The sequence below is a fragment of the Roseburia sp. genome, from assembly GCF_041325975.1.
Lineage (GTDB): Bacteria > Bacillota > Clostridia > Lachnospirales > Lachnospiraceae > Roseburia > Roseburia rectibacter.
Map to the genome: position 1 here is coordinate 399599 of NZ_JBGLEJ010000005.1, position 230686 is coordinate 630284.

A 230686-nucleotide genomic window follows, 5' to 3' on the forward strand; every position below is an offset into this window, starting at 1 on the left:
CCATTATTGTTACCGTATTTGGTGCAATTTTTGCAAAAGTAATTCAGAAAGAGGGAATTTCAGATGCCATTATCCGTAAGGCAGCAGAGCTGGCAGGGGATAAGCCGGTTATGATCGCTTTGGCACTGACTGCTGCAACGGCACTGATCTTTACTGCTATGAGTGGTGCAGGTCCTGTTATTATGGTCGCTCAGATTGCAATTCCGCTGTTACTGTCTGCGGGAATTGAGCCGATCGTGGCAGCAAGTCTCGTACTTTTTGGATTAAACATTGGACTTCTTTTTAATGTATCGCAGTACCAGATTTATGTAGATACCATTGGAATGGATATGGAGGTTATTAAAACATCTTCCATCGTGATGGGACTGATCTGTGCGGTTGTGACGGTTGCATATATTTTAATCAATGTAAATAAAAAGACAGTCAGAAGTACATGGGCAATGAATGCTGGAACCAACTCTAAAAAGGTTAATCCGGTTGCCATGCTGATGCCGCTTCTTCCTATCGTACTGGTATTTTTCTTTAAGTGGAATGCGGAGACAAGCTTGGTGGTAGCAATTATTGTAACAGCATTAATTACGAAGCCGTCTTCAAGTATTCAGGTTCTTTCAAGCTCCATGGTAGAGGGAATTAAGGATGTGGCAGGAGTCATCGGTCTGATGATTGGTATTGGAATTCTTTTAAATGGAGTGGCAGCACAGAAAACATCTGCTCTGATGCAGCCAATCATTAGTGTGATTCTTCCATCAAACCCGATTATGTACATTGTAATTTTTACAGTTCTTTCTCCACTGGCTCTGTATCGTGGACCGTTAAATATGTACGGTCTTGGCTCTGGTCTCGCAAATATTTTCCTGACAGCAGGAAAACTGAGTGCACCAGCAGTTGGTATGGCACTTCGTAGTACCAGCGTGGTACAGTGTGTATCAGACCCGACAAACACACAGAATGTCATCGTAGCAGATTATGCAAAAGTCGATGTTAATGATATTTTGAAATCAACACTTCCATACACCATGGTAATGGCACTTGGAATCTTGATTTACGCAGCAGTAGCATTATTCTAAACAGTAAGGATCATTCAAGGAGGGTATGTTTCACATATGGATAACAGAAAGGTAAGGATCGGAATCGATGTCGGAGGAACATTTACGGATGCCGTAGTCGTAGATAATGAGACCTATGAGGTCATTGCAAAAGAAAAAGTGCCGACGACACATCATGCCGAGCGCGGTGTGGCGCAGGGAATCATTGAGGCGATCAATACGGTACTCACAAAAAATGGAATTTCTCCGGATAATGTTATATTTATCGCACATGGAACCACACAGGCAACCAATGCCCTGTTAGAGGGAGATGTGGCACGTGTTGGTATTGTTGGCATGGGAAGTGGTATGGAGGCAGAACGTTCCCGCAAGGAGACGACAGTCGGAAATATCGAGCTGGCACCGGGAAAATATTTATATACAGAGCATGAATTTATAGATGCAGCCTCACTTACCGATGAGGCTGTAAAAGAGGCAATCGATGCACTGAAACTGAAAAATGTGGAGGTGATCGTGGCTTCGGAGAGTTACTCTGTTGATAATCCGGAAAATGAGCAGAAAGTTATTGGCCTGGCGGTAAAAGAAGGACTGGTCGCTACAGGTGGACATGAGATCTCCCAGCTTTACGGACTGCAGGCGAGGACGAGGACAGCAGCAGTCAATGCGGCATTGATCCCCAAAATGATGGAGACTGCCAACATGACGGAAAATGCGGTAAAAGATTCCGGTATTAAAAAACCGCTGATGATCATGCGCTGTGATGGCGGCGTCATGAGTATCGATGAGGTGCGGAAGAGACCGATTCTTACGATGCTATCCGGCCTGGCAGCAGGTGTGGCAGGAGCACTGATGTATGAAAAACTGACAGATGGCATTTTCCTTGAGGCAGGTGGAACATCGACCGATATTTCAGCGATCAAAGATGGCAAGGTTATGATCAAAAATGCACAGATCGGGGGAAGAAAGTTATATCTGACTTCTTTGGATGTGCGTACACTTGGAATTGCCGGAGGCAGTATGATCGTGGTGCGTGGAGGTAAGATCGCAGATGTCGGACCAAGATCCGCACATATCGCAGAGAAAGAGTATGAGGTCTTTACTGACACCGATAAGATGAAGAATCCAAAGATAGAGCTGATCGCACCGCGCGAGGACGATACATCGGATTATGCGGTTGTTGCCTGTGCAAATGGCGAGAGCTATGCGCTTACACTGGCAGGTGCCGCAAATATTCTGGGTTATGTGCCGGCGGATGACTATGCTGCCGGAAATGTGGAATCAGCGAAGATCGCATGGGGGGCATTGGCATCTATGACGGGGAGCACGGTGGAAGAACTGTGCCGTCAGGCAATGGATATTGCGATGACGAAAGTTGGCGAGATTGTAAAACAACTGATTGCAGATTATAATCTGAATCCGAACCTGATCTGTCTGGTCGGTGGTGGTGGTTCGGCGTCGGTTGTAGTACCATATTTGGGAGAAAAAATGGGAATCCGGCATAAGATTGCGGAAAATGCACCGTACATTTCTACGATCGGTGTCTCTCTGGCACTTGTGCGTGAGCAGATGGAGCGAAATGTTGCAAACCCTACGGATGAGGATATCCGTAAAATCCGCCATGATATTATGGAAGTGATCACCAGGGCAGGCGCAGATGCAGCAACGGTTGATATTTCGATTGAAATCGACAGCCAGAAAAATATTTTAAGAGCGATCGCAACAGGAGCGACAGAGCTGCGTACCAAGGACCGCAATGCAAAGACCATCTCGGAGGAAGAACAGAAGCAGATTTTAGCGGATGCCGAGAAGACAACGACAGATATGGTTGAGCGGGCAGCAGCGGCAGGAAGATGGCATGCGTACTATGTAAATGTGGCAAAAGGCGGCTTTCTAGGATTATTTAAATCAAAGAAAAAACTGGTGCGCATGATCGATGAGGAAGGCGTTATACGTCTTCAGAAAAATATTGCAAAAATTGGAGTATTTCACAAAGATCAGATTGGAACAGATTTCATGGAATTTGTGGACAGTATGACACAGTATACGGACGCTGGTGCGACATTGCCGAAAACGTACTTATTTTTTGGTCAGAAAATGAGTGATTTAAGTGGTGTCTTAAACAAAGAGCAGCTGCTCGGTCTAGCTGAGATGGAACTGGAATTTGTTGAGGATGATCAGGAAATTATTGCAGTCGCTGCAAAGGATTGAGACAATGTATGATCTTAAATCAATAACAGAAGAACAATATGCGATGATGGAACTGATGAATGACCGGCTGGCACCCTGTATCCCGAAGGAGAAATGCAGGGATTATGTGACGGAAGCGATCGCATGCGGACAGGAGGCATTTGAGCAGTATAAAGATGCGGATATTATGGCAATACTGGTGAATTCCGGTGTTGCCATTCTGCAGGATGAACGGGAATTTACACATCATGGGCAAAACTATGAGGTATGGGCGCAGATCACCTGTGGCGGGAAGGAAAAAAAGATTGAACTTTTTATGCCGGATCTGCGCAGAAAGCAACAGATTCTGAAGGAAAACGGAGTGGAGACAGGGGAACAGTGGCTCATAAAGCTGCATCTTGCGCATGAGTTTTATCATTTTCTGGAATTTACAACGCTTGGGAAAGTCGGTATGCGGCTTGATCCTGTGCAGAAAAAGACGATTTTTGGTACGGTGCAAAGACCGCTTACAACAGTCAGCGAGATCGCTGCACACAGTTTTGCGGGAAGATATATGAAGAGTGAGATTCTTCCACAGATGACAGATTATATGGTAATGCTGTCGGAAGGCATATTGCCGGAAGAGACATTGCGGGAACGGATGCAGGAAGCAGAAGAACGATTACGGAAAAATGAGGGTGGAAAACAGAATGTATCAATGGGATAAAATAAAGGTGATTGGAAACTACGACACGGTTGTAGTTGGCGGTGGCACTGCCGGGGCGGCAGCGGGAATCCGTGCGGCAAAAGAAGGAAACAGGGTTTTGATCGTGGAAAAAAGCCTTGCACTTGGCGGGGCGGCTGTCAATGCGCTGGTGAATCCGATGATGGAGTCTTTTGTTGAACATGGAGAGATATTTCATGAGATTGAGAGACGCCTGAAAGAAAAAGGGGTCACTACCAGAGATGGCATTATGGAATATATACATTCCACAGCAGAGGCAAAAGCACTTGTGTTAGAGGAGATGTTTCTGGAATATGGAGGCGGGATATTATATGATGCAGTGCTGACCGACTGTCAGGTAAAAGATCAGAAAATTGAAAAGATTTTCGTGACGACTGAGGAAGGTGTATATGCGATAGAGGCAGAACAATTTGTTGATGCCACCGGGGATGCGGTTCTTTCAAGAATGGCGGGAGTAGCATATACCGCCGGGGATGAGAACGGAAATAACCAGATGACATCGCTGCGTTTTGAGATGGGTGGTATTGATGTCGAAAAATACCGGGCATACTGTTTGTCTTTAAATGATGAATTTTCTCCGCTGGTAAAAGGATACTTTTTTGAATCTGCAATGGTGCGGAATAAGAATTTTAAACTTGAACCGGTTTTTCGAAAAGGGGTGGAACTTGGATATCTGAAAGAGGAAGATCTCGTTTACTACCAGTGTTTTTCCATTCCAGATCAGCCGGGTTGTATGACATTTAACTGTCCGCATATCAGTAGTATGAAGAAGAATACCGATGTGTGGGCACGGAGCAGAGCTGTAACGGAAGGACATAAGATGATCTTCCGGCTGGTTTCATTTTTAAAGGCATGTATGCCGGGATTTGAACATGCGTATCTGATTCGGGAAGCGTCAGCACTCGGTGTCCGGGAATCCTACCGTATTGTCGGAAAATATGTGCTGAGCGAAGACGATTACATAAAGAGGGCAAGATTTGAAGATGCAGTGGCAAAAGGAGACTGGTATATTGATGTACACTCTGCAACGAAAGGACTTGTCCATATGGAGAAGTATCAGAGGGGAGAATACTATGAGATTCCATACCGGTGTCTTATCAATGAGCAGGTCGACAATCTGTTAACAATCGGCAGATGTATTTCTACAACATTTCTGGCTCAGGCGAGTATCCGTATCCAGCCGACGGTGATTGATATGGGAGATGCGGCAGGAAAGGCATGTGCGGATGCACATACAAAGCAGACTGCACTGAGTAAGTTTGAGGGGAAAAATTTGATATAATGGATACTGTTGTCCTCACAGATTGTTTGTGTTTTGCGTGAAAAAAGAATATAATGGGAACATTATTGTAATAAAACAGGAACAGGTGATGGAACCTTGAAGAATAGCAGATATATAATTTTTAACCAGAATGAGACGAAAGGCCAGATTGAGGCTGCGCAGTCGGATATGACGCAGGTAGAGCACACGATTGCCAATTATTTTCTAAATAATGAGGAGCTGACAGATTTTTCATCCAAGCGGATATCAGCACTGCTCTATGTATCCGAGGCAACATTGTCACGCTTTGCAAAAAAATGTGGATTTAAGGGATACCGTGAATTTATTTTTGCATACGAAAAGGACTTAAAAGAGGAAAAAAATGGAACAGTCAGTGAGAAAGATATCAGTCTGTTTACCAAGAAGGTACAGAGCAGTTATCAGAAGCTGCTGCAGGAAAATTTTAAATTGCTTGATGAGAACCAGATCCGCCGGATTGCCGGACTGTTAAATGTAAGCCGGCGTGTGTTTGTCTATGGAATGGGAAGTTCCGGCAATGTCGCAGAGGAATTTCAGCTCCGTTTTATGAGGATCGGACTGGATGTGACTGCGGTAACAGATTCACAGATGATACAGATGAGTGCAGCACTGGTTGAGGAGAGGATGCTTGTCATTGCAATTTCTCTCAGTGGAACGACGAGAGAGATTGTGGAAAGTATCCGCATCGCAAAAAGCAGAAATGCAAAAGTAATCTTTATCACTGCGAATCCGGCACCGGAGACGGCGGCAAGATGTGATGAAGTGTTAAGGGTTGCCTATCTGAAAAACCTGGATACAGGTACGAAAATTTCACCACAGTTTTCGATTCTGGTCATGATCGATATTTTGTATTCGTATTATTTTGCAAATGATTCGTATTTTAAGGCACAGAAATATAAAGAGACTTTATCTGCCATACAAGGAAAACATAAGGGTGCAATGGAAGATGTAAAAAAAGGAGAAAATCCGGAATGAGTAACGGAAAAACATATTTGGGTGTGGATATAGGTGGTACATCCGTAAAACTGGGGCTTGTAGATGAACAGGGTGTAATCCGGTATAGTGAGGCTTACGATGTTGCATTTGACAGGTATGAGACACCGATTCTTAAGACAGTTTTAAAAAGTATGAAATTGTTTCTTGCGGAACACGAGGTGACGGAACAGGAGCTGGCGGGAATTGGTGTGTCGGCTACCGGCGGCATTGATACGGTAAATGGTGTTGTCATCGGATCAGCAGGGCATATTCAAAACTGGGAAGGAAGCCGGATCAAAGAGGAGATGGAAAAAATGTTTCATCTCCCGACGACGGTATTGAACGATGCCAATGCGGCGGCTCTTGGAGAAATGTGGATCGGAGCTGCAGCAGACCGTCGGAATGTTATTGTAATGACGGTTGGGACTGGTGTTGGAGGTGGAATCATTGTAGATTCTAAGATCCTTCTGGGCGCAAATGGTCTTGCCGGTGAGATCGGACATATTGTGATAAACAGTGATGGTGAGCTGTGTTCGTGTGGCAATCATGGCTGTATGGAGCATTATGGTTCAACCACTGCTCTGATTCGCAGAGTCAAAGACGCGGCATCCTGCGGGAAGATAATACTTCCGGAAGAACAGGAACTGGACGGAAGATTTATTTTTTCGGAAGCAGAAAAGGGCAGCACTGCAATGTTGGAACTGCTTGATTCCTGGATCGATGACATTGCCTCCGGTCTGGTCGGACTGGTTCATATCTTTAATCCCGAACTGATTTTGATTGGTGGGGGAGTCTCGGCACAAAAGGAGCTGTTTATTGACCGTCTGAGGGAAAAAGTGATGGCGAGATGTATGCCTCATTTTGTGAAGCATCTTGAACTAAAGGCGGCTGAACTTGGAAATGATGCAGGCTTGATTGGAGCAGTATATTATTGTATACAACAGAATATTCTGTAGCATAAAACAATAGAATGCACGCTCTGCGAACATTCTATTGTCATGAATTAATTGCGTGAGCCGAAATAATGAGTTTTGGCTCACGCGATTATGTTTTGTAAGAATTTATCGTTATCTAAGAGCTGCTTCATCTGCAACGATGGAAACATTTGGATGGAGCTGTAAGATGGAAGCCGGAACCTGTGGTGTGATCGGACCATAGATTGTCTTGTGAAGTGCGTCGGCTTTATCAGCACCACTTACAACTAAAAGGATGCGTTTTGCAAACATGATACTTCTGATTCCCATTGTGATTGCCTTGCGGGGAACGTCATTAATGCTGGAAAATAATCTTGCATTTGCCTCAATGGTGTTTTGGGATAAGTGAACGAGATGTGTGCCTGCGGTATAGGAATCGGACGGCTCGTTAAAACCGATGTGTCCATTATGACCGAGCCCAAGAAGCTGTAAGTCAATGCCGCCTAAAGATCCTATCATGGAATCATAAGTGTTACATTCAGTCTCGATATCCAAAGCGGTTCCATCTGGCAGATGAACCTTTTCTGCATTAATGTTGACTTTAGAGAACAGATGTTTATTCATAAAATAGTGGTAACTGTTCGGATCGTTGGCAGCAAGTCCTAAATATTCGTCAAGATTTATGGTTGATACTTTTGAAAAGTCAAGATCCCCCTTTTGATACCATTCAATGAGCTGATCATAAGTACCAATCGGTGAAGAACCGGTTGCCAGCCCAAGGACGCTGTCTGGTTTCTGGATGATCTGTGCGGAAATGATATTTGCAGCTCGGCGGCTTACGGCGGCATAGTCTTTTTCCTTATAAATGTTCATGTGATAATTTCCTTTCTGTATCATTTGTTTATGATAGGATTATTATAGAAAGTGAAACAGAACTAGTCAAAAGAATCGGGGCAAATGGAAAGTACTTTCATAAAACAAGGAATTGCGGTAAGGGTTTTGCTTGAGAAATAGTTAAATTATGATATAATAGACGAGAAAAGGACTAATTTAGACAGAAATACTTTGGAAAGGAAAATACAATGAAGAAAATCTTAGATTTGATTACGGATGAAGTGACCAAAGCATTCACAGACTGTGGTTATGATGCAAAATATGGAAAGGTTACTTTATCTAACAGACCGGATCTTTGTGAATATCAGTGCAACGGCGCAATGGCGGCTGCCAAAGAATACAAAAAGGCACCGTTTATGATCGCAGACGAGGTTGCTGCAAAACTTGCAGAGGCATCCATGTTTTCCATGGCAGAATCCGTAAAACCGGGATTCTTAAATTTAAAGCTGGATGAAGCATTTTTAGCGTCTTATGTGGCAGATATGCAGAAAGATGAAGGTCGTTTTGGATGTGAGAAGGCAAAAAAACCTAAGACGATCATGATCGATTACGGCGGACCAAATGTAGCAAAGCCACTTCATGTCGGACATTTACGTTCTGCAATCATCGGTGAGAGTATTAAAAGAATCGGCAAGTTTGCCGGACATAAGGTGATCGGGGATGTACATTTAGGCGACTGGGGCTTACAGATGGGACTGATCATTACGGAGTTAAAGCTGCGTCAGCCGGATCTTGTTTACTTTGATGAAAATTATGAGGGCGAATATCCGAAAGAAGCACCGTTTACAATTTCTGAGCTTGAGGAGATCTATCCGACTGCAAGTAAAAAGTCAAAAGAGGACGAGGCATATAAAGAGGCTGCCATGCAGGCAACTTATGAACTGCAGAATGGCAGAAAAGGATATCAGGCATTACTTTCCCATATTTTAAATGTGTCTGTGACCGATTTAAAGAAAAACTATGAGAACTTGAACGTATCTTTTGAACTCTGGAAAGGTGAATCTGATGCACAGCCTTATATTCCGGCAATGGTGCAGAAGATGAAAGATGACGGTTTTGCCTATGTCAGTGACGGAGCACTGGTCGTCGATGTAAAAGAAGACACCGATACGAAAGAGATCCCGCCTTGTATGATCTTAAAATCAGACGGTGCATCCCTCTACAATACGACCGATCTTGCAACGATCGTATGGCGTGAGGAAGATTATGACCCGGACGAGATCATTTATGTGGTAGATAAGAGACAGGAACTTCATTTCGTACAGGTATTCCGCTGCGCAAGAAAGACCGGACTGGTAAAACCGGAGACTGAATTAAAATTCTTGGGATTCGGTACGATGAACGGCAAGGACGGAAAGCCGTTTAAGACCAGAGATGGCGGTGTTATGCGTCTGGAATATCTGGTATCTGAGATCGACAATGAAATGTTGAAGAAGATCACCGAGAACCAGAAATCCAAAGAAAATCTTGGAATCAGTGAGGAAGAGGCAAAGGAGACCGCAAAGACGGTTGCACTTGCAGCAATCAAATATGGAGATCTTTCCAATCAGGCAAGCAAAGATTATATTTTTGATATTGACCGATTCACCTCCTTTGAGGGAAATACCGGACCATATATCCTGTATACGATCGTTCGTATCAAATCCATTCTGCACAAATATCATGATTTAGGAAAGAGCGCCAAAGACGCTGTGATCACGGCGGCACATTCTGAGAGTGAGAAAAATCTGATGTTAGAACTTGCTAAATTTAATGCAGTGATCGAAAGTGCATTTGTGGATACGGCACCACATAAGATCTGCTCCTATATTTATGATCTTGCTAATGCATTTAACAGTTTTTATCATGAGACAAAGATCATGTCAGAGGAAGATGAAATGGTTCAGAAATCCTATATCCGTGTGTTAGAACTGACAAAGTCTGTGCTTGAGACAAGTATTGATCTGCTTGGATTCTCTGCACCGGAGCGTATGTAGGAAAAAGGTCCTATTCCCTGCCAAAAGAAAATATGGTATACTATTTTAAAAAGTAAAAGAAATAAAACAAGGAGGAAAAACCCCTGCTCGTCAATGAGCTCGCATTTTCCTTCGGAAAACAAGGAGGATTTATGAGAAAGTTAAGTAAGAAAGTAATTGCATTTGCACTTGCAGTTGTGATGTTTGTTACAGCCGGTGCAGCAGCACCGCAGGGAACTGTCGAGGTACAGGCAGCGAGCAGTAAGGTTTATATTATTGATAGTAACAAAAATATGGTATTTACTTATAAACCAGGGGATGGTTATACAGGATACTATACACTAATTACTATCATGGGCTGCAACAAGGCATCACAGATTAAAAAGTTAAAGAGCAGTAGTAAAGATGTTAAGGTTTATGCAAAAAACGGTTATATTCGTGCAGAATTTGGTAAGAAGGCAATTAAAAAAGCAACCATTACCTGTAAGGTTAAGGGCGTAAACCTGAAAGCTACATTGTCGGTTAAGAAGTACACCAATCCATGTTCATCTTTTAAACTTGGAAAAACCAATCTTACATCAAAATTCAGCAAAACAGATGTGTTTAAGACGAACAAGAATTATAAAAACCAGAAGCTGACCATTAAAATGAACAAAGGCTGGAAGATCACGAAAGTATATGTACAGAAAAAGAGTGGATCTTATACAACAGAAAGAATGAATAAAACCAGTTATTCTAAAAAGATCAGTTTAACAAATAACAGCGGTTATGTTTATGTGTACTGTTACAATGAAAAAACAAAAGTGTCAGAGTGTCTTGAAATCCGGGATGCAAGCTGGTATTAAAAATTATTTATAAATAACCATACAGGAAGAAGAACTATAGGCGAATGTTCTATAGTTCTTTTTTTATGCATAAAAATAAGCCTGTCTCATAAAATGAAATAAAAGAAAAGGGGGAGGCATATGGAAAATCTGAAAGTTTTGTTTCCGGTACATATCAGAGAAAAAATAAAGGATGATGGGTGGATGGACGGACTTGAAGAAATTCGTATCCGGGTAAATCAGCCAATCGAGCTTGAATATGCAGATGAAACACGCTGTCTGACAAATGCAGATGATAAGATAACAGGTGCTGATATTGCAGAGATGTTAAGCTATATCAGTGAGTATTCTCTGTATGCATATCAGGAGGAATTGCGGCAGGGCTATATTACGATCGAGGGGGGACACAGGATCGGAATTGCAGGGGAAATCGCAAAAGACAGGGAAGGGATTGCAGGGATAAAATATGTCAGCTTTATGAATATTCGTGTGGCACATGAAAAAAAAGGATGCGCAAAAGAAATTCTGCCCTATCTGAAAAACGGAAACAGTATCTATAATACATTGCTGGTATCAAAACCGGGAGCTGGAAAAACAACCTGTCTGCGTGACTGTATCCGCAGTCTTTCAAACGGGAAAGAGGGATGGGATGGCATGAAAATCTGTGTGCTGGATGAGAGGTCAGAGATCGCAGCCTGTCATTTGGGCATTCCGCAGAATGATATGGGAATGCGGACAGATGTTTTGTCCGGATGTGAAAAATCGGATGGAATGATACTCATGCTGCGTTCCATGTCCCCACAGATCATAGCAGTGGACGAACTTGGTGGGAAAAAGGATTTTGAAGCGGTCGAACAGGCAGCATATTCGGGAGTGCATATTCTTGGCACAGTGCATGCGGACACGGTGGAAGAATTATGGGAAAAGCCTTATCTGAGACAAGGAATAAAGAAAGGAATTTTTGAGCGGTTTATTCTGATCCGGCGCAGCCGGTCCGGAGAACGGGAGTTTCAGGTCTTTAACGGGAAAAGAGAAAGATTATGCTGAAACTGATAGGTGGTATTTTAGTTGCGGGTTCCGGAGTCGGACTTGCCGTAAGCATGATAGGTGAGATCAGACAGCATCTGCAAAGGCTGTACGAGATCCGGCAGCTTCTGTTAAATATTTCCGGGGAGGAGGCACTTGCATTGCTCCCGATGGAGCATATCCTGGATAAACCGGGGCTGACAAAAGATGCCGCGCTGCAAAAGGTATGCAGGGAGATCGCAGAAAGTCTTGCCGCGAAAAAAGAGGGAAGCGGAAGTGAGATCTGGCGGGAGGCATTTTGGAAAAACCAGAAAGAACTGGGGCTTCACGCGGCGGAACTTGAAATTACCGCAAATGCAGGTACCGCTTTTTTTGGCAGAAATATCAAAGAGAACGAGAAAATGCTTTCTATTTATTTAGAGAGACTTGATTTTGTGATCGGACAGGAGCGGAAAGAGCAGAGAGAAAAGCAGAAAGTGGCGGGGACCGTCAGTGTAATTGGGGGGATGATGTTGGTGATACTTTTGATATAGCATGGGAAAAACAGGTATATCAGGCAGTCAGGAGAGGGGAATTGGATTACGGATGAGTGTTAATTTGATATTTAAAATTGCAGCGGTCGGGATTTTAGTCACGGTCATCAGTCAGGTGTTAAAACACAGCGGAAGAGAGGAACATGCGTTTCTGACAAGTCTTGCAGGACTTTTGATCGTCCTCTTCTGGATCGTTCCATATATTTATGAATTGTTTGAGACCATGCAGTCGCTGTTTGCACTATAAAAATTACCGGGATGAAAACATCACGGGGCAGAGGGATGGTATGCAAACAGGTAAAAACAGGGCAAAAATGAGGCGTGAAATGGACATTTTAAGAATATCGGTTCTTGGTATCGCAGGCGTTCTTCTGGCTGTGTTACTGCAGAAAGAAAAAAGTGAATACAGTATGTTTATCAGTATGGCGGTCTGCATCTGCATTTTTATCTATATTATTGGAAAGGTGGAAACGGTCATTGACTTTGCAAAAAAAATGCAGTCGTTTGCTGCGGTGGATCAGACGTATATCACACTGATCTTAAAAATGGTCGGGATCACCTATGTGGCGGAGTTTGCAATGAATATCTGCAAAGATGCCGGATATGCGGCGGTTGGAAATCAGATCGAACTGTTTGCAAAACTGTCGATTTTAGTCTTAAGTATCCCGGTTTTAACCGTATTTTTAGAGACTGTCGGGAGTTTTTTATGAAGAAAAAGTGGGTTGTGTGCGTGGCATGTATTCTGATATTGTGCATGACAGCAGCAGTACCGGTTTTTGCTGCGGGAAAAAATGCGCAGAATGATAAAACGGATTATCTGGACGAGATGACAGGGGAACTGGACTTCTCGAAACTGGATCATTTTATGGGGCAGGATGCAGGGGATGGTGGGATCACATTCTCAGAGCTTGTGGAAGAATTGCTGCATCAGGAAAATCCGGGAACGGTATATCAGCAGCTTGGCCCCTGGCTGGTCAGCCAATTATGTGAGTCGGTCCGCGAAAACCGCAAAATACTGGTGGAGGTGGTGCTGCTTGCCGTTTGTTTTTCCGTGCTTAAAAATTTTGCCGGTGCGTTTGCGTCATCTTATGTGTCGGATCTTTGCTTTATCCTTGTTTTCTGTGTCCTGGCAGTGCTGATGATGCAGTCATTTCTGACGTTCCGTGGCATTGTGTGCGGTGTGCTGGAGAAGAGTGTGGAATTTTTCCGGATCTTTATACCGACGTTTAGCATTGCGATGGTGTTTTCAGCGGGAGCCGGCAGCGCGTCAGGATTTTACCAGACGGCGTTTCTGATCATATATCTGATCGAGTGGCTGTTTCTTACCATTCTGGTGCCGATGATCCACATATACATATTGACGGTATTTATCAATTATTTTTTCGAGGAGGAAAAATTTGCAAATATGATGGAACTGATCGGCGGACTGATCCATTGGATCATCCGGCTTGCCGGGATCATTGTGCTGGGGTTAAACGTCGTGCAGGGGATCGTGGCACCGGCGAAGGACAGGCTGCTTTACGGGACAGCAGGGCGGGCAATGGCAATGATCCCAGGGATCGGCAATGCGGTGAATGGAGTCAGTGAACTTTTGCTTGGCTCCGGGATCATGATCAAAAACTGTGTCGGTGCGGCAGCTCTGATCGTGCTGGTCATTTTAGTGTCGGTGCCGATGGCGCAGGCGGGATGTATCGTATTTTTTTATAAGGTAGCTGCCGCTGTGGTGGAGCCGGTTGCGGATAAGAGGATCGCCGGATGTTTAAAGGGGATGGCGCAGGGCGGGATGCTCTACTTAAAGCTGATGGGATATTGTGTGATGCTGATCTTTTTAACGATTGCACTGACGGTCGCATCTTCCGGTTTTATATATTGACTTTGATATCTTAGCTCATTTACAGAGAGGAAAATGGATGAACACGTTTGTGAAATATATTCAGAATTTTTTTGCACTTTTTCTGCTGCTTATGGTGGTAAGGCAGCTGATCCCAAATGGCAGATTAAAAAAATACATTTATTTTTTTACGGAACTGGTGTTTGTGATCGGTATCCTGCAGCCGTTTTTTTCTCTTTTTGGTGATGATGCTGATTTGCTGGATCAAATCCGGTATGAGACTTTTACGGAAAATTTAAGTGAGGCATCCAGGGACGTAAGCCGCATGGAATTTTTGCAGAATGATTATTACCGGAAAGAATATGAGGATGCGGCGGCACTGGATGTTCTGAGTACGGCGGATGGATATTTAGATCCATTTGGACTTGCGGGAAAGCGCGCTTCGGTGGAGCTGACGGAAAATTATGAAGTGAAAAAAATCGTGCTTACGGTTGGGGAAAAAGAGGAGGATGACACGGAGGGGATGTTTGTGGAACAGGGAAAAGCACAGGGCAGCAAAGTCGTGCTTGACGGGCTGAAACAAAGACTTATGCAGTATTATGGGGCAGAGGAAGAACAGATACAGATTTCCTATGGTGGTGAAAGATGACGGAGAGACTGAAAGAGTTTTTACAGCAGAAAAAGTGGCGTCAGTTAAAAAAGACAGACTGGATCGCGGCTGCCCTTGTGGGGGTGCTTCTTCTTGTGGTGGCGATGCCTTCCGGTGGAACGGGCGTACATATATCGGAAAATAAAAAAGAGGACACCGCGCAGGAGAAAACGGAACAGAAATACGAAAAAAAGGACTATGCGGAGTATTTAGAGCATAAATTAGAACAGGTGTTAGGACAGATGGAAGGAGTGGGGAAAGTTTCTGTCATGGTCACGGTGGCAGATCAGGGGGAAGATATCATAGAAAAGGATAAGACAGAACATACATCCACAGTCACAAATACGGACAGCAGGAGTATGGAGATGACGACGGAAAAGGAAAGTGGGGAAGAGACGGTATATGAGGAGAGCGGCGGCGAAAAAGCTCCGTATGTCAGCAAAGAAATACTTCCGGAGATTGAGGGGGTGCTTGTGGTGGCAGAAGGGGGAGACAGCCCGCGGATCGTTTCTGATATTTCAGATGCCGTAAAGGCATTATTTCAGGTGGAAGCACATAGAATTAAGGTAGTAAAGATGAGTTCGAAGGAGGATGGAACGTGAAAAAGATATTTCAGAAAAACCAGCTGATTATTACAGCACTCGCGTTGATGATTGCGGTGGCGGGATATTTCAGTTACATGAACAATCACATTGATGACGGTACGGCAGCTGAGACGGCGGCAAATGCAGGTACAGATGCACTGAATGCAGAATATGAGATCTCGGATGAAGATCCACTGGCTGCAGAAGATATTTTTACGGATGAGGGAACCGGGGAGGAACTTGCACTTGTGGATGGGACGGAGACTGCGGATGCAGGAACCGGCGAAGATACATACGATGCGGCAGATGCAGCTATGACGGACGGCCAGGATGTTGCGGAAAATGCGGCAGATGGCCAGAATGCGGTGGCAGATGTGAGCGCAGATGCAGCGGATGTGGCAGACATGACGTCTCAGGATGCAGAGGAGATTGAAAATCCCGGGGAGGCGGTTCTCACAAGTACCGGCACTGCAAATCTCGACTATGCAGCAAGAATGAAATTAAACCGCGAACAGATCCGGTCTAAAAATAAAGAGGCGTTATTAGAGATCGTAAACAATGCATCCGTTGCAGATAACTTAAAGCAGGATGCCGTGAACAAGATGGTGGCGATGACGGATATCGCAGAGCGTGAAGCTGCGGCGGAAATGCTCTTAGAGGCAAAAGGATTTTCGGATGTTGTGGTCAGTATTACCGACGATAACTGCGATGTAGTACTTAATATGGGAGAAGTGACCGATACAAAAAGAGCACAGGTGGAGGATATTGTAAAACGGAAAACCAATATTTCCGCAGACAAGATCGTGATCACACCGATCGTGGTAACAGACGCCGAGTAGGGCGTCTGTTTTTTCATAGGAAATTACTTCCTATGAATCAAAAAGCCCTTCGGGCAGGATTCTTTCTTGGCATTTTACTTGATTTTTTTTTAGTTACAGTTTATCCTAATAAGGATAGAAGAGAGTACATTGCATGAAATGGATTTGCACATGCAGGAATGGAGACTTTAGCGTGAAAAATACATTTTTCACACGCAAGATTTGTGCTTCACACAAACTTGTGATGCGCTTAAAAACAGCGCAAGAATGGAGATTAATATGAAAAGAGTATTTTTGATCGTACTTGACAGTGTTGGAATTGGAGAAATGCCGGATGCGGCAGATTACGGTGATGCTGGAAGCAATACCATAAGAGCAGCGGCATCCAGTCCGTATTTTTCCATGCCAAACATGAGAAAATTAGGATTTTTTAATATAGATGGAGTTAAGATCGGAGAGAAAGAAAAGAATCCCACCGGTTCCTTTGCAAGAATGACGGAGGTATCGAAGGGAAAAGATACGACCATCGGTCACTGGGAGATCGCGGGCATCATCTCAAACAGTCCGCTGCCGACTTACCCGAACGGATTTCCACAGGAAATCTTAGATGAGTTTACAAAGAGAACGGGCAGGGGAGTGCTTTGCAACAAACCGTATTCGGGAACGGATGTGATCCGTGATTACGGCGAAGAACACATGAAAACGGGAAAACTGATCGTATATACATCTGCGGATTCTGTATTTCAGGTGGCAGCACATGAAGATGTTGTCCCGGTAGAGACACTTTATGAATACTGTAAGATTGCAAGGGAGATATTGACCGGGGAAAATGGTGTGGGACGTGTGATCGCAAGACCGTTTGTCGGTACGCCGGGCAATTTCACAAGAACGGTAAGACGTCATGATTTTTCCCTGCAGCCGCCAAAGGTGACGATGTTAGATCAGTTGTGCGGACGTGGATATGACGTGCGTTCTGTGGGTAAGATCATTGATATTTTTGCAGAAAAAGGTATCAAAGAGTATGTGCGCACGACCGGAAATGAGGACGGGATCAATAAGACGATCGAATATATGAAACAGGATTTTGAGGGACTTTGTTTTACAAATCTTGTAGATTATGATATGCTCTACGGGCACCGCAATGATGTGGAAGGCTACGCAAAGGCACTGACTTATTTTGATGAGCGCCTGCCGGAGCTAATAGCTGCAATGAGAGATGAGGATATCTTAATGATCACGGCAGATCACGGATGTGATCCGAGTACGCCATCAACCGATCATTCCAGAGAATATACACCACTTGTAATGTATGGAAAACCGATCAGAGCGGGTGTTAATTACGGAACCAGAAGCTGCTTTTCGGATATTGCAGCAACCATTCTTGCTTATTTTGATATAGAGCCGGAATGTGCGGGAGAAGCGATCCCGATTTTATAAGGATTTTTGGAGGATAAAAAAGTTTTGGCTGATTTAAGAAAAGAGATAGAAAAAAGACGTACATTTGCAATCATTTCCCACCCGGATGCAGGTAAGACAACCCTGACAGAGAAGTTCCTGCTCTATGGAGGAGCGATCAATCTTGCCGGTTCTGTCAAGGGAAAGGCAACTGCACGCCATGCGGTATCTGACTGGATGGAGATCGAGAAGGAGAGAGGTATTTCCGTTACTTCTTCTGTGTTACAGTTCAATTATGACGGCTACTGCATCAATATTCTGGACACACCGGGACATCAGGACTTCTCGGAGGATACCTACCGTACGTTGATGGCTGCGGATTCTGCAGTCATGGTCATTGATGGATCAAAGGGTGTCGAGGCACAGACGAGAAAATTATTTAAGGTCTGCGTGATGCGTCACATCCCGATTTTTACTTTTATCAATAAAATGGACCGCGATGCGAATGATACGTTTGATCTGTTAGACGAGATTGAAAAAGAACTTGGGATCGCAACCTGTCCGGTCAACTGGCCGATCGGTTCCGGAAAGAATTTTAAGGGTGTATATGACCGTAATACAAAAGAGGTCATGACGTTCTCCGACACGTTAAAGGGAACAAAAGAGGGAACCGAAAAGCATATTGCAGTGGATGATCCTGCACTGATCGAGGAGATCGGACAGGACGCATACGATAAGCTGATGGAGGAGATCGAGCTTCTCGATGGGGCAAGTGCAGAGTTTGATATGGATCTTGTAACAAAAGGACAACTCTCCCCGGTATTTTTCGGATCTGCATTGACCAACTTTGGTGTGGAGACATTTTTACAGCATTTCTTAAAAATGACATATTCCCCGCTGCCGCGTAAGGCTGATATTGGGGAGATCGATCCGTTTGATGAGCATTTTTCCGCATTTGTATTTAAGATACAGGCAAACATGAATAAGGCGCACCGTGACCGTATCGCATTTATGCGTATCTGTTCCGGAAAATTTACCGCCGGTATGGAGGTTACGCATGTACAGGGAGGCAATAAAAAGATCAAACTGTCACAGCCGCAGCAGATGATGGCACAGGAGCGTCATATCGTGGATGAGGCATATGCGGGGGATATCATCGGTGTGTTCGATCCGGGCATTTTTTCAATTGGAGATACGCTTACCACAGCAAAACCGTTCCAGTTTGAAGGAATCCCTACCTTTGCACCGGAACATTTTGCAAGAGTGCGTCAGGTAGATACCATGAAACGTAAACAGTTCATGAAAGGTATGCAGCAGATCGCACAGGAAGGTGCAATCCAGATTTTTCAGGAATACAATATGGGTATGGAGGAAGTCATTGTCGGCGTTGTTGGTGTCCTTCAGTTTGATGTTTTAAAATACCGTCTGGAAAATGAATACAATGTAGAGATCCGTATGGACAACCTGCCATATGAGCATATCCGCTGGATCGAGAATGAGGATATTGATATGGACAGGCTTGTCGGAACTTCGGACATGAAGAAGATTCAGGACTTAAAAGGCAGACCGCTACTCCTGTTTGTCAACTCCTGGAGTGTCGGTATGGTGCTTGACCGTAATGAGGGACTGGTTCTTTCTGAGTTTGGACGTGAGTAAAAGGAAAGGTCTGGCTGACCAAATCTGTAATACGAGTATTGTCAGTATTATGTGAATTTAAACATCAGGAAAAGGAAAACAGAAAATGGCAGTTATCACAATTACAAAAGATAATTTTGAAAATGAAGTACTTGGTGCGAAACTCCCGGTTGTACTTGATTTCTGGGCAGAGTGGTGTGCACCGTGCAAGATGCAGTCTCCGGTGATCGAAGCGCTTGCAGAAGAATTAGATGGCAAAGTCATCTTCGGCAAGGTCAATGTTGATGAGGAAGCTGCGCTGGCATTGAAATATCAGATCATGAGCATTCCGACACTGGTTGTCATGAAATACGGACTGTTCCAGAACCGTGCAGTCGGGCTGCAGACAAGAGAAGAAATCATGGATATGATCGCACAGATCAAAGAAGATTAGCGATTATTTGCATCAGGCATAGCCATGCGAAACCCATTAGTTTATGAATGCTGCCATTATCAGGGCATTCATAAACTGAAAAATGAGTTTTGTTTCCGGACTTATGCCTTATTTTTTTGGTAAGTAGCTTTCTCTGCCTGCATTTCCAGATACAACCGCATTACATTCCATTTCCGGTTTGTCGGGGTTAGAACAGCTTTATAATCAATGGTAACCTGATCTCTGCGGAGCGCAAGCAGAAGTTTATCCATCTTCTTCTCTGGAAAATCACAGAATACGATCAGGCTTTCTGATGGAACTTCCCCGGGAAAAGGGTTTAACAGAGGGGACGAGGTCTTATTTACGATCATTTCTAATGTTTTTAAATAATCAGTGGCAGGAACTAACTCTATCCGGATTTTCAAAGCCCCTGCTATTTGCTTTAATTTCTTTAAATTATCATCATCTAAATGAAATACCAGTAATTTTTCCATACATAACTCCGTTTCAAATTTATAGGACAGGCATATTATAAAATTTTTTGTGCGGGGTGTAAACAACTTTTGATAGTGTGATTTCAATCTATCTTACAAATGCTGGTTTGTTTATGAAATAAATCATCTCCCCAAATGGTGTATCGTAGGCTTGTGAGTGGCATCTTGCGCAAAGCCGGAGTAATTTTGGTTCTGTTGTCCGAAAATAAGAAAAGTCTAGGTATGCCTGAATTAGATTTTCTCGGAGTGACGTGAACGGCAACAACGAGTCATCCATGACTCGATGCTGCCTTGTTCTGCCATCCGTGGCAGAACATCACTGTATGTAGACAGGCACACCAAGATTTTCTAATTTTCTCCCAAAGTCACAAAATCAGCTCCAGCTTTGCGCAAGATGCCCACCTCCAGGTTGTGAACACCATTTGGGTGGGCGGTTCATCTCAAAATGGGGGTGCGGGTGTGAATTTTTGATATTCGCACGAATGAGAATATGCTTAAAATTCTAATGTGCTGTATCATTAATATTTAGCCTGATGACTTTCCAAAATTTTCAGCTGCTGCATTGTATTACATGAAATTTTTCGTAAATTGCCAGATTAATAACGCAGAATATTTTTTCAAATGTGTATGGCAATAAATATGGGCATAGTGGTATATATCGAGGTTTTTGCCAGCGTTATCAAACAAATAATAAATTATTGAATATAGTTATTTGGAAATCTTTTTTTAATCAGATTCAGACACAAAACACTAAAAATTTACGCCCCCAAGGTTGTAAAATGAGTTTTCCGGCGAAGGGTGGTTCACAACTTAGTGGCTGGCAAATCGCATCAAGCCAGGATTCGTTTTGTGACTTTGGGAGAAAATTAGGCAATCTTAGTCTGCCTGTCCGTAACACAGTGTTGTGCTGCCACGGACGGCAGCACAAGTCTTAATGCCCCCCGGACGGGGCGTTTAAGACGCACACGTCACTCCGCCACAACCTATACCAGGCAGCCTTAGATTGACTTATTTTCGTACAACGGAACAAAACGAGTCCTGGCTTGATGCAATTTGCCAATCGAAAACCCCCGGAACCACCCTACACGAGGAAACTCATATCACCCACAAACCAGCATTTATCGGGGAGCCCATAATGTATTGGAAAATGAAACAAAAAAGCTGTATAGAAGAAAAAATGTTGTTATAATTAATAGAAAAAGCAGAAAGGAACATGATCTATGAAAATAGCAATTATAACAGGAGCTTCAAGCGGACTTGGCAGTGAATTTGTAAGACAGATCAGCAGAAAGGAAAAATTAGGTGAAATATGGGTGATCGCGCGCAGAAAAGGACGCCTGACTGCATTACAAAAAGAAAGTCAGACACATCTTAGAATCATTACCGGGGATCTGACAAAGCCAGAGACGCTGCGGGAGATAGAGGCAATGCTCTGGAAGGAGAAGCCGGATGTGCGCATATTAGTCAATGCGGCAGGGTATGGAAAGATCGGTTCCTGGCGGGATATCAAAAGAAGCGATGTGGATGGCATGATCGATTTGAACTGTAAGGCTGCTGTTGCCATGACGCAGATCACACTGCCTTTTATGAAACGTGGGGCACGTATTTTACAGATCTGCTCGACAGCAGCGTTTCAGCCTTTCCCATATCTTAGTGTTTATGCGGCAACAAAAGCATTTTTATACCGTTATAGCAGGGCACTGCGTGTAGAACTTTATGGAACAGGAATCCGTGTGACTGCCGTCTGCCCATACTGGATCAAAGATACAGAGTTTATCGGCAGGGCAAAAAAGAGCAGTGACAGTTCTTACATCCGAAGTTTCCCACTTGCTTCCCGTCAGAAAAATGTAGTACATCATGCATTATCAGATGCGAAACTTGGACTCGCGGTATCCACACCGGGTATCGTCTGCACTCTGCACCGGGCAGCCGCAAAAATAATCCCGGCAGATCTGATGATGGGTATGTGGGCTCTGATACGGAGAATATAAACATAATTTACAATAATGAACGCATTGCATTTTTTTTCTAAGAGGTGCTATATTAAGAATAAAAATAGGAGCAATCGCCCACAAGTGGTTGATCTATTAATGGATTAGTAGAAAGCCACCCAGTAACCGCCAAGTATACGAGGGTGGTTTTTTGCTATGTAAAAATAGCTATTTGCAGAACGTAAAAATAAACGTCAGCAATGCCAGAAGGAAAAGACCAAACTGCATCAAAACCCGAAAATCAAAATGATTTTTCTTCATTGGCACCACCTCCATTCATGTGAATAGAGGTCAACACACCCAGTAACACGATGCTCTGTTTCTATATTTGTATATTAAGATAAGTACATTTTTTATACAATCTATATATATTTTAAAATTACCGTTTATCCCCTTGACAAATCCACATATCGGTATTATCATAAACATATGAACAGATAAGAATATGTTCAAATGATAATGTGAACGACCGGAGGTGTAGAATTTGGCAATAAACGATGTACCATGCTGTGAGGCATATGAAGTCCATGAAGATAAGATCAAAGCGGCAAGTGAACAGATGCCGGACGAGGATGAATTATATGATCTTGCCGAACTGTTTAAGGTATTCGGAGATTCCACGAGAATCCGGATTCTGTTCGTACTGTTTCAGTCTGAGATGTGTGTATGTGATCTGGCGCAGTCGCTGAACATGAACCAGTCGGCAATTTCACATCAGCTTAAGATTTTAAAACAGGCAAAGCTTGTGACCGGACGACGTGAAGGAAAGTCCGTGATCTATTCACTGGCAGATGAACATGTAAGGACTATCATTGACCAGGGAAGAGAACATATCGAAGAGTAAGTAAAAACAAAATTCATATTAAAAAGAAAATGGAGGAAGAGGTAATGAAAAAGAAATTCAAACTTGAGGATCTTGACTGTGCAAACTGCGCAGCAAAAATGGAAGAGGCAATCAAAAAAATCGAAGGTGTTAACGACGCAAGTGTCAGTTTCATGACACAGAAAATGATGGTAGATGCTGTAGATGACAAATTTGATGACATCATGAAAGAAGTAGTAAAAGTCTGCGCAAAGGTTGAACCGGACTGCAAGATCTTACTGTAAGAAAAATCCAAATAAAACAATAACATAGTTGTGTGTGACAATCGGTCTCATACAGGAAAAGCCCGGTTATGCAAAAGGAGTGCTGCACATGAACATATATCTGCGCAAAATAAAAAGACGCAGGAGAAAAGATATCAGGCAGCACGTTGTATGAAATACATGCATACCGGGCTTACAAAAAAGAAAACATATGAATACATGAACATATGAAATAAAAGTAGAAAAGAGGAAACGATATGACATCAAAACAGAAAAAAATGCTGTACCGTATTATCACTGCATTTGTGCTGTTTGTAGTGTTAATGGTTTTAGAACATACCGGAGTATTAGAGCAGTTACCGGGTCAGTGGCTTGTATTTCTGATCTATCTGATCCCATATCTGGTGATTGGTTATGACATTGTCTTTAAGGCGGTAAGAAACATCAGTCACGGACAGGTGTTTGATGAAAACTTCCTGATGATGGTCGCAACCTTTGGTGCATTTGGTGTAAAAGAATACTCGGAAGCAGTTGCAGTTATGCTGTTTTATCAGGTTGGAGAGCTGTTCCAGAATTATGCGGTCGGCAAATCCAGACAGTCTATTTCTGATATGATGAATATCTGTCCGGAGTATGCAAATATAGAGGAAGATGGCGTGTTAACGCAGGTAGATCCGGATGATGTGGAAGTGGGAAGCATCATTGTTGTAAAACCGGGCGAGCGTATCCCGCTTGATGGAATCGTGACAGAGGGAACATCCATGATCGATACAGCTGCACTGACCGGTGAATCTGTACCACGCAGGGCAACCGTCGGTGATGAGATCATCAGCGGTTGTGTGAATGGAAGCAGCACGATCAAAGTAAAAGTAACAAAAGCATTCGAAGATTCTACGGTAGCCCGTATTTTAGAACTGGTAGAGAATGCAAGCAGCAAAAAAGCAAAAGTGGAGAACTTTATCACCAGATTTGCAAAATACTATACACCGGTTGTTACCATCGGTGCAGTGATTTTAGCAATCTTACCTCCGCTGATCTTAGGCGGCGGCTGGGCAGACTGGATACAGAGAGCATGTATCTTCCTTGTTATTTCCTGCCCATGTGCACTTGTTATTTCCGTTCCGCTTGGTTTCTTTGGTGGAATTGGTGCTTCCTCTAAGATTGGTATTTTAGTAAAAGGAAGCAACTATTTAGAGGCAGTTGCCGAGATGACAACGATCGTTTTTGATAAGACCGGTACGCTGACAAAAGGTGAATTTAAAGTTTCTGAAGTCCTGCCATCTGCAGAGAAAAATAACACGATCGGAAAAGAAGAATTATTGGAGATCGCAGCCTACGGTGAAGGGTATTCCAACCATCCGATTGCAAACTCGATCCGTGAAGCATACGGAAAAACGCTTTCCATGGAGCGTGTTACAGATACGGAGGAGATCGCCGGACACGGTATCCATACATTTATTGATGGCAGGGAAGTATACCTTGGTAATGCAAAACTGATGGAGGCGCAGAATATCGCCTACACGGAAAACAAGACTGCCGGAACAGTTGTCTATGTGGCATGTAACAATGTATTTGCCGGAAGTATCGTAATTTCAGATACAGTCAAAGAAGGCAGTAAAAATGCAATCGCTGATATGAAAAAGGTCGGTGTGAAAAAGACGGTAATGCTGACTGGAGACAGACAGGCGGCGGCAGATGCTGTTGCAGCAGAACTTGGCATTGATGAAGTGCATGCAGAACTGCTCCCGGCAGATAAAGTTGGAGAAGTGGAGAAGTTATTAGGTTCACAGAATGAAAAAGAACGGCTTGCGTTCGTCGGAGATGGTATCAATGACGCACCGGTACTCACGAGGGCAGATATCGGAATTGCCATGGGAAGCATGGGATCGGATGCAGCGATCGAGGCAGCGGATATTGTGCTTATGGATGATGATATCCGAAAAATCGCATCACTCGTTAAAATTGCAAGAAAGACACTTGGCATTGTAAAACAGAATATTGTATTTGCACTTGCCATCAAGGCCTTGGTATTATTATTAGGTGCCCTTGGTATGGCAAATATGTGGGAAGCAGTATTCGCAGATGTCGGAGTTTCTGTGATCGCAATTTTAAACTCCATGCGTACGCTGAATATAAAATAGAAAATGAAAGATAAAACATGAAACATGAAAAAGACGACAAATGATAAAATTTCTCATTTGCCGTTTTTTAGTTGAAAATGGAAAAATGAGGGTATATAATCGTTAAAATGTTACAGAGAGGGCAGTCGGTTAATGACAGCCAATACAAATAATTTAATCCACAGGAGGTACATAAGATGTTAGATTGTTTTAAAGCAATTAACTGGAAAAAAACAGGTATTTTTGCAGCAGGAGTATTATTTGGAACCGCAGGTGTCAAAGTTCTCTCAAGCAAGGATGCTAAGAAAGTTTACACAAACTGTACAGCAGCAGTACTTCGTGCAAAGGAGTGTGTAATGAACACAGTTACAACTGTTCAGGAGAATGCCGGTGATATCTACGAGGAGGCTAAGAGTATCAACGAGGAGCGTGCCGCAGCAGCAGAGGCAGCAGCTTTCGCAGATGAAGCAGAGAAAGCCGCAGAAACAGAGGACAGTGCAGCCGAGAACGAGGCAGCTGTTGAAGAATAAGGTGTAAAACAAGTAGTCCTGAGAGGATTTCTTCATATAAATAAATGAGGATGAAAATATAAAAGCAGTGGCTTACTTATACCGCGACAGGAAGCACCGGGAGAAAATCCTCAGGTGCTTCCTTTTTTAGAGACAGTCTGGAAATGGAGTGAGAAATATGAAGTTTGTCATCAAACATGAGATCAAAGGGCGTATGCGTATCCATGTGTCCCAGTACAGGATGAGTTGTGGACAGGCAGATACGCTTCTTTATTTTTTACACAGCAATAAATATGTGACGTTTGCAAAAGTTTATGAGCGAACCGGGGATGCGGTAATCTCTTATATTGGAGATCGTGCAGAGATAATCCGTACATTACAGCAGTTTTCTTATGAAAAAGTGGATGTTCCCGCAGGTGTGATCGAAAATTCCGGCCGTGAATTAAATGCGAAATATCAGGAGAAACTGATCGAAAAAGTTGTCTGCCGTTATGCAAGTAAAATGTTTCTGCCATATCCGGTACGGGCATGTGTCACGACGTTCAAATCCGTAAAATATATATGGAAAGGTTTACAGTGCTTATGGCACCGGAAGATTGAAGTGCCGGTACTCGATGCAACTGCGATCGGGGTATCGGTTTTCAGAAATGATATTGAGACAGCCGGCTCGGTTATGTTCTTACTTGGCATAGGAGAACTCTTAGAAGAGTGGACGCATAAGAAATCCGTGGATGATCTGGCGCGTACGATGTCCTTAAATGTAGGAAAAGTCTGGTTAAAGCGCGAAGATCAGGAAGTACTCGTAACAACTTCAGAAATCCGTCCGGGAGATGAAGTTGTGGTTCATATGGGAAATGTCATCCCATTTGACGGAGTGGTAAGCGATGGTGAGGCGATGGTCAACCAGGCATCCTTAACCGGAGAATCTGTTCCGGTCCGGAGGGTAAAAGAAAATTCTGTTTATGCAGGAACAGTGGTAGAAGAAGGAGAACTTACAGTTCTTGTGAAAGAAGTCGGTGGTTCCAGCCGTTTTGAGAAGATCGTTACCATGATCGAGGAGTCTGAAAAATTAAAATCTGCACTGGAAGGAAAAGCAGAGCATCTTGCAGACAAACTGGTGCCATATTCACTGGGCGGTACAGCATTAACATATCTTCTGACCAGAAATGTAAATAAGGCAATATCTGTACTGATGGTTGATTTTTCCTGTGCGTTAAAGCTGGCAATGCCAATTTCCGTATTGTCAGCGATCCGTGAGGCAAGTCTATATCATGTGACCGTCAAGGGTGGCAAGTACTTAGAAGCAGTTGCGGATGCAGACACGATCGTTTTTGATAAGACAGGAACACTCACAAAGGCGCAGCCGACCGTTGTTGACGTCGTATCCTTTAACGGTGCAGATTCGGATGAGTTACTGCGTATCGCAGCATGTTTAGAGGAACATTTTCCTCATTCCATGGCAAAAGCTGTTGTGGATGCAGCACAGCAGAAACATCTGCTGCATGAGGAAATGCACACCAAAGTGGAGTATATCGTAGCACACGGTATATCAACAACGATCGATGGAAAACGTGCAGTGATCGGAAGCAGCCATTTTGTCTTTGAGGATGAAAACTGTACGATTCCGGAAGAAAAGCAGGATCTGTTTGACTCATTGCCAAAAGAATATTCACATCTGTATCTTGCTATCGAAGGAAAACTGGCAGGTGTGATCTGTATCGAAGATCCGCTTCGTGAGGAGGCAGAGGCAGTTGTCAATTCCTTAAAGCGTGCCGGTATCACAAAGGTTGTTATGATGACAGGAGACAGCGAACGTACCGCAGCAGCAATCGCAAAGCGTGTCGGTGTGGACGAGTATTATTCCGAAGTACTGCCGGAAGATAAAGCTGGATTTATTGAGAAAGAAAAAGCAGCCGGAAGAAAAGTGATCATGATCGGTGATGGAATCAATGATTCCCCGGCACTTTCCGCTGCAAACGTTGGTATTGCGATCAGTGATGGTGCAGAGATTGCAAGAGAGATCGCAGATATCACGGTTGGCTCGGATGATCTTTACCAGATCGTAACATTAAAACTATTATCGGACAGCCTGATGAAACGTATCCGCGGCAATTACCGCTTTATCGTAAGTTTCAATCTTGGATTGATCCTTGGAGGTGTAGCAGGAATTTTACAGCCGACTACATCAGCATTACTGCATAATACATCAACACTTTTGATCAGTTTAAAGAGCATGCAGAATCTGCTGGATTAGCAAAGAAAGGATGCGTATAATTCATTTAGCTGGAGCGTATATCTGACTGGTGGACAGTATTATTTGAAAATTGTTACTGGTGATGATATTACTTTGACTGTATCGAAGAATAATCTGAAAGAAAGTTTTACAGAGAAAAAAATAATGATATGATCGATACTGCAAATGCCATTGATCTGAAAAAGAAGTACAAAGGCGTGATGGCAGCGAATGACAGCATTGATTATTTCAGATTTAAGGTGCCGGCAAAGGGCAAAATTATTTTTAATGCGTTAAATTCTACCGATAATACATTGAAATATCTGTTTTATGATAAAAATTATAATCAGGTTTATAATTTTGAACTTTCTGACGGACGTAAAACAACAGAGACATTTGAACTTGCAGCAGGTAATTATTATCTTGCGGTGACACAGCGTACGGAAGGGTATGGCATCGGCAGTTACAACTTTACTTTGGATTATGCCGCAAGTGCGCCAGCTAAGCCGTCTGTTACCAGCGTAAAAAATGCATCTGGCAAAAAGATGGTTGTAAAATGGAAGAAAGTAAAAGGCATCAGTGGTTACGAGTTACAGTATGCAACGAGTTCTAATTTCAAAAAAGGACTGGTAAAGAAAAATATTTCTTCTGGCAAGACATCTGCAACTTATACAAAACTGAAAAAAAATAAAACCTACTATGTAAGAATGCGCTCTTATGTCAAGGTAAACGGCAAAAAGGTATATGGAAACTGGAGTGCAAAAAAGAGTGTTAAAATAAAAAAATAAGATCATAAAAATGGCTGCTTTCCTGTAAATGGGAGGCAGCATTTTTTTGCTTTATTGGTTTACAAGTGAACGAAAAAAGAATAAAATAAACCGTAAATTAAAATGAATGTGTAAGAATAACGGGATCATTCAGGCTGAAAATGGAGGCTTACAATGGAAATACAAAATGATCATAAGAAATCATTAAAGAAAATATGGATTTTGTCTGCAGGAATCATAGTAGTTCTGGCAATTGTGCTGTTTGCAGGGATAAAAAATGGATTTTTTTTAAGAAAGAGCGATAAGATTTTATATGCTATGTATCAAACGGTCAAGGATCAGCCACAGGTGGCAGACGGTTTGAATGGGGAAGATTATACCATTTCGATAGAAGGGCAGTGGAAGAAACAGAAGATACAGGCAGAGTATGCATCAGATTCTGCACAGAAGCAGTTAAGGGGAACGTTAGATCTTGATAAGCTGCAGGATTTGGAATTTGTAATGGTACTAAATGACAAGGAACTGAAAGCACAGTTTCCGTCACTGAGTTCGAAAGTATTTACATATGATTATAACAGTAACAAACAAAGCGGATATATCGCAAAAAAGATCGGTTCACAGAATCTGGAACGTTTTAATACGGTTCTGGCAGGATTATATGGTGGAAAAGAACAAAAAGAGATTGGAAAAGATATATTAAAAGAAGCACGGAAAGAATTTAATAAAATTAAGATCAATAAAATCGAAAAACAGGAATTTGAAATTGACGGTCAGAAAAAAGATTGTGTGGGCTATCAGTTTGTGATCAGCAGTGATAATGTACAAAATGTGTTAGATGCCGCAGAGAAAGCTGCGAAGAAAAAATATGGAGATGGGACAAAAATATCAGAAGATCCTGCCGGGAAAATATTTATGGCGGTTTATGACAAAGTATCAGCAGCGGGGGAGATGGAATGTAAGGTATATTTATTCCGGAATAAGCTGGCTGCGATCGCTGTAAATTATGAAATTGATGGAAATAGGCAGAATATGGAAATTTTATTTTCAGGCGGTGACTTCCGGATGCAGAACATGAAAATCACATATTTAAAGGGAGAAGAGACACACTCTGTCTGGACTGCTATTACAGGAAACCCTGCAGCGGGGGACGGAACACTCACATTTGAATCCGATGATGAAGATGGTCTGAATGGTAGAATTTCCGTGAAAAAGGGCAGTGAAATGACAGACATTACGGGGGAAGAATGTGATCTTATGGGATTGAATGGATTTGAATTGTTAGGATTATTTGGTGAGTTTGCTGGATTTTGAACTGTTATTTTTTCAATAAGATGCAAAAAATCAAAGTGTTTCTCAATAAAAACATGCGAAGTACTTGAATTTCCATACAGATAATATATAATGTCTAAGATGGTTAAAAAGTTAACAAAGATAAGATGAGCGAGGTAAAACACGATGTATGCAGATGAAAATGTGATTAAAATCAAACACGATGTACTCTACACAGTCGCAAAGCTTGCATTTGAAGGCAGACTTGAAGAAGAGAGAGACCACATCGCAACAGAACTCATTCCAGGTCCGACACCGCAGTTTCGCTGTTGTATTTATAAAGAGAGGGAGATCATCCGTCAGAGAGTCCGTTTAGCAGAGGGTAAAGCACCGGGCGCAGAGGATGATGGAAATGTGGTTCAGGTTATCAGCTCCGCATGTGAGGACTGTCCGATTTCCAGTTATACTGTAACAGAGAACTGCCAGAACTGTCTTGGAAAAGCATGTATCAATGCATGTAAATTTGGCGCAATCGAGCCGGGAAGAGACCGTTCCCATATTGATCCTTCCAAGTGTAAAGAATGTGGAAAATGTGCACAGGCATGTCCTTACAATGCAATCGCACATTTAAAGAGACCGTGTAAATTCAGCTGTCCGGTCAATGCGATTACATACAATGAGTACGGCATTTCTGTGATCGATAAAGAAAAATGTATCCGTTGCGGTAAATGTATCCACAGCTGTCCGTTCGGTGCAATCGCTTCTAAGACTTATATTGTGCCGGTAATCGAGGCTTTAAAAGCAGGCAAACATGTATATGCGATGGCAGCTCCTGCAACAGAAGGTCAGTTTGGTGCAGATATCACAATGGCAAGCTGGAAAAAAGCGATGAAAGAGATGGGATTTACGGATTTCTATGATGTAGGTCTCGGTGGAGATATGACAGCAGCTTATGAGGCAGAAGAGTGGGCTGAGGCTTATAAAGAGGGAAATAAAAAAGTTACTTCCTGCTGTCCTGCATTCGTAAATATGGTGCGTTTACATTATCCGGAATTAGCAGAGTGTGTATCTACAACAGTATCTCCGATGTGCGCAGTTTCACGTCTGATCAAAGCGAAAGATCCTGATGCGATCACTGTATTTATTGGACCGTGTGTTGCCAAGAAGTCAGAAGTTGCAGATCAGAAGATCGAGGGAAATGCAGATTATGTATTAACATACAGCGAGATCCGTGCAATGATGAAAGCAAAAGGCGTTGAGTTACAGCCGTGTCCAAATGATGATCAGACAGCATCTACATTTGGTAAACGTTTCGCAAACTCCGGCGGTGTAACAGCTGCAGTACTTGAGAGCTTAAAAGAGTCTAACGATGAGATCGCAGCAACCGTATGCAAGGCAAACGGTGCGGCAGAGTGTAAGAAAGCATTACTTCTGTTAAAAGCTGCAAGACTGCCGGAAGACTTCATTGAAGGTATGGCATGCGAGGGCGGCTGCGTTGGTGGTCCAAGTGCGTTCAACGATCAGATTTCTTCCAAAAAGAACCGTGATACCCTGATCGGTCAGGCAGATGACCGTACCATCCATGACAACTTAAAGAATTACGACATGGAAAGCTTCTCCATGCACCGCGAGTAGGACGAGCGGAGCATTGCATCGCGGGTAAGCAAACAGAATAGTGAGCATTATTATGCCGTGCAGCCTGTAAAAGGGTTGTGCGGCATTTTTGGTTTGCGCGCCATGGGCGCGCTCTAATGGGTGAAAGTCCCGAACACGCCTAGGCAACGAGGAAGTGTATAGCAGAACAGCAAGGGTGTCCATCGTGAGGTGGAATCTGAAGGAAGCTGTAAGCAAACTCTTGGTCCGACGGACAGAAATCACATATAAGGCTCGGAAATACGGATAAGTCTGCCAAAAGAGATGAAGTCCTAAAGTTGCTGGAAGTACGAGTAAATGTGGCGGATAGATGAGAGGAAAGAGCGTGCACCTTAAGCGTGGAGGTCTCACAGGGGTTTCATTAGCCTAGTAACAACGAACTGTGAGAAGTCAGCCGAGCCCATAGTAGTGAAGAAGTCTCTGTAATGGAGATGGAGCAAAGGGGCGAACAATCAATAAGTTTGAGTATGTCTCGTATTGCAGAAGAGATAACATCTGCCGTAACCAATCGGGTAAAAGATGGTCAAATCAAGCGAGACGGAAAGGAAAGAACGCATGGACACAAGTAGTCTAATGGAGCAGATATTATCTAGCGATAACCTCAACAGAGCATATCTGCAGGTCGTACGAAACAAAGGTGCAGAGGGAGTGGACGGAATGAAGTACACAGAACTCAAAGAACATCTTGCAAAGAACGGCGAAAACATCAAGGAACAGTTGAGGACAAGAAAGTATAAACCTCAGCCAGTACGGAGAGTGGAGATACCAAAGCCCGATGGCGGTTTCAGAAACCTGGGAGTGCCAACAGTAACAGACAGATTTATACAACAAGCTATTGCACAGGTCTTAACACCAATCTATGAGGAGCAGTTCCATGATCATAGTTATGGATTTAGACCGAACAGATGTGCACAACAGGCAATCCTGACAGCACTTGATATGATGAACGAGGGCAACGACTGGATTGTAGACATTGACTTGGAAAAGTTCTTTGACACAGTAAACCATGACAAGCTTATGACCATCATAGGCAGAACTATAAAAGATGGAGATGTTATCTCGATCATTAGGAAATATCTTGTCAGTGGAATCATGATTGATGATGAGTATGAGGATTCTATTGTGGGAACACCACAAGGAGGAAATCTTTCACCATTACTGGCAAATATCATGCTGAATGAACTTGATAAGGAAATGGAAAAGAGAGGGCTTAACTTTGTACGATACGCGGATGACTGTATTATTATGGTCGGAAGCGAAATGTCTGCCAATCGTGTAATGAGAAACATATCTCGTTTTATTGAAGAGAAAGTAGGACTCAAAGTTAACATGACCAAGAGCAAAGTAGATAGACCAAGAGGATTGAAATATCTGGGTTTCGGATTCTACTTTGATTCAAGAGCACACCAATTTAAGGCAAAACCACATGCAAAATCAGTAGCAAAGTTCAAGAGGCGAATGAAAGAACTCACTTGTCGTAGCTGGGGCGTTAGTAACAGCTATAAGGTTGAGAAACTTAATCAGCTTATCAGAGGGTGGATTAACTACTTTAAAATAGGTAGTATGAAGGTGTTATGTGCCACGCTCGACCAAAGCATAAGATTTCGATTGCGCATGTATATATGGAAACATTGGAAAACTCCACAGAATCGCGCGAAGAACTTAATAAAGCTAGGGGTATATAAGAAACTAGCGTACTCAACGGCTTATAATGGTGCGAGAATCGCACACTGCTGTCAAGGCGGTGCCATGAATGTAGCCGTTACAAAAGAAAGACTAACCCGTTTTGGATTAATCTCAATGTTAGATTACTACACCGAAAGGTGTGTTACTTGTTAAGTTGACTGAACCGCCGTGTACCGAACGGTACGCACGGTGGTGTGAGAGGTCGGGAAATCACTCAGATTTCCCTCCTACTCGATTATACGGTGATATGGATTTTAAAATACTTTGCTTAATGGGAAAATTCTGTTAGAATAAAAACCATCACGACAGAAGGGAAAAATAGACGATATAATGAAAAAAGCAGTATTTTTTGATATAGACGGTACATTATGGGATTTTAAGATGAATATACCGGAAAGCACAAAAGAAGCATTGAAAGAACTAAGAAAAAACGGGCATTATGCCTTCCTGTGCAGTGGAAGAAGCAGATCCAATATCAAAAGTCCCAAATTACTGGCACTCGGGTTTGATGGCATTGTGGCAGCATGCGGCACACACATTGAATTCGAGGGAGAAAAGTTATTTGAACTTTTACTGACCAACGAACAAATCAAACATATTCTTACAGTACTTAGAAAATACCAGATACCAATGGTACTAGAGGGACCGAATTATATTTATGTGGATGAAAAAGACTTCAAGGATGATCCATATGTCATTTATCTGAGAAATGAGCTTGGGGAAAACCTAAAAAGTATTACCGGAATTGCACAATATGAGGTAAATAAGCTGAGTGCGGAACTTGGAAATGCAGATGTAGAACTTGTCAGGAAAGAACTGGGAACGGAGTTTGATATGATCGTCCATGAGCCGGATGGAATATTAGAGATCGGGCAGGCGGGGCATTCCAAGGCAAGTGGCATTGAGCGTCTCTGTGCGTTTCTTGGAATCGCAAAAGAAGATACTTATGCATTCGGGGATAGTGCTAATGATGTGGAAATGCTTGAATTTGTGGCACATGGGATTGCCATGGGAAATGGTACGGATGTGGCAAAGAATGCGGCAGAATTTATTACCACAGATATCCATAAAGATGGGATCTGGAACGGACTGAAACATTATGGGCTGATCTGAATAAAAGACAGGGGGAAAAATATGGCAAATATCATGGATTATATGGACTGGCGCGGGGATTTATCGTTTGAGGCAGATGAATTTAATGAAGTTGATAATCTGATTTTAGCGCAGCTTGCATATGTTGATTTTGAGGGGATCGTTACAGCAGAGGAAAATGCGCCGGCTGTACCGCTTAAGGAGGCATCCGGACAATTTTGGGAAAAGAATGATAAAGACGAAATCTTGGCACGGGTATCCATGACGAAATCGGCCCCGTTTGTTATGGAGAAAATGGCGGAAACAAAACGTTTTTCGGATGTAAAACTACGCTGCTATGTCAATGAGATCCGGGATGAGGAACAGTTTCAGTTTTCGGCGGTCTGTGTGGAACTGCCGGATGACAGCCTGTATGTGGCATTTCGCGGAACAGACAACACGATCACGGGCTGGCGGGAAGATTTTAATATGGGTTATCTGTCAGAAACGCCGGGACAGCTCCGGGCAGTGGAATATTTGAACCGTGCTGTGACAGACAAAAAGCAGAGGGTGCGTGTCGGCGGCCATTCAAAGGGTGGAAATTTTGCCGTGTATGCCTCCGTAAAATGTGATCCGCAGATCCAGAACCAGATTTTAAATGTGTACAGCAATGATGGTCCGGGATTCAGGAGCGATATGGTGGAAAGCACAGAGTACCAGCGCATGCTGCCGAAGCTGCACACGATCCTGCCGGAATCTTCCATTGTCGGAATGCTCTTAGAACATCAGGAGTCGTTTGAAGTTGTCAAGAGCTCAAACAGCGGGATCCAGCAGCACGATGCCATGTCATGGGAGGTACTCGGAAGATCTTTTGTACATGTGGATCAGGTTGCGGCGCAGAGCCTGTTGTTGGATGAAACGATAAAATCATGGATTTACCAGTTAGACGGGGAAGAGAGAGCACAGATCGTGGAGACGGCATTTGATATGATCGAAAAAGTCGGGATCCGTACGGTAGATGATTTTTACCACAGTAAATGGAAGAAAATACAGGAACTGATGAAAGAAACCAGTAAACTTTCACCGGAGCGGCAGAAACTGTTTTCAAGAGCCTTAAAACTGCTTTGGATGGAAGGAAATAAAGCAATGAAGGAGACAGTAAAACAGACCGTAAAACGCACGGTAAAACAGTCTCCGCTGAAAAAATAAAAAAAGTATAAAATCACAGAAAATGAGTGAACTTATAAAAAAATGAGAAAAAGAGAGAAAAAATAAGAAAATATTGGAATAAATAATTATAAATAGAAATATATTTGGTTGCAGATTCAAATATAAAAATCTATTATATGAACCATAAGTTAGCACTCAAAAGAAATGAGTGCTAATAACTACTCAAAAGAAATAAAACAGATGATCATAAGCAGGAGGTAAGCAACATGAAATTAGTTCCATTAAGCGACAGAGTCGTATTAAAACAGTGTGAGGCAGAGGAAACCACAAAATCAGGTATCATCCTTACAAGCAGTGCACAGGAAAAACCACAGGAGGCAGAGGTTATTGCCGTAGGTCCTGGTGGAATGGTTGATGGAAAAGAAGTTACCATGCAGGTAAAAGCCGGACAGAAGGTAATTTATTCAAAATACGCAGGAACAGAAGTAAAATTAGACGGAGAAGAATACATTATCGTAAAACAGAATGATATTCTTGCAGTTGTAGAATAAATAATTGTTCAAAGTAAAACAGATTTTTATCATTAATAAATTTCAGAAAGAGGTAGACAGATATGGCAAAGGAAATTAAATATGGCACAGAAGCAAGAGCAGCATTAGGTGCAGGTGTAGATAAACTGGCAAATACCGTAAGAGTAACATTAGGACCGAAAGGAAGAAACGTAGTACTTGATAAATCTTACGGCGCTCCGCTGATCACAAACGATGGTGTTACAATCGCAAAAGAGATCGAGTTAGAAGATGCATTCGAGAACATGGGTGCACAGCTTGTAAAAGAAGTTGCAACAAAGACAAACGATGTTGCAGGTGATGGTACCACAACAGCAACTGTTTTAGCACAGGCAATGGTACAGGAGGGTATGAAGAACCTTGAGGCAGGTGCAAACCCGATCATCCTCCGCCGTGGTATGAAGAAAGCAACAGACAAAGCAGTAGAAGCAATTCTTGCAATGTCATCAAAAGTAAATGGCAAAGACCAGATCGCAAAAGTAGCTGCAATCTCTGCAGGAGATGAGAATGTTGGTAACATGGTTGCTGATGCAATGGAAAAAGTTTCCAACGATGGTGTTATCACGATCGAGGAATCTAAGACAATGCAGACAGAGCTTGATTTAGTAGAAGGTATGCAGTTTGACCGTGGTTATGTATCTGCTTACATGTGCACAGATATGGATAAAATGGAAGCAGTATTAGACGATCCATATATCCTGATCACAGATAAGAAGATCAGCAACATTCAGGAGATCCTTCCTCTGTTAGAGCAGATCGTACAGAGCGGTGCAAGATTACTTATCATCGCTGAGGATATCGAGGGTGAGGCACTTACCACTTTGATCGTCAACAAACTGCGTGGTACATTCAATGTAGTAGCTGTCAAAGCACCTGGCTATGGTGACAGAAGAAAAGCAATGCTTGAAGATATCGCAATCTTAACAGGTGGTCAGGTGATCAGCTCTGATCTTGGTCTGGAATTAAAAGACACAACTATGGATCAGTTAGGTCGTGCAAAATCTGTAAAAGTCCAGAAAGAGAACACAGTGATCGTTGACGGTGCTGGTGACAAAGATGCGATCGCAAGCAGAGTAAACCAGATCCGTGGACAGATCGAGGAGACAACATCTGAGTTTGATAAAGAAAAATTACAGGAGAGACTTGCAAAATTAGCAGGTGGCGTTGCAGTTATCCGTGTCGGTGCAGCAACTGAGACAGAGATGAAAGAAGCAAAACTTCGTATGGAAGATGCTTTAAACGCAACAAGAGCAGCAGTCGAAGAAGGTATCATCGCAGGTGGCGGTTCTGCATATATCCATGCAACTAAAGCTGTTGCTGAGTTAGCTGACACCTTAGAGGGTGATGAGAAGACTGGTGCAAAAGTTATCTTAAAAGCTCTGGAAGCTCCATTATACTATATCTCTGCAAATGCAGGACTTGAGGGCGCTGTTATCATCAATAAGGTAAAAGAGTCTAAAGACGGTATCGGATTCAATGCAGCAACCGAAGAGTATGTAGATATGGTTGAGAACGGTATTCTTGACCCGGTTAAAGTTACAAGAACAGCATTACAGAACGCAACTTCTGTTGCATCTACACTGCTTACAACAGAGTCTGTTGTTGCTAATATCAAAGAAGATGCTCCGGCAGTTCCGGCAGGCAACCCTGGCATGGGAATGATGTAATAACAGGTCTCTAAGAGAAAAAACAATAGATTGTATGGCTTTGTGATACAATCTGTTGTAATAAATAAGAACGTGAAAAACACAGCAGATTGTAAAGATCTGCTGTGTTTTTTAAATTCATAGGAAATTACGCATCTCGCGGAGAAGAAGTTAGCTGTAAACAGCACCGCTCGAGTGCGAAAGAGTCGCAAGCGACTCTTTGTTCTAGGAAAATGCGTTGAAATTTGTGCTGAAAATAAGATTTTATATTTTGATGAATTACAAAAACAAATGCTGGTGAACAGATTTGTCTGACCGGATATTTACCGGAGCAGGCAGGCAAGCAGTCTGTCATTATCCTCTGGATTCATGATACAGAGCCGGATGTACTTGTTATCCAGAAATGGAAATGTGGAGCAGTCACGGATCATCATTTTTTCACGGATCGCACGGTCAAATAGATCCTGGGAAGTAAGGTCATCTTTTAAAATGCGTACCAGCATGAAATTGCCGCTTGGTTCATATACTTTAAAATCAGGGCTTTTCTGGAATGTCTGATAAATTCTTGCACGCTCTGAAGAGATCAGGTCTTTGGTAGCTTTGATGTATGCAGTGTCACGGAACATCGTCTCTCCGGCAACGACAGCCAGGGAATTGATCGTCCATGGATTTTTTCTGGTATTGATAGATTTGATCAGATCACGGTTGCCTGTGATCGCATAGCCGAGGCGGAGTCCCGGTGCCGCGAAAAATTTTGAGGTACCACGTAAAATGACAATATTGTTATAATAGTTTGTCAGTGGCACAGCGGAGATATCAGCCATATTATCGGCAAATTCCACATAAGTTTCATCCACCATGACATAAATGTCATGTTCCTTGCATGCATCTAAGATGTGACGCATTTCTGTTCTTGTAATGCAGGATGATGTAGGGTTGTTCGGGTTACATATAACGATCAGATCAATGCTTTCGTTCAGATGAGAGATAAAATCATCAACATCTAAACGGAAATTATCCTTTTCGCGAAGCGGATAATAGAGTGTCGTACCTCCGCCAAGAGAGATCTCACGTTCGTATTCGGAATAAGTAGGACCGATGACCATTGCCTTTTTCGGGTGCTCAATCTGTATAAAAAGAGAGATCAGTTCTGTGGAACCGTTACCTACGATGACGTTTTCATATTCTGTACCGCAGTATTCTGCGATGCATTTACGAAGAGATGTATATTCCCTGTCAGGATATGTCGTGATCACATCGATCTGCTCGGAAAGAGCGGTACGAAGAAGCGGTGATACACCAAGCGGGTTAACATTTGCAGAAAAACTGACGATCTCTTCTTTTCTGATGCCGTAGATCTGCTCTATTTTTTCTAAATCACTTCCGTGAAAATGGTCTTTGTGTTTTATCATTGCGAACTCCTCCAAATTGGTTTATAATCTATTATAATGATTGTCATTGAAAAAGCAAGCAATTAAAAGAGAAAAAGCGGGTGTCGATTTGCGAAGACGGATACAACAACTGGCAAGGGGAAAATTCGAACACTTAAAGCCATCTCTTTCAATTTCTGTGGATAAAATTGACATTACTGCAATGGAAGGAAATGACGTTTCGGGGGATTTTGTGATCACAAGCACAAATCATGTGCCGATGCGTGGAATCGTATATTCTTCCAATCCGAGGATGGAATGTCTGACACCACAGTTTGAAGGGGAAGAAATAAGGATTCGTTACCAATTTCATAGTTATGGTCTGGTTGAAGGTGATATTCAAAAAGGAGAGTTCTGTATTGTAGTAGAACAGGGTGAATATAACCTTTCTTTTGTTGTGTCTGTTTCTAAATTGTATGCGGAATCTTCTGTCGGGAAAATAAAAAATTTATCTGATTTTGCCAGACTGTCAGAAAATGATTTTGAAGAGGCATTTCATCTGTTTTATTCTGGAAAATTTAAAAATATATTTCATTCCGGTGAAAAAAGAGAAATGCTTTTGTATGAGGGATTGTCAAAAGGAACTCCCTCCGGTCAAAAGGTAGAAGAGTTTTTGATCGGTATTCATAAAAAGAAGCGTACAGAGGTTTTGCTAAAAGAGAGCAATACTGTATTTTATCAGGTACATGAAAACAGACTGGAAACTTTTCAGATAAACAGAAGCCAGCACGGTTATCTTGAAATCAGAGTCAGTTCAGATGCAGGTTTTTTAGCCCTGAAGAAGCCAAGGGTTACCGATGAGATGTTCGTGGGGAGCGTCTGCGATGTAGAATATTACATTGTGGCAGAAAAAATGCATGCCGGAAAGAATTTTGGAAAGATATGTCTGGAAGTGCCGGGACAGGAAACGTTAATTTATCATGTATGTGCCACATCAAAGCCGGAAAATGCTACAGAAAATGCACCTGTTTTTTTAGATATCCAGAAATCCAGAGCAAAATTAATGCAGCTTTATCTGGAATACCGCCTGAAGCGGATCGTGACAGGCGTATGGGCGAACCAGTCGGGAGTTATTTTAGACCATTTATCTACTTTGTGTAAGGATGAAAAAATATATGGACTGATGAAAGCACAGGCACTGATCATCAATCGCCAGAGACAGGAGGCATCCTGGATTTTAGATGATTTTAAACGGACATGTGAGGATCATACAAGCCCGGAATGGGGATATTATCTTTATCTGTGCACACTGATGGAACGGGAGCCGTCTTACGTAGATCGTCTGACGATAGAGGTGGAGCAGATTTTTAAAATGCATCCGGATGATTCAATGCTGTTCTGGGTGCTGTTATTTTTAAAAGAAGAGTATTATCAGAAACCGGCAGAAAGGTTAGAAGCAGTCCGGGACTGGATGCGTTATGATAACAGTCCGTATTTTTATCTGGAGGCATATTATCTGATCTGGCAGGATCCTTATTTACTGACAAAACTTGGAACATTTGAAACACGCATATTATACTGGGCCGCAAAATGGGGTGTTATGACAAGGGATATTGCAATACAGGTAACGGGTCTTGTCGCAGGGAAAAAGGAGTATCATCCGTTTCTATACCGTATTTTAGAAGCATGTTATGAGGTAAAACCAGATGATGAAATGTTGACGACGGTGTTGGGATACCTGATCCGCAGCCAGTGCTTTGGTGCAAAATATCATCACTGGTATGAGCTTGGAATAGAACGAGAGATTCGTATTACAAGCCTGTATGAAGCATATCTTTTATCACTGGATGGAAGAAAACTTGAGCGTGTACCGAAGATGATTCAGATGTATTTTCAGTATGACAGTGGATTGTCCTGGCAGCAGAAGGCGGTTTTATTTGTCAATATTATTGCGGCAAAAAAAATACAGCCTGATGTATATCAGAAGTATCTGCCGATCATAGAACGCTTTGCGATGGAGCAGCTTGAGGCAGGTCATGTAGATGATAATCTGGCTGTGATTTATGATGAGCTGTTTGCACAGGGTATCATAAATGCGGATATTGCACATTGGGCATCTGAAATTCTTTTTACACATAAGGTGATCTGCACAGATTCACGTGCCGCAAAGATAGAAGTTTATGAATACGCATGCAACAATGCAGATAATAAGGAAGCCGTGATCCGGAACGGAGCAGCATATTTTACCGTACATACAAAGGATTACTGCCTGATCATGGAAGATATTTATGGCAATCGTTTTTGCGGGGATATTGGTTATTACGAAGAGCCGTTGATGGACATTGACGGCTGTGTAAAGAAGTGTATGGAGTTTGCACAGGAAGAATTGCCTTATATTCTTTATTCCATGCAGCAGAAGGGCGGAGAAGAAGTTGATGATCCGGATTTTCCGGGCGTGTGGGCTGTTTTGAAATCACCGTTGGTAAGTGACCGCTATAAAAGAGATGTTGCAGAACAGGTTATATCATTTTATCGGAAAAGAAAGTATGAGGCAGGATGCCTGACTGGTCTGGATCATAAACTCTTATCAACAGCTTCGCGTCGTATGCTGATGCAGTATCTGACAGAAGAACATTTGTATGAAACAGCGTATCGAATGGCAGAAGAATGTGGATATGAGCATATGGATACGGCAGCATGTGTCTCTTTATGCAGTTATGCGATCCATACAGCAGGTTTTGAGGAAGATGATTTTCTGCTTGGATTTGCAGAGTACGTATTTTACAGGGGCATCTATAATGATGTAATTCTTATTTATCTCTGCAAATATTATAATGGCGCAACAAAGACCATGGCGGAAATCTGGAAAGCAGCCGGCGAGTTTGATATAGATACGTTTGATCTTGAGGAGCGTATTTTAAGTCAGATGCTTTATTCGACTGACTATATTGCGGATGTGGAAGATATCTATGAAAGTTATGTAAAAGGCGGGGGACGGGAACTGATCTGCATGGCATATTTATCTTATTTTGCAGATGCATGGCTGGTGCGGGATATGGTGGTACCTGAGTATGTGTTTGAACAGATTTTTGTACGCTATCAGGAAGGTAATCCGCTGAACGATGCATGTAAACTGGGGCTGCTGAAATATTTTTCGGAGAAAGAACACTTATCAGATGTAATGTACCGGGCGGCTGATGAGTTGTTGGAAGAGTACACATCACAGAACCGTTACTTTGATTTTTTTCTGGAGTTTGAGAAAAAATTGCGTTTGAAATATCATTTGTATGATAAAGCATTTGTAGAATATCATACAGATCCGGGACGAAAGATTATGATTCATTTTAGTCTGGATGGGGAGCATTATGAGCAATCGCTGCTAAATGAGGTTTATGATGGTATTTTTGTCAAAGAATTTATTTTGTTTTTTGGCGAATCTGTACTTTATTATATGACAGAGCAGGAAAAGACAGAGGAGAAGATAACGGAAAGTGCATGTTTAAATTGCAGAAATGTACCGGATGAAGAAAGTCATGGACGATATGAGATGTTAAATGATATGCTGATGCATCATGCGATGGGAGAACGCGATGCGCAAAAGAGAGAAATGAAACAATACTATGGAATGCAGATGGTAACAAAAGAGGTATTTCATATTTTATAAGTAAGAGGGAGAAAAGTGGAAAAAATGCCGTATTATCTGGGCATTGATCTTGATAATGACAATGCTGTGATAAGTTACTTCCAATTGAATATGAGAGAACCGGAGACGGTCAGTACGGTAGCAGGCAGTGAGGTGTACCAGATTCCTTTGATGCTGGCAAAAAAACATGGAATTGGTCAGTGGTTTGTTGGTGAAGAGGCGAAGCGTCTCGCACTTTTGCAGGGGGAGGAAGCAGTGTCCGGACTGCTTCATGCAGCCCTTTCGGGACAGGAATTTTTCGTGGAGGGAGAAACTTATAAAGCAGAAGAACTGCTGGCGCTTTACATAAAAAAACTGATATATCTGGCAGGAAAACTGGGGAATCCCGTGACACCTGATTTTTTGGTTATCACGCTTGAGCAGTTGTCAAGGGAGGTGACTGAACTCTTTATCCGTGTGGCAGAGCGGATTGGAATACACGATGGAAGACTGACACTCATTGACAGGAGAGAGAGCTTTTATTATTTTGCCTTCAGTCAGCAAAAAGAATTATGGCTGCATGATGTGTGTCTGTTTGATAACCGTGGAGACGAAGTATGGTGCAGAAGACTTGAACGTGATCAAAGGACTATGCCACAGCTTGTCACGATCAGTGAGGAACTGCGTAATATAGACAGAGCGGGTAAGGATGCCAGCTTTTTGAAAGTTGTAACAGAAGCCGTATCGGGACATATTGTTTCAGCGGTATATCTGACTGGAGATGGTTTTGATGGTGAATGGATGAAAGAGTCGCTTTCTTTCTTATGTAAAGGCCGTCGGGTCTTTATGGGGAAAAACCTATATTCCAAGGGAGCGTGTTATGCAGCGGCAAGAAAGTGTATGAAAACAGAAAACAGCTGGCAGTTTGTCTATATGGGCGATAACGAGATGAAAGTAAACGTCAGCCTAAAAGTGCAAAGACAGGGGAAAACGGAGCTTTTGACACTAATCAATGCAGGGGATAACTGGTATGAGACAGTTGGAGAATGTGAGGTATTGCTGGATGGATCAAATGAGATCGATTTCTGGCTGCAGCTGCCAAACAGTAAGGAGGCGCAGATTGAAAAACTTACACTTGCGGATCTGCCAAAGCGGCCTCCGCGTACAACGCGTCTCCGTATCAAAGCACAGCCGGTTTCTGATATGGAAGTAAAGATTAAGATCAAAGATCTGGGGTTTGGAGAAATCTTTAAGAGCTCGGACAAAACGTGGGAATATATGATGTCACTGGGAGCAGTGAAATAGACGAAAGAGAGGCAGGAAAGACGAATGGGCGATTTGATCTTATGTAACCAGCAGTTGGCGGCGATGCCTTATTATATTGAAAATGTATCGTTAAATGTTTATTCGTTGGATGAACTGTGTTATTATATCAAAAATAATACCTGTCTTTTGGATGCGGATTTCATGGACGACGAATTGTGTGACTGGGTGGAACATGAGCTGGGGCTGCCGGAGGTGGCAGAGAACCTTAGACATATTAAGGATGGAGGGGGGATTTTATCAGAATTTACCGGCTGCCTGATGTCTGCGTGTGGTTATTGCACACCAGAGGAACAAAAGCAGATCAGAAATACACTTCAGGATATGGAGCATAAATCGGCATTTGAATGCGGAAAAATCAAAGCTGACCGTTATCTTGAAAATCAAAAATACATAAACAGTATTACGGAGTACAGAAAGCTCTTGCAGTCGGAAGAGAATGAAAAGCCCCAGATGGTTGGTGCCGTGTGGCATAATCTTGGCACAGCATATGCAAGGCAGTTTTTATTTGAACAGGCAGCTGACTGCTATGCAAGGGCGTACGAAAAAAACAACGATGAAGAATCTTTGCGGGAGTGTCTGATGGCATGCCGTTGCAATCATGATGAGCGGGCGTTTGGACGCAGGGTGGAATATTTTAAAATAACATCTGAGAAAGCAAAAGAAATTGCAGATGAATTGAGCAGATGCAGCAGAAGTGATGCGATATGTCAGTTTGAAACAATGCTTGATGAGTGGGATGCCGGGGATGAAAAGGTATGGGAGATGCAGCTTGAGGAATGGAAAAAACAGTACAGGAAGGATTGTATGGTATAAATGAAATTTTTTAACAGATGGAAAAAACGTAGTTTTGAAGAAAAAATGGATGATTTAAACCAGACTGTGCTGACGGAAAACAACATAAAAAATCCGAAACAGGTGGAACAATATGTTGTAGAGCGATTAGAACAGATGATCGATATCACACAGGAAATCGAGGAGGAAAAGTCAGAGTATCGCACAGTCACATCTTATCTTAACGACATTCAGAAATTAGAGGATCTTCCGGAGCCTGAAAAGAAAAAAATTGCAGATGTGGCACAGAATGTTGTGCAGTTAAACAGCGCGAGAAATTCGTTCCTGAATTCAGAAAAAAAACTGACTGATGCGCAGTTTGCGCAGCTTGAGCAGGAAGAGAAAACCATGCCGGAAGCAATCAAGCGTCTCAGCTCGAATGAACTTTATCAGGATACTATAAAAAAAGATATGAAATACCTTGAAAGAGAAAAATCAAGGTGGCTGTTACACCGTGAATATCTGATGCATCAGCAGAAAAGTTTAAAAAATTTATTATATATCATTCTTGCGGTCGTGGCAGCAGTGGCAGTAACACTTATCACGTTACAGTTTGGATTTAAGGTTGATACATATTATGCATGGATGATACTGATTTTTGTTATGGCAGTGGCAGTTTGTGCAGATTATCTGAAGATGCTGCACAATGATTCTGAAATAAAATTAGCGGAACGAAGTGCAAACAAGGCAATTCTGTTACTTAATAAGGTGAAGTTTAAGTATGTCAATATCACAAATGCGATTGATTATGCCTGTGAGAAATATCATGTAAGAAGAGCTTCGGAATTGAATCAGCTGTGGCAGTATTATATGGATGCAGTGCGCGAACGTGAAAAATATCAGCGCACAAATGAAGATCTTGAATATTTTAACAGCAGACTGGTACGTGCCTTAAACCAGTATCAGCTATATGATGCACAGGTGTGGATCACACAGGCAGCTGCGCTGATCGATCCAAAGGAAATGGTAGAAGTTAAGCATGGACTGATTCTGCGCAGACAGAAATTAAGAGACAGGATTGAGTATAATGTCACAGAAATGAAAAACCAAAGGGAGGAAGCGTTAAAACTTTCTGTAAAAGCCGGAAATATGAAACCTCAGATTGATGAGATCATCAATGCGATTGACCGGTTGATGGAGACAATGTAGGTTTAGAACTGCGTGCAACATGTCTGTATAAGACGTGCTGCACGCAGTTTTTTGTCAATTTGCTCTGTTATTTTCCACATCCCGGATCAAATTCCGGATTGCACATATAAAAGTTTTTGCTGTCGAGTTCTTCCAAAACAAGACGTAGTCCCTCACCAAAACGCTGGAAGTGGACAATTTCCCGCTGGCGCAGAAAACGGATCGGTTCACAGACTTCCGGGTCTTTTACGAGACGTAAAATGTTATCGTAGGTAGTACGGGCTTTCTGTTCTGCAGCCATATCTTCAAACAGATCAGTGATCGCATCCCCTTTGCTTTGAAATTCACATGCATTAAACGGGATACCACCTGCCGCCTGCGGCCAGATTCCGGCAGTGTGGTCAACATAGTAAGGAGCAAAACCAGCGGATTCAAGTTCTTCCGCACTTAAACCTCTGGTAAGCTGCCGGACGATAGCAGCAATCATTTCAAGGTGGGCTAATTCATAGGTACAGATACGTTGGATATGGCTATTTATATTGGATTTCCAGAGAAAAAACATTCTCTATGTATCGCCCGATCCCCGCTTTTGATTCCATATTATTATAATATAAAATTTTGTCAACACAGGATTTTAAGAACCGGTTCTTCTCGGCTGCCGACAGCTCCGGATCATTCAGGGCATGGAGACAGTCCTTAAAACGTCTTATCTTTTCCTCGTAATCAATAATGTCGGCTTTTTTTGCCCTGGCGTCCTCTAATGCAATGATCGTGGATGCGATATCCTGCTGTGTCCTGACATTCCGCTTTAAAAACTCTTCTTTGGAATAGATCCCGTCCTCGTAAGCATCTTTTTGCCGGGCGTCTTTTTCATTCAGTTTTTTCAGTTTGTTTTCCAGATTGATCACGATCGTTTTACTGATCGCCTGCGTCCTGCCGTCATCCGATTTCTGCGCCAATTCAAAGTCATTCAGAGTATCTTCCATGGAAGAGATAAAACGCCTTAAAAAGGCAGAATAGAGCACGGATTTGGTATGACAGTAAGCCTGATGGTTGCAGAGCATCATTTGAGAGACGGAATTGTGATTTTTGTAGATTTTAAGGGACATGGCATGACCGCAAGTGCCACAGTAGAGCAGACCGGCAAACGGATTGCAGAGCTCTTTGTTCCTGCGCAGGCTCGGATTGGTCCCGCGTCTCGCCATGCAGGCATCATACAATTCCTGGGTGATGATCGGCTCATGCAGCCCTTTATAGTATTTCGCCTCAGAGTTTTGCGGGCGCGCTTTTGCCAACTGTCCCTCGTTAATGTATTTTACAACCTTCCGGTTGTTCCACCGGACCATGCCAAGATAAAGCGGGTTGCACAGGATGGAGCTGATGATCGCCGGTGTCCAGTGAGCTGCTTTCTTCGGCTTAATATGCATGGCGTCCAGCTTGTGCGCAATGTTCGTAAAGCCGATGCCCTCCGGTGTGTAAGCGTAAAGTTCATGGATCAGTTTTACCGTATCGGCTTCTTCCGGAATGATCTCCAACGTGTGGCAGGTGACACCGTCTTTCTTTATGACGGTTTTCTTATAGCCGTATGGGTCCACAGAGCCGATATAATTCCCTTTGGAAACAGAAGCCTCACGCCCGCGCTTTAAGATACGCTTGGTGTATTCCAGGTAGTCATTGCCCCTGGTGATCTCCATCTCAAAAAACTTACGCTCATATTCTTCCTGCAGGTTGAAAGAGTGCGTGAGAGTGAGAACCGTTGTATTTGTATAGCGGAGAATATTGATCAGCCTGCCGCAGTCCTCAAGATCACCGCGGGACAAACGCTGTGGCTCCACAACAAGGACTGCCTTGAACTGCTCGGACTCGATCATTTTCAGCAGATTTTTCATCTGTGGTCTGGAATCGATCGTCTCGCCGGAGACGACCTCGCGGAAGATGTTTTTCTCCGGGATCGGAGAGTGGAAGTGCGTGGAGGCATATTGCTGGATCATCTCCTCGTGTTTGCGGAGAACTTCCTCCACGGACATATCCGGGCTGTCGGACCGGGACTTGCGGAGATAGACTAAGATTTCATTTACAGTGAATGATTCGGTGTTTGGCATAAGGTATCACTCCTTTGTGAAAATGTATGTAAAAAAGGGTATAAAAATAACAGCCAGCGGGGAACAGGTGTTCCGCTTGCGTTTGGCTGCTCCGAATGATACAATATGCTTGCTTAGGGCTATTGTTCATTCAGAGCAATTGCATTGCCGCTCCGCTTAATGGTGGAGCGGTTTTTATTTACTGATTTTCGGTATTGTCAGTCGCCATATCAGATGAGTCTGCGGAGTTAATGATTTCTCCGGAATCTGCATTGACGAAATCAACATGGATGTTGCCAACATCAGATCCGTTAAAAATAGCATACATACCGCCATACATATAAAATCCCATGATTGATATAGAGTCTGTTAAATCCAATTCTGTGGATGTGGTAGTAACAGTAAAGTTGGTAAAATCTGAATTTGCTTTTATATCTGTGAAGTTTGGATAATCCTCTGATCCAACCATGTCTGATAGTGTAGAATTGATATTATCCGCAAGTTCCTGCATCATTTTTTTGTGCTGTGATTTTGACATCACATAAGTTGCACTTCCGTCATCGTTAAGGGTAATTGAATGAATATCACTATCTGCAGCTTTGGCATCTAATTCCTCTTGGGTAGTATCTCCGACGAGATCAGCAGGAACCGTTATTGTGACATCGAATAAATTTTTGTCTACGTCAATATCGCCTATTGCATTTAATTCGGAAATATCATTTTCTGTGCCCTGAGTGTCGGCTTCTTCTGCTGTTTGAGTTGATGGGGCAGAAGATGATTGAACCTGATTGTTGCTTCCACATGCGGTTAGTGCCAAAGATGAAATAAGTAAAATAGTAACAATTTTTTTCTTCATAACATAGTCTCCTTATATTTTTGTAGTATCATATTGATTCTAACATACTTGTAATAGCCGAGCAATGATGTTAAATGGTCGATGATTTCCTTATAAACTCTTCTAATTTACTCCTGTCCCAAAGTTTCACACCTAATGTGTCAGCTTCTTCTTTTGCCTGAGTTGTGAAATATTGGTTAGTAAGCACAACGGCAATATCTTTATGATAAAACCCTTTACCACTATGTGCTTGTTGAACTGCGGTATTTCCAATATTAGAAGAATAGCATTTACATTGAATTGCATAAGATATATCATCTTTTTCTGCTAAAATATCAGTACCATGATCACCACTTCCTTGTGTAATTCTTATATTGAAGAACCCGTTTTTTAAAAGTAGATCGGCACAATAATCTTCAAATTGCCGTCCAGACATATTATCGATTGCGCTTATTGATTTCGGTTTGGTTGTAGGCGATTCATCAGTTTGAGCCGGGCATACCATGTGATACGCCTGCTGTGGATTGTATATTTTAATTAAATCCTGCATTACGCCTAAGGAAAAACGCTTAATATCGAATTGTGAGAACATTAATAAGTAAATGCCGGCTTTTTTTGCATTGAGCAATAGTTGAATTACGTCATTGCTATCTTCAAAATATGTTTTTGCTAAATAAAGTTCTGATATAATGAAAATTACAGTTGGTAAAGTGTCGGTTGCCTTTGAATTATAGGAAACCAAATCTTTTGATTGAAATTTTGCAAATTCATGTAATCTATATGTTGTTTCATCTTTTAAAGATTTTATAATGGTCGATATTTCAAAAGAATCCGATACAACAGGCGTCAACATTTGTGATAACGAGTTATAATTTGCATATGAAAAAGTATCTTCATCAAATACAATTAATTGAATAGTTTTTGATGAATTATAAGTAAGTAAATGATTTATGATTCTATGTTGTTCTTTTTCGGTGCAATTATATATTATAGCATGATCTATGTTTGACAGGTGTGTACCGTCATTTGAAAAATCAGCAAGGATGTTTAAATGCATCAGGAGAGCACCTTCCTCCGATAAAGTATTATTGGCATTATTAATATTGGGAGGTTTTGGGACTGGAGCCTCATCTAAATGTTGTTCATATTCTTCCAGTTGTTCTAAAGTCATGAGAACGCAGCGCGGTTTTGTACCTTCCTCAGGACCGACTATGCCTGCCTCTTCAAGCTGATCCATAATTCTCGCTGCCCGATTAAAGCCAAGTTTAAAGTTACGTTGTAACATACCTATTGTGCCTTTTTCGTTCTCAACAATAAGTTTTGCGGCATCTATAAAATAAGTATCTCTACCATTTATAGAAAAATCAGATATGTCATTATTTATGTCTATATTTAATTTTTCCTTTAAATTTTCAATAGGTGTTTTAGGCAAAGCAGGGATCATGATTTTTTTTCGATTAAGCTCTTTATTACATCGTTTGCAATACACAACTTTTTCGTAACTGCCAGGTTTACTTTTTTGCGGTTCTACTCGGTTTTCAATGACAGGTTCTTCAGCAATATGACCGAGTGCCGGTACGGTGACTGTATTTCGGCTTAATTCTTTTTGACATACATTGTCAGTACAATAGATTACTTCATCGTAAGAACCCTTATTTGTGCATGTAGGCTCTATTTCATTTTCTTTTATAGCTTTCCCTGCAATGTGCTCATGTTTCATTTTTGGTACTTCAATAATAGGCTTATTAATATGCGGAGTTGCTTTTGAATCATCTGAGTTTTTATTAGATAAATTTTCTAACTTTAATGAATCTAATATCTTGTTAAAAAACATTGCCGTATCTCCTTAAGTCACTATTGTAGTGTATAAGATTTTAGCCTCAACTCTATCAAAGCTTTTTCATATCCGACTAGACGAGAAAGTTGTTGAGTGGTCAAATCTCTATTTTCCCTAATAATATCATCTGGAATTAATAGTTTTACAGCAAATGTATTAGCTTCTATCTCCATTTTATTTACAGAAAGTAAAGTTTGCGATCGCAAAAACGGAGTAGATACATCTGGATGGAGAAGGGCATGCCCTAACTCATGGGCGCATGTAAACTTTTTCATGTTTTCGCTCAAAGCATCATTGATGTGTATTTGTTTCATTCTTAATGGCTTATTGTAGTAACCATTAATTGTTCCAAGTTCCTCATAAAAAATTGAAATATTAAGCATATCTGCTATTTCAAAAGGATCATTGGTTTTATATTTTTTTATTAGGCGCGATATTACATTTTGAATATCCAATAGATCACATCCTATTCATTATCTGTGCGATATTTTTTTGGTGTAAATTTCTGTTTCGCATTTATCTTAGCTATTTTCAAACTGTTCTCCAAGCTCGCTTTTAAAAGTTCTCTGGTTTCATCGTCTAAAGGTTCGCCAGAAAACATAAGGGATTCCTGAGAATCTTCTAATGCATTAAGTGTGTTTTCGAGACGTTTAGCGATGTCGCGTTCGTCTTTTTGATTTAATTGCAACCCTGATTTAGCCGAAGTATTTTCTCCATTCATCAAGAAATCCATTGAAATATCAAAATATTCACAGACTGCTTTTGCAGTTTTTGGAGAACATTCAGAGCCTTTATTTTTCCAGGTGCTGATCGTAGAGGAATTAATGCCAGTGTCTTTACAAAAACGATAAGGCGTTATTCCTCTCTCCTTACATAATTTCTCAAAAATTTCGTACATACTTTTCCCTTTCTAAAATTATCTCGGAAAAACGAAATAAAAGTATTGACAAGTTCGGTATAACGAGGTATAGTATGTACATAGCTCGGTTATACGAACTAATTCAAAATAAAACGAGATAATTCGCAATAATGATATAATTCGTTCTGACAAACTAAATATATCACTAAACCGAGCTAAACACAAGTATAAATAACATACAAAAAGGAGGGATATTTTTGTCGAAAATGTACACCTGTGGCGAAGTCGCGGAGAGATACAAAGTCAAGGTCGTCACTGTATGGGAGTGGATTCGCCAGCAGAAACTCGGAGCAATTAAAATTGGAAAAGAATACAGAGTTTCTGAGGAAGATTTAATTGCATTTGAGAACTCTAGAAAAACCACCCTGGCGAAGTAGAGGATACCACAACATCAGTTCAATAAAACAACAGAAGGGAGAGTGAGAAGAATGGAAGCGAAGACATTAAGTGAATTTAAAACCCGTGAACTTGTCAATGAATTAAAGACCCGTGAAGGTGTTGCTACTCATAGGGCAGAACCTTATGAAGATAAGGAACTGAAAGTAAATGGTCCTGCCCTTGTGCTTATCATAACAGATTAACGAATTTTTCTGTATGGATAAACATTTTTAATATGAGCAGCGTGGTAACTTCCCTTGGACGCAGCGTTCATAAGTCCGTTATATACGGACTCTGGAACACCCGAATAGTCATATATTCCACCGGAATGGAACTGAATGCGTAAGGTGTTTCCGTCATAGCCAACTGCGTAGAGATTTGATGAAACAACAGGAATCATGTTCATGGTTGATATTCTCCTTTCTTATGTACTCGGACGCGGCAACGTCCTGTAAGGAGATTGTACCACAAATGAAATACAGAACAAACTAAAAATGAAATGTAACAAAGACAACCCATACAGCATTAACTAAAGAAGAGGAGGTACATATATGGAATATCGCAGAGTGATTCAGGAGTTCCCGAACGGTACGAACATCAATCTGATCCCGATCCTGACGCCGGAAGAGGAAAAAGCAAGGCATCAGCGTTTAAATGATGCGGCTGTGGAGTTGCTGCTGGCACAGGAGAGAGCTCATAAGGAAAAGCAAATGAAAACCGCCACATGAGGTGTGGCTTGATGGACAAGCAGGAAGGAGGAAGGAGGAAGTGTGAGACGTTTATCTAAAATCATCATGGCAACCGGCGGGATTATATCAATGCTTGCCATGTGCTGTCTCGACAGTGACGGAGCGTACATGTACTACGCCGGAGTAGTCTGTATCCTTGGTGGATTTATCGCCGGAGCTGGATACGGGTTGAGAGTTCTGTTGGAGTGCAGAAGAGAGATGCAGATCGAGTTGCTTTATTTTCGGCAGGCGGACAAGCTGGACGGAGATATGGAGCTGATCGAGGACAAAAAAATAGCACCCTGATAACTTTGGCGAGTACAGGTGCTATTTCAATCGTGGAAATACCTAGTATTTCTGCGTTTATTGTAACACTGGAATTGAGGTTGTGTCAATGTATGAGAAACAATGTAGACGTTGCGGATGTTCCATGGATCCTGGGGAAGGTCAGAACGGTATCTGTGATGACTGCATAACCGGGGAGACAGAACGGCAGAAGCGCGAAAAACAGATGGAGCGGATGGTCCGGGCAACGGATTGGGCGCAGATGGAAATGGAGGAATTTATAAGTGGATGCAAGTATTGAGACGAAAGCGGTAGCCTTGGAAAAGGTTATTGAGACGCAAAAGCAGCTTGCTAAGATGAAAAACAATCTGGGTATAATCATTGAACCAATGGATGATTTAATCCATATTGCATCAACAGATGATTTCATGGCTTATGCGAAGCATTTTGAAGAACAAATACTTATTGGAGATGCAGCACCTTTTGAGAAGAATGAGATCACCAAGTTGAAATTTTTATCATTTATGCATATGGACTTCAAAATTTATACATATGCCATTGCTGACGAAATGAAAAAGTATTTTAGGAAAGATGCGGTGGAAGATCATGAATGAAATCGCACCAGATGAACCAGACTGGGATGAGTACGAAGTAGAACAAGCACGCATACACCGCCATAATAAAAGGATAGCTGCCATGTATGAGTGCGAGGAAATTATCAGAGAAGAAGAGGAGATAGAGAATGCAGGAAATTAACTTATTAGTAGAGCAGAAAAATGGAAGTATTGAGACAAATTTTGAGGAGATTAAGGCAGTCCTTGCGGCAGGATTAGAGGAGTATAAAGGAATGGTGTTTACTGCTGAATCTCAGCCGGAAGCAAAAAAGACAGTGGCAAGTCTGCGTAAGCTGAAAAAGGCGATGAACGATAGAAGAATTGAGATCAAGAAAACTTTTATGGTGCCGTATACAAATTTTGAAGCACAGGTTAAGGAACTGGACAAGTTGATTGATGAACCGATTAATTTTATCAGCGGGCAGATCGAGGAATTTGAGCGCAAGCGTGTAGAAACTAAGAAATCATTGATTTGTAAAATCTATACCGGAATCATTACGGAGCATGATGCCGTGATGGAGTATCTGCCACTGGATCGTATTTATGACAGTAGATGGGAGAATACCACAACCACACAAAAAGCTATCGCAGAAGCCATTGCAGCGCATGTGGAACATGTAGAAAAAGATCTTGCCACTATCCGAACAATGGAATCAGAGTTTGAAGATAAGGGATTGGCAAAGTATAAGGCTACATTGGAATTGTCGGATGCTATAGGAATCATGAACCAGTATCAGAAGCAGAAAGAAGAGATTCTGCGCAGACAGGAAGAGGAAGCGCGTAAGGCGGCAGAGGAAGAAAAAAGAAAAACCGAAGATGAAGTTCGCAAGGCAGCAGAGGGCGAGCAGAAGGCAGATACACCAGTACAGGAAGAGCTGATTGCGCAGGAGACTGTAAAGGAAGAGAAATTTATAGAACCGAAGCCGGTAACCAACACGGTTGTATATGAGATTGTTGCAGATCCGTTTCAAATTGTACAGCTAGAAGCGTTTATGAGAGAAAACGATGTTGACTTTAAACGAACCAGATAAGAGGGGAAGGGAAAAGAGATGGCAAAATTTAATATAGAGGTAGAGTTAGACTGGTTAAATGATGAAGAATATACCATTGATGAGGAAATCAAAGATCAGGTTATTCGCGGTGTCAAGAATGAACTTTTGAGAAAGTCCATGGATAATGTTGCAAATAAGCTTGATGTAGAAATTGCCAAGAAATTAGAAGAAGCAGTGAAGGTCATTGAGGAAAAAGTGGATGATTTTGTGGCGGCTGTTACAGAGAACCAGATCGAAAAGATTAAGATACCGGTAAAAGAATCTTCATGGAGCAATGAGGTTAATTTTGTACCAATCAGTGAATTTGTAGGGCAGCGATATGAAGAATATCTGACAAGGAGAATTTATGATAGTAACTTTTCCGTTGCGAGATATGATTCAGATAAAAAATATTCCATCTCAGAGAAATGTATTTATGAGTACCTTAACAAGACATTATCTACACAGGTTAGTGAAATGGTCAAGAAAGCTCAAAAAGATGCAGAAGATACAGTTATTAAGACTTTAGAACAGAATCTGAAAGATCAGCTTGCTGTCGACACTATTAAAAGGATGAATATTCCAAAGTTGCTTGAGAATTTGCAGAAGAAAGCTTTGGAATATAACGAGGAGGGAGAACAGGAGTAATGGCAGAGACAGCAAAGAAAATGAACATTTACGAAGCCATATCCCGCTGTATGGAAGAGATCGGTGCAGTTAGCAAGGATGCTGTGAACAAGCAGCAGGGGTTTAAGTACCGTGGTATTGATGCTGTTATGAATGCAATTAATCCGGCGCTGGTAAAAAATCATGTGTTTATTGTTCCAGAGGTGCTGGAGCAGCAGAGACAAGAGAGAGTTACCAATAAAGGCGGCACGCTGATCTACTCTATCTGTAAAATCAAATATACCTTTTATGCAGAGGACGGCTCTTCTATTGAAGCAATCACGGTTGGAGAGGGTATGGACTCTGGAGACAAAGCAACAAATAAAGCTATGGCAATCGCTTTTAAATACGCATGTTTCCAGGTATTTTGTATTCCTACAGAAGAAATGAAAGATCCTGATGGAGAGACACCGGATCCATCTACGGAGAAAGACCCGTACAAAGAACAGGCGATGCAGTTCACACCGGCAACGGCAGAGCAGTTACATAAAATCAATGAATTTGTGGATGCCTACGCTGAAATGTGTGAGAACGCAAAAGCGGTAGATATCATGAACCAGCTTAAGAAAATGTACAATTTTTCCAGTACATCTGACATTTCTACGGAACTGGCAAACAAACTGATTGAACAGGTTGAGACCTGGTATAAGAAAAAGAAAGAGGCTGATGCCTGATGGAACTTACCGGAAAAGCAGTTGGGGCTTCTCTTGATTTCGATACGAACCGGTTTCGGATTACGTTCGAAGTCAATGAGAATGACATTGTAAAAGCAGAGTATGACAAGTTAAAAAGTTATGACAAACTGAAAATTAAAGCTGTTAAATACACGCAGCGACGATCACTGGATGCAAATGCTTATTTTCATGCTCTTGTTGGAAAGATTGCGGATGCACTGACTATATCCAAGGCAAAAGCTAAAAACGTGTTGATCTGTAAATACGGGCAGCCACAGTTATTACCGGATGGCAGCATCATGGTTTATAAAACGAATGCTCCGGAAGATTTTATGTGGGAACAGGAAAGTATACATGCAATTCCTGTTAAATATGAAGAAAAAGCTACATTTTATAAAATTTATCGTGGTAGTCATACATATGACACGAAAGAAATGTCTGTTTTGATTGATGGAACGGTGGCAGATGCAAAAGAACTCGGGATCGAAACGGATACACCTGCTGAAATTGCAGAGATGAAAGAGCGGTGGGGCATATGAAACGATTATGGAGTGTATTCACGGATGATATGGACCATTGTTATTTTACCGGATCTGCACCGGTAGAGAGACATCATATATTCGGTGGAAATCCTAATAGGAAGAATAGTGAGAAATATGGTTTTGTCATTCCACTTCGACCTGATCTGCATCCAAACGGAGTGTATGCCGGGAGGAATTCGGCGGACATTGATTTAAAACTTAAGCAGATGGCACAGAAATATTTTGAAGAACATTACGGAACAAGAGAAGAGTTCCGGGAAATATTTGGGAAATCTGTATTGTAGGGTTGAAACACCTGCCGGCAGGCAAAAGAAACAGTTCATGCAGAATAATATATCACAGTATTATTGAGAGCCATGATCTCCGGTGCCGATGGGTGCCGGAGGGAAAGGAGAAAAAAGTTGAATTTAGAACAGAAAACAATTACCTCAGTTGAGGTTTCCGAGATGGTCGGAAAAGAACATAAAGAATTATTAAGAGACATCAGAAGATATGCAAAGCAATTTGCCGAGAGCAAAATTGCGCTGGGCGATTTCTTTGAGGAAAGTGAGTACAAAGATGCCAATAACCAGAGCAGACCATGTTATCTGGTAACAAAGAAAGGTTGTGAATTTATCGCACATAAGTTGACCGGAGTTAAGGGAACAGAGTTCACAGCGAAATACATCAATCGTTTTCATGAAATGGAAGAGGCAGTTAAAAAGCCACTTACCGCATTTGAACAGATTGCTTTGATTGCACAGGGGACGATGGAACTCGAACAGAAAGTTGAGAATGTAGAACAGAAAGTACATTCCATCGAGAACGATATACCGCTGTTTGGTGTGGAGTCGGACGAGATCTCAGCCCATGTAAAACGTATGGGTGTGCAGTTATTAGGCGGCAAACAGTCAGAAGCCTATAAGGATACAGCAATTCGTAAAAGAGTTTACACAGATATATATAACCAGTTAAAGCGTGAATTTGGATTATATGACGATGACGGCAAGACAAAGAGTTATAAGGCATTGAAAAGAAAAGACCTTGCAGAAGCACATGAGTTTGTTGATTGTTATACACTTCCGGCATATCTCGCGGAACAGATCAGGGACTGCAATGCACAGATCAGAATAGGCGGTGCGGATGGAGTATAAATTTACGATTGATTTAAAACCGATCACGAAGAAAAACAGTCAGAGGATCATTAAAAACCCAAAAACAGGACGCCCTAAAATAATACAGTCAGCAGCGTATATGAAATATGAAAAGCAGTGCAAGCCGTATATGCCGCATATAACTACCATCGATCGCAAAGTAAATGTAAAAGCTGTGTATTACATGCCAAACAACCGAAAAGTCGATCTCACAAACCTGCATGAGGCTTTGCATGACATTTTAGTGCACTACAAGGTACTGGCAGATGATAATTACAAGATCATCGTTTCTACGGATGGCAGCTATGTAGATGTTGACAAATGGCATCCACGAACAGAAGTGACAATAACGGACTTGGAAACGGGGTGATCTGTTGGATGGCAACTACATAAAACTGAGTCGTGGACTTTTAGATTGGGAATGGTATACAGATATCAATACGACCCGGCTGTTTATACATATGCTATTGAAAGCCAACTGGAAGGATGGAAATTTTAAAGGGACAACGGTTCCACGAGGATCGTTTGTCTCATCCATTGGAAAGCTGTCGAGTGAAACAGGACTTACAGAGCGGGAAATTCGGACTGCAATTTCACATTTGAAAAAGACAGGCGAAGTGACAAGCAAAACGACAAACAAATTTACTGTATTTACAGTTGTTAAGTACGATTTGTATCAGACAAGTGACAAACAAAACGACAGACAAGAGACAAGCAAGCGACAATCTAACGACATTCTAACGCCAACAATAGAAGAAAAGAAAGAAGGAAAGAAGGGAAGAAACACACCCCCTATATCCCCCGTGGAACAGTTCGAGGAATTTTCCGCAGCCTATCCGAAACAGTGTACTGGCTATCTTGTTGAAACAGAATACTGCAATGCAGTACTGGCTGGTGTACCGGAAGATGATCTGGTACTGGCAGCACAGAATTATGCAGATACATGCAGGCGGGAGAAAACAGCAGAGCGATATATCAAAAAGCCGGAGAACTGGCTTCGCGAAAATTTATTTATGCAATACCTGAAAGGAGAGGACCATGGATCAACTGGAAGAAATACTGGAACGCATGAGAAATCACTCAACGAACTCATGCAGGAACGCGGAGACACCGGAGAGTTCCAGGGATTCTGATGTGTGTCCGCTCTGCAATGGGGATGAATGGATACTGGTAAAAAAGGACGGTATTGAGCGGGCAGTACCATGTAAATGCCGTGAGCGTGCGGTGATGTCAAGGCGGTTACGGTTTGCGGATATACCGGAGGCATTCCGGGGAATGGATTTAAAGACGTTTCGGATGGATGTGTACCGGAACCCAGACAGCAAAAAGAAAGTGTCAGATGCCTGTAAGATTATAAAAACCTATCTGGATGATTTTGAGAAGCAAAAGGAGCAGGGCATGGGACTTTTTATCTGGTCTCGGACGAAAGGCAGCGGGAAAACCCGGATTGCTGCTGGTATCGCCAATGAACTCATGAAAAGTTACGCAGTCAAGTTTGCGGTATCGCTGACCATTTTGCAGGAGATCAAGAATACATGGCGAAAGGATGCAGAATACAGCGAGAGCCGCTTGCTGGATGCACTTAGTACCGCAGATGTGTTGATTATTGACGATTTTGGTGTGGAATGTCCGGCAGACTGGATCAACGACAAACTGTATCAGATCATCAACGAGCGTTACATAAACCGGAAAGTGACGATTTTTACAAGCAATGAATCACTGGAAACATTGCAGTATGATGACCGCGTCACGAACCGGATCAAAGAACGGACGTACCAGATCGCATTCCCGGAGGAGTCGGTGCGGGATCATATCGCAGAGCGGCACAAGGAAGAGATGATAGAAAAAGTGATGAAAGGACGGAACAATGGGTAAGAGAAAAGGACAAAGCATGTATTCGCCGTACCGGGATGAGATTATAAAAGCATTGGATAAGGGAATGACGGTTAAAGAGATTTTCCGTGAGATTATCTATCCGGCTTTTAATGGTGGCTGTGAGTATGGTGGATTTGTTTATTACATTAATACAAACGATTTGCGGAATGCCACAGATAATGATGGGTACGAGGTAGCACCAGAGTGTAGCAAATGCGAAAGCCGGGGAATGATGAAACGAGTTGACGAGGATATGAAAGCGTTATGTTACTGCCGTAGGGAAGAAAGAGAGATATGCAGACTGATTAAGAACGCCCCGCGCTGGTGTCCGAAGAGAGATCAAAAGAGACAGGGGGAGATATAAAGTGCACAGAGACACCAAAGAACGTAATAGAGCCATTAAATCGCTGACGGACAAGCGAACGAGAATACCAAAGCATCCAAACCCGGATGCATTGAGAGATTTTAAGGAAGTACCGTATCAGTTGCAGTACGGGAAGGAGAAGAAAGATGCTGAATAGAGAAAAATATGCAAAAGAGATTATTGAAATCGCGTGCAATGGGGGGAACATTGCCGTCGTTAATGGAAAGCTGGAAAATTGCAGAAAAACACAGTGCAACGAGTGTAATTTTAATGGCGGCACAATAAGAGATTGTGAAAGAAAGACGAGAGAATGGGCGAACAGCGAATATGTTGAACCGGTCGAACTGTCAGTTGATTGGAGTAAAGTTCCGGTCGATGCACCAGTGTTGGTAACAGATCGAAAAGATGCTGCTGGGTCAGAATGGAAAAAGAGATATTTTGCAAAATATGAAAACGGAATGGTGTACACTTGGGCGAACGGCGCAACGTCATGGAGCGGAGAAATTGTATCTAGTTGGATGTATGCCAAGCTGGCAGAAAGCGAAGAGGTAAACAGGATTTTGGCAGAGGAAGAAAAGACGGGTGGGTGGATTCCGGTAACAGAGAGACCGCCGGAGGATGATAAATACATCCTGATTTCATTCGAGAATTTTACTTTACCGGATATTGGCAGATATGAGGTTGATAAGGATGGGAACGGAGCTTTTTATCCTGGGGACGATGAGAAAAACTATACGGCTTATGATTTATATGTGAATGCATGGATTCCACTGCCGGAGCCGTACCGAGAAAGCGAGGAATGATATGAAAGATGGAATACATCCTGATGGATACACAGTGACAAATAAACAGACCAATGCAGACCGGATCCGGAGCATGACGGATGAAGAACTTTTAGATTTCCTTTGCTCAATCGAAACATATGAGCAGGGTAGCGTAAAGACCATTGAGGGCGGCGTAGCAATGTGTTCTGTTACAGATGTGGAACAATGGCTTAAGGCAGAAAGTGAGGGATAGCATGGAGAGATTAACATATGTGGCAGAGAATGGAGAAGTTTTATTTCATCCAGCAGATTTACCGGATGATGAGGGAATTACCATCACCCAGCTTGCGAAAGATGGAAGATACAAAGCCCTGGAAGAGATTGCGGAAAGACTTGCAAATAGAGAGCAAGCCGAAGCCAAGCTGAAAGAAATGGAGGGGGGAAAGCGATGTATTGTGATGGAAGATGTCAGTATTTGAACGAACGTAAACACAAATGCGAGTTGACCGGAGAAAAATTAACTTACATGAAGCAGACCGGAAGTATTTCTTTCTCCGTGCATGAACACAGAGGAGTTTGTAAAGGAAGAAAGGTGGAACGCGATGGAGAATAGATTTTTATCCCGTGGAAAGCGGATTGATAATGGAGAATGGGTTGAATGGAATGTACTCACTGGGATACCCCATGATGTAATCATTTTAGAGAATACCATCTGCCAGTGCACTGGACTTAAGGACAAGAACGGCAAGCTGATTTGGGAGAATGATATTTGCAATAGAAAAGAACAGTATCCAGAGATTGTAAAATCTTGCAATGGGGACTGGACATTGGATTACAGTTATGCAAGCCATAAGGAAAGCGGGGCTTGCTACTGCAACTTAGGATTTTATGCAGAAGAAAGAAAATGTGTAGAAGTTATTGGAAACATTTTTGACAACCCGGAGCTGTTGGAGGTGTAGGAATGACAGAGAATGAAGTACTTGAATATTTAAAAAGCTCAAAAAGAAAAAATGATATGTTGGGAATCCTTCCGGGGTCGGATATTGGAAATACGATCATCAAGGCCTTGGAAGAGTTAAAACAGTACCGCACGATCGGAACAGTGGAAGAATGCTGGGCGGCGATGGAGAAGCAGACGGCAAAGAAAGGAATAAGAGAAGAGATAAAGAAAGGATACAATAGAGGAATGCATCACTATTATTGTCCTGTTTGTTACGAGAAGGGAGATTTAAGAAACAAGTATAATGTCGGGTTGTATTGCAGTGGCTGTGGTCAGAAATTAGATTGGAGTGATGAAGAATGAGCGAAGTAAAAAGATTGGCGAAGAACATTAAAGTATTTATAGAAATGGGGTGTTTGGATGAAGAAATGCGGACAATCGCAGAGGAAAACCCACATCTGGACGACCTCGGGGAACTGAACGACATCATGGAGGAAGAAATTGGGTATTTCGGCATGGAGGAACAGGAGGGCGAACGATGAGACTGATTGATGCGGACGATGTAAAGAAGATGATTTCTGATACATTTGAGAAGGAAAAGGATGTTATAAATAGCTTTTGGAAAATGGGTACGTTGATAGAAAAAGTCGACGAAATTCAGACCGCTTACAATGTGGATGCGGTTGTAAGCGAATTGGATAAGGCAAGTTGTGTTGCACAGCCTGTAGGATGGAGTGCAAAAGAAAGAAATTGTTGAACTTAAAACGGCAATCGAGATTGTGAAAGGCGGTGGAATAGATGCCTAAAGCAGTATTGGTAATGAATATGCCGGAAAAATAAAAATATCCGACCATCCATGCGGACAGCCGGATATTTAAGAGATACGTTAATGAGCCCTTGCAGTAGAGCCATCAAGAAGCGACCGTAGCGCATCTTGAAGAACCTGTGAACAGTTAATACCACGTTTATCTGCAAGATTAACCATCCAGCTTGGAAGCGATACGTTCTTTCGTACAGCGCGAGTGTCAGTTCTAGCCCGGTATTCGATGGTATCGGCAGAGATAAGAGAACAGATTACACCAGCATCAATGTTCAGCTTTTCTTGTGGTGTTGGTGGAGCGATTGGCTCGCCCTCATCCTCTGCAACAACGAGCCAGGCGTTCATTGCATCGGTAATCTGGTCAATGGCATCTGAGAGACTGCTTCCGGTGGTAATACATCCCGGAAGATCCGGAACCTTTGCATAGTATCCAGAACCGTCCTCGATAGGTGTAAATAAAGCTGTGTAAATATATTGCATAGAAAAAACCTCCTTGATCGGAGCAGGAAACACATTTAATGCTTCCTGCTGATGTTGGCTTCCTTGAAGATGTACTTCATGTCGTTTTCATTGAAATCGTGCCGCTTGACGGGAATGGTGCTGTGTGTTTGTGGGTTGTAGTAGATGTCGTGATTTGCACCGTGACGTTTCAATTCGTAACCGGAAGCACTAAGTTGTTTAATCGTTTGTTGTCTTGGGTTCATTATGTACCTCCTATAAGTATATTATACACAAAAATACACAAAAGTCAATAGAAATACACAAAAATACACAAAAAAGAAAGGAGCCGGAACCTATCCGGATAAAAGGCGCGCCGGGTTCCTTTCAGAAATTATGGAATTAAAAGAACTTACAGAAAAGACACTTGATTTATTAGAAATCGAAAAAACAGATGAGATGTCAAAACGTCTATTCGAGGTTGTAATAAATAATGATACTCATGTGTACGAACGGTTTTGTACGATGGTTGAAAATGATTTATCTGCCGATTGGTTGCAGAAGATTTTTCAATATTATAACGCAGACCGGAAAGAAAAGATGCAGGATTACACACCGAAAAGTCTTGCGAAATTTATCGGTCAATTAATCGGAGAATCGAATACAGTAATTGATATGTGCGCTGGAAGCGGAGCATTGACCATTCAAAAGTGGAACATGACACCTGAACAAAAGTTTGAGTTGTATGAGTTTGACGAAAATGTAATCCCTTTTCTCTTGTTCAATATGGCGGTTAGAAACATTAAATGCACCGTATATCACGCTGACGTACTACAAGACGAGGTTTTCCACGTATATACAGTTTCAAAGGGTGACAAGTACGGAGAAGTTAAGGAGGTAGAACAGTGAGTACATCATTAATATCGAACCCACCTTATAACACGAAGTGGAAATTGCCGGTATTTGCACAGCTGCAGCCAAGATTTAATGACTGTGAACTTCCACCGGAGAAAAATGCGAATTTCGCATTTATTTTAACGGCACTGAATAAGATGGATGCGAAAGCCGTTTTCATACTGCCGTGCAGTGTGTTGAATGGAGGATTGAAGCAGGAAGAGGAAATAAGAAAATATCTGATTGAGAAAAATTTAATAGAAGCAGTCATAACGTGTCCAGATAATATGTTCGAAAGCACTGGAATTGCAACCTGCATCATTGTATTTAACAAACATAAGAGCACGACGCAAATAGAGCTTATTGACATGAGAAATACATATGAGGTGGAGAAACGCGAACAGAGAGGACAGTACGGAAGCTCGAGCCATACGAATAGAGTGTATAAGAAAGCGGTGAAAGTGTTTTCTGATGAACAAATGGAACGTGCCATAAAAGCAATTGAAGAACACACTACAGAGAAAGATTTTGCTGTAAGTGTTTCACCAGAGGATGTCAAGGAGAGAAAGTATAGACTTTTGCCTTCCGCATATTTTGAGGTTGATTTTGAACCACAGCCACATAGGGAATACAAGGAAATCATAGCAGACCTTAATCGTGTGATTGAAGAGAAAAATGGCTTGAAGCTGACGATGAATGAGAGTCTTGCGAAAGCAATAGGGCTGTACGAGATTTTCCAGGCATTTAAGGCATCAGAAGAAATTAACAAAGCGATGAATGAGACGCTAGGCTTCACAGGAGAAAAAATCATTCCAGAAAATTTCATTGCAATGTCGAAAAAAGCAGGAGAATTAAAATTTGAGAATGGGAGAAAAGACAGCGTATCAACAATCTTGATGTCAATTTTGCAGATGTGGAAGCAACACATCATGTATCTGAACATTGAGGAAAACAGATTTTTACTGGAATTACGGGATGCGTTACTACCGGATTTAATGAGTGGAAAGATTGATATAGGTGATAAAAATGAAAAATAGTGATTTAAAAGAATACCTGAACAGCTTCCCGGATGATGCACCAGTGAGCATTGTTTGTGCAAACCCACGGAAAAGAAAGTTGTACAAGTTGGAAGATGTAATGTTTGTGACAGACCAAGGACAACCATTGATTCTGATTGATGTTGGAGAAGAATCTGACATGGATGCAGAAATGGTGGCAGCATGTGAAGAGTGCGAGCGAGACGAGAACCTAGAGGGGCAGATGGAGATTGAGGACTTCCCGGAGGTGATGCCATGAAAGATGGCCCGGAGCAGAAAGTAAAACAGTATTGTGTGAAAATCCGAAAAGAGATACAGCATTGGAAGGATATAAACCAGAATGGATGTAATGATCCGTTCTGGTCCGATGGCTGTAACATGAACCTGACGCGAAACCATATTATTTATGCGCAGGAACAGGTACGGAAAATCTGCGAAGAAAATCAGATTCCATTGCCGGAAGAATATTATCTTGCAGTTCCGCCGGAAGTTGATATGAATTACATGGCGAATTTGAAACAGAAAGAGCGGGTTGCACAAATATTTTACGGTGGGTATGTACCGGTAAGAAAGAAATATTACTACGATGAACAGCAGATGAGTTTATTTTGAACAGACCGGACAGCTTCGGTTTGCATAAGATCAAACAGGCTCCGCCTGCAGTAATGCGGCGGGGCGGAAAGAGAGGAAAAACAATGAATGAAATGAAAATCAGAATATCATTATACTTTGAAATTAAGGATTCAGAAATGTTTGGCGGAGAGGGTTCCGTTGGATATACAGAGCAGAATATAGGTTTTACAGTCACAGAAGAAAAGCCAAGGATTTTTGAAGAAAGTGCATACGACTATGTGAAAAGAGCCATTGCAAACATGGCGAAAAGTTTAGGCGTGAGTGAGGAATGCATCAGGACCATCAGCAAAGAGGAATATGAGGAAAATACGGAGGACTAATGCAGTGCGGAAGAAACTTATAACAGCCATCATAACTGCAACACTTCTGATTGCCGGATGCAGTGATACAGCAAATGTCAGTGCGGGACAGGAAAACACAATGGTACTGGTGGAAAGTGGACAAGAATATCTTATTTATGCAGATAATGACACAGGAGTGATGTATTTATATATCACAATAAGTACGGGCGGCGGTCTTACCGTTATGCTCAATGCTGATGGTACACCGAAGATCTGGCAGGGAGAAGAATAAACCAAGTAAAGGGGGAATGTGTGTGGATGAGAAAGAAATATTTGAAATCTGCCAGAGCGTAGACAGCGCCATAGCTGCGGAACTGGCAGAAGCCATCGTGCGCGGCACCAGCTACGACATGCTGGAAGCTCACTACGGCATTCTCCCAATCAGCAGGCGGAGTTTTTACAGGAGAAAGGGCACAGCGCAGAGGCTTATGCGGCAGAGGATGGCGCATCTGGTGGAAGAAAAGAACGGACAGTATACGATCGTATGGGGAAGAGAGGAATAACAACCTCTCTTTTATTATGCCCTAAAGTTGGCACAAATCCACGACAGACCTGTCTTATAATTATGGTATGAGGAAAGGACTATGCCATGTATAAGACACAGAGAAATTACGAAAATGCACAGCGGATGTTATTTGAAGGAGTGGGACAGTACGACATACCGGAGATAGAACCCACACAATTTAATAATGCGGAATTTATCGGATTCAACTATGCAAGAAATGCGAAAGAGACGGAGAACAAAGCAGTACATTTCTTTTTGGATGATTATCAGTTTACCAGAGTATGGACAGACCCGGATAAGTACACGGCAATGTTGCAACGGTTTAAGTATGTGCTGACACCGGATTTCAGTCTGTATACGGATTTTCCAAAGTCGTTACAGATCTATAACCATTACCGTAAGCACTGGCTCGGCGCGTACTGGCAGATGCATGGAATCAATGTTATTCCTACGATTTGCTGGAGCGATCGGAAGTCGTTTGAATGGTGCTTTGATGGAGAACCTACACAGGGTGTTGTTGCAGTTTCTTCTGTAGGAACACAGAACAGTGAGGAAGGGAAACAGAGGTTTTTAGATGGTTATTTTGATATGGTGGAGAGATTGCAGCCGGCACAGATTATTTTTTGTGGCAAAGTCCCGGATGAGTGTAAGGGAAATATTGTACATATCAAGCAGTTTAGTGAGAAGTGGCATGAGGCGGAGGTGGCGCAGTGGTAGAGAATTTGCAGTTCTTTGGTGGCAGAGGAGCCAGTAGTGGATTAAGCGATAAAGGTAAGAAGTATGGGAGTGAGTATACAACGTTGCATGAGAGTGGCAACATCAAATTTGTTCGATACAATGATTCTGGTTCAGCAAAGACTCCACAGGAGACAATGACAAAGGGACGTATTTATGTAACTGTAAATAAAAAGAATGAATTGCGTTCCATTACGCTGTATGACAAGGAAAACAAGAGGTATAAGCAAATAGATATTGCAGGAACCGAACACATGATAAATGGGAAAAAGACATTACCTCATACACATTATGGATATTTACATGATGAACACGGAACAAAAGATATAACCCCTAGTGAAAAGGCATTAATTGACAGGGTAAAAAGGATATGGTACTCTAAAAATAGCAAGAACTAGTTTAGGAGTGAGAACGCATACCCAAACTACAATTACGAATTGAAAATCAGATTCCATGTTAGTTTAGCTAAGCAATCCTGAAAAAGATAGTCTTTATGACTGCGCTATCTGACCTCAATAGAATCCGGTTGTTTGGGAATAATATGAAGCTTCGGTTGAAATCCGGAGACTTGCTTAAGAGGATGTACCATAACGGTATGTCCTTTTTATTTTGCCCGGAAAGGAGATGATTAGTTGGCGGCGAAGAAAAATCCATTGAGTGATAAAGCATATGAATTGTATAAGAGCGGTATGAAGTTGGTAGAGATTGCCGCACAACTTAATTGTTCCGATGCTACAATCCGGACATGGAAGAACAGATATAAATGGGATGATGGAAACGAAACGTTTCAGAAAGAGAATGAAACGAAACACAACGTTTCAAAAGGTAAGGGGAAGAAGCTGACTCCGAAGCAGGAAGCATTTACTGCTGAATATATCAAGAATGGTGGGAACGCAGTACGAGCGGCAAAGGCAGCGGGATATTCTGACAGCACAGCGAAGAACGCAAGCAAGGTCATTGTGGAAAATAGTGGAGTTTCTGAACAGATAGCCGAACAGATGGCACAGGTTGAAAGAGAACAGCACCGCGACATCATGAGCCTTGCAGAAATACAGGAGCGTCGAAGCCTGATTGCAAAAGGAAAAGTGGAAGATGGAAGGGGAATACCGGATTTTGCAAGTCAGTTAAAAGCTATGGATGGACTGGAAAAGGCTTTAGCTATAGCAGAGAAGCAGAAGCGTGAACGTGAAGAAAAAGAGAAGCGTGAGAGTGCAGCGTTATGGACCATACCGATCACAGATATTACATCAGACTTTGTAGAAATCTACCGGACAGTACATGAAGCATTTGCCGGAGAGATAGATGTGCATGAGATCGTGTCTAAGGGTGGTCGTGGTTCTATCAAGTCGAACTTCTGGGGAGACCTGGCATACGAGACCATCCGGCAAGATCCACAGGCACATATTGTATATACCAGACGATACAAGGTTGACTTGCGTGGATCTGTTTATAACCAGTTCATGAAGACTGTGATCCGGTACAATGATCTGGATAACTGGGACTTCAAACAGTCTCCTATGTGCGCGGTGTATAAGCCGACCGGGCAGATGGTCATGTTTGTGGGAGCAGATAAACCAATCAGTTTGAAGTCTTTCAATGTGCCATTTGGATATGTAAAGATGTTAATTCATGAAGAGTGTGACGAGATGGCAGGCGTGGAGCAGATGGATAACATCGAGGATACCTTCCTCCGATCAGATACGCCAGCATTAGATATTAAGATATTTAATCCGCCAAAATCCAAGAACAATTTCATGAATGAGTATGTGGAAGAGTGCCGGAATAAGCCACAGACAAGAATTTGCCACAGCTATTATTACAATGTTCCAGTCAAGTGGCTTGGTAAACGATTCTTTGAACGTGCAGAATGGTTCAAGGCACATAAGCCGCTATATTACCGTAACAACTATATGGGCGAAGTGACTGGTACCGGTGGCGGTATCTTCGATAATGTGGAAGAACGGACTATCACGGATACGGAAATTGAGAATATGCCTTTTTTCTATCATGGTCTGGATTTCGGTTTTGAGCATCCACAGACGTTTGAAAAAGCATGGTATGACGAGGACGCGGATATATTGTATTGCGTGTCAGAGGTATTTTCCAAGCGGTGCAAGAACAGCACGTTCGCCCGGAGAATTAAGAAGTATATCGAAGAGGAAATTATCTGTGATTCGGCACGACCAGATGCTATTGCGGAACTGCAGGACTGGGGATTTAATGCGATTGGTGCAAAGAAGCGATGGGGATCTGGAAAAGGAAGGGATTATTGCTGGGAATGGCTACAACAGACCACAAAGATTGTTATTGATCCACAGAGATGCCCGCACCTTGCGCATGAGCTGACAACATTAGAGCATGAGCAGTTGGCAGATGGCAGCTTTTCGGATGCTTACCCGAAGATTGGTGAGGACTGCACAATGGCACTGATCTACGGATTGAACCGTGTGATTATGGAGAGTCGGCGCAATAATGGACTGTATGATGATGAGATAGACGAAGATGAGGAGGAAGAGGACGATGGAGAATATGAAGATTAATGTTCTCGGAACAGAATACAAAATTGAGACACACAAAGTATCAGAGGATAAGTATCTGGAAGAAAATAGCTTAGCCGGTTATTGTGGCGAAGAGAGCAAATTGATTGTTGTTGCGGATATGTCAGAAGAAAAATACTTTGACCTGAGTGAAGAAGAACAGAAGTCATACAGGAAAAAGACGTTGCGCCATGAAATTGTGCATGCATTTTTGAACGAGAGTGGATTATCAGATTCTTCAAACCAGTATAATGGCGGTTGGGCAAAAAATGAGGAAATGGTTGATTGGCTTGCTATTCAGTGGCACAAGATAGATGAAGTATATAAACAGCTTGGCATTTAAGGCGGTGGCATATGAACATATTCACACGAGTAAAGGAGTTTATCATGAATTTATTCAAAATAAGTGCAGAGAAAGAATTTAATGTTGATATTATTTCTTCTGATCTGATGGAGATGGCACAGATCGAGTGGCAGCACATCATTAAGGGTAGACCGTACTGGATGAGCAAGACTGTGCACACAATCAATTTTGCAAAGTTTCTCTGCTATTACACCAGCAAAAAGACCTGTCTGGATCTCAATGTGACGATCAGTGGCAGCGACAGGGCGGATTATATCAATCAGTGCATTGGTGCAATGATCCAGAAGTCCATCCGGGATAAGGTAGAGGATGCCTGCGGCGCGGGCGGCATTATTTTTAAGCCGAGCGGTACATATAATCCGGCGGGAGCAATCGACTATGTAATGCCAGGCAGCTTTGCAGTGACAGAGAAGAACAGCAACGGGGATATCCTTGGGGTTATATTTATTGACCGGCAGATCAAGGGAGATGATTACTATACCAGATTGGAGTATCAGCACTTCACATCTTCGATTTCTGACGATGGAGAAGGAGTTGGAAGAACATACACCATTGAGAATAAGGCTTTCAGATCAAAGGGCAGCGACAGTCTGGGGCGCAGCATTGCATTGGCAGATGTACCGGAGTGGAAGAATATACCGGAATCAGTCACAATCTCCAATGTGGAAAAGCCATTGTTTGGGTATTTCAAGATGCCGTATAACAACACCATTGACTATACATCACCGGAGGGTGTGGCAGTATTTGCGAATTGTATCGAGGAACTGCGCAATCTGGATGTAGCGTGGAGCAGGAAAGATGATGAGGTCGATGATTCACAGCATATTACATTTATTGATGAAAATGCATTGATGAAACGCGATAAGAATACTGGAGATAAGGAAAGACTTGAACTTCCAAGATTTGTAAAGGGATTGAGGATGGGGGTTGAAGCTTCTAATACGGTTAATGAACATGTACCAACACTGTTGACAGAACAGAGAGTTGCAGATATTAATTCCATTTTATCTATGATATCAACCAAGGCAGGATTCTCACAGGGGCAGTTTGTTCTTGATCGCAAGACAGGGATCGCCACAGCAACGGAGATTGAAAGTGACGACAGCGAGACCGTGGAGACCATCACAGATATGAGGAATGCACTGAAATCTGCGATCAAGGATCTGGTATATGCACTGGACAAATACTGCGATGTATTTTTTAATATGCCGAGCGGGTACGTCAACGCACTGGATGAAAGTGTAGCGGATGAAGATGTATTTTATTTTAAGGATCTGCTGGCATCGTTTGAACAGGATCGAACCAGAGCATATCAGCTTATGATGAATGGTGTATACAGTAAACGAAAATACCTCAAAGAATATGAGGGATTTAATGATAAAGAGATTGATGAGATGTTTGCGGAGTGTGACGAAGAAAATGCAGGGGAGGACAAAGGCGGACTGTACGGGGAGGAATGAAGATGGTGCTAAAAATAATCATGCTTTTATTTAGCATTTCGTTTTTAGATGAAATGGATAAGGCAAGGAAAAAGAAAAAAATATGTGACACAATTTACTGGGGATTCTTAATGGTAAGTGCGGCGATTGCAGTATGGGGGATGTAAATGAGGTACGACAGGACCGTTGGTAACGTAAATATAAGGCTTGATACAAGCAGAATTGACGGAAATCTTAGACGCGCACAGGATAAACTGGACATGCAGGTCTTGAATGACATGATTCCATATATGCCGTTTCAACAGGGATCTATGGTAGGAAAGACGAATATTATTGAACCCGGATTGATTGAGACGAATGTGCCATATGCGCATTATCAGTATATGGGAGAATTGTATCTGACAGAGGATGGAAGATCATGGGCGCACAGCGGAGAAAAGAAATATCCGACTGGCAGACCATTGCACTACGATGCGAACGGGCATTCGGAAGCTACGGATCATTGGTTTGAGAGGGCGAAGGAAACGCATGGTCAGGAATGGGTTGATTTGGTTAAAAGAGAGGCAGGGAGAGGATAATGTTAACGCCGGATTATTTTTACGGAAAATCAGATAAACTGATAGAAATGTATCAGGAACTGGAAGATTGGATTATCAGTGATATAGCAATGCGTTTGATAAAATCCGGGGAAATGTCTGGCACTACTGATCGGGAACTTTGGAAACTCCAGCAGATGGGATTGCATCATACTGAAATTGTAAAAAGAATTTCACAAATGACAGGAAAGAGCAGGGACGAAGTGCGGCGTTTGCTGCGTGATAGTGTTATGACATCATTCTCTGATGATGCAGAGGTTTTAAAACGGCTTGGAGATATTCAAACACCTTTGCAAAATAATGCAGCCATCATGGCAATGAATGCCGAAATGATGAAAACATTCGGAGAATTAAATAACCTTACGCGGACAACTATGTTACAGACACAGAGAGATCTACTCAATATGCTGAATGAGGTAGATTACCGTGTGGCATCTGGTATGCAGTCGTATAACAGTGCAATATGTGAAGTGCTTGACAGATATGCACAGAGCGGCGTTGTGATTGATTATCCGACGGGTGCCAGGCGTTCTTTAGAAGCGGCAGTGCGTTGTTGTGTCGTTACTTCTATGAATCAGACGGCTGCTCAGGTAACTAATCAATACATAGTGCAAAAAGGAATAGAGTATGTTCTTGTATCGGCACATATGGGAGCGCGGCATAGCAAGAAGTTCCCGGATGGAATACCATCACACGATCATTGGCAGGGAAAAGTATATAAAATCGTCGGGAGTGATAAAGACACACCAAATCTGTTAGATGCAACCGGATACACCGTAGATCCAAAGACAGGACAGGGAAGAGTTGTAGATCCTCTTGGACTGCATGGATATAATTGCAGGCATTCCCATAAGCCGTGGGATAAGTCTCTGCGAAATCCTTATGTTGATGCAGATGGAAATCCTAAAATTAATGTGCACGAGAGTCAGGAATTGTATGAGAAACAACAGCAGCAGAGATCAATGGAGCGTGCTATTCGGCAGACCAAGCGCGAATTGCTGGCAAAACAGGCAGAGTTAAGCGGCATAGCAGAAACGGATGTAAAAGATGTGTTGCAGCCACAATATGATAAACTTGCTTATAAACTGCGGATACAAAATCAAAAATATAAGCAATTCTGCGCGGATAATGGATTGCAGACACAGGCTGATAGAATTAAGGTAGCCAGATTCAAGAGGACACAGGCGTCAAAGGCAAACGGCAGGGCGACGGCTTATAGCCATTCTGTAAAAACTCCAATGGAAAAAGCTAAGAATGTGGGATATACTAAAAGAACAAGGGAAGAGTTTGAACAGACTGCACAGCAGATAAAGAATGAAATAACGCAGTACTCTGACAGACCGTCGAAATGGAGTGGAAATATTATTGTTGATAATTCACTTGCTAAAGAACATATCAAAGGTACAAAAGAATGGTCATGTGATATTTTTGTTGTAGATACTGCCGATAATGGTACAATATGGCATGAGATGCTTCATTCGTGTTCAGCAAGTTATTATAATCCAGAGATATATGGTGCAAACGAATATATCGAAGAGGCGACTGTAGAATGGTTAAAACAGCAAATATGTAAAGAGAATAATATAATAAATGCATGTGCCTATGAAGAAAAAACAGCTGTTTTACAGGTGTTGAATAATAGCTTTTCTTTTGGAACAGACCTAGAGTTTGCCAAGGAAATATTTAATGTTCCACTTCCAGAACGGTATCAATGGTTAGAAAATAGGGTGGATGAATGTCTAAGGCAAGCTGGAGTTTCGTTTAAAGATTATTATGATGTAATGGGATTTGTTAAAAATCTGAAAGGCGGTAAAAATGGCTGACATTAAAGGACTTCTAAAAGATATAGAGGAATATAATAAGAAATTTGCTATTACAGAAAATTCAAGTGAAGCAGAGAAATTACGTTATCGTCTTATGAACGGAAAAAAGAATAAGGAAGAATGGTTACAATTAAGGGAAGATGTAAGAGCGTTTTTTAAATCAGATGCGCCAGAAGAAGATAAGAGGATGTTAATGGGCTATACAGAATCAATGTCTATGATTTGTTCAGCGATTGAAGATTATGGATATGAACCATAGTAAGAATCCCCGCTTACATAACGTAGGCGGGGATTTTAAGAAATATTATTCGGTTTGTGGAGATTTACTTTTGACAAGATTAATATAATTTGGAATATTACTGCATATGAAATCAAACAATAAGTTGTATTCCAGTTCAGTTAGAGTGACCTCGGTAGAATCTTTTTTTAGTACAACATCGAAAGTATCACAAAGAGGATATTCATGAAAATCTACATCGTCATACAGATATTGTAGAAGGGAAGTCATTGCGTTTATTCCATATAATACTTCATCAGAGTAAAAATTTGTTTCATCATCATCCCAACCTAACAAAAAATCAGGAGTGGTTTCGAGAGCTTTTGCTATTAATAATATTTTTGATTGAGGAAGCCCACGTCCATCATTTTCTATTTTATTAATAGACGATCTTGATCTATATCCTATTTTTTTTGCAAGTTCTTCTTGGGACATGCCGAGTTCTTCACGTTTTTTTCGAATTCTATCACCAATTTCCATTATAATCACCTCGTAATTATATATTAGCATTGTGTAGAAAAAAATTCAACTTTTATTGAAATAAATGTTGACAATTATTAAACAAAAGAGTAACATAACAAATGTGGACAAAATGCCAACAATAAGAAAGGAGGGATGAAAAATGGTAGATACACAAAAATTATGTAAGAGAATAGATGAGTCTGGATTAAAAAAGTATTACATAGCTTCGAAGGTCAGCTTGACTACTTATGGATTACAAAAGAAAATTAATAACCAAACACAGTTTAAAGCCAATGAAATCGAAGAATTATGCGTTATATTGAAAATTAAGACATTAGAAGAAAAAGAAAAAATTTTTTTTGCAAAAAATGTTGGCAAAATGGAAACAAAAAATAAAGTTGCAAAAAAAGAGTAAACACCCACCGACCAAAGTTCGTGTTTACTCAAAACAAAGAAAACCATAAACGGAATCTCTTTATTCATAATAGGAGATTCTAGCCTAAAAATCAAGGAGAATTTAAAATTATGAATCAGATTGAACAGACATTAGACAGTAGAGAAGTGGCAGAAATGGTAGGAAAGAAGCATTACAATTTAATGCGTGACATTAAGGGATACGCAGAAGAACTTAACGAACTCAAAATTGAAGCGGTTGATTTTTTCAAAGAAAACACCTATAAGGATGGAAAGGGAGAGACTCGTCCGTGCTATGATATTACCAAGAAAGGGTGCGAGTTCATCGCCCACAAACTGACAGGTATTAAGGGAACAGAATTCACGGCACGCTACATCAACCGTTTTCACGATATGGAAGATATTATCCGTGAGGAAATTCCAAAGAAACAGGATAAGCCGAAGAAAGAGAAACTTCCATCCGTAAACATGATGGTAAAGAACATCAAAGAAGCTCTGCACGATGCCGGAGTGGATACCAAGTACATAGCTGCCGAAGTGGTAAGGATTTATTCTGATTCCGGTTACCTAGTCAACGCCCCGGTAATCTCTGATACACCGAAACTGTGGGATTGTACCACTATCGCAAAAGAAATTGGTATCTTTTCAGAATCTGGCAGACCGCACGACAAGGCAGTGAGTGCAATCATCCAGAAACTTGATATTTTCACGGACGAGGTTGTGAGAACAGCATACAGCCGGAATGGACACGATGGTGTGACAGTCCAGTACAAGGACAGCATTTTTCAAAAAGTAAAAGAATGGTTGCAGGAGAACGGCTATCCAACAGTTATCGAACTGGAACTTGCAAACGGCAATGTAAATAAATGCCGGGTGGTATACGGGGAGGTGGCTTAAGATGTCAGAACTTGAGAAAGAGATTAAGGAATGAGTGGTTGGCTGATCTTAAGAAAAGAGATCCGCAACATTATGAGAAAGTTGCCAAATTTGTGAATATTGTGAGCGATGTAGCTATTGACAGAGCGAAGCGAAGATTAGCAGTAGCATAACGGTAATTAGAGGGCTTGGAAACAGGCTCTCTTTTTACATAAAAATGGCACAAATCTATTCCACACTCATGATAAAATAATATTAACAAATAAATAAGCACCGGACGGAACGTAGGAAGCCGTCCGCTACCCTAGAAAAATTATAGGATGTTGTTAAGGCACGTCCTGTTTTTGGGCGTGCTTTTTTCTTTGTATTTTGCCAGCTATGGAGTAAATAGCAACTCATTCGCGCCGGACTGACCGGAGTAACAACTTGGAAAGAAAGAGGTAAGGAACATGGTAAAAGTAATCAGCGAATTGGAGAAGATTGGTCTGTCACTGACAGATGAGCAGAAAGAATCCATCAAAAAGAGTATGGGCGAGGAATTATATTCTAAGCAGGAATTGGACAAGAAACTTTCCAAAACGCAGGAACTCGAAGAAAAAAATAAGGAACTTGTAGGAAAGCAGGAAACTCTTGAAAAGGAATTACAGACTATGAGAGATGCTGCACCGGATGCAGATGCCCTGAACCAGAAGATCACGGAACTGACTACCACATTGGAAAAAGAGCGTAAGGAACGTGCAGAGAAAGATGAAATGGCAAGGCTTGATGGTCTTGTAACAGATTTCTTCGCAGATAAGCATTTTGTGAATACGATCACAGCGGATGCGATCAAAACACAGTTGGTTGAAAAGCTTAATTCTGATGAGGCGCGCGGAAAAAGTATTTCAGATCTGTTTGACGCCATTGTCAAGGATGATAAAGGCAATTACAAGCCGGACATTCTCATTGATGATAAGACATATCAGGCACAGCAGAACCGCAGCCAGATTATCGGAAATCCAATTCATCAGCCGGATGGGGCAAAACTCTCCATGGCTGAACTTATGAAACTGAAAAACAAGAATCCGGATATGGATATCACACCGTATCTGAACAGAAAGAAGGAGAAATAACACATGGCATTATTTGATTTAGTAAATTTCAATGGTGAAGTATTTGATGCAGCAATGCGTGAGACACCGAATCTACGCTTGAATGAATTACTTCATTGTGGTGCGATCGTGGAACGCGGAGAATATGCATCTTTATTACCGGATCAGAAAGGCGGCAACTTTATCACTACGCTGATTAAAGCACGTTTATCCGGTCAGACCGTAAATTATGACGGTAAAACAGATATTACTGCAGAAGAGCGCGGCAATTACACCATGGGGCGCATCGTAGTCGGCAGAGCACAGGGATGGACAGAAAAAGATTTTGTATCTGATATTTCCGGGGATGATTATTCTGCAGCAGCCGGAGAAGTTGCAGAGTTTTGGGATGATGTGGATCAGGATACGCTTCTTAGCACCCTTAAAGGTGTGTTCTCTATGAGTACCGGAGAGGGTAAGAAGTTCGTAGATGCGCACACCTACGATATTACTGCAGAAACAGAAAATACTTTCGGACCTACAACCCTTAACAATGCAATGCAGAAAGCACTGGGAGATAAGAAAGCAAACTTCTCACTTGCAATCATGCATTCTGTGGTCGCTACAAATCTGGAGAATCTTAAGCTGCTGGATTACATGAAATATACAGATGCCGATGGTATCGAACGTGATCTGGGGCTTGCTACCTTAAACGGCAGGATCGTACTTATTGACGATACGATGCCGGCTGTGGAAGTTGCAGAATCTTCTAAGGGTGCGGGGGATGGATATACAAAATACACCACCTATGTTCTTGGCAACGGAGCAATCGAGTATACCAACTGTGGTGTAAAGGTTGCATCTGAAATGGATCGTAATCCGGCGAAGAACGGTGGAGAGACAACACTGTATACCAGACAGAGAAAAGTATTTGCTCCATACGGTATTTCGTGGAAGAACACAGGCGTGATCTCTCCAACCGGTGCACAGTTGGAGACAGGGACAAACTGGGAAATTGCACAGAACAACTCTTCTGATAAGCCAGATTACTTCCCGGCAAGAGCAATCAACATTGCGCAGATCATTACCAGAGGATAAAGAAAGGGGATTTCTGATGGGATACACCACATATGACTTCTACAAAGAAAAATACTATGGGGATTCTATCGAGGAATCCCTTTTCCCCAAGTGGGAAGATAAAGCATCTATGAAGTTGGATCAGCTGACCTATGGGAACATCAACGATGATATCCGAACAGAATTTGACGAACGGATTCAGAAAGTCACCTGTGCACTTGCAGATCTGCTCTATCAGATAGATTTCAAGACCAGTCACGCCAGTGATGAAAAGGGCGGCAATGTGAAGTCAATGTCCTCTGGTGGGCGGTCGATCAGCTTTGGAACAAATGAAACACTTATTGATAAGGTGCTTGGGGATAAGGTAGCACAGAACCGGTTATGTTATGACACGGTGTGCGAATACCTGTCCGGCACCGGATTATTATATGCAGGGTGTAATTATGGGATTCTTTGATAACAAGACTGTCACACTATTCAGCCGCTCATTCAATGCAGAAACCGAGGAAGAAACGTACTATCCGACACTGCTTGAGTGCGTAGACCTGGTGGAAACCAAGGGTGCGAACATCTCTAAGAGCGGCATAGATAGTGCGGATACAGTGAAATTGTATGTTGATTTCAAAAATATTGTCAAACCGTACCTTCCGCCGAAAGAGTGGGAAAATATGCCGGACAAATGCAAGCAGTATTTTTTGACATTCAATCCGGCACAGGATTTCTTTATCAAGGGAGATCAGACAGCCGTTGATCTGCCGGAAACGGACGCTTACGAATGGATGCGAAACAATTTTGATGATGTCTATAAGGTAACGAACATCGACAAATATGAGGACATTCTTCCTCATTTTGAAGTAGGGGGCGTGTAAATGGAAGAGAAGGAAAAACTTACCATACAGGATGCAGAGAACGCACAGAAAGGTGTTTTTGCGCTTGTTATGGCTTATCCGGATTATCCTGCATTATTCAAGGCAGACAACAAAACGATAAGATGGAACTCTGTCAATACAGACAGGTCTATCGGGTTATTCCCGATGCAGGGAGCGGTATATCTGAAAAAGTATGTCAGTGGCAGTTATGTGGCACAGATGCCATTTCAGATGGTTTATAAGTGTGCCCCGACTACCAATAAGTCAAGCATTGAAGCACAGGATATGTTAAACAGCCTTGCGGCATGGATGGAAGAGAGCGGGATCGAATTCAAGGACCCGCATCTGACATTGCAGTCAATCGCAAGGACTTCCCCAGTGTTTGGCAGTGAACAGGATGATAAAACGGTTATGTATGCTGTGAATATGCAGCTTAAATATTTTTATAAAAAGTAGGGAAGAGAGGATAAGAAGTCATGAAGAAAAGTGCATTCATTATGAATACGAATTTACAGTTTTTCGCAGAAGATCGTACAAATATGGTTTCTCTGCTTGATATTGGTACACTCATCGGAAGCACAGCCAAGATCGTAGAGATGGGCGATGGCTACAAAGAGATCACAGAGGACTGGGGACCGAATACTGAGTCAACCCAGTACGTCAATATGAAAAATGCAAACAATACGGTAAAGGGATATGAGTTTTCCACAACACCGGAGCGTGATTATATGTCTGACGATATGCAGACTGCAATCGATACGATGTTCAAGTTATTCCCGACCGGAAAGCAGTGTGAGACATATTATTACAGATATTACAAAACAGACATTACAAAAGGCACAGGCGATTGTATCCGCGTACCTGTCACTGTATGTCCGTCAAGTACTGGTGGATCTGGCGGTGACACACTGACATCTTCCATTCAGATCAACGGCAATGGAGCAGTAGAACTCGGAACGATCACAATTGGTTCAGATGGGGCATTTACCTGGGCACCGAAAGTATCCGGCACATCTGGAAAATAATAAACGGTGTTAATTACAAATTAGCATAATCGGGTGGGTTCCTTTCAGTCCTGCCCGATTTCTGAAAGGATGGTAATTTATGGAAGAATTAGTATTGGACAGTGGTGTCAGAAAAATTGCAATTAAAAATGAGGATGGAGATGTTATTACCGTGTTGAGCATCAATGTCGCAGATGCCGACACAGCAGAGTGTTTTGGGCAGATCATCCATAACCTGGAAAGAATCTCTGATAACTGTGAGAAAGAAGCGGCGGCATGGAAAAAAGAAAATCCACAGGAAAAAACAGAATCCGGTGAAGTTGATGTTGAAACTGTATTACAGGCAAACAGAATCCGTGTGAAATATCTGAAGCAGATCGCAGCAGAGATAGATAACTTGTTTGGCGAAGATACAGTAAAGAATGTGTATGGGGATTTTACACCGGATGAAACTGCTTTGGTGGAATTTGTTGAGAAGATCATCCCGGTCATGAATAAACTCTTCGGCAAGCGTTACGAGATGACCAGAAAACGCTATAACTCTGGCAGAAAAGGAGCGCGGGCATGATTAACGTCATGCTCGATCCGCTGCCTGAGGAATGGAACGGGTACAAGGTCAATACATCATTTCGGATCGGTATCCAGGTATTCCTTGTGCAGTATGACAAAGAACTGAATGAATATGAAAAGAGTGACGCACTGATCTATCTGCTGTTCGATGAACGCGAGCACCCGGATGGGGATGAACTTCGTCAGTGTGTAGAGTGGTTTCTAAATGGCTGGTTCCATGACAAACCGGGATCATCAAAGGATAACCGCAGGCTGGTAGATTACGACATTGACCAGTGGCGTATCTATGCAGATTTCCGGCAGATATACGGGATTGATCTCTCCTTGGATGAAATGCACTGGTGGATGTTTAATGGTCTGCTCTGGAATATGCCTTATAAACAGTCATCGTTCCAACAGGTCATTGAGATCCGTAGAAAGAAAATCACATCCAAGATGGGAAAAGAAGAGAGACAGGCAATCAAAGAAGCACAGGAAATGTATGCGTTAGAACAGCCTGAGGAAAAGAAAGAATATACCGAAGATGAAAAATCAAAGATTGATGAATATGACCAGATGATGGAAGAGATCAGAGCCAAGAAGAAAGCAGAAAAAGAACTGGGATTAGCTTAGAAAGAGAGGATTGCATATGGCTGGTGGATATGATGGAGAAATCAGAATAAGGACATTAATTGAAAATGGAGATGCATCCAGCAGCCTGTTGCAGTTAGAAGCAAGGTTTCAGAAATTGACACGGGAATCACAGAGGCTTACGGATGAGATGCGGCAGATGGAACAGCGGAAGATTCCGACAGAGCAGTATAAGAATTTACAGAATACATTTGATTCACTTGTTACAAAAGGACGGCAGTTATCGGAGAAATTAAAAGATACAGAAAAATATGTTCCAACAAGAGCGTATAAGGAAGCAGAGGCGGCACTCGACCGCGTTAGCGGTAGACAAGCACAATTAAATCATCGGATGCAGGAATGGGTGACACTTGGGCGTAATACAAATTCTGTTTCGTATAGAAAAATGCAAATGGAAATGGCTGATTGTGAAAGAGAATCAGACAGACTTATAGAAGCATTAAACCGGATGGAAGAAACTGGTAATGATCGTCAGATAAATGATAAATGGAAAGATTTAAGAAGTCAGATGCGGCAGGCAGGACAGGAAGCTGCGCAGATACGTGCAGAGATGACACGCATGGAAAATGAAAATGTAGCTTATATTGATCCTCGAAATACAGAAGAGTATCAGCGTCTGGCAGCAAGATTGCGTGAGGTAAACGAACAATTAAATATCATGAACCAAAGAATGCGTGAGACAGCAGAGCGTGAAACTGAAACGGGAAGAAATGCAAATGGATGCTTTGGTACTATTCAGAGTGCAACACAGCAGGCAAGTAAAATGATTGAAAAATTTATAAAACGTATAAAGAAAATAGCATTGACGTTGATAGTTTTTCAATGGGTATCAAAAGCGTTCCGGGCAATGATAGAAAGTATCCAGTCTGGCATTCAGAATTATGCAAAATATTCCAACCAATTTAATCAGAAAATGTCGGAAATGAAATCATCTGCTTTGAATTTGAAAAATTCTATTGGAGCGGCAGCAATACCGATCGTCAGTGCGCTGACTCCGGCAATAACGGTTTTATGTAATTGGCTGACAAATGCAATAAATCTTTTTAATAAATTTATATCTGCATTAACTGGTAAAAAAACGTGGAGTCGGGCAAAAAAACAGCAGGTAGATTATGCGGCATCTCTTGACAATACAGCTGATGCAGCAAAAAAAGCAAAAGGAGCATTGCAGGGATTTGATGAATTAAATGTTATCAGTTCAAATGATTCCGGTGGTAGCAGTGGCGGTTCTGGCAGTTCTGGGGATGGAGTTGGTTATGAGGAAGTTCCACTTACAGAAAAAGATTTTGCATGGATTGAAAAGATTAAGAAGGCTTTTGAAGCTATATTGCCGGTCGTGGTTGCGATAGGTGCAGCATTATTGGCATGGAAGATTGCAACTTTTCTTTCGGATCTGATGAAAGTACATCCGATTCTTGGGACTATATTATCCATATTAGCGATTATTGCAGGATTAGCACTGGCGATATACAGCTATTTTCACATGTGGAATGAAGGTGTCGATTGGCAGGGATTAATTGGCTATATTTTAGGCGTATCACTTGCTTTTGGTGGCTTATATGCGTTGTTCGGTCCTCTTGTTGCAGGCATATTTTTAATTATAGCGTCAGCCGCCGGACTTATATTGGCTCTTAAGGATATCAGTGAAAATGGATTGAATGCAAAAAACGCATCGTTATTATTGGTATCTGCAATAGGATTGATAGCTGGAACGTTTTTGGCACTCGGAACAACTGTAGGTGCGATTATGATGATTTTAACCGGAGGCATTCTTGCGGCAGTCAGCTTTGTCGATATGTTAAACAATGGTTTTAGCTGGATGAAAGAAATTCTTATGTTGATTGGTATTGCATTGATGGCGGTAGGCGCAATTATTCTTGGTGCACCTGCACTAGTTACAGCAATTATAGCGGCGATTGTAGCAGTAGTACTTACTCTGGTTGTTGTTATAAAAGAACACTGGGAAGAAATAAAAGAATGGTTTTCAAAAGTTGGTGATTGGGTCAAAGAACATATTGTAGATCCAGTTAAGGAAAAAATTTCGGACTTATGGACAGCAATTTGCGACATATGGGGAAATGTATCAGATTGGGTTAAGGAGCATATCGTAAATCCGGTTAAAGAAAAAGTTACGGAATTATGGACGGCAATCAGTAAAATATGGGGCACGGTATCAGAATGGTTTAGTGAACACGTTATTGAACCGATTGTTGCATTTTTTGAAGGCTTAAAGAAGAGAGTGGGACAGATTTTCGAGGGTTTGTGGATTATTATACAGGCTATTTGGATTATCGTATCAGGTTGGTTTAATGAACATGTTATTGAACCGGTAGTGGCATTTTTCAAAGATTTATGGGAAAAAGTTTCTACATTTTTCAAACAACTTTGGGAAGATATAAAAGCGGTATGGAACACGGTATCGGAATGGTTTAGCGAACATGTTACTCAACCAGTAGTTACATTCTTTAAGGGAGTATGGGATCAGGTATCTGGATTCTTTAAACGACTTTGGGAAGATATAAAAACAGTGTGGAGTGCAGTATCGGCATGGTTCAATGTAACAGTAATAGATCCTGTGAAAAACGCGTGGAAAACAGCAACAGAAGCAATCGGCGGATTTTTCAAATCTCTTTGGGAGGGAATACAAACCGGAGTTGTAAATGCTATGAATGCAGTTATTGGTGGAATAGAGTCTGCTATAAATTTTATTGTTGGCGGTATTAATAACATCCTTGGTGGTTTTAATAAAGTCGTTTCATGGGCTGCTAAAGTAGCCGAGGTAGACTGGGGGGGAGTTGATCTAGTTCCGACAGTAACACTTCCGAGAGTACATCTTGCCAACGGCGGCATCACAACTGGAAGAACATTCGCAGAAATCGGAGAAGCAGGACGCGAAGCAGTACTTCCGCTCGAAAATAACCTGTCTTACATGAAACCGCTTGCAGAAATGATCGCAAGTGAGATGAAAGGCGTGCAGACGGTGCGGATCGTAGCGGACGAAGGAAAGATTTTCAAAATTGTAAAGGAAGAGGCAAACGACTATTACCGGAGAACCGGAAGTCCGGCATTTGACTTTTAGGAGAGGAGCGTATAAATGGCATACAGCGGATTTTTAATAAAAGTAGGCAATTACACAGTTCCTTTCCGGTATATAGAGGCAAAGAAGTATAAATGCGGAATCAAGGGGCAGGATCTTAATTCTTACCGGGATGCGAACGGGATACTGCACCGGGAGGCATTGAGCAACGTCTCGATTAAAACGGAATGGGAAACGCCGGGAGATATAGATGAGAAAGCATTGCGTGCACTGATGGATAACATCAGATCCCAATATTCCCATGCAATCGAAAAGAAAGCACTTGTTACCGCATGGATGCCGGAAATCGGTAATTATGTAACGATGTACTGCTATATGCCCGACGTGGAGTATCAGATAGATTATGCAGATGAATGGACGGTCCAGTATGGATCATTCCGGCTGGCATTTATCGGATATGGAGGTGTAATTGGATGATTGATTTTAAATATGCTGATTTATTTAAACAGAATAGCGTTGATATTCAGCTTGAGATTATTTCTGATGATGGAAAAATCCATATCACAAATACGGAATTTCATGAGGAAGAGTTTGAATTAACAGAAAGCCTGTGTTCACAGTCTGAATTGACTTTTGGTGCTGTCGAAGCCGGATCTGTAAAATTTAAGGTATCAAATATTTTTCTTCCAATGAAAGGGAGATGGATGACCGTCAAAATGATAATTGGCGGGCACACAGATCAACCCTTTTTGATAGGAAGATTCAAAGGTTATTCCGATACACCGACTGCTGACAGAAAATACCGAGATGTAGTTGCATATGATGCCCTTTATGACATTTTAAATGCAGATGTGGCAGCATGGTATAACACTGTCTTTCCATCCCATAAAGAGCAGCAGAAAGATAAAGATGGAAAAACTACGACTGTTACAGTTTATGATCCAGTCACAATGAAACAGTTCCGGAACAGCTTTTTTAAGCACTTCGGGATCGAACAGGCGGACATTGCTCTCATTAATGACAATATGTCTATTGAGAAAACGGTAGCGGTCACGGCATCCAGTGAGACAAGCTCTGCTACAGAGGAATCAAGCACCATAGGCGAATCCATGAGCGGCAAAGAAGTGTTGTCCTGCATTTGTGAGATCAATGGCTGCATGGGTCACATGGGGCGTGACGGGAAGTTTCATTATATATATCTGGAGCAGAATATACAGGGACTTTATCCGAGAAACGATCTTTATCCGGCAGATGATTTGTTCCCAAGAGATCCGAAAAGCAACCGTATCGGGAAGGATTTATATATAACGGCTGAGTATGAAGATTCTCTTGTTAAAACAATCAATAAGTTACAGATCCGGGAGCAGAAGAATGATATCGGCGTGATCGTGGGTACTGGAGACAATGCTTATGTGATCGAGGATGATTTTCTTGTATATGGCAAAGGCACAAAAGAACTGAAAGGCATTGCAAAAAATATCCTTTCCAAGATCAGAGGGATTGTTTACCGCCCGTTTACAGCGGACTGCAAAGGAAATCCGTGTCTTGAGGTCGGGGATGCAGTGCGGCTGCCGACCAGATATGAACTGATTGAGTCCTATATTCTGAAAAGAACCCTGAAAGGTATACAGGCTTTGCGTGATGATTTGGAAGCGGATGGGGAAGAGTACCGAACGAGTAAAGCGAATGGAATACAGAGAAGTATTTTGCAGCTTAAGGGAAAAAGCAATGTATTAGAGCGGTCGATTGAAAAGACACAGAGCACGATCGAGGATAAAGAGAGGAAATTAATATCACAGATAACGCAGACTGCGACTGAAATCCGGACGGAAGTGAAAAACACAGCCGATGGTCTATCATCACGGATTACTCAAAACGCAAATAATATTACAGCAGAAGTAAAAAGAGCACAGGGGCAGGAAGTTGAACTTGCAGCAGCTATTAAAATCAATGAGGACAAGATTACAGCGGAAGTTACGAGAGCAAGCGAAGCAGAGGGCGATTTGTCCGGAAAGATAGAGGTGACCGCAACTAAGATACGGTCAGAAGTCAGTGCTTCTTTAACAGTATGGGATACCGAAGATTATGACGTTACACATTGTGGTTTAGGGAATCCACAAGATACATACCCTGCATCTTCGTATTATTCTGGACACAGTTTTTTGGATCAGAATACTGGAAAGTTTTATGGTTGCGAACCAGATGGTGGAATAAGCAGTGGAAAATACAAATGGACTCTGATAAAGAAATTTAAGCAGCTTTCATCGAGTGCGTCCAGTACGATTACGCAGTCATCAAAGCAGATCAGCTTGAAAGTATCAAAAGACAGCGTCATTTCAGAAATCAACCAGTCAGCCGAGGGCATAAAAATCAAAGCAAAACTTTTGGAATTAAAAGGCTCTATGGAGATAACTGGCGGGTATGTGCATATTCAGACGGAAGAAAGCACAGCAAATTTGATTGAATTTAAAAGAAGCGGTACATGTGTGCAGATGGGAACAGATGGCTTTAAAGCGGTAGAAGGAACACTTGAAAGTCCAAACCATCAATGTGTCGTTCAATATAATCATATCTCACTAAATAAGGGCGGAACAGATACGGATCACTGTATGATTAATCTGGATGGGGATACCGGTGTTGCTGGATTTAGAGGGGGGATAATTGATGGTTCAGATAAAAGAATAAAAAACACAATCAAGGATTTAGATAAACATGAATCAGCTAAGACCATTTATTCCTTAAAACCAAAGTCGTACCGTTATAATTTTGAAGAAACCGGTTATCATCATGGATTCATTGCACAAGAAGTATTAAAAAGTGTGAAAAAGGGATGGAATATATGCCCGAAAGCATTTCCAAATGAGAATGGAGAAGTTTTTTACGGCATGAGGTACACAGAACTTATTGCAGATCTGGTAGCCACAGTGCAGTTACAGCATGAAGAGATAGAAAATCTGAAAGAAAAGGTGGAAAGTTTATGATTAACGCAGAAATCCGAGAGTTTGAGAATGACATTATTAATTATGTAAATGCCTGTGAAAGTATTCCGGTTGAGGTTAAATATCTGGTGTTTAAAGATATTTTGCATCAGATCGAATCAGAAGCAAATAGAAATGTGATTGCCGAACGGGAACAGATGGAGAAAGACATGGAAAAGGAGGGCAAGGAACATGAATAAAGCACACGTACCTATCAACTGGGAGAATTACCCAAGCGATGAGACTCCGTTGAACGAACGAAACCTCAACAAAATGGATAGTGCTATCGGCATTATTGACGACAATGTAGTTACCCTGGATGCGACAAAAGCAACCAAGACAGAGGTAGCAACTCTTGTTGCAGACGTGACCTTTGAGGAATCGACAGGAATCATTACGATCACAAAAAAGAACGGTTCTAAGATTACAATAGATACGCAGATGGAGAAGATTGCTGTCAACTTCACTTATAATCCAACTACACAGCAGATTATCCTAACTCTGATTGATGGCACAAAACAGTACATAGATCTGTCAGCACTGATTACACAGTATGAATTTCTTGATTCTGATACAGTGGCATTTTATATCGATTCATCCGGCAAGGTGTCGGCAATCGTGAAAGAGGGAAGCATTGAAGAAAAGCATTTAGAACCAAATTATCTTGCCAAGATTAAGGTTGAGGCGGCAAAAGCCGAATTGAGCCAGAAAGCGGCAGCAACGTCTGAAGCCAATGCCAAAATAAGTGAGAATGCCGCAAAAGCCAGTGAGACGGCTGCAAAAAAATCAGAGGACAATGCCAAGGCGTCCGAGACAGCGGCAGCGAAGTCAGCTACGGCGGCAGCGGCATCCGAAAGCAACGCAAAAGTCAGTGAGACATCCGCCAGTGAATCATCCGCCACAGCCACGGAGAAAGCATCATCTGCCAGTCAGTCAGCTGATACAGCAGCCGAAAAAGCAGATATTGCAACTCAAAAGGCTGCGGAGATCATCGGTAAAGCCGAATCTGCAGCAGATAGTGCAACCAAAGCACAGAGTTATGCTGTTGGTGGTACAGGAAGCAGAGAGGGTGAAGATTCTGACAATGCAAAGTATTACTATCAGCAGGCAAAAGATGTATCAGAAGGACTTAAAGGTGGATTGCAGCCACACGGAACAGTTGCATTTGCAGATCTTCCGGCACTTGCGGATGTTAGCACAGGGTGGATGTTCAATATTTCAGACGAATTTACAACCACGGATGACTTTAAAGAGGGAGCAGGGAATGTAATTCCTGCCGGTGCCAATATTTATAAAACATCAGATGAAAAGTGGGACGTGCTTGCCGGAACTCCGGTAACTGGAATTAAAGGTGTCAACGAAGATTCTTTTCGTCGTGGAAATGTAGTGCTTACGGCAGAAAATGTTGGAGCAGTGTCAACCGGGGGAGATACAGCAGAGAATACCACAGCATTTACAGCAGCACCCGCAAGAGAAAATCTCAAAAGCGGTGAATCCCATGCGACACTGTTCGGAAAGATTGTAAAGTGGTTTTCTGATCTGAAAGAAGTTGCATTTACCGGAAAAATCCCATGGTCTGACGTGACAGGTAAACCGAGTACATACGCACCATCCAGCCATACGCATGATGAACGATATTATACAGAAAGTGAAGTTGATTATATATATTCTGGTATTATGCAGAATCTTATCAGCGGAGACGAAAATGTGACGACAAAATTATCAAAAAACATTGCAAATGGAGATGCGACGCTTGATAACAGAATAACAGCAGTTGCCAACGCATTAAAAGGATATCTTCCGTTGTCAGGCGGAACGTTAACGGGAAGTTTAGATATTGCATCTGGAAAATATATCCATGGAACACATACAAACGGAACAATTCTTGACATTCTGGGATTAAATAAGAACAATAACTGCCATGTCGGGAATGATACAACTCCGACGTTTCTTCATGGAGCGGGGTATCAATTAGATATATCTGGAGCATTCATTTGTCCGAATGTATCGAACCAGATGTCATGCGGAACAAAAAATAAATTATGGACAACTGTTTTTTCGAAAACAGGCGCTATTAATACCTCTGATCGTACAAAAAAACATAATATTATCGATTTAACGGAAGCGTATGAGCAGCTGTTTTTAAAATTAAAACCGAAGTCATTTATTTTTAACGATGGCGATCGTGTACATATTGGTGCTATCTCACAGGATGTCGAAGATGCTATGCAGGAACTTGGAATCGAGCCGGAGAAGTTTGCCGGATTCTGTAAAGATATTCGATACGAATACACAGAATACAACGAAGAGGATGGTATGCCGATTGAATCCTCAAAAGTCCCATGCAAGGACGAGGACGGAAATATCATTTATGACTATGCGCTTCGCTATCAGGAATTTATTTTCCTTACTGTTCATATGGTTCAAAAGTTGTGGAAACGCGTTGACGTAGTAGAAAAAGAAAATGCAGAGATAAAAGAACAGATCAGATCGATGTGACAGGATATTGAAGAATTAAAGAAAGTGAGAGCCTAAGAGCCGATTACATGACCATGTGTTGTGTAGCCGGCTCTTTTAAATAACAAGCCTTCGGGCAGAAAGAGAGGAAAATTTTATGAAATTTGACAAAATCAACATGATCTATGGACTGATCGCAACAATCGGGGCGGCATTGTTCGGCGAGTACTGGTTTTTATTTGCCGGATTCCTGATTCTTAATGTGATCGACTATGCAACCGGGTACTGCAAGGCGAGATTCTATAAAAAGAATGAGTCGAGCGCCATCGGTGCAAAGGGCATCTTTAAAAAGGTGTGGTACTGGGTGGTGATCGGACTTGCCTTTTTCATATCGAATTGTTTTATAACAATGGGCGAGGTCATAGGCGTGCAGCTTGAATTTGTACTGCTGTTTGGATGGTTTACCCTTGCTACATATTTGATAAATGAAATCCGGAGCATCTTGGAAAATTTGGTAGAGATGAATGTGAATGTGCCACAGTTTTTAATTGCAGGACTGGATATTACACAGAAATTGTTAGACAGCAAAACAGAGATTAAAGAAAGCGAGGTAGAAGTTAATGGCAAATAGAAAAATTGGACAGGCTGGTCTGAATCTTATCAAACAGTTTGAGGGCTGCCGACTTACAGCCTATCAGTGTTCTGCAGGTGTGTGGACGATCGGGTACGGTCACACTGCCGGAGTATATAAAGGGATGAAAATCACACAGGCACAGGCAGATGCATTTTTAAAGCAGGACATAGCAAAGTTTGAAAAGTATATCAACAATCCGTCCTATGTCCCATTTACGGACAAACTTAACCAGAACCAGTTTGATGCTCTGGTCAGCTTTGCTTTCAATCTGGGACAGGGCAATGTGAAAAAGTTGTGTACAGGCAGAGTAATGAATCAGATTCCGTCTGCAATGCAGCAGTACTGTAAGGCTGCCGGTAAAACATTACCGGGATTACAGCGGAGAAGAAAAGCCGAGGCAGCTCTTTATAATAAGAAAGTAGAGAGTTGCGCCGGTGCAACCACTACCACAGTGAAAAAAACGGAGGATTATAACATGAATACAATTAAAAAAGGCAGCAAGGGCAATGCAGTCAAGGTATGGCAGATCATCATCGGTACGACGGCGGATGGCAATTTCGGCAGCGGTACGGAAAGCATGACAAAGACATGGCAGAAGAACCATGGACTGACGGCTGATGGAATTGTTGGAAAGAACTCTTGGAAAGCAGGCTTAGAGTCGTTATAAAAATTGCAGTTTATTTGAATGAGAGAGCCGGTGCGGAGAAATCTGTACCGGCTTTTGACATGCAAAGTGTGCAATATATAAGGGCTGCATTGATTTTGTAACACGTAGTATGAAAAATATTTGTTTATATTGTATATAGAACAAATGTTCTAAATGTGATATTATAACAGCATAAAAAATAGCCCGGAACGTTGGGACGAAACCGAGCTATCTGACTTAATTAAGTTGTATATAATATAACATATTACGACAAATTTCTCAAGTTTTTCTTGTGTATTTACACCGGCGTAGTATAATGAAAGAAAAACGTTGGGGGTATGTTTATGCCAAAATTATATTTAGCCAAAGTAAATTTGAATTCTAAAATATTTTCTGTGTATGAGAATGAATTGGATATTAACGATGTGTTAAAAATTATATACGATAGATTAAATACAGATGAACGATGTGGGTATTCTGTAAATGCAAAACATAATGATTCAACAGGAAATGAGATTTCGTACTTGAGGTATTCATATTATTATTTTGCAGATTTAAATAAAAGTGATATGAAAATAACAGGAAAAATGATAAGAAAATATTCGAAATTCAATGATAAAGTAAATGAAAAAACAGGAAAAGTTGAATCTGTATTGACAAATGAAAGTGTAGCGATTAGATTTTATTTTGACATAGAAAAAGAAATGGTAACCTTTTGTGAAAGACAATGCTTTGGTTATAATCAGTTTACAGACGGTTTTAATGAATTACTAAATAAATGTGTAAAGGATTATGAATTTCAAACATATTTACAAAAAGACAAAAATAGGTTAGAGGAAAAAATTAAGGAATTATATAAAATAACTAAGGTGAAAGCGGTACTTATACCACCAAATCCGAATGGAGGAAATGTTAGAAGTATAAAAGATAATTGTATTAATACAAATTCAACAAAAATGACATGGGAATTTGAATCAGATGATATGAAAATGGATTCGGAGGAGATGAAAGAAATCCGAGAATATATTTCGGCAGGATACGGTGATTTGACAGCTACAGGAGTTGACTTTAATGGTAAAACTCAAAGAATTAGCTCTAGCCAAGATGCAGCGTTTTGCATTGATATTTCGGAGAATTTAAATGATGAAGAATTTGTCAGGGAATCAAAACATTTTTTGATAAAATTTGAGGAATATAAGAATAAACAACGAAATGTATAGAAATGTGGTGGAAAATGAAAAAGATAGATGATGAAAGTTTTTCTGCAATTTTTAAAACGAATAAGTTCAAAGAATTATATGATTTTGGAACTGTAGAAGTGAGGGCAGCAATTATTGTCTCTATTATATCTATTGCGGTTTCTACTCTGTACATAAAAGTCAATGGGATAAATGAATATGTTAGCTTTGTTGGTACAGTATTTTGGAATATAGGAATTGCCCTCATAGGCTTTTTAGGATTTGTTGTTACCGGATTGGCAATATTGACAGGATCTATATCTGGGAAAATAGTAAATTACATGAAAAAAAGAAATGTATATGATTGTTTATACGGAATTTTATTAAGTTTCTACTTTATAGGATTTTTAATCGCCATTCAAATTATAATTACATTTTTGGCGGAGATTATTATAAATATAAAATTAAATGCAGTGTTCTATTTGTCTGTTTTATTTGTATTTCTTATGGTGTATCTGTTTGTTTTTATTATATTTTATTCTGTTGGTTTAATAGGAAATTGTGTAAGTGTGTTCTCGATAACTTCGGATATTGAAAATAATTTGAATCAAGAGGAAGAAAAAGAGAGAGAATTATATAACTCATACCGGATTATAGCACTGGAAAATATTATATTGAAATCAGCAAATATGAAGGAGTATGATGCATACGAAAAAAAAATAGACGAACTGATAAAGAAAGATAGCAGGACTTCTGAATTACAAAAGGACAAGTTGATAAAATTCAAGAAAAAGCATTTTGATAAAGAGTGAGAGTTTAACTTTTATGAACGTTCCAACCCAGCCCCAAGGGCTGGGTCTTTTCATATCCAACATCTCCATCCCAATTCCTCCGTCCCAATATCTGTCAACAGCCCCGCCACTTTATTATATGGCATACTATACCTCTGTGACAGATAACGGAACGATGCGGCCGCCTCTCCATCTGGTCCTCCATACTGACTGATGATAATCTGGGCGATTTTGGCATTGGGTCTTGTAATGTTGACTGGAAATTGCAAACGCTTTTCATAGTTCCACATTTAACAGTCACCTCCTTCCCAAGGCCAGGGGTCTGATGCCCAGCACCAGTAATTATCCGGATTTGTAGTGTCGATGGTAAGCGGTGTGTAATTTTGTGCGTATGCGCGCAGCGCTGTGCGCCGCAGATCAGCATAATGATTGAAATATTTTAAAGCATTTTCATCATCTGGATGAGTGTCAAGATATTCTGTGATTTCCACGACTGCAAAGCTGACCATGTCGATCCAGTGAAGAAGCTGTGATTGATTCATCTGACTGATCATCATCGGCATCTACCTCCTTTTGCAGCTAAAAATGGTTTATCCAGTTCTGGAAAGATTGTTCCTGCACTAAGTGCACGATCCGGTTCGTAAACAGAAGAAAATTGCTGCCAGGGAACATAGGCCATGGCGAGTACATGATCTGAATCGCAACTGGGATTCCCTGAAGGGGAGATACATTCCATGCAAGGCATAGATTCTGCATTTGGTGCAGAAGAAACAGGTGAACGTCCGCAGGAACGACCTGCATTCCCGGACATATGATAAGGTCTCATAATTGTTCTATTCCTTTTATCGTTAATTTTATAGTAAGATATGTAGAAAAGAAGATTTTTGTGCACGTATGAACATGATGTAAAAAAATAACTGAATATAGTCAAAAAAGCCTGCTTTTATATCGAAAAAAGCAAAAACGTGATTGATAAATATGTAAAAAGCCTGTAAAATAGATAAGTGATGTAGTGATAAGACGGCATAATACGAGAAAGGGGAATTAGAATGAAAAAAAGAATCGTTGCAGGAATGCTGTTTACGACAATCTTGTGTATGGCGTTTGGAGGCTGTGGAAATACGGCAGATCAGAAAAGTACAAACAGTGATGGCGCTGTGGAGTCAGTAGTACCGGGGGCAGAAGCATCTACAGAAATTGCTTTTGGAGATACGGAAGCGGATAACGGAGTGGTACAGCTGAAAGTCTGGTCAGAGGAAGATAATTTTGATATGTTAAACCAGATGATAGACAGTTTTAAACAGAAATATGCCGGGGAGGCAAAGCTTGAGATAACATTGGAGCAGAATGCAGATTCTGATACAAAGGATGTCTTATTAGGAGATATTCATAATGGTGCAGATGTTTTCTCGTTTGCGGATGACCAGCTTTCTGCAATGGTTGCAGCAGGTGCGTTATATCCGGTGCCAAATGCAGATGAGGTAAAAAATGCAAATTTAGAGGAGGCAGTTTCAGCTGCATCTATTAATGATACATTGTATGCTTATCCGATGACGGCAGATAATGGATATTTCCTTTATTATGATAAAAATGTTCTTTCTGATACAGATGTTCAGACGATGGATGGAATATTAGCAGCGCTGGATGCTGCCGGTAAATCGTTTTCCATGGAGTTAAATTCTGGATGGTATCTGTATTCGTTTTTTGGAAACACAGGTTTAGAGTTTGGTATCAATGATGATGGTGTGACAAACTATTGTAACTGGAATTCAACGGATGGAGCGATTAAGGGAATTGATGTAGCACAGTCTATTTTAAATATTACAACCAACCCGGCATTTATCAGTCAGCCGGATGGCGATTTTGTTACCGGAGTACAGAATGGTACAATCGGTGCCGGAATCAGTGGTGTATGGAATGCTGTTTCCATTAAAGAGGCTTGGGGAGACGACTATGGTGCAGTAAAGCTTCCGACCTATACAGTAGCAGGACAGCAGATACAGATGTCATCCTTTACCGGATATAAAATGATGGGTGTGAATACGTATTCAAAATATCCGGAATGGGCTGCAAAATTAGCAGACTGGCTTACAAACGAGGAAAACCAGACCATTCGTTTTGAAGAGAGAAATCAGGGACCGTCTAATACCAATGCGGCAGCGTCGGATGCTGTAAAACAGGTACCGGCAATCCAGGCTGTTATTGCACAGTCTGAGTTTGGTAAACTGCAGCGTGTTGGAAACAGTTACTGGGATGCATGTTCTGCATTTGGTGATACGATGGCAGCAGGCAATCCATCCGGACAGGATCTTCAGGAAATTATGGATATACTTGTTGATGGTATCACGGCATCCACGGCTAAATAAGTAACAGGAGGACAAATCACATTATGAAAAAACAGGGACGTTTCAGCACAAAAATGATCATACTGATTCCAGTGTTTGTTCTTGGAATTGTGTCCATTATTTCGAGTATTCTGGCAGTAAGGAATATCCGTAAAGTCAATGCAAATGCAACACAGATCGCAAATGGCTATATGGTCTGTATCGCAGATTTAGGGTCGATTCAGAAAGAAACGGAAAAAATTCACCGTCTTGGATTATCACATATTGTTGCAACAGATCTTGATTCCATGATTTCTCTTGTAGATGTCATCCGCTCAGAACAAACGGTGCTTGATGGATATCTGTCAGATTTTGAACAGTTTATAGATGATTCGGATCGTGAAAATTATGAAGCGATATTGTCAAATTATGATGGGTTAAAATATGAGATCGCAAATCTTATGGCATATAGTGCAAATGGAAATAAAGAGGCTGCCTATGCCTTGGCAAACGGCGCGATTTCAGAGTATGCAGACAAGATTGATCAGAATATCACGGCAATTCAGGAAATAGTAAATAACAATGCGGACACAGCAAAAACGCAGTTGACGGCTGTATATAATTATTCACTGACTGTTAGTTTTATTACCATTGCGGTAAGTATAGCATCTCTGCTGGTTGCAGTATTTTCCGTATTAAAGATGGTAATTGTACCTCTTTCTAAAACACAGAAAGAGATTACCGGAATCATTGACGGTATTGATAAACGGGAAGGTGACCTGACTAAACGTGTGACAATCATGTCGAACCAGGAAGTGGCAGCAGTCGGCAGTGGCATTAACCTTTTCATGGGAAAATTACAGGATATTTTTAAGACGATCATTCATAATTCAAAACGTATGGAAACGGTAGTCAATGAAGTCCGTGAAAGTGTTATGACATCAAACAGCAGTGTGTCTGATCTGTCTGCATTAACGGAGGAACTTTCAGCTACCATGCAGGAGATGTCAGATAATGCTTCTTTGATCAATTCCAATACGGAATCTGTTGCGGGAGAGGTAAATCAGATTGCGGAGCGTACAACTGAGATTAATAATTATACGAAGGAAATGAAAGGTCATGCGGATTCCATGGAATCTGCTGCGCGTTCTAATATGGAATCTACCGGCACGAAAGTCAATGAGATTCTTGAGGTGTTAAACAGGGCGATTGAGGACAGTAACAGTGTAAATCAGGTAAATAGCCTGACGGATGATATTTTGAATATTGCAAGCCAGACAAACCTGCTTGCATTAAATGCATCTATTGAAGCAGCCAGAGCAGGGGATGCAGGACGCGGTTTTGCTGTTGTTGCAACAGAGATCAGTCAGCTTGCAGCTGCCAGTCAGGAAGCTGCAAACCGTATCCAGCAGATCAACAGTGTTGTAACTCAGGCAGTGCATAATTTAGCAGACAATGCAAATGGACTGGTACAATATATGAACGAGTCGATTCTTCCAGAGTTTGAAGAATTTGTAACGGCCGGAAGTGAGTATAAAAACAAGGCAACCTACATAGAGAATGCCATGAATGAATTCGAATCAAAGACGGATTCATTAAAGAACACAATGATTGAGATACAGAAATCGATCAATACGATTGCACATGCCATCGAGGAGGGGGCAAAAGGTGTCAGCAATGCGGCAGACAGTACACAGGTACTTGTTACAGATATGGAGAATATCTCAAGCCGTATGGATGAGAACTTTGAAATTGCAACCGATTTAAAGAAAGAAACGGCGATATTTACAAAACTATAATGCTGGCATTGCACCTGAAGGGAAAATGTTTTAAGTATGCAGAGACAGGAGAACGATCCTGTCTCTGCTTTTTACCGTTATATTTCGATTTGTGAACTTGTCAGCAGGGAAAAATTGTTATATAATGACGTGTACGGCATTTGAAATTTGAAAATCTTTTCCGGATCATAAAGATGGAAAATGAGAATACAGGAGGAAAATAAAAAATGAGCAAAGTAAGAACAAGATTTGCACCAAGTCCGACAGGAAGAATGCATGTGGGAAATCTGCGTTCTGCATTATATGAATTTTTGATCGCAAAACATGCAGGCGGCGACTTTATGCTTCGTATCGAGGATACGGATCAGGAGCGCTTTGTAGAAGGTGCAGTTGATATTATATATCATACCTTAGAGGAGACAGGCTTAGTACATGATGAGGGACCAGATAAAGATGGCGGTTATGGTCCATACGTACAGAGTGAGCGTATGAAGACTGGTATCTATATGAAATATGCAAAAGAACTGGTCGAAAAAGGCGAGGCATATTACTGCTTCTGTGATAAGGAGCGTTTAGAGTCTTTAAAAACAGAGGTGGATGGTAAAGAGATCATGATGTATGATAAACACTGCCTGCATCTGAGCAAAGAAGAAGTAGAAGCAAATCTTGCTGCTGGCAAACCATTTGTAATCCGTCAGAATATTCCAAATGAAGGAACAACAACATTTCATGATGAACTGTACGGAGATATTACGGTAGATAATGCTGAGCTTGACGATATGATCCTGATCAAATCTGACGGATATCCAACCTATAATTTTGCAAACGTGGTTGACGATCATACCATGAACATCACACATGTGGTACGTGGAAATGAGTATCTTTCCTCTTCGCCAAAATATCAGCGTCTGTATGATGCATTTGGCTGGGAATCACCGGTTTACATCCATCTGCCGCTGATCACGGATGAAAACCACAAGAAACTTTCTAAGAGAAGCGGACATTCTTCTTTTGAAGATTTGTTAGAGCAGGGATTTTTAAGTGAAGCAGTTGTAAACTATATCTCACTGCTTGGCTGGAGTCCGGAAGATAACAGAGAAATTTTTACCTTAGATGAGCTGATCAAAGAATTTGATTACCACAGAATCAGCAAATCACCGGCGGTTTTTGATTATACAAAATTAAAATGGATGAATGGTGAATACATCAAAGCTATGGATTTTGACAGCTTCTATGAAAAAGCAGAGCCATATATCCGCGAGGTGATTACAAAGGATCTTGATTTAAAGAAAATTGCAGCAATGGTAAAGACCAGAATCGAGGTATTCCCGGATATCAAAGAGCATATTGATTTCTTTGAGGCGCTTCCGGAATATGATGTGGCAATGTACACGCACAAGAAGATGAAAACAAACGCAGAAACATCTTTAAAGGTATTAAAGGATGTACTTCCACTGTTAGAAGCACAGGAAGATTACAGCAATGACGCATTGTATGCAACATTATTGAAATATGTAGAAGAGACTGGCGTGAAGAATGGCTATGTAATGTGGCCGATCCGTACCGCTGTTTCTGGTAAGCAGATGACGCCGGGTGGTGCAACAGAACTGATGGAAGTGCTTGGAAAAGAAGAATCCATCGCGCGCATCAAAAAGGGTATTGAATTGTTAGAACAGTAAGATTTTTTGACAGGCAGGGAGATTTTAAATTTCCCTGCCGTTTCAAATCTATGAATTGAGGTAATCTATGAGCTTTAATGCATCACAGACACGGGCAATCCATCATAAAAATGGACCCATGCTCGTTCTCGCCGGACCAGGTTCCGGAAAAACCCTTGTAATTACGGAACGCACGAAATATCTGATCGAAGAGTGTGGGATAGATCCGGCGCAGATTCTTGTTATCACATTTACAAAAGCTGCGGCAACAGAGATGAAACGCAGGTTTCAGCGGAAGATGAACAGATCATGTCCGGTAACATTTGGTACATTCCATGCGGTTTATTTTGCAATCTTAAAGCATGCATATAATTACAGTGCGGATAATATTGCGAGAGAGGAACAACGCTATCAGTGTATGAGAGAGATCATAGCGAAGGAACATCTGACCTATGAGGATGAGACGGAATTTATCACTTCCTTGCTGGGGGAGATCAGTCTGGTCAAAAATTCAGGAATACAGATCGCAAATTATTATTCGAAAAACTGTGCGGAAACTGTGTTCCGGAAGGTGTACCGTGAATATCATGAGTTTTTGTATAAAAACAGACTGATCGATTTTGATGATATGCTGGTATACACGAAAGAACTTTTTGAGCAGCGCCCCGATATCCTTGCGGCGTGGCAGAATAAATACCGCTATATTTTGATTGATGAGTTCCAGGATATCAACCGGATTCAGTATGATATTATAAAAATGCTGGCAGGAGAGCGTAAAAATCTGTTTATCGTGGGAGACGATGACCAGTCAATCTATCGTTTCCGCGGCGCAAAACCGGAAATCATGCTGCATTTTAAAGATGATTATCCGGAAGCGGAGACTGTTCTTTTGGATGTGAATTACCGTTCGACAAAAAATATTGTGGCAAGTGCCGGCTGTCTTATCAGTCACAATAAAGAACGCTTTACGAAAAAAATCGAAGCTGCTGACCAGGGAGACATTCCGATCGAGTGGCAGCAGTTTGAAAGCCAGCGCAAAGAAAATGCGCGTATTATCTGGGATATTCAGGAGGCAGTGGAAAGAGGGGCAAAATATGAGGAATTTGCAGTACTTTTCCGTACCAATACGCAGCCGAGACTTCTGATGGAGCAGTTGATGGAATATAATATACCATTCCGGACAAGAGACACTGTACCAAATTTATATGAACACTGGATTGCAAAAGATATCTTTGCATATATAAGAATTGCGATGGGAAGCAGGGAAAGAAGGGATTTCCTGCAGATCATGAACCGGCCCAAACGCTATATCAGCAGGGAATCATTAGACGAGGAGACGGTGGCATTTGATGTATGGGAATGGTACTATGAGGAACAGCCGTGGGTGGCAAAGCGTATTGAAAAACTTGAGGGTGATATCCATATGTTAGAGCATTTAAGCCCTTATGCGGCAATCAATTACATAAGGAAGGCGGTTGGCTATGACGAATTCTGTACAGAATATGCGGATTACAGAAGAATTAAGGCGGATGATCTGTTTGATGTTTTAGATGAACTGTTAGATGCTGCAAGAGAGTATAAGACCTATGATGCCTGGTTTGACCACATTGAAAATTATACGAAAGAGTTAAAAGAATTTTATCGTGTGCAGAACCAGAATCCAAACAGTGTTGCGTTAGCAACATTGCATAGTGCAAAAGGGTTAGAATATGAGAATGTATACATCATTGACGTCAATGAAGGAGTTATGCCATACAAAAAAGCAGTGTTAGAACAGGAAATAGAAGAAGAGCGAAGGATGTTTTATGTAGGGATGACGCGTGCAAAAAAAAATCTGCATCTTTTTTCGGTAAAACAACTGAACCATAAAGATGCAGAAATTTCGCGCTTCATCAAAGAAGCTCAGAACTAATCATCCATTTCCTCAAAGGCTGCTTCATCTAAAAGCTCGTCAAAACGGTCGGATACAGCTTCGTATTCATCATCATCCTCGATATTATCAAGGGAAGGATTGCCTTCACTGTCCTCAGAATAACGATAAATAAATACTTCGCCTTCCTCGTTCTCCTCGCCATTTTCATCGAGTGGGAGAAGTGCAATGTAATCACGTTCGCCAACAGTAAAAATGGTAAGAATCTCACATTCTACCTGACTTCCGTCGTCAAGATCAAGGGTTACAACGATATCTTCATCGTCATTGTTCTGGTTAAAATCACTCATGCCGATACCTCTCTTTTTTGTAATGGTCCTAATAAAGACAAAGACATCATAACATAATCGGGTGTGATTGAACATATTTTTCTATACAAAATGTAAAAAAAAAGGTATACTATTTTATTATAGAAAAAATACCGGGGTACGATAGAAAAGGTGGCAGACAGCATGGATTACACGATCAGAGAAGGCGATTACGAAAAATTAGGAGCACAGAAAAAGAATGATGCAGTTATTTTCACATTTGAAGGGGAAAAAGAAGAAAACTGCAGCATTCTTTTTTATGGGAAAAAAGCAGAGCCTGTCTGCAGAATTCCTGTACCGGAAGAATATTGCCGCGGATCAGTACGTTCTGTAGCTGTAGCCGGCAAGTTATGGAAAAATTTAAGATACAATTACGAGATAAATGGAAAAATCATTACGGATACCTATGCGACCCGTATTATAGGCAGAGAAAAATGGAACGATAAAACCCGCAGTGAGAATGATTATTTTATCTGTGGCGGTGCATATCCGCAGCCGTTTGACTGGGGAAATGACAGACAGCCGGAGATTAAACGACAGCAGATGGTTATGTATAAACTGCATGTGCGTGGCTTCTCCATGGATGATGCATCCTGTCCGAGAAAAGAGAGGGGGACATTTCGTGCAGTCGCAGACAAAATCCCGTATCTGAAGGCACTGGGTGTTACGACAATAGAGCTAATGCCTGCTTATGAGTTTGAAGAGCAGATAATACCAAAGAAAATGACGCTGCCGGATTATCTGAAGTGGGACAGCCAGAGCGATGATCTGATCAAACCGGAAATAGTACAGCTGGAGAAAAAAATTAATTATTGGGGATATGTTCCGGGCAACTATTTTGCTCCAAAGGCTTCTTACAGCAGCAGTATAGATGCTGCGTCTGAGTTTCGGGAGATGGTGCGCACATTACATCAGAATGGAATGGAATGTGTGATGGAATTTTATTTCGCACCTGGGATGAATCAGAATGTGATTCTGGATGCACTGCGGTTCTGGGTACGGGAATATCATGTAGATGGATTTCATCTGCAGGGGGATGCACTGCCGGTTACAGCAGCAGCGCAGGATCTTCTGCTTAGCAGAACGAAGTTATTTTATACGCACTTTGATCCGATCCTGTTGGAAAATACAAAGAAATATCATCATTTATATGTATATAGTGATGAATATCTGTATCCGGCAAGGAAAATGCTGAATCATATGGAAGGCAGTCTTAACGAGCTTTTCTGTCAGCAGAGAAAGCAAAACAGTGTGGAAGGTTTTGTCAATTACATTACAAATAATAACGGATTTACCTTGTGGGATCTGTTTTCCTACTGCGAAAAGCATAATTTGGAAAATGGTGAGGATAACTGCGATGGAAATTGCTTCAATTACAGCAGTAATTGCGGCGCAGAGGGAAATACGAGAAAAAGATATATAGATAATTTGCGGAAAAAACAGGTCAGAAATGCATTGACCATGGAGTTTTTGGCACAGGGAGTTCCACTGGTTCTGGGAGGAGACGAATTTTTAAATTCACAGCAGGGCAATAACAATGCGTATTGTCAGGACAATAAGACAGGCTGGCTGAATTGGAAAAAACAAACAAAAGAAAGCTGGCTGTATGAATTTGTGAAAAAACTTGCAGGTTTCCGCAGGGAACATCCGATCATTGCTTCGGATCATCCGATGGAGCTAAGCGATTATGGGCGGAAAGGATTCCCGGATCTTTCCTATCATGGGGAGAATGCATGGATTTCTTCAATACCGGCTGACAGACAGGCTGCGGGAATGCTCTATTGCGGCGAATATGAGAAGAAGTCAGATCAGGCACCGGATGATTATATCTATATTGGTTATAATTTTCACAGTGGTCTGTCGCATCTTGCACTGCCAAAACTTCCGCAAAATAAAAAATGGTATCTTCTGATGACTACGGCAGTGGAAAATTCATTTCTGCCGGAAAAGAGACTCCTCGAAGATCAGCATCTTTTGGCAATCGAAGGGCAGTCAATCAACATTGTAATTGGAATATAAAAGTAGTAAAGAGGGTAAAAGAATATGATAAAGGCATGGAAACATTTATGTACGATCCTGCATCACAAAAATTTAGTCCGGGCAGGCTGTTTTAAAATCGGACTTTATAAACAGGGATTATTGCATGACATGTCAAAGTATACGCCGACAGAATTTTTAGTAGGATGTAAATATTATCAGGGAACGATGAGCCCTAATAATGCAGAACGTGAAGATAAAGGATATTCTTCGGCATGGCTTCACCATAAGGGAAGAAATAAGCACCATATGGAATACTGGATGGATTATGGTGTTGGTGATGGGAGAGATGGTCAGAAACCGCATCGTGGGATCTGTGGTATGAAGATGCCGATTCAGTATGTGGCGGAGATGTATGTGGATCGTGTTTCAGCATCAAAGAATTATCAGCGGGATAAATTCAGACCGGACAGCCCGCTTCAGTACTATTTAAAAGGCAGACAGCATTATATTTTAAATGAGGACACGAAAGCGATGTTAGAACTTTTACTGGTTATGCTGGCAGTAAAAGGGGAAGATGAAGTAAATCATTTTCTGAAATATGAGGTATTAAAAGGAAAGGTTCCTTATGAGAAAGAATACCTCATTAATTTCAGGAAAAATCTGGAAAAAGGCAGTGCATATCGTCTGGAAGAGGAGCAGTGAGAACGAGCAGCCCGCCTGTGATAGGATGTGAAAATGTTAAGCGGTAGGAGTGAAGAGCCTGCCGCTTTATTGTTTTATCTGTTGGATTATAAAGAAAATCCCCGATCAGTGGATGACCGATCGATTTTAAGTGAACGCGGATCTGGTGTGTACGACCGGTCTCTAAATGCAACGACAGCAGAGATAAACCATCGTGATAAGCAAGGCGTTCATAATGTGTGACGGCACGTTCTCCGTTTTTATAGTCGATCTGGCGTTCGATCGTCGATCCATCCACGCGTCCGATCGGAGCATCGATCGTTCCAGATTCAGGTGTTTTTCCGGAGACAATGGCGATATATTCCCTTGATATCTCGCGTCTGGCTGCTGCGGTACTTAATATAGCAGAACTTAACATGTGCTTTGCAATGAGGGTCAGCCCGGTTGTGTCACGGTCGAGACGATTGACACAGCGGAATGTATAAGGGATATTCTGGTCGTTATAATAGCCACATACAGCATTCGCAAGTGTATGGTCGTAGTGGTTGAGGGACGGGTGGATGGGCATATATGCCGGTTTATCCACAGCAAGGATGTCCTCGTCTTCATAACAGATGGAAAGCGGCAGGGAAACTGGCAGAATATGTGCGGAGGATGTGTTTTCTTCCAGGTGGATAAAAAGTTCGTCGCCGGCAGATATACGTGTGCGCATGTAAGCCCATTCCCCGTTTAACAGGACGCTTTCGGGTGTCTTTTTCAGTTGTACGAAAACAGCATTTGGATATCCTTTTAGAGAGAGATACTCACGAATGCTGAAAGAATCATATTCCGGCTCTATCCGGTAATTAAATTTTCGAATCATATGGTCATTATATAATAAAACTTTGAAAAAATAAATGGGGAAAAGCACGCACAACCTGGCAAAAACATAGAATGTATCAATAAAGCTTTTAAGGTGCGTTTTGAAAACATTCTTATCTCCACTTACGCCAGAGCAGGAAAACGAATGCCTGAAAAAATTAAAAAAAGGTAGCCTTGAAGCAAAAAACGAACTGACACTTCACAATATGCGTCTGGTTGCGCATGTGGCAAAAAAATATCAGAACTCGGAAGAAGATATGGAGGATCTGATCTCGATTGGAACGATAGGACTGATGAAGGCAATTGCAACGTATAAAGAAGATTATGGGAGCAGGCTGGCAACCTATGCAGCCAGATGTATCGATAATGAACTTCTGATGTATTTTCGGGCAAAGAAGAAAGTGTCGCGTGAAGTATCGTTATATGAACCTATCGGTATGGATAAAGAGGGAAATCAGATCCATCTGCTTGATATTGTGGAGAGTGAAGAACCGGATGTTGTGGAACTGTTAGAACATACAAGGCAGATTGAAAAGCTGCTTGGGCTGGTTCCTAAAGTGTTACAGGAAAGAGAATTGTTTATTATTGTACATCGTTATGGACTTTTTGGAAATAAGGAGATGACGCAGAGAGAAATTGCTTCTGCAGTTGGAATCTCACGTTCATACGTGTCACGTATTGAAAAAAAAGCATTGGATAAATTGAAAAAAAGTTTTTGCGAATAAGGTTGTATTTCTTACTATGAATGTGTTATACTTAGGCGACGGCGGATGTCGCCGCCTTATGTTCGGATTTATATCAGGTCTTAGAAGCTGGGTATGGAATTGCTCAGTGTTTCTATGCACAGGTTGTCGTGTGCATATGTCAGTAAAAATCAACTGCAGCATTTCTGCTGTAAGAATCAGATGAATCAGAAAAATGAATAAAAAGGAGGAATACGTTGTATAGTATTGTATCAACAGCGATCATACACGGAATCCAAAGTGTGCCGATTTCTGTGGAAGCAGATGTGAGCGATGGCATGCCTGTGTTTGAAATGGTAGGATTTCTTGCTTCAGAGGTACAGGAAGCAAAAGAGAGAGTGCGCACGGCACTGAAAAACTGTGGCTATGCATTGACTCCAAAACATATTACGATCAACTTTACACCTGCTAACATCCGGAAATCCGGATCTGGATTTGATCTTCCGGTTGCAGTTGCGGTCCTTACCGCATTTGGCTATGTCAGACAGGAACTGGTCGGAGAATACTTTGTAACAGGAGAGGTCGGGCTGAATGGAAAAGTACAGCCAGTAAATGGAGTTCTGCCAATGGTCGCGGAGGCAAAAGAACGAGGTATGAAGAAATGCATGGTTCCATGGGAAAATGCAAGTGAGGCAGCGCTGGTAGCGGACATGCAGGTGTTTGCCGTAAAAGATCTTGCGGAAGCTGTTACGGTTTTAAATGGAAAAGGGGAATATTATAATGAGCCATATAATATAGAAGAAATACAGGCAGGAAAGGCATTGGATTTTGCAGATGTATATGGACAGATATTAGTGAAACGTGCCTGTGAAACGGCTGTTTCAGGAATGCATAATCTGCTTTTGATGGGGTCTCCGGGTGCAGGAAAAACAATGATTGCAGAACGGATTCCTGAAATCCTGCCGCCCTTAAATGCAGAAGAACGGATGGAGCTTTCTAAAATATACAGTGTTTGCGGACTTTTAGAACATAAAAGAGGATTGATGCAGAAAAGACCGTTCCGTGCACCACATCATACGATCACACCGCAGGGACTTGCAGGTGGAGGTGCATTGCCGAAACCGGGGGAAATTTCGCTGGCACATAAGGGAATCTTGTTTTTAGATGAACTGACAGAATTTCAAAATGATACTCTGGAAATATTAAGACAGCCGATGGAGGATAAAAAAATATGTATCGCAAGACTGAATGCGAGCTATGAATATCCGGCTGATTTTATGCTTGTGGCTGCGATGAATCCCTGTAAATGCGGGTATTACCCGGATATGCAGAGATGTACCTGCACATCGGCAGCGATTAACCGGTATCTGAGGAAGATAAGCAGACCGCTTTTAGACCGGATTGATATATGTGTGGAAGTGCCGCCGATCGGATTTAAGGATCTTTACAATACCGGAAAAAGTGAACGGTCAGAAGAAATCAGAAAACGCGTTATACGGACACAAGAGATACAGAAAATGCGTTACTGTGGAGAAGAGTTCTGCTTTAACAGTCATATTCCGTCTTCTAAGATTTTTGAGTATTGTAAACTTGATAAAAAACAGGAAACTTACATGGAACGGATGTATAACAAATTAGATCTGACAGCACGGACTTATCATAAAATACTGCGTGTGGCACGCACACTGGCAGATATGGAAGAAAGTGAACAGATAAAAATGCGGCATTTAAATGAGGCGATCTGTTATAGAAATATTGATAAGAAGTTCTGGGAGGTATAGGGTGATAAATTATGCGTACTGGCTCTCAAATATTCCGGAAGTCGGAATACGCACCAGAAATAGGCTGATTGCCGCAGCAGGAAGTGCGAGGGAGATTTATGGACTGACAGAAAAACAGCTTCTTCTGATCCCTGGCGTGACGGAAAAACATGCTGCGAGGATCTTAGAGAGCAGAAAAAAAGATTATGATGCAATGTTTGAGGGGATGATAGAACAAGGAATCTGGTTTTTATCCAGAGAGGAACAGCTGTTCCCAGAACGTCTTGCCACAATCCCGGATGCACCATATAGCATTTATGTGAAAGGGAATATGCCGGCAGAGTGGAATAAAAAGACAGTGGCGATCGTTGGTGCACGCCGCTGTTCTGCTTACGGCAGATCAGTGGCAGAAAAAATAGCAGGAAAAATAGCAGAATCAGGTGCATGGGTTGTAAGCGGCATGGCATCCGGGGTTGATGGTGGCGGACATGCGGGTGCACTTGAGAAAAATGGATATACATGTGCAGTATTAGGGTGTGGGGTAGATATCTGTTATCCAAGATCAAATATTAGAATATACCAGGAGATACTTGAAAAAAATGGTGCGGTCATCTCAGAATATCCGCCGGGGACAAATCCGTCTGCGCCGCTTTTTCCTGCAAGGAACCGGATCATTGCAGGACTTGCGGATGTGGTGGTTGTTGTTGAGGCAAAAATAAAGAGTGGTTCGCTTATTACGGCGGATTATGCGTTAGAACAGGGGAGAGACATATATGCGGTGCCGGGACGTATATATGATGCGCTTAGCGGGGGATGCAATAATCTGATACGGCAGGGGGCAGGTATTATTTCTGATGTAGATGAATTCTTAAAAGAAATTGAATTACAGGGGGAGATAAATACCGGAGAAGATAATTTAAAAAATTTATTACTTGAAAAAGATGAGCGACTGGTGTATAGTTGTCTAAGTTTACGACCGAAAAACGTCGGGGAACTCTTGGAGAAGACTGGTATATTAGTACCGGACATAATGGACATACTTGCCAGACTTTTGCAAAAAGGTTTTATTACCGAGACAGTTAAAAATTACTATATCAGAAAAATATGAAAGAAATTCTTAGACACAGCAATCTGCACAAATGGAACAGAGCTGCTGTCAGAAACAATAGATGGCACGTTTTGTACACTGCTCTATTGTCATGAATAAAAGGAGATGGATGCATGGCAAAGTATCTTGTTATTGTGGAGTCGCCCGCAAAGGTAAAGACAATTAAAAAATTTCTGGGAAAAAATTATGAGGTAGTGGCATCGAACGGACATGTGAGAGATCTGCCAAAAAGCCAGATGGGAATTGATACAGAGAATGATTTTGAACCCAAATATATTACGATCCGCGGAAAGGGAGATATCCTGGCAAAACTGCGAAAGGAAGCAAAAAAAGCAGATAAAGTTTATCTTGCAACTGACCCCGATCGTGAGGGAGAGGCGATTTCATGGCATTTGAGCCAGGCACTGAAGCTGGATGATAAAAATGCACAGAGAATTACTTTTAATGAGATTACGCAGAATGCAGTGAAGGCTTCGTTAAAAGAACCGCGCCAGATTGACATGAATCTTGTAGATGCACAGCAGACCAGACGAATTCTGGATCGTCTGGTGGGATATGAGATCAGTCCACTGCTATGGGCAAAAGTAAAAAGAGGACTTAGTGCCGGACGTGTCCAGTCAGTTGCGCTTCGCATTATCTGTGACCGGGAGGATGAGATTAATGCATTCATTCCGGAAGAATACTGGACACTGGATGCAGAACTGTCTGTAAAAGGTGAAAAAAAGGCATTGCTCGCCAAATTTTATGGAGATGAGAATGGAAAAGTTACAATTTCCAGTAAAGAGCAGGCAGACCGCATCATGGCAGAGATGCAGAAAGAAGAGTTTCACATTTTAGAGGTAAAAAAAGGAGAACGTGTAAAAAAAGCTCCATTACCGTTTACAACCAGTACGTTACAACAGGAAGCATCTAAGGCACTTAATTTTCCGATTTCAAAAACAATGCGTATTGCACAGCAGTTGTATGAAGGTGTGGATGTCAAAGGTCAGGGAACGGTTGGTCTTATCACTTACTTAAGAACAGACTCTGTACGAATTTCAGAAGAGGCAGATGCACAGGCGCGGGAATATATTGCTGGAAATTATGGTGAAAACTATATTGCCGGTGAAAAAACAGCAAAGAAGAATGGAGCCAAAATTCAGGATGCGCATGAGGCGATCCGTCCGTCTGATATCAATCGTACACCTGTCATGGTGAAAGAGTCGTTATCGAGAGATCAGTTCCGCCTGTACCAGTTGATCTGGAAACGTTTTGCGGCAAGCAGAATGTCACAGGCGGTTTATGAGACAACAAATGTAAAAATTGGAGCAGGAAAATACCAGTTTACAGTATCTGCTTCTAAAATTGTATTTGACGGATTTATGTCAGTGTATACAAGCGATGATGATGAAAAGGCAGAGAATAATGTCCTGGTAGGCTCTATTGATGAGAATACAGTGCTTGGATTAAAAGAGTTTGATGAAAAACAGCATTTTACCCAGCCACCGGCCCACTATACAGAGGCATCACTGGTAAAAACATTAGAGGAGCTGGGAATAGGACGTCCGAGTACTTATTCACCGACAATCACGACACTGCTAGGAAGACGATATATTGTTAAGGAAGCGAAAAATTTATATGTGACGGAACTTGGAGAAGTGGTCAATCAGATTATGAAGGAATCATTTCCAAGCATTGTAGACGAACATTTTACCGCAAACATGGAATCGCTGCTTGATGGTGTTGAAGAAGGCAATGTAAACTGGAAAACAGTGGTACGTAATTTCTATCCGGATCTGGATGAAGCTGTGAAGGCAGCGCAGAAGGATCTGGAAAAAGTAAAGATAGAAGATGAAGTGACAGATGTTATCTGTGATGTCTGCGGCAGAAATATGGTAGTAAAATATGGTCCGCATGGCAAGTTCCTTGCATGTCCGGGATTCCCGGAATGCCGCAATACAAAACCTTATCTCGAAAAGATTGGAGTTGCATGTCCGAAGTGCGGTAAGGAAGTTGTACTTCGCAAAACGAAAAAAGGAAGAAAATATTTCGGCTGCGAGGATAATCCGGAATGTGATTTTATGAGCTGGTCAAGACCTGTTGCAGAAAAATGTCCGAAATGTGGCGGGTACATGGTAGTCAAAGGAAATAAGATTGTGTGTGCAGATGAACAGTGCGGTTATGTGACAGATCGTAAAAATGTTGAAAAAGATTCCGAATAATGAAATAATTTTAGGAAGAATATATTAAGAATATTGAATTTTCAGAATTGACGTGATAAAATATAGTACATCATGAAAGACATATATGTAGTCAGGAGGCACGCATTATGAGCGTTCAGTTGTTGGATAAAACAAGAAAAATCAATAAATTGCTTCACAATAATAATTCATCCAAAGTAGTATTTAATGATATATGCGACGTATTAAAAGAAATACTGGAATCAAATATCCTTGTCATCAGTAAAAAAGGAAAAGTACTTGGAACCGGAGTAAGACAGGGCGTCGAAGAGATCAATGAATTGATCGTGGATGAAGTAGGAGGTTTTATTGATCCGCTTTTAAATGAACGTTTGCTTGGAATCCTGTCCACAAAAGAGAATGTTAATCTTGAAACATTGGGATTTGTGGATGATGTAAAAAAATATACAGCGATCATTACACCAATTGATATTGCCGGAGAACGGCTTGGAACATTGTTTGTATACCGTGAGAACCGTCAGTATGATATAGATGATATTATATTGAGCGAATATGGAACAACTGTGGTCGGACTTGAAATGATGCGTTCTGTAAATGAAGAAAATGCAGAAGAAACAAGAAAGGTACAGATTGTAAAATCTGCGATCAGTACATTATCTTTTTCAGAATTAGAAGCAATCACACATATTTTTGATGAGATGGACGGCAAAGAAGGAATCCTTGTTGCAAGTAAGATAGCAGACCGTGTTGGAATTACAAGATCGGTGATCGTAAACGCACTTCGCAAGTTTGAAAGTGCAGGTGTGATCGAATCGAGATCATCCGGAATGAAAGGAACATACATCAAGGTATTGAATGATGTTGTGTTTGATGAACTAGACAAGATAAAGAAAGAGAATCATAAGAATAGTTAAATGAAAAGGAATTTGTTACGCTATTTGAAAAACGTGACAAATTCTTTTTTTATGAGGGTGCTTTTTACAGCATTCTGGCAACATGTTCGCTAAAAGATGCAAAAAATGTCGAAAAAAAAGAGAATTATGAAGAATCAGAACAAATTGTTGTACACGAAATCGTAAAATAATACAAGATACGGGGAAAAACAACGAAAAAAAGTAAAAAACTCTTGTGTTTTTTTTGAGATATTTTATAATAAAATAGAATAATGTAGAAAATAGTGCATGAAAGGAGCAACAGAATGTTTACAACGAATGCATTTGACTATACAAATATACTTGATAAAGCGGCTGATGCAAGCTGGATGCGTGAGAATGTTATCACTAATAATATTGCAAATATCGACACACCTGGATACAAGAGACAGGATGTTGATTTTGAATCTGTATTACAAAAGGCACTCGGTAAGACAAAATACAGCAGCCTTGATAAGAAGGTAAGAGAATTGAACCAGAATCTTGGAAAACTTACAGCGACATCTTATACGGATGCGGCAAATTATTCATACCGTCTTGACCGTAATAATGTGGATGAAAACACGGAAAATGCGGAGCTGGCTTCTGAATCATTGAGATATCAGCTATTGACGACAGCGATAACAAACAATTTCTCAAGAATGCAGACAGTCTTAAAATAAAAGAATAAAAAGAAACAAAGGATGGAAATTATATGGGATTATTTCAGGCATTTGATATCAGTGCAAGTGGTATGACAGCAGAACGCTTCCGTATGGATACGATTGCACAGAATATTGCAAATATTAATACAACAAGAACGGAAGATGGGACACCGTACCGGAGAAAGATTGTTACATTTGCGGAAAAGACAGAAACACCTTTTTCACAGTATTATGAGACGGCAAGAGCGAGAGCGGTTGGAAATGGTGTAAAAGTAACATCTGTAAAAGAAGATGATGAGACAGAAATGCGCATGGTTTATGACCCATCTCATCCGGATGCAGATGAAAACGGTTATGTTACATATCCGAATGTTAATACAGTAGCTGAAATGACGAACCTGATTGATGCAACGAGAGCATATGAGGCGAATACAACAGCATTTGATGCAACAAAAAGTATGGTACAGGCTGCACTCAACATCAGCAAATAAGGAAAGGAATGACGGTAAATGGACATTACTTCGTTGACAGGGATTACATCAGATTATATTGAAAAAGTAGCAGAACAGAACAGACTCGTAAATACTTCAGATGACAGTTTCCAGTCAGTACTTGATTCAGCAATGAATGTGTTGACAGAAACAAGTGATTTGCAGAATGATGCAGAGGCTGCTCAGATAGAATTTGCCCTTGGGAAGGCAGACAATCCGCATGATATGCAGGTTGCAGCAAAGAAAGCGCTTACAGCACTTCAGTATACAACAGCAGTAAGGGATAAAATGTTGGATGCATATAAAGAGATCATGAATATGCAAATTTAATGAATGGAGTCAGATAACATGCCGGAACAGGTGCAGAATATATTAAATAAGATTACAGAGTGGTGGAAAAAATTCAATACAAAGCAGAAAGCATTACTGATCAGTATTGTGGCAGTAATCCTTGTTGCACTGGCAATACTGGCAGCAGTTGTGAGCAAACCCAATATGGTTACGCTGCATGAATGTCAGACAACAGCGGAAGCTGGTACAGTAAAAGATCTGCTGGATGGTGAAAGCATTTCATATCAGATGTCTCAGGATGGTCTGATCTTTTATGTAGATGCGAAGGATGAAGCAGCTGCGTCTATCCTGCTCGGCAAGAATGACATTCCGAGTCAGGGAGCTTCAATCGATAATGTTTTTGAGGGCGGATTCAGCTCAACTGAGGCAGATAAAACAAAAAAATATAAAGTTTATCTGCAGAAATATTTCGCAGAACAGTTAGAGACACTGTCAAATGTTGAAAGCGCTTCTGTTACTCTCGATATTCCGAATGATGATGGAACAATTCTTGCAAAAGATCAGGATTCATATGCCGCAGTCATTCTTACCTTAAGTGGAGATATGGATGAAGATCAGGCCGCAGGTCTTGCAAAATACATAGCAACACAGCTTGGTAATAAAAATACAGATAATATTCAGATTTTAGATTCTAATTCCAATGTTTTATTTTCGGGAGATTCTTCTGATACTTCGATAGGAACAGCAAACAGTCAGCTTTCAGTAAAATCAAAGGCAGAAAATCTTGTAAAAAGCAAAGTAAAAGATGTTATGGTTGGATCTTCCCTGTTTGATCATGTGGAAGTGGCACCGGAACTCGTGATGGATTTTGACACATCGGAAGAGGCAACCCATGAATATTACGCACCAGACGGACAGACGAATGGTATGGTTGGCAGCAAGAGCGAGTATGAATCAGATTCAGAAGGTGGCGCGGCTGCAACACCTGGAACAGATTCCAATGATGATACTTCTTATGTAATCGAAGATAATAATTACACACACAGTACAGTTACAGATACAACAACCAATTATCAGAATAATGAGAAAGTAACAAAGAAATCTTCCAATGGAGGAACTGTTGATTATGCAAGTTCTTCTGTTTCTCTGGTGGCAACAAAATATCGTATCTATGATGAAGATACATTGCGTGCATCCGGAGCACTGGAAAATATGACGTTTGATGAGTATGTTGCAGCAAACAGTGACCCGACACCGATCACGGTTGATCAGGAATACATTACAATGATCTCTAATGCAACAGGAATCCCGACTGATAAGATTACGATCATTGCGCAGGAAGAACCGGTTTTCCAGTATTCTTCCGGTGGAAGAAGTGCTTCCGATTATTTACAGATTGTGCTTGTGGTTCTGATCCTTCTTCTTCTTGGTTATGTGGTATTCCGCAGCACCAGAAAAGAGAAAACCGCAGAGATCGAACCGGAGCTTTCTGTTGAGAGCCTGCTTGAATCAACAAAAGAGAGCCAGGAAGAAATGCAGGATATTGGATACAATGAGAAGTCTGAGACCCGTATCCTGATCGAAAAATTTGTGGAAGATAATCCAGAGGCGGCAGCTTCATTATTGCGCAACTGGTTGAACGAGGAGTGGGAATAAGGTATGGCAACAAATACACAGGATTATACTGGAATACAAAAGGCGGCGATTCTTTTGATTGCCTTAGGACCGGAGCGGTCTGCTGATATTTTTAAACATTTAAAAGAAGATGAAATTGAAGAGCTGACACTTGAAATCGCAAATACCAGAAGCGTTTCACCGCAGGTTAAGGAAGATGTCTTAAATGAATTTTATCAGATCTGCCTTGCACAGCAGTATATTGCTGAAGGCGGTATTGGATATGCAAAAGAACTGCTGGACAAAGCTCTTGGTGAGGAAAAGGCACAGGAAGTTATTACGAAACTTACAGCATCATTGCAGGTACGTCCGTTTGAATTTGTGCGGAAAACAGATCCAAGCCAGTTACTGAACTTTATCCAGGATGAACATCCACAGACAATTGCCATGATCTTATCATATCTGACATCCGCGCAGGCGGCACTTGTGATCGGGGCACTTCCACCGGAAAAACAGGCGGATGTTGCAAAACGTATTGCAATGATGGATCGTACATCACCGGATGTGATTAAAGAGGTAGAGCGTGTTTTGGAAAAGAAACTTTCTTCACTTGTCAATCAGGACTACACGATTGTTGGTGGTGTGGATGCAATCGTAAATATTTTAAATACGGTAGACCGTACGACAGAGAAACATATCATGGAGTCTTTAGAGATCGAAGAACCGGAACTGGCAGACGAGATCCGCAAGAAGATGTTTGTATTCGAGGATATCTTGCTGCTTGATGACCGTGCAATCCAGCGTGTACTCCGCGATGTCGATAATGCAGATCTTGGTGTTGCACTTAAGGCTGCAAATGAGGAAGTACAGAATGTTATCTTTAAGAATCTTTCAAAACGTCTGGCAGCAATGATCAAAGAGGATATGGAGTTTATGGGTCCTGTCCGTATGAAGGATGTTGAGGAGGCTCAGCAGAAAGTTGTCAGTGTTATTCGTAAATTAGAGGATTCTGGAGAAATCGTAATCTCCAGAGGCGGAGGTGACGAGATCGTTGTCTAATCTTTACAAACCATGGTTCGTACATACAGAGAGTCAGAATGCGAGGGTGATCAATTCAAATGATCATATGCAGGAATTTCTGAAACAAAACATCATAAAAGAGGCACAGCCGAAAGAAGCACGGCCGGTAGGATCGGATGGTTTTGCGGAGGGAATCATTACTGAAAAAACAGATAATGTGATCCCTGTAGAAGAACCGGAACAGGATATGTCTGCTGCAAATGAAAAAGCGGAACAGATACTTTCGCAGGCGAGGGCACAGGCGGATGTGCTGATTGACGATGCAAGACAAGAAGCAGAAACGATACGCGAGAAAGCAAAGAAACAGGGATATCTGGAAGGACAGAGTACATTAGAACAGGAGTATGACCAGAAAAAACAGCAATTAGAACAGGAACAGCAGCGGAAAAAGGCACAATTGCAGAATTCCTACCAGGAAAAACACAAAAATATGGAAAGAGAACTGGTGGATGTAATATTGGATGTGTTTAATAAAGTTTTTCATGTCCAGTTTGATGGCAAAAAGGAGATCCTGCTTCATCTGATCGATAATGCTATTGCCAATATAGAGGATGAAAAGCGTTTCCGGATCAAAGTGGCAGGCGACAATGTCTCATTTCTGGAGGAACATAAAGAAAATATATTAGATTATGTGGGTCATGATATAGAATTGGAGATCGTTCCTGATTATACGCTGGATGAAAATGCATGTGTTATAGAAACCGATTCGGGAATCTTTGACTGCAGTCTGGATGTGCAGCTTGATAATCTGATGAAAGATATCAGATCCTTGTGTTCTTAAAAGTGAGGCGGCAGAATGTATACATTTGATAAATATCTTCAGCTTGCTGACAAGACATATTTTAACCGTCTGGGCAAGGTGACAAAGATTGTTGGTCTTACGATTGAATCTGTAGGACCAAATGCAAAACTGAATGATCTGTGCCGCATCATTATCGATCGGGAACAAAATCTTTCGACGATGGCTGAAGTGGTTGGTTTCCGTGACAAACATTTGCTTTTGATGCCTTTTGAAAGCGTGGAAGGAATTGGTGTTGGCTGTATCGTAGAGAATACAGGACATCCTTTGACTGTAAAGGTTGGAGAAGAACTGTTAGGTCACACTTTAGATGGAATCGGGAGACCAACGGATGTGGATGAGTTGCTGGTTCCATATGATTACCCGGTTGAGGCACAGCCGCCGGACCCGATGGCAAGAAAGATCATTGATGAGGTTCTGCCTTTGGGCGTTAAGGCAGTCGATGGTCTGATCACAGTCGGCAAAGGACAGAGAATCGGTATCTTTGCGGGATCTGGTGTTGGAAAAAGTACTTTGCTTGGAATGTTTGCAAGAAATACAAAAGCAGATATCAATGTGATCGCACTGATTGGTGAGCGTGGAAGGGAAGTAAGGGAATTTGTGGAACGTGATCTTGGTGAAGAGGGTATGAAGCGTTCCGTAGTCATTGTTGCAACATCTGACAAACCTGCACTGATCAGAAATAAAGCTGCAAAAACAGCAACGGCAATTGCTGAATATTTCAGAGATCAGGGAAAAGATGTGCTATTGATGATGGATTCACTGACACGATTTTCAATGGCGCAGAGAGAGATAGGACTGGCATCCGGAGAACCACCGGTAACGAGAGGATATCCGCCGAGCGTATATTCAGAAATGCCTAAACTCCTAGAACGTGCGGGAACCTCAGACAAAGGATCTATTACCGGACTTTATACCGTACTTGTAGATGGTGATGATATGAATGAACCAATTACAGATACGGCGAGAAGTATTCTGGATGGACATATCATGTTATCCAGAAAATTAGGACATAAAAATCATTATCCTGCAATTGATGTTTTACAGAGTATTTCCCGTGTTATGAGCTCAATTGCTACAAGTGAACATAAAGAACTTGCCGGAAAATTAAGAAATGTTATGGCTACTTATAATGAGGCAGAGGATCTGATCAATATTGGAGCCTATAAAAATGGAACCAATCGTGAAATAGATTATGCTATTCAGAAAATACAGGCAGTAAATGAATTTCTGATGCAGAAGACCGATGAAAAATTTGAATTCAGTGAGGAAATTGATCTTCTTAGAAAACTGTTTGAAAACTAAGAAAGGTTTTTGACATGGCAAAGTTCAGATACAGAATGCAGAACATTCTTGATATCAAAGAGAAAATGGAAAATCAGGCAAAGACAGCCTATGGTATGGCAAATGCAAAACTGGCAACAGAACAGCAGAAACTTCAGGATATTCTGATCCGGAGAGCCGGGTATGAATCAAAAGCAAGGGAATTAGTAAGTGGAAACCTCAATGTTTTGGAAATTCGTGAATGTAGGCAGGCTATTGATGTTATGAAAAGCAAACAGCGCAGCCAGATGATGAATGTACATGCTGCGGAACGCAATGTTGAATTGGCAAGAAAACAGCTAAATGAAGCAATGGTTGAACGCAAAACACATGAAAAACTAAAAGAAAAAGCTTTTGAGGAATTTAAACAGGAACTTTTACATGAAGAGTCTAAAGAAATAGACGAACTTGTCAGTTATACCTATCACGATAATGGACAGCGCAGTTAGGCAGTTTGAGCGGACAGGAGGAAAACATGGCAGAAGAAAAAGAAGAAGTTGTAGATAAGAAAGCTGCAAAAAAAGAAGAAAAACAAAGAAAAAAAGAAGAGGCAAAAGCAAAAAAAACACAGCGGGCAGAAGATAGTGATGAGCTTGAGGAAGAAAGCGGCGGAAGCAAAGTGGCTGTATTCTTTGTCTCACTTCTGATCATAATTGTATGGCTTGCGATTATAGCACTTTTGATCAAATGGGATGTTGGTGGATTTGGCTCAGGCATGCTTGCACCGATCTTAAAGGATGTTCCTTATGTGAACAAGATTTTGCCGGATGATGCGGTGGAAGAAGTTTCAACAGAGGACAGTGCCTATGCATATGACACTATGGCAGATGCAGTGGAGCGCATCAAAGAGCTGGAAAAAGAACTGGCAGATGCCCAGAATACATCATCTGCAAATGCAGATTATATCAGCCAGCTGGAAGCACAGTCGGCAGAGTTACAGCAATATAAGGAAAACGAGGCAGAATTTGAAAAAGAAAAGCAGAGTTTTTATGAAGATGTTGTTTTTTCAGATGTAGCCCCGGATGTTGAGGAATATAAGAAATATTATGAAAGTATCGATCCTGCTAATGCAGAAGTATTGTATAAGCAGGTGGTAGCACAGACGGCAGAGGATGAGCAGCTTGATGATTATATCAAGACATATTCATCCATGAAGCCGAAAGAGGCGGCAGCAATTTTTGATACCATGACAGATAATCTGAAGCTGGTTGCACAGATTTTAAATGGAATGGATGCAGATTCAAGAGCTGCTATTCTTGGTAAAATGAGTTCTGATACCGCTGCAAAGGTAACAGAGATCATGAAGCCTTCAGAATAGATTATTAAGCGGCAGTACATGCAGCGAAAGAGAGAGGAGGAAGAAAAATGGGAAGCACGAGTGTTTCAGAAGTGACCGGTATCATGTCTGTTGGACAGGGAAGCCAGACACTCACAGGTACAAAAGAAGGAGATCTGAAAGTCCAGTTTGCAGAAGTGATGAGCCAGATGACAACACAGGTTGGATACGGATACAGTTATGGCGGACAGAACGGCAAACAGAACATGTCTGTTGTGACAGGGAAAAGCAGTGTCACAGATAACTATGAGCGTTATCAGAATAATGCTGCCAGTATAAAAAATAATCCGTCAGACAAAACAGATATCCAGACCGGGAATACAGATGAAAAGCTGGCTACATTTGAAGAGGATGTTAGACAGGTTTTGAAAGAGAAACTTGGCGTGACAGATGAAGAGATCACGGATGCAATGCAGAAGCTGGGACTTACTGTGGCTGATCTTATACAGCCGAACCAGCTTACACAACTTACAGCTGAACTTACAGGATCTGAAAATATCGGCGAATTGTTATGCAATGATTCGTTTATGGAAATTGTAAATGAAATCGGCGGATTATCACAGGATCTGTTAGATGATCTTGGAATGACATCACAGATGTTTACTGAGACGGTTGCGGCAGCATCACAGGTTGTAACGACTCCGGAATCGGCAGGTATTGAACAGTTACCGGAAATGCAGGTAACAGAAAATGTTAATGCAGACAAAACCGCAGCAAACGATAATCAGATGAATTCTGTTTTGAAGGAAGAAAAAACAGTTCAGACAGCATCAGATGCAGATGAAGTGGAAATACAAAAACAGGAAGACAATATTATCCTGCAAAAAGAAGTGGCAGAAGAAACAGATAATACAGACGATATGCAGGAAAAAACGACATTGTCAGAGGATAACAGCCTGATGCAGGAAGAAACAGATACAAAGGCAGATGACGGGCAGACAGGAAACAGAAATGAATCCGGGAACACGTCAAATCAGACAGCATTTGTGAGTCAGGAGCATACTGTTGATCCGGCAGCGGCAAAAACACCGGAGACTGTACCGGAATTTTCAAGACAGCTTGATACGTTAGATCTGATCCGGCAGGTGACAGAGTTTACAAAAGTTACTGTCCGTGAAGCACAGACGACAATGGAAATGCAGTTGAATCCGGAACATCTTGGCAAGCTTTATATCGAAGTAACAACCAAAGAAGGTAACGTATCTGCTCATATCATGACACAGAATGAACTGGTAAAAGAAGCCTTAGAGTCACAGATGGCAGAACTTAAACAGAGTATGAATCAGGCAGGCGTCAAGGTAGATGCTGTGGAAGTCACAGTTGGGAGTCATGAGTTTGAGAAAAACTTAGAGCAGAATGCAAAACAGGATGAAAGACAGGCAGAGGAGCAGGAAAAAGCTTCGCCAAAGACTAGAAGAATCAACTTAGATGAGTTAGATGAACTCTCCGGAGTCATGAGTGAGGAAGAAGCCCTTGTGGCGCAGATTATGGCAGATCACGGTAATTCCGTAGATTATACTGCTTAAAACAAAAGAAAGGAGAAAAAAATGGCATTAATTCAGCCCGTTGAAGACGGAAAAATACCAAAGGATACCAGTACTACAAGCAAATCGGATACCAGCAATGACCTTGGCTATGACCAGTTCTTACAGCTGTTATGTGCAGAGATGCAGTATCAGGATCCGTTAGAGCCTACCAGCAATACGGAGTATGTTGCACAGCTTGCTACATTTTCACAGATGGAAGCAACACTTGGTATGCAGAGTACAATCGAGAGCAGCAATGCAAATGCACTTGTTGGAAAATATGTTATTATCAAGACAACATCTTCGACTGGAGAAACAACCGCAACAGAGGGATTTGTTGATTATGTACAGAAAGAAAACGGTGAGCAGAAGATCTGTGTAAATGGGGTGTTATATTCACTTTCTGATGTATATCAGGTTGCAGATACCGAATACATGGAGGCAGAGACACTTGCTAAGACGTTTGCAGCAGCGGTTGCTAAATTGCCGAATGCAGCACAGCTTACATTAAGTGACAAAGATGATGTCAAGAATTTAAAGACATATTACGATAATCTGAATTCTTATCAGCAGTCAAAGATCGATACAGATACTTTGAAAAAATATCAGGAACTGCTTGCACAGATGGAAAAACTTGCAGGAAAAGACTGGTATAAAAGTACTTCATCATCGACAGGTACAACAACAGATACAAAAACAGATACAGATACAAAAACAGATACGACAACAGGAACAGATACAACAACAGACACAAAGACAGATACAGATAAAACCTGATATCTGACAGAAGGGAAATGCGATTATGAATAAGATCAGTAACCAGTTTGCTTCCATTGAGCAGGTAACTGACCAGTATCTGACTCGGAAAAGCACGGATGCGGTAACTTCGAGCGGTGTCTCCTTTGAAGATATTTTAAAGCAGAAGCAGGATGCAAAAGCAGGTGGGACACTTAAATTTTCCAAGCATGCCACGATGCGCCTGATGGATCGTAATATCAATTTGTCTAAAGAGCAGAATGAACGACTTGAGACAGGCGTTTTTAAGGCTGGTGAAAAGGGAATCAGAGAATCGTTAGTAATTGTTGATTCACTCGCTTTTATCGTAAATGTTCCGAACAGGACAGTCGTTACAGCAATGGACCGGACAGAGTCCGATGATAATATTTATACCAATATTGATGGTGCTGTGATCACGTAGCCGGACCGAAATGGAGGCTAGATTCCCGGAATGACAGAAGGGAAGGCAGCACAAAAGAACTTAGGAGGTCAATTTCAACTATGATGAGATCAATGTACTCTGCTGTGTCAGGTCTTAAGACACATCAGACAAAAATGGACGTTATTGGTAACAATATCGCCAACGTAAACACAGTAGCTTTTAAATCATCCTCAGTCGTATTTCAGGATGTTTTATATCAGATGACAAGCAATGCATCCGGTGCGAACGCAGCAACAGGTACCGGTGGTGTGAATGCAAAACAGATCGGTCTTGGTGTTACGACCGGTGCAACAAACTTAAGCATCACAACTTCCGGTGCGGCTGAAACAACCGGACGTGCATTCGATATCCGTTTATCAGACCAGTCTACGACAAACTTTTTTGTAGTTAACAACGGTTCTGAGAACCTGTTTACCAGAGCCGGTTCTTTCTATGTAGATGGTGCCGGTAACTTATGTATGACATCCACCGGTTATACAGTTATGGGATGGCAGGTAGATCCGACAACAGGAAATATCAAGAAGGATACCGTATCTGCACTTCGTGTCATGCAGACATCCAACCTGACATCTGCTCCGGAAGCAACCACACAGGCAAATGTTTCCGGTATTATTGATAAAAATGATAAGGATGTATTGTCAGACAACGGACTTGTCAAAACACTGACTTTTTTTGATAATCTCGGTTATTCCTATACAGCGCGTTTTGCAATGAAATCTACCGGAACAGATGGAAAATATACGGTGGAACTGGAAAAAATCTTGAACAGCGATGGAACAACATTCTATGATCCAGCGACCAGTCAGGTTAAATTGGAGGATGTGTTTGGATCAAAGACAGCTGATGCTATACTTGGTACTTATAATCAGGTGCAGAGTGGTTATTACTATGATGCCACCCAAAAGAAGTTTTATGTAGGAAGTAATAATAATGGCACAGAGTTAGAATGGGACGCTGCTACATCTACATTTAAAGAAAAAAATGATCCAACCAATACACATAGCTTAAAACAAGTATACGGAATTTCGAATGGAATGGTTGAGAAGATAAAAAATGGTGCGAAAGCAACTGTAGATACCACGACCGGAAAGTTGACAATTACCGGAGATGTAACGGATTATGCAATCGACTTCAGTACAAAAGATGGTACGTTTACAGGTGTTGGAGCAAGAACATCCAACAATAAGACAAATTCTGTTACACTTAATATGAGTAAGCTGGGAAATAATCCAACCCAGTTTGATGATATTACCATTGATTTTTCGGGACTGAAAGATGCAAACAACGGTGGTAAATCCACAGCGGTTATGTCTACAGGATCTATAGATGATGGTGTGACAGGAAAAGGAAAGAAATTAGGTGCCATGATCGGTATTTCCATCGATAACAATGGTCTTATCAAAGGTACCTATGATAATGGTAATACAGAGATACTTGGACAGATCGCTGTTGCACAGTTTGCAAATGCATCCGGTCTTGAAAAGGTTGGAGAGAACTGTTACCGTACAACCTTAAACTCAGGTGAATTTGATGGAATTGGTGTTGAGATTTCTGCGGACGGAAGTTCCATGACATCCGGAGAACTTGAAATGTCTAACGTAGACTTGTCCACGGAGTTCACACAGATGATCATCACACAGCGTGGTTTCCAGGCAAACTCCCGTATCATCACAACATCAGATACCCTCTTAGAGGAACTGGTTAATCTGAAACGTTAATGTAAAGTAAGAAAAAGATAATATTTGCGTAAAACCTGTCTTAAAATGTTGAAACAGGTTTTACACAATCAGTTACATATGTTATACTGAACATTGTGACCGGTTTTTGAAAAAATCGGTCACAATAAAAACTGTTGATTAATAATGGAGGAATGATTACTTTATGATCGAAGTGACACGATTGAATGGAACAACAGTATTAATCAATTCGGATCTGATTGAAACGGTGGAGGAGACCCCGGATACAGTTATTTCTCTTACAACAGGTAAAAAGTTTATTGTAAAAGAAAGTAGACAAGAGGTCAAAAATTTAGTAAAATCATACAAAAGGGATATTTTTACAAATGGCCTTTTAAGAGAAGAATAAGTCCCACGGATGGGATTTTATAATCTGAAAAATCAAGGATGGTAGGTGGAAAAAGTGGATATAGCATCAATAGTAGGTATGTTATTAGGCGTTGTAATGTTTGTGTTTGGTGTACTTTCCAACGGAGGTGTTGCAAGTTTACACTCCATGTGGGATACGGCATCATTCATTATTACAATAGGAGGTTCCATTGCAGGTACGCTCGCATCTTTTAAATTGGCAGATTTTATCAATGGTATAAAGTCAATAAAGCTGATTTTTAAGGATGAGGTTCAGGATCCGGCAGTTGTCATCAACCAGATTATCTCACTGTCGAATACTGCGAGAAAAGAAGGACTTCTGGCATTGGAAGAAGCAGCAAACGGGATTGAAGATGATTTTCTGAAAAAAGGAATTATGCTTGTTGTAGATGGTACAGATCCGGAACTGGTAAGAGGAATCATGGAGACTGACTTAGCCTGCGTTGAGAGCAGACATAAAGCTAAAATTGCTGTCTGGGAAAAATGGGCTGAATTAGGTCCTGCCTGGGGTATGATCGGTACCCTGATCGGATTGATCCTCATGTTGCAGAACATGGAAGATGCATCCACAATCGGACCGGCGATGGCAACAGCGCTTGTTACAACATTGTATGGTTCATTACTTGCAAACTGGTTATGTAACCCGATTGCAGGTAAGTTAAAACTGAATAATGATAATGAAATGATGATGAAGGAAATTTCCGTGGAAGGTATTCTGTCGATCCAGGCAGGAGAGAATCCGCGTGTTATAGAAGAAAAACTGAAATCATTCCTTGCACCTTCGGCGCGTAATACAGCGCAGGAAAGCGAGGCTGGAGGTGAAGAATAGTGAAAAGAAAGCCTGATGAACCAAAAGGATCACCAGCATGGATGAATACATTTGCAGATCTGATGAACCTGTTGTTGTGCTTCTTTGTATTGTTATTTTCTATGTCAACAGTAGATGCAGAAAAGTTTGAAAAAATGGTGGCTTCCTTTCAGAATACATTTAGTATTCTTCCCAATGGAGGATCTTCTATTGGAGATGGAACTCTGATATCATCCGGTGTGAGCCAGCTTGAAATGTTAGATTCTTATTATAAAGACAAAGCGAACTCTGAAACGGATCAGGAAACAGACGAAGAGAATGATGTAGTGGAAGAATATAAAGAACAGGCACTGGAAGAATCAGAAAAAATGTCTGAACAGCTGGAGGATGCCATTGCAAGATATGGAATCCAGGATCAGGTGGAAGTTGATTTCAATGCACAGTATGTCATGCTCAATATGAATGGAGCTCTTTTGTTTGACTCCGGGCATGCTGAAATCCGATCAGAGGCGTATCCGCTGATTGATAAGCTGGGTAAGCTGATCGAACCTTATCAGGATAATATCATAGAAGTAGAGGGACACACGGATAACGTGCCGATTCATTCTGCAAAATATGAAGATAATGATGTGCTTTCATTTTACAGGGCACGGGCGGTTACAGATTATCTAAGAGATATTACAACAGTGGAGCCCGCACATTTGAAGGCATCTGGAAGAGGTGAGTATGTACCTGTTGCAGATAATACAACGCAGGAGGGAAGAGCAAGAAACCGCCGCGTTATTATAAAAATATATAATTCTTATAGTTCAGATTTTAATTGAACAGGAAGGTAGCATTATGAAAAAGAATTTGATAACCGTAATTATTCTGGCACTGGTTTTAGCAAATCTTATTTTAACTGCAATTCTTGTGTTCACGATTATTCCGCAGACAAAAAAATCGAATCAGCTGATCGATCAGGTATGCTCTGCTATTAATCTGGAACTTCAGAGTGGAGAAAATACGCCGGCCACACCGGAAGTGCCAATCGAAGACATTGAAACTTATAAGATTACCGATGGATTTACCGTGAATTTAAAACAGAGCGATGATGGCAAACAACACTATGCTGTATTTTCAGTCAGTCTGTCTTTGAATACCAAGAGTGACGGATATAAGACTTATGGGGGATCGGAAGGGCTTGCTGCAAAAGAAACAATTATCCAGAGTGAGATCAACACGATCGTAAATGGATATACATTAGATGAGTTTGATGCAAATGGCTATCAGAATGTAAAAGACGATATATTAAAATCAATGCAGGATATGTTTGGAGGTTCAGACTTCATCGTTGGTGTAAACTTCTCAAGCGTTCAGACGGAATAGACCCAAATATTGTGTTAGGTGGTGAGAAAGAATGGGTGAAGTCTTATCTCAAAATGAGATAGATAGTTTGCTCAAAGCGTTAAGCAGTGGTGAACTTGATGTAGATGAAATGAAAGATGAAGATAAAAAACAGGTCAAAAATTATGATTTTGCCCGTCCTGCAAAGTTTTCAAAGGAACATCTGCGAACGCTGGAGATTATCTTTGAACATTACGGAAGACTCTTGTCAACCAATCTTCCTGTTTATTTACGGAAAAATGTTCAGGTTGAGGTGATGAACTCAGAAGCAGTTACATATTCAGAATTTTCAAATGCGTTATCGAATCCTGTATTACTTGGAATTGTAAATGCATCTCCATTGAATGGAAGCATTGTCATTGAGATGGCACAAAATCTTGGATATGTTGTAGTAGACAGAATGTTAGGTGGAAAGGGAGTGCCTCTGGATAAACCGAGGGATTTCTCGGAGATAGAATTGCTGATCATTGAGCGGATATTTAATGTGGCAGTAGATCTTTTAGTGGAGCCGTGGGAGAATGTATGTGAGTTAGAACCCCGGTTAGAGCGTATTGAGACGAATTCGCAGTTCGCACAGATTATATCGCCGACGGAGATGATAGCTCTGGTAACGCTCAATGTTAAGATTGGCGATGTGGAGGGATTACTGAATGTATGCCTTCCATATCTGACTTTAGAGAGTATTATGGACAAACTGAATACCAAATACTGGTATTCGAGTCTGCAGGAAAAAGATGAACAACAGTATACAGAAACGATCGAGGCACTTATTTCAAAAGCACCAATGCCGATCAAAGCTGTACTTGGTAACAGTTCCATTTCAGTAAATGATTTTTTGGGACTGCAGGTAGGAGATATTATCCGGCTGGATACGAAGGTTGATCAGGAACTGAGTGTCTTTGTTGGAAGTATAAAAAAATTTACTGCTCTGCCGGGAGAAACCGGTGATGACTATGCAGTAAGAATTACATCAGTGATTAGGGAGGAGCAGTAAGATGGATGGAACGATGTCACAGGAAGAAATCAATGCTTTACTGAACAATCCTTCAGGTACAGATGAAAATCCGGAAAATACATTGACAGAACAGGAAAAAGATGCGATCGGTGAGATCTCGAATATCAGTATGGGAACAGCGGCAACTACACTGTTTTCACTGGTAAACCGTAAGGTTGAGATTTCCACCCCAGTGGTTGCGTTTGCAAACTGGAGTGATATATGTGACGCATATGAAAAGCCATGTGTATTTATACGAATTGCGTATACCGTGGGATTAGATGGAAGCAATATTCTTGTTTTAAAAGAACATGATGTAAAAGTTATCACTGACCTGATGATGGGCGGTGATGGAACAAATACGGATGGAGAACTTGGAGAACTTCATCTGAGTGCGATCAGCGAAGCAATGAATCAGATGATGGGTTCGGCGGCAACATCATTATCTTCAATGCTGAACAAGGTAATTGATATTAGTCCGCCAAGTGCAGATCTGATAGATCTGCAGCAGACAATCGATGAAAGTCAGATTGATGAGTTCCTTGCAGGTGAGTTTGTAAAGATTTCATTCCGGTTAGAGATTGGTGATCTTGTTGACAGTGAAATCATGCAGTTATATCCTATTTCTTTTGCAAAAGAAATGTGTGTAAATGTAACAAGCAATATGGAAGAGGACAGCAATTCTACTGCAGGAATGAGTGAAAAAGAAAATACCCAGAGTACACCGGCTTCTCAGCCGACACCTGCACCGCAGCCACAACCTCAGATGGCAGCACAGCAGCCAATGATGGGACAGCCGATGATGGGGCAGCCAATGATGGGTCAGCCGATGATGGGACAACCAATGATGGGTCAGGAGATGTCGCAGATGTATGGACAACAGCAGGTAAATGTACAGCCGGCACAATTCCAGGCATTTACTGGAGCAGTACCGGGGAATTTTCAACCGGAAAATATTGATTTGATTATGGATGTACCACTTGAAGTTACGGTAGAACTTGGAAGAACTTCCAAATCAATTAAAGAAATACTTGATTTTACACCGGGAACCATTATAGAATTAAACAGGATTGCCGGAGAACCGATTGATGTTCTGGTAAATGGTAAATTCGTAGCCAAAGGCGAGGTAGTAGTAATAGAAGAAAGCTATGGTATACGAATTACTGAAATTATAAAATAAAAAACAAAAAAGAAGAGTTAAAGATAGGAGAGAAAATTATGGCTAAGGTTATGATTTGTGATGATGCTGCATTTATGAGAATGATGATTAAGGACATTCTTACAAAGAATGGTTATGAGATTGCAGCGGAGGCTGAAAATGGTGCTATTGCAGTGGAAAAATATCCTGAAGCAAAACCGGATCTGGTATTAATGGATATTACTATGCCGGATATGGATGGTATCCAGGCACTTAAAAAAATCAAAGAGATCGATCCGAATGCAAATATTATCATGTGTTCTGCAATGGGACAGCAGGCAATGGTTATTGAAGCGATTCAGTCAGGAGCAAAGGATTTTATTGTGAAGCCATTCCAGGCTGAGCGTGTACTTGAGGCAGTAAAAAAAGTAGTGGGTTAGTATGATTTTATTAAGCGCCTCTTTTCGAAGTCTGATGCAGCTGATTGGAGTACTGATCATATTTGTGTTTGTTTTGATTATTACCTACTTCACGACAAAGTGGGTAGGTGGTTTTCAAAAAATACAAATGTCCAAAGGAAATCTTATGGTTCTCGAAACAATCCGGATTGCAAATGGTAAATTTTTACAGCTTGTTAAGGCAGGAGAACAGTATTTTGTAATCGCTGTGGGTAAGGATGAAGTAACAAAAATTGCGGAACTTACAGAAGATCAGTTATCAGTCCAGACATCGGATGATATGAAAAATTCACAGGAAAATTTTCAGGAGATATTTAGTAGACTGAAAGATCATTTTCCGAAAAAGCAGGATTGATAGAATTATGACAAAATTAAAAAAGACATATTGTATACTGTCATTAATATTTGCAATAGCAGTGTTTGTGGCAGTGTTGTTTGCCTCACAAAACAGAACGACTGTTTATGCAGCTTCCATGGATCCGGACAGCATTGATTCGCTGGATAATACAGCAGCGAATACCAGCACAGGTTCAGGTAGTGAGTCAGACAGCAAAGGTGGTCTGTCCATCTCGATAAATAATGATGAGGCGGGGGTTGCTTCAGAAGTACGTGCATTATTGTTACTGACAATTATTGCAGTGTCACCATCGCTTTTGATTATGCTTACATCGTATACCAGAATTGTAATTGTACTTCATTTTTTAAGAACGGCAATTGGAACACAGACGGCACCGCCAAACCAGATTTTGATTGGACTGGCATTGTTTTTGACATTTTTTATCATGTGGCCGACGTTTCAGCAGATCAATGAGAATGCAATCCAGCCACTGGATAATGGAGATATTACCATAGAAAAGGCATTAAAAGAAGCGGAAGTGCCAATTCGCCAGTTTATGTATGGACAGGTACAGCGAAAGGATGTCAAGCTTTTCGTGGATATGGCTGGTGACAGTTATGATATTGACAGTGCTGCACTGGAAAAGGAATATGAGGAATCCGGGCAGAGTGCATATGATGCGATTCCGATGACAATTATGATTCCATCGTTTATAATCGGGGAACTGAGACAGGCATTTATCATGGGATTTGTAATTTATATCCCGTTTATTGTAATTGATATGGTAGTTGCATCCGTGCTTATGTCGATGGGTATGATGATGCTTCCACCGACAACAATCTCTTTGCCGTTTAAAATATTACTGTTTATACTGGCGGATGGATGGAATCTTGTAATAGGAAGCGTAGTAAAGACGTTTTATTGATGATAACAGAATGTTCGAAGAATGTGCATTCTGTTATAGATACAGATTAAAATGTATATAGATAGCAAAGAGGTGAGAACAAAATGACAGAAGGACAGGTACTTGATATAGCAAAAGAAGCGATTTATACGATTATAATCTGTTCCGCTCCGATGTTGATCATTTCACTGGTTGTTGGTTTGATTGTCAGTATTTTCCAGACGGTTACATCTATTCAGGAGCAGACATTGACGTTTGTTCCTAAGATCATTGCAGTATTTGTTGGCATTATGATTTTTGGATCATGGATTCTGACAAATCTGACTGAATTTGTGACGACGTTATGGTCGAATTTTAGTATATATCTTGGTTAGGACGCTCTATGTTAGAATATACGTTTTCATTGGCTAATTTTGAAATACTGATATTAATATTGGTTCGCATATCGTGTTTTGTGTACATCGCTCCTTTTTTTGGGACAAGGAATGCACCTTCACAGGCAAAGATAGCTTTTTCGTTCTTTGTTGCGCTTTTGGTCTATGGTTTTGTTGATAAGACAGCAATCGAGTATACAGGTATGATTGGATATGCGATAATAGTGTTAAAAGAAGGAATTACAGGGTTGCTGATAGGATTTGCTGCAAACATTTGTAATTCCATTATTTTATTTGCGGGAAATATTATTGATATGGATATCGGATTATCCATGGTGACTGAATTTGACCCGACAATGAATACGCAGGTAACGATCACTGGAAACCTGTACAATTATTTTATACTTCTTCTTTTGATCGCAACAAATATGCATCATGTGATTTTACAGGCGGTGGTGGATTCTTTTACGGTAATACCGATCAATGGTCAGATCTTTAACTGGGATTCCCTTGCAGGTTCCATGACACAGTATATGACGGACATGTTTGTAATCGGATTCCGGATTTTTCTCCCGATATTTGCCTGTATGATGATTTTAAATTGTATCTTAGGTATTCTTGCAAAGGTTGCACCACAGATGAACATGTTTGCAGTTGGTATGCAGATGAAAATACTGGTTGGTTTTGGAGTTTTATTTCTTACAATTTCACTTTTGCCTGGAATCGCCAGTTTTATATTTACCGAAATGAAAAAGATGATGGTTTTATTTATAGAGGGAATGTACTAAGGTGGAATGGAAAGACAGATTACTATTTGCATATGACCTTCAGTGGTTCGCAAAAGATGGACCCGGAGGGGAAAAAACAGAGCCGGCAACAGAAAAGAAGTTAAGAGAAGCACGAGAGGATGGTAAGGTTGCAAAGAGTAAGGAACTTACCGCAGCATTTGATCTGATAGTATTGTTCCTCGTGTTGAAGGTTTTTATTTCGTTAATTGGCAATGGCTTTTTGGAAGTTTTTTATTATGTATATAAGCTGATGCCTGATTTTGTAAGTGTTAATGCGATGGAATCATCTACAAAGGAGATTACTTCGTTTTTACATAATGTGTATATAGAAATGTTCAAGATGGCTGCCCCGTTTTTTGTGTTTGGTGTTGCGGTGACAGCCCTTGTAAGTATCCTTCAGGTAGGGTGGAAAGTCACGGCTAAGCCGTTAAAACCTAAGGGGGATAAATTTAATCCGATCAATGGATTTAAACGTATTTTTTCAAAAGATTCATTATTTGAGCTGCTTAAATCTATTTTAAAAATAGGTTTGATCATATATGTTGCTTATACATCCATAAAGGGTGAGGCAAATGATATTTTTATTTTATATGACATACCGCTGAATCAGGCAGTTGTATTATGCGGGAATGTTATCATTAATGCAGGTTTTAAAATCAGCCTTGTTTATCTGGTGGTCGGAATTGCAGATTTTGTTTATCAGAAACATCGTTTCAATGAAGATATGAAGATGACCAAGCAGGAATTAAAGGATGAGTATAAAAATACTGAGGGAAATCCTGAGATCAAAGGAAGACAGAGACAACGTATGAGAGAAGCTTCTCAAAGGCGTATGATGCAGGATGTACCAAAGGCAGATGTGGTTATTACGAACCCGACACACCTGGCAGTTGCAATCAAATATGATGCCGAGGTGTCAAGAGCTCCGATCGTTATTGCAAAAGGAGAAGATTATCTTGCACAGAAAATTCGTGAAAAAGCAAAGGAAAACCACATTGAAATTGTTGAAAATAAACCGTTGGCAAGAATGTTATATGCGAATGTAGATATAGGGGCAGAAATACCGCCTGAATTGTATCAGGCAGTAGCGGAAATTCTTGCTATGGTATATAATATGAGAAACAGGGAGGATAGGTCATGAAGAAAGCTGACATAGGTGTTGCACTGTATCTACTGGCTGCAGTCATCTTTTTTATAGTGCCAATCAGTTCCACTTTACTCGATGTTATGCTGGCACTGAATATTTCAATCGCATTGATTGTTCTTTTTAATACACTGTTTGTAAAAGAAGTACTGGATATGTCTTTTTTTCCAACATTACTTTTGTTTACAACAATTTTTCGAATTTCCCTGAATGTATCTTCAACACGACTGATCTTAACCACTGGTGCCCCGGGTAATGTTGTACAGACATTCGGACAGTTCGTCGGTGGTGGAGATCTGATCGTTGGTGCCATCGTATTCATTATTCTGGTTATTATCCAGTTTGTTGTTATCAATAAAGGTTCCGAGCGTGTCGCTGAGGTAACGGCGAGATTTACACTTGATGCGATGCCTGGTAAGCAGATGGCGATTGATGCGGATTTAAATACCGGAGCGATCACGGAAAAACAGGCAAGGGAGCGGAGAAATAAGATTCAGGAAGAATCTGCGTTCTTTGGTTCCATGGATGGTGCTACCAAGTATGTAAAGGGAGATGCAGCAGCTGGTCTTATTATCACGTTTGTAAACCTTGCGGGTGGAACCATTATGGGTATACTGCGGGGCGGAATGACGTTTCAGGAGGCAATCGAACATTACGGTGTGCTAACGATTGGTGATGGACTTTCTTCCCAGATACCGTCCCTTCTGATTTCACTTGCAACCGGCATTCTTGTTACAAAAGCGTCGAAAGAAGCGGATTTTTCCAATATCCTTGTCAGTCAGTTATTTGGTATTCCCAAAGTACTTTATATTGTAGGTACTACGCTGGCGGTTTTAGGAATTGCAACACCGTTAAATACCTTATTGTTTCTTGCGTTTGGTGCAACTTTTATTATTGCAGGACGACAGGTCGACAAAAATATCGGTATTGAGAGTATAGAAGAAGAGGTCAATGCGGAGGAAACGGAAGCAGAAGAGGTACGAAAACCAGAGAATGTGGTGTCGCTGCTTCAGGTTGATCCGATAGAACTTGAATTTGGATATGGTATCATTCCGTTAGCAGATGTAAATCAGGGAGGAGATCTCCTGGATCGTGTTGTTATGATACGAAGGCAGATTGCTCTTGAACTTGGTACTATAGTACCTATCATACGTTTGAGGGATAATATTCAGTTAAATCCGAATCAGTATATCATTAAGATCAAAGGGGTGCAGGTGACAGAAGGAGAGATCCTTTTTGATCACTATATGGCAATGAATCCGGGATATGTGGAGGAAGAGATCACAGGTATCCCTACATTTGAACCGTCATTCCATCTCCCGGCGATCTGGATTACGGAAAGCCAGCGTGAACGTGCGGAGAGCCTTGGATATACGGTTGTTGATCCGCCATCAATTATTGCAACGCATTTGACAGAGGTAATCCGGTCACATATCGCAGAACTGCTTACCAGACAGGATGTGCAGAATCTTGTCAATAATCTGAAAGAGAGCAATCCGGTACTGGTGGACGAGCTGATTCCCAAGATGCTTGGACTTGGTGAGGTTCAGAAGGTGTTACAGAACCTGCTGGATGAGGGGATTTCCATCCGTGATCTCCTGACGATTTTTGAAACGCTTGCAGATCATGCAGCGACAACAAGAGATACAGATGTACTGACGGAGTACGTGCGCCAGAGTTTAAAGAGAGCCATTTCCAGCAAATATTTCCCGGCGAATGAGACAACCAGTGTTATTACACTTGATCCGAAGGTTGAGCAGGAAATTATGGCTTCCGTAAAACAGACGGAGCAGGGTGCATATCTCACACTTGATCCGGAGACAACAAAAGCAATTATGAATTCTGTACAGAATGAAGTGACAAAACTTGAAAACATGGGTAAAACTCCAATTGTGATCACATCTCCGATTGTACGAATGTACTTTAAAAAATTAACGGAAGATTATTTTAAGGACTTGATCGTGGTTTCATATAATGAAATTGAGTCTAATGTAGAATTACAGTCAGTAGGGATAATCAGCAGGGACGGTGACAAGTGAAATGACCATAAATAAGTATCAGGGAAAAACGAAAGAAGAAGCAATTGAAAAAGCAAAACAGGAGCTTGGCGAAGGCGCGGTTGTGATGAATGTTAAGGAGATCAAACCGACAGGTATGTTTAAGGCCTGGAAAAGTTCCGTGTTTGAGGTTACAGCAGCAAAAGAAGAGAAAGATGATTTTGTAGATCCAAGACAGGTTGCCGATCTGGCGGCAAAAACAGTTAAAACATTAAATCTTGCAGCAGATGAGAAAATCAGTCCAAAAGAGTTCTCAAATGACAGAACACAGGATATCCTGTCAGGACGTCTTACAAGTGCACCGGAACTGCATGCACCGGAACTGCATGCACCAGAGCTGCATGCAAAAGATGGATTGGAGAAAAGACTCGAAAATCTTTCTAATATTCTGGAAAAACAGCTGTCTGTTGAGGAAAGCAGACAGAAGGAAGTAAAGGAAGAAGAAAAAGAACATCAGGTTGTGAACCCGGAGGGATTGCAGTTCATAAAAATGCTTTACAGAACGCTGCTGGAAAATGAGGTAAACGAAAAGTATGTCAACCAGATTTTAGACGAAGCAGAGAAAGTGATGCACAGTGGAAGCAGCGTGGATGTGATATTGTCAAATGTGTACCAGAAAATGATCTTAAAATTAGGACAGCCGGATACAATCTGTGTTACTGGTAAAAAACCGAGAATTATTTTCTTTGTTGGCCCGACAGGTGTGGGAAAGACAACAACGATTGCCAAGATTGCCTCTAAGTATAAACTTGAGATGGGGATGAAGATTGCGTTCCTGACAGCGGATACTTATCGTATTGCTGCTACGGAGCAGCTTCGGGTGTATGCCAATATTTTAGATGCACCGATGAGCATCATTTATTCTTCCGAGGAGATGAATGCCGCGATTGAAAGAGTCAATGAATATGATCTCATTTTTGTAGATACGGCAGGTTTTTCCCACAAAAATGATGAGCAGTGCAATGATATGAAAAAAATGCTTGCGGGACTTGATGAAGCATATGAAAGAGAGGTATATCTGGTAGTCAGTGCGACAACTAAGTATAAAGATCTTCTGGAAATTGCTGACCGTTATAAAGAGATTGCCGATTACAAGCTGATATTTACCAAATTGGATGAAACTGAGGCTTATGGTAATATTTACAACATCAAGATGTATTCGGGAGCACCGCTTTCCTACATGACAAACGGACAGAATGTGCCGGATGATATAGAGGAATTTAATACACAAAAAATAGTAAAACAACTTCTGGGAGGCAGATAATGATATGGATCAGGCTCAAAATCTCAGAAATGTAATTAAAGTAAAAAATCAGAGCCGGAAACTGGATGCACGTGTGATTACCGTGACGAGTGGAAAAGGTGGAGTTGGAAAATCGAATGTTGCAGTGAATCTTGCTGTGCAGATTAGTAAATTAGGAAAGAAAGTACTGATTTTTGATGCTGATTTTGGACTTGCCAATGTTGAGGTTATGTTTGGAGCAGTTCCCCGTTATAATCTGGGAGATTTTCTGTTCCAGAGAAAGAGTATGACAGAAATCATAACAGAAGGTCCTATGGGGATTGGATTTATCTCAGGTGGAGCAGGGGTCTTATGTATGAACCAGCTGGCAGACGAACAGATCAGATATCTGATCCGTGGTTTATCTGAATTAGATCAGTATGCAGATGTGATCCTGATCGATACAGGAGCGGGGATATCAAATCAGGTTATGGAGTTTGTCATGGCGAGTCCGGAAGTTCTTGTTGTAACAACTCCTGAACCGAGTTCTTTGACCGATTCCTATTCATTGCTTAAAGCATTATATCATAACCCTTTATTTTCACGCGAACAGACAGATATCCGGATCGTATCAAACCGTGTGGTATCTAATGAAGAGGGACAGCAGGTATATGAAAAATTGAATTCTGTAGTAGAACAGTTTCTGGATGGTTCTGTGAATTATCTTGGGATGATTCCTCAGGATCACATGCTGGAACGTTCGGTAAGACAGCAGAAACCTGTTTCACTGAATGCACCGATGGCAAAGTCAGCAAGAGCATTTGAAACTATGGCAGCGAATCTGATTTTACAGGAACAGAAAATACCGGATAAACGGTTGGGAATTGCCAGAATGTTTTCAGATTTCTGGTGGCAGAAATACTAAGGAGGAATGGATATGAAGGTTTCAGACATTATACGTATAGGCGATAAGATTGATATCCGTGTTCTTCAGGAAGTTGAACAGGCAGAAAAAACGGATGTCACTGTTAAAACATATAAGAGTAAAGTACTTGATTTCCGTTCAAATGGGAATATGGAGATAGCAATGCCAATGGAGGCGGGTAAACTGGTATTATTACAGCTTGGTGTCCGCTATGAACTCGTGTTTTTCTCACGCGAGTCACTGTATCGAGCCGTTGGTCAGGTAAAAGAACGATATAAAAAAGACAATATATATATGCTTGAGATGGAATTGAAATCCCAGCCGGAAAAATTTCAACGGAGAGAATACTTCAGATTTCCGTGTCTGCTCGATTTTAAATATTATGAACTGACGGCTGAACAGGCTATGCTTGACAGTGTGGAGGCTATTTTTTCAGAAATCCGTGATGAACACTTTTATGAGAAAGAACGAAAAGGAAAAATCATGGATTTAAGTGGCGGAGGAATCCGTTTTACAACAGAACAGGAGCAGAAACCTGGTACGTGGATATTGGCAGAATTAAGGCTGAAGAGCCAGACAATGGATAATCAGTATTATATTGTTGCAAATGTGATAGAATCAGGTAAAATAGAATCAGCGGCGGAATATGGATTTATGTCGCGTGCAAAATTCAGTATCAAGAATGATCGTGTAAGGGAAGAAATTATTCGTTACATCTTCGAAGAAGAGAGAAGAATGCGTCAGCAAAATGGCAGTGAGAGGATAAAAAAATGAAAAAAAATATTCTTGTTGTTGATGACTCTGCACTCATGAGAAGGGTGATCTGTGATATTATTAATTCGGATGAAACATTTCAGGCAATCGATACCTGCAGAGACGGTCTGGATGCACTTGAAAAATTAAGAGCAAAAAGATATGACGGTGTGGTATTGGATGTTAATATGCCGCGGATGGATGGACTTGCTTTATTAGAGCAGCTTCAAAAAGAAAAAATCCGTGCTACGGTCATCATGGTCAGTACTACGACTACAAAGGATGCCGAAGTTACCATGCTTGCCATGGAACGGGGGGCAGTTGATTTTGTGCCGAAGCCGACGAATGTGATCGAGGCAAAAGGTGAAGCATTTAAGGGTAAACTTCTTGGAGTGCTGAATGCAGTTTTAAAAACACAGAAGATGGCTTTGGGCAGCAAATCGGCTGCAACACCGGAAAAAGTAGTCTTGCGCAGAAACACAGAGCCGGTTCGAAGCAGAAATAAATTAGTTGCATTGGCATGTTCGACGGGAGGTCCGAAAGCTCTTCAGAGTGTGATTCCATATCTTCCTAAAAATCTGGATGCACCAATGGTTTTAGTGCAGCATATGCCTGCAGGATTTACAAAATCCATGGCAGACAGACTTAACGAAGTCAGTGACATACATGTCAAAGAGGCGGAAGATGGAGATGTGCTCAAAAAGGGAACGATATATATTGCTCCCGGCGGAAAGCATATGGAAATAAAGAAAAGTCCTGACGGAAGCCATAAAATCAGACTCAATGATGAATTGCCTCCTATCGGCGGATTAAAACCGTGTGCAGACATTACTTATGATTCGTTGCGAACCTGTGGATATGATCAGATAGTGTGTGTTGTACTGACCGGTATGGGAGCAGATGGTACCAAGGGAATAAAATCCTTAGCAAAGAGTAAGCCGGTATATGTGATATCGCAGAATGCCGAGACTTGTGTGGTATACGGAATGCCTAAGTCGATTGCTGAAACCGGACTGGTAAATGAAGTGGTTCCTCTTACACAGGTTGCTCAAACAATAACAAAGAATGTGGGGGTACAGTAATATGGATGTAAGCCAATATCTTGAGATTTTTATTGATGAAACAGAAGAACATCTGCAGACTTTAAGTGACTGCATTATGGAACTTGAAAAAGAACCGGAAAATATGGATACTATAAATGAAATTTTCCGTGCAGCCCATTCCTTAAAGGGTATGGCAGGTACCATGGGATTTAAGCGCATGCAGCGACTGACCCATGATATGGAAAATGTTTTTCAGGAAGTCAGAAGTGATAAAGTTAAAGTTAACAGTAATATGATCGATCTTCTTTTTAAATGCTTAGATGCCATTGAAAGCTATCTGAACAATGTAAAAGCAAGTTCTGACGAGGGAACAGAAGATAATGAACTGATCATCAAAGAATTGAATGATTTTATCGCCGGTGAAGAGAATGCTGAGAAAAAAGCAGAAGAAGCTGCTCCGGCACCAAAAGAAGAAAATACAGATGAAGCAGCTAAGAATGGTGAAAAGAAGTATTTTGAATTTGAACTGAACGAGACAGACCGTACAAAGTTAAAGGAGGCTGAGAATAATGGTTTACATATTTATGGAATGACCGTATATATTCAGAAAGAATGTCTCTTAAAGGCAGCACGTGCGTTTTTGGTGTTTAAGGCTGTAGAAGAGTTTGGACAGATTCTTGTATACAACCCGACATCTCAGGAAATTGAGGACGAGCATTTTGAAAATGATTTCAGTTTCTTTATCGCATCCGAGGAAGCATTCGATAAAATTTTACAGGCAGCACAGTCTGTATCTGAAATTGAAAAAGTAGTCGGCGAAGAGGTAAAATGTGACGTGCTTGCAGAAAAACAGGCACAGGCAGAAAAGGCTGCAGCAGAAGAGGCAGCAAAGAATGAGACACCGGTTCAGGCAGAGACAGCACCGGCTCCGGAAGTAAAAGCAGCACCGGCGAAGGCTCCGGCAGCACAGAATAATAAAAAACAGACTGTTGCAAAACCAGTTACAAACAGAACGGTACGTGTTGATATTGAAAAACTGGATGCATTAATGAACCAGGTATCAGAGCTTATTATTGCAAAGAACAGTCTTGTTGCGATTGGCTCCACAGAGTCCGGTGATTTCCAGAATCAGACTTATCATGAGCAGATTGAATATCTTGAGCGTATTACAACCAATCTTCATGAGTCGGTTATGAAAGTTCGAATGGTTCCAATCGAGAGCGTTGTAAATAAATTCCCTCGAATGATCCGTGACCTGTCAAGAAAGCTGGACAAAAAGATGGAGCTTTACATGACTGGTGAGGATACAGAGCTTGACCGTACGGTTGTTGACCAGATCGGTGATCCTCTGCAGCACTTACTGCGTAACTCTGCTGACCATGGTCTTGAGGATAACGAAACACGTATTGCTCTCGGTAAACCGGAAGTGGGAAGCATTTTCTTAAATGCATTCCAGGAAGGCAATAATGTCATCATCCAGGTCGGAGATGACGGTGCCGGTATTGATGTGGCTGCAGTACGTGATAAAGCAATCGAGAGAGGCATTATTACAGAAGAACAGGCTGAGAGCATGAGCCAGAAAGATATTATCAATATCCTGTTCCTTCCAAGTTTCTCAATGTCCAAAAAAATTACCGATATCTCAGGACGAGGTGTTGGACTTGATGTAGTAAAATCCAACATTGAAGCATTAGGTGGTGATGTTGAAGTTAAGACAGCAATGGGTGAGGGTACAACTTTTACAGTACGTCTGCCGCTTACTCTTGCAATTATCCAGGCTCTGATGGTAGAGGTAAGAGATGAAAAATATGCGATCGCACTTGGTTCCATCTCCAATATTGAGGATATTCCGGTTAAGGATATCAAGTATGTGGAGGCACAGGAAGTAATTCATCTGCGTGGCAAGGTTATCCCATTAGTACGGCTCGATAAAGTGCTTGATCTTGAGCCAAGGGAAGAACCGGAAAGCCTGACCGTTGTTATTGTAACGAAAGGTGACAGCATGGCGGGTCTTGTAGTTGATAACCTGATCGGACAGCAGGAAATCGTAATCAAGTCACTTGGAAAATACATTGACAATAACAAGCTGATCAGTGGTGCAACCATCCTCGGAGATGGCGAAGTTGCATTGATCTTAGATGTGAATACGTTAATGTAATGGAGGGTACTTAGCATGGCAAATAATAATCTTGAAACAACGGAAAAAGAATCCAAACAATATATCGTTGTCATGGTGGGCAGTGAACAGTATGGAATTGATATCAGCTATATTGATAACATTGTCCGCATGCAGAAAATTACAAGAGTTCCGAAAGTACAGACATATTTTAAAGGTGTGATCAATCTTCGTGGTGAGGTTGTTCCGGTTATGAGTGTACGCAAAAAAATGGGACTTGAAGATGATGTGCTGACAAATGCAAGCAGAATCATTATCTTAAAATTAGAGGAAAATGCTTCTTTAGGTGTCATCGTAGATGAAGTAAGAGAAGTTGTAAATTTAAGTGAAGATGAAATTGATAAAGTTTCTAACAAAGGAAGATTTATCAATGGAATCGGAAAGCATGGAGATCAGCTGATTTCCCTGCTTGAGATCAATGCACTTGTGGAGGAAAATAATTAATGAAAAGGTGGGGTTTTATGAAACATAAAATCCCACCGGATCTTTATCTGATGTGCAAAATGAGAGGAGAATCAGCAATTCATGGGAAATTTAACGTTGGAAGACGTAAATAATATGTATCTCGATGTCTTAAAAGAGATTGGTAATATCGGTGCAGGAAATGCAACTACCGCAATTGCAAATATGCTTGGCATGAAAATCGACATGAATGTCCCGAACGTAAAACTGATGGAAGTTTCAAAATTAGGAACGGCTGTCGGAGCGGAGGATGAAACAATTGTTGGCATTTTCTTAGAGGTGCTGAATGACATCGAAGGTAGTATGATGTTTCTGGTAGATATTCCATCGGCACGTTATCTTGTTAACAAACTGATGATGGAAGATGTGCCGGCAGATAAACCATTTGATGAAATGGAATTATCTGCGTTAAAAGAAATAGGAAATATTATTGCAGGTTCTTATCTGTCAGCCCTTTCTTCTATGACGAATCTTGTGATTTCTCCGTCTGTTCCTTATATTGCCGTAGATATGGCAGCTTCTATCTTAAGTGTGCCGGCCATTGAGTTTGGACAGTTTGGTGATAATGCACTGTTGATTCAGACTGAGATCTGTGCGGACGTGGCAATCAATGGATATTTTATATTGATGCCAGAGCAGGGGTCCTATGAAAAGATATTAACGTCACTTGGAATCTCACTGTAAGGAGAAGGATATATGAGCGAAGTAATAAAAGTGGGCATGGCAGATTTGAATATATGTAAAGCCCCTGATGTTATTACAACTTTGGGATTGGGTTCGTGCATTGGACTGGTATTTTATGATCCGGTATCAAAAGTTGGGGGAATGGTTCATTATATGCTCCCGGACAGTACAAAAGTCAGAAATAACAGCAATATCGCAAAGTTTGCAGATACAGGGATTGATGAATTATTACGCCGTGTAATTGCGGCAGGAGCAAATAAGGGCAGATTGATCGCTAAAATTGCCGGCGGTGCAAAAATGTTTGAAGTGAGTGGTTTGTCAGATGTTGGTAATATTGGTGCGCGAAATGCAGAGGCGGCAAAAGCAAAATTAAAGCAGCTTGGAATCAGGCTTGTTGCAGAAGATACAGGACTTAATTATGGTCGTACTGTTGAACTTCATTGTGATACAGGCGAGTTTTATATCAAATCAGTAGGCAAACCTTTAAAGATTATCTGATAGAAAGGCATGGATGCATTATGAAAACAAAGCCGATACCAGCTATCGTTATGCTTGTGGCAGGACTGGTTGCCTGTATTGCGGGAATGGCGGGACATATGGAAACCGGCAGATTTGTAAAAATGCTGCTGGTTGTCTTAATTGTGTTTTATATTATTGGCGGGATTGTAAAACTGTTGATTGATAAAAATTTTAAGGATATGGAAGAGGAAACCACGGATGGTGAAGAAACTCCGGCAGAGTCAGAAGATCAGGCAGAACCGGAGCAGGAAAGCGATGAACAGGATGACGAATAACTGAAACGTGGGGGCTTCATATGAAAACGGTAGAAAAAGAAAAGCTCTGGGAGGAATATCGGAAAAATCCTTCCGCGGAGCTGCGGGAGAAAATTATTATCGAGTATGCTCCACTGGTGCGGGTTGTGGCAGGACGGCTTAGCATGTATCTCGGATATAACGTAGAGTATGAAGATCTGGTTAGCTATGGTATATTTGGACTGATAGACGCAATAGATAAATTTGATCGTGGAAAAGATGTAAAGTTCGAGACGTATGCAAGTTTAAGAATACGTGGATCCATATTGGATCAGATAAGAAAAATGGATTGGATTCCACGGACGGTGCGGCAGAAACGCAAGAAGATCGAGGAAGCGATCAAGCAGATCGAAACTAAGACAGGGCAAAATGCTTCGGATGAAGAAATAGCAAAAGAATTAGGAATCGGTGAGGAAGAATTAAATGACTGGCAGACGCAGTTAAATGTCACAAATGTTATCTCACTGAATGAATTTGTGGAGCAGGGCGGAGAACCTGTGATGGATGCAAAAAATAATTCACATTTCATCCAACCCGAGGAGTCTGTTCAGGAAGAAGAACTGAAAAAAGTTCTGATGGAGTCACTGGAGCTTTTGACAGAAAAAGAGAAAAAAGTTATTTTATTATATTATTATGAGGATCTGACGTTAAAGGAAATAAGCAGCATCCTTGAAGTCTCGGAATCGAGGGTTTCGCAGCTTCATACCAAGGCATTGTTAAAAATGCGTAAAAAGATGGGAAACTATATGGGAATACTGATTGACTGACAGAAGAGTCCGGAGGTGATATGTTATGTCGATAAGACCAGTTGATTTGAGTGGAATGATACAACGAACGCAGGACATTGGCAACATTAAGCATGCGGAGGACAGCAGACCGATCGTAGATCAGTATAACATTGAGGTAAGGCAGGAAAAACAGGAATCTGATTTGTCCCACAAAGTACAGGACCCGGAACAGAAGGATAATCAGGAATTTCGATATGATGCCCGGGAAAAAGGAAATAACAGTTATAACGGTAGTGGGAAAAAGAAAAAAAAGCATGGTCAGTCAGAAGAGGATGAAGGAAGTGTTCATGTTAAGGAACGCAGGACCAGCTTTGATGTCAAAATATAACGAAAGGCGTAATAGTTGATATGACGGGAATAGTATTTTTTTTGCTTCTGACGGGGGTTGTTTTTATGGTTGGAAGTTTTTTTATCACGGAACGCTTATCTCCATCCGAATTAAATAAGATTGCAGAGTTAAGTAAGGACGAATTGGGCAGAATCATTGACGGTGCTCTGTCAGATGCCAGCAGTAAAGTAGAGGAGGCAATTCAGACACAGATCGATGCTTCTTCGGAACAAGTGGAGCGTGCACTGGAAAAAGAAACAAATGAAAAGATCATGGCCATCAGTGAATATTCAGATACAGTCATGGAAAACATGAATAAAACCCATAATGAGATCATGTTTCTTTATAATATGCTGAATGACAAACATGCAGAGCTGACAGGTCTTGCTACTGATCTGCAGAAGATCGCAGCAAATGTCAAGAGTATACAGGATGGGTTGTCAAAGAAAAAAGCACCGGAGCCAGTTCCTGTGGCGAAGCCTGAGTCCGTAGAAGAAAAAGTGGAAACAAAAGAACAGAAAATCCCAGTCGTAAAAAAGAAAGAAAATCCTGATACAGAGGAAAACCACACGGGTAAGATTCTTGAAATGCGCAAAAAGGGAATGCAGAGTGTTGAGATTGCAAAAGCACTAGGAGTAGGACTCGGAGAGGTTAATCTTGTACTTGGACTTTATAAAGGGGATACAGATTCGTGAAGCTAAAATATTATTTAAGAGGACTTGGTATAGGTATCATTGTCACAACAATTATTCTTGTAAGCTGCTTTTCAATGCAGAAACCTAAAATGACAGATGCACAGATCATTGAAAAGGCATCCCAGCTTGGTATGATCATGCCGGAACAGGACAGTGTAGTCGCTGCAGAGACAGAAACCACAGAACCGGAAGAAACACAGCAGAAAAATGAACAGCAGGTGGCAGCAGAAGAAGCACAGCAGGAGACAGAACAGCAGACAGAAGTGCCAAAAGAGCAGGCAACAGAAGAAACACAGCAGGATGCGCCGTCAGAAGATACAGAGAATGCAGAAAGTGAAGAACCAGCACAGCAGGAACCGTTTACGCTTGTTGTAAACCGTGGAGATGTATGCAGAACAATGTGTGAGAATCTTGCTGCCAATGGTGTGATCGATGATTCGGAAGGGTTACGCAAATATTTGAGTGAAGTTGGTTATGCTTCCTTTATCAGTGCTGGAACCTACCAGATTCCGTATCACGCATCTTATGAAGAAATTACAAATATTTTAAAAGCCGGACCGATGGAACAGCAGCAATAAAATAGAATAAAATAAAAAATACGCTCCAATCAGAAAAAAGTACTTGATTCTGGTTGGGGCGTATGTTATAATTTGCAAGGTTATGACGGAATAAAAAAGAATATTCCAAACAAACACATGTGTGGACTGACAGGCTGGTGCCAGATGGTCGTCTGAAAGAATGAAACACATGGAAGCAACTTATAAAAAGCCTGACGCACAGCTTTTTATAACAACAAAAACCAGGAGGTAGAAACATGAGCGTTATTTCAATGAAACAGTTATTAGAGGCAGGTGTTCACTTTGGACATCAGACAAGAAGATGGAACCCTAAAATGGCTCCATACATCTACACAGAGAGAAACGGAATCTATATCATTGATTTACAGAAATCCGTTGGTAAAGTAGATGAGGCTTACAAAGCAGTATCTGATATCGCAGCAGCAGGTGGCACAATTCTTTTCGTAGGAACAAAGAAGCAGGCTCAGGATGCAATCAAGACTGAGGCAGAGCGTTGCGGAATGTTCTATGTAAATGAGAGATGGTTAGGTGGTATGCTGACCAACTTCAGAACTATCCAGAGCCGTATTGCAAGATTAAAAGAGATCGAGACAATGGCAACAGATGGTACTTTCGAAGTATTACCAAAGAAAGAAGTTATCGCACTGAAAAAAGAGTGGGAGAAATTAGAGAAAAACCTTGGTGGTATCAAGGAAATGAAAAAGATCCCGGATGCAATCTTCGTTGTAGATCCTAAGAAAGAAAGAATCTGTATCCAGGAAGCTCATACATTAGGAATCAAATTAATTGGTATCGCTGATACAAACTGTGATCCGGAAGAGTTAGATTATGTAATTCCGGGTAATGATGATGCTATCAGAGCCGTTAAATTAATCGTATCTAAGATGGCAGATGCTGTTATCGAGGCTAATCAGGGTGCAGAGATGACTGCAGAAGAAGCAGAGTCTGCAGCAGCTGACGAAGCAGTAGAGGAAGCATAAGAACAAATTAATTTTGGAGGATTGAAAAATGGCTATTACAGCAGCTATGGTAAAAGAACTGCGTGAGATGACTGGCGCAGGTATGATGGATTGTAAAAAAGCATTAAACGAGACTAACGGAAATATGGACGAGGCTGTTGAGTTCTTAAGAAAGAACGGACAGGCTAAGGCTGAGAAGAAAGCAAGCAGAATCGCAGCAGAGGGTCTTTGCACCGTTGTTGTAAAAGATGATACAACAGCAGCAGTTGTTGAAGTTAACTCTGAGACTGATTTCGTTGCTAAGAATGAGACATTCCAGAATTTCGTAAAAGCAGTAGCAACTCAGGCTGTAAACTCTGATGCAAAAGATATGGATGCATTTATGGCAGAGGCATGGAACGAGGATGCTTCTAAGACTGTTAACGATGCATTAGTAGAGAAAGTAGCTGTAATCGGAGAGAACTTAAAGATTCGTAGATTTGAGAAAGTTGTTGCTGAGCATGGCTGCGTAGTTTCTTATGTACATGGCGGCGGAAGAATCGGTGTTATCGTAGACGCTGATACTGATGTTGTTAATGATGCTGTAAAAGAGGCTATGGTTAACATTGCAATGCAGATCGCAGCTTTAAATCCAAAATACGTTTCCAGAGACGAAGTAAGTGCTGATTATATCGCACATGAGAAAGAGATTCTTTTAGCTCAGATCATGAACGATCCGAAAGAGTCTCAGAAACCGGAGAAAGTTATCAACGGTATGATCGAAGGACGTATCAGCAAAGAGTTAAAAGAAGTATGCTTAGTAGATCAGGTATACGTAAAAGCTGAGGATGGAAAACAGACCGTTGCTAAATACCTTGAAGAGGTTTCTAAAGCAGCTGGATGTACTGTAAAAGTTAAGAGATTTGTTCGTTTTGAGACTGGTGAAGGTCTTGAGAAGAAACAGGAAGATTTTGCAGCAGAAGTTGCAGCTCAGATGAATGCTTAATTTGATATTGTGCTAAGTTCCTGAACATATTGATAACCCTTATGAATGATGCAGACATCATTTATAAGGGTTATTTTTGACTCTAAATATTGATCTTCCGCTGGAAAGTTCCTGGTGTCATTCCATATTTCTTTTTAAATTCCCGATGAAAATAGGATAAATTATTAAATCCACAGGAAAGTGAGACCTCAAGAGAGGATTCCGCACCCTGTTCGAATAGCTCTGCCGCTTTTTCCAGTCGGATATTCCGTACATACTCCATGGCAGATTCTCCCATATATTTTTTGAAAAAACGCATGAAATGGTATTCGCTGAAACAGCAGATGGATGCGAGATCGGCGATTGATAAAGGCTCAGCATAATGCTGTTCAATGAATTCTAACACGGCTTTCAGTTTGCTGGTGTGTTCATTGGAAAGCTGGGAAAATGCAGAATCTTCCTGACAGAAAGGAAGCAGCAGAGCGATCAGTTCTAAAAGGAGAGACTTGATCTTCAGTTCATAACCAATGGATTTACTGTGATAAAGCTGACTAAGCCTTTGAAAAATCGACAGGGCGTCTCCATAGATGGGATGTTCTTTTTTTATGATATAAGGAGGAATTAATTTTTGCATTGCAAGCGGCGCGAGATATTTGACTGCACAGATATCCGCGTTTCCCATGCCAAGATAATTCATATGAAAAACATATGTTTCGGAAGTCATTACCGGATCTGTGTCAGCGTGGATAGAATGAAGGACTAAAGGTGGTACAAATATAAGATCTCCCACATCTGCAGAATAGGGACAAAGCTGTATCTGATAGGTACAGCCTCCGTTTGTAATCATTGTAAACTCAGCCTCATCGTGCCAGTGCGCAGTGACTGCCGGACAGGTGGCAGACAGGTTTGTGACATAGCATTGCAGAGGAAAGAGCTGTTCACCGTGTTTTGCTTTTTCTTTTTGGTCTAAAGATAAACTGATTGCCATAAAAACTCCATTCTGCCGGTGCAGATTTTGGTCTGTATATGCGAATCTGCTGCCAGCTTTTTTACTACCTGAAAATACACAATATATCCAAGCATGAGTTGCCCTGTGTAGGGTGGTTCCGGGGGTTTTCGATTGGCAAATTGCATCAAGCCGGGACTCGTTTTGTTCCGTTGTACGAAAATAAGAAAGTCTAAGTATGCCTGATTTATATTGTGGCGGAGTGACGTGTGCGTCTTAAATGTGCCATCCGGGCACATTAAGACTTGTGCTGCCGTCCGTGGCAGCACAACACTGTATTGTGAACAGGCATACAAAGACTTTCTAATTTTCTCCCAAAGTCACAAAACGGATCCCGGCTTGATGCAATTTGCCAGCCGTAAGGCTGTGAACCACCCTTCGTCGGGGAACTCATTTTACAACTTTGGCGGGTGTAAATTTTTAGTGTTTTGTGTCTGAATCTGATAAAAAAATATTTCAAAATAACTATGTTTAATAGATTATTATTGGTTTGATAATACTGGAAAATCCGCATTTACGCCCCTAGATTTTGAGATGAACCGCCCACCCAAATGGTGTTTCATAACCTGGAGGCTGGCATCTTGCGCAAAGCCGGAGCTGATTTTGTGACTTTGGGAGAAAATTAGAAAATCTTAGTGTGTCTGTAGGTACACAGTGATGTTCTGCCACGGATGGCAGAACAAGGCAGCATCGAGTCATGGATGACTCGTTGTTGCCGTTCACGTCACTCCAAGAAAATCTAACTCAGACACACTTAGACTTTTCTTATTTTCGTACAATGGAACCAAAATTAACTCCGGCTTTGCGCAAGATGCCACTCACAAGCCTACGATACACCATTTAGGGAGATGATTTATTTCATAAACAAACCAGCATTTGTCGGGCAGCTATGATAGCAGTATTGTACAATATTATCCAACCATAATGCAAGAAAAACGAATAAAAATCGAATATAATATTTACATCAGCTGAAAAAGAAAACAGAATTATGCAAAAATATAAAAAAGAATATTGAAATAAAATGTGTCAGGAGGAAAAAAATGAAAAGAAAATGGTGGCATGACAAGGTAGCATATCAGATCTATCCAAAGAGTTTTCTGGATACAAACGGAGACGGCATTGGTGATCTGAGAGGAATTATCTCAAAACTGGATTATTTAAAAGAACTTGGCATTGATATCATCTGGCTTTCTCCGATTTATAAATCACCGTTTATTGACCAGGGATATGATATATCTGATTACTATAAGATTGCAGAAGAATTTGGAACTATGGAAGAATTTGACGAGCTGCTTGCCGAAGCAAAAAAGCGTGACATGTACATTGTTATGGATCTTGTGGTAAACCATTGTTCGAGTGAACATGAATATTTTAAGGCGGCTTTAGCTGATCCGGACGGACCTTATGCAGATTATTTTTATTTTGTAAAGGGAAAAGATGGAAAAGAACCAAGCAATTATCGTTCTTATTTTGGTGGAAAGGCATGGGAGCCGGTGCCGGGATCGGATAAATACTATCTGCATATGTTTGCTAAGGAACAGCCGGACTGGAACTGGGAAAACAAAGAAGTACGGGATAAGATATATAAGATGATCAACTGGTGGTTAGATAAGGGACTTGGTGGATTCCGTATTGATGCGATCATTAATATCAAGAAAGATACAAGTTTTCCTTCCTATGAACCGGATGGGGATGATGGTCTGGTGTCATGTGTGAAGATGGTAGAAGAGACAGACGGCGTCGGAGAATTTTTAGAGGAGATGAAACATGAGACTTTCGAGAAATACGACGCTTTTACAGTTGGTGAAGTATTTAATATGAAAGAGGACGAATTAAGGGAGTTTGTCGGGGATGATGGTCATTTCTCAAGCATGTTTGATTTCTCTGCACATGAACTGACCTATGGTGAGCATGGATGGTATGACAGCAAAAAGATAGATTTTAAACGCTGGCGAGAAATTTTGTTCGCTTCCCAGAAAGAGATGGAGGGCATTGGGTTTAAGGCAAACATCATTGAAAATCATGATGAACCGAGAGGCGCAAGCCGTTACCTTCCGGATTATGCGCAGAATGAAATGGGCAAAAAAATGCTTGCCACAACTTCAATCCTGCTTCGGGGAATCCCGTTTATTTATCAGGGACAGGAAATCGGTATGACAAACTGTCATAGAAACGATATTTCAGAATATGATGATATCAGTACAAAAGATCAGTATCAGGTTGCAATCGAGGCAGGATGTACGAAAGAAGAAGCATTGGCATGCTGCTATGAAAACAGCAGGGACAATGCGCGTACACCAATGCAGTGGAGTGCAGATGAAAAAGGAGGCTTTAGTGTACATGTGCCTTGGCTTGCAATGAATCCAAATTATAAAGAAATCAATGTCCGTGAGCAGGAAGGACGGGAGGACTCAGTACTTTCCTATTATAAAAAGCTGATCGCACTGCGCAAATCACCGGAATTTAAAGAAACTTTTGTTTATGGAAGAGTAGTACCGGTTTATGAAGATACGGATACAATATTTGGATTTATGCGTATTGGAGAAGAAAACGGACAGAAAGTACTTGTAATCGCAAATTACGGAAAAGATGCGGCAGAGTTGATGCTGCCGGGAGAGGTAAAAGAAATTTTGCTGTCAAATACAGGTAGAAAAGCTCTGCCGGGTGAGAAGATTATGCTGGAGAGTCTTGAGACAGCAGTACTTTTTCTGTGAGCAGGCATATAATAAACAGCATCTTTCTGGAACAAATATAATGACATTTGGCAGATGCAGGCATTACATAGAATTGACAAAAACTTCATAAAAAAAATACAGGAAGCGTTAAGAATCCGATATCCCGGTTGACGGTAAAAAATACGTCTGATATGTTAAAAGAGTGTGTAAAAAGCGGCAATGACGTGTTTGCAGGAAAAACGGAAAATGCCGTAATAACTAAAAAAAGAGGGATAAAATGGGAGCAAAAGAATTTGCATCATTATTAGGAGGACTGGCGCTTTTTCTGTATGGAATGAACATGATGAGCCAGGGGATGGAGGCTGCTGCCGGAAATAAGATGAAACAGATCTTAGAGCGGCTGACAACGAACCGGTATTTAGGTGTTTTAGTAGGAGCAGTGATCACTGCGATCATACAGTCATCCTCCGCAACAACAGTTATGGTTGTAGGTTTTGTTAATTCCGGCATGATGACATTGCGGCAGGCAGTCGGAGTGATCATGGGTGCTAATATCGGTACGACCATTACAGGACAGCTGATCGCACTTGATGCCGGGGCGATCGCACCGTTTATTGCGTTTTTAGGTGTTGTGCTGGTTGTTTTTCTGAAACAGCCAAAAGTAAAAAACATAGGAGGTATTTTAGCAGGGCTTGGTGTTCTTTTTATTGGAATGGAAATGATGAGCACAGCAATGATGCCGCTTCGGGATTCCAAAGCGTTCATTGATATGATGACAAAATTTTCCAATCCTCTGCTTGGAATTTTAGCAGGTGCAGTTTTTACAGCATTGATCCAGTCCTCATCAGCGTCGGTTGGAATCCTTCAGGCTCTTGCGGCAAGTGGGGCGATTTCTTTTTCTGGAGCAGTGTATGTGCTGTTTGGACAAAATATCGGTACCTGTATTACAGCAGTGTTAGCGTCGATTGGAACAGGCCGGAATGCTAAGCGGACGACGATCATCCATCTTTCATTTAATATCATAGGAACAGCAGTCTTTACGATACTCTGTATGCTGACGCCACTGACTTCCTGGGTAGGAGGACTTACACCTGCAAATCCGGCAGCGCAGATCGCAAATATGCATACGCTGTTTAATATTGTAACAACAATATTATTGCTTCCGGCGGGAAATCTTCTGGCAAAACTGGCAGAAAAGATTCTGCCGGATGTGGACGAGCCGGAGGAGGGAATGTATTTAAAGTATTTAAAAAATACAAAACCGGTGACGGAAGGGAAAATCGGCGTATCAGCAATCAATTTCGAACTGACACACAAAGAGATAGCGAGAATGCTTGAGATCGCAAAGAAAAATGTTTCTGACAGTTTTACGGCATTTTTAAACTGTGATGATGGATTTATTCCGAAAGTGGAAGAAAAAGAGGAGTACGTGGATTTTTTAAACCGAGAGATTTCAAAGTACATATCCAAAAACATGGCACATGAGACAAATACGCAGGGAAGCAGGATATTAAGTGCCTATTTCAAAGTGACCAGCAACATAGAAAGAATCAGTGATCATGCAATGAATATTTGCGGATATTCTGAGTGGCTGAAGGAAAAAGATGTCAGATTTTCAAAAGAAGTAAAGGAAGAAATTTTGCAGATGCAGCAGACCTGCGAGGAACTTTTGACGCTGCTTTTAAATGAAAATATGGAGGCACTCGACGAATTAAGTCGTGTCTCAGCACTCGAACAAAAGATGGATGACATGACAGAGGATTATAGAAATCGTATGATGCACCGGATACAGGAAGGAACGGCATCGGGTGAAGGGAGTGTTCTCTACACGGAAATGCTCACGGATTTTGAAAGAATCGGAGATCATGCATTAAACATTGCACAGGAGATGACAGAAGTAAGGTTGGCAGAATAACAGAAGTTGGAGGAATATTATGTCATTTTTAAAAGATGTATTGCGGGGAATCGCAATCGGTGTTGCAAATATCATTCCGGGTGTCAGTGGAGGAACTATGATGGTTTCCATGGGAATATACGGGGATGTGATCTCTGCTGTGACGGAAATGCCTAAACATTTTTGGAGGAGTGTCAGGTTTTTACTGCCATATGCAGTTGGGATGCTGTGTGGGATCGGTGGATTGTCGTTTGTGATCGGATATTTTTTTCTGGAATTTCCGTTTGAGACAGCAATGTTATTTATTGGTCTGATCTTTGGCGGAGTACCACTTTTATTGCCAAAAGTAATGGGAAAACGTGCTTCGGTTTCGGAGATATTGCTGTTTTTACTGTTCTTTGGACTGGTCGTATGGATGCAGTTTTGGAAACAGGGAACAGATGTTTCTTTAGAGCCCGGTATACAGAGCAGTATGTCCTTATTTCTGGTCGGAACAGTAGCTGCAGCGACCATGGTCATTCCAGGTGTCAGTGGATCAATGCTTTTGATGTCTCTTGGGTACTATACGCCGGTCATAAACAGGATCAGTGAATTCCTGGCTGCATTGCCGGGATTAAGGTGGGAAGTGCTGTTTTCGTGTGCGGCAGTTCTCATTCCGTTTGGCATTGGTGTAGTGCTGGGAATATTTCTTGTTTCAAAACTCGTGGAATATCTCCTGAAAAAACAGGAGAGAAGAACTTATTTTGCGATTATGGGACTGGTCATTTCATCACCGATCGCAGTTCTTTCGGGAATGAATATTGTTTCCATTGGGATTGGACAGCTTTTGCTGGGAATATTACTTTTTATTGGCGGTTTTTTTATTGCAAATATGCTTGGAAAATAAAATAGTAGAAGATAAATAAAAATAATCAGACAATAACAAAAAAAGTGCGGAAAAATTAATCAATTTTTTTGCGCTTTTTTATTTGAAAAATAAAAAAATGTGTTACAATAGATAGGTACTAACGATTACCTTGGGGGTATTGTATGCAGGATAAAGATTCAGAAATGCTGAATCACCAGCGGAAACGCAGAAAAAGGATTGCGAAGATCCGAAACGGTATTATCTTGATCGTAGCAGGATGGATTGTTCTCTCCATGATTCTGATCGTGGCATTATTTTTTAAGATGGTGTCACTGGAACATAAGATAGACCGGCTGGTGACAAGCAGCAGCGAACAGAATACAGATCAGGTCAATGCAGGCGCTGCCGCAAAGCTGAGTGGCGGTGTGATAGCAGAGGAAACAGAAGATACGGAAATTATGCAGACGGAGCTGACCTGGGATAAAGTAACACCTCCGGCTACGGGAATATCCGATGAAGATAATATGGCATCGGACGGAGATTTACATAAGGTATACTTAACATTTGATAATGTACCGTCTGAACATACGTCTGAGATTTTAGATGTATTAGAAGAATATGGTGTGAAAGCTACTTTCTTTGTGAATGGAAGCCAGGATGAAGAAATGATTCCTGTTTATAAAAGGATTGTAGATGAGGGGCATACTCTTGGCATGAATTCTTATTCAAATCAGTATAGTGTGATCTATCAGTCAGAGGAAGCGTTTGAGCAGGATTATATGACACTGAAGAATTTCTTAAAGCAGACCACAGGAGTGGACAGCTTTTATTATCGTTTTCCGGGAGGAAGCAGTAATCTCATCAGTAATGTGCCGATGGATTATTTTATCCATTATCTTAATACGCAGGGAATTGTCTATTATGACTGGAATGTATCGGCTGGAGATGGCGCTTCAACTGTGTATACATCTGAGGAAATAGTTGAAAATGTGACAGATGATGTAGTAAAATATAAAACGTCGGTGGTTTTACTGCATGACGGGAAAGATAAGTCAGCAACGGTAGAAGCTTTAGGACCTTTGATTGAGGCTTTAGAGGGAATGGGCGCACAAATATTACCGATTGATGAAGATACACAGGTTATTCAGTATGTGAAAGCAGACACAGTGGAATAACTGAGAATAAATGGAGGAATGAACATGGGATTTTTCAAGGATTTTAAAGATGACTTCTCACAGGCAGTCAATGAACTGATGCCTGCAGATGACAACCTGGAAACCAGCACGAACGAAGATGACGTTGAGGTTAATACGTTAGAAGGCGAAGTGGATGTTGAGACAGAACTTTCCAAGCTGGATGGTCTGTTAGAACAGGTGACAAAGCAGGAAGCTGAGAAAGCAGCCGCAGCAAGAAGTGCCGCAGAAATGGCAGCACAGCATGCAAGTGTACAGCCGGAAAAAACAGCAGCACCTGTAACAGAAAAAAATGAAACAGTTTCAAATATTACAAAAGCAACCCAGGAGGAAAGAAAAATGGCTGACAATACAACAGCACCTGCAACTAATAACCAGAGCGCACCGGTATCTGATGAGGTATCTGTAATCACAGAGGGAACAATCATCAAAGGTGACATTGTATCAAACGGTTCTTTAGATGTAAGAGGACAGGTAGAAGGAAATGTAGGATGTAACGGCAAATTAGTTGTAACTGGTGTCGTAAATGGAAACAGCAGTGCGTCTGAGTTTTTTGCAGATGCAGCAAAGATCGAGGGAGAGGTTGTCAGCACAGGAACCGTTAAAATCGGTCTTGGTTCTGTGATCATCGGTAATGTGACATCTACTTCTGCTGTGATTGCCGGAGCAATCAAAGGTGATATCGATGTACAGGGACCGGTTGTTGTGGATACATCCGCAGTTGTTATGGGCAACATCAAATCACGTTCTGTACAGATCAACAATGGTGCGGTAATCGAAGGATTCTGCTCACAGTGCTACTCTGACGTGGATGTACAGAGCCTGTTCAATGGTAATGCTCAGAAAGGAAATGAGTAATCGAATATGAAGAGAGTATTCTTAAAATTAAGCGGTGAAGCTTTAGCCGGTGAAAAACATACCGGATTTGACGAGCCGACTGTTACAGAAGTGGCGCGACAGGTAAAACAGATTACAGATCAGGGCATTCAGGTCGGCATCGTGATCGGCGGAGGTAATTTCTGGAGAGGAAGAACCAGTGAGACGATTGACCGTACAAAGGCGGATCAGATTGGAATGCTTGCGACAGTTATGAACTGTATCTATGTTTCTGAAATTTTCCGTTCCGTTGGAATGAAAACACAGATCCTGACACCATTTGAGTGTGGAAGCATGACAAAACTGTTTTCAAAAGACCGTGCAAATAAGTATTTTGAAAAAGGAATGGTCGTATTTTTTGCAGGAGGAACCGGACATCCGTATTTTTCAACGGACACAGGCATTGTGCTCCGTGCGATCGAGATGGAGGCAGAGGGAATCTACCTTGCAAAAGCAATTGATGGTGTTTATGACAGCGATCCAAAGATCAATCCTTCCGCTGTAAAATACAGCGAGGTATCTATACAGGAGGTTATTGACCGCAAACTTGCAGTGGTTGACCTTACTGCATCGATCATGTGTATGGAAAATAAAATGCCGATGTTTGTTTTTGGACTGAACGAGGAAAACAGCATTGTAAAGGCAATGACAGGCGATTTTAATGGTACGAAAGTAACCGTATAATTCATGACAGCAGAATGTTTACAGAATATACATTCTATTGCAATAAAAACCGCGAAAGGTATGGAAAAATATATGGATGAAAGATTAGTTCAGTTTGATGAAAAAATGCAGAAAACAATGAATAACCTGTCTGAGGAGTTTGGAAGCATCCGTGCCGGACGTGCTAATCCGCATGTCCTTGACAAGTTAAGAGTTGACTATTACGGAACACCGACAGCAATCCAGCAGGTGGCAAACGTTAATGTCCCGGAACCGAGAATGATTCAGATCCAGCCGTGGGAAGCATCCATGGTAAAAGAGATCGAGAAGGCAATCTTAACATCGGATCTTGGAATCAACCCGACCAATGATGGAAAAGTGATTCGTCTTCTTTTCCCGGAACTCACAGAGGAAAGACGTAAAGAACTGGCAAAGGATGTTAAGAAAAAAGGTGAGAGTGCAAAAGTTGCAATTCGTAATATCCGTCGTGATGCCAATGATTCTTTCAAGAAATTAAGTAAGTCTGCAGATGTGTCCGAGGACGAAGTGAAAGAGTTAGAGGACGGCGCACAGAAAATGACAGATAAATATATCACTGAGATCGATAAGTCTGTTGAGGCAAAAACAAAAGAGATCCTGACAGTTTAAGGATTTTTGTGTAGAATATAGAGGTGAGGACATGACAAAAGCGTGTCCTCATTTTCGCTTTATGAAATGAAAATGTTTTTTCATGAAAAGTAGGCAGGAACGGAGGATCAAAATGAAAATTCCACAGCATGTAGCAATTATCCTTGACGGAAACGGAAGATGGGCGAAAAGTAAGGGAATGCCAAGAAATTATGGACATACAGTCGGAGCAAAAAATGTGGAAACAGTCTGCAAAGCAGCACATGATATGGGAATCAGATATCTGACACTGTATGCTTTCTCAACAGAAAACTGGAACAGACCTGAGGGAGAAGTGGCAGCGCTCATGAAGCTTCTCGAAAGTTATCTGAAGAACTGTATCAAAACAGCAGACAAAAATAATATGCGTGTGCGTGTGATCGGAGATACCACACGTTTAAGTGACCGGTTCCAGGCACAGATTACAGAACTGGAAGCAGCTTCTGCGAATAATGATGGCCTGAATTTACAGATTGCTATTAATTATGGAAGCAGGGATGAAATGATCCGTGCAATGAAAAAACTTTATCAGGATATGGAGAATGGAACAAGGCAGATATCAGAATTAAATGAGGATGTGTTTGCGTCATATCTGGATACAGCAGGGATTCCGGACCCGGATCTTCTGATCCGGACAAGTGGAGAACAGCGCCTTTCAAATTATCTGTTGTGGCAGCTTGCGTACAGCGAATTTTATTTCACGGATGTACCATGGCCGGATTTTGGAAAAGAGGAATTAGAAAAAGCTGTAGAAGCGTATAATAAGAGAGACAGAAGATTTGGTGGATTGACAGAGGAATCCAAATAAACTGAAAGAGGAAAGGGCAGGTTTTCGTATATGTTTAAAACAAGACTGTTGAGCGGCATTGTGTTAGTTGCAGCCGCATTGGTGCTTATTATCACAGGGGGAGATGTATTACTCTTTTCGACATTACTCATTTCGTATATCGGGATGTTCGAATTGTACAGGATTTTTCATGTGGAAAAAGAATTACCGGGAATCGTGGGCTATCTTGCAGCAACTGTATTTTACTGTAATTTAAAATGGGATTTTCTGCCGGATATTATGGTAGTTGTTTTAGGCTTTCTGATGGCACTTATGTTTGTTTATGTCTTTACCTATCCGAAATATAAGACAGAGCAGATGCTGGCTGTATTTTTTGGAGTGTTTTATGTTGCTGTGATGCTTTCTTATGTATACCAGACAAGGATGCTTAACGCAGGCACTTATATTGTCTGGCTGATCTTTTTGTGTTCGTGGGGATGCGATACCTGTGCGTACTGTGTAGGCATGCTGATCGGAAAACATAAGATGTCTCCAAAATTAAGTCCGAAAAAGTCTGTTGAGGGAGCAATTGGCGGAGTAGTTGGAGCTGCACTTTTAACTGTCATTTATGGCATGATCTTTAAAAATGCGATGGGTGTTACCATGCAGCATGTGTGGATCATGGCGGCAATCAGTGCGGTTGGAGCGCTGATTTCCATGGTGGGTGATCTGACTGCCTCTGCAATCAAAAGAAACTATGAGATCAAGGATTACGGAAAGCTGATCCCGGGTCATGGCGGTATCTTAGACCGCTTTGACAGTGTGATCTTTACGGCGCCGATGATTTATTTCCTTGCAGCAAATTTTATTGTATTGTAAACAGAGGATACGGATATGAAAAAAATAGCAATCTTAGGTTCGACGGGGTCGATAGGTACGCAGACACTTGATATCGTAAGAGAACAGAAGGATATTGAGGTTGTTGCGTTTGCAGCAGGAAGCAATATTACATTGTTAGAGCAGCAGGTCAGGGAGTTTTCTCCAAAACTGGTATGTGTGTTCAAGGAAGAAGCTGCAGAAGCACTGAAGATTAAAATAGCAGACACAGATACGAAAGTGGTTTCAGGGATGGAGGGACTGATCGATGTGGCAGTTCATCCGGAGAGTGAGATTTTAGTTACTGCGATCGTTGGCATGATGGGAATCCGGCCGACAGTTGCTGCAATTAAGGCAGGTAAAAAAATTGCCCTTGCAAATAAAGAAACACTGGTAACGGCAGGGCATATTATTATTCCATTAGCAAAAGAATATCATGTGCCCATCCTTCCGGTGGACAGCGAACACAGTGCAATTTTCCAGTCGCTGCAGGGAAATGCGGGCAATCGTATTGAAAAGATACTGCTGACAGCATCCGGTGGACCATTCCGTGGAAAAAGTACGGCTGATCTTGCAGGGATGAAAGTGGAAGATGCCCTAAAGCATCCGAACTGGTCAATGGGAAGAAAGATAACAATAGATTCATCCACACTTGTCAATAAAGGACTTGAAGTTATGGAGGCAAAGTGGCTTTTTGGGGTGGAATTAGATCAGATTGAAGTGGTCGTTCATCCACAGAGTGTGATCCATTCTGCTGTGCAGTATGAGGACGGGGCAGTGATCGCACAGCTTGGAACACCGGATATGCGTCTGCCGATCCAGTATGCACTTTATTATCCAGAGCGCAGAAAAATGTCAGGTAAAAGACTTGATCTTTTTGAACTGGGAAGCCTGACGTTTGAGAGACCGGATACAAAGACATTTAAAGGTCTGGCATTAGCTTACGATGCAATGAGAAAGGGCGGCAGCCAGCCAACGGTATTTAATGCAGCAAATGAGCGGGCGGTGGCAATGTTTTTAGATCGGAAGATCAGTTATCCGCAGATTACGGAAATCATTGAGGACTGCATGGAATATGTGGCTTATAAAAATGATCCGAGTCTGGATGAGGTATTAGAAACAGAACAGGCAGTATATGAGTATATTGAACAGAAATGGGTATAAATGCAGAATGGAAAGGTATTAGAAACGGATGAAAATTATTATTGCATTATTGATCTTTAGTATCATTATTATATTTCATGAACTGGGGCATTTTTCACTCGCAAAGGCAAATGGAATCCGTGTCAATGAATTTTGTCTTGGACTCGGACCGACGATCTTTGGTGTGACGAAGGGGGAAACAAAATATTCCCTGAAACTGCTTCCGTTTGGCGGTGCCTGTATGATGGAGGGCGAGGACGGTGAAAGCAGCGATGACAGAGCGTTTGGGAAAAAGTCTGTATGGGCAAGGATCAGCGTGGTCGCTGCCGGACCGGTCTTTAATTTTATCATGGCATTCTTTTTTTCATTCATCCTTCTTTCATGCAACGGATATGATATTCCTAAGATAACGCAGGTCAGTGAGGGATTTGCAGCAGAGCAGGCAGGAATGCAGGCGGGGGATGTCATTGTAAAGATGAACGGAAAACATATTCATTTTTACAGAGAGGTCAGTTCCTACTCAATGTTTCATGCCGGTGAGACTGTCAAAGTAACTTATGAGCGTGATGGGAAAAGATATACGGCAGATCTGACACCGTTATTTGATGAAGAACTTGGCAGATACCGTTATGGTTTTGTCGGCGGTGAAGTGGAAAAAGGAAATATTTTTAAGAATTTCTTATACAGCGGTTATGAAGTAAAATACTGGATCGATACAACTCTTGGAAGTTTGAAAATGCTTGTCACGGGTGGTGTTACCTTAAATGATATGAGCGGTCCGGTAGGTCTGGTCGATGCGATCGGTGACAGTTATGAGGAGAGTGTTTCCTATGGTTATTATGCGGCATTTTTACAGATGCTCTATATTTCCATTTTAATTTCCGCAAACCTTGGTGTCATGAATCTGCTGCCACTTCCGGCACTGGACGGTGGAAGACTTGTATTTCTGATCGTTGAAGCGATCCGGGGCAAAAAGGTGGCTCCGGATAAAGAGGGCATGGTGCATTTTGTAGGGCTTATGCTATTGATGCTTTTGATGGTGGTCGTAATGTTTAACGATATCCGAAAAATTTTCATGTAGAGGTGAAATGACAGTGAAAACAAAAACAGTAAAAATCGGTTCTAAGGTGATCGGAGGCGGCAATCCAATCCTGATCCAGTCAATGACAAATACAAAGACAGAGGATGTTGCAGCGACAGTGGCACAGATCAATAAACTTGCTGCTGCAGGCTGTGATATCATAAGATGCGCAGTACCTACCATGGAAGCTGCAGAAGCACTGACAGAGATAAAAAAACAGGTAACGATCCCGGTTGTGGCTGATATTCATTTTGATTACCGTCTGGCGATCGCAGCGATCGAGCATGGTGCGGATAAGATCCGTATCAATCCGGGAAATATCGGAAGCAGGGAGCGTGTGCAGGCAGTCGTAGATGCAGCAAGAGAGCGCCAGATCCCGATCCGTGTCGGTGTTAACAGTGGTTCCCTAGAGAAAGATCTTGTAGAAAAATATCACGGTGTGACCGCCGAGGGAATCGTGGAGAGCGCATTAGATAAAGTAAAAATGATCGAGGATATGGGATATGATAACCTTGTCATCAGTATCAAATCCTCAGATGTTATGATGTGTGTGAAAGCACATGAACTGATCGCGGAGAAAACGGATCATCCACTGCATGTCGGAATCACAGAAGCAGGAACAATCATCAGCGGCAATATCAAATCCTCAATCGGACTTGGTCTGATCTTATCTCAGGGAATCGGAGACACAATCCGCGTGTCATTGACCGGAGATCCATTAGAAGAGATCAAATCTGCGAAGCTGATCTTAAAGACACTTGGACTGAGAAAGGGCGGCATTGAGGTTGTTTCCTGTCCTACCTGTGGAAGAACCAGAATTGACCTGATCGGACTTGCCAACCAGGTCGAAAACATGGTTGCAGATATTCCGCTTGATATCAAAGTTGCGGTTATGGGCTGCGTGGTCAATGGACCAGGAGAAGCAAAAGAAGCGGATATCGGAATTGCCGGAGGAATCGGAGAAGGGCTTATCATCAAACACGGGGAAGTTTACAAGAAAGTACCGGAATCTGAACTGTTAGAGAGCCTCAGGTTTGAACTGCTGCACTGGAATGAGAATTAAGTAAGTTGGAGTTGAAACAACATGACAAAAATGTTTTTTGATGTATTTCCGACACTGGAAGTGAACGGGGATATGAAAAAACTGTTATCGGAGACGGAAGTTACCAAAGTCGGTATGAATCATGAGAAAGATCATATCCGGATCTACTTAAATGGAAAACGTCTCATACATAAAAAGAATATATATCAGTTGGAAAAAAACATACATGACCAGATCTTTAAAAACAGACACATGGATGTCAAGGTCATTGAAAAATATCAGTTGTCAGAGCAGTATACAGCGGAGAAACTGATGGATCTGTATAAGGACAGTATCTTAGAGGAGCTGAAAAATTACAGTCTGATGGAGTATAATCTGCTGCGTTCCGCTAAAATGGAGTTTACAGGGGATTCACATCTGCTTTTAACTTTAGAGAATACGATCATTGCGCAGACCAGATCACATGAGATCGTTGAATTTTTAGAGAAAGTGGTCTGTGAGCGCTGTGGACTTGATCTTTCCGTGGAACTTGCTTTTGAGGAACCGAAAGAGAGTAAACATAAGAAAAACAGTGACTTACAGATACAGTTTGAGATAAAAAATATTTTAAAACGCGTACAGTTTCATGAGGATGATACACCGGTAAAAGTGGAATCACAGGATGACAGAGATGTGCAGACTGCGAATATGACGACAAAAACTGCCACAAAGGAATCAAATAATGCAAAAGAATCTGCAAACGCAGGGAATAATGCAAAATTTGCAGCAAATACAGCAAAAATGGCAGACGAAAAAGGGGAAAAATCTTTCGGGAAAAAAGAATTTCGAAAGAAATATGATGGTGGTTCCTATGGCGGATACAAAAAATCAGATAATCCGGATGTTTTATATGGAAAAGATTTTGATGATGAGACGATCCCGATCGAGAAGATCGTCGGAGAAATGGGAGAGGTTACGATACGCTGTCAGGTCATGACACTTGAGACGAGAGAAATCCGCAATGAAAAAACAATCGTGATTATGTCGGTAACCGATTTTACGGATTCGATCGTCTTAAAAATTTTTACCAGAAATGACCAGCTTCCGGAGCTGCTTGAGGGTGTGAAAAAAGGTGCATTTTTAAAGATTAAAGGTGTTACGACAATCGATAAATTCGATAGTGAACTTACGATAGGTTCGATTGTCGGAATCAAAAAGATACCGGATTTTACGTCTGTCCGTATGGATACAAGCCCGGAAAAACGTGTGGAACTGCATTGCCATACAAAGATGAGCGATATGGATGGTGTTTCCGAGGTAAAAGATATCGTAAAACGTGCCATGAAATGGGGACATAAAGCAATCGCTATCACTGATCATGGGGATGTACAGGCGTTCCCGGATGCAAACCATGCGATCTCGCCGGATGATGACTTTAAGGTTATCTATGGTGTGGAGGCATATCTGGTGGATGATTTAAAAGATATCATTACCAACTCGAAAAACCAGAATCTCGATGATACTTATGTGGTATTTGATCTTGAGACGACCGGATTTTCTCCTGAAAAAAATAAGATCATAGAGATTGGTGCGGTGAAAGTGGAGCATGGGGAGATCACAGACCGGTTCTCCACTTTTGTAAACCCGGAAGTGCCAATCCCATACAGGATTGAGGAACTGACCTCCATCCGTGATGATATGGTAATTGATGCACCAAAGATCGAGACAATCCTGCCGCAGTTTATGGAGTTCTGCGGGGATGCGATCATGGTCGCCCATAATGCTGATTTTGATATGAGTTTTATCATCAAAAACTGTGAGAGGCAGGGGATTGAGAAAGATTTTACGATCATTGACACGGTTGCCTTAGCACGAATCCTGATGCCGCAGCTAAACCGGTTCAAACTTGATACAGTGGCAAAAGCACTTGGAGTCTCTTTAGAGAACCACCACCGTGCAGTGGATGATGCAGGATGTACGGCAGAGATTTTTGTAAAGTTTGTAAAGATGCTTCATGACCGGGGGATGGAGACTTTAGATGAAGTTAACCAGATGGGACAGGCTTCACCGGAGACGATCATGAAGATGAATACATATCATGCAATCATCCTTGCGACAAATGATATCGGACGTATCAATCTGTACCGTTTGGTCTCATTGTCACATCTGACTTACTATAACAAAAGACCGCGTATTCCGAAAAGCGAATTTGTAAAATACCGTGAAGGTCTGCTGTTAGGTTCTGCTTGTGAAGCGGGGGAGCTTTACCGTGCGATCGTAGGTGGAAGACCGGAAGAAGAGATCATAAGACTTGTAAAGTTTTATGATTATCTGGAGATCCAGCCACTTGGCAACAATGAATTTATGCTAAAAAGCGATAAGGAATCGGTCAGTACGATCGAGGAGCTACAGGATATCAACCGTCGTATCGTAAAACTTGGAGAAACATTCGGAAAACTTGTTGTTGCAACCTGTGATGTACATTTCCTTGATCCGGAAGATGAGATTTACCGTCGTATCATTATGGCGGGAAAAGGATTTAAGGATGCAGATGACCAGGCTCCGCTTTATCTTCGGACAACAGAGGAAATGCTCAAAGAATTTGAGTATCTGGGCTCGTCAAAAGCGGAAGAAGTTGTTATCACAAACCCGAACAAGATTGCGGATATGTGCGAGAAAATTGCACCGGTACGTCCGGATAAATGTCCGCCTGTGATTGAAAATTCGGATCAGATGCTGCGTGATATCTGCTATACCAAGGCACACAGTATGTATGGGGAAGAACTTCCACCAATCGTAAAGGAGCGGTTAGACCGTGAGTTAAACTCCATCATTTCCAACGGATATGCGGTTATGTATATCATTGCACAGAAACTGGTATGGAAATCAAATGAGGATGGATATCTGGTTGGATCACGTGGTTCCGTAGGTTCATCCTTTGCGGCAACAATGTCCGGTATCACGGAAGTAAATCCACTTCAGGCACATTACCGCTGCCCTAACTGTAAATACAGCGACTTTGATTCGCCGGAGGTTAAGGCATTTTCCGGCAGAAGCGGTTGCGATATGCCGGATAAGATCTGTCCGGTCTGTGGTGAAAAATTAGTGAAAGACGGATTTGATATTCCATTCGAAACTTTCCTTGGATTTAAGGGAAATAAGGAGCCGGATATCGACTTAAACTTCTCCGGTGAGTATCAGAGTAAGGCACATGCGTACTGTGAGGTTATCTTCGGTTACGGTCAGACATTCCGCGCCGGTACGATCGGTACACTTGCAGATAAGACGGCATTTGGTTATATTAAGAATTATTATGAAGAACGTGGTATTCATAAGAGAAACTGTGAGATCGACCGTATTGTACAGGGATGTGTCGGTGTAAGAAGAACAACCGGACAGCATCCGGGTGGTATCGTCGTACTTCCGGTGGGAGAGGAGATCAACACTTTTACTCCGGTACAGCACCCGGCAAACGATATGACAACTGCGACAGTCACTACGCATTTCGACTACCATTCGATTGACCACAACCTGTTAAAACTTGATATATTAGGACACGATGATCCGACCATGATCCGTATGCTTCAGGACTTAACGGGAATCGATCCGGTTACGATCCCTCTGGATGATGAAGCAGTCATGTCTTTATTTAAGAATACATCAGCACTCGGTGTCACACCGGAGGAGATCGGAGGTATTCCGCTTGGATGCCTTGGTATCCCGGAGTTTGGCACAGAGTTCGCCATGCAGATGGTTATCGATGCGAAGCCGCAGGAATTTTCGGATCTGATCCGTATTTCCGGTCTGTCACACGGTACCGATGTATGGCTTGGCAATGCACAGACATTGATCGAGCAGGGACTGGCGACGATTTCTACTGCCATCTGTACGCGTGATGATATCATGATCTACCTGATCCAGATGGGACTTGACAGTGAGCAGTCCTTTACGATCATGGAGTCTGTACGAAAGGGAAAGGGACTTAAGGAAGAATGGAAGACGGAGATGCGTGCACATGATGTGCCGGAGTGGTACATTGATTCCTGTTTAAAGATCAAATACATGTTCCCGAAAGCGCATGCGGCAGCTTACGTTATGATGGCATGGCGTATTGCATACTGCAAAGTATATTATCCGCTTGCTTACTATGCAGCCTATTTTTCCATCCGTGCGACCGGATTCAACTATGAGATCATGTGTCAGGGAAGAGAGCGCCTTACCTATTTTCAGAAAGATTATGAGCGCAGAAAAGACTCACTTTCCAAGAAAGAGCAGGATGTTTACCGTGATATGAAGATCGTGCAGGAAATGTATGCAAGAGGCTTTGATTTTATACCGATTGATATTTACCGGGCAAAACCGGATCGTTTCCAGATCATTGACGGAAAACTGATGCCTGCATTAAATACCATCGATGGTATGGGAGACAATGCTGCGATCGCGGTGGCAGAAGCAGCAAAGGATGGGAAATTCTTATCCAGGGATGATTTCAGACAGAGAACAAAAGCAACGAAGACGGTCATTGACCTGATGGGAGATTTAGGACTGCTTGGCGATATGCCGGAATCGAACCAGCTTTCACTGTTTGATTTCACGTAGAAAAAAGATAAAAAGGTATGAAAAAACACAGAAGACTAACAAAAAGTCCCTGTGTTTTTTTGATAAAACCATTGCTGGCTGTATATCTGTATATCCGCTGCAGGATCACTTGTCGGAAGAACCTGTTCCTGGATTGAAAACTTCGACGTCAGAAGGATCAGCGATCGGTGTTTTGTACATGACACCCGATGCAAAATCCCTGAAATAGATATCCGTTTCTGTGGCATTGATATTGGTATAGTTGCCCTCTGTGATCACGGTGTAATCACTGCCGTCCGTTTTCATACGGCAGAGAGCAGGCGCGCTTGTACTGTTGCGCTGGAAATAAATATAGTCACCGGTGATGTTATAGCAGTCAATGCGGTCATCGCTTAGAGTGACAGGCGAACCCCCGGAAAGATCTGTGCGGGTAAGTGTATAATTCTGTTCGTTGTCCAGAAAAAAGAGTGTATCACCAATTACAGCCGGCATATAATAATTTCCTTTAAGTACAAGTTCTGCCGTATCAGTAACTGTATCAAAACGCCAGATGCTATGTTCGTTCGATACACCATTATAATAGATATACTGTCCAACTGTCGAGCAGGGACGGTATGGTGTTTTATCTACCTGCTTCATGCCGGTGCCATCAATGCCTACTTCATAAAAAGTTGTAAAATCCTTATCATCATAATGCAGATAATAAACTTTATTTCCGACTAAAGAGGCATAAAGACTCGCGGAAGAATCAAGGAGAATGCTCTTTTTATGCTTGCTGCGGTCAAGCCGGCAGAGACTGTCTGTGTTGATCGTCAAAAATGAAAATGGTTCTGTAAAAACCGGATTGTTGCGCACATAGTAAATATAATTGTCATCCGTATTGATAAAGGTGGCAACATCATCAGAAATCTTTGTAAGGTCTGAACCGTCGCTGTTCATTGAGTATAGTTTGCTGCTGTCGGAAGGGTTTGCAAAATAAATCGTACCATCAGCTGCCGTGCAGAAGATGCCGGCATTGTAGAGATTGCCAGCCGTGTTGCCGTTTATGTAATCGTCATTGAATTTTGTCTCGTTTGATTTGTGGTGGTAGACACCAAAACCGACACCGGCGGCGAGTACGAGGATAACTAAGAGAATCGTGATAACTTTTTTCATAAGGCCTCCATTCTGAGAGCATTTTATGCTGACGTGACAATGTGTTTGATTTGCTTCTCATCTGTGTTTATTATAGCATTTTCAGAGCACGAATACTATATTTTTCCTATGGAATATCACTTTTTCTGCCCTTGATATTAGCACGTTAATGTAATATATTAGAAGTAATACAAATAACAAAGGTGGAATCCATGAAAGACTTAAAAGAATTAAGAGACCAGATCGATGTCATTGACAGACAGATCGTAGATTTATATCAGGAGAGAATGGAGATTGCAGCAGGTGTTGCAGAATATAAGATCAATACCGGGAAAAAGGTATTTGACAAAGAACGCGAAGATTCAAAACTTGCAACTCTGACAGCACTTGGCAAAACAGATTTTAATAAACATGGGATACGTGAACTGTTTGAGCAGATCATGTCGATGAGCAGAAAACGTCAGTATCAGCTTTTAACCGCACACGGCATGTATGAAAAACCAGATTTTACAGAAGTGGAAAGTTTGGATTATCACAATGCGCGTATTGTATTTCAGGGGACAGAGGGAGCATACAGCCAGCTTGCCTTAAGAGAATACTTTGGAGAGCAGACAGACAGTTATCACGTGGAGACCTGGCGCGATGCCATGGAGGCGATCAAAAACGGAGAAGCTGATTATGCAGTTTTACCGATTGAAAATTCCTCGGCGGGTATCGTATCTGAAAATTATGACCTGATGGTAGAATATGATAATTGTATCGTAGGGGAGCAGATCATACAGATCAATCATGCACTGCTTGGACTGCCGGAAGCAGAACTTTCTGATATCACAGACGTCTATTCTCACCCACAGGCACTGATGCAGTGCGGCAGATATCTTGAAAGCCATAGAGAGTGGGAAAAACACAGTCTGAAAAATACAGCAATGGCTGCCAAGAAAGTAAAAGAAGACGGCAAAAAACATAAAGCAGCGATCGCAAGCAGCCTGACGGCAGATATCTATGGACTGAAGGTACTCGATGAATGTATCCAGGATAACAAGATGAACGCAACACGCTTTATCATTGTATCCGGTAAACGTGTATTTACTTCAAAAGCGGAAAAGATCAGTATCTGTTTTGAAGGTATGCACGAGAGTGGATCTCTTTACCATATGTTATCCCATTTTATTTACAACGGCATCAATATGAACCATATCGAATCAAGACCGGTTCAGGGGAAAAACTGGGAATATCGTTTCTTTGTTGACTTTGAAGGAAATTTAAATGATGCAGCAGTACAGAATGCATTAAGGGGACTCGCAGAGGAAACATTGGGATTAAAGATCCTTGGAAATTATTAGAACGAAAGAAATGTGTGAAAAACTTTTCATACAGAGAAATGGAGAAAGACATGAAAAGCACAAAAAATCTGATTTTATATAAAAATTTTGAAAATGGAAAATTATTCTATAACATGGCATGGATCATGGAGAATTATGAGAATGAATATTACAACAGAGAGGATATCGAAGCTCTGTTATATGAGTGCTTTAACCAGTTATCAGAACTTGCTGTAAGCCATGGATTTAAAGGAAACCTCTGGCATAATTTTATTGCATTTATTCTGGTCAATAATGAAAATGCATACAGCTGTGGATGTGAGATCAGGGGTGGCATGGAAGGTTCTGTTAATCAGATCGCACTTCATGATTTTAAGATCATGAAAGATTTATTTGATTTTGATTTTACCGGGCTGGCAAAAGATTATGAGATCGACTGTATGGATGCATTACTGCATTATGAAAGTGCAAGTGACAGCGGAAAATTATTTAATAAGAGGATTCGTGACCGCATCTGTGAACTGACGGAAAAATTAGAACAGGCGGCTGACGCAAACGATTTTAAGGATGCCGTTACGGAGTTTTATGGTGAATTTGGTGTTGGAAAGTTAGGACTGCATAAAGCATTCCGTGTGTTACATAAAGAAGAAGGTGCACAGATCGTACCGATCACAAATATCGCACATGTAAGATTAGACGATCTGGTCGGATATGAGATCGCAAAACAGAAACTGATCGACAATACGGAGAGTTTTGTCCGTGGAAAAGAGGCAAACAACTGCCTGCTTTATGGAGATGCAGGAACCGGAAAATCAACCAGTATCAAGGCAATCGCAAATCAGTATTACGACAGGGGACTGCGTCTGATCGAAGTGTACAAGCATCAGTTCTGCGATTTGAATGATGTGATCGCACAGATTAAAAACCGTAATTACAAATTTATTATTTATATGGATGATCTGTCATTTGAGGAATTTGAGATCGAATATAAATATCTGAAAGCAGTGATCGAAGGAGGACTTGAGAAGAAACCGGATAATGTTTTGATCTACGCAACTTCAAACAGACGTCATCTGATCCGTGAGACATTCTCTGATAAAGAGGAAGTAAGGGAGGATATGCATACTTCAGATACAGTACAGGAAAAGTTGTCCCTGTATGCAAGATTCGGTGTTTCTATTTATTTTGGTGCACCAAGCAAAAAAGAGTTCCAGAATATCGTAGTCTCACTTGCCAAAAAGAATGGCATTACCATGGAAGAAGAAACACTTCTTGCCGAGGCAAACAAATGGGAACTTGCCCATGGCGGACTGTCAGGAAGAACAGCACAGCAGTTTATTAATTATCTGCTTGGAAAACAGGAATAACTTGAAAGCAGGAGGATAAGATATGGCAATTCATACATTTGCAGCGATTTATATCGGTTCTTATGAGGTAAGCTTGAAAATTTTTGAAATCTCTGCCAGAAAAGGTATTCGCAAAATCGATTATATCAGAAGCCGGATCGAGCTTGGGCGGGATGCGTATTCGCGCGGCGTGATCGGGTATGAGCTGGTGGAAGCTCTCTGTGATACGTTAGAACAGTTTACAGGCATCATGAAAGAGTATCAGGTGGATGGGTATGAGGCATATGCAGCTGCAGCGCTCCGTGATGTGAGCAATGAATTGTTTATCTTAGACCAGATCCGTATCCGCACCGGACTTACGGTACACGTCTTAAGCAACTCTGAGCATCGTTTTATCAGTTATAAATCGGTTGCGATGCGCAGTGAATTTGAAGAACTGATAAAAACAGGTGCAGCAGTAGTTGATGTCGGTGGCGGCGGTATGCAGATCACGATCTTTTCAAAGGGGAAAGTGATCACTACACAGCATCTTGGACTTGGAACCATGCGGATGCGGGAACAGCTTGCAAAAAAAAGCTGCAGTTTAGAGCAGTATGAGCTGCAGATCGAAGAACTGGTAGAAAAAGAACTAAACGTGTTTATGGCAATGTTCACAGAACAGGTAAAGGTAAAAAATCTGATCATCATCGGGGACTATATCATGGAAGTTGCCGGTAAAGTCACAGGGAAAAAACATGCAAATCTGATGGAAACCAATGATTTTCTGGCTTTTTTGGATGGGCTTGACAAAAAGACTGTGGAGCAGATCTCAGAGGAATTGAATTTATCAAATGAAAATGATTCCCTGATCATTCCATATATGATCATTTTTAAATGTATGGCACGTAAAATGAAAGCGGAAAAAATCTGGGCACCGGGTGTCATTGTCAGTGATGGTATTGCATATGATTATGCACAGAAACATAAACTTTGTAAACCGGTTCATGATTTTGATGCAGATGTTATCTCAGCAGCGGGAAATCTGTCTGCACGTTATATGAGTTATTCGCCACACATTGATGCATTGACGCAGATGGCTACACTGATCTTTGACACAATGAAAAAAATTCACGGACTGGGAAAAAGGGAGAGACTTTTACTGCAGGTGGCTGCAATTTTACATGATTGCGGTAAATATATCAGTCTTGCGAACGGACCGGTCTGTTCTTATGATATTATCATGGAATCGGAAATTATAGGACTTACGCATATGGAACGTGAGATTGTTGCGTACACGGTTCTTTATAATACCTATCCGCTGCCTGCCTACGAAGAGTTTGAAAACGATATCAGTCATGAAAGCTACCTTGTCATTGCAAAACTTTCTGCTATATTACGTGTATCAAATGCTATGGATCGCAGCCACAAACAGAAATTCAAAAATGTGCGTGCAGCAGTAAAAGGAAAAGAACTGGTGATCACGATTGAGACGGATGATGATATTGCGCTGGAAAAGGCACTGTTTGATGCGAAGGTTTCTTACTTTGAAAACATATTCAGCATAAAACCAGTGATAAAGGAGAAACGTGTGTATTAAATGGAGGACACCACTATGGAAAAGGAAAAAGATTTTAAAAATCCACAGTATTACGAAAACAGAGAATTAAGCTGGTTGAAATTTGATAATCGTGTATTAAATGAAGCACGCGACAAGAGCATCCCACTCTTAGAGCGTCTGAAATTTGTCAGTATCACTTCATCGAACCTGGATGAATTTTATATGGTGCGTGTTGCTTCTTTGAAAGATATGGTACATGCTGATTATAAAAAAAGAGACATTGCAGGTATGACAGCGAAAGAGCAGCTTGTTGCCATCAATGAAAAAACAAGGGAAATGGTGGATCTGCAGTACACTACATATAACAGATCCCTGCTTCCACTGCTTAAAAAAGAACAGATCTACATCATTGATGCATTTGAGGATCTGACAGAGGAACAAAAAAGATTTGTAGACCGTTATTTTGAGGAGAATGTTTATCCGGTACTGACACCGATGGCAGTGGATGCATCACGTCCGTTTCCGCTGATCCGCAATAAGACATTAAACATTGCTGCATTGCTTTCAAAAAAGAATACAAAAAGTGAAAAGCAGGAACTGGATTTTGCGACAGTACAGGTTCCGGGAGTACTTCCAAGACTGGTACAGATCCCTTCGGAAGAAGAAAGTGTCAGGAGCTTTATCCTGTTAGAACAGATCATTGAAAAAAATATCGACAAACTGTTTTTAAATTATGAAGTACTCTGTGCGTACCCATACCGTATCATGCGAAATGCGGATCTGACAATTGATGAGGACGAGGCAGAGGATCTTTTAAAAGAGATCCAGAAACAGCTTAAGATGAGACAGTGGGGCGAAGTGATCCGTCTTGAAGTAGAGAGTGGAATCGATAAACGTCTGCTGCGGTTCTTAAAGGATGAACTGAAAGTGGCAGAGGAAGATATCTTCTGTATTCAGGGACCGATCGATCTTACTTTCCTTATGAAAATGTATGGACTTTCCGGTTGTGATCATTTGCGTTACAAGCCGTATACACCGCAGAAGAATCCAAAGATCGAGCCGGGAGAAAATCTGTTTGAACTGATTAGAAATGGAGATATTTTTTTACATCACCCATATCAGACCTTTGACCCTGTCGTTGACTTTATCCGACAGGCGGCATCTGATCCCGATGTTCTTGCGATTAAGCAGACTCTTTACCGTGTCAGTGGTAATTCACCGATTATTGCTTCTTTGGCACAGGCAGCGGAAAATGGCAAGCAGGTATCTGTTTTAGTAGAATTAAAAGCACGTTTTGATGAAGAAAATAATATTGTCTGGGCGAAAAAATTAGAACAGGCAGGCTGTCATGTAATTTATGGACTGGTTGGTTTAAAAACCCACAGTAAGATCGCACTGGTTGTCCGCAGGGAAGAGGATGGCATCCGCAGATATGTGCATCTTGGAACCGGTAACTATAACGATTCAACAGCAAAATTATATACGGACTGTGGAATCTTTACCTGCAATGAAGCGATTGGAGAAGATGCGACAGCGGTATTCAATATGCTTTCCGGTTATTCTGAACCACTTTCCTGGAATGAACTGTCACTTGCACCAATCTGGCTGCGTAATAAATTCATGAAGCTGATCGGCAGGGAGACGGCACATGCAAAAAAAGGAAGACCTGCCCGTATTGTTGCCAAGATGAATTCACTCTGCGATCCGGGAATCATAGCAGCGCTTTATGAGGCGTCGGCAGCAGGGGTAAAGATCCAGCTGATCGTGCGTGGTATCTGCTGTCTGAAAGTAGGCATCGAAGGTGTGAGTGAAAATATCGAAGTGCGTTCGATTGTTGGAAATTTCTTAGAGCACAGCAGAATTTTCTGGTTTGAGAATAACGGTGCGGATGAAGTTTATATGGGAAGTGCAGACTGGATGCCGCGTAACTTGGACCGTCGTGTTGAAATATTGTTCCCTGTTCTGGATGATGATGCAAAAGAATCTGCAAAACATATTCTTGAAGTTGAATTATCTGACAATACCAAGGCTCATATCTTGAAATCAGATGGAAATTATGAGAAAATAGATAAAAGAGGAAAAGTTTTAGTCAATTCACAGATGCAATTCTGTGAGGAAGCCGTTGCGGCGGTCCCGAAACAGGATCATGTATACCGGGAAAGGGTGTTTGTTCCGGCAGAGCCTGCAGAATAGCGGAAGTGGTGGAGTGTGAAATGGTATTTCACATATAAGAAGGGGAGAGGTATATGAATCACAAAATTTTATGTGTGGATCTGGATGCAACATTACTGTGCGATGATAAAAGTATCTCACAGAAGAACCGTGATGCAATTCACAAAATGTTAGAGGCAGGACATTACATAGCACTTGCAACCGGAAGACCGGTTGAAACGGCAAGAGAAGTCGCAAGAAATCTGGGGTTAAATACACCTGGGTGTTATATGATCGCATTCAATGGTGCGGTGCTTTATGACTGTGCGGCAGACCGCGTATTGTTGCAGCGTTCACTTCCGATTGAGGTTGTGCAGGAGCTTTTTGATAAGGCAAAACGTGCCGGTTTATATGTGCAGACCTATAACAGTACGGATCTTATCACTACAAAACATACCAAAGAGCTGGATTATTATGTGAAACAGGCACATATTTCCTATAAGATATCACCGAATATTCTGGATGCTTTAGAGGAAGAACCACAGAAGGTTATGCTGATCTCACTGGATCAGAGAGACAAGTTAGAACGTTTCCAGAAAAGGAATTTGAAATGGGAACAGGGAAAATGTAACAGTTTCTTCTCAAGCAGCCAGTATCTTGAATATAGTCCTAAGAATACAAGCAAGGCGACCGGTATTTTAGAACTGACAAAGATTTTAAACATGCCGATGGATACGACCATCGCAGTCGGAGATGAAGATAATGATGTTCCGATGATAAAAACTGCGTACGTAGGGGTTGCAGTGAAAAATGCCACCGAAAAAGCAAAAGCAGCAGCGGATTATGTCACGGTAAATGACAATAATCATGATGCCATTGCTGAGGTGATTGAAAAATTTGTACTATGATCCACCGAACCTGTTTCCCCGTAAAATATATGGGATATGGACTATTTTCCGGCATGTATTTTGATTGCTTCTAATACAGAATAAGGGATATAAAGCTGTCCGCGTCCGATGCCAAGTTTTATGGCAGGTTTGTTTTCCCCATGAAAATCCGAGCCGCCGCTGATGAGCAGATTATTTTCTTTTGCAATACGTTTGACAAGCTGTTCTTCTCCAGTGGTATAGGTAGAGTAGATTGCCTCAATGCCATCAAGCCCCACAGTTTTTAAGTCATCAATCAGCAGCTGCAGCTGTTCTACACCCAGATGATAAAGCAGCGGGTGTGCAAGGATGGCGACACCACCGGTTCTTTTTATAAGTGAGACGGCTTCCATTGGAGATACTTTAAAACGTCCGACATAGCAGCGGCAGCCATCACCGATGTATTTGTCAAATGCTTCGGAAACGGATTTGATCCATCCGTGTTCATAAAGGAAACGTGCGATGTTTGCGCGTGTAATGACACTGTCCGGATTTTCTGCCAGGAGGGCTTCCATAGTAATTGGAAATCCTTCTTTTTGCAGGGCAAGGATCATTTTTTCGTTCCGTTTATCACGGCAGTCACGGAAGTCTGCAGTCATTTTTAAGAGTTCCGGGTCATCCGGGTTAATGTAGAGACCGACGATGTGGATTTCCTTTTCCTGTTTTTTTCCCGGAAACGTGTAAGCAGTGGAAAGTTCAATGCCCGGGATCAGCTCAATACCGGCTTCCTTTGCGGCATCCATAGCTTTTTTGATACCGGTGGCAGTATCATGGTCCGTCAGAGCGATAGCGGAAAGACCGGCTTTTTTTGCTTCGGCGATCACCTCAGTGGGTGTAAATGTTCCATCTGATTCCGTGGAATGTACATGCAGGTCAACAATTCTATTATCCATAGTCTGTAAGTCCTTTCATATCTGTATTTTATAACAACAGAGCTGTTATGGTAGAGTAAAGTCTGTTATTATATGAAAACGGTTAAGCAATTTCATCGTAGCATGAATGGAATATATTTGTCAAAAAGTTAAAAAATATAAAAAAAATGGTTTACATATTTTACCAGAATGGTACAATAGTCGCAGGATGGTTTTTAGGCAAAAAATACAGCAAAGAAGGTGAAAAAATGCAATTACTGACGTTTATGCTCAATAATGTCCGTTTTGGAATACCGGTGGATGATGTCGAGTCGATTGAAACCAGAATGAGTGTGGTAGGTGTTCCAAATGCACCTGCGCATATCGAAGGAATCGTGAATCTGCATGGTGATATCGTTCCGATATGTAATCTTGCTGACTATTTCGGATATCCAAAACAGGATATAAAAAATGTTATTGTGGCAAGTATGAATGGCATGAAGATTGGTCTTGAAGTAGAGAGTGTCCGTGAGATCATTGATGTAAATGAAAAACAGGTGATTCCGATGCCGACGATCATGAATGCCAATCAGAGCTGCTTTAATGATGTGGCATCCTATGATAAGCAGCTTATCGTGATGTTTGAGGTGTCAAAACTGATGCCACAGTCCGAGCAGCAGGGGATAAAGCAGCTTATCGATGACAATACCTGACAGACATAGTAAATAAAGTGCACAAACAGGAGGAAAAGATTATGTATAAGAATCTAAAAATTCAGGAACGGCTGAAAAAATGTTTCACAGTCGTTACACTGCTTGCATCCATTGCAGGTGTTATTGGAGCAATTATGATGCTTATTATATCTACGCAGTATAAACATGCACTTACTAATTATGGTTTTTCGCAGGGTGATATCGGAAAGGCAATGATCGTTTTTGCAGATGCGAGATCAGCAGCGCGCGGTGTGATTGGTTACAATGATACTGATATGATCGCAACCATGAAACAGATACATGATGAAAAGAAACAGAAGTTTGATGATTACTGGGCTATAGTTGCGAACACCTGTGTGACAGGCACTGAGAAAGATCTCTATGAGCAGGTGAACACACTTGTTCAGCAGTACTGGGATGCAGAAGCCCAAGCGATGGAGATCGGCGCTTCCACGGACAATGAAGACAGCATCAAAGCCCAGCAAATGATGAACGATACTGTAGATCCATTGTATGAGCAGGTTTACAGCCTTACAGCGGACTTGCTGGATGCAAACGTAAACGAAGGAGACTCCCTTGCGGCAAGACTTTCTGCCATTAGTATTATTTTCCTTATTGTGATTGCTGCAAGTATTGTATTTACATTTGCACAGGCAATGAGAATGGGAAATTCCATTGCAAAAGGAATCGCAGTACCTCTTGGTGCGTTAAGCGACCGTTTTACAACATTTGCAAAAGGTAACCTCACAGATCCATTCCCGGTAGTAGATACGCATGATGAGGTGGCTGACATAATCCAGACAGCAAATGAGATGAAAGAAACATTAAATATAGTTATCGCTGACTGTGGCAAACATCTTGCTGATATGGCAAGCGGTAACTTTGATATCAAATCAGACTGTCCGGAAGTATATCAGGGTGAATTTGAAAAATTACTTCTTGCCATGCGTGATATGAAGAATCAGATGATCGTTACATTACGTTCTATTGAAGATGCATCCAGCCAGGTATCTGCAGGATCTACAAACCTTGCAGAGGCATCACAGAGTCTTGCAGAGGGTGCTACTGAGCAGGCAGGTGCAGTAGAAGAGTTACAGGCTACGATCACAAGCATCACAGAGAACATTGAAAAAGCTGCAGATCAGGCACATGAGTCCTATGTACAGGCAAAACAGTATGCAGACGAAGCTGACAACAGCCGTGCGCAGATGACAGCAATGGTAGATGCAATGACACGCATCAACGAGACATCCAAAAATATCGAGAACATCATTTCTGAGATTGAGGATATTGCATCCCAGACAAACCTGCTTTCCTTAAATGCTTCCATTGAGGCAGCAAGAGCAGGAGAGGCAGGAAGAGGATTCGCGGTTGTTGCTGACCAGATCCGTCAGTTAGCAGAGCAGAGTACAAAATCTGCAGTAGATACCAGAGAACTGATCGAAGGATCCTTAGAGGAGATCGCAGAAGGAAACAAGGCGGCAGACAAAGCTGCAGCATCCATTGAAACGGTTGTAGAAGGAATCGGCAAGATTGCAGAGTCTTCCAAAAATATCAGCCAGGTATCCAGAGATCAGGCAACTGCCATGGATCAGGCAGAGCAGGGCGTCAACCAGATTTCGGAGGTTGTTCAGGCAAACTCTGCAACCGCACAGGAGTCCTCTGCTACCAGTGAGGAGCTTTCTGCTCAGGCAGTATCCTTAGATGAACTGATCAGTAAATACATTCTTCCACAGGAATAATTAATATCAGGATAGAAAGTTTAAGAATGTCTTAGCAGGGGACATTCTTAAACTTTAAAAAGTACTTGACAGAAATTTTCTGAAGTGGTATAGTTTAATAGTTGTTGAAAACAAAGTAGAGTATCCACTCTCACCGGAGCACCAGCATTCGTGTGACTCATGGTTTTATATTCAAGGCATCGGGAATATTCCTGTTGTTTGAAGTATCGCACCTTGCGAGTATTGAGTATTAAAAGTGGATAGTCTGCCTATCCACTTTTTTTAATGCAAGTAAAGAATAATATTTTGGAGGTGCAATACCATTAGCGAGTTAATGATTAATGAACAGATCAGAGACAGAGAAGTTCGTCTGATCGGAGAAAACGGAGAACAGCTTGGCATTATGTCAGTGAGAGAAGCAATGAAGCTGGCTGAGGAAGCAGAGCTTGATTTGGTCAAGATTGCTCCGACCGCAAAGCCGCCGGTATGTAAGATTATCGATTACGGTAAGTATCGTTATGAATTGGCGAGAAAAGAGAAAGAAGCCAGAAAAAAACAGAAAGTGGTCGAGTTAAAAGAGATTCGCCTGTCACCGAATATTGATTCAAATGATTTGAACACCAAAATGAATGCTGCAAAAAAATTCTTAAGCAAAGGTGATAAGGTAAAAATCACTTTAAGATTCCGTGGACGTGAGATGGCACATATGAATGCCAGCAAGCATATTCTGGATGACTTTGCTGAGAGTCTTGCAGAGGTTGCAGTAGTGGAAAAAGCACCAAAGGTTGAAGGCAGAAGCATCAGCATGGTGTTGGCAGAAAAAAAATCATAATTTTAAGGAGGAATATATCATGCCAAAAATGAAAACAAGCAGAGCAGCTGCAAAACGTTTCAAAGTAACAGGAACAGGAAAATTAAAGAGAAATAAAGCTTACAAGAGACATATCTTAACAAAGAAAACAACAAAGAATAAGAGAAATCTTAGAAAACCGGCTATCGTAGATGCTACAAACGTTAAGAATATGAAGAAGATTTTACCATACATGTAAGAAAGTTGTTAAGGAGGAATAGATCATGGCAAGAGTTAAAGGCGGTTTAGGCGCTAAAAAAAGACATAATAGAACATTAAAATTAGCAAAAGGTTACAGAGGAGCTCGTTCTAAACAGTACCGTGTTGCAAAACAGTCTGTTATGAGAGCCTTAACAAGTTCTTACGCAGGAAGAAAAGAGAGAAAGAGACAGTTCCGTCAGTTATGGATCGCTCGTATCAATGCAGCAGCAAGAATGAACGGAATCTCTTATAGCCAGATGATGCATGGCTTAAAAGTAGCTGGTGTTGACATCAACCGCAAAATGTTAGCAGAGATGGCTGTAAACGATGCAGCAGGATTTGCAGCATTAGCTGAGATCGCAAAGAAAGCAGTTGCTTAATTATAGGACAAGATGAGGGAGAACTTATTCCGGTGGGACAACCCCGGGGTAAGTTCTTTTTCTATGGAAGACAAAGTGGAGGTTTTTCATGCAGATAAACGGATATTTATATGACACCCATGTACACACGTCAGAGGGTAGTGCATGCGGACAGAATACAGGGGCAGAGATGGCGGGAGCGTATCAGAAAGCGGGATATGCCGGCATCGTTGTAACAGACCATTTCTTCTATGGAAATACGGCAGCAGACCGGAGTCTTCCGTGGAAAGACTGGGTGGAACAATTCTGCAAGGGATATGAACATGCAAAAGAAGAAGGCGATAAGATTGGATTGCAGGTATTCTTTGGATGGGAGTCAGGATATCAGGGAACAGAATTTTTAATATATGGGTTAAGTAAGGAATGGCTGTTAGAACATCCCGAGATCAAGGATGCAGATGTAAAAGAGCAATATGAACTGGTGCATGCCGGTGGAGGCATTGTCAGTCAGGCTCATCCGTTCCGTGAGGAGGACTATATTCCGGAAATCCGTCTTTTTCCGGACTGTGTGGATGCGGTAGAGGGAATCAATGCCACACATGAGAGTCCGGCAAGCACGGCGCATAAAAACATTTTATATAATGAGAAAGCCATTGCCTATGCAAGAAAACATGAACTTCCTATTACGGCAGGCTCTGACCAGCACACCACAAAGATGATTGGTGGTGGTATGCTGTTTGACAGAAGACTTGCTGATGAAAAAGATTTTTGTAAGGCGGTGCTTGCGGGAGAAGCAAAAGCATACTGGAATGGCAGTGAGTTCTATGCGAAAACAAGTGATATGTAAAAACGATATTGAAAAAGGAAATCATGTACGTTAAATGCGGTATTATGACTGGGGAGTACGCGAATGTGCCCGGTATTCTTTTGGGGACATTTGCTTTTGCTTGTGAAATGTTTTGGAAAAATATAAGCTGTTGTCAAAACCAAGTGAGTTCGCAATTGCAGTGATGGACAGATTGGAGTGTTCTAAAAGATAACATGCCTGTTTCATGCGAAAATCCGTCAGATATTCCTTTGGTGACTGACCGAGCACTGACTCAAAAGAGCGGAACAGGTGGCTGCGGCTGACCCCGACATAGTCTGCAATATCTTCCACGGTAATTGCATAAGAATAATTGGAAGAGATATATTCGATGCCTTTTTGCACATAACTGTTGGCAGAAATTTGTTCTGTTGTGTGGGAGGCGTCGTGTAAAAACATGGCGAGCATTGTATAGAGCCGTCCGGTCATTTCCACGGCATGCTGAAATTCGTTGCCTCTTGCATCATATATATGAAGTATCTGCCGGTGAATGTCATCTCCGTGAGGTGTAGAGCGGATAATCGGTTTTTCAGGCGAAAAATCAGTTGCTTTTAAGATCATGGAAGCGTCACTGCCTGTAAAACCTACCCATGCATATTCCCACGGATCCGCTTCGGCAGCGTAATAAACAACCTCTGTGTTTGGATAGACTAAAAATGAGTCTCCCGCCTGTAATTCATAAGTGCGTTTTCCAATCTTATAGAATCCCTTTCCTGAAATAATATAGTGGATCAGATAATGATCCCGGATCCCCGGCCCCCACTGATACAGGGAATCGCATCGTTGAAATCCTACATTGTACACAGAAAGAGAAACCAGTTCCTTTTCCGTTACTTTGTAGGAATTTTTATATTTTTCATACATAGAAATCCTCCATTATTTACTGGTAATTAACTGCCAGTGTATTTTATAAATATAAGTATACTGGCTGCCATACTAATATGCAACATTTTTACATATTATTTGTACATTTTTGGCTATACATTTTCATCAGAATGGGGTAAGATGTACCCATAACGTTGAAGGTAAATAAAAAGACTTGTTATGGAAAGGTGGAAGAAAACTATGGCAATTTTAGTTACCGGCGGTGCCGGATTTATTGGAAGTCACACATGTGTAGAATTATTAAATGCAGGTTATGAGGTTGTTGTTCTTGACAATCTGGTAAATGCATCTGAGAAATCATTAGAGCGTGTAAAAGCAATCACAGGAAAAGATGTAACTTTCTATAAAGGAGATATTTTAGACCGTGAGATCTTAAATGAGATCTTTAAGAAAGAGAAAATTGACAGCTGCATTCATTTTGCAGGATTAAAGGCTGTTGGTGAGTCTGTACAGAAACCTTGGGAATATTACAACAACAATATTTCAGGAACATTAACTCTGGTAGATGTAATGCGCCAGCATAACTGCAAGAACATTATTTTCTCATCTTCAGCAACGGTATATGGTGATCCGGCTGAGATCCCGATCACAGAGAACTGCCCGAAAGGTCAGTGTACCAATCCTTATGGCTGGACAAAATCCATGTTAGAGCAGGTACTGATGGATATCCAGAAAGCTGATCCGGAGTGGAATGTTATTTTACTTCGTTACTTTAACCCGATCGGTGCCCATAAGAGCGGAACAATGGGAGAAAACCCGAATGGTATCCCGAACAATCTGATGCCGTATATCACACAGGTGGCAGTTGGAAAATTAAAAGAACTTGGTGTATTTGGCAATGATTATGATACACCGGATGGAACTGGTGTCAGAGATTATATTCATGTCGTTGATCTTGCACTTGGTCATGTAAAGGCATTGAAGAAGATTGATGAGAACTGTGGTCTTGCAATCTATAACCTTGGAACTGGTCATGGTTACAGCGTACTTGATATTGTGAAAAACTTCGAAGCCGCAACCGGCGTAAAGATTCCATACGCAATCAAACCAAGACGTGCAGGAGATATCGCAACATGCTATTGCGATCCTTCAAAAGCGGAGCGTGAGCTTGGCTGGAAGGCACAGTATGGTATCAAGGAAATGTGTGAAGATTCCTGGAGATGGCAGAAGAATAATCCGAATGGATATGACGAATAATCTGTAAGACAGACTATATAACAGAAGATGGAAAATACCCTGTAATGCCGATGCGGCAGAGCAGGGTATTTTTCTTTATAAATAATAATATGGTTGTCATTGACATGATATATATTAAATGCTACTATAATACATAGTAATAAAAACTATATATAATAGAGAGGGATATTATGAAACCAATTTTTTCAATGAACAGTTTTGAGGGATGGAATCTGAGCCTGCCGCTGATACAGGGAGGCATGGGAGTTGGTGTGAGTTTAAGCGGTCTGGCAGGTGCAGTTGCGGCGGAGGGAGGTATGGGAGTGATCTCCACAGCACAGATCGGATTTGAAGAACCTGATTTTGTGGGAAATGAAGAAGAATGTAATCTGCGCGGTATCCGGAAACATATTGCCAGGGCAAAAGAAGTGTCTGCTGGAAGAGGAATGGTGGCAGTGAATGTCATGGTTGCATTACAGCAGTACAGAGAACATGTAAAAGAAGCAGTGCGTGCGGGGGCAGATGCTGTGATCTGTGGAGCAGGGCTTCCAATAGACCTGCCGGAACTGGTGGAAGCAGGGAAGGCAAAGATCGCACCCATTGTATCATCAAGGCGTGCTGTGTCCCTGATCTTAAAAACCTGGGATAAGAAATACGGCAGAACAGCAGATTTTATTGTTGCTGAGGGACCAGAAGCAGGCGGTCATCTGGGATTTTCAAGAGAACAGCTTGAGGACATTCCCAAAATCCGTTTTGCGGAAGAACTGACTGCGATCATGGAAGAAAAGAAACAGTATGAGGAGAAATACCATAAACAGATCCCTGTTTTTGCGGCAGGTGGAATCTGGGATGCAGCCGATGCGAAACAAATCAAGGAACTTGGGGCAGATGGCATTCAGGCAGCGACAAGATTTGTTGCAACAAAAGAATGTGATGCGTCTTTAGAATATAAGAATGCTTATGTGACAGCAGAAGAGTCGGACGTAAAAATTATCAAAAGTCCGGTCGGCATGCCAGGACGTGCATTGAATAATGCGTTTGTCCAGAAAACAGAAAATACGGCACAGCGGGTGGAACGCTGTTATCATTGTATTAAAAACTGCAAACCTGCGCAGATTCCATACTGCATTACACAGGCATTGATCCGTGCCGTACATGGAGATATCGAAAACGGGCTTGTATTTTGCGGTTCAAATGTTGGAAAAATAGAACAGATTTCGACGGTTAAGGAAGTAATAGAGGATTTAATGTATGAAAAGGTGTAAATGTGCCATGAAAACAGGAAAAAATATGACACAGAATTGTGTAAATTGTTCATATTTTTAAAAAAATAAAAAAAGTTCAAAAAAAGACTTGCAAATAAAAAAAAGCATGCTATAATAAGTATCAGTTCGGCTCGTTGGTCAAGCGGTTAAGACGCCGCCCTCTCACGGCGGAAACAGGGGTTCGATTCCCCTACGAGCTACTCTGTTTTATAACAGGGATGAACAAATACTTATGGCCCGTTGGTCAAGCGGTTAAGACGCCGCCCTCTCACGGCGGAAACAGGGGTTCGATTCCCCTACGAGCTATTCTGTTTTATAACAGAGATAATCAAATATTTGTGGCCCGTTGGTCAAGCGGTTAAGACGCCGCCCTCTCACGGCGGAAACAGGGGTTCGATTCCCCTACGAGCTACTCACTGTTATTTCGAAAGAGATAAACAGCCCAACCCGGAAGTTGTCAGTATACCAGATGGTGTATTGGCAATTTTTTTATGTAATAGGAAATTTCATTGAAATCCCGCAAAAGGCTTGCATTTTAGAAAGGAAAGTGTTACAGTAATAAGTGATAGCACGATGACTTGATTGAGAGAGGACGAAAGCCCTCTCTCAATTCACGTTTAGGAGCCATGTATTCTGATGAGTGAAAGAATCTGGCAAAAGGAAAACTGAATATGGAAGAAAGAAGGTGTACACATGTCAAAACGTGAAACATACGAAACGCGCACCGAAGAACTGATTACTCCGATTTTGGACCGAATGAATTTTGAACTGGTCGATGTGGAGTATGTAAAGGAAGGCGGTACCTGGTACTTGAGAGCCTATATCGATAAGGAAGGCGGCATTACCGTAAATGACTGTGAGGCAGTGGCGCGGGAGATGAACGAGATTTTAGATAAAGAAGATTTCGTTGAAGATTCCTATGTTTTTGAGGTCAGCTCTCCGGGACTTGGAAGACCGTTAAAAAAAGAAAAGGATTATGTCCGCAGCATGGGAAAAGAAGTAGAGATACGAACATACCGTGCGATTAACCGTGAAAAGGAATTTTATGGTATTTTATCTGCATATGATGAAAATACCGTGACAATAAAGACAGAGGATGAGACGGAAATGACGTTTGAAAAAAGTGATATTGCGCTGATCCGTCTGGCATTTGATTTTTAAAGATAAACTATAAACTAAAGGAGGATTTTAAAATGAGTAATAATGAGTTGTTAGAAGCGTTAAATATATTGGAACAGGAGAAGAATATCAGCAAGGATACATTGCTTGAGGCGATTGAAAATTCTCTTGTTACAGCATGCAAGAATCATTTCGGTACATCTGATAATGTAAAGGTATCGATTGATCCGGAAACCTGTGAGTTCCATGTGTTTCAGGAAAAAACAGTTGTTGAAAATGTAGAAGATCCGGTAGAGCAGATCAGTCTGGTCAATGCTAAAATGATCAATTCCAAATACGAGATCGGCGATGTTGTCAATATTGAGGTGCAGTCTAAAGAATTTGGCCGTATTGCAACACAGAATGCAAAGAATGTGATCTTACAGAAAATCCGTGAGGAAGAGCGTAAGGTTTTATATGATCAGTATTACAGCATGGAAAAAGATGTTGTGACCGGTGTGGTACAGCGCTACATTGGAAGAAATGTCAGCATTAATTTAGGAAGAGTTGATGCGATCTTAACAGAAAATGAACAGGTGAAAGGTGAGGTGTTCCAGCCGACAGAACGTATCAAAGTGTACATTCTGGAAGTTAAGGCTACTTCAAAGGGACCAAAGGTATTAGTATCAAGAACACATCCGGAACTTGTAAAACGTCTGTTTGAATCTGAGGTTGCTGAAGTCCGCGAGGGTATCGTTGAGATCAAAGCAATCGCCCGTGAAGCAGGAAGCAGAACAAAGATCGCAGTATGGTCCAATGATCCGGATGTTGATCCGGTTGGCGCATGTGTTGGTATGAACGGTGCCAGAGTTAATGCAATCGTTGGTGAGCTGCGCGGTGAGAAAATTGATATCATTACCTGGAATGAGAATCCGGCAATGATGATCGAAAATGCATTAAGTCCGGCAAAAGTTATTTCCGTTATTGCAGATGCTGAAGAAAAATCAGCGAAAGTTGTTGTACCGGATTACCAGCTTTCTCTTGCAATCGGTAAAGAAGGACAGAATGCAAGACTTGCAGCACGTCTGACAGGATTCAAGATCGACATTAAGAGTGAGACACAGGCGAGAGAGTCCGGTGACTTCCTTGATTATGAGAATGATTACGAGGAAGATGAGTATTACGATGAGGACGGCGAGTCCTATGAGGATTACGAAGACGGCAGCGCACCGGCAGAAGACAGCTATGAGGCTGACGGAACAGAAGAAAACAATGTTGAAGCTGACGGAGAGGACAGAGAATAAGAGGTATTAAGAAGAATGTCAAATAAAAAGATTCCGATGAGGCAGTGTGTCGGCTGTCATGAAATGAAAGCCAAAAGAGATATGATCCGTGTGATCAAAACAGCGCCGACGGAAGAAGGGGAAACGGAGATCATTTTAGATGCGACTGGAAGAAAGAACGGAAGAGGTGCTTATATCTGTCCGAACCGTGAATGTCTTGCAATGGCGATAAAGAATAAAGGGTTAGAACGATCATTTAAAATGCCGATCCCAAAAGATGTATATGAAACGCTGACAAAGGAGATGGAACAGCTTGAAACCAGATAGAGTGTTATCTATGCTAGGAATTGCCGCAAAGGCCGGCAGTGTGGCGAGCGGAGAATTTTCTACGGAAAAGGCAGTAAAAGAGGGCAGGGCATACCTTGTCATCGTTGCACAGGATGCGTCAGACAATACAAAGAAAATGTTTCGCAATATGACAGAGTTTTATCAGGTGCCAATGTATGAATATTCAGATAAAGAAATGCTTGGGCATTTCATTGGAAAAGAATTTCGTGCGTCGCTTGCAGTCACGAACGAGGGACTGTCGCACTCGATAGAAGAGAGACTGAAACAACAATCACAACTGAATAGTGGGAGGAATTAAGATAAATGGCAAAAATGAGAGTATATGACCTTGCAAAAGAATTAGGAATAGAGAGTAAACAGATTATAGAGACATTAAATACGACAGAATATGCAGTAAAAGCAGCTTCAAGCAATGTGGATGATCCGGCACAGGAGATTGTGAGAAAGAAGTTCGGGAAATCTGCTGCACCGGAGAAAAAGGCGCAGAACAAAGAAAATGTAACGGAAAATAAACCGGCAGATAATAAGGCGGCTGCACCGGAAAATAAACCGGTACAGAAACCGCAGGCAAATGAACAGACAAAATCAGCAGAAAATGCAGAGCAGCGTCCGAAGAAAAAATCAAGCATTACTGCAGTATTCAATGCACAGTACAGTAAACAGGGCAATAACCGCGGTGGTAATAACAACAGACGTCCGGGCAATGGCGACAGACGTCCGGGTAATGGTGAACGCCGTCCGCAGGGACAGAACCAGAACCGTGGCAATGCGCAGGCAAGACCGACATCCGGTTATGATGTGAGAAAAGCATTTGAGCGTGCGATCAACCCGGAGGCTGCAAAGGCAGCAGAAGAGGCAGAACGTCTTGCAGCAGCAAAAGCAGCAGAGTTAAAGGCACAGAGAGATGCTAAACCGGCAGCTGAAGAACCGAAAAAACCGGTTGAGACTGTACAGGTACAGACTCCGAGAGAAAATGTATATGCACAGAATCCGGAATACCGTCCGCAGAATAATGATCGTCGTCAGGGAAATAATAATGACAGACGCGACCGTAATAACAATGGTCAGCGCCGTCCACAGGGAGACGGAAGAAACCAGAGAAACAATGGTGACAGACCACAGCGTCCATACGGTGACAGAAACGGAAGAAATGACGGACAGCGTCCATACCAGAACAATGGCAGACCGGGACAGGGTCAGGGCGACAGAAATAATAACAGAAACAATGGCTTCCGTGGCGGAAATAACGGTGGCGGCAGACTTGACCGTGAGATCGACCGTTTCAATAAAGAGGCAGCGGCAGCAGCTCCGGAAGAATTAAGAGGAAAAGAATCGAGAGAGCGTGATAAAGACAGAAACAAAAACGCAAGACAGCGTAATGATTATGATGCACTTGGCGGAAAGAAACAGGAACGTTTTATCAACCTTGAGAAGAATGGCGGCAAGAAGAAACCGCAGCAGCAGCCAAAACAGCAGCCGGAAGAGGATGCGATCCGTACACTTGTTCTCCCAGAGAAACTTACGATCAGAGAATTAGCTGACAAGATGAAAGTACAGCCATCTGTCATCGTAAAGAAGCTGTTCTTAAAAGGAACAATGGTTACTGTGAATCAGGAAGTAGATTACGAGCAGGCAGAAGAAATCGCATTAGAGTTTAACTGTATCTGTGAACCGGAGGAAAAAGTTGATGTGATCGCTGAACTCTTAAAAGAGGAAGATGATCCGGAGGATACTTTAGTAGCACGTCCACCAGTTGTCTGTGTTATGGGTCACGTTGACCATGGTAAAACATCTTTACTGGATGCAATCCGTTCTACCCGTGTGACAGACAGAGAAGCGGGCGGTATCACACAGCATATCGGTGCGTCTGTGGTATCTATCAATGGACAGAATATTACATTCTTAGATACACCGGGACATGAGGCATTTACCGCAATGCGTATGCGTGGTGCAAATTCTACTGATATTGCAATCTTAGTTGTAGCAGCAGATGATGGTGTTATGCCACAGACTGTAGAGGCGATCAACCATGCAAAGGCAGCAGGTGTTGAGATCATTGTTGCAATCAACAAGATCGATAAACCAAGTGCAAACATCGAGCGTGTAAAACAGGAGTTATCCGAATATGAGCTTATTCCGGAAGACTGGGGTGGAAGCACGATCTTCTGTCCGGTATCCGCACATACAAAAGAGGGTATCGACAACCTGCTTGAGATGATTCTTTTAACAGCAGAAGTGCTTGAGTTAAAAGCAAATCCAAAGCGTAATGCAAGAGGTCTTGTCATCGAAGCACAGCTTGATAAAGGACGCGGTGCTGTTGCAACTGTTCTGGTACAGAAAGGTACTTTAAAAGTTGGTCAGCCGGTAGCATGCGGAAGCTGCTATGGTAAAGTCCGTGCGATGATCGATGATCAGGGAAGACGTGTCAAAGAGGCTGGTCCTTCCATGCCGGTTGAGATTTTAGGTTTATCTTCTGTTCCGGAAGCAGGCGAGACATTCGTTGCAATGGATACTGAGAAAGAAGCAAGAGCATTTGCAGAGACCTATATTTCCGAGGGCAAGAACCGTCTGATCGAAGATACAAAAGCAAAGATGTCCTTAGACGATCTGTTTTCACAGATCCAGTCCGGAAATGTCAAAGAACTCGATATCATCGTAAAAGCCGATGTACAGGGTTCTGTGGAGGCAGTAAAACAGAGTCTTGTAAAACTGTCGAACGAAGAAGTAGTTGTAAAAGTCATTCATGGTGGTGTTGGTGCGATCAACGAGTCTGATGTCAGCCTTGCATCTGCATCGAATGCGATCATCATCGGATTTAACGTTCGTCCGGATCCGACTGCAAAACTTACTGCAGATAAAGAAAATGTAGATATCCGTCTCTATAAAGTCATCTACAATGCGATCGAGGATGTAGAGGCAGCAATGAAGGGAATGTTAGACCCGGTATACGAGGAGAAAGTCTTAGGCCACGCAGAGATCCGTCAGATCTTCAAGGCTTCCGGAGTCGGCAATATTGCAGGTTCTTATGTGCTTGACGGTATGTTCCAGAGAGGATGTAAAGTTCGTATCTCCCGTGAGGGTGAGCAGATCTTTGAGGGTGATTTAGCTTCCTTAAAGAGATTTAAAGATGATGTGAAAGAAGTAAAAGCAGGATTTGAGTGCGGTCTTGTATTTGAAGGCTTTGGAGATTTCCAGGAATTAGATATCGTAGAAGCGTATACAATGGTTGAGGTACCGCGCTAAAAGAGGATTGATATGAGAAAAAACAGTATTAAAAATACCAGGATCAATGGTGAAGTGCAGCGTGAACTTTCCAATATTATCCGCGGGGAGATCAAAGACCCGCGGATCAATCCGCTGACAAGTGTTGTTGCAGTGGAAGTTGCACCGGATTTAAAGACATGCAAAGCATATATCAGCGTTTTAGGAGATGAGGAATCCCAGGCAAAAACGCTGGCAGGATTAAAGAGTGCCGAAGGATTTATCCGCAGCAAACTTGCAAAAACAGTCAATCTGCGCAATACACCGGAGATCCGTTTTGTATTAGACCAGTCAATCGAGTATGGCGTAAAAATGTCTAAGATGATCGACGAGGTTACAAAAGATATCAGAGATGATAACGAGGAAGAAACAGATACAAACAATGATTAAGATGCACAGATCATGTGTATTTGGGGATGGAGGAGAAAATGAAAAGTCTTGATGAACTTTTCCAGGGAGTGAAAACAGTTGCCATTGCAGGCCATGTAAGACCGGATGGAGACTGTGTCGGTTCCTGCCTTGCAACTTATAATTATATCACAACCTATTATCCACAGATAGAAGTCAGCCTGTATCTGCAGCCGATTCCCAATATTTTCAAGTTTATGAAAAATTCAGATAAGATCATAAGCGACTGTACTGCGGATATAAGTTATGACCTGTTTATCGCACAGGACTGTGGTGATCTCGGAAGACTTGGGGATGCGGCAAAATATTTTGAACATGCGAAAAAAACAGCATGTATCGATCATCATATCAGCAATCAGAGCTTTGCAGATGAAAATTATATTTTCCCGCAGGCAAGTTCTACATCAGAGCTTGTATTTGAACTGATTCCGAGAGAACGGCTGAATAAGGAAATCGCAGAGTGCATTTATACCGGGATCATTCATGATACCGGTGTGTTCCAGTACTCCTGCACATCGGCAAAAACGATGGAAGCAGCAGGTGTTCTGATGGGACTGGGAATAGATTTCCCGAAGATCGTGGATCAGACATTTTTTACGAAGACTTATGAGCAGAACCGTATTATGGGACTTGCGTTAGTCAAAAGTAAGCTGCATCTGGGTGGAAAATGCATTTCGAGCATCATTACTGCGGAAGAAATGAAAGAATATGACGTATTGCCGAAACATTTAGATGGAATCGTCAGTCAGCTCCGCGTGACAAAAGATGTGGAAGTGGCAGTATTTTTATACCAGACAGATGAGGAAAATTATAAAGTCAGCACCCGGTCTGCAAGTTATGTGGATGTTGCAAAGATCGCTGCAAAATACGGTGGTGGCGGGCATGTCAGGGCAGCCGGTTTTTCTGTGACAGGAGATCCGGATGTACGGCTGAATGAAATCATTACAGATATTAAAGAACAGATCACAGATTGATTTTGGGGAAATTTATGATTAACGGAATTATCAATGTATACAAAGAAAAAGGATATACATCCTTTGATGTGGTCGCAAAATTAAGAGGCATTTTAAAAACAAGGAAAATCGGACACACAGGGACACTCGATCCGGATGCGGAGGGAGTGCTTCCTGTGTGTCTTGGTAAGGCAACAAAAGTCTGCGACCTTTTGACGGATAAAAATAAAGAATACGTTGCTGTGATGCTGCTTGGAAAAGTGACAGATACGCAGGACGTCACCGGAACTGTTTTAGAGGAACATCCGGTAGAAGTAAGTGAAGAACAGGTAAAAGAAGCGGTTCTTTCTTTTGCGGGAGACTACATGCAGGTGCCTCCAATGTATTCTGCATTAAAAGTAAACGGCAAGAAGCTGTGTGATCTGGCAAGAAGCGGTGTAACTGTGGAACGTCAGGCGAGACCGGTTCAGATTAATTCGATAGAGATCATCAAAATGGAACTGCCGAGAGTCTGCATGCGTGTGCGCTGTTCGAAAGGAACTTATATCAGAACGTTATGTCAGGATATCGGTGAAAAACTTTCCTGCGGAGCATGTATGGAATCACTTTTGCGGACAAAAGTATCTGAGTTTTGTGTACAGGATGCATTGCGGCTCTCAGAGATTGAGGAGCGTGTCAAAAAAGCGGTAGGACAGACAGCACCGGAGCAGTGGGAAGCAGGGATGTTTGACTTTATTTATACGGTTGATTCCGTATTTTTACAGTATAAAAAAGCGGTGATCTGCAGAGAATGGAACAAACTGTTATATAACGGAAACCGGATGAAAAAAGACATGTTTGTTTCCTATCAGAGTAAATGGGAACAGCAGCCGATCCGTATTTATGATGAGGAAGGGCGTTTTATCGGAATTTATGAGTACTCAGATATACAGGGGGATTATAAACCGGTAAAACTGTTTATGGAAGCATGAAATATCTGAAAAATACAACCGAATTTTATATAGAAGAACCAACGGTACTTTCGCTTGGAAAATTTGATGGAATACACAGAGGACATGAACTTCTGATGGAACATCTTGCTGCTAAGAAAGAAGATGGACTTGCTGCTGTCATATTTACCTTTAATATTCCACCGCGGAAAAGTGTGGAACAGGTTGAAGCGAAAGTTTTGACGACTAATGAAGAAAAAATGCATATCTTTGAACAGATTGGGATTGATTATCTGGTTGAGTGTCCGTTTACAAAAGAAATCATGTGCATGGAACCGGAAGATTTTATAGCAAAGATTGTACACCAGCTCCATGTGAAATGTTTTGTGGTTGGTTCAGATTTTCATTTTGGACACAACCGCAGAGGCGATTATCACATGCTGAAAGATCTGTCGGACAAGTATGGTTATGAGGTGCTTGTCATTGACAAGATGCAGGAAGATAAGAGAGATATCAGCAGTACATTTGTCCGGGAAGAGATTGCAAAAGGCAATATCGAGAAAGCGAATCACCTGCTGGGATACCACTATTTTGTGACAGGAGAGATCCTTCATGGGAGACATTTAGGCAGCACTAAACTTGGAATCCCGACGATCAATCAGATCCCGCCGGAAGAAAAACTTCTTCCGGAGAGCGGTGTATACGTGACTGAAGTACGGCTCGCTGACAGGTGTTACCGTGGTGTTACGAATGTTGGTGTAAAACCGACGATTGAAGGAAAAAATCCGATCGGAGTTGAAACCCATCTTCTGGATTTTGCAGGAGATCTTTATGGAAAAGTTGTAACGGTAGAGTTCCTGACCAGAGTACGTGAGGAACGGAAATTTCCATCCATTGAGGCTCTGAAAGAGGAAATGCAGAATAACATTGCATATGCAAGGGCATGGTTTGGGAAAAATGAAACCTAAATATTACGAAAATATTACATAAATATGTTGACATTGTAAAAAATGACTGCTATACTTGAGCAGTATTGAATAAATAAGGTATTTTGGAATATTTGGAAAGGTACGGATATGAAAGCAAAATGGGTTAAGGCAGCCGGACTCCTTGCAGCTGGTTCTCTTATATTTTCAGTAGCTTATATTGATGAAAAGTCAGGTTCAAAAGATGGACGTGAAGTGATGGCAGAAAGCACATCTTTACAGGAAAATGAGGTATCTGCCGGAGTTTCTTCCACATTGGGCGGACAGATTGGAAATTATGCAATGACGGATGCAAAGGTGACTTCTGGTGTTACGGATGCAATGTCAGATTATCTTTCTGTTACGGCTGCAGATATGGTCAGTGTTTCGGAGTCAGACCGTGATGTGACCGCATCCGGTCAGGAGGAAGAGACGCAGGAAGAGGATAAAGAAAAAGCACTTGCAGAAGCAGCAGGCGAATTTGGCTATACGAACCTTGGCATTGCACAGGCGGACGGTAATATCAATGTCCGTGAAGTACCTGGAACAGAGGCAGAGATTGTTGGCAAACTGCCAAATAATGCAGGATGTGAAATTATTGGAACAGACGGTGAGTGGACGCAGATCGAGTCAGGAAAAGTAAAAGGATATGTAAAATCAGAATATCTTCTGACCGGGGAAGCTGCGATCGCAAAAGCACAGGAGGTAAAGCAGACTGTTGCGACCGTGACAACGACAACACTTTATGTCCGTGATGAGGCAAATACAGACAGTCATGTTATCACCATGATGCCGGAAGGAGAAGAACTTGAGGTACTTGAAGTTCTTGACGGCTGGGTAAAGATCAATGTTGACAGTGATGAGGGATATGTTTCATCTGATTATGTCAGTATAGCAACGGAACTGCCGAAAGCACAGACCATGACAGAAGTTCGTTATGGACAGGGTGTATCGGATGTGCGCGTATCACTTGTTTCCTATGCTACACAGTTTGTTGGAAACCCATATGTCTGGGGAGGAACAAGTCTTACAAGAGGGGCAGACTGCTCCGGATTTGTATTAAGTGTATTTGCTAATTATGGTATTTCACTTCCGCATTCTTCTAAGGCACAGGCAAACTGTGGAACAAAGATTGCTGCGTCGGATGCACAGCCGGGAGATCTTTTCTTCTATGGCAATGGCAGCAGTATCAATCATGTGGCTATTTATATTGGCGGAGGTCGTGTGGTACATGCAAGTTCTCCAAAGTCAGGTATCAAGATTTCCGGAGCATATTACAGAACGCCGGTTAAAGTAGTGCGTGTGATCAATAATTAAATTTAGGCATTTACAACAGGATGAACCCATGTTATAATAACGAAGTATGAGTTTAGCCCATATTCGGTAGATGGACACTCCGACCTTTTACTGAGTATCATATCCCGGCACAGCCGGAATGGGCGTTTAATAAGAAAAGGAGGATCATAAAATGATCGCAAAGGAAAAGAAACAGGCAATTATCGCAGAGTATGGCAGAACACCGGGAGATACAGGTTCACCGGAAGTACAGATCGCTATCTTAACAGCACGTATCGAGGAATTGAATGCTCATCTTGCTGAGAACAAAAACGACTATCATTCAAGACGTGGTCTTTTAAAGATGGTTGGTCAGAGACGTGGTTTACTGGCATACTTAAAGAAAGTTGATATCGAAAGATATCGTTCCTTAATTGAGCGTTTAGGTCTTAGAAAATAAGATCTTCTCCATACAGAGCCGCTTCCGCATGGAGGCTGGCTTGTATGGATACCGTATGGAATCTGTTCCATGCGGTTTTATCGAGTGGAGATATACTCCACTCGATTTTCAGTTAAATAAGAAAGGGTCCCCAAAAAGATTCTTTCCAAAGACGGATTACAGGCAGAAGTATATTTCCGAGACCACTGAAAAATGTATGAAAAGTCGTGTATTTTTCAGTAGTTTCGGTGCTTCTGTCTCCACAGAGAAAAGGAGAAAACGAATGTATAAAAGTTTTTCAATGGAACTTGCCGGCAGAACATTGACTGTTGATATCGGCAGAGTGTGTGCCCAGGCAAATGGTGCTGCATTATTAAAATACGGCGAGACAACTGTCTTATCTACAGCTACCGCATCGGACAAGCCGAGAGATGGCGTTGATTTCTTCCCGCTCAGTGTTGAGTATGAGGAGAAGATGTATGCAGTTGGAAAGATCCCTGGAGGCTTCAATAAGAGAGAGGGAAAAGCATCTGAGAATGCGATCCTGACTTCTCGTGTTATTGACCGTCCAATGCGTCCGCTGTTCCCGAAAGATTACCGTAATGACGTTACCATCAACAACATGGTTATGTCTGTTGACACAGAGTGCCGTCCGGAAGTTGTAGCAATGATCGGTTCTGCACTTGCAGTTACCATTTCTGACATCCCATTTGCAGGTCCTTGTGCTATGACACAGATGGGTATGGTAGATGGCGAGTTTATCATCAATCCGTCCCAGAAAGTATGGGATACCGGTGATTTACAGCTTACGGTTGCATCTACATCAGAGAAAGTCATCATGATCGAGGCCGGTGCGAATGAGATCCCGGAAAAGAAAATGATCGAGGCAATCTATAAATGTCATGATGTAAACCAGACGATCATTGCGTTTATCAATCATATCGTAGAAGAAGTAGGCAAGCCAAAACATGAGTACACAAGCTGTGCAATTCCGGAAGAAATGTTTGCTGCAATGAAAGAAATCGTAACACCGGAGCAGATGGAAGAAGCTGTATTTACCGATGAAAAGCAGAAACGTGAAGAGAATATCCGTGAGATTACAGATAAACTTGCTGAGGCATTTGCAGATAACGAAGAATGGTTAGCAGTGCTCGGTGAGGCTGTTTACCAGTATCAGAAGAAGACTGTCCGTAAGATGATCTTAAAAGATCATAAACGTCCGGATGGCCGTGCAATCAATCAGATCCGTCCACTTGCAGCAGAGGTTGACCTGATTCCAAGAGTTCATGGTTCTGCAATGTTTACCCGTGGACAGACACAGATCTGTGATGTTGTTACATTAGCTCCACTTTCTGAAGTACAGAAGATTGACGGATTAGATGAGAATATTACAACAAAGAGATATATCCATCAGTATAACTTCCCTGCATATTCTGTAGGTGAGACAAAGGTTTCACGTGGACCGGGACGTCGTGAGATCGGTCATGGTGCATTAGCAGAGAAAGCACTTATGGCTGTACTTCCTTCTGAGGAAGAGTTCCCGTATGCAATTCGTGCTGTATCCGAGACATTTGAGTCAAACGGATCTACTTCCATGGCTTCTACCTGTGCATCCTGTATGTCATTAATGGCAGCAGGCGTTCCGCTTAAAGCAATGGTTGCAGGTATTTCCTGTGGTCTTGTTACCGGTGATACAGATGATGATTATCTTGTTCTTACTGATATCCAGGGACTTGAAGATTTCTTCGGGGATATGGACTTTAAAGTAACCGGTACGCACAAAGGTATCACTGCGATCCAGATGGATATCAAGATTCATGGTCTTACAAGACCGATCGTTGAGGAAGCGATCAGCCGTGCAAGAGAGGCAAGAATCTACATCATGGATGAGGTTATGTCAAAAGCGATCGAAGAGCCGAGAAAAGAAGTAAGTGCGTATGCACCGAAGATCGTTCAGATTCAGATCAATCCGGACAAGATTGGTGATGTAGTCGGACAGAGAGGCAAGACAATCAACGAGATCATCGACCGCACTGGTGTTAAGATCGATATCACGGATGACGGTGCAGTTTCTGTATGCGGTACAGATGCTGAGATGATGAATAAAGCAATCGAGATGATCAAGATCATCACGACTGACTTTGCTGAGGGACAGATTTTTACCGGTACGGTTGTAAGCATCAAAGAGTTTGGTGCATTCATTGAGTTTGCTCCGGGTAAAGAGGGAATGGTTCATATTTCCAAAATTTCCAAAGAGCGTATCAACCGTGTAGAAGATGTCCTGACATTAGGAGATAAGGTTAAAGTTGTATGCCTTGGAAAAGATAAGATGGGACGCATCAGCTTTTCTATGAAGGATGTTCCGGCAGAGGCATAAGAAAAGATAGACAATTTGAAAATTGCAAATGGTCTGTATATTTTGGTATACAGACCTGAAAAAAGAACTGCGTGTTGATCTGAAAACACGCAGTTCTTTTTGTAACTATATTCAAATACCGGCGATTGAATAGCAGATAACCATGACGGAATGTATCATTGACATTATAATCCCATAATTCCATCCACCGGCAGGGAAAAAGCGACGCCGTGTGCAGGAGAGTCCATGCCATGAGCAGAACTGATTGCCTGCATGATCTCGGTTTTTTTATCTTTTGGAACAACGATTGCGACAATTTCCTGTTCTTCCTGGATCGTGATACCGAAAATGACGGCTGATTTTCCGGGGCTGCAGCGCAGACCTTTTAGAATTGTGCCTCCGGTTGCACCGGCAGCGCGTGCGGTATTCATGACAGCATCACTGTATCCCTGATTGATCGTTACAAGTATCATGGCATGTGTAATTGTTTCGCTCATTTTTTTCACTTCCTTTTCAACATCGTCTCTGTCTGATTCTGCTGTATGTTCATTTAAAAGTTTATAGAGAAAACCCTGCATGCCGTTCATTGGAATACTTACGGCAATACCGGTTCCTTTCTTATGAAGACTTAATGCCTGATTCATCTCAGCAAGCAGAATTTTCTTGCGCTCATTTGGAATAAAACAGAGTGTAATACTTTTCTGGATGCTTCCAAGACCACATAATTCCAGCCATTCCGAGCTGGCTGTGCCGATTCCATGCATCTGATAGTAGACCGGTATATGGGAATCTGCTAAAAATTCACATAATCGTTCCCGGATATGGGAATCTGTAATAATTACAAGACAACGGTAAGCCTCTCTTTTTTTCTGTTCCTGCATCGTTAAAATTCCTCCTCAAAATCCAGAATCTCATTGTCGTCAATTCCAATGAGTGCAGCGGCAGGGGTACTTGCTTTCTTTAATTTGATATTATAAGAAACTCCCATAACCTGAACTGCAATGAGTGGTGCCATGGCAACCATGGCGACAACACCAAAAGCGTCTGTTACGACATTGCCTCCGATTGCAGTACAGGCACCCATGGCGAGAGGAAGCAGGAAAGTGGAAGTCATAGGACCACTTGCAACTCCACCTGAGTCAAATGCAATACCGACAAATACTCTGGGTACAAATCGTGTCAGAATCAGTGCGATCAGATAGCCGGGGATTAAAAGCCAGTAAATATTTAAACCGGTAAGAACACGCAGCAGAGCAAGCGCAACTGAGGCGGATACACCGATCGACAGACTTAAATTCATAGTGTCTCTTGAAATAGAACCGTTTGTGACATCTTCAACCTGGCGGTTCAGTACCTGAACGGCAGGCTCAGCTTTTACGATATAATAACCGATCAGAGCACCGATCGGAATCAGGATCCATTTCCATGGCTGTCCGGCAAGACTGCTTCCAAGAAGACTTCCGACAGGCGCAAATCCGACATTTACACCGGTTAAGAAAAGAATCAGACCGATGATCGTGTAGAGAAAACCGATGATCATCTTGATCATCTGCGGGCGGTGATAACGCCTGGAAATAAGCTGGAAAATCAAAAAAACAAAAAGTACCGGAAGAATGGACAGAAGTACTTCTTTGGCGTAATCCGGTACCATATGTACAAATTCGCGGATTACATCCTGCATGGTGATCACGTCAGGAATTGTTGTTTCATTGTAAGCGGCACCGGTTGGATGATAAAAGATGCCAAGCAGCAGAACCATCAAAACCGGACCGATGCTGCAAAAAGAGATCAGTCCGAAACTGTCGCTTGAACCATTTTTATCATTTCTGGTGGCGGAGAGTCCAACACCGATCGCCATGATAAAAGGAACTGTCATAGGACCTGTTGTCACACCGCCGGAATCAAATGCGACTGCGATAAAATCAGCAGGTGCCGCAAAAGAAAGAAGAAACAGCGCAATATAAAAAATGCACAACAGGACTGGAAGACTGATCCGGAAAAGAATACGGAGTACGGCGATTACCAGAAATACACCGACACCAAGTGCAACCGTAAAGATCAGAGTATTGTTTGGAATAGAAGGAACCTGATTTGCGAGAACCTGAAGATCCGGTTCTGCAAGAGTAATGATAATACCCATTAGAAAACAAACACTGATTAAAATAGGAAGTTTTCTTGTTTTCATAATGGAAGAACCAACGCCTTCGCCGAGAGGAGTCATGGCAGTTTCTGCACCGAGCTGGAAAAAAGCCATACCAATGATCAACATAAATGCACCGACTAGGAAGAGGGCAATCGTACCTGTTTCCATGGGGACGACAAAAATAGAGAGCAGAAGTACGATCACAGTGATCGGGAGAACCGCGTTTACGGATTCGTCAAATTTTTCTTTGAGTTTTTTGTTCAAGATGGCATCACACTACTTTCTTTTTTATTTTTAAAGCAAACCATAATAGTTCACTAATTAACTATTATTTATTTTAAGAAAAAACATTCCGGCTGTCAAACATTCTTCTGAATTTTCAGAAAAAATTAACATTTTCTTATCATTTTTTAGCAGAAAGGATACTTTTTCATATAATAATATGGAAGTTTTTTAATAGAAGGGGGCTGCTATGGATCGGGTTAAGAAGATCATTCACACAGATTATGCATACAGATCAGGACTTAGCGGGCAGAATATTACGGTTGCAGTGATGGATACCGGCATTGTCCCACATCCGGATTTTGAAGACAGGATTATATATTTTAAGGATTTTTGTAATGGAAGAAATGAAATGTATGACGATAATGGGCATGGGACGCATGTTTCTGGGATCATTGCAGGAAATGGAAAAATGTCGGAACAGTATGTGAAAGGTACTGCACATAACGTCCGCAGATACAGTGGCGTTGCACCAAAATGCAGGATCATCATGTTAAAAGTATTAGACGAAAATGGAAATGGAAATACTAAAAAGGTACTTGATGCTGTAAACTGGGTGAAAGCAAACAGAAAACTGCATCATATCAGAATATTAAATATATCCGTTGGAATGCTGCCTGGAGCGGGGGTGGAAGAGCAGAGAAAACTATTACATGCGATCGATGAATTGTGGGATGAGGGAATCATGGTGGTTGCTGCTGCAGGAAACAACGGACCGAAAGAAAATACTGTGACGATACCGGGTATTTCAAGAAAAGTACTGACCGTTGGAAGCAGTGATGATGATACCAGTGACCATGGGAGAAAAGCTTTAAAAACAGGATATAGTGGTAGAGGACCGACTGCATGCTGCATTGTCAAACCGGAGATTCTTGCGCCGGGAACTGGGATTACGAGCTGCAGCAGGGATGCAATGGGATATCAGGTAAAAAGCGGGACTTCTATGGCAGCACCGGTTGTATCAGGGGCACTTGCGCTGGCATTTGAAAAATATCCGTCGTTTACTCCGGCAGAAATGAAACTTCGCCTTTATGAGAGAGCATATCCGCGAAGCACGCAGCTTGGAAAAACCGGCTGGGGAATGATACATGTGGATTATCTCGTCCGTTGACTTTTGAGTGGAAAATTATTACAATAAGCACATGCCTGCGATGAAATAAAACTTTATTTTATTAAAAAACAGCGCAGAAATGGAGTTTTGTATGAAGAAAATATTACATCTCATATTTGGAAGATTTTTTGTAGTAGCCATGGCGATCATTTTACAGGTGTTATGGTTATGTGTTGTATTGTGGCAGCTTAGCTACAAGTTCACATATGTCAATCTGCTCGTACGTGTGATCGCGATCATTGTCGTACTTGTCATCGTCAATAAATGGACAAATCCGGCGAATAAACTTTCGTGGACATTTTTGATACTGCTTTCACCGGTTTTCGGACTTATGGTATATCTGTTGTTTGGAAGATCAGGTCTGACAAAACATACCAGAGAGAGAATGGATGCAGTTAACCGACAGGTAGAAGCCTTGTTTCAGAGAGATACCGCAGCAGAAGAGAAATTGGAAAAAGAAAGCCGGTCGGCATATCTGCAGTCATCTTATATTGATAAATGGGCAGGCTTCCCTTTATACCAGAATACACAGACGAAATATTACAGATGCGGGGAAGAAATGTTCCCGGATATGTTAGAGGCATTGCGTGGTGCAGAACATTTTATTTTTCTCGAATATTTTATCATCGAGGAAGGGTATATGTTTAATACAATCCTGGATATCCTGGAAGAAAAGGCAAAAGCAGGAGTGGATGTGCGATTTATCTATGATGATGTCGGCAGTATCAATTCTATTTCCTTTGGATATTATAAGAAGCTACAGGAGAGAGGAATCCCCTGCGTGACATTTAACCCATTTAAACCGTTGATCTCTGTGGTGATGAACAACCGTGATCACAGAAAGATTTTTGTGGTGGACGGTTATATCGGATTTACAGGTGGAATCAACCTTGCAGACGAATACATCAACAAAGTACAGAGATTTGGCTACTGGAAAGATACCGGAGTCAGGATTGAGGGAGAGGCTGTCTGGAGTCTTACGGCAATGTTCCTTGAAATGTGGAACTATATTAATCGTTCCACAGAAGATTACAGCAGGTTTCTGCCATCGGTATATCAGCAGAAAAAAACTGATTCGGATGGGTTTGTGCAGCCATATGGAGACAGTCCTCTGGATAATGAAAATGTCGGAGAAAATATTTATTTAAATATCATAAGCCGTGCAAAAAAATATGTATACATTTTCACACCGTATCTGATCATAGACCATGAGATGCTGATCTGTCTTTCTAATGCGGCAAAGAGCGGTGTGGATGTAAGAATTGTGACACCGGGAGTGCCGGATAAAAAAGCAGTTTATCTTCTGACACAGTCATATTATGAACCGCTTTTAAAAAATGGTGTAAGGATCTTTCAATATACACCAGGATTTATCCATGCAAAATGTTTTGTCTGTGATGATGAAATTGCAACAGTCGGCAGTGTGAACCTTGACTACCGGAGTCTGTTTTTACATTTTGAATGTGGTGTATTTATGTATCAGTCTAAGGCAGTCATGCAGGTAAAAGAAGACTGCCTTAAGACATTTGCTGAGTCAGAGGAGATGGACGTGGCATTCTGCAGGGAGAGAAAACTTCCGGTACGTATGGTGCAAAGTCTGATGCGTCTGTTTGCACCATTGCTGTAGTATATGATGATGGGACTGGAAAAAATATATAATGTACATCGTTTGAAATGTCTCATGGAACAAAGTACAGGAGGGTGCGGCAAAAATAATCTTTATATTCTGCAGCATTAACTGTATCTGTATATACGATACTGACACTGCCGATGGGTGTTCCGTTCAGGAAATACACCGCTTTTCCGGCAGTGCCGCCTTTTTTTACAGGCGCTGTCACACTTTCTGGCAGTTCTATGCTTTTGGTAATGCCGGAAAGATCACTTCCATCTGTTGTCATATACTGAAAAGGTCTTTGGTAGATGATGCCGACAGAATCAGCAAGGCCTTTTTCTACCGGAAGGGCGTCTAGTTTATCTTCATGATTGTCACAGTAGATCCTGCATTTCCCAAATCCGTAATTTAACAGTGATGTAGCATCAGCAGAGCGGGACTTGATATCGGGTGCACCCATGATGACAGCAATCAGTTCCATGCCGCCTTTTTTTGCAGTTGCAGAAATACAGTACATGGCAGTATTGGTAAATCCGGTTTTCAGACCGGTGGCGTACTGGTAATGCTTGATCAGTTTATTGGTGTTGGTCAGCCCAAACTCAGAGGAACCTTTTGCAGTAGTGTGGGTGATATTTTCCATCCAGATCGTACAGTAATCGTGGATTTTCGGATATTTTGTGATCAGTTCGCGTGACATTAAGGCAATATCGTTTGCACTGGTCATATGCCCATCGGCGTCTAAACCACAACAGTTGATAAATGTGGTATCATTCATGCCGAGCCCTTTGGCACGTTCATTCATCATGCGGACAAATTCTGACTCTGAGCCGGCAATATGTTCTGCCATGGCAACACAGGCATCGTTCGCACTTGCGACACTGATGCATTTGATCATCGTATCGACGGTCTGTGTTTCGCCTGGTTCTAAAAATACCTGTGAACCTCCCATGCTGGCTGCGTGCTCGGAGACAGTCACAGTATCATCGAAAGAAATCTGTTTTGAGGAAAGAGCATCAAAAATCAAAAGTAGAGTCATGATCTTGGTGACGCTTGCCGGATGTCTCGATTCGTGGGAGTTTTTTTCATAGACAATGGCTCCGGTAGATGCCTCCATTAAAATTGCACTTGGTGCGGAAATATTTAAATCAGCAGCCGGTACAGTTTCTGTATTAGAGCTAAATGAGATAGAGTCTGCTGTGCCCGGAGTGAAACAGGAAGATACAGGAAATAATGTGCTTTGCATAAAAAGATTAAGACTAAGCAGAAAGGAAACCACAAATTTCAAAAATATGCCCTCCGTAGGGTTCTGTTATAATTTATTTTAGGAGTACGGGATGTACATTATGCATAAAAATCTTGAATTTTGCAGGAATCCACGGTAAAATCATTATTTGTGGAATGAGAGGGTGTTACATAGATGGAATTAACAGTAAAGCTTCAGGTGTTTGAGGGTCCACTGGATCTGCTTTTACATTTATTGGAAAAAAATAAAGTAAATATATATGATATTCCGATCGTGGAGATTACCAGCCAATACATGGAATATATTGCTGAGATGCGCAGACAGGACTTAAATGTGATGAGCGAATTCCTTGTGATGGCGGCGACATTACTTGATATTAAATCCAAAATGCTGCTTCCTGCAAAAGAAAGTGAAGATGAGCAGGAGGAAGACCCAAGAGCCGAACTTGTGCAGCAGTTATTGGAATATAAAATGTATAAATGTATGGCATATGAACTTAAGGATCGTCAGATCGATGCGGAAAAAGTCCTGTATAAAGTACCGACGATTCCGCCGGAAGTGCTTGCATATGAAGAACCGGTAGATGTGAATGAACTGATGTCCGGTACCACACTCGCAAGATTGAACGATATATTTCAGTCTATCATAAAAAAACAGGCGGACAAGATCGATCCGGTCCGCTCTAAATTTGGAAAAATTGAGAAAGAGGAAGTGTCACTTTCCGATAAGATGTCGTATGTGGAAGAGTACAGCATGCATCACGGACATTTCTCATTCCGGAGCCTTTTAGAAGCGCAGTCCGGGAAAATGGAAGTGGTTGTGACATTTCTTGCAATATTAGAACTGATGAAAATGGGAAAGATAGTTGTTTCGCAGGAATACACATTCGATGATATAAAAATTGAATCAAAAATTGCTGCGTAGCTGCAGAGCAAAATGGGGACTGGCATGGAAGAAAAGAAATATGAAGCAATCGTTGAGGCAATCCTGTTTACGATGGGAGAGTCAGTGGAATTGGAACGCATAGCAAAAACACTCGAACTTGATACAGAACAGACAAAAAAGATCGTGGAAAATCTGATGAAACGCTACGAAAATGACAGTATCGGGATCAAGATCATGGAACTTGACGGTTCTTACCAGATGTGTACAAAAGGAGAAATGTATGAATATCTGGTAAAAATTGCCAAACAGCCGAAAAAGCATGTGTTGACCGATGTTTTACTTGAGACGCTGTCGATCATCGCCTACAAACAGCCGATCACAAAAGCAGAAATTGAAAAGATAAGAGGGGTTTCCTGCGACCATGCAGTAAATAAACTGGTAGAGTATAATCTGGTATGTGAATTGGGAAGACTTGACGCACCGGGCCGTCCGTTGCTTTTTGGAACGACAGAAGAGTTCTTAAGGAGCTTTGGTGTACATTCGATAGATGAACTCCCTGTGCCAAGTCCGGTCCAGGTTGAGGAATTTAAACAGGAAGCAGAAGCGGAAATGCATATGAAACTGGATATCTGATCCGGTTTTATATGTATTTTTTTGATGTAAATGCACATGTTTTTGATGTTGTGTACATAAGGATTGATGAAATACTTTTTTGGAGTTTTGCATATGTGGAAAAAGCTGCTGGCGTGGATACTTATTACTGTAATTTTAATTGTAAACGGTATACAGGTGGTGGAAGCTTTTGAACAAAGTGGGAATGTGCAGATGGAGAAAATAATGGGAGAGCCGGAACAGAATTCTTTGTATGCAAGGTCGGCAGTGCTCATGGACGCGGATTCCGGACGTATCCTGTATGAAAAAAACGGACATCAGGCGATGGCAAATGCGAGTACAACAAAAATTCTTACCTGTATCATTGCACTTGAGAATTGTGAGTTAGACAGTGAAGTGACTGTGAGTGCACTTGCGGCTTCACAGCCGAAAGTACATCTTGGTATGAGGGAAGGACAGCGTTTTTATCTGAAGGATCTGCTGTACGGACTGATGTTAGAATCTTATAATGACTGTGCAGTGGCAATCGCTGAACATATCGCAGGCACAACGGCTGATTTTGCAGCAATGATGAACGATAAAGCAAAAGAGATCGGCTGTGAGGACAGCTATTTTATTACGCCAAACGGACTGGATGCAAAAGATGAAGGCGGTTTTCACCATACGACAGCGGCGGATCTTTCGCTGATTATGCGGTATTGTATCAAAGGTTCTAAGATGGCGGGACAGTTTCTTACGATCACACAGGAAGGGCAATATCAGTTTCATGATATGGATGGGAAAAACAGTTATACCTGTTACAATCATAATGCGTTTTTGCAGATGATGGATGGGGCATTGTCCGGTAAAACCGGATTTACCGGTAATGCGGGATACTGTTATATAGGCGCATTACAGCGTGATGACAGGACTTTTATTGTAGCACTGCTTGCCTGCGGGTGGCCGAACAATAAAACATATAAGTGGGCAGATGCGAAGAAACTTATGCAGTATGGAATTACAATGTTTAAAAAAATAAAACTGGATGAGATTGAGCTGAACACAAAAGAATCTGCTGCTGTAGAGGTGAAAGGCGGGCAGAGTAAAAAGATCGGTGGAGAGGTAAGAACAGAATTGGAAATATCGCCGATAGAAGGACTGACAGAACTGCTGATTGGAAATGAACAGGAAATACAGGTAAAGTATGAAGTGACACCAAAACTTTATGCGCCGGTAATGAATGGGGATTTTGCAGGAGAAATTACATATCTGCTTGGGGATGAGATTCTGGCAAAACGTACAGTTACGGTAAAGGAGACGGTAAAAAAAATAGATTTTTGCTGGTGCATAAAAAAAGCAGCCGAATTATTTCCGCTGTAAATGCTCAAAACACTATGTATGTGAAAAAAAACTGTCAAAAAATTAACAATTCACTTGAAAATTTGTCGCCGACCATCTATAATTTATCCTAGCGGAATTTGTTATATTTTTACATTATTCACTATGTACCATGTCAAAAGATGTGGTAACAAACTTTATAGATGGAGGGCAAAAAGGATGAATAGTAGTAATGATAGCTTGGCAATGCAGCGTATTACCAAGTTAGTCGATGAGAACAGTTTCATGGAAATCGGTTCTCTCGTAACCGCAAGAAATACAGACTTTAATCTTGCAGACACAGATACACCGTCCGATGGTGTAATTACCGGACACGGTCTGGTAGATGGTAATCTGGTATTTGTATACAGCCAGAATGCAGCCGTATTAAACGGTACTATCGGAGAGATGCATGCAAAGAAGATTGCAGCCGTATATGATATGGCAATGAAAATGGGAGCACCGGTGATCGGATTTATCGATTGCGCCGGAATGCGTTTACAGGAATCTGTTGATGCATTAAACGGATTTGGTGAGATCTACGCAAAGGAGGTCGCAGCATCCGGCGTTGTTCCACAGATTTCCGCTATTTTCGGAAGCTGTGGCGGTGGACTTGCAGTAGTACCTGCATTATCTGATTTTGCATTTATGGAGAGCAAAGGAAAAATGTTCATCAACTCCCCGAATGCGATCGATGGCAACCGTATTGAAAAATGCGATACATCCTCAGCAGAGTTCCAGAGTGAGAAGAATGGCTGCATCGATGCAGTTGGAACAGAGGATGAGATCATTGCACAGATTCGTGAGTTAGTAAGCATTCTTCCTTTAAATAACGAGGGAGATGTGTATACATCTGAATGTGAGGATGATTTAAACCGTGCATGTGAGAACATGGCAGCTATGAAAGGTGATCCGAGATATTTACTCAGCGAGATCTCTGACGGACATGTTTTCTTTGAGACAAAGAAAAACTACGCAAAAGACATGGTAACCGGATTTATCCAGTTAAACGGAATGACAGTCGGCGCAGTTGCAAACTGTTCAGAAGTTTATGATGAAGAAGGCAAAAAAGCAGAAGAGTTCTCCGGAGCTTTAACAGCAAGAGGATGCAACAAGGCAGCAGAGTTCGTTAATTTCTGTGATGCATTTGAGATCCCTGTATTGTCTTTAACAAATGTAAAAGGATATGCAGCTACTGTATGTGCAGAAAAAGGACTTGCAAAAGCACTTGCACGTATGACTATGGCGTTTGCTGATGCAACCTGCCCGAAAGTTAACGTAATTACCGGAAATGCAATCGGAAGTGCTTATGTGACAATGAACTCCAAAGCAATCGGAGCAGATTTTACATATGCATGGACAGATGCAAAGATCGGTATGATGGATGGAGATCTTGCAGCTAAGATCATGTACGCAGATGCATCTGCAGACGAACTTGCAGCAAAAGCAAAAGAATATGATGCATTACAGTCTAGTGTCATGACTGCAGCAAGACGCGGTTATGTAGATCTTATTTTAGATCCGACAGACACCAGAAAGTACCTTGTAGATGCATTTGAATTATTATATACAAAATGTGCAGGTGTACCGGACAAGAAACATGGAACAAAATAGAAAGGTGAAGTTATGAAGAAAAAATTATCTCTTATGCTTTGTCTTTGCTTTATGGTTCTGGCAATGACAGCATGTGGAACGGATCCTAAGAGCGTTGATTATTTTGGTATGAGCTATTCTGATATTCAGGATAACATGGAGCAGACAGTATCTGCGCTTGTTTCATTTTCAGATGAAGATATACAAAGCGGTGCAGAATATTATGATTCCAACGGAATGGCTGCGTTTGCCCATTTACTGACATCCTGGGGTGAAACAGTTCCGGATTTAGGTTCATATCAGGGACTTGGAGAGCTTACTGTGACGAAAGCACAGAAAACCGTGACTGCAGATCAGGTTTTACATTTCTCAGACAGAGATGTAGTTGTTTCATATGTATATGAATATAATTACGAAACAGAATCACCGGAACTTACAGATGCCAGTGCAGATCTTGTGTATTCACTTGGTGAGAAAATGGAAAAAGCCGGCATGAATACATTGATGGGAATGGGAACCGTATTCGTAGTTCTTATCCTGATCAGTCTGATCATCAGCTGCTTTAAAGTAATTCCGTATTTACAGAACAAAAAAGCAAATGCTGGTGCAAAGAAAGAAGTGGCAGATCCTGTAGTAGACCAGATCGAACAGCGTGAGGAAGCAGCTTCTCTTACCGACGATTTAGAACTGGTTGCAGTTATTTCTGCAGCGATCGCAGCGGCAGAAGGAACGTCAGCAGATGGATTCGTAGTACGTTCTATTCATAGAAGATAGACGAAAAAAGACAAGTTATAAAATAGTATGTCGTTAAAAAAGTAATGATCACAGGAGGATGATTCAATGAAAAGCTATACAATTACCGTAAATGGAAATGTTTATGATGTTACTGTAGAAGAAAATGGTGCAGTAAGCGCACCGGCAGCAGCACCGAGACGTGCAGCAGCTCCGGCACCGGCAGCAGCTCCGAAGGCAGCAGCTCCGGCAGGTGGCGCAGGCAATGTTAAGATCGAAGCAGGTGCAGCAGGAAAAGTATTTAAGATCGAGTCTTCTGTAGGCGCATCTGTAAAGAAAGGTGACACAATCTTAGTTCTTGAAATCATGAAAATGGAGACACCGGTTGTTGCTACCGAAGATGGTACTGTAGCAAGCATCAACGTAAGCGTTGGTGATATGGTAGAAGCAGGTGCATTACTGGCAACTTTAAACAACTAATTTTAGGAGGATAACAATGAGTTATTTTACTGAGACAATGGGCAACCTCCTTCATCAGACTGCCTTTTTCAACCTGACATGGGGAAATTTCGTAATGATCTTTGTTGCATGTATTTTCCTGTATCTGGCTATTGCAAAAGGGTTTGAACCGTTGTTACTCGTTCCAATCGCATTTGGTATGCTTCTGGTAAATATTTATCCGGATATCTTTGCAACTCCGGAACAGATGAGTAACGGTGTCGGTGGTTTATTCCATTATTTTTATACCTTAGATGAATGGTCAATCCTGCCATCCCTTATTTTCCTTGGCGTTGGTGCGATGACCGATTTTGGACCTCTGATCGCAAACCCGATCAGCTTCCTTTTAGGAGCAGCAGCACAGTTTGGTATTTTCGGCGCATATTTCCTTGCAATCCTGATGGGATTCAATGATAAAGCAGCAGCAGCCGTTTCTATCATCGGTGGTGCAGATGGTCCTACTTCCATTTTCCTTGCAGGAAAACTTGGACAGTCCGGTCTTATGGGTCCGATCGCTGTAGCAGCATACTCTTACATGGCATTGGTGCCGATCATTCAGCCACCAATCATGAAGTTATTTACAACGAAAAAGGAACGTGCCATTAAGATGCAGAACTTACGTCCGGTATCCAAACTTGAGAAAATCTTATTCCCGATCGTGGTAACCGTTGTCGTATGTCTGATCCTTCCGACCACAGCTCCACTTGTTGGTATGTTAATGCTCGGTAACCTGTTCCGTGAGTGTGGTGTAGTTCGTCAGTTATCGGAGACAGCATCTAACGCATTAATGTACATCGTTGTTATTTTACTTGGTACATCTGTTGGTGCATCAACAAGTGCTGAGGCATTCTTAAATGCAACAACCTTAAAGATCGTTGCACTTGGACTCATCGCATTTATGTTTGGTACAGCAGCCGGAGTATTGTTCGGTAAATTACTTTGCTTCATTACAAAAGGCAAGATCAACCCGCTCATCGGTTCTGCTGGTGTATCTGCAGTTCCTATGGCTGCACGTGTATCACAGAAAGTTGGTGCAGAGGAAGATCCTACGAACTTTTTACTTATGCATGCAATGGGACCAAACGTTGCCGGTGTTATCGGTACAGCAGTAGCAGCCGGTGTATTCATGGCAATCTTTGGAATTTAATCAGACAGCGGAACAAAAACAGATTCGCTGTATAAGGAGGAAAAAATGGCTGAAGTTGTTAAAAAACCTTTAAAAATAACAGAGACAGTACTGCGTGATGCTCATCAGTCTCTGATCGCAACAAGAATGACAACAGAGCAGATGCTTCCAATCGTAGATAAAATGGACAAGGTTGGATTCTACGCTGTTGAGTGCTGGGGAGGCGCTACTTTCGACGCATCCCTTCGTTTCTTAAAAGAAGATCCATGGGATCGTCTTCGTAAATTAAGAGACGGATTCAAAAATACAAAATTACAGATGTTATTCCGTGGACAGAATATCTTAGGATACCGTCCGTATGCAGACGACGTGGTAGAGTATTTCGTACAGAAATCTATCGCAAACGGTATTGATATCATCCGTATTTTTGACTGTCTGAATGATCTTCGTAACCTTCAGACAGCAGTAAGCGCATGTAACAAAGAAAAAGGACATGCACAGGTTGCTTTATCTTACACACTTGGTGATGCTTATACCTTAGATTACTGGACTGATATGGCAAAAAGAGTAGAGGATATGGGAGCTGATTCTGTATGTATCAAAGATATGGCAGGACTTTTAGTTCCTCAGAAAGCAGACGAACTGGTTCGTGCGATCAAAGATGTGATCGATATCCCATTGGAGTTACATACACACTATACATCCGGTGTTGCTTCCATGACATACATGAAAGCAGTTGAGGCAGGATGCGATATCATTGATACAGCAATGTCTCCATTTGCACTTGGAACATCCCAGCCGGCTACTGAAGTTATGGTAGAGGCATTTAAGGGTACAGAGTTTGATACCGGTTTAGACCAGAACAAACTGGCTGAGATCGCAGATTACTTCCGTCCGATGAGAGAGGAAGCATTAGAGAGCGGTCTGATGAACCCGAAAGTATTAGGTGTAAACATCAAGACTTTATTATATCAGGTACCGGGTGGTATGTTATCCAACCTGATCTCCCAGTTAAAAGAGCAGGGCAAAGAAGACAAATACGAGGAAGTACTTGCAGAAGTACCACGTGTTCGTAAAGATCTCGGTGAGCCACCGCTTGTTACACCTTCTTCACAGATCGTTGGTACACAGGCTGTATTTAACGTATTAATGGGTGAGCGTTACAAAGTAGCTACCAAAGAGACAAAAGACGTTCTTCTCGGAAAATATGGTCAGACTGTAAAACCGTTCAATCCGGAAGTTGTCGATAAAGTATTAGGTGATGAGAAGAAGAATGCGATCACATGCCGACCGGCAGATCTGTTAGAGCCAGAACTTGACAAGATTGAAGCTGAGATGAAACAGTGGAAACAGCAGGATGAGGATGTATTATCCTACGCATTATTCCCACAGGTTGCAACTGAGTTCTTCAAATACCGTGAGGCACAGCAGAAAAAAGTAGATGCAACAATCGCAGATACAAAGAATGGTGCATATCCGGTATAATCAGAAATAATATTGACAAAAGATGTCATAACAGTATCTTAAGATACTGTTATGACATTTTTTTGTTTTGCAGAATGAACAATGTGAAATATTGCTTTTTGTATAAAAAAGAATTAGAATCATCCTATAAATTTTAAAGGATATGAAAAAATGAATGATTTTGAACGAAAGACTTTGCCAAAAAGTGGCATAGATACGGAAAACTGGTTTATAGAGAGTTATCAGAGACATAAAGGACATCCGATACAGATCCTGATAGCACTTTATAAAGGAAATTATCATAAATTTGTTATGGCTGTGATCTGTTTTTTTATAAAACATGCCTGCGTGTGGGTTCTTCCGATCATAACTGCAAATATTATCAATGATGTCACGACTGCAAATCCGGATACAGTCAGAAATATCTGGTTTAGTGTAATTCTTGAAACTGGTCTGATCGCACTGAATATTCCGATGAATTATCTTTATACATCTTATAAAAGTCTTGCAACGCGTTATGTGGAAACAGGACTCCGGAAAGCATTGATCCGGAAATTGCAACAGTTGTCAATTGCTTATCATGTGGAGACGCAGTCCGGCAGACTGCAGTCGAAGATCATGCGTGATGTGGAGGCTGTTGAAACACTTTCTACACAGATGTTCTTAAGTATTTTAAATATTGCGTTAAATATCGGGGTCGCACTGGTCGTTACAGCGTCGAAAAGCAGGATTGTGTTTGTCTTTTTCCTGCTGACTACTCCGGTTGCTGCAATTACCATGGTTTCGTTTCGTTCTGTCATGAAAAAACGTAATACGGAATTTCGAAAAGAAATGGAAGAAACGTCCGCTCGTGTGATGGAAATGGTGGAACTTGTTCCGGTGACAAGAGCGCATGCCTTAGAGGATGAAGAAGTACACAAAATGAGTGGACAGCTTTTTGCAGTTGCCGAAAAAGGATATAAACTGGATCTTGTACAGGCATTGTTTGGCTCGGTTGGATGGGCTGTATTTCAGGTGTTTCAGGTCGTTTGTCTTGCATTTACCGGCTATCTTGCGCTGCGCGGACGTATCATGGCGGGAGATATTACTCTTTATCAGAGCTATTTTGCAACAGTTGTCAATCAGGTGTCTGCAATCGTGACGCTTCTCCCGACAATCGCAAAGGGAATTGAATCTGTTAATTCCATTGGTGAAGTGCTACTTTCAGAGGATGTGGAACAGAATGAAGGCAAAAAACAGTTGGAGGATGTAACTGGAACTTTTGATTTCTGCGATGTTTCTTTTCATTATAAGAACAGTGATAAACCGGTGCTGAACCATTTTAATCTTCATATAAAACAGGGAGAGACAATCGCATTAGTCGGGGAGTCCGGTGCGGGAAAATCAACCATTTTGAATCTTGTGATCGGATTTCATCTTGCGGATGGGGGAAAAGTTCTTTTAGATGGTAATGATATGAAAGAAATAGATCTGCGTACATACAGAAAGCATCTGGCTGTTGTACCGCAGACATCCATTTTGTTTTCCGGAACTATCCGTGAAAATATTACATATGGGAACGAACATGTTACGGATGAAGAATTAGAACGTGTCATCCGGGCAGCAAATCTTACAGATCTGATGGAAAGTCTTCCACATGGTGTTGATACTGTAGTTGGAGAACATGGAGGAAAACTTTCAGGAGGACAAAGGCAGCGTATAGCAATTGCAAGAGCACTGATCCGTGACCCTGAAGTAATCGTTCTCGACGAAGCTACGTCTGCTTTGGACAGTATTTCTGAGAAACTGATACAGGAAGCACTTGGAAATCTTACAAAAGGACGGACAACATTTATAGTTGCACATCGTCTGTCGACGATCCGGGATGCGGATAAAATAGCGGTTCTTGCAGATGGACATTGTGTGGAATATGGTACATTTGAGGAGCTGATGGAACAAAAAGGTGAATTTTACAAAATGAAAATGATTCAAAGCTGACAAAAAGAAAAAGTTTTGGTATAATAGAAATGTTGGTGTGCAAAGACATATCACAAATTGCAGACAATGTCATAATCATGACAGGAACGAGGGGTTATGGGCAGTAAAAATGATTTGAGTAATCGGATCAACGAGTCATACAGTAAATTGAGCAAGGGACAGAAACTGCTTGCCACTTATATTACGGATAACTATGATAAAGCAGTATTTTTGACAGCAGCAAAATTAGGTGAGGTAGTCGGAGTCAGTGAATCCACGGTAGTACGCTTTGCCATGCACCTTGGTTATCGGGGATATCCTGAATTTCAGAGTGCCTTAGAGGAACTGGTGCGTAATAAATTAAATTCTATCCAGCGTATGGAAGTTACCTATGGCAGGATCAGCCAGTCAAAAATATTAGAATCTGTTTTAAAGTCAGATGCGGAAAAGATTAACAGTACACTGGAAAAAATAGACCAGACAGCATTTGAAATGGCGGTGGATACCATTTTACATGCAAAACACATTTATATAATAGGAATCAGAAGCTGTGCACCGCTTGCGTCATTTATGGCATTTTATTTTACTCTGATGTTTGAAAACGTACATCTGATACAGACAAGCAGTTCTAGTGAGATCTTTGAACAGATGGTACGTATCGGAAAAGAAGATGTGATCATTGGTATCAGTTTTCCAAGATATTCCATGCGTACACTAAAAGCAATGGAGTTTGCGAACAACCGCAGTGCGAAAGTTATTACATTAACAGACAGTGTACATTCGCCAATGAATTTATATTCTTCCTGCAACCTGATCGCGGACAGTGACATGGCTTCTATTGTCGATTCACTGGTTGCACCACTCAGTGTGATCAATGCCCTGATCGTTGCTCTTTGTATGAAAAAGCAGAGGGATGTGGCAAAGACGTTAGAAATGTTAGAAGGAATCTGGGATGAATATCAGGTTTATGAAAATGATGAGATCAATGCGATTGATGATTCGATAAAAATGCGATATGCTAAAATAGGAGACAGCGATTTTCATGAATAAAATCATTGTAATAGGTGGAGGACCGGCTGGAATGTTTGCTGCGATCGCTGCAGCAGAAGCGGGAAGTCAGGTTACACTGCTTGAGAAAAATGAAAAATTAGGAAAGAAACTATATATCACCGGGAAAGGACGCTGCAACATCACCAATGCAGGAGATATGGATAATCTCTTTGCTAATATCATGACCAATGCAAAGTTCTTGTACAGTGCGTTTTATTCTTATGATAATCAGAGAGTAATTGATTTTTTTGAAAGAAACGGACTTCGGACGAAAATAGAACGTGGAAACAGAGTGTTCCCTGTTTCAGATCATTCTTCAGATGTGATCGCCACATTACAAAAAGTGCTGAAAGAGAAAAAAGTAAAGATAATGCTGCATACACAGGTGCAGAGCCTGTTAGAGGAACTGTCTGTGGATGATATGTCCCAGAATGTTGTCACCGGGGTGAAGTTAGAAGACGGCACTACAATGCAGGCAGATGCGGTGATCGTTGCAACAGGCGGATTTTCCTATCAGACAACCGGATCTACCGGGGATGGTTACCGCTTTGCAAAGGAGATGGGGCATACGGTAACGGATATCCATCCGTCGCTTGTTCCCTTTCTTGCAAAAGAGGGATATGTGCAGCAGATGCAGGGACTGGCTTTAAAAAATGTAGAAGTGCGTATTTTAAATGGAAAGAAATTGTTATATCAGGAGTTCGGCGAGATGTTGTTTACGCATTTTGGCGTCAGCGGACCATTGCTTTTGTCGGCAAGTGCGGCGATAAAACCGTCTCTTACGGCAGGAGAACTTTCCATGTTTATAGATCTAAAGCCGGCACTTAGCGAAGAACAGTTAGACCATCGCCTGCTGAGGGAGTTTGATGAGGCAAAAAATAAACAGTTTAAAAACTCGATTGGAGGACTTTTCCCGGCAAAAATGATCCCGGTAATGCTTGAACTTAGCGGAATCGATCCGGAGAAGAAAGTCAATGAGATTACAAAAGAAGAGCGCAGATGTTTTATCGGACTGATCAAGGCATTTCCTGTTACACTTTGCGGACTGCGCGATTTTAATGAGGCAATTATCACAAAGGGTGGCGTAAAGGTCAAGGAAGTGAATCCGTCCACGATGGAATCAAAACTGGTACCGCATTTATATTTCTGTGGAGAAGTGTTAGACCTTGATGCGATGACAGGTGGTTATAATTTACAGATTGCCTGGTCGACTGGATATCTTGCGGGGGTATCTGCTGCGCAGACAGAAAAATAAGGCATTTAAAAATTATGCTTTTGCAAGATGCAAAAAGCATATCTGGTTAAGATAGAAGGAGAAATAAAAAATGAGTATGAATATTGCAATTGACGGACCGGCAGGGGCAGGAAAAAGCACGATCGCAAAGCGCCTGGCAAAAAAACTTGGTTTTATCTACGTGGATACGGGAGCAATGTACCGCGCAATGGCGTATTATTTTTTACAGCATGATATTGATGCAAAAGATGAGAGTGCAATTGCGGCTGCCTGTCCGGATGTAGATGTTACGATTACCTATGAAAACGGCGAACAGCAGGTACTTTTAAACGGAGAGAATGTAAATGGTGTGATCCGTAATGAGGAAGTTGGAAATATGGCATCATCCACAAGTGTTTATCCGGTAGTCCGCGAAAAGTTAGTTGAGCTGCAGCGTCAGCTTGCAAAGTCAGCAGATGTGATTATGGATGGAAGGGACATCGGAACATGTGTGCTTCCGGATGCCCAGGTGAAAATTTATCTGACAGCAAGTTCGGCAACACGTGCGAAACGTCGTTTCGATGAATTGACGGAAAAAGGTGTAAGCTGTGATCTTGCGGAAATTGAGAAAGATATCATCGACCGCGATTACCGCGATATGCACCGCGAAACATCACCGCTCTGTCAGGCAGAGGATGCTGTTTTAGTTGACAGCTCGGAAATGAATATTGATGAAGTGGTAGATGCCATTTATCAGGTTTATCTGAAGGCAGAAAAGGAAGTATAAAAAGGAAATCTGAAAATATGAAAGTAACATTGGCAAAAAGTGCGGGTTTTTGTTTTGGCGTGAAGCGTGCAGTCGATACCGTATATGAGCAGTTAGAAAAGAGTATCAACAAAAATCAGCCGATCTATACGTTTGGCCCGATCATTCACAACGAAGAAGTGGTGCATGACCTGGAAGAAAAAGGAGTGACTGTTTTAGAGAGCGTTGAAGAACTTGAAGAGAGGGCACCGCAGGGTGGAACAGTTATCATTCGTGCACATGGAGTGGAAAAGGGAATATCCGGGAAAATAAAAGAATTGGGTTATACACTTGTGGATGCAACCTGTCCGTTTGTGTTAAAGATACACCGCCTTGTGGAAAAATACAGTACCGATGGAGCACAGATTGTAATTATTGGAAATGAAAAACATCCTGAGGTGAAAGGAATCAAAAGCTGGTCGCTTGATCCGCATACGGCTGTGATCTCAACCCCGGAAGAAGCAGAAAAATATCAGGCAGAATCTGGGAAAAAGGTATGTATTGTAGCACAAACGACATTTAATTACAATAAATTTCAAGAATTAGTTGAAATTATAAATAAAAAAGGTTATGATATAATTGTTTTAAATACAATCTGCAATGCCACCGAGGAAAGACAGACTGAGGCAGCAAAGATTGCCCGTGATGTGGACGCCATGATTGTCATAGGGGGCAGAAATAGTTCCAATACGCAGAAGTTGTTTGAAATATGTAAAAACGAATGCAACAATACTTACTATATACAAACTGTAAAAGATTTGGATGTCACATGTTTTGAGTCCATCGATAACGTAGGTATTACCGCAGGGGCTTCTACCCCAAACAAAATTATTGAGGAGGTTCAAAAGAATGTCAGAAATGAGCTTTGAACAAATGCTGGAGGAATCATTTAAAACAATAAGAAATGGAGAGGTAGTTGAAGGTACCGTTATCGATGTAAAACCTGATGAGATCGTATTAAATATCGGCTACAAATCAGACGGAATCATTACTCGTAATGAATATACGAATGAAGCTAACGTTGATTTAACAACACTGGTATCTGTCGGCGACACCATGGAAGCAAAGGTTCTTAAGGTAAACGACGGTGAGGGACAGGTATTACTCACATACAAACGTCTTGCAGCAGAAAAAGGCAGCAAGAGATTAGAAGAGGCTTTTGAAAACAAAGAAGTATTAACAGCAAAAGTAGCACAGGTATTAGATGGTGGTCTTTGCGTTATCGTGGATGAGACAAGAGTATTTATCCCGGCAAGCCTTGTATCTGATACTTACGAGAAAGATTTATCCAAGTACAAAGATCAGGATATCGAATTTGTAATCAGTGAGTTTAATCCAAAACGCAGAAGAATCATCGGTGACAGAAAACAGCTTTTAGTTGCTAAGAAATTAGAGCAGCAGAAAGAACTTTTTGCAAAGATCAAAGTCGGTGATGTTATGGAAGGAACTGTTAAAAATGTAACAGACTTCGGTGCATTTATTGATCTTGGCGGAGCTGACGGTCTGCTTCACATCTCTGAGATGTCCTGGGGCAGAGTAGAAAGTCCTAAGAAAGTATTTAATGTTGGTGATCATGTACGTGTATTCATCAAAGACATTAATGAGACAAAGATTGCACTCAGCATGAAATTCCCGGCAGAGAATCCATGGAATGGTGCTGCAGAGAAATATGCGGTTGGAAACGTTGTAAAAGGAAAAGTGGCAAGAATGACAGACTTTGGTGCATTCGTAGAGCTTGCTCCGGGTGTTGACGCATTACTGCATGTTTCCCAGATTGCAAAAGAGCATATTGAGAAACCATCTGATGTATTAAAAGTAGGTCAGGAGATTGAAGCTAAGATCGTTGATTTCAACGAGGACGAGAAGAAGATCAGTCTTTCCATCAAAGCATTACTTGCTCCTGAGACAAATGAGTCAGAAGATGCTGATGTTGCAGATGTCGATATCGATGCAGTTGCAGCAGAAGAGAACTAAATTCCGTATACAGTAATATGGATAAAAATAGGCTTTCACAGAATGTGTAAAGCCTATTTTTGATATGGCATGAAAGTAAATCTGTTTTTACAGAACTTTTGTGCAAAAGGAAACAGGAGGAAAGTAGATTATGCTTGAAACCGATAATTATGAAAAGTTTAAAAAAGATATTTTACAGCTTGCAGGAATCGATCTGAATTCTTACAAGGAAAAACAGATGCGTCGTCGTATTAATACGCTGATCACCAAGAACAATGTCAAGACATACAATGATTATGTAGCCCTGATTAAGAAAGATAAAGAGAAATTTGATCAGTTTATCAATTTCCTGACGATCAATGTTTCTGAGTTTTATCGTAATCCGGATCAGTGGAAGATATTAGAGGGAGAGGTATTTCCGGCACTGATTAAAAAATTTGGTAAAAACCTGAAAATCTGGAGTGCAGCCTGTTCGACAGGAGATGAGCCATATTCACTTGTCATGGCTCTTTCAAGACAGGTGCCGCTTACTAATATTAAGATCATTGCGACAGATATTGACAATCAGGTGCTCGATACAGCAAGAATGGGGCTGTACAATGAAAAGAGTATCGCTTCCGTACCAGATGACCTTAAGAAAAAATATTTCACAAAAGTTGGTTCTTCCTATCAGATTTCAGATGAGATCAAAAAAAGAGTGGAATTTAAGAAACATGATCTGCTAAAAGATCCTTATCCAAGTGGCTGCAATCTGATCGTTTGCCGTAATGTGGTTATTTATTTTACAGAAGAGGCAAAAGATGTGATCTATCAGAAATTCCATAAAGCTCTCCAGCCTGGTGGCGTGCTTTTTATTGGAAGCACAGAGCAGATCATGAATTACAGAGAACTTGGATTTGACAGACATACATCGTTTTTCTTTGAAAAACAGTAAATATGTGCTTGATAAAAACAGCTTATTGAGAATGATAGGCTGTTTTTTTGGAGGTTGAAAATGAAAAAAATATATAAAAGAATTTTGTCGCTTGGGCTGGCTGTAGGTGTGATATTCAGCTTACAGGAAGGCGTACACATTTGTGCGCAGGAAAATATACAGGCAACGGAGAGCATTTTTGCAGATTACAATGATGGTAATAAGGGAAAAACGGATACTGAGGATCAGATAACCGAGACAGAAGCAGAAGAAAACACGGAACGGACAACTGAGGAGACAGAAAACAGGAAAAATACGGAGTGGGCAACTAGGGAAACAGAAACCGGGAAAAACACGGAGCAGACAACTGAGGAGACAGAAACCGGAAAAAACACGGAGCAGGCAACTGAGACAGAAACCGGGGAAATCATGGATGATGACGATACAGAAGAAGCGGAAGAAAGTGTCTGGATAATGTATAACAATACAGAAGAACCAGAAGAGTCAGAGGGGCAGGAAGAGCCAGAACTGGATGAAGGATTTCATCAGGACGGAAGTATAGCAATCAATGAGACGAATTTTCCGGATAATGAATTTCGCAAAAAAATCAAGAAATATGACACCAATAAAGATGGTCTCTTGGCAGATTCCGAAAACAGGAAGATTACAAAGTTGGAATTTGAGAAAAAAATACAAACGGAGGGAATAGAATATTTACGGTATCTGAAAAAAATTGTTTTGACAGATGGTATCTGCAGTGTTATGAATAGCAGTTCGTTGGAAGAGATAGAGATATCGGATGCTTATAAAGTCGATCATTTGAGAGTTGCGTCGTTTTCTGGATGTACCGCATTAAAAAGCCTTTCTATAGATGCGGGTATAGATTTGGATGCAGGAATTGATTTTACAGGATGCCAAAAATTAGAAACACTGACAATAAAAGAATATATGGGAGCTGCATTAGATCTGAGTCCTTGTATTGCATTGAAAGAGCTTGATATCGAAGACTTGTATGGGAATGATATAAGTTCATCCGTGAAATTGGATTTGAGCAGTCAACAGAATCTTTTGGAACTTACATTTCATGCAGAGAAATTGAGCGATGATTTTGTACTTCCAAAATCAGTTCAGAAAGCTGAAATTGGTAAGATATCTTCCGGTAAATTAGATTTAAGCGGATATACAAATTTAAAAGAACTTACAGTGGCAGGTTCTCTGGAAAATTTACAATTAAAGGGATGTACACAGCTTGAGAACCTGGATGTCAATCAAACACGCTTGAAAACTCTGAATCTGGCAGGGTGTTCCGGATTGCCAGAACTTGAGACTTTATGTCAGTATGATCTGAAAAATGCGGATTTTTCCGGCTGTGCAGGATTAAAAAAACTAAACATTGACGGTGGCAATTTAAAACAGCTTAATTTACAAGGGTGCAGCAGTTTAAAAGAATTAAAACTGAATGCCGGTAAACTGACGGACTTGAAATTACCGGAAAAAATACAGGAGATAAATTTTGGCGATATTGGTTTAACTAATCTCGATTTAAGCAGCTGTAAGCAGATAAAGTATGTATCTTTTAGGGAAAAAGCACCTAAACTTAAAAAAATTACGTGTGTGAATACATCATTAGTTATGATAGACATTAATAGCAAACTTGATAAACTTAAGGAACTGGATCTGAGTAACAATAAAGAATTAAAAGAAATCGCGTTGGGCTATTATGGTTTGGGATATTACTCTGATGCCACTGCACCTAATATTGAAAAAATCGATGCAAGCAGCTGTAAAAATCTGAAAACTTTTATATGCCATAAGGTACCGAAATTAAAAACCGTTAACCTGACGGGATGTTCAAATTTGACAGAGCTTGATGTTGCATATACAGGGGTTGGAAGTATAGATATATCAAAATTTAAAAAATTAGTTACCTATCGCTGTGCAGGAAATAATCTGACAAAACTGGATGTGACAAAAAATAAAAAGTTAGATACACTAGATTGTCAGAAAAACAGACTGAAATATCTGGATTTGAGAAAATCTACAAGGCTGACTAATATAGAGCTGAACGATAATGAACTTACCAGTTTTGATATCAGTAATATACCAGGGTTGGGATGGTATAAATTTGATAATCAGTATTATACTGTTGCAAAAGGGAAAAAGATCGATCTGGCGAAATTGCCGGGATTTAATATGGCAAAGATCGGTAAAGTGACTGGAGGAACCAGAAGTGATGGTGGCTATGGCTCGGTAATTACACTGACCGACACAAAAACAAATATCGTTACTTATGAATATGATGTCCAGACTGGCTGGTATCAGACATTTCATATTAAATTTGAGAATCCGAACAATCTGGTCAGCATCAAAAAGGCAAAATGTACACTCAAAAAAAATACTTATATATATGACGGAAAAGCAAAGAAACCTTCTGTAACTGTTACCTTAAAAGGAAAAAAGTTAAAACAAGGCACTGATTATACTGTGAAGTATAAAAATAATAAAAAAAGTGGCATTGCAACAGTGCTGATTAGTGGAAAAGGTGCGTATATTGGAACAGTCACAAAAACATTTAAAATATTGCCGAAACAAACATCTTTTATTAAAAAGATCAGCGGAAATACCGGAGAGATAGATTTATCCTGGAAAAAAGCAGATAGCGCTACCGGATATGAGATACGTTATAGTACTGATTCAAAAATGAAGAAAAATGTACAGAAAAAAGTGATTACCCAAAATAAGACTATAACATTAAAAATAAAGAAATTGAAAAATAATGCGGTATATTATGTGCAGATACGAACATATAAGCTGGCAGATGGTAAAAAGATTTATAGTGCATGGAGCAAGACTGACCAGATCAAATTATAAAAATGATAGATGATGTGTCCTGTAAGCAAACTTGCTGTCATGAAAAAATGTGTGAACTTCCGATAGTAAAAATAATTTAGCGGGTTCACACATTTTTTATTAGATTCACATCTTTTTTTTACAGATAAACTGCAGTACATGCAGACAATATTCTCTTTGCATTTCTTTGGAAACAGCAAAATCTTCTGTAAGTTCAAAGTAGCTTTTCTTATCTTTAAACATATGCCGGAATGCCGGTTTTACGATTTCCTGATACTGGGGAAGAAAAATGGCATTCCTTTTTTCATAACAGGTTCCTGCGGTAGCCTTTTTCCTGCGTTCTTTTGGAATCGATGCAGCAAGGCTTGAAGGGATAGCGAGATCCTCCTCGGGCAGATACCAGTAGTTTTTATAATCAGAAAGAAAATATTTAAGCTCTCCTGTATATAAGCGGACACAGAGTGTTGTCTGGTCTGTATCGACCACTAGATGGAAATCCTCATAATGACAGGAAACACGTTTAGGAACCGAAAAATCGTTTTGCAGAGAAAAGAGAAGCTCCCTGCATGGTCTGCCGTCATAAGAGACATATTCATTTGCATTGATGGATGTTACGGTAAATGCCCCGTCAAACAGTTTTACGTAGGACAGGACAGAGAGAAGTTTTGGCATATCGATAACATCCTCATAATTGTGCTGTTTTAAAAGAGAGATAAGTTTCTCATCGGGATTTTTCTGATATTCTTGATATACTTTGATCAGTTCGCCGCCGTTATACATATCTTGGCGGTTTAAACCGATGAATTGTTCCACTGTTTTCTGCTTGAGATCAGGCAGGGCAAAAAGAAAACGGAAGCCGGAGATCATTTTATAAATATCAACATATTCATAGGAAGAAAATGGTGCGGAAATTTTGTATTTCTGGCATTTGTTTGTCAGATAAGGAATATCAAAACCGATTCCGTTAAATGTGATGATCGTATCAAAATTTTTCAGATAATCTAAAAATGCATGCAGCACATCCGATTCATCTGCTGGAGTTTCTGCAAAAAACTGATCGACAATCAGCAGATTTTTCTTCCGCGCAGCACAGCCGATCAGATAGAGTGATGTGCGGGCAGCTGAAAACCCGGTTGTCTCTATATCAAAAAAAAGAGATTTTTCTGTAAATATCTGTTCTGTCAGCGAATCGTTTAATGTAAAAGGCATTTCTTCGTGCCAATGTTTCATAAAAGTCTCCATTCCTGCGCTTTTTCTGCGCATGTGTATTCCCTATATGTACTGCCATTTATGGCAGGTAAATTCATTGGATTACTGCAATTTTATCATATATATAAGGAAAATGGAATTACTCTTAATTGGTGGAATTATCTCAATAATTGTGAAAATTTTGTCAAAAGGTACTAAAAAAAATACAAGGAACAGATGTAATATGTATCATTTTGTGGTATAATCTATAGGATAAATGTTCTATGAGCTATATCATAGAATAGAATACAATTAAGAGAAAGTGGGGCACGAAAAATGGGTTTAAAGACATTTAAAGGCGGCGTCCATCCTTACGAAGGCAAGGAATTAGCAAAGGATGCGCCAATTGTGGAAGTTTTACCCAAGGGCGACCTGGTGTATCCGTTATCACAGCATATCGGAGCACCTGCAAGTCCGATAGTGGCGAAAGGCGACAGAGTATTAAAGGGACAGAAAATCGCAGAAGCGGGCGGTTTTGTATCGTCTCCAATTTATGCATCTGTTTCCGGTACTGTAAAAGCTATTGAACCGCGTCGTGTGGCAGTTGGCGATATGGTCAATTCCATCGTGATCGAAAACGACGGAGCGTTCGAAGAGGTTTCTTATACACCGTGTGAAGATGTAACTGCTTTATCAAAAGAAGAGATCATTGGTAAAGTAAAAGAAGCCGGTGTTGTCGGCATGGGTGGTGCAGGTTTCCCGACTCATGTAAAATTATCACCGAAAGAACCGGAGAAAATTGAGTACATTATTGCAAACTGTGCAGAGTGTGAACCGTATCTGACGGCAGATTACCGGAGAATGTTAGAAAATCCGGAAGAACTGATCGGTGGTATGAAGATCATCCTTCAGATTTTTGACAAAGCAAAAGGTGTATTCGGTATTGAGAATAACAAACCGGATTGTATCGAAAAACTGCAGGAACTTGTAAAAGATGAGCCGCGTATCGAGGTTTGTCCGTTAGAGACAAAGTATCCGCAGGGTGGTGAGCGTCAGCTGATTTACGCGGTAACAGGACGTTCTATCAATTCTAAAATGCTTCCGGCAGATGCTGGCTGTATCGTAGACAATGTTGAGACGATCATTGCAATTTACAATGCTGTCAAACTTGGCAAACCGGTAACAAACCGTATCTCTACGATCACTGGTGATGCGATCGAGCATCCTGGCAACTTTTTATATAACATCGGTACGAGTTATCAGGAACTCGTTGATGCGGCTGGTGGATTTAAAGTACAGCCTGAAAAGATCATTTCCGGTGGCCCGATGATGGGATTTGCAATGTTTGGATTAGACGTTCCAACTACAAAGACATCATCTTCCCTGTTATGTATGTCACAGGATGAGGTTGCAGCAGCAGAGAAATTACAGACAGCATGTATCAACTGCGGACGTTGTGTGGAGGCATGCCCGGAGCAGTTGATCCCGTCAAGACTTGCAAAGTTCTCAGATAAGGGACTTTCCGAAGAATTTGAAAAATGGCATGGATTAGAGTGTGTGGAGTGCGGCAGCTGCAGTTTTGCATGCCCGGCGAAGAGACAGCTTGCACAGTCCATTAAGACCATGAAGAAACAGGTTCTTGCTGCAAAACGCAACAAGAAATAATGAAAGCATGATTCGCAGAGATTTTCGGAAAATGTGTTTTCACAATATTAAATAAAATTTTAAAACTGAAGAAAGAGGTGGATTCCTGTGAGTGATTTATATCATGTTTCATCATCACCACATGTGCGTTCCAAAGATACAACGGAAAGAATCATGCTTTATGTAATTATTGCATTGCTTCCGACAACTTTATTTGGTATCTATAACTTTGGATACAGAGCACTGATTTTAATTTTAGTAACAATCGCATCCTGTGTTGCATCAGAGTGGATCTTTAACAAGATCGTACATAAAAAACAGACGATCAATGATCTGAGTGCTGTTGTGACAGGATTACTTTTAGCATTGAACCTCCCGGCTACACTTCCATGGTGGGAAGCAGTTCTTGGCGGTGTGTTTGCAATTATTGTTGTAAAATGTATGTTCGGCGGCCTCGGACAGAACTTCATGAACCCTGCACTGGGTGCAAGATGTTTCCTTCTGATCGCATTTGCAGCAAACATGACAAACTTTACGATTGATTCTTATACCGGAGCAACACCGCTTGCGGCAATGAGAAACGGGGATGCAGTAAATACCATGGATATGCTGATCGGACGTACTGCCGGAACAATCGGTGAGACTTCTGCAATCGCTATTCTGATCGGTGCGATCTTCCTGATTTTAATGGGAGTGATCGATCTTAGAATCCCGGCAAGCTATATTATAACATTTGTTGTTTTCATGCTTCTTTTCAGCGGACATGGTGCTGACTGGACTTATATTACAGCACAGCTCTGCGGTGGTGGTCTCATGCTTGGTGCATTTTTTATGGCTACTGATTATGTTACTTCACCGATCACGCCAATGGGACAGATCATCTTTGGTATCTGCTGTGGTATCTTTACCGGACTGTTCCGTTGCTTTGGTGCAAATGCAGAAGGTGTTTCTTTTGCAATCATCTTAAGCAATATCTTAGTTCCGATGATCGAGAAATATACAGTTCCGAGAGCATTTGGCATGGTAAAAGAAGCCAAAAAGCAGGAAGGAGGCAAATAAGATGAATAAGAAGATCGTTCATGACGCATTAATTTTATTTGCTTTTACAATCGTACTTGGACTTTTACTTGGAGTTGTGTACGGTGTTACAAAACCTTCAATTGACAAGGTAAATGAAGAAAAAACACAGAATGCCTACAAACAGGTATTTACAGATGCAGATCATTTTACAGATTATGCGGATTTTGATGCAGACGCAGCACAGACTCTGTTAGATGAAAACGGATATTCCGATGAGATTGAGACAGTAGTTGCAGCACAGGATGCATCCGAAAATACACTTGGTTATGTATTTACGGTAACCGCAAAGGACGGAAGCCAGGGATCTATCACATTCTCCGTAGGTATCCAGAATGATGGAACTGTAAATGGTTATTCCATCACATCTATTTCTGAGACACCTGGTCTTGGTATGAAGGCGCAGGAAGAAGATTTCTACGGTCAGTTTGAAAACAAAAAAGTAGATTCCTTTACCGTTGTTAAGTCAGCTCCGTCAGCCGACAACGAGATCGAAGCAATTTCAGGTTCTACCATTACATCAAAAGCTATGGCTAACGGTGTAAATGCCTGCCTGACATACTTCCAGAATGTTTTAGCGGGAGGTACAAATTAATGAACAAGAATGTAGAACGTTTATATAACGGTATTATCAAGGAGAATCCTACCTTCGTTCTGATGCTTGGTATGTGTCCGACATTGGCGGTTACTTCCTCAGCAGTCAACGGACTTGGTATGGGACTTTCCACAACAGTGGTACTTATTTTATCCAATATGCTGATTTCAGCATTCCGTAAAGTGATCCCGGATGGTGTCCGTATGCCGGCATTCATCGTAATCGTTGCATCACTTGTTACCATGGTTCAGTTTATCATGCAGGCATATACACCAAGCCTTTCCGAGTCTTTAGGTGTATATATTCCTCTTATCGTAGTAAACTGTATCATCCTTGGACGTGCAGAAAGCTATGCTTCTAAGAACCCGGTAATCCCGTCTATGTTTGATGGTATTGGTATGGGACTTGGATTTACATTTGGTCTTACCTGCATCGGTTTGATCCGTGAACTTTTAGGAGCAGGTCAGATCTTCGGATTCCAGATCTTATCCTTAAAATGGTTTACACCGATCACAATTTTCGTTATGGCTCCTGGTGCATTCTTAGTATTGTCCTGTCTGGTTGCTATTATGAACATTGTAAGAGCGAAGATGGAAGCAAAAGGAAAACCGTTAGCAGAGCCTGCAGGATGCTTGAGCGGCGACTGCTCCGGCTGCAGCCAGGCTGCACACTGCAGCGGTAAAGCAACTGTAAAAGCAGATGCTGCCGGAAAAGAAGAGTAGGAGGATAGGTACAGATGAAAGAATTACTTTTGATTGCAATCGGTTCTGCAATTGTAAATAACGTTGTATTAAGTCAGTTCCTTGGTATCTGTCCGTTCTTAGGAGTTTCCAAGAAAACAGAGACAGCAGCCGGAATGGGCGGTGCAGTTGTGTTCGTTATCACGATTTCCTCGTTTGTAACAGCACTGATCTATAAATTTATTCTTGCAAACAGCTATCTGATGAGCAAGGGGATCGATCTTACTTATTTACAGACGATCGTATTTATTCTTGTTATCGCAGCATTAGTACAGTTTGTTGAGATGTTCTTAAAGAAATCAATGCCGGCATTGTATCAGAGTTTAGGTGTATACCTTCCTCTTATCACTACAAACTGTGCCGTATTAGGTGTTGCATTAACAAACGTTACAAAAGAATATGGAATCTTAGAGAGTGTTGTAAATGGTTTTGCAACTGCATTCGGATTCCTGATCGCGATCGTTCTGATGGCAGGTCTGCGTGAAAAAATTGAATACAATGATATTCCAAAACCATTTCAGGGTACTGCGATCGTTCTGATCACAGCAGCTTTGATGTCTATCGCGTTTATGGGATTCTCAGGAATGATTTAGGAGGAAAAATAAGATGAACGTTACAGCAATATTAGTTGCAGCCCTTGTTGTGGGCGGCGTAGGTATCTTGATTGGATTTTTCCTTGGTATTTCCGGAGAAAAATTCAAAGTAGAAGTTGATGAGAAGGAAGTTGCCATCTTAGGCGAACTTCCTGGAAATAACTGCGGTGGCTGTGGTTATGCCGGATGTTCCGGACTTGCTGCAGCGATCGCAAAAGGTGAAGCACCGGTAAATCAGTGTCCGGTCGGTGGTGCACCGGTTGCGGCAAAGATCGGTGCGATCATGGGTGTAGATGCTGGCGAGGGTGAGAAAAAAGTTGCTTTCGTAAAATGTGCAGGTACCTGTGATAAGACACAGAAAGACTATGAGTACACCGGTAATGAGGACTGTGCATCTATGGCATTTGTTCCAAACGGTGGACCCAAAGCATGTAACTATGGCTGCTTGGGATATGGTTCCTGTGTGAAAGCATGTCCATTTGATGCGATCCATATCGTAGACGGCATTGCATTAGTTGACAAAGAGGCATGTAAGGCTTGTGGTAAATGTGTAGCTGCCTGCCCGAAACACTTAATCGAGCTTGTTCCTTACTCTGCAAAACATATTGTACAGTGTAGTTCTAAGGAAGTCGGCAAGAATGTAATGAAAGCATGTTCCGTTGGATGTATCGGATGTCATCTCTGTGAGAAGAACTGTCCGAAAGATGCTGTACATGTCATTGACAATGTGGCATATATTGATCAGGAAAAATGTGTCGGATGTGGTATCTGTGCACAGAAATGTCCGAAGAAGATTATTCTTTAATTTAATTTAAGTACAATTAGAAGAACAAAAGAACAGGCTGCTCAAAGCGGTCTGTTCTTTTGTATATTATTTTATAAACATTCAAAAAAAATAAGTGATAAAAAATTGTTATTAACACAAAAATATGATAAAATATCACTATAACAATATATTTTTTATGAAAATTATACAAAGTGGGTGGACAAAATGGAACTTATTTACGCAAATGATAATTGTACCGGATGCAACAAATGTGTAAGAGATTGTCCGGTGCTGATCGTCAATGTTGCAACAGATGCAGGAAAGGTAACAGTTGACTCTGAAAAATGTATTGCATGTGGGGCATGTTTTGATGCATGTGAGCATAATGCCAGAGAATATCAGGATGACACAAAATCATTTTTTACAGCATTAGAAGCAGGAAAAAAGATTTCTGTTATTTTAGCTCCTGCATTTTTGGCAAATTATCCGCATGAGTATAAAAAGGTACTTGGATATCTGAAGGAAAAAGGTGTAAATCATATTTACAGTGTTTCTTTCGGTGCAGATATCACGACATGGGGATATTTAAAATATATTACAGAACATCAGTTCCTGGGTGGCATTTCCCAGCCATGTCCGGCAGTTGTCAATTATGTGGAAAAATATATTCCGGAATTACTGCCGAAAATGATGCCGATTCATAGTCCGATGATGTGTATGGCAATTTACATAAAAAAATATTTAAAATGTGATGATGAACTTGCATTTATCAGTCCTTGTATCGCAAAGAAGACAGAGATTACAGATCCAAATTGCTATGGCTATGTAAAATATAATGTGACATTTAAAAAGCTTTTTGAAACGATTGGAAATAAATATCAGGGCTGTAAGGAATATGAGGACGAACTGGAATATGGGATGGGTGCGCTTTATCCGATGCCGGGTGGACTCAGAGAGAATGTAGAGCATTTTCTTGGAAAAGAACAGGTGGTAAGACAGGTAGAGGGCGAAGAGGAGGCTTATCGCTACCTGCATGAGTACTTAGAACGTATCAGAACAAACAGGAGACAGCCATTTATGGTCGATATTTTAAACTGTTCGAAAGGATGCATCTACGGAACAGCTACAGAACCGGAACGCAATACGGATGATGTTATGCTGACGTTAAGTGATATGCGAAACAGAGCTTCCGACAGGACAGAAACGAAAAAGGGACTGTTTTGGAAAAAAGGAAAGAATGGTTCTCCATGGGATGACTCCGTGCCGGAAAATGAACGCCTCGCAAATCTGATGAAAGCATTTGCAGATCTGGATATCAATGATTTCGTGCGTAAATATACAAATAAGAATGTTGTTATTAAAGAGCCTTCCGAGCATGAAATTCAGGAGATCTTTACATCCATGAATAAGACGGATGCAGCCAGCCAAAAAATTAACTGTGAGTCCTGTGGCTATTCATCCTGCCGCAATATGGCAAAGGCAATCTATAATCATGTGAATGTAAAAGAAAACTGTGTACATTATGTTAAGAGTGTTGCAGAAAATGAAAAAGAAAAGATCCAGAATCTTATGGAGGAGGAACAGCAAAAACAAGAGATTCATAATCAGAAACTTGCCGGCATTACAGAACAGTTTGTATCTTTGAGCGATAATATTGATCAGCTGGGTGCTGCCAATGAGACGTCAGCAAACGAGGCGACAACTCTTGCACAGCATATACAGGAAATTTCCAATTTCTGTCAGCAGTTAAACAGCTCTTTGGCAACGATATCTGATTTTATTAATATTTATAAGGCTAGTAATGAGGATATTTCCTCGATCGCAGGACAGACAAATCTTCTTTCACTGAATGCTTCCATAGAGGCGGCACGGGCAGGAGAAGCGGGACGCGGATTTGCAGTAGTTGCAAGCGAAATACGTGAATTGTCTGATTCGACAAAAAATCTGATCGTTGAAAATGATGCGAAAGCAGAAGAGATCATTCCTAAGATTAATGCAAGCATTGATTCGATCAAAGATCTGATTGAGAATATTAATGAAATGAACGAGAAAGTAGCAACGATTGCTGCAACATCGGAGGAGATTTCGTCACAGACATCCTGCGTGCAGAGTATGGCAGATGAACTTCGCGATGCAGTAGAAAATATATAGAAATGACAGTTTTGTAAAGCAGACAGATGGAAATAGCAATTTATCAAAAAAATACATCTGACAACAATACTCCGGTTGTCAGATGTATTTTTTTCAATAAATTTAAAACTGTTTTTGGGTAAATGTTACGAGTTCCTGCATTTTTGAAGCAATATTATCAAGTATATCTGTGTTTTTACTTTCGGCTTCTAACGTCTCGTGTGC

The 230686-nt window shown here is 41.4% G+C and carries 237 protein-coding genes, 3 tRNA genes and 2 pseudogenes (2 of these 242 cut by a window edge); 214 read left to right on the forward strand and 28 right to left on the reverse strand.

The window, feature by feature from the left end:
- The 6 genes from ACDD58_RS13135 to ACDD58_RS13160 all read left to right on the forward strand — a co-directional run.
- Positions 1-1067 carry the 3' portion of a transporter gene (locus ACDD58_RS13135; protein ID WP_118208963.1) on the forward strand. 211 nt of this gene lie to the left of the window's left edge, so only the last 1067 of its 1278 coding nucleotides appear in the window; the start codon falls outside the window, past its left edge; it ends in the stop codon at positions 1065-1067.
- A 36-nt stretch (positions 1068-1103) separates the two neighbouring features.
- Positions 1104-3254 (forward strand): hydantoinase/oxoprolinase family protein, encoded by a 2151-nt coding sequence (locus ACDD58_RS13140; RefSeq protein ID WP_118208962.1) that lies wholly within the window; start codon positions 1104-1106, stop codon positions 3252-3254.
- Positions 3255-3258: 4 nt separating this feature from the next.
- Entirely contained in the window at positions 3259-3939 is a 681-nt protein-coding gene (locus ACDD58_RS13145; protein WP_241070977.1) for a hypothetical protein, read from the forward strand.
- On the forward strand, positions 3923-5239 hold the full coding sequence (locus tag ACDD58_RS13150) for an FAD-dependent oxidoreductase (protein ID WP_117919252.1): 1317 nt from the start codon (positions 3923-3925) through the stop codon (positions 5237-5239). Before ACDD58_RS13145 ends, ACDD58_RS13150 begins: the two co-directional genes overlap by 17 nt.
- A 96-nt stretch (positions 5240-5335) precedes the next feature.
- Entirely contained in the window at positions 5336-6232 is an 897-nt protein-coding gene (locus ACDD58_RS13155; protein ID WP_370777863.1) for a MurR/RpiR family transcriptional regulator, read from the forward strand.
- Positions 6229-7188 (forward strand): ROK family protein, encoded by a 960-nt coding sequence (locus ACDD58_RS13160; RefSeq protein ID WP_370777864.1) that lies wholly within the window; start codon positions 6229-6231, stop codon positions 7186-7188. Before ACDD58_RS13155 ends, ACDD58_RS13160 begins: the two co-directional genes overlap by 4 nt.
- A gap of 111 nt (positions 7189-7299) precedes the next feature.
- On the opposite strand, the gene nagB is transcribed toward ACDD58_RS13160, so the two are convergent.
- Complete coding sequence (gene nagB / locus ACDD58_RS13165) at positions 7300-8019, reverse strand: glucosamine-6-phosphate deaminase (RefSeq protein ID WP_370777866.1); 720 nt, start codon at positions 8017-8019, stop codon at positions 7300-7302.
- Positions 8020-8228: 209 nt separating this feature from the next.
- On the opposite strand from nagB, the gene argS reads away from it, so the two are divergent.
- From argS to trxA, 13 genes are all read left to right on the forward strand, one after another.
- Positions 8229-10016 (forward strand): arginine--tRNA ligase, encoded by a 1788-nt coding sequence (gene argS / locus ACDD58_RS13170; RefSeq protein ID WP_370777867.1) that lies wholly within the window; start codon positions 8229-8231, stop codon positions 10014-10016.
- A 131-nt stretch (positions 10017-10147) separates the two neighbouring features.
- Entirely contained in the window at positions 10148-10840 is a 693-nt protein-coding gene (locus tag ACDD58_RS13175; RefSeq protein WP_117919263.1) for a hypothetical protein, read from the forward strand.
- 120 nt (positions 10841-10960) lie between these two features.
- On the forward strand, positions 10961-11866 hold the full coding sequence (gene spoIIIAA / locus ACDD58_RS13180; protein WP_117919265.1) for a stage III sporulation protein AA: 906 nt from the start codon (positions 10961-10963) through the stop codon (positions 11864-11866).
- Positions 11860-12378, forward strand: coding sequence for a stage III sporulation protein AB (locus ACDD58_RS13185; RefSeq protein WP_117919267.1), 519 nt, complete (start codon positions 11860-11862; stop codon positions 12376-12378). Before spoIIIAA ends, ACDD58_RS13185 begins: the two co-directional genes overlap by 7 nt.
- 52 nt (positions 12379-12430) lie before the next feature.
- Positions 12431-12625, forward strand: a complete 195-nt coding sequence (spoIIIAC, locus tag ACDD58_RS13190; protein ID WP_006857619.1) for a stage III sporulation protein AC — start codon at positions 12431-12433, stop codon at positions 12623-12625.
- Between the two features lie 79 nt (positions 12626-12704).
- Positions 12705-13088 (forward strand): stage III sporulation protein AD, encoded by a 384-nt coding sequence (gene spoIIIAD / locus ACDD58_RS13195; protein WP_186899561.1) that lies wholly within the window; start codon positions 12705-12707, stop codon positions 13086-13088.
- A complete protein-coding gene (locus tag ACDD58_RS13200) occupies positions 13085-14251 on the forward strand; it encodes a stage III sporulation protein AE (RefSeq protein WP_370777869.1) in 1167 nt (388 codons plus the stop codon). Before spoIIIAD ends, ACDD58_RS13200 begins: the two co-directional genes overlap by 4 nt.
- Positions 14252-14288: 37 nt before the next feature.
- Positions 14289-14858: a stage III sporulation protein AF gene (locus ACDD58_RS13205; RefSeq protein ID WP_370777871.1), complete on the forward strand. Its 570-nt coding sequence runs from the start codon at positions 14289-14291 to the stop codon at positions 14856-14858.
- A complete protein-coding gene (locus ACDD58_RS13210) occupies positions 14855-15460 on the forward strand; it encodes a stage III sporulation protein AG (protein WP_370777872.1) in 606 nt (201 codons plus the stop codon). Before ACDD58_RS13205 ends, ACDD58_RS13210 begins: the two co-directional genes overlap by 4 nt.
- On the forward strand, positions 15457-16281 hold the full coding sequence (locus ACDD58_RS13215; RefSeq protein WP_370777874.1) for a SpoIIIAH-like family protein: 825 nt from the start codon (positions 15457-15459) through the stop codon (positions 16279-16281). The genes ACDD58_RS13210 and ACDD58_RS13215 overlap by 4 nt, the downstream gene beginning before the upstream one ends.
- A 258-nt stretch (positions 16282-16539) precedes the next feature.
- The gene (locus tag ACDD58_RS13220; protein ID WP_370777876.1) at positions 16540-17697 is read left to right on the forward strand and encodes a phosphopentomutase; all 1158 of its coding nucleotides are present in this window, start codon (positions 16540-16542) and stop codon (positions 17695-17697) included.
- Between the two features lie 24 nt (positions 17698-17721).
- Positions 17722-19311, forward strand: coding sequence for a peptide chain release factor 3 (locus ACDD58_RS13225; RefSeq protein ID WP_370777877.1), 1590 nt, complete (start codon positions 17722-17724; stop codon positions 19309-19311).
- Between the two features lie 85 nt (positions 19312-19396).
- Positions 19397-19723 (forward strand): thioredoxin, encoded by a 327-nt coding sequence (trxA, locus tag ACDD58_RS13230; protein ID WP_117919284.1) that lies wholly within the window; start codon positions 19397-19399, stop codon positions 19721-19723.
- 101 nt (positions 19724-19824) lie between these two features.
- Here trxA and ACDD58_RS13235 read toward each other — a convergent pair whose 3' ends face one another.
- Positions 19825-20196, reverse strand: a complete 372-nt coding sequence (locus ACDD58_RS13235; protein ID WP_370777879.1) for a DUF3783 domain-containing protein — start codon at positions 20194-20196, stop codon at positions 19825-19827.
- A 1220-nt stretch (positions 20197-21416) separates the two neighbouring features.
- Here ACDD58_RS13235 and ACDD58_RS13240 point away from each other — a divergent pair.
- The 14 genes from ACDD58_RS13240 (at position 21417) to groL (ending at position 37987) form a co-directional block, all read left to right on the forward strand.
- On the forward strand, positions 21417-22187 hold the full coding sequence (locus tag ACDD58_RS13240; RefSeq protein WP_118208953.1) for an SDR family oxidoreductase: 771 nt from the start codon (positions 21417-21419) through the stop codon (positions 22185-22187).
- 484 nt (positions 22188-22671) lie between these two features.
- Positions 22672-23031, forward strand: a complete 360-nt coding sequence (locus tag ACDD58_RS13245) for a helix-turn-helix transcriptional regulator (RefSeq protein WP_117922636.1) — start codon at positions 22672-22674, stop codon at positions 23029-23031.
- Between the two features lie 44 nt (positions 23032-23075).
- Complete coding sequence (locus tag ACDD58_RS13250) at positions 23076-23294, forward strand: cation transporter (protein WP_117922635.1); 219 nt, start codon at positions 23076-23078, stop codon at positions 23292-23294.
- Between the two features lie 236 nt (positions 23295-23530).
- Complete coding sequence (locus tag ACDD58_RS13255) at positions 23531-25414, forward strand: heavy metal translocating P-type ATPase (RefSeq protein WP_370777882.1); 1884 nt, start codon at positions 23531-23533, stop codon at positions 25412-25414.
- A gap of 176 nt (positions 25415-25590) precedes the next feature.
- Positions 25591-25923, forward strand: coding sequence for a DUF6110 family protein (locus tag ACDD58_RS13260; RefSeq protein ID WP_117922633.1), 333 nt, complete (start codon positions 25591-25593; stop codon positions 25921-25923).
- Between the two features lie 157 nt (positions 25924-26080).
- The gene (locus ACDD58_RS13265) at positions 26081-28156 is read left to right on the forward strand and encodes a heavy metal translocating P-type ATPase (protein ID WP_118208951.1); all 2076 of its coding nucleotides are present in this window, start codon (positions 26081-26083) and stop codon (positions 28154-28156) included.
- Between the two features lie 149 nt (positions 28157-28305).
- Positions 28306-28923: a fibronectin type III domain-containing protein gene (locus ACDD58_RS13270; protein WP_370777884.1), complete on the forward strand. Its 618-nt coding sequence runs from the start codon at positions 28306-28308 to the stop codon at positions 28921-28923.
- 153 nt (positions 28924-29076) lie between these two features.
- On the forward strand, positions 29077-30213 hold the full coding sequence (locus tag ACDD58_RS13275; protein WP_186899571.1) for a hypothetical protein: 1137 nt from the start codon (positions 29077-29079) through the stop codon (positions 30211-30213).
- A gap of 144 nt (positions 30214-30357) precedes the next feature.
- Complete coding sequence (locus tag ACDD58_RS13280; RefSeq protein WP_370777886.1) at positions 30358-31806, forward strand: 4Fe-4S dicluster domain-containing protein; 1449 nt, start codon at positions 30358-30360, stop codon at positions 31804-31806.
- Between the two features lie 573 nt (positions 31807-32379).
- Positions 32380-33663, forward strand: coding sequence for a group II intron reverse transcriptase/maturase (ltrA, locus tag ACDD58_RS13285; protein WP_370777888.1), 1284 nt, complete (start codon positions 32380-32382; stop codon positions 33661-33663).
- Positions 33664-33840: 177 nt separating this feature from the next.
- A complete protein-coding gene (locus tag ACDD58_RS13290; RefSeq protein ID WP_117921725.1) occupies positions 33841-34623 on the forward strand; it encodes a Cof-type HAD-IIB family hydrolase in 783 nt (260 codons plus the stop codon).
- A gap of 21 nt (positions 34624-34644) precedes the next feature.
- The gene (locus ACDD58_RS13295) at positions 34645-35790 is read left to right on the forward strand and encodes a DUF2974 domain-containing protein (protein WP_370777890.1); all 1146 of its coding nucleotides are present in this window, start codon (positions 34645-34647) and stop codon (positions 35788-35790) included.
- A 227-nt stretch (positions 35791-36017) separates the two neighbouring features.
- On the forward strand, positions 36018-36302 hold the full coding sequence (gene groES / locus ACDD58_RS13300) for a co-chaperone GroES (protein WP_006857823.1): 285 nt from the start codon (positions 36018-36020) through the stop codon (positions 36300-36302).
- 62 nt (positions 36303-36364) lie between these two features.
- On the forward strand, positions 36365-37987 hold the full coding sequence (gene groL, locus ACDD58_RS13305) for a chaperonin GroEL (RefSeq protein WP_117921728.1): 1623 nt from the start codon (positions 36365-36367) through the stop codon (positions 37985-37987).
- A gap of 302 nt (positions 37988-38289) precedes the next feature.
- On the opposite strand, the gene ACDD58_RS13310 is transcribed toward groL, so the two are convergent.
- Entirely contained in the window at positions 38290-39378 is a 1089-nt protein-coding gene (locus ACDD58_RS13310; RefSeq protein ID WP_117921730.1) for a histidinol-phosphate transaminase, read from the reverse strand.
- A gap of 88 nt (positions 39379-39466) precedes the next feature.
- Here ACDD58_RS13310 and ACDD58_RS13315 point away from each other — a divergent pair, with 88 nt between their 5' ends.
- From ACDD58_RS13315 to ACDD58_RS13330, 4 genes are read left to right on the forward strand one after another with little or no spacing between them, the layout of a single operon-like run.
- Complete coding sequence (locus ACDD58_RS13315) at positions 39467-43000, forward strand: DUF5717 family protein (protein ID WP_370777893.1); 3534 nt, start codon at positions 39467-39469, stop codon at positions 42998-43000.
- Positions 43001-43024: 24 nt separating this feature from the next.
- A complete protein-coding gene (locus ACDD58_RS13320; RefSeq protein WP_370777895.1) occupies positions 43025-44263 on the forward strand; it encodes a DUF5716 family protein in 1239 nt (412 codons plus the stop codon).
- A 24-nt stretch (positions 44264-44287) separates the two neighbouring features.
- Positions 44288-45097, forward strand: coding sequence for a hypothetical protein (locus tag ACDD58_RS13325; RefSeq protein ID WP_370777897.1), 810 nt, complete (start codon positions 44288-44290; stop codon positions 45095-45097).
- Positions 45098-46264 (forward strand): hypothetical protein, encoded by a 1167-nt coding sequence (locus ACDD58_RS13330; RefSeq protein WP_118208945.1) that lies wholly within the window; start codon positions 45098-45100, stop codon positions 46262-46264.
- A 67-nt stretch (positions 46265-46331) separates the two neighbouring features.
- Here the strand turns inward: ACDD58_RS13330 and ACDD58_RS13335 are convergent, their stop codons facing one another.
- The 7 genes and pseudogenes from ACDD58_RS13335 to ACDD58_RS13365 form a co-directional block, all read right to left on the reverse strand.
- A complete protein-coding gene (locus ACDD58_RS13335; RefSeq protein WP_370777899.1) occupies positions 46332-46805 on the reverse strand; it encodes a manganese catalase family protein in 474 nt (157 codons plus the stop codon).
- Positions 46774-48345: a recombinase family protein gene (locus ACDD58_RS13340; RefSeq protein ID WP_370777901.1), complete on the reverse strand. Its 1572-nt coding sequence runs from the start codon at positions 48343-48345 to the stop codon at positions 46774-46776. The genes ACDD58_RS13335 and ACDD58_RS13340 overlap by 32 nt, the downstream gene beginning before the upstream one ends.
- Positions 48346-48523: 178 nt before the next feature.
- Positions 48524-49180, reverse strand: coding sequence for a hypothetical protein (locus ACDD58_RS13345; protein WP_118209716.1), 657 nt, complete (start codon positions 49178-49180; stop codon positions 48524-48526).
- Between the two features lie 70 nt (positions 49181-49250).
- Complete coding sequence (locus ACDD58_RS13350) at positions 49251-50216, reverse strand: restriction endonuclease (RefSeq protein ID WP_370778753.1); 966 nt, start codon at positions 50214-50216, stop codon at positions 49251-49253.
- A gap of 81 nt (positions 50217-50297) precedes the next feature.
- A pseudogene (locus ACDD58_RS13355) lies at positions 50298-50513 on the reverse strand (DNA translocase FtsK); the annotation flags it as partial.
- Between the two features lie 500 nt (positions 50514-51013).
- On the reverse strand, positions 51014-51451 hold the full coding sequence (locus ACDD58_RS13360; protein WP_370777903.1) for an ImmA/IrrE family metallo-endopeptidase: 438 nt from the start codon (positions 51449-51451) through the stop codon (positions 51014-51016).
- 11 nt (positions 51452-51462) lie between these two features.
- Positions 51463-51894: a helix-turn-helix transcriptional regulator gene (locus tag ACDD58_RS13365; protein ID WP_015522343.1), complete on the reverse strand. Its 432-nt coding sequence runs from the start codon at positions 51892-51894 to the stop codon at positions 51463-51465.
- 227 nt (positions 51895-52121) lie between these two features.
- Here ACDD58_RS13365 and ACDD58_RS13370 point away from each other — a divergent pair, with 227 nt between their 5' ends.
- Positions 52122-52292 (forward strand): helix-turn-helix domain-containing protein, encoded by a 171-nt coding sequence (locus tag ACDD58_RS13370; protein ID WP_370778754.1) that lies wholly within the window; start codon positions 52122-52124, stop codon positions 52290-52292.
- 51 nt (positions 52293-52343) lie between these two features.
- A complete protein-coding gene (locus ACDD58_RS13375; RefSeq protein ID WP_370777906.1) occupies positions 52344-52496 on the forward strand; it encodes a BC1881 family protein in 153 nt (50 codons plus the stop codon).
- Here ACDD58_RS13375 and ACDD58_RS13380 read toward each other — a convergent pair.
- Positions 52493-52699: a KTSC domain-containing protein gene (locus ACDD58_RS13380; protein ID WP_370777908.1), complete on the reverse strand. Its 207-nt coding sequence runs from the start codon at positions 52697-52699 to the stop codon at positions 52493-52495. The two genes, ACDD58_RS13375 and ACDD58_RS13380, sit on opposite strands and share 4 nt — an antisense overlap.
- A 145-nt stretch (positions 52700-52844) precedes the next feature.
- Between ACDD58_RS13380 and ACDD58_RS13385 the strand changes: the two genes are divergently transcribed.
- From ACDD58_RS13385 to ACDD58_RS13490, 22 genes are all read left to right on the forward strand, one after another.
- A complete protein-coding gene (locus ACDD58_RS13385) occupies positions 52845-53021 on the forward strand; it encodes a hypothetical protein (RefSeq protein WP_006857561.1) in 177 nt (58 codons plus the stop codon).
- A gap of 42 nt (positions 53022-53063) precedes the next feature.
- On the forward strand, positions 53064-53327 hold the full coding sequence (locus ACDD58_RS13390) for a lectin-1 (RefSeq protein ID WP_370777910.1): 264 nt from the start codon (positions 53064-53066) through the stop codon (positions 53325-53327).
- An 88-nt stretch (positions 53328-53415) separates the two neighbouring features.
- On the forward strand, positions 53416-53607 hold the full coding sequence (locus ACDD58_RS13395; protein ID WP_370777912.1) for a hypothetical protein: 192 nt from the start codon (positions 53416-53418) through the stop codon (positions 53605-53607).
- A complete protein-coding gene (locus tag ACDD58_RS13400; RefSeq protein ID WP_370777913.1) occupies positions 53591-53920 on the forward strand; it encodes a hypothetical protein in 330 nt (109 codons plus the stop codon). Before ACDD58_RS13395 ends, ACDD58_RS13400 begins: the two co-directional genes overlap by 17 nt.
- The gene (locus ACDD58_RS13405; RefSeq protein WP_370777915.1) at positions 53913-54062 is read left to right on the forward strand and encodes a hypothetical protein; all 150 of its coding nucleotides are present in this window, start codon (positions 53913-53915) and stop codon (positions 54060-54062) included. Before ACDD58_RS13400 ends, ACDD58_RS13405 begins: the two co-directional genes overlap by 8 nt.
- Positions 54049-54951, forward strand: coding sequence for a DUF1351 domain-containing protein (locus ACDD58_RS13410; protein WP_370777916.1), 903 nt, complete (start codon positions 54049-54051; stop codon positions 54949-54951). Before ACDD58_RS13405 ends, ACDD58_RS13410 begins: the two co-directional genes overlap by 14 nt.
- A gap of 18 nt (positions 54952-54969) precedes the next feature.
- A complete protein-coding gene (locus tag ACDD58_RS13415) occupies positions 54970-55599 on the forward strand; it encodes a hypothetical protein (RefSeq protein ID WP_370777917.1) in 630 nt (209 codons plus the stop codon).
- Complete coding sequence (locus tag ACDD58_RS13420; RefSeq protein WP_370777918.1) at positions 55599-56291, forward strand: ERF family protein; 693 nt, start codon at positions 55599-55601, stop codon at positions 56289-56291. Before ACDD58_RS13415 ends, ACDD58_RS13420 begins: the two co-directional genes overlap by 1 nt.
- Positions 56291-56830: a hypothetical protein gene (locus ACDD58_RS13425; RefSeq protein WP_370777919.1), complete on the forward strand. Its 540-nt coding sequence runs from the start codon at positions 56291-56293 to the stop codon at positions 56828-56830. The genes ACDD58_RS13420 and ACDD58_RS13425 overlap by 1 nt, the downstream gene beginning before the upstream one ends.
- A complete protein-coding gene (locus ACDD58_RS13430; protein ID WP_370777920.1) occupies positions 56827-57117 on the forward strand; it encodes a phosphoenolpyruvate carboxykinase in 291 nt (96 codons plus the stop codon). The genes ACDD58_RS13425 and ACDD58_RS13430 overlap by 4 nt, the downstream gene beginning before the upstream one ends.
- Before the next feature lie 117 nt (positions 57118-57234).
- Positions 57235-57966, forward strand: a complete 732-nt coding sequence (locus ACDD58_RS13435; protein ID WP_370777922.1) for an ORF6C domain-containing protein — start codon at positions 57235-57237, stop codon at positions 57964-57966.
- Positions 57956-58336 carry a RusA family crossover junction endodeoxyribonuclease gene (locus ACDD58_RS13440; protein ID WP_370777923.1) on the forward strand — a complete coding sequence of 127 codons (381 nt, stop codon included), beginning with the start codon at positions 57956-57958 and terminating at the stop codon, positions 58334-58336. Before ACDD58_RS13435 ends, ACDD58_RS13440 begins: the two co-directional genes overlap by 11 nt.
- Before the next feature lie 4 nt (positions 58337-58340).
- A complete protein-coding gene (locus ACDD58_RS13445; RefSeq protein WP_370777925.1) occupies positions 58341-59099 on the forward strand; it encodes a hypothetical protein in 759 nt (252 codons plus the stop codon).
- On the forward strand, positions 59005-59841 hold the full coding sequence (locus ACDD58_RS13450; protein WP_370777928.1) for an ATP-binding protein: 837 nt from the start codon (positions 59005-59007) through the stop codon (positions 59839-59841). Before ACDD58_RS13445 ends, ACDD58_RS13450 begins: the two co-directional genes overlap by 95 nt.
- Complete coding sequence (locus ACDD58_RS13455; RefSeq protein ID WP_370777930.1) at positions 59834-60205, forward strand: hypothetical protein; 372 nt, start codon at positions 59834-59836, stop codon at positions 60203-60205. Before ACDD58_RS13450 ends, ACDD58_RS13455 begins: the two co-directional genes overlap by 8 nt.
- Before the next feature lie 146 nt (positions 60206-60351).
- Positions 60352-61008 carry a hypothetical protein gene (locus tag ACDD58_RS13460; protein ID WP_370777931.1) on the forward strand — a complete coding sequence of 219 codons (657 nt, stop codon included), beginning with the start codon at positions 60352-60354 and terminating at the stop codon, positions 61006-61008.
- A 1-nt stretch (position 61009) separates the two neighbouring features.
- Complete coding sequence (locus ACDD58_RS13465; protein ID WP_370777932.1) at positions 61010-61222, forward strand: hypothetical protein; 213 nt, start codon at positions 61010-61012, stop codon at positions 61220-61222.
- Position 61223: 1 nt separating this feature from the next.
- Positions 61224-61448, forward strand: coding sequence for a hypothetical protein (locus ACDD58_RS13470; RefSeq protein WP_370777934.1), 225 nt, complete (start codon positions 61224-61226; stop codon positions 61446-61448).
- A 123-nt stretch (positions 61449-61571) separates the two neighbouring features.
- The gene (locus tag ACDD58_RS13475; RefSeq protein ID WP_370777935.1) at positions 61572-61928 is read left to right on the forward strand and encodes a YopX family protein; all 357 of its coding nucleotides are present in this window, start codon (positions 61572-61574) and stop codon (positions 61926-61928) included.
- A 2-nt stretch (positions 61929-61930) separates the two neighbouring features.
- Positions 61931-62272, forward strand: a complete 342-nt coding sequence (locus tag ACDD58_RS13480; protein WP_370777937.1) for a hypothetical protein — start codon at positions 61931-61933, stop codon at positions 62270-62272.
- Complete coding sequence (locus ACDD58_RS13485) at positions 62269-62451, forward strand: hypothetical protein (RefSeq protein WP_370777939.1); 183 nt, start codon at positions 62269-62271, stop codon at positions 62449-62451. Before ACDD58_RS13480 ends, ACDD58_RS13485 begins: the two co-directional genes overlap by 4 nt.
- Positions 62448-62666, forward strand: a complete 219-nt coding sequence (locus tag ACDD58_RS13490) for a hypothetical protein (protein ID WP_370777941.1) — start codon at positions 62448-62450, stop codon at positions 62664-62666. The genes ACDD58_RS13485 and ACDD58_RS13490 overlap by 4 nt, the downstream gene beginning before the upstream one ends.
- 129 nt (positions 62667-62795) lie before the next feature.
- Here the strand turns inward: ACDD58_RS13490 and ACDD58_RS13495 are convergent, their stop codons facing one another.
- Positions 62796-63209, reverse strand: a complete 414-nt coding sequence (locus ACDD58_RS13495; protein WP_370777943.1) for a type II toxin-antitoxin system HicB family antitoxin — start codon at positions 63207-63209, stop codon at positions 62796-62798.
- Between the two features lie 35 nt (positions 63210-63244).
- Positions 63245-63433 (reverse strand): type II toxin-antitoxin system HicA family toxin, encoded by a 189-nt coding sequence (locus tag ACDD58_RS13500; protein WP_370777944.1) that lies wholly within the window; start codon positions 63431-63433, stop codon positions 63245-63247.
- A gap of 130 nt (positions 63434-63563) precedes the next feature.
- Between ACDD58_RS13500 and ACDD58_RS13505 the strand changes: the two genes are divergently transcribed.
- The 16 genes from ACDD58_RS13505 to ACDD58_RS13580 all read left to right on the forward strand — a co-directional run bounded on the left by ACDD58_RS13505 (position 63564) and on the right by ACDD58_RS13580 (position 74330).
- On the forward strand, positions 63564-64076 hold the full coding sequence (locus ACDD58_RS13505; RefSeq protein WP_370777946.1) for an N-6 DNA methylase: 513 nt from the start codon (positions 63564-63566) through the stop codon (positions 64074-64076).
- Entirely contained in the window at positions 64073-65098 is a 1026-nt protein-coding gene (locus tag ACDD58_RS13510; protein WP_370777948.1) for an N-6 DNA methylase, read from the forward strand. The genes ACDD58_RS13505 and ACDD58_RS13510 overlap by 4 nt, the downstream gene beginning before the upstream one ends.
- Positions 65088-65357: a hypothetical protein gene (locus ACDD58_RS13515; protein WP_370777950.1), complete on the forward strand. Its 270-nt coding sequence runs from the start codon at positions 65088-65090 to the stop codon at positions 65355-65357. The genes ACDD58_RS13510 and ACDD58_RS13515 overlap by 11 nt, the downstream gene beginning before the upstream one ends.
- Positions 65354-65710: a hypothetical protein gene (locus tag ACDD58_RS13520; RefSeq protein ID WP_370777952.1), complete on the forward strand. Its 357-nt coding sequence runs from the start codon at positions 65354-65356 to the stop codon at positions 65708-65710. The genes ACDD58_RS13515 and ACDD58_RS13520 overlap by 4 nt, the downstream gene beginning before the upstream one ends.
- Positions 65711-65793: 83 nt before the next feature.
- The gene (locus tag ACDD58_RS13525) at positions 65794-66051 is read left to right on the forward strand and encodes a hypothetical protein (protein WP_118488501.1); all 258 of its coding nucleotides are present in this window, start codon (positions 65794-65796) and stop codon (positions 66049-66051) included.
- A gap of 4 nt (positions 66052-66055) precedes the next feature.
- Positions 66056-66304, forward strand: a complete 249-nt coding sequence (locus ACDD58_RS13530) for a DUF6440 family protein (protein WP_370777954.1) — start codon at positions 66056-66058, stop codon at positions 66302-66304.
- A 16-nt stretch (positions 66305-66320) separates the two neighbouring features.
- On the forward strand, positions 66321-66575 hold the full coding sequence (locus ACDD58_RS13535; protein WP_370777956.1) for an ABC transporter ATP-binding protein: 255 nt from the start codon (positions 66321-66323) through the stop codon (positions 66573-66575).
- An 86-nt stretch (positions 66576-66661) separates the two neighbouring features.
- A complete protein-coding gene (locus ACDD58_RS13540; RefSeq protein ID WP_370777958.1) occupies positions 66662-67294 on the forward strand; it encodes a DUF4417 domain-containing protein in 633 nt (210 codons plus the stop codon).
- Positions 67288-67710 carry a hypothetical protein gene (locus ACDD58_RS13545; protein ID WP_370777960.1) on the forward strand — a complete coding sequence of 141 codons (423 nt, stop codon included), beginning with the start codon at positions 67288-67290 and terminating at the stop codon, positions 67708-67710. The genes ACDD58_RS13540 and ACDD58_RS13545 overlap by 7 nt, the downstream gene beginning before the upstream one ends.
- Before the next feature lie 234 nt (positions 67711-67944).
- Positions 67945-69852 carry a phage terminase large subunit gene (locus tag ACDD58_RS13550; protein ID WP_370777962.1) on the forward strand — a complete coding sequence of 636 codons (1908 nt, stop codon included), beginning with the start codon at positions 67945-67947 and terminating at the stop codon, positions 69850-69852.
- Positions 69833-70192: a hypothetical protein gene (locus ACDD58_RS13555; RefSeq protein WP_006857537.1), complete on the forward strand. Its 360-nt coding sequence runs from the start codon at positions 69833-69835 to the stop codon at positions 70190-70192. Before ACDD58_RS13550 ends, ACDD58_RS13555 begins: the two co-directional genes overlap by 20 nt.
- A 44-nt stretch (positions 70193-70236) precedes the next feature.
- Positions 70237-71673, forward strand: a complete 1437-nt coding sequence (locus tag ACDD58_RS13560) for a phage capsid protein (RefSeq protein WP_370777964.1) — start codon at positions 70237-70239, stop codon at positions 71671-71673.
- A 2-nt stretch (positions 71674-71675) separates the two neighbouring features.
- Entirely contained in the window at positions 71676-71819 is a 144-nt protein-coding gene (locus ACDD58_RS13565) for a hypothetical protein (RefSeq protein WP_370777966.1), read from the forward strand.
- Positions 71820-72230, forward strand: a complete 411-nt coding sequence (locus ACDD58_RS13570; RefSeq protein WP_370777967.1) for a minor capsid protein — start codon at positions 71820-71822, stop codon at positions 72228-72230. It abuts the gene before it with no gap.
- Positions 72230-74071, forward strand: coding sequence for a phage minor capsid protein (locus ACDD58_RS13575; RefSeq protein ID WP_370777969.1), 1842 nt, complete (start codon positions 72230-72232; stop codon positions 74069-74071). The genes ACDD58_RS13570 and ACDD58_RS13575 overlap by 1 nt, the downstream gene beginning before the upstream one ends.
- Positions 74064-74330, forward strand: a complete 267-nt coding sequence (locus ACDD58_RS13580; protein ID WP_370777971.1) for a hypothetical protein — start codon at positions 74064-74066, stop codon at positions 74328-74330. The genes ACDD58_RS13575 and ACDD58_RS13580 overlap by 8 nt, the downstream gene beginning before the upstream one ends.
- A gap of 45 nt (positions 74331-74375) precedes the next feature.
- On the opposite strand, the gene ACDD58_RS13585 is transcribed toward ACDD58_RS13580, so the two are convergent.
- Positions 74376-74828 carry a helix-turn-helix domain-containing protein gene (locus ACDD58_RS13585; protein WP_158576234.1) on the reverse strand — a complete coding sequence of 151 codons (453 nt, stop codon included), beginning with the start codon at positions 74826-74828 and terminating at the stop codon, positions 74376-74378.
- Positions 74829-74970: 142 nt separating this feature from the next.
- Between ACDD58_RS13585 and ACDD58_RS13590 the strand changes: the two genes are divergently transcribed.
- The 19 genes from ACDD58_RS13590 (at position 74971) to ACDD58_RS13680 (ending at position 93062) form a co-directional block, all read left to right on the forward strand.
- Positions 74971-75225: a hypothetical protein gene (locus ACDD58_RS13590; RefSeq protein ID WP_370777973.1), complete on the forward strand. Its 255-nt coding sequence runs from the start codon at positions 74971-74973 to the stop codon at positions 75223-75225.
- Between the two features lie 110 nt (positions 75226-75335).
- Positions 75336-76121: a Rha family transcriptional regulator gene (locus tag ACDD58_RS13595; RefSeq protein ID WP_370777975.1), complete on the forward strand. Its 786-nt coding sequence runs from the start codon at positions 75336-75338 to the stop codon at positions 76119-76121.
- A 428-nt stretch (positions 76122-76549) separates the two neighbouring features.
- Positions 76550-77212, forward strand: a complete 663-nt coding sequence (locus ACDD58_RS13600; protein ID WP_370777977.1) for a hypothetical protein — start codon at positions 76550-76552, stop codon at positions 77210-77212.
- A gap of 3 nt (positions 77213-77215) precedes the next feature.
- The gene (locus ACDD58_RS13605; RefSeq protein ID WP_370777979.1) at positions 77216-78268 is read left to right on the forward strand and encodes a major capsid protein; all 1053 of its coding nucleotides are present in this window, start codon (positions 77216-77218) and stop codon (positions 78266-78268) included.
- Between the two features lie 16 nt (positions 78269-78284).
- A complete protein-coding gene (locus ACDD58_RS13610; RefSeq protein ID WP_370777981.1) occupies positions 78285-78704 on the forward strand; it encodes a hypothetical protein in 420 nt (139 codons plus the stop codon).
- On the forward strand, positions 78691-79116 hold the full coding sequence (locus ACDD58_RS13615) for a hypothetical protein (RefSeq protein ID WP_118210649.1): 426 nt from the start codon (positions 78691-78693) through the stop codon (positions 79114-79116). Before ACDD58_RS13610 ends, ACDD58_RS13615 begins: the two co-directional genes overlap by 14 nt.
- Positions 79117-79572: a hypothetical protein gene (locus ACDD58_RS13620; protein ID WP_370777984.1), complete on the forward strand. Its 456-nt coding sequence runs from the start codon at positions 79117-79119 to the stop codon at positions 79570-79572.
- A 20-nt stretch (positions 79573-79592) separates the two neighbouring features.
- A complete protein-coding gene (locus tag ACDD58_RS13625) occupies positions 79593-80141 on the forward strand; it encodes a phage tail tube protein (RefSeq protein WP_370777986.1) in 549 nt (182 codons plus the stop codon).
- Positions 80142-80220: 79 nt separating this feature from the next.
- Positions 80221-80688 (forward strand): RNA polymerase subunit sigma, encoded by a 468-nt coding sequence (locus ACDD58_RS13630; RefSeq protein WP_370777988.1) that lies wholly within the window; start codon positions 80221-80223, stop codon positions 80686-80688.
- The gene (locus ACDD58_RS13635; RefSeq protein WP_370777990.1) at positions 80685-81302 is read left to right on the forward strand and encodes a Gp15 family bacteriophage protein; all 618 of its coding nucleotides are present in this window, start codon (positions 80685-80687) and stop codon (positions 81300-81302) included. The genes ACDD58_RS13630 and ACDD58_RS13635 overlap by 4 nt, the downstream gene beginning before the upstream one ends.
- A 16-nt stretch (positions 81303-81318) precedes the next feature.
- Complete coding sequence (locus tag ACDD58_RS13640; protein WP_370777992.1) at positions 81319-84399, forward strand: hypothetical protein; 3081 nt, start codon at positions 81319-81321, stop codon at positions 84397-84399.
- Positions 84400-84414: 15 nt separating this feature from the next.
- A complete protein-coding gene (locus tag ACDD58_RS13645; RefSeq protein ID WP_370777993.1) occupies positions 84415-84834 on the forward strand; it encodes a DUF6711 family protein in 420 nt (139 codons plus the stop codon).
- A complete protein-coding gene (locus tag ACDD58_RS13650) occupies positions 84831-87338 on the forward strand; it encodes a tail fiber domain-containing protein (RefSeq protein ID WP_370777995.1) in 2508 nt (835 codons plus the stop codon). Before ACDD58_RS13645 ends, ACDD58_RS13650 begins: the two co-directional genes overlap by 4 nt.
- On the forward strand, positions 87335-87535 hold the full coding sequence (locus tag ACDD58_RS13655; RefSeq protein ID WP_118598055.1) for a hypothetical protein: 201 nt from the start codon (positions 87335-87337) through the stop codon (positions 87533-87535). The genes ACDD58_RS13650 and ACDD58_RS13655 overlap by 4 nt, the downstream gene beginning before the upstream one ends.
- A complete protein-coding gene (locus tag ACDD58_RS13660; protein WP_370777997.1) occupies positions 87528-89834 on the forward strand; it encodes a tail fiber domain-containing protein in 2307 nt (768 codons plus the stop codon). Before ACDD58_RS13655 ends, ACDD58_RS13660 begins: the two co-directional genes overlap by 8 nt.
- A 115-nt stretch (positions 89835-89949) precedes the next feature.
- Positions 89950-90423, forward strand: coding sequence for a phage holin family protein (locus ACDD58_RS13665; RefSeq protein ID WP_118210641.1), 474 nt, complete (start codon positions 89950-89952; stop codon positions 90421-90423).
- Positions 90413-91093: a glycoside hydrolase family protein gene (locus tag ACDD58_RS13670; protein WP_370777999.1), complete on the forward strand. Its 681-nt coding sequence runs from the start codon at positions 90413-90415 to the stop codon at positions 91091-91093. Before ACDD58_RS13665 ends, ACDD58_RS13670 begins: the two co-directional genes overlap by 11 nt.
- Positions 91094-91416: 323 nt before the next feature.
- Entirely contained in the window at positions 91417-92292 is an 876-nt protein-coding gene (locus ACDD58_RS13675) for a hypothetical protein (RefSeq protein ID WP_370778001.1), read from the forward strand.
- 14 nt (positions 92293-92306) lie between these two features.
- Positions 92307-93062, forward strand: a complete 756-nt coding sequence (locus ACDD58_RS13680) for a hypothetical protein (RefSeq protein ID WP_370778003.1) — start codon at positions 92307-92309, stop codon at positions 93060-93062.
- A 71-nt stretch (positions 93063-93133) separates the two neighbouring features.
- On the opposite strand, the pseudogene ACDD58_RS13685 reads toward ACDD58_RS13680, so the two are convergent.
- From ACDD58_RS13685 to ACDD58_RS13695, 3 genes and pseudogenes are all read right to left on the reverse strand, one after another.
- Positions 93134-93331 (reverse strand): annotated as a pseudogene (locus tag ACDD58_RS13685) (manganese catalase family protein); the annotation flags it as partial.
- Positions 93332-93598, reverse strand: a complete 267-nt coding sequence (locus tag ACDD58_RS13690; protein WP_370778004.1) for a spore coat protein CotJB — start codon at positions 93596-93598, stop codon at positions 93332-93334. It lies immediately after the preceding pseudogene.
- Entirely contained in the window at positions 93595-93867 is a 273-nt protein-coding gene (locus tag ACDD58_RS13695; RefSeq protein ID WP_330418424.1) for a spore coat associated protein CotJA, read from the reverse strand. Before ACDD58_RS13695 ends, ACDD58_RS13690 begins: the two co-directional genes overlap by 4 nt.
- A gap of 223 nt (positions 93868-94090) precedes the next feature.
- Between ACDD58_RS13695 and ACDD58_RS13700 the strand changes: the two genes are divergently transcribed.
- The 4 genes from ACDD58_RS13700 to ACDD58_RS13715 all read left to right on the forward strand — a co-directional run bounded on the left by ACDD58_RS13700 (position 94091) and on the right by ACDD58_RS13715 (position 100713).
- Positions 94091-95407: an extracellular solute-binding protein gene (locus ACDD58_RS13700; protein ID WP_117921742.1), complete on the forward strand. Its 1317-nt coding sequence runs from the start codon at positions 94091-94093 to the stop codon at positions 95405-95407.
- Positions 95408-95430: 23 nt separating this feature from the next.
- Positions 95431-97164 carry a methyl-accepting chemotaxis protein gene (locus tag ACDD58_RS13705; protein ID WP_117921744.1) on the forward strand — a complete coding sequence of 578 codons (1734 nt, stop codon included), beginning with the start codon at positions 95431-95433 and terminating at the stop codon, positions 97162-97164.
- Positions 97165-97370: 206 nt separating this feature from the next.
- Positions 97371-98822, forward strand: coding sequence for a glutamate--tRNA ligase (gene gltX, locus ACDD58_RS13710; protein WP_015520425.1), 1452 nt, complete (start codon positions 97371-97373; stop codon positions 98820-98822).
- A gap of 67 nt (positions 98823-98889) precedes the next feature.
- The gene (locus ACDD58_RS13715) at positions 98890-100713 is read left to right on the forward strand and encodes an ATP-dependent helicase (protein ID WP_118208942.1); all 1824 of its coding nucleotides are present in this window, start codon (positions 98890-98892) and stop codon (positions 100711-100713) included.
- Here ACDD58_RS13715 and ACDD58_RS13720 read toward each other — a convergent pair.
- Positions 100710-101021 carry a DUF1292 domain-containing protein gene (locus tag ACDD58_RS13720; protein ID WP_117921748.1) on the reverse strand — a complete coding sequence of 104 codons (312 nt, stop codon included), beginning with the start codon at positions 101019-101021 and terminating at the stop codon, positions 100710-100712. The genes ACDD58_RS13715 and ACDD58_RS13720 overlap by 4 nt on opposite strands.
- Before the next feature lie 162 nt (positions 101022-101183).
- Here ACDD58_RS13720 and ACDD58_RS13725 point away from each other — a divergent pair, with 162 nt between their 5' ends.
- Both ACDD58_RS13725 and ACDD58_RS13730 read left to right on the forward strand, forming a co-directional pair.
- The gene (locus ACDD58_RS13725) at positions 101184-103058 is read left to right on the forward strand and encodes a glycogen operon protein GlgX (protein ID WP_370778009.1); all 1875 of its coding nucleotides are present in this window, start codon (positions 101184-101186) and stop codon (positions 103056-103058) included.
- Between the two features lie 24 nt (positions 103059-103082).
- Positions 103083-103721, forward strand: coding sequence for a DUF5662 family protein (locus tag ACDD58_RS13730; RefSeq protein ID WP_117921752.1), 639 nt, complete (start codon positions 103083-103085; stop codon positions 103719-103721).
- On the opposite strand, the gene ACDD58_RS13735 is transcribed toward ACDD58_RS13730, so the two are convergent.
- The gene (locus ACDD58_RS13735; protein ID WP_118209038.1) at positions 103669-104562 is read right to left on the reverse strand and encodes an RluA family pseudouridine synthase; all 894 of its coding nucleotides are present in this window, start codon (positions 104560-104562) and stop codon (positions 103669-103671) included. The two genes, ACDD58_RS13730 and ACDD58_RS13735, sit on opposite strands and share 53 nt — an antisense overlap.
- A gap of 100 nt (positions 104563-104662) precedes the next feature.
- Between ACDD58_RS13735 and sigK the strand changes: the two genes are divergently transcribed.
- From sigK to tsf, 46 genes are all read left to right on the forward strand, one after another.
- Complete coding sequence (sigK, locus tag ACDD58_RS13740) at positions 104663-105286, forward strand: RNA polymerase sporulation sigma factor SigK (protein ID WP_117921753.1); 624 nt, start codon at positions 104663-104665, stop codon at positions 105284-105286.
- 215 nt (positions 105287-105501) lie between these two features.
- Positions 105502-107025 carry a YifB family Mg chelatase-like AAA ATPase gene (locus ACDD58_RS13745; RefSeq protein ID WP_370778012.1) on the forward strand — a complete coding sequence of 508 codons (1524 nt, stop codon included), beginning with the start codon at positions 105502-105504 and terminating at the stop codon, positions 107023-107025.
- A gap of 1 nt (position 107026) precedes the next feature.
- Positions 107027-108112, forward strand: coding sequence for a DNA-processing protein DprA (dprA, locus tag ACDD58_RS13750; protein WP_370778014.1), 1086 nt, complete (start codon positions 107027-107029; stop codon positions 108110-108112).
- A 113-nt stretch (positions 108113-108225) separates the two neighbouring features.
- Positions 108226-110313: a type I DNA topoisomerase gene (topA, locus tag ACDD58_RS13755; RefSeq protein WP_370778016.1), complete on the forward strand. Its 2088-nt coding sequence runs from the start codon at positions 108226-108228 to the stop codon at positions 110311-110313.
- Between the two features lie 107 nt (positions 110314-110420).
- The gene (codY, locus tag ACDD58_RS13760) at positions 110421-111206 is read left to right on the forward strand and encodes a GTP-sensing pleiotropic transcriptional regulator CodY (protein ID WP_118208938.1); all 786 of its coding nucleotides are present in this window, start codon (positions 110421-110423) and stop codon (positions 111204-111206) included.
- Positions 111207-111490: 284 nt separating this feature from the next.
- Positions 111491-111886 carry a flagellar basal body rod protein FlgB gene (gene flgB / locus ACDD58_RS13765; RefSeq protein WP_117921763.1) on the forward strand — a complete coding sequence of 132 codons (396 nt, stop codon included), beginning with the start codon at positions 111491-111493 and terminating at the stop codon, positions 111884-111886.
- A gap of 32 nt (positions 111887-111918) precedes the next feature.
- Positions 111919-112359: a flagellar basal body rod protein FlgC gene (gene flgC, locus ACDD58_RS13770; protein ID WP_370778019.1), complete on the forward strand. Its 441-nt coding sequence runs from the start codon at positions 111919-111921 to the stop codon at positions 112357-112359.
- 18 nt (positions 112360-112377) lie between these two features.
- Positions 112378-112689: a flagellar hook-basal body complex protein FliE gene (fliE, locus tag ACDD58_RS13775; RefSeq protein WP_117921765.1), complete on the forward strand. Its 312-nt coding sequence runs from the start codon at positions 112378-112380 to the stop codon at positions 112687-112689.
- Positions 112690-112707: 18 nt separating this feature from the next.
- On the forward strand, positions 112708-114306 hold the full coding sequence (fliF, locus tag ACDD58_RS13780) for a flagellar basal-body MS-ring/collar protein FliF (RefSeq protein WP_243006879.1): 1599 nt from the start codon (positions 112708-112710) through the stop codon (positions 114304-114306).
- A gap of 3 nt (positions 114307-114309) precedes the next feature.
- Positions 114310-115323 (forward strand): flagellar motor switch protein FliG, encoded by a 1014-nt coding sequence (fliG, locus tag ACDD58_RS13785; protein WP_117921770.1) that lies wholly within the window; start codon positions 114310-114312, stop codon positions 115321-115323.
- Positions 115316-116125: a FliH/SctL family protein gene (locus ACDD58_RS13790; protein ID WP_370778022.1), complete on the forward strand. Its 810-nt coding sequence runs from the start codon at positions 115316-115318 to the stop codon at positions 116123-116125. Before fliG ends, ACDD58_RS13790 begins: the two co-directional genes overlap by 8 nt.
- A 15-nt stretch (positions 116126-116140) precedes the next feature.
- Complete coding sequence (gene fliI / locus ACDD58_RS13795; RefSeq protein WP_186898854.1) at positions 116141-117448, forward strand: flagellar protein export ATPase FliI; 1308 nt, start codon at positions 116141-116143, stop codon at positions 117446-117448.
- 14 nt (positions 117449-117462) lie between these two features.
- Positions 117463-117915, forward strand: coding sequence for a flagellar export protein FliJ (fliJ, locus tag ACDD58_RS13800; protein ID WP_117921774.1), 453 nt, complete (start codon positions 117463-117465; stop codon positions 117913-117915).
- A gap of 26 nt (positions 117916-117941) precedes the next feature.
- The gene (locus tag ACDD58_RS13805; RefSeq protein WP_117921776.1) at positions 117942-118784 is read left to right on the forward strand and encodes a MotE family protein; all 843 of its coding nucleotides are present in this window, start codon (positions 117942-117944) and stop codon (positions 118782-118784) included.
- Between the two features lie 47 nt (positions 118785-118831).
- The gene (locus ACDD58_RS13810; protein ID WP_370778025.1) at positions 118832-120328 is read left to right on the forward strand and encodes a flagellar hook-length control protein FliK; all 1497 of its coding nucleotides are present in this window, start codon (positions 118832-118834) and stop codon (positions 120326-120328) included.
- Between the two features lie 21 nt (positions 120329-120349).
- Complete coding sequence (locus ACDD58_RS13815; RefSeq protein ID WP_006857491.1) at positions 120350-121105, forward strand: flagellar hook assembly protein FlgD; 756 nt, start codon at positions 120350-120352, stop codon at positions 121103-121105.
- Positions 121106-121130: 25 nt separating this feature from the next.
- Positions 121131-121526, forward strand: coding sequence for a TIGR02530 family flagellar biosynthesis protein (locus ACDD58_RS13820; RefSeq protein WP_015520434.1), 396 nt, complete (start codon positions 121131-121133; stop codon positions 121524-121526).
- A gap of 80 nt (positions 121527-121606) precedes the next feature.
- Entirely contained in the window at positions 121607-123265 is a 1659-nt protein-coding gene (locus ACDD58_RS13825; RefSeq protein ID WP_370778027.1) for a flagellar hook protein FlgE, read from the forward strand.
- Positions 123266-123428: 163 nt separating this feature from the next.
- Positions 123429-123632 (forward strand): flagellar FlbD family protein, encoded by a 204-nt coding sequence (locus tag ACDD58_RS13830; RefSeq protein ID WP_006857488.1) that lies wholly within the window; start codon positions 123429-123431, stop codon positions 123630-123632.
- Positions 123633-123686: 54 nt separating this feature from the next.
- Entirely contained in the window at positions 123687-124481 is a 795-nt protein-coding gene (locus ACDD58_RS13835) for a motility protein A (RefSeq protein ID WP_256451914.1), read from the forward strand.
- Positions 124478-125284 carry a flagellar motor protein MotB gene (locus ACDD58_RS13840; protein WP_055194752.1) on the forward strand — a complete coding sequence of 269 codons (807 nt, stop codon included), beginning with the start codon at positions 124478-124480 and terminating at the stop codon, positions 125282-125284. Before ACDD58_RS13835 ends, ACDD58_RS13840 begins: the two co-directional genes overlap by 4 nt.
- Before the next feature lie 16 nt (positions 125285-125300).
- Positions 125301-125828, forward strand: coding sequence for a flagellar basal body-associated protein FliL (gene fliL / locus ACDD58_RS13845; RefSeq protein ID WP_117921786.1), 528 nt, complete (start codon positions 125301-125303; stop codon positions 125826-125828).
- A 31-nt stretch (positions 125829-125859) separates the two neighbouring features.
- Positions 125860-126840, forward strand: a complete 981-nt coding sequence (fliM, locus tag ACDD58_RS13850; RefSeq protein ID WP_006857484.1) for a flagellar motor switch protein FliM — start codon at positions 125860-125862, stop codon at positions 126838-126840.
- A gap of 1 nt (position 126841) precedes the next feature.
- Complete coding sequence (gene fliY / locus ACDD58_RS13855; protein WP_370778031.1) at positions 126842-128020, forward strand: flagellar motor switch phosphatase FliY; 1179 nt, start codon at positions 126842-126844, stop codon at positions 128018-128020.
- 38 nt (positions 128021-128058) lie between these two features.
- The gene (locus ACDD58_RS13860; RefSeq protein WP_117921790.1) at positions 128059-128418 is read left to right on the forward strand and encodes a response regulator; all 360 of its coding nucleotides are present in this window, start codon (positions 128059-128061) and stop codon (positions 128416-128418) included.
- Position 128419: 1 nt separating this feature from the next.
- Positions 128420-128791 carry a flagellar biosynthetic protein FliO gene (locus ACDD58_RS13865; protein WP_022112313.1) on the forward strand — a complete coding sequence of 124 codons (372 nt, stop codon included), beginning with the start codon at positions 128420-128422 and terminating at the stop codon, positions 128789-128791.
- Between the two features lie 7 nt (positions 128792-128798).
- Entirely contained in the window at positions 128799-129698 is a 900-nt protein-coding gene (fliP, locus tag ACDD58_RS13870; RefSeq protein WP_117921792.1) for a flagellar type III secretion system pore protein FliP, read from the forward strand.
- 83 nt (positions 129699-129781) lie between these two features.
- Positions 129782-130051 (forward strand): flagellar biosynthesis protein FliQ, encoded by a 270-nt coding sequence (gene fliQ / locus ACDD58_RS13875; protein ID WP_117921794.1) that lies wholly within the window; start codon positions 129782-129784, stop codon positions 130049-130051.
- A gap of 8 nt (positions 130052-130059) precedes the next feature.
- A complete protein-coding gene (fliR, locus tag ACDD58_RS13880; protein WP_117921795.1) occupies positions 130060-130839 on the forward strand; it encodes a flagellar biosynthetic protein FliR in 780 nt (259 codons plus the stop codon).
- Position 130840: 1 nt separating this feature from the next.
- Positions 130841-131980, forward strand: a complete 1140-nt coding sequence (flhB, locus tag ACDD58_RS13885) for a flagellar biosynthesis protein FlhB (RefSeq protein WP_117921797.1) — start codon at positions 130841-130843, stop codon at positions 131978-131980.
- Positions 131977-134022 (forward strand): flagellar biosynthesis protein FlhA, encoded by a 2046-nt coding sequence (gene flhA / locus ACDD58_RS13890; RefSeq protein WP_370778035.1) that lies wholly within the window; start codon positions 131977-131979, stop codon positions 134020-134022. Before flhB ends, flhA begins: the two co-directional genes overlap by 4 nt.
- Before the next feature lies 1 nt (position 134023).
- A complete protein-coding gene (gene flhF, locus ACDD58_RS13895) occupies positions 134024-135304 on the forward strand; it encodes a flagellar biosynthesis protein FlhF (RefSeq protein WP_370778756.1) in 1281 nt (426 codons plus the stop codon).
- A gap of 4 nt (positions 135305-135308) precedes the next feature.
- On the forward strand, positions 135309-136187 hold the full coding sequence (locus ACDD58_RS13900; protein ID WP_117921801.1) for a MinD/ParA family protein: 879 nt from the start codon (positions 135309-135311) through the stop codon (positions 136185-136187).
- Positions 136188-136199: 12 nt separating this feature from the next.
- Complete coding sequence (locus ACDD58_RS13905) at positions 136200-136961, forward strand: flagellar brake protein (RefSeq protein ID WP_243094197.1); 762 nt, start codon at positions 136200-136202, stop codon at positions 136959-136961.
- A complete protein-coding gene (locus ACDD58_RS13910; RefSeq protein ID WP_186898846.1) occupies positions 136958-138022 on the forward strand; it encodes a chemotaxis response regulator protein-glutamate methylesterase in 1065 nt (354 codons plus the stop codon). The genes ACDD58_RS13905 and ACDD58_RS13910 overlap by 4 nt, the downstream gene beginning before the upstream one ends.
- Before the next feature lies 1 nt (position 138023).
- Entirely contained in the window at positions 138024-140141 is a 2118-nt protein-coding gene (locus tag ACDD58_RS13915) for a chemotaxis protein CheA (protein WP_117921807.1), read from the forward strand.
- A gap of 15 nt (positions 140142-140156) precedes the next feature.
- Positions 140157-140603 carry a chemotaxis protein CheW gene (locus ACDD58_RS13920; protein WP_006857472.1) on the forward strand — a complete coding sequence of 149 codons (447 nt, stop codon included), beginning with the start codon at positions 140157-140159 and terminating at the stop codon, positions 140601-140603.
- Positions 140604-140684: 81 nt separating this feature from the next.
- Complete coding sequence (locus tag ACDD58_RS13925) at positions 140685-141305, forward strand: chemotaxis protein CheC (RefSeq protein ID WP_117921809.1); 621 nt, start codon at positions 140685-140687, stop codon at positions 141303-141305.
- A 12-nt stretch (positions 141306-141317) separates the two neighbouring features.
- Positions 141318-141803 (forward strand): chemotaxis protein CheD, encoded by a 486-nt coding sequence (locus ACDD58_RS13930; RefSeq protein ID WP_117921811.1) that lies wholly within the window; start codon positions 141318-141320, stop codon positions 141801-141803.
- A 20-nt stretch (positions 141804-141823) separates the two neighbouring features.
- On the forward strand, positions 141824-142099 hold the full coding sequence (locus tag ACDD58_RS13935; RefSeq protein ID WP_117921813.1) for a hypothetical protein: 276 nt from the start codon (positions 141824-141826) through the stop codon (positions 142097-142099).
- 20 nt (positions 142100-142119) lie between these two features.
- The gene (locus ACDD58_RS13940; protein ID WP_117921815.1) at positions 142120-142884 is read left to right on the forward strand and encodes a FliA/WhiG family RNA polymerase sigma factor; all 765 of its coding nucleotides are present in this window, start codon (positions 142120-142122) and stop codon (positions 142882-142884) included.
- A 25-nt stretch (positions 142885-142909) separates the two neighbouring features.
- Positions 142910-143233, forward strand: a complete 324-nt coding sequence (locus ACDD58_RS13945) for a hypothetical protein (protein WP_117921817.1) — start codon at positions 142910-142912, stop codon at positions 143231-143233.
- A gap of 65 nt (positions 143234-143298) precedes the next feature.
- Positions 143299-143928: a DUF6115 domain-containing protein gene (locus ACDD58_RS13950; protein ID WP_243102834.1), complete on the forward strand. Its 630-nt coding sequence runs from the start codon at positions 143299-143301 to the stop codon at positions 143926-143928.
- Complete coding sequence (locus ACDD58_RS13955) at positions 143925-144506, forward strand: hypothetical protein (RefSeq protein WP_118208924.1); 582 nt, start codon at positions 143925-143927, stop codon at positions 144504-144506. The genes ACDD58_RS13950 and ACDD58_RS13955 overlap by 4 nt, the downstream gene beginning before the upstream one ends.
- Positions 144507-144742: 236 nt before the next feature.
- Positions 144743-145486: a 30S ribosomal protein S2 gene (rpsB, locus tag ACDD58_RS13960; protein ID WP_022112309.1), complete on the forward strand. Its 744-nt coding sequence runs from the start codon at positions 144743-144745 to the stop codon at positions 145484-145486.
- Between the two features lie 28 nt (positions 145487-145514).
- Positions 145515-146450, forward strand: a complete 936-nt coding sequence (gene tsf / locus ACDD58_RS13965) for a translation elongation factor Ts (RefSeq protein WP_117921823.1) — start codon at positions 145515-145517, stop codon at positions 146448-146450.
- 82 nt (positions 146451-146532) lie between these two features.
- Here tsf and ACDD58_RS13970 read toward each other — a convergent pair whose 3' ends face one another.
- Positions 146533-147417 (reverse strand): AraC family transcriptional regulator, encoded by an 885-nt coding sequence (locus tag ACDD58_RS13970; RefSeq protein ID WP_118208923.1) that lies wholly within the window; start codon positions 147415-147417, stop codon positions 146533-146535.
- Between the two features lie 1058 nt (positions 147418-148475).
- On the opposite strand from ACDD58_RS13970, the gene ACDD58_RS13975 reads away from it, so the two are divergent.
- The 13 genes from ACDD58_RS13975 to ACDD58_RS14035 all read left to right on the forward strand — a co-directional run bounded on the left by ACDD58_RS13975 (position 148476) and on the right by ACDD58_RS14035 (position 165735).
- The gene (locus tag ACDD58_RS13975) at positions 148476-150149 is read left to right on the forward strand and encodes an alpha-glucosidase (protein ID WP_370778042.1); all 1674 of its coding nucleotides are present in this window, start codon (positions 148476-148478) and stop codon (positions 150147-150149) included.
- Positions 150150-150387: 238 nt separating this feature from the next.
- On the forward strand, positions 150388-152025 hold the full coding sequence (locus tag ACDD58_RS13980; protein ID WP_186898842.1) for a Na/Pi cotransporter family protein: 1638 nt from the start codon (positions 150388-150390) through the stop codon (positions 152023-152025).
- A 19-nt stretch (positions 152026-152044) separates the two neighbouring features.
- The gene (locus tag ACDD58_RS13985) at positions 152045-152890 is read left to right on the forward strand and encodes a DUF368 domain-containing protein (protein WP_186898841.1); all 846 of its coding nucleotides are present in this window, start codon (positions 152045-152047) and stop codon (positions 152888-152890) included.
- Between the two features lie 143 nt (positions 152891-153033).
- The gene (locus tag ACDD58_RS13990) at positions 153034-154026 is read left to right on the forward strand and encodes a polysaccharide deacetylase family protein (protein ID WP_370778046.1); all 993 of its coding nucleotides are present in this window, start codon (positions 153034-153036) and stop codon (positions 154024-154026) included.
- Between the two features lie 24 nt (positions 154027-154050).
- Complete coding sequence (locus ACDD58_RS13995) at positions 154051-154902, forward strand: polymer-forming cytoskeletal protein (protein ID WP_118208919.1); 852 nt, start codon at positions 154051-154053, stop codon at positions 154900-154902.
- Positions 154903-154908: 6 nt separating this feature from the next.
- Positions 154909-155604: a UMP kinase gene (pyrH, locus tag ACDD58_RS14000; RefSeq protein ID WP_006858906.1), complete on the forward strand. Its 696-nt coding sequence runs from the start codon at positions 154909-154911 to the stop codon at positions 155602-155604.
- A gap of 72 nt (positions 155605-155676) precedes the next feature.
- Entirely contained in the window at positions 155677-156231 is a 555-nt protein-coding gene (gene frr / locus ACDD58_RS14005; protein WP_370778048.1) for a ribosome recycling factor, read from the forward strand.
- 112 nt (positions 156232-156343) lie between these two features.
- Positions 156344-157057 (forward strand): isoprenyl transferase, encoded by a 714-nt coding sequence (locus tag ACDD58_RS14010; RefSeq protein ID WP_243006828.1) that lies wholly within the window; start codon positions 156344-156346, stop codon positions 157055-157057.
- A gap of 30 nt (positions 157058-157087) precedes the next feature.
- Positions 157088-157894: a phosphatidate cytidylyltransferase gene (locus ACDD58_RS14015; protein WP_370778051.1), complete on the forward strand. Its 807-nt coding sequence runs from the start codon at positions 157088-157090 to the stop codon at positions 157892-157894.
- Positions 157895-157909: 15 nt separating this feature from the next.
- Positions 157910-159055, forward strand: a complete 1146-nt coding sequence (locus ACDD58_RS14020) for a 1-deoxy-D-xylulose-5-phosphate reductoisomerase (RefSeq protein ID WP_370778053.1) — start codon at positions 157910-157912, stop codon at positions 159053-159055.
- Positions 159056-159083: 28 nt separating this feature from the next.
- Positions 159084-160115 (forward strand): RIP metalloprotease RseP, encoded by a 1032-nt coding sequence (rseP, locus tag ACDD58_RS14025; RefSeq protein WP_186898836.1) that lies wholly within the window; start codon positions 159084-159086, stop codon positions 160113-160115.
- 7 nt (positions 160116-160122) lie between these two features.
- Positions 160123-161178, forward strand: a complete 1056-nt coding sequence (gene ispG, locus ACDD58_RS14030) for a flavodoxin-dependent (E)-4-hydroxy-3-methylbut-2-enyl-diphosphate synthase (RefSeq protein WP_186898835.1) — start codon at positions 160123-160125, stop codon at positions 161176-161178.
- A gap of 21 nt (positions 161179-161199) precedes the next feature.
- Positions 161200-165735, forward strand: a complete 4536-nt coding sequence (locus ACDD58_RS14035; protein ID WP_370778055.1) for a PolC-type DNA polymerase III — start codon at positions 161200-161202, stop codon at positions 165733-165735.
- 105 nt (positions 165736-165840) lie between these two features.
- On the opposite strand, the gene ACDD58_RS14040 is transcribed toward ACDD58_RS14035, so the two are convergent.
- Complete coding sequence (locus ACDD58_RS14040; RefSeq protein ID WP_370778057.1) at positions 165841-166869, reverse strand: DUF5050 domain-containing protein; 1029 nt, start codon at positions 166867-166869, stop codon at positions 165841-165843.
- A 191-nt stretch (positions 166870-167060) separates the two neighbouring features.
- On the opposite strand from ACDD58_RS14040, the gene pheA reads away from it, so the two are divergent.
- Genes pheA through ACDD58_RS14065 form a run of 5 tightly spaced genes read left to right on the forward strand, consistent with a single transcriptional unit; the run spans position 167061 to position 174112 of the window.
- Positions 167061-168191 (forward strand): prephenate dehydratase, encoded by a 1131-nt coding sequence (gene pheA / locus ACDD58_RS14045; protein WP_155219249.1) that lies wholly within the window; start codon positions 167061-167063, stop codon positions 168189-168191.
- Between the two features lie 50 nt (positions 168192-168241).
- Positions 168242-169537, forward strand: a complete 1296-nt coding sequence (locus ACDD58_RS14050) for an ATP-binding protein (RefSeq protein WP_117920946.1) — start codon at positions 168242-168244, stop codon at positions 169535-169537.
- A gap of 22 nt (positions 169538-169559) precedes the next feature.
- Positions 169560-171092 carry an HD domain-containing protein gene (locus tag ACDD58_RS14055; RefSeq protein ID WP_117920945.1) on the forward strand — a complete coding sequence of 511 codons (1533 nt, stop codon included), beginning with the start codon at positions 169560-169562 and terminating at the stop codon, positions 171090-171092.
- 15 nt (positions 171093-171107) lie between these two features.
- On the forward strand, positions 171108-173246 hold the full coding sequence (locus ACDD58_RS14060) for an RNA degradosome polyphosphate kinase (RefSeq protein ID WP_173022882.1): 2139 nt from the start codon (positions 171108-171110) through the stop codon (positions 173244-173246).
- A gap of 53 nt (positions 173247-173299) precedes the next feature.
- A complete protein-coding gene (locus ACDD58_RS14065) occupies positions 173300-174112 on the forward strand; it encodes a Cof-type HAD-IIB family hydrolase (protein ID WP_117920943.1) in 813 nt (270 codons plus the stop codon).
- A 41-nt stretch (positions 174113-174153) separates the two neighbouring features.
- Here ACDD58_RS14065 and ACDD58_RS14070 read toward each other — a convergent pair whose 3' ends face one another.
- Positions 174154-175023 carry a PHP domain-containing protein gene (locus ACDD58_RS14070; protein WP_370778061.1) on the reverse strand — a complete coding sequence of 290 codons (870 nt, stop codon included), beginning with the start codon at positions 175021-175023 and terminating at the stop codon, positions 174154-174156.
- 227 nt (positions 175024-175250) lie between these two features.
- On the opposite strand from ACDD58_RS14070, the gene ACDD58_RS14075 reads away from it, so the two are divergent.
- The 6 genes from ACDD58_RS14075 to ACDD58_RS14100 all read left to right on the forward strand — a co-directional run bounded on the left by ACDD58_RS14075 (position 175251) and on the right by ACDD58_RS14100 (position 179672).
- Positions 175251-175694 (forward strand): chemotaxis protein CheW, encoded by a 444-nt coding sequence (locus tag ACDD58_RS14075; protein ID WP_015560470.1) that lies wholly within the window; start codon positions 175251-175253, stop codon positions 175692-175694.
- Between the two features lie 41 nt (positions 175695-175735).
- Entirely contained in the window at positions 175736-177436 is a 1701-nt protein-coding gene (locus ACDD58_RS14080; RefSeq protein ID WP_370778063.1) for a methyl-accepting chemotaxis protein, read from the forward strand.
- Positions 177437-177749: 313 nt separating this feature from the next.
- Positions 177750-178247 carry a translation initiation factor IF-3 gene (gene infC, locus ACDD58_RS14085; protein WP_006858927.1) on the forward strand — a complete coding sequence of 166 codons (498 nt, stop codon included), beginning with the start codon at positions 177750-177752 and terminating at the stop codon, positions 178245-178247.
- Positions 178248-178266: 19 nt separating this feature from the next.
- Positions 178267-178464, forward strand: a complete 198-nt coding sequence (gene rpmI, locus ACDD58_RS14090) for a 50S ribosomal protein L35 (protein WP_006858928.1) — start codon at positions 178267-178269, stop codon at positions 178462-178464.
- A gap of 25 nt (positions 178465-178489) precedes the next feature.
- The gene (rplT, locus tag ACDD58_RS14095; RefSeq protein ID WP_006858929.1) at positions 178490-178846 is read left to right on the forward strand and encodes a 50S ribosomal protein L20; all 357 of its coding nucleotides are present in this window, start codon (positions 178490-178492) and stop codon (positions 178844-178846) included.
- Between the two features lie 88 nt (positions 178847-178934).
- On the forward strand, positions 178935-179672 hold the full coding sequence (locus ACDD58_RS14100) for a PHP domain-containing protein (protein ID WP_117920939.1): 738 nt from the start codon (positions 178935-178937) through the stop codon (positions 179670-179672).
- Between the two features lie 42 nt (positions 179673-179714).
- Here the strand turns inward: ACDD58_RS14100 and ACDD58_RS14105 are convergent, their stop codons facing one another.
- Complete coding sequence (locus ACDD58_RS14105; RefSeq protein WP_117920938.1) at positions 179715-180554, reverse strand: helix-turn-helix domain-containing protein; 840 nt, start codon at positions 180552-180554, stop codon at positions 179715-179717.
- A 201-nt stretch (positions 180555-180755) separates the two neighbouring features.
- Between ACDD58_RS14105 and galE the strand changes: the two genes are divergently transcribed.
- The 17 genes from galE (at position 180756) to ACDD58_RS14190 (ending at position 196352) form a co-directional block, all read left to right on the forward strand.
- Complete coding sequence (galE, locus tag ACDD58_RS14110; RefSeq protein WP_117920937.1) at positions 180756-181772, forward strand: UDP-glucose 4-epimerase GalE; 1017 nt, start codon at positions 180756-180758, stop codon at positions 181770-181772.
- A 170-nt stretch (positions 181773-181942) separates the two neighbouring features.
- Positions 181943-183016 carry an NAD(P)H-dependent flavin oxidoreductase gene (locus ACDD58_RS14115; protein ID WP_370778066.1) on the forward strand — a complete coding sequence of 358 codons (1074 nt, stop codon included), beginning with the start codon at positions 181943-181945 and terminating at the stop codon, positions 183014-183016.
- Positions 183017-183144: 128 nt separating this feature from the next.
- Positions 183145-183216: transfer RNA gene (locus ACDD58_RS14120), tRNA-Glu, on the forward strand.
- Between the two features lie 34 nt (positions 183217-183250).
- A tRNA-Glu gene (locus ACDD58_RS14125) sits at positions 183251-183322 on the forward strand.
- A gap of 34 nt (positions 183323-183356) precedes the next feature.
- A tRNA-Glu gene (locus tag ACDD58_RS14130) sits at positions 183357-183428 on the forward strand.
- Between the two features lie 281 nt (positions 183429-183709).
- Positions 183710-184177, forward strand: a complete 468-nt coding sequence (rimP, locus tag ACDD58_RS14135; protein WP_117920935.1) for a ribosome maturation factor RimP — start codon at positions 183710-183712, stop codon at positions 184175-184177.
- A 32-nt stretch (positions 184178-184209) separates the two neighbouring features.
- Entirely contained in the window at positions 184210-185418 is a 1209-nt protein-coding gene (gene nusA / locus ACDD58_RS14140) for a transcription termination factor NusA (protein WP_117920934.1), read from the forward strand.
- Between the two features lie 15 nt (positions 185419-185433).
- Entirely contained in the window at positions 185434-185724 is a 291-nt protein-coding gene (rnpM, locus tag ACDD58_RS14145; protein WP_006858061.1) for an RNase P modulator RnpM, read from the forward strand.
- Between the two features lie 10 nt (positions 185725-185734).
- The gene (locus ACDD58_RS14150) at positions 185735-186043 is read left to right on the forward strand and encodes a ribosomal L7Ae/L30e/S12e/Gadd45 family protein (protein ID WP_117920933.1); all 309 of its coding nucleotides are present in this window, start codon (positions 185735-185737) and stop codon (positions 186041-186043) included.
- Positions 186044-186048: 5 nt separating this feature from the next.
- Entirely contained in the window at positions 186049-188988 is a 2940-nt protein-coding gene (gene infB, locus ACDD58_RS14155) for a translation initiation factor IF-2 (RefSeq protein WP_370778070.1), read from the forward strand.
- Positions 188989-189000: 12 nt separating this feature from the next.
- Positions 189001-189396, forward strand: coding sequence for a 30S ribosome-binding factor RbfA (gene rbfA / locus ACDD58_RS14160; RefSeq protein ID WP_117920931.1), 396 nt, complete (start codon positions 189001-189003; stop codon positions 189394-189396).
- A gap of 38 nt (positions 189397-189434) precedes the next feature.
- Complete coding sequence (locus ACDD58_RS14165) at positions 189435-190388, forward strand: bifunctional oligoribonuclease/PAP phosphatase NrnA (protein WP_370778072.1); 954 nt, start codon at positions 189435-189437, stop codon at positions 190386-190388.
- A gap of 14 nt (positions 190389-190402) precedes the next feature.
- A complete protein-coding gene (gene truB, locus ACDD58_RS14170) occupies positions 190403-191338 on the forward strand; it encodes a tRNA pseudouridine(55) synthase TruB (protein ID WP_370778074.1) in 936 nt (311 codons plus the stop codon).
- A complete protein-coding gene (locus ACDD58_RS14175; RefSeq protein WP_117920928.1) occupies positions 191335-192264 on the forward strand; it encodes a bifunctional riboflavin kinase/FAD synthetase in 930 nt (309 codons plus the stop codon). The genes truB and ACDD58_RS14175 overlap by 4 nt, the downstream gene beginning before the upstream one ends.
- Positions 192265-192372: 108 nt before the next feature.
- Entirely contained in the window at positions 192373-193578 is a 1206-nt protein-coding gene (locus tag ACDD58_RS14180; RefSeq protein ID WP_370778076.1) for an NlpC/P60 family protein, read from the forward strand.
- Between the two features lie 151 nt (positions 193579-193729).
- The gene (gene rpsO / locus ACDD58_RS14185) at positions 193730-193996 is read left to right on the forward strand and encodes a 30S ribosomal protein S15 (protein ID WP_006858056.1); all 267 of its coding nucleotides are present in this window, start codon (positions 193730-193732) and stop codon (positions 193994-193996) included.
- Positions 193997-194258: 262 nt separating this feature from the next.
- Complete coding sequence (locus ACDD58_RS14190; protein ID WP_117920926.1) at positions 194259-196352, forward strand: polyribonucleotide nucleotidyltransferase; 2094 nt, start codon at positions 194259-194261, stop codon at positions 196350-196352.
- Between the two features lie 164 nt (positions 196353-196516).
- Here the strand turns inward: ACDD58_RS14190 and ACDD58_RS14195 are convergent, their stop codons facing one another.
- Both ACDD58_RS14195 and ACDD58_RS14200 read right to left on the reverse strand, forming a co-directional pair.
- Positions 196517-197212, reverse strand: a complete 696-nt coding sequence (locus ACDD58_RS14195; protein WP_117920925.1) for a hypothetical protein — start codon at positions 197210-197212, stop codon at positions 196517-196519.
- 2 nt (positions 197213-197214) lie between these two features.
- Positions 197215-198738 carry a DUF1538 domain-containing protein gene (locus ACDD58_RS14200; protein ID WP_117920924.1) on the reverse strand — a complete coding sequence of 508 codons (1524 nt, stop codon included), beginning with the start codon at positions 198736-198738 and terminating at the stop codon, positions 197215-197217.
- A 208-nt stretch (positions 198739-198946) separates the two neighbouring features.
- On the opposite strand from ACDD58_RS14200, the gene ACDD58_RS14205 reads away from it, so the two are divergent.
- On the forward strand, positions 198947-199867 hold the full coding sequence (locus ACDD58_RS14205; RefSeq protein ID WP_186898826.1) for a S8 family peptidase: 921 nt from the start codon (positions 198947-198949) through the stop codon (positions 199865-199867).
- Between the two features lie 91 nt (positions 199868-199958).
- Positions 199959-201494 carry a cardiolipin synthase gene (gene cls, locus ACDD58_RS14210; protein ID WP_117920922.1) on the forward strand — a complete coding sequence of 512 codons (1536 nt, stop codon included), beginning with the start codon at positions 199959-199961 and terminating at the stop codon, positions 201492-201494.
- Positions 201495-201546: 52 nt separating this feature from the next.
- On the opposite strand, the gene ACDD58_RS14215 is transcribed toward cls, so the two are convergent.
- Complete coding sequence (locus ACDD58_RS14215) at positions 201547-202764, reverse strand: D-alanyl-D-alanine carboxypeptidase family protein (RefSeq protein ID WP_207723994.1); 1218 nt, start codon at positions 202762-202764, stop codon at positions 201547-201549.
- Positions 202765-202896: 132 nt separating this feature from the next.
- Between ACDD58_RS14215 and ACDD58_RS14220 the strand changes: the two genes are divergently transcribed.
- The 16 genes from ACDD58_RS14220 (at position 202897) to ACDD58_RS14295 (ending at position 221749) form a co-directional block, all read left to right on the forward strand.
- Positions 202897-203646, forward strand: a complete 750-nt coding sequence (locus ACDD58_RS14220) for a ScpA family protein (RefSeq protein WP_370778081.1) — start codon at positions 202897-202899, stop codon at positions 203644-203646.
- A gap of 24 nt (positions 203647-203670) precedes the next feature.
- Entirely contained in the window at positions 203671-204240 is a 570-nt protein-coding gene (gene scpB, locus ACDD58_RS14225; protein WP_117920961.1) for an SMC-Scp complex subunit ScpB, read from the forward strand.
- 93 nt (positions 204241-204333) lie between these two features.
- On the forward strand, positions 204334-205578 hold the full coding sequence (locus ACDD58_RS14230; protein ID WP_186898825.1) for a D-alanyl-D-alanine carboxypeptidase family protein: 1245 nt from the start codon (positions 204334-204336) through the stop codon (positions 205576-205578).
- Between the two features lie 177 nt (positions 205579-205755).
- Positions 205756-207189, forward strand: a complete 1434-nt coding sequence (locus tag ACDD58_RS14235) for an acyl-CoA carboxylase subunit beta (protein WP_186898824.1) — start codon at positions 205756-205758, stop codon at positions 207187-207189.
- Between the two features lie 12 nt (positions 207190-207201).
- Positions 207202-207942: an OadG family transporter subunit gene (locus ACDD58_RS14240; RefSeq protein ID WP_186898823.1), complete on the forward strand. Its 741-nt coding sequence runs from the start codon at positions 207202-207204 to the stop codon at positions 207940-207942.
- A 66-nt stretch (positions 207943-208008) separates the two neighbouring features.
- Positions 208009-208380 (forward strand): biotin/lipoyl-containing protein, encoded by a 372-nt coding sequence (locus ACDD58_RS14245; protein ID WP_006858048.1) that lies wholly within the window; start codon positions 208009-208011, stop codon positions 208378-208380.
- A gap of 16 nt (positions 208381-208396) precedes the next feature.
- Positions 208397-209545, forward strand: a complete 1149-nt coding sequence (locus ACDD58_RS14250; protein WP_186898822.1) for a sodium ion-translocating decarboxylase subunit beta — start codon at positions 208397-208399, stop codon at positions 209543-209545.
- A 45-nt stretch (positions 209546-209590) separates the two neighbouring features.
- A complete protein-coding gene (locus ACDD58_RS14255) occupies positions 209591-211009 on the forward strand; it encodes an oxaloacetate decarboxylase subunit alpha (RefSeq protein WP_117920916.1) in 1419 nt (472 codons plus the stop codon).
- Between the two features lie 150 nt (positions 211010-211159).
- The gene (locus ACDD58_RS14260) at positions 211160-212965 is read left to right on the forward strand and encodes an ABC transporter ATP-binding protein (protein WP_117920915.1); all 1806 of its coding nucleotides are present in this window, start codon (positions 211160-211162) and stop codon (positions 212963-212965) included.
- Positions 212966-213061: 96 nt separating this feature from the next.
- Positions 213062-213994 (forward strand): MurR/RpiR family transcriptional regulator, encoded by a 933-nt coding sequence (locus ACDD58_RS14265; RefSeq protein ID WP_118208892.1) that lies wholly within the window; start codon positions 213062-213064, stop codon positions 213992-213994.
- Positions 213987-215249, forward strand: coding sequence for an NAD(P)/FAD-dependent oxidoreductase (locus ACDD58_RS14270; RefSeq protein WP_370778085.1), 1263 nt, complete (start codon positions 213987-213989; stop codon positions 215247-215249). Before ACDD58_RS14265 ends, ACDD58_RS14270 begins: the two co-directional genes overlap by 8 nt.
- 70 nt (positions 215250-215319) lie before the next feature.
- The gene (gene cmk / locus ACDD58_RS14275) at positions 215320-215994 is read left to right on the forward strand and encodes a (d)CMP kinase (protein ID WP_117920912.1); all 675 of its coding nucleotides are present in this window, start codon (positions 215320-215322) and stop codon (positions 215992-215994) included.
- 17 nt (positions 215995-216011) lie between these two features.
- Positions 216012-216881: a 4-hydroxy-3-methylbut-2-enyl diphosphate reductase gene (gene ispH, locus ACDD58_RS14280; protein WP_118208890.1), complete on the forward strand. Its 870-nt coding sequence runs from the start codon at positions 216012-216014 to the stop codon at positions 216879-216881.
- A complete protein-coding gene (gene rpsA, locus ACDD58_RS14285; protein ID WP_117920910.1) occupies positions 216862-217986 on the forward strand; it encodes a 30S ribosomal protein S1 in 1125 nt (374 codons plus the stop codon). Before ispH ends, rpsA begins: the two co-directional genes overlap by 20 nt.
- A gap of 130 nt (positions 217987-218116) precedes the next feature.
- Complete coding sequence (locus ACDD58_RS14290; RefSeq protein ID WP_117920909.1) at positions 218117-218899, forward strand: protein-glutamate O-methyltransferase CheR; 783 nt, start codon at positions 218117-218119, stop codon at positions 218897-218899.
- Between the two features lie 60 nt (positions 218900-218959).
- A complete protein-coding gene (locus tag ACDD58_RS14295; RefSeq protein WP_370778089.1) occupies positions 218960-221749 on the forward strand; it encodes a leucine-rich repeat protein in 2790 nt (929 codons plus the stop codon).
- 105 nt (positions 221750-221854) lie between these two features.
- Here ACDD58_RS14295 and ACDD58_RS14300 read toward each other — a convergent pair whose 3' ends face one another.
- Entirely contained in the window at positions 221855-222958 is a 1104-nt protein-coding gene (locus ACDD58_RS14300; protein ID WP_370778091.1) for a ribonuclease H-like domain-containing protein, read from the reverse strand.
- A 294-nt stretch (positions 222959-223252) separates the two neighbouring features.
- Between ACDD58_RS14300 and rsxC the strand changes: the two genes are divergently transcribed.
- The 7 genes from rsxC (at position 223253) to ACDD58_RS14335 (ending at position 230482) form a co-directional block, all read left to right on the forward strand.
- The gene (rsxC, locus tag ACDD58_RS14305; RefSeq protein ID WP_370778093.1) at positions 223253-224581 is read left to right on the forward strand and encodes an electron transport complex subunit RsxC; all 1329 of its coding nucleotides are present in this window, start codon (positions 223253-223255) and stop codon (positions 224579-224581) included.
- Between the two features lie 87 nt (positions 224582-224668).
- Complete coding sequence (locus tag ACDD58_RS14310; protein WP_117920907.1) at positions 224669-225619, forward strand: RnfABCDGE type electron transport complex subunit D; 951 nt, start codon at positions 224669-224671, stop codon at positions 225617-225619.
- A 1-nt stretch (position 225620) separates the two neighbouring features.
- Positions 225621-226232 carry an RnfABCDGE type electron transport complex subunit G gene (locus ACDD58_RS14315; RefSeq protein WP_370778095.1) on the forward strand — a complete coding sequence of 204 codons (612 nt, stop codon included), beginning with the start codon at positions 225621-225623 and terminating at the stop codon, positions 226230-226232.
- Complete coding sequence (rsxE, locus tag ACDD58_RS14320; protein ID WP_117920906.1) at positions 226232-226954, forward strand: electron transport complex subunit RsxE; 723 nt, start codon at positions 226232-226234, stop codon at positions 226952-226954. The genes ACDD58_RS14315 and rsxE overlap by 1 nt, the downstream gene beginning before the upstream one ends.
- A 14-nt stretch (positions 226955-226968) precedes the next feature.
- Positions 226969-227565, forward strand: coding sequence for an electron transport complex protein RnfA (locus ACDD58_RS14325; RefSeq protein WP_006858034.1), 597 nt, complete (start codon positions 226969-226971; stop codon positions 227563-227565).
- Between the two features lie 13 nt (positions 227566-227578).
- Positions 227579-228370: an RnfABCDGE type electron transport complex subunit B gene (locus ACDD58_RS14330; protein WP_370778097.1), complete on the forward strand. Its 792-nt coding sequence runs from the start codon at positions 227579-227581 to the stop codon at positions 228368-228370.
- Between the two features lie 186 nt (positions 228371-228556).
- A complete protein-coding gene (locus ACDD58_RS14335) occupies positions 228557-230482 on the forward strand; it encodes a [Fe-Fe] hydrogenase large subunit C-terminal domain-containing protein (RefSeq protein ID WP_370778099.1) in 1926 nt (641 codons plus the stop codon).
- A gap of 102 nt (positions 230483-230584) precedes the next feature.
- On the opposite strand, the gene ACDD58_RS14340 is transcribed toward ACDD58_RS14335, so the two are convergent.
- Positions 230585-230686 carry the end of a methyl-accepting chemotaxis protein gene (locus tag ACDD58_RS14340; protein WP_118208886.1) on the reverse strand. It continues 1368 nt past the right edge of the window, so only the last 102 of its 1470 coding nucleotides appear in the window; the start codon falls outside the window, past its right edge — the gene reads right to left on this strand; its stop codon occupies positions 230585-230587.

What these genes read in the sequence shown, in the direction of transcription:
- ACDD58_RS14270 (WP_370778085.1), top strand. Translation starts at nt 213,987, where the DNA reads ATGAATAAAATCATTGTAATAGGTGGAGGACCGGCTGGAATGTTTGCT.
- cls (WP_117920922.1), top strand. Translation starts at nt 199,959, where the DNA reads ATGAAGAAAATATTACATCTCATATTTGGAAGATTTTTTGTAGTAGCC.
- ACDD58_RS13385 (WP_006857561.1), top strand. Translation starts at nt 52,845, where the DNA reads ATGGAATATCGCAGAGTGATTCAGGAGTTCCCGAACGGTACGAACATC.
- ACDD58_RS13235 (WP_370777879.1), bottom strand. Translation starts at nt 20,196, where the DNA reads ATGGAAAAATTACTGGTATTTCATTTAGATGATGATAATTTAAAGAAA.
- ACDD58_RS13565 (WP_370777966.1), top strand. Translation starts at nt 71,676, where the DNA reads ATGGTGCTAAAAATAATCATGCTTTTATTTAGCATTTCGTTTTTAGAT.
- ACDD58_RS14235 (WP_186898824.1), top strand. Translation starts at nt 205,756, where the DNA reads ATGAATAGTAGTAATGATAGCTTGGCAATGCAGCGTATTACCAAGTTA.
- fliR (WP_117921795.1), top strand. Translation starts at nt 130,060, where the DNA reads ATGTTAGAATATACGTTTTCATTGGCTAATTTTGAAATACTGATATTA.
- ACDD58_RS13325 (WP_370777897.1), top strand. Translation starts at nt 44,288, where the DNA reads ATGGGCGATTTGATCTTATGTAACCAGCAGTTGGCGGCGATGCCTTAT.
- ACDD58_RS13985 (WP_186898841.1), top strand. Translation starts at nt 152,045, where the DNA reads ATGTCATTTTTAAAAGATGTATTGCGGGGAATCGCAATCGGTGTTGCA.
- ACDD58_RS13705 (WP_117921744.1), top strand. Translation starts at nt 95,431, where the DNA reads ATGAAAAAACAGGGACGTTTCAGCACAAAAATGATCATACTGATTCCA.
- ACDD58_RS14020 (WP_370778053.1), top strand. Translation starts at nt 157,910, where the DNA reads ATGAAAAAAATAGCAATCTTAGGTTCGACGGGGTCGATAGGTACGCAG.
- ACDD58_RS14260 (WP_117920915.1), top strand. Translation starts at nt 211,160, where the DNA reads ATGAATGATTTTGAACGAAAGACTTTGCCAAAAAGTGGCATAGATACG.
- ACDD58_RS13415 (WP_370777917.1), top strand. Translation starts at nt 54,970, where the DNA reads ATGGCAAAATTTAATATAGAGGTAGAGTTAGACTGGTTAAATGATGAA.
- ACDD58_RS13600 (WP_370777977.1), top strand. Translation starts at nt 76,550, where the DNA reads ATGGTAAAAGTAATCAGCGAATTGGAGAAGATTGGTCTGTCACTGACA.
- ACDD58_RS13730 (WP_117921752.1), top strand. Translation starts at nt 103,083, where the DNA reads ATGATAAAGGCATGGAAACATTTATGTACGATCCTGCATCACAAAAAT.
- ACDD58_RS13700 (WP_117921742.1), top strand. Translation starts at nt 94,091, where the DNA reads ATGAAAAAAAGAATCGTTGCAGGAATGCTGTTTACGACAATCTTGTGT.
- ACDD58_RS13395 (WP_370777912.1), top strand. Translation starts at nt 53,416, where the DNA reads ATGTATGAGAAACAATGTAGACGTTGCGGATGTTCCATGGATCCTGGG.
- ACDD58_RS13500 (WP_370777944.1), bottom strand. Translation starts at nt 63,433, where the DNA reads ATGAACCCAAGACAACAAACGATTAAACAACTTAGTGCTTCCGGTTAC.
- ACDD58_RS13425 (WP_370777919.1), top strand. Translation starts at nt 56,291, where the DNA reads ATGGAACTTACCGGAAAAGCAGTTGGGGCTTCTCTTGATTTCGATACG.
- nusA (WP_117920934.1), top strand. Translation starts at nt 184,210, where the DNA reads ATGAGTAATAATGAGTTGTTAGAAGCGTTAAATATATTGGAACAGGAG.
- ACDD58_RS13735 (WP_118209038.1), bottom strand. Translation starts at nt 104,562, where the DNA reads ATGATTCGAAAATTTAATTACCGGATAGAGCCGGAATATGATTCTTTC.
- ACDD58_RS13270 (WP_370777884.1), top strand. Translation starts at nt 28,306, where the DNA reads ATGATCGATACTGCAAATGCCATTGATCTGAAAAAGAAGTACAAAGGC.
- ACDD58_RS13925 (WP_117921809.1), top strand. Translation starts at nt 140,685, where the DNA reads ATGGGAAATTTAACGTTGGAAGACGTAAATAATATGTATCTCGATGTC.
- spoIIIAD (WP_186899561.1), top strand. Translation starts at nt 12,705, where the DNA reads ATGGACATTTTAAGAATATCGGTTCTTGGTATCGCAGGCGTTCTTCTG.
- ACDD58_RS13495 (WP_370777943.1), bottom strand. Translation starts at nt 63,209, where the DNA reads ATGCAATATATTTACACAGCTTTATTTACACCTATCGAGGACGGTTCT.
- ACDD58_RS13595 (WP_370777975.1), top strand. Translation starts at nt 75,336, where the DNA reads ATGAATCAGATTGAACAGACATTAGACAGTAGAGAAGTGGCAGAAATG.
- ACDD58_RS13220 (WP_370777876.1), top strand. Translation starts at nt 16,540, where the DNA reads ATGAAAAGAGTATTTTTGATCGTACTTGACAGTGTTGGAATTGGAGAA.
- ACDD58_RS14010 (WP_243006828.1), top strand. Translation starts at nt 156,344, where the DNA reads ATGAAAATTCCACAGCATGTAGCAATTATCCTTGACGGAAACGGAAGA.
- flgB (WP_117921763.1), top strand. Translation starts at nt 111,491, where the DNA reads ATGTTTACAACGAATGCATTTGACTATACAAATATACTTGATAAAGCG.
- ACDD58_RS13820 (WP_015520434.1), top strand. Translation starts at nt 121,131, where the DNA reads ATGAATAAGATCAGTAACCAGTTTGCTTCCATTGAGCAGGTAACTGAC.
- ACDD58_RS14115 (WP_370778066.1), top strand. Translation starts at nt 181,943, where the DNA reads ATGAAACCAATTTTTTCAATGAACAGTTTTGAGGGATGGAATCTGAGC.
- ACDD58_RS13695 (WP_330418424.1), bottom strand. Translation starts at nt 93,867, where the DNA reads ATGAGACCTTATCATATGTCCGGGAATGCAGGTCGTTCCTGCGGACGT.
- ACDD58_RS13945 (WP_117921817.1), top strand. Translation starts at nt 142,910, where the DNA reads ATGTCGATAAGACCAGTTGATTTGAGTGGAATGATACAACGAACGCAG.
- spoIIIAA (WP_117919265.1), top strand. Translation starts at nt 10,961, where the DNA reads ATGGAAAATCTGAAAGTTTTGTTTCCGGTACATATCAGAGAAAAAATA.
- fliG (WP_117921770.1), top strand. Translation starts at nt 114,310, where the DNA reads ATGGCAACAAATACACAGGATTATACTGGAATACAAAAGGCGGCGATT.
- ACDD58_RS14245 (WP_006858048.1), top strand. Translation starts at nt 208,009, where the DNA reads ATGAAAAGCTATACAATTACCGTAAATGGAAATGTTTATGATGTTACT.
- rsxC (WP_370778093.1), top strand. Translation starts at nt 223,253, where the DNA reads ATGGGTTTAAAGACATTTAAAGGCGGCGTCCATCCTTACGAAGGCAAG.
- ACDD58_RS14175 (WP_117920928.1), top strand. Translation starts at nt 191,335, where the DNA reads ATGAAATATCTGAAAAATACAACCGAATTTTATATAGAAGAACCAACG.
- fliQ (WP_117921794.1), top strand. Translation starts at nt 129,782, where the DNA reads ATGACAGAAGGACAGGTACTTGATATAGCAAAAGAAGCGATTTATACG.
- ACDD58_RS14265 (WP_118208892.1), top strand. Translation starts at nt 213,062, where the DNA reads ATGGGCAGTAAAAATGATTTGAGTAATCGGATCAACGAGTCATACAGT.
- ACDD58_RS13290 (WP_117921725.1), top strand. Translation starts at nt 33,841, where the DNA reads ATGAAAAAAGCAGTATTTTTTGATATAGACGGTACATTATGGGATTTT.
- ACDD58_RS13505 (WP_370777946.1), top strand. Translation starts at nt 63,564, where the DNA reads ATGGAATTAAAAGAACTTACAGAAAAGACACTTGATTTATTAGAAATC.
- ACDD58_RS13310 (WP_117921730.1), bottom strand. Translation starts at nt 39,378, where the DNA reads ATGATAAAACACAAAGACCATTTTCACGGAAGTGATTTAGAAAAAATA.
- ACDD58_RS13145 (WP_241070977.1), top strand. Translation starts at nt 3,259, where the DNA reads ATGTATGATCTTAAATCAATAACAGAAGAACAATATGCGATGATGGAA.
- ACDD58_RS13555 (WP_006857537.1), top strand. Translation starts at nt 69,833, where the DNA reads ATGGAGAATATGAAGATTAATGTTCTCGGAACAGAATACAAAATTGAG.
- ACDD58_RS14190 (WP_117920926.1), top strand. Translation starts at nt 194,259, where the DNA reads ATGTATAAAAGTTTTTCAATGGAACTTGCCGGCAGAACATTGACTGTT.
- rplT (WP_006858929.1), top strand. Translation starts at nt 178,490, where the DNA reads ATGGCAAGAGTTAAAGGCGGTTTAGGCGCTAAAAAAAGACATAATAGA.
- ACDD58_RS13665 (WP_118210641.1), top strand. Translation starts at nt 89,950, where the DNA reads ATGAAATTTGACAAAATCAACATGATCTATGGACTGATCGCAACAATC.
- codY (WP_118208938.1), top strand. Translation starts at nt 110,421, where the DNA reads ATGAGCGTTCAGTTGTTGGATAAAACAAGAAAAATCAATAAATTGCTT.
- ACDD58_RS13465 (WP_370777932.1), top strand. Translation starts at nt 61,010, where the DNA reads ATGAAAGATGGAATACATCCTGATGGATACACAGTGACAAATAAACAG.
- ACDD58_RS13330 (WP_118208945.1), top strand. Translation starts at nt 45,098, where the DNA reads ATGAAATTTTTTAACAGATGGAAAAAACGTAGTTTTGAAGAAAAAATG.
- ACDD58_RS13590 (WP_370777973.1), top strand. Translation starts at nt 74,971, where the DNA reads ATGGTAGATACACAAAAATTATGTAAGAGAATAGATGAGTCTGGATTA.
- ACDD58_RS13335 (WP_370777899.1), bottom strand. Translation starts at nt 46,805, where the DNA reads ATGTTTTTTCTCTGGAAATCCAATATAAATAGCCATATCCAACGTATC.
- fliF (WP_243006879.1), top strand. Translation starts at nt 112,708, where the DNA reads ATGCCGGAACAGGTGCAGAATATATTAAATAAGATTACAGAGTGGTGG.
- rpsA (WP_117920910.1), top strand. Translation starts at nt 216,862, where the DNA reads ATGTCAGAAATGAGCTTTGAACAAATGCTGGAGGAATCATTTAAAACA.
- rimP (WP_117920935.1), top strand. Translation starts at nt 183,710, where the DNA reads ATGTCAAAACGTGAAACATACGAAACGCGCACCGAAGAACTGATTACT.
- ACDD58_RS13280 (WP_370777886.1), top strand. Translation starts at nt 30,358, where the DNA reads ATGTATGCAGATGAAAATGTGATTAAAATCAAACACGATGTACTCTAC.
- ACDD58_RS14250 (WP_186898822.1), top strand. Translation starts at nt 208,397, where the DNA reads ATGAGTTATTTTACTGAGACAATGGGCAACCTCCTTCATCAGACTGCC.
- ACDD58_RS13295 (WP_370777890.1), top strand. Translation starts at nt 34,645, where the DNA reads ATGGCAAATATCATGGATTATATGGACTGGCGCGGGGATTTATCGTTT.
- ACDD58_RS13160 (WP_370777864.1), top strand. Translation starts at nt 6,229, where the DNA reads ATGAGTAACGGAAAAACATATTTGGGTGTGGATATAGGTGGTACATCC.
- ACDD58_RS14180 (WP_370778076.1), top strand. Translation starts at nt 192,373, where the DNA reads ATGAAAGCAAAATGGGTTAAGGCAGCCGGACTCCTTGCAGCTGGTTCT.
- ACDD58_RS13575 (WP_370777969.1), top strand. Translation starts at nt 72,230, where the DNA reads ATGTTAACGCCGGATTATTTTTACGGAAAATCAGATAAACTGATAGAA.
- ACDD58_RS14300 (WP_370778091.1), bottom strand. Translation starts at nt 222,958, where the DNA reads ATGAAACATTGGCACGAAGAAATGCCTTTTACATTAAACGATTCGCTG.
- ACDD58_RS13630 (WP_370777988.1), top strand. Translation starts at nt 80,221, where the DNA reads ATGGAAGAATTAGTATTGGACAGTGGTGTCAGAAAAATTGCAATTAAA.
- ACDD58_RS13345 (WP_118209716.1), bottom strand. Translation starts at nt 49,180, where the DNA reads ATGAAGAAAAAAATTGTTACTATTTTACTTATTTCATCTTTGGCACTA.
- ACDD58_RS13970 (WP_118208923.1), bottom strand. Translation starts at nt 147,417, where the DNA reads ATGGCAATCAGTTTATCTTTAGACCAAAAAGAAAAAGCAAAACACGGT.
- truB (WP_370778074.1), top strand. Translation starts at nt 190,403, where the DNA reads ATGATTAACGGAATTATCAATGTATACAAAGAAAAAGGATATACATCC.
- ACDD58_RS13625 (WP_370777986.1), top strand. Translation starts at nt 79,593, where the DNA reads ATGAAGAAAAGTGCATTCATTATGAATACGAATTTACAGTTTTTCGCA.
- ACDD58_RS13240 (WP_118208953.1), top strand. Translation starts at nt 21,417, where the DNA reads ATGAAAATAGCAATTATAACAGGAGCTTCAAGCGGACTTGGCAGTGAA.
- argS (WP_370777867.1), top strand. Translation starts at nt 8,229, where the DNA reads ATGAAGAAAATCTTAGATTTGATTACGGATGAAGTGACCAAAGCATTC.
- ACDD58_RS14325 (WP_006858034.1), top strand. Translation starts at nt 226,969, where the DNA reads ATGAAAGAATTACTTTTGATTGCAATCGGTTCTGCAATTGTAAATAAC.
- rpsB (WP_022112309.1), top strand. Translation starts at nt 144,743, where the DNA reads ATGAGCGTTATTTCAATGAAACAGTTATTAGAGGCAGGTGTTCACTTT.
- groL (WP_117921728.1), top strand. Translation starts at nt 36,365, where the DNA reads ATGGCAAAGGAAATTAAATATGGCACAGAAGCAAGAGCAGCATTAGGT.
- frr (WP_370778048.1), top strand. Translation starts at nt 155,677, where the DNA reads ATGGATGAAAGATTAGTTCAGTTTGATGAAAAAATGCAGAAAACAATG.
- ACDD58_RS14075 (WP_015560470.1), top strand. Translation starts at nt 175,251, where the DNA reads ATGCAATTACTGACGTTTATGCTCAATAATGTCCGTTTTGGAATACCG.
- ACDD58_RS13370 (WP_370778754.1), top strand. Translation starts at nt 52,122, where the DNA reads ATGTACACCTGTGGCGAAGTCGCGGAGAGATACAAAGTCAAGGTCGTC.
- ACDD58_RS13255 (WP_370777882.1), top strand. Translation starts at nt 23,531, where the DNA reads ATGACATCAAAACAGAAAAAAATGCTGTACCGTATTATCACTGCATTT.
- ACDD58_RS13975 (WP_370778042.1), top strand. Translation starts at nt 148,476, where the DNA reads ATGAAAAGAAAATGGTGGCATGACAAGGTAGCATATCAGATCTATCCA.
- fliJ (WP_117921774.1), top strand. Translation starts at nt 117,463, where the DNA reads ATGGCAAAGTTCAGATACAGAATGCAGAACATTCTTGATATCAAAGAG.
- ACDD58_RS13275 (WP_186899571.1), top strand. Translation starts at nt 29,077, where the DNA reads ATGGAAATACAAAATGATCATAAGAAATCATTAAAGAAAATATGGATT.
- ACDD58_RS13320 (WP_370777895.1), top strand. Translation starts at nt 43,025, where the DNA reads ATGCCGTATTATCTGGGCATTGATCTTGATAATGACAATGCTGTGATA.
- rsxE (WP_117920906.1), top strand. Translation starts at nt 226,232, where the DNA reads ATGAACAAGAATGTAGAACGTTTATATAACGGTATTATCAAGGAGAAT.
- ACDD58_RS13480 (WP_370777937.1), top strand. Translation starts at nt 61,931, where the DNA reads ATGACAGAGAATGAAGTACTTGAATATTTAAAAAGCTCAAAAAGAAAA.
- cmk (WP_117920912.1), top strand. Translation starts at nt 215,320, where the DNA reads ATGAGTATGAATATTGCAATTGACGGACCGGCAGGGGCAGGAAAAAGC.
- ACDD58_RS14240 (WP_186898823.1), top strand. Translation starts at nt 207,202, where the DNA reads ATGAAGAAAAAATTATCTCTTATGCTTTGTCTTTGCTTTATGGTTCTG.
- ACDD58_RS13715 (WP_118208942.1), top strand. Translation starts at nt 98,890, where the DNA reads ATGAGCTTTAATGCATCACAGACACGGGCAATCCATCATAAAAATGGA.
- ACDD58_RS13910 (WP_186898846.1), top strand. Translation starts at nt 136,958, where the DNA reads ATGAAAAAAAATATTCTTGTTGTTGATGACTCTGCACTCATGAGAAGG.
- ACDD58_RS13350 (WP_370778753.1), bottom strand. Translation starts at nt 50,216, where the DNA reads ATGCATTTAAACATCCTTGCTGATTTTTCAAATGACGGTACACACCTG.
- ACDD58_RS14295 (WP_370778089.1), top strand. Translation starts at nt 218,960, where the DNA reads ATGAAAAAAATATATAAAAGAATTTTGTCGCTTGGGCTGGCTGTAGGT.
- spoIIIAC (WP_006857619.1), top strand. Translation starts at nt 12,431, where the DNA reads ATGAGTGTTAATTTGATATTTAAAATTGCAGCGGTCGGGATTTTAGTC.
- ACDD58_RS13915 (WP_117921807.1), top strand. Translation starts at nt 138,024, where the DNA reads ATGGATGTAAGCCAATATCTTGAGATTTTTATTGATGAAACAGAAGAA.
- ACDD58_RS14080 (WP_370778063.1), top strand. Translation starts at nt 175,736, where the DNA reads ATGTATAAGAATCTAAAAATTCAGGAACGGCTGAAAAAATGTTTCACA.
- ACDD58_RS14050 (WP_117920946.1), top strand. Translation starts at nt 168,242, where the DNA reads ATGAAAAGCACAAAAAATCTGATTTTATATAAAAATTTTGAAAATGGA.
- ACDD58_RS13460 (WP_370777931.1), top strand. Translation starts at nt 60,352, where the DNA reads ATGCTGAATAGAGAAAAATATGCAAAAGAGATTATTGAAATCGCGTGC.
- ACDD58_RS13930 (WP_117921811.1), top strand. Translation starts at nt 141,318, where the DNA reads ATGAGCGAAGTAATAAAAGTGGGCATGGCAGATTTGAATATATGTAAA.
- ACDD58_RS13430 (WP_370777920.1), top strand. Translation starts at nt 56,827, where the DNA reads ATGAAACGATTATGGAGTGTATTCACGGATGATATGGACCATTGTTAT.
- ACDD58_RS13475 (WP_370777935.1), top strand. Translation starts at nt 61,572, where the DNA reads ATGGAGAATAGATTTTTATCCCGTGGAAAGCGGATTGATAATGGAGAA.
- ACDD58_RS13905 (WP_243094197.1), top strand. Translation starts at nt 136,200, where the DNA reads ATGAAGGTTTCAGACATTATACGTATAGGCGATAAGATTGATATCCGT.
- ACDD58_RS13935 (WP_117921813.1), top strand. Translation starts at nt 141,824, where the DNA reads ATGAAAACAAAGCCGATACCAGCTATCGTTATGCTTGTGGCAGGACTG.
- ACDD58_RS14070 (WP_370778061.1), bottom strand. Translation starts at nt 175,023, where the DNA reads ATGGATAATAGAATTGTTGACCTGCATGTACATTCCACGGAATCAGAT.
- rnpM (WP_006858061.1), top strand. Translation starts at nt 185,434, where the DNA reads ATGTCAAATAAAAAGATTCCGATGAGGCAGTGTGTCGGCTGTCATGAA.
- ACDD58_RS13440 (WP_370777923.1), top strand. Translation starts at nt 57,956, where the DNA reads ATGGAGTATAAATTTACGATTGATTTAAAACCGATCACGAAGAAAAAC.
- ACDD58_RS13605 (WP_370777979.1), top strand. Translation starts at nt 77,216, where the DNA reads ATGGCATTATTTGATTTAGTAAATTTCAATGGTGAAGTATTTGATGCA.
- ACDD58_RS14035 (WP_370778055.1), top strand. Translation starts at nt 161,200, where the DNA reads ATGACAAAAATGTTTTTTGATGTATTTCCGACACTGGAAGTGAACGGG.
- pheA (WP_155219249.1), top strand. Translation starts at nt 167,061, where the DNA reads ATGAAAGACTTAAAAGAATTAAGAGACCAGATCGATGTCATTGACAGA.
- ACDD58_RS14315 (WP_370778095.1), top strand. Translation starts at nt 225,621, where the DNA reads ATGAATAAGAAGATCGTTCATGACGCATTAATTTTATTTGCTTTTACA.
- flhA (WP_370778035.1), top strand. Translation starts at nt 131,977, where the DNA reads ATGAAGAAAGCTGACATAGGTGTTGCACTGTATCTACTGGCTGCAGTC.
- ACDD58_RS13580 (WP_370777971.1), top strand. Translation starts at nt 74,064, where the DNA reads ATGGCTGACATTAAAGGACTTCTAAAAGATATAGAGGAATATAATAAG.
- ACDD58_RS13815 (WP_006857491.1), top strand. Translation starts at nt 120,350, where the DNA reads ATGGCATTAATTCAGCCCGTTGAAGACGGAAAAATACCAAAGGATACC.
- ACDD58_RS14335 (WP_370778099.1), top strand. Translation starts at nt 228,557, where the DNA reads ATGGAACTTATTTACGCAAATGATAATTGTACCGGATGCAACAAATGT.
- ACDD58_RS13920 (WP_006857472.1), top strand. Translation starts at nt 140,157, where the DNA reads ATGGCAAATAATAATCTTGAAACAACGGAAAAAGAATCCAAACAATAT.
- ACDD58_RS14065 (WP_117920943.1), top strand. Translation starts at nt 173,300, where the DNA reads ATGAATCACAAAATTTTATGTGTGGATCTGGATGCAACATTACTGTGC.
- ACDD58_RS13140 (WP_118208962.1), top strand. Translation starts at nt 1,104, where the DNA reads ATGGATAACAGAAAGGTAAGGATCGGAATCGATGTCGGAGGAACATTT.
- ACDD58_RS14290 (WP_117920909.1), top strand. Translation starts at nt 218,117, where the DNA reads ATGCTTGAAACCGATAATTATGAAAAGTTTAAAAAAGATATTTTACAG.
- ACDD58_RS13805 (WP_117921776.1), top strand. Translation starts at nt 117,942, where the DNA reads ATGGCAGAAGAAAAAGAAGAAGTTGTAGATAAGAAAGCTGCAAAAAAA.
- ACDD58_RS13995 (WP_118208919.1), top strand. Translation starts at nt 154,051, where the DNA reads ATGGGATTTTTCAAGGATTTTAAAGATGACTTCTCACAGGCAGTCAAT.
- ACDD58_RS13690 (WP_370778004.1), bottom strand. Translation starts at nt 93,598, where the DNA reads ATGATGATCAGTCAGATGAATCAATCACAGCTTCTTCACTGGATCGAC.
- ACDD58_RS14195 (WP_117920925.1), bottom strand. Translation starts at nt 197,212, where the DNA reads ATGCAGGAACAGAAAAAAAGAGAGGCTTACCGTTGTCTTGTAATTATT.
- scpB (WP_117920961.1), top strand. Translation starts at nt 203,671, where the DNA reads ATGGAAGAAAAGAAATATGAAGCAATCGTTGAGGCAATCCTGTTTACG.
- ACDD58_RS14205 (WP_186898826.1), top strand. Translation starts at nt 198,947, where the DNA reads ATGGATCGGGTTAAGAAGATCATTCACACAGATTATGCATACAGATCA.
- fliY (WP_370778031.1), top strand. Translation starts at nt 126,842, where the DNA reads ATGGATGGAACGATGTCACAGGAAGAAATCAATGCTTTACTGAACAAT.
- ACDD58_RS13675 (WP_370778001.1), top strand. Translation starts at nt 91,417, where the DNA reads ATGCCAAAATTATATTTAGCCAAAGTAAATTTGAATTCTAAAATATTT.
- ACDD58_RS14150 (WP_117920933.1), top strand. Translation starts at nt 185,735, where the DNA reads ATGCTAGGAATTGCCGCAAAGGCCGGCAGTGTGGCGAGCGGAGAATTT.
- trxA (WP_117919284.1), top strand. Translation starts at nt 19,397, where the DNA reads ATGGCAGTTATCACAATTACAAAAGATAATTTTGAAAATGAAGTACTT.
- ACDD58_RS13375 (WP_370777906.1), top strand. Translation starts at nt 52,344, where the DNA reads ATGGAAGCGAAGACATTAAGTGAATTTAAAACCCGTGAACTTGTCAAT.
- ACDD58_RS13655 (WP_118598055.1), top strand. Translation starts at nt 87,335, where the DNA reads ATGATTAACGCAGAAATCCGAGAGTTTGAGAATGACATTATTAATTAT.
- ACDD58_RS13560 (WP_370777964.1), top strand. Translation starts at nt 70,237, where the DNA reads ATGAATTTATTCAAAATAAGTGCAGAGAAAGAATTTAATGTTGATATT.
- ACDD58_RS14105 (WP_117920938.1), bottom strand. Translation starts at nt 180,554, where the DNA reads ATGTATGAAAAATATAAAAATTCCTACAAAGTAACGGAAAAGGAACTG.
- flhF (WP_370778756.1), top strand. Translation starts at nt 134,024, where the DNA reads ATGACCATAAATAAGTATCAGGGAAAAACGAAAGAAGAAGCAATTGAA.
- ACDD58_RS13680 (WP_370778003.1), top strand. Translation starts at nt 92,307, where the DNA reads ATGAAAAAGATAGATGATGAAAGTTTTTCTGCAATTTTTAAAACGAAT.
- ACDD58_RS13980 (WP_186898842.1), top strand. Translation starts at nt 150,388, where the DNA reads ATGGGAGCAAAAGAATTTGCATCATTATTAGGAGGACTGGCGCTTTTT.
- ACDD58_RS13210 (WP_370777872.1), top strand. Translation starts at nt 14,855, where the DNA reads ATGACGGAGAGACTGAAAGAGTTTTTACAGCAGAAAAAGTGGCGTCAG.
- ACDD58_RS14230 (WP_186898825.1), top strand. Translation starts at nt 204,334, where the DNA reads ATGTGGAAAAAGCTGCTGGCGTGGATACTTATTACTGTAATTTTAATT.
- ACDD58_RS13585 (WP_158576234.1), bottom strand. Translation starts at nt 74,828, where the DNA reads ATGGAAATTGGTGATAGAATTCGAAAAAAACGTGAAGAACTCGGCATG.
- ACDD58_RS13150 (WP_117919252.1), top strand. Translation starts at nt 3,923, where the DNA reads ATGTATCAATGGGATAAAATAAAGGTGATTGGAAACTACGACACGGTT.
- ACDD58_RS13940 (WP_117921815.1), top strand. Translation starts at nt 142,120, where the DNA reads ATGAAAACGGTAGAAAAAGAAAAGCTCTGGGAGGAATATCGGAAAAAT.
- galE (WP_117920937.1), top strand. Translation starts at nt 180,756, where the DNA reads ATGGCAATTTTAGTTACCGGCGGTGCCGGATTTATTGGAAGTCACACA.
- ACDD58_RS13900 (WP_117921801.1), top strand. Translation starts at nt 135,309, where the DNA reads ATGGATCAGGCTCAAAATCTCAGAAATGTAATTAAAGTAAAAAATCAG.
- ACDD58_RS13635 (WP_370777990.1), top strand. Translation starts at nt 80,685, where the DNA reads ATGATTAACGTCATGCTCGATCCGCTGCCTGAGGAATGGAACGGGTAC.
- ACDD58_RS13520 (WP_370777952.1), top strand. Translation starts at nt 65,354, where the DNA reads ATGAAAGATGGCCCGGAGCAGAAAGTAAAACAGTATTGTGTGAAAATC.
- ACDD58_RS14255 (WP_117920916.1), top strand. Translation starts at nt 209,591, where the DNA reads ATGGCTGAAGTTGTTAAAAAACCTTTAAAAATAACAGAGACAGTACTG.
- topA (WP_370778016.1), top strand. Translation starts at nt 108,226, where the DNA reads ATGGCAAAGTATCTTGTTATTGTGGAGTCGCCCGCAAAGGTAAAGACA.
- groES (WP_006857823.1), top strand. Translation starts at nt 36,018, where the DNA reads ATGAAATTAGTTCCATTAAGCGACAGAGTCGTATTAAAACAGTGTGAG.
- ACDD58_RS13175 (WP_117919263.1), top strand. Translation starts at nt 10,148, where the DNA reads ATGAGAAAGTTAAGTAAGAAAGTAATTGCATTTGCACTTGCAGTTGTG.
- ACDD58_RS13645 (WP_370777993.1), top strand. Translation starts at nt 84,415, where the DNA reads ATGGCATACAGCGGATTTTTAATAAAAGTAGGCAATTACACAGTTCCT.
- ACDD58_RS13725 (WP_370778009.1), top strand. Translation starts at nt 101,184, where the DNA reads ATGGATTACACGATCAGAGAAGGCGATTACGAAAAATTAGGAGCACAG.
- rseP (WP_186898836.1), top strand. Translation starts at nt 159,084, where the DNA reads ATGAAAATTATTATTGCATTATTGATCTTTAGTATCATTATTATATTT.
- ACDD58_RS13830 (WP_006857488.1), top strand. Translation starts at nt 123,429, where the DNA reads ATGATCGAAGTGACACGATTGAATGGAACAACAGTATTAATCAATTCG.
- ACDD58_RS13720 (WP_117921748.1), bottom strand. Translation starts at nt 101,021, where the DNA reads ATGAGTGATTTTAACCAGAACAATGACGATGAAGATATCGTTGTAACC.
- ACDD58_RS14165 (WP_370778072.1), top strand. Translation starts at nt 189,435, where the DNA reads ATGAAAAGTCTTGATGAACTTTTCCAGGGAGTGAAAACAGTTGCCATT.
- ACDD58_RS13825 (WP_370778027.1), top strand. Translation starts at nt 121,607, where the DNA reads ATGATGAGATCAATGTACTCTGCTGTGTCAGGTCTTAAGACACATCAG.
- ACDD58_RS13535 (WP_370777956.1), top strand. Translation starts at nt 66,321, where the DNA reads ATGTGTGTGGATGAGAAAGAAATATTTGAAATCTGCCAGAGCGTAGAC.
- nagB (WP_370777866.1), bottom strand. Translation starts at nt 8,019, where the DNA reads ATGAACATTTATAAGGAAAAAGACTATGCCGCCGTAAGCCGCCGAGCT.
- ACDD58_RS13950 (WP_243102834.1), top strand. Translation starts at nt 143,299, where the DNA reads ATGGTTGGAAGTTTTTTTATCACGGAACGCTTATCTCCATCCGAATTA.
- rpmI (WP_006858928.1), top strand. Translation starts at nt 178,267, where the DNA reads ATGCCAAAAATGAAAACAAGCAGAGCAGCTGCAAAACGTTTCAAAGTA.
- ACDD58_RS13620 (WP_370777984.1), top strand. Translation starts at nt 79,117, where the DNA reads ATGGAAGAGAAGGAAAAACTTACCATACAGGATGCAGAGAACGCACAG.
- ACDD58_RS14015 (WP_370778051.1), top strand. Translation starts at nt 157,088, where the DNA reads ATGTTTAAAACAAGACTGTTGAGCGGCATTGTGTTAGTTGCAGCCGCA.
- fliM (WP_006857484.1), top strand. Translation starts at nt 125,860, where the DNA reads ATGGGTGAAGTCTTATCTCAAAATGAGATAGATAGTTTGCTCAAAGCG.
- ACDD58_RS13200 (WP_370777869.1), top strand. Translation starts at nt 13,085, where the DNA reads ATGAAGAAAAAGTGGGTTGTGTGCGTGGCATGTATTCTGATATTGTGC.
- ACDD58_RS13265 (WP_118208951.1), top strand. Translation starts at nt 26,081, where the DNA reads ATGAAGTTTGTCATCAAACATGAGATCAAAGGGCGTATGCGTATCCAT.
- fliE (WP_117921765.1), top strand. Translation starts at nt 112,378, where the DNA reads ATGGACATTACTTCGTTGACAGGGATTACATCAGATTATATTGAAAAA.
- rpsO (WP_006858056.1), top strand. Translation starts at nt 193,730, where the DNA reads ATGATCGCAAAGGAAAAGAAACAGGCAATTATCGCAGAGTATGGCAGA.
- fliP (WP_117921792.1), top strand. Translation starts at nt 128,799, where the DNA reads ATGACAAAATTAAAAAAGACATATTGTATACTGTCATTAATATTTGCA.
- ACDD58_RS13610 (WP_370777981.1), top strand. Translation starts at nt 78,285, where the DNA reads ATGGGATACACCACATATGACTTCTACAAAGAAAAATACTATGGGGAT.
- ispH (WP_118208890.1), top strand. Translation starts at nt 216,012, where the DNA reads ATGAAAGTAACATTGGCAAAAAGTGCGGGTTTTTGTTTTGGCGTGAAG.
- flgC (WP_370778019.1), top strand. Translation starts at nt 111,919, where the DNA reads ATGGGATTATTTCAGGCATTTGATATCAGTGCAAGTGGTATGACAGCA.
- ACDD58_RS13260 (WP_117922633.1), top strand. Translation starts at nt 25,591, where the DNA reads ATGTTAGATTGTTTTAAAGCAATTAACTGGAAAAAAACAGGTATTTTT.
- ACDD58_RS13515 (WP_370777950.1), top strand. Translation starts at nt 65,088, where the DNA reads ATGAAAAATAGTGATTTAAAAGAATACCTGAACAGCTTCCCGGATGAT.
- ACDD58_RS14055 (WP_117920945.1), top strand. Translation starts at nt 169,560, where the DNA reads ATGGCAATTCATACATTTGCAGCGATTTATATCGGTTCTTATGAGGTA.
- ACDD58_RS13470 (WP_370777934.1), top strand. Translation starts at nt 61,224, where the DNA reads ATGGAGAGATTAACATATGTGGCAGAGAATGGAGAAGTTTTATTTCAT.
- ACDD58_RS13650 (WP_370777995.1), top strand. Translation starts at nt 84,831, where the DNA reads ATGATTGATTTTAAATATGCTGATTTATTTAAACAGAATAGCGTTGAT.
- ACDD58_RS13250 (WP_117922635.1), top strand. Translation starts at nt 23,076, where the DNA reads ATGAAAAAGAAATTCAAACTTGAGGATCTTGACTGTGCAAACTGCGCA.
- ACDD58_RS13570 (WP_370777967.1), top strand. Translation starts at nt 71,820, where the DNA reads ATGAGGTACGACAGGACCGTTGGTAACGTAAATATAAGGCTTGATACA.
- pyrH (WP_006858906.1), top strand. Translation starts at nt 154,909, where the DNA reads ATGAAGAGAGTATTCTTAAAATTAAGCGGTGAAGCTTTAGCCGGTGAA.
- ACDD58_RS13410 (WP_370777916.1), top strand. Translation starts at nt 54,049, where the DNA reads ATGCAGGAAATTAACTTATTAGTAGAGCAGAAAAATGGAAGTATTGAG.
- ACDD58_RS13380 (WP_370777908.1), bottom strand. Translation starts at nt 52,699, where the DNA reads ATGAACATGATTCCTGTTGTTTCATCAAATCTCTACGCAGTTGGCTAT.
- ACDD58_RS13860 (WP_117921790.1), top strand. Translation starts at nt 128,059, where the DNA reads ATGGCTAAGGTTATGATTTGTGATGATGCTGCATTTATGAGAATGATG.
- ACDD58_RS13640 (WP_370777992.1), top strand. Translation starts at nt 81,319, where the DNA reads ATGGCTGGTGGATATGATGGAGAAATCAGAATAAGGACATTAATTGAA.
- ACDD58_RS14220 (WP_370778081.1), top strand. Translation starts at nt 202,897, where the DNA reads ATGGAATTAACAGTAAAGCTTCAGGTGTTTGAGGGTCCACTGGATCTG.
- tsf (WP_117921823.1), top strand. Translation starts at nt 145,515, where the DNA reads ATGGCTATTACAGCAGCTATGGTAAAAGAACTGCGTGAGATGACTGGC.
- ACDD58_RS14100 (WP_117920939.1), top strand. Translation starts at nt 178,935, where the DNA reads ATGCAGATAAACGGATATTTATATGACACCCATGTACACACGTCAGAG.
- ACDD58_RS13455 (WP_370777930.1), top strand. Translation starts at nt 59,834, where the DNA reads ATGGGTAAGAGAAAAGGACAAAGCATGTATTCGCCGTACCGGGATGAG.
- ACDD58_RS13525 (WP_118488501.1), top strand. Translation starts at nt 65,794, where the DNA reads ATGAATGAAATGAAAATCAGAATATCATTATACTTTGAAATTAAGGAT.
- ACDD58_RS14060 (WP_173022882.1), top strand. Translation starts at nt 171,108, where the DNA reads ATGGAAAAGGAAAAAGATTTTAAAAATCCACAGTATTACGAAAACAGA.
- ACDD58_RS13450 (WP_370777928.1), top strand. Translation starts at nt 59,005, where the DNA reads ATGGATCAACTGGAAGAAATACTGGAACGCATGAGAAATCACTCAACG.
- ACDD58_RS14330 (WP_370778097.1), top strand. Translation starts at nt 227,579, where the DNA reads ATGAACGTTACAGCAATATTAGTTGCAGCCCTTGTTGTGGGCGGCGTA.
- ACDD58_RS13810 (WP_370778025.1), top strand. Translation starts at nt 118,832, where the DNA reads ATGGGAAGCACGAGTGTTTCAGAAGTGACCGGTATCATGTCTGTTGGA.
- ACDD58_RS13490 (WP_370777941.1), top strand. Translation starts at nt 62,448, where the DNA reads ATGAGACTGATTGATGCGGACGATGTAAAGAAGATGATTTCTGATACA.
- infC (WP_006858927.1), top strand. Translation starts at nt 177,750, where the DNA reads ATGATTAATGAACAGATCAGAGACAGAGAAGTTCGTCTGATCGGAGAA.
- ACDD58_RS13405 (WP_370777915.1), top strand. Translation starts at nt 53,913, where the DNA reads ATGAATGAAATCGCACCAGATGAACCAGACTGGGATGAGTACGAAGTA.
- ispG (WP_186898835.1), top strand. Translation starts at nt 160,123, where the DNA reads ATGACAGTGAAAACAAAAACAGTAAAAATCGGTTCTAAGGTGATCGGA.
- ACDD58_RS13365 (WP_015522343.1), bottom strand. Translation starts at nt 51,894, where the DNA reads ATGTACGAAATTTTTGAGAAATTATGTAAGGAGAGAGGAATAACGCCT.
- ACDD58_RS13185 (WP_117919267.1), top strand. Translation starts at nt 11,860, where the DNA reads ATGCTGAAACTGATAGGTGGTATTTTAGTTGCGGGTTCCGGAGTCGGA.
- ACDD58_RS13540 (WP_370777958.1), top strand. Translation starts at nt 66,662, where the DNA reads ATGTATAAGACACAGAGAAATTACGAAAATGCACAGCGGATGTTATTT.
- rbfA (WP_117920931.1), top strand. Translation starts at nt 189,001, where the DNA reads ATGAGAAAAAACAGTATTAAAAATACCAGGATCAATGGTGAAGTGCAG.
- ACDD58_RS13670 (WP_370777999.1), top strand. Translation starts at nt 90,413, where the DNA reads ATGGCAAATAGAAAAATTGGACAGGCTGGTCTGAATCTTATCAAACAG.
- gltX (WP_015520425.1), top strand. Translation starts at nt 97,371, where the DNA reads ATGAGCAAAGTAAGAACAAGATTTGCACCAAGTCCGACAGGAAGAATG.
- ACDD58_RS13615 (WP_118210649.1), top strand. Translation starts at nt 78,691, where the DNA reads ATGGGATTCTTTGATAACAAGACTGTCACACTATTCAGCCGCTCATTC.
- infB (WP_370778070.1), top strand. Translation starts at nt 186,049, where the DNA reads ATGGCAAAAATGAGAGTATATGACCTTGCAAAAGAATTAGGAATAGAG.
- fliL (WP_117921786.1), top strand. Translation starts at nt 125,301, where the DNA reads ATGAAAAAGAATTTGATAACCGTAATTATTCTGGCACTGGTTTTAGCA.
- ACDD58_RS13865 (WP_022112313.1), top strand. Translation starts at nt 128,420, where the DNA reads ATGATTTTATTAAGCGCCTCTTTTCGAAGTCTGATGCAGCTGATTGGA.
- ACDD58_RS14040 (WP_370778057.1), bottom strand. Translation starts at nt 166,869, where the DNA reads ATGAAAAAAGTTATCACGATTCTCTTAGTTATCCTCGTACTCGCCGCC.
- ltrA (WP_370777888.1), top strand. Translation starts at nt 32,380, where the DNA reads ATGGACACAAGTAGTCTAATGGAGCAGATATTATCTAGCGATAACCTC.
- ACDD58_RS13340 (WP_370777901.1), bottom strand. Translation starts at nt 48,345, where the DNA reads ATGCCAAACACCGAATCATTCACTGTAAATGAAATCTTAGTCTATCTC.
- ACDD58_RS13485 (WP_370777939.1), top strand. Translation starts at nt 62,269, where the DNA reads ATGAGCGAAGTAAAAAGATTGGCGAAGAACATTAAAGTATTTATAGAA.
- ACDD58_RS13205 (WP_370777871.1), top strand. Translation starts at nt 14,289, where the DNA reads ATGAACACGTTTGTGAAATATATTCAGAATTTTTTTGCACTTTTTCTG.
- ACDD58_RS13420 (WP_370777918.1), top strand. Translation starts at nt 55,599, where the DNA reads ATGGCAGAGACAGCAAAGAAAATGAACATTTACGAAGCCATATCCCGC.
- ACDD58_RS13660 (WP_370777997.1), top strand. Translation starts at nt 87,528, where the DNA reads ATGAATAAAGCACACGTACCTATCAACTGGGAGAATTACCCAAGCGAT.
- ACDD58_RS13990 (WP_370778046.1), top strand. Translation starts at nt 153,034, where the DNA reads ATGCAGGATAAAGATTCAGAAATGCTGAATCACCAGCGGAAACGCAGA.
- fliI (WP_186898854.1), top strand. Translation starts at nt 116,141, where the DNA reads ATGTATACATTTGATAAATATCTTCAGCTTGCTGACAAGACATATTTT.